Annotated in this window: 216 protein-coding genes, 10 tRNA genes, 2 rRNA genes and 5 pseudogenes (2 of these 233 cut by a window edge); 151 read left to right on the forward strand and 82 right to left on the reverse strand. The window is 57.5% G+C overall.

Translation table 11 applies throughout. The annotated features are described in order from the left end of the window. From ACTWLJ_RS16465 to mrdA, 3 genes are all read left to right on the forward strand, one after another. Window positions 1-1076 (forward strand): 23S ribosomal RNA (locus ACTWLJ_RS16465) (it extends 1818 nt beyond the left edge of the window). Window positions 1077-1226: 150 nt separating this feature from the next. Then, window positions 1227-1342: ribosomal RNA gene (rrf, locus tag ACTWLJ_RS16470) — 5S ribosomal RNA — on the forward strand. A 236-nt stretch (window positions 1343-1578) separates the two neighbouring features. Continuing rightward, a complete protein-coding gene (mrdA, locus tag ACTWLJ_RS16475; RefSeq protein ID WP_401218107.1) occupies window positions 1579-3471 on the forward strand; it encodes a penicillin-binding protein 2 in 1893 nt (630 codons plus the stop codon). 12 nt (window positions 3472-3483) lie between these two features. Here the strand turns inward: mrdA and ACTWLJ_RS16480 are convergent, their stop codons facing one another. Beyond that, on the reverse strand, window positions 3484-4443 hold the full coding sequence (locus ACTWLJ_RS16480; protein WP_401218109.1) for a LysR family transcriptional regulator: 960 nt from the start codon (window positions 4441-4443) through the stop codon (window positions 3484-3486). Between the two features lie 155 nt (window positions 4444-4598). Here ACTWLJ_RS16480 and ACTWLJ_RS16485 point away from each other — a divergent pair, with 155 nt between their 5' ends. The 3 genes from ACTWLJ_RS16485 to ACTWLJ_RS16495 are packed head-to-tail and all read left to right on the forward strand — an operon-like array spanning window position 4599 to window position 7578. Further along, window positions 4599-5900, forward strand: a complete 1302-nt coding sequence (locus tag ACTWLJ_RS16485) for an MFS transporter (RefSeq protein WP_445177590.1) — start codon at window positions 4599-4601, stop codon at window positions 5898-5900. After that, window positions 5897-6652: a class II aldolase/adducin family protein gene (locus tag ACTWLJ_RS16490; RefSeq protein WP_445177591.1), complete on the forward strand. Its 756-nt coding sequence runs from the start codon at window positions 5897-5899 to the stop codon at window positions 6650-6652. Before ACTWLJ_RS16485 ends, ACTWLJ_RS16490 begins: the two co-directional genes overlap by 4 nt. After that, the gene (locus ACTWLJ_RS16495; protein ID WP_445177592.1) at window positions 6649-7578 is read left to right on the forward strand and encodes a 2-hydroxyacid dehydrogenase; all 930 of its coding nucleotides are present in this window, start codon (window positions 6649-6651) and stop codon (window positions 7576-7578) included. The genes ACTWLJ_RS16490 and ACTWLJ_RS16495 overlap by 4 nt, the downstream gene beginning before the upstream one ends. On the opposite strand, the gene ACTWLJ_RS16500 is transcribed toward ACTWLJ_RS16495, so the two are convergent. Beyond that, entirely contained in the window at window positions 7572-8492 is a 921-nt protein-coding gene (locus ACTWLJ_RS16500; RefSeq protein ID WP_445177593.1) for a LysR family transcriptional regulator, read from the reverse strand. The two genes, ACTWLJ_RS16495 and ACTWLJ_RS16500, sit on opposite strands and share 7 nt — an antisense overlap. Before the next feature lie 73 nt (window positions 8493-8565). Continuing rightward, window positions 8566-9483 carry a LysR family transcriptional regulator gene (locus ACTWLJ_RS16505; RefSeq protein ID WP_445177594.1) on the reverse strand — a complete coding sequence of 306 codons (918 nt, stop codon included), beginning with the start codon at window positions 9481-9483 and terminating at the stop codon, window positions 8566-8568. Between the two features lie 125 nt (window positions 9484-9608). Here ACTWLJ_RS16505 and ACTWLJ_RS16510 point away from each other — a divergent pair, with 125 nt between their 5' ends. From ACTWLJ_RS16510 to ACTWLJ_RS16550, 9 genes are all read left to right on the forward strand, one after another. Next, window positions 9609-10367, forward strand: coding sequence for a 5-oxoprolinase subunit PxpA (locus tag ACTWLJ_RS16510; protein ID WP_445177595.1), 759 nt, complete (start codon window positions 9609-9611; stop codon window positions 10365-10367). A 98-nt stretch (window positions 10368-10465) separates the two neighbouring features. Continuing rightward, window positions 10466-10711 carry an acetyl-CoA carboxylase gene (locus ACTWLJ_RS16515; RefSeq protein WP_445177596.1) on the forward strand — a complete coding sequence of 82 codons (246 nt, stop codon included), beginning with the start codon at window positions 10466-10468 and terminating at the stop codon, window positions 10709-10711. Window positions 10712-10721: 10 nt separating this feature from the next. Then, window positions 10722-12095, forward strand: a complete 1374-nt coding sequence (locus ACTWLJ_RS16520) for an acetyl-CoA carboxylase biotin carboxylase subunit (protein WP_445177597.1) — start codon at window positions 10722-10724, stop codon at window positions 12093-12095. After that, window positions 12092-12964, forward strand: coding sequence for a 5-oxoprolinase subunit B family protein (locus ACTWLJ_RS16525; RefSeq protein ID WP_445177598.1), 873 nt, complete (start codon window positions 12092-12094; stop codon window positions 12962-12964). The genes ACTWLJ_RS16520 and ACTWLJ_RS16525 overlap by 4 nt, the downstream gene beginning before the upstream one ends. Further along, window positions 12961-13935, forward strand: a complete 975-nt coding sequence (locus tag ACTWLJ_RS16530) for a biotin-dependent carboxyltransferase family protein (protein ID WP_445177599.1) — start codon at window positions 12961-12963, stop codon at window positions 13933-13935. The genes ACTWLJ_RS16525 and ACTWLJ_RS16530 overlap by 4 nt, the downstream gene beginning before the upstream one ends. Window positions 13936-14046: 111 nt before the next feature. Beyond that, complete coding sequence (locus ACTWLJ_RS16535) at window positions 14047-15369, forward strand: purine-cytosine permease family protein (protein WP_445177600.1); 1323 nt, start codon at window positions 14047-14049, stop codon at window positions 15367-15369. Between the two features lie 215 nt (window positions 15370-15584). Next, a complete protein-coding gene (locus ACTWLJ_RS16540) occupies window positions 15585-16895 on the forward strand; it encodes an MFS transporter (protein ID WP_445177601.1) in 1311 nt (436 codons plus the stop codon). Window positions 16896-16918: 23 nt separating this feature from the next. Then, window positions 16919-18148: a Zn-dependent hydrolase gene (locus ACTWLJ_RS16545; protein ID WP_445177602.1), complete on the forward strand. Its 1230-nt coding sequence runs from the start codon at window positions 16919-16921 to the stop codon at window positions 18146-18148. Between the two features lie 139 nt (window positions 18149-18287). Then, window positions 18288-19313 carry a histone deacetylase family protein gene (locus ACTWLJ_RS16550; protein ID WP_445177603.1) on the forward strand — a complete coding sequence of 342 codons (1026 nt, stop codon included), beginning with the start codon at window positions 18288-18290 and terminating at the stop codon, window positions 19311-19313. 139 nt (window positions 19314-19452) lie between these two features. Here the strand turns inward: ACTWLJ_RS16550 and ACTWLJ_RS16555 are convergent, their stop codons facing one another. Next, complete coding sequence (locus ACTWLJ_RS16555) at window positions 19453-19857, reverse strand: lysozyme inhibitor LprI family protein (RefSeq protein ID WP_445177604.1); 405 nt, start codon at window positions 19855-19857, stop codon at window positions 19453-19455. 54 nt (window positions 19858-19911) lie between these two features. Further along, window positions 19912-20832: an ADP-ribosylglycohydrolase family protein gene (locus ACTWLJ_RS16560; protein ID WP_445177605.1), complete on the reverse strand. Its 921-nt coding sequence runs from the start codon at window positions 20830-20832 to the stop codon at window positions 19912-19914. 198 nt (window positions 20833-21030) lie between these two features. Here ACTWLJ_RS16560 and ACTWLJ_RS16565 point away from each other — a divergent pair, with 198 nt between their 5' ends. Further along, on the forward strand, window positions 21031-21519 hold the full coding sequence (locus ACTWLJ_RS16565; RefSeq protein WP_445177606.1) for an SRPBCC family protein: 489 nt from the start codon (window positions 21031-21033) through the stop codon (window positions 21517-21519). A 448-nt stretch (window positions 21520-21967) separates the two neighbouring features. On the opposite strand, the gene acnA is transcribed toward ACTWLJ_RS16565, so the two are convergent. Then, window positions 21968-24709, reverse strand: coding sequence for an aconitate hydratase AcnA (gene acnA, locus ACTWLJ_RS16570; RefSeq protein WP_445177607.1), 2742 nt, complete (start codon window positions 24707-24709; stop codon window positions 21968-21970). A gap of 223 nt (window positions 24710-24932) precedes the next feature. On the opposite strand from acnA, the gene rlmM reads away from it, so the two are divergent. Continuing rightward, a complete protein-coding gene (rlmM, locus tag ACTWLJ_RS16575) occupies window positions 24933-26006 on the forward strand; it encodes a 23S rRNA (cytidine(2498)-2'-O)-methyltransferase RlmM (protein WP_445177608.1) in 1074 nt (357 codons plus the stop codon). 178 nt (window positions 26007-26184) lie between these two features. Further along, window positions 26185-26436: a sulfurtransferase TusA gene (gene tusA / locus ACTWLJ_RS16580; protein ID WP_025111044.1), complete on the forward strand. Its 252-nt coding sequence runs from the start codon at window positions 26185-26187 to the stop codon at window positions 26434-26436. A 136-nt stretch (window positions 26437-26572) separates the two neighbouring features. Here the strand turns inward: tusA and ACTWLJ_RS16585 are convergent, their stop codons facing one another. Beyond that, window positions 26573-27979 carry an MATE family efflux transporter gene (locus ACTWLJ_RS16585; RefSeq protein ID WP_401218171.1) on the reverse strand — a complete coding sequence of 469 codons (1407 nt, stop codon included), beginning with the start codon at window positions 27977-27979 and terminating at the stop codon, window positions 26573-26575. 159 nt (window positions 27980-28138) lie between these two features. Between ACTWLJ_RS16585 and pdxB the strand changes: the two genes are divergently transcribed. Continuing rightward, window positions 28139-29281 (forward strand): 4-phosphoerythronate dehydrogenase PdxB, encoded by a 1143-nt coding sequence (gene pdxB / locus ACTWLJ_RS16590; RefSeq protein WP_445177609.1) that lies wholly within the window; start codon window positions 28139-28141, stop codon window positions 29279-29281. A 163-nt stretch (window positions 29282-29444) separates the two neighbouring features. Here pdxB and ACTWLJ_RS16595 read toward each other — a convergent pair whose 3' ends face one another. Further along, window positions 29445-29624 carry a PA1571 family protein gene (locus tag ACTWLJ_RS16595; protein ID WP_064588443.1) on the reverse strand — a complete coding sequence of 60 codons (180 nt, stop codon included), beginning with the start codon at window positions 29622-29624 and terminating at the stop codon, window positions 29445-29447. Between the two features lie 257 nt (window positions 29625-29881). Between ACTWLJ_RS16595 and ACTWLJ_RS16600 the strand changes: the two genes are divergently transcribed. Then, window positions 29882-31666 carry an ABC transporter transmembrane domain-containing protein gene (locus ACTWLJ_RS16600; protein WP_445177610.1) on the forward strand — a complete coding sequence of 595 codons (1785 nt, stop codon included), beginning with the start codon at window positions 29882-29884 and terminating at the stop codon, window positions 31664-31666. Between the two features lie 57 nt (window positions 31667-31723). Continuing rightward, window positions 31724-32761, forward strand: a complete 1038-nt coding sequence (locus ACTWLJ_RS16605; protein WP_445177611.1) for a Fic family protein — start codon at window positions 31724-31726, stop codon at window positions 32759-32761. 83 nt (window positions 32762-32844) lie between these two features. On the opposite strand, the gene ACTWLJ_RS16610 is transcribed toward ACTWLJ_RS16605, so the two are convergent. Then, complete coding sequence (locus tag ACTWLJ_RS16610) at window positions 32845-34773, reverse strand: transglycosylase SLT domain-containing protein (protein WP_445177612.1); 1929 nt, start codon at window positions 34771-34773, stop codon at window positions 32845-32847. 214 nt (window positions 34774-34987) lie between these two features. Here ACTWLJ_RS16610 and ACTWLJ_RS16615 point away from each other — a divergent pair, with 214 nt between their 5' ends. Continuing rightward, window positions 34988-36904, forward strand: coding sequence for an ATP-binding cassette domain-containing protein (locus ACTWLJ_RS16615; protein WP_401218183.1), 1917 nt, complete (start codon window positions 34988-34990; stop codon window positions 36902-36904). Window positions 36905-37075: 171 nt separating this feature from the next. Here ACTWLJ_RS16615 and ACTWLJ_RS16620 read toward each other — a convergent pair whose 3' ends face one another. Continuing rightward, window positions 37076-37513 carry a universal stress protein gene (locus tag ACTWLJ_RS16620; RefSeq protein WP_445177613.1) on the reverse strand — a complete coding sequence of 146 codons (438 nt, stop codon included), beginning with the start codon at window positions 37511-37513 and terminating at the stop codon, window positions 37076-37078. Window positions 37514-37616: 103 nt separating this feature from the next. On the opposite strand from ACTWLJ_RS16620, the gene ACTWLJ_RS16625 reads away from it, so the two are divergent. From ACTWLJ_RS16625 to ACTWLJ_RS16655, 7 genes are all read left to right on the forward strand, one after another. Further along, a complete protein-coding gene (locus ACTWLJ_RS16625; protein WP_445177614.1) occupies window positions 37617-38054 on the forward strand; it encodes a hypothetical protein in 438 nt (145 codons plus the stop codon). 527 nt (window positions 38055-38581) lie between these two features. Then, entirely contained in the window at window positions 38582-40729 is a 2148-nt protein-coding gene (gene fadB, locus ACTWLJ_RS16630; RefSeq protein ID WP_445177615.1) for a fatty acid oxidation complex subunit alpha FadB, read from the forward strand. A gap of 29 nt (window positions 40730-40758) precedes the next feature. Next, window positions 40759-41934 carry an acetyl-CoA C-acyltransferase FadA gene (fadA, locus tag ACTWLJ_RS16635; RefSeq protein ID WP_010456360.1) on the forward strand — a complete coding sequence of 392 codons (1176 nt, stop codon included), beginning with the start codon at window positions 40759-40761 and terminating at the stop codon, window positions 41932-41934. 97 nt (window positions 41935-42031) lie between these two features. After that, on the forward strand, window positions 42032-42268 hold the full coding sequence (locus tag ACTWLJ_RS16640) for a DUF1653 domain-containing protein (RefSeq protein WP_445177616.1): 237 nt from the start codon (window positions 42032-42034) through the stop codon (window positions 42266-42268). Between the two features lie 114 nt (window positions 42269-42382). After that, a complete protein-coding gene (gene topA / locus ACTWLJ_RS16645) occupies window positions 42383-45010 on the forward strand; it encodes a type I DNA topoisomerase (RefSeq protein ID WP_445177617.1) in 2628 nt (875 codons plus the stop codon). A 138-nt stretch (window positions 45011-45148) separates the two neighbouring features. Beyond that, the gene (locus tag ACTWLJ_RS16650; protein WP_401220103.1) at window positions 45149-45673 is read left to right on the forward strand and encodes a DUF6586 family protein; all 525 of its coding nucleotides are present in this window, start codon (window positions 45149-45151) and stop codon (window positions 45671-45673) included. Between the two features lie 106 nt (window positions 45674-45779). Beyond that, on the forward strand, window positions 45780-46013 hold the full coding sequence (locus ACTWLJ_RS16655; RefSeq protein ID WP_003226592.1) for a hypothetical protein: 234 nt from the start codon (window positions 45780-45782) through the stop codon (window positions 46011-46013). Between the two features lie 97 nt (window positions 46014-46110). On the opposite strand, the gene sulA is transcribed toward ACTWLJ_RS16655, so the two are convergent. Beyond that, window positions 46111-46584 (reverse strand): SOS-induced cell division inhibitor SulA, encoded by a 474-nt coding sequence (gene sulA / locus ACTWLJ_RS16660; RefSeq protein ID WP_401220100.1) that lies wholly within the window; start codon window positions 46582-46584, stop codon window positions 46111-46113. A gap of 10 nt (window positions 46585-46594) precedes the next feature. Continuing rightward, on the reverse strand, window positions 46595-47203 hold the full coding sequence (lexA, locus tag ACTWLJ_RS16665) for a transcriptional repressor LexA (RefSeq protein WP_445177618.1): 609 nt from the start codon (window positions 47201-47203) through the stop codon (window positions 46595-46597). A 229-nt stretch (window positions 47204-47432) separates the two neighbouring features. Between lexA and ACTWLJ_RS16670 the strand changes: the two genes are divergently transcribed. The 3 genes from ACTWLJ_RS16670 (at window position 47433) to ACTWLJ_RS16680 (ending at window position 50059) form a co-directional block, all read left to right on the forward strand. Further along, window positions 47433-48140 (forward strand): TetR/AcrR family transcriptional regulator, encoded by a 708-nt coding sequence (locus ACTWLJ_RS16670; protein ID WP_401220097.1) that lies wholly within the window; start codon window positions 47433-47435, stop codon window positions 48138-48140. 158 nt (window positions 48141-48298) lie between these two features. Continuing rightward, entirely contained in the window at window positions 48299-49309 is a 1011-nt protein-coding gene (nagZ, locus tag ACTWLJ_RS16675) for a beta-N-acetylhexosaminidase (RefSeq protein WP_445177619.1), read from the forward strand. 12 nt (window positions 49310-49321) lie between these two features. After that, entirely contained in the window at window positions 49322-50059 is a 738-nt protein-coding gene (locus ACTWLJ_RS16680) for an S-methyl-5'-thioinosine phosphorylase (RefSeq protein WP_401220093.1), read from the forward strand. A 141-nt stretch (window positions 50060-50200) separates the two neighbouring features. On the opposite strand, the gene ACTWLJ_RS16685 is transcribed toward ACTWLJ_RS16680, so the two are convergent. Genes ACTWLJ_RS16685 through mfd form a run of 3 tightly spaced genes read right to left on the reverse strand, consistent with a single transcriptional unit; the run spans window position 50201 to window position 56928 of the window. Then, the gene (locus tag ACTWLJ_RS16685; RefSeq protein ID WP_445177620.1) at window positions 50201-52891 is read right to left on the reverse strand and encodes a DEAD/DEAH box helicase; all 2691 of its coding nucleotides are present in this window, start codon (window positions 52889-52891) and stop codon (window positions 50201-50203) included. Window positions 52892-52902: 11 nt separating this feature from the next. Continuing rightward, on the reverse strand, window positions 52903-53469 hold the full coding sequence (locus ACTWLJ_RS16690) for a CsiV family protein (RefSeq protein WP_401220089.1): 567 nt from the start codon (window positions 53467-53469) through the stop codon (window positions 52903-52905). A gap of 9 nt (window positions 53470-53478) precedes the next feature. Continuing rightward, window positions 53479-56928, reverse strand: a complete 3450-nt coding sequence (mfd, locus tag ACTWLJ_RS16695; RefSeq protein ID WP_445177621.1) for a transcription-repair coupling factor — start codon at window positions 56926-56928, stop codon at window positions 53479-53481. A 354-nt stretch (window positions 56929-57282) separates the two neighbouring features. Between mfd and ACTWLJ_RS16700 the strand changes: the two genes are divergently transcribed. Next, complete coding sequence (locus ACTWLJ_RS16700) at window positions 57283-58746, forward strand: glyceraldehyde-3-phosphate dehydrogenase (RefSeq protein ID WP_445177622.1); 1464 nt, start codon at window positions 57283-57285, stop codon at window positions 58744-58746. A 214-nt stretch (window positions 58747-58960) separates the two neighbouring features. Here ACTWLJ_RS16700 and ACTWLJ_RS16705 read toward each other — a convergent pair whose 3' ends face one another. Continuing rightward, a complete protein-coding gene (locus ACTWLJ_RS16705; protein ID WP_445177623.1) occupies window positions 58961-60262 on the reverse strand; it encodes an MFS transporter in 1302 nt (433 codons plus the stop codon). A 374-nt stretch (window positions 60263-60636) separates the two neighbouring features. Here ACTWLJ_RS16705 and ACTWLJ_RS16710 point away from each other — a divergent pair, with 374 nt between their 5' ends. Continuing rightward, window positions 60637-61623: an FAD:protein FMN transferase gene (locus ACTWLJ_RS16710; RefSeq protein ID WP_445177624.1), complete on the forward strand. Its 987-nt coding sequence runs from the start codon at window positions 60637-60639 to the stop codon at window positions 61621-61623. 197 nt (window positions 61624-61820) lie between these two features. Further along, the gene (sthA, locus tag ACTWLJ_RS16715) at window positions 61821-63215 is read left to right on the forward strand and encodes a Si-specific NAD(P)(+) transhydrogenase (protein WP_007984277.1); all 1395 of its coding nucleotides are present in this window, start codon (window positions 61821-61823) and stop codon (window positions 63213-63215) included. A gap of 42 nt (window positions 63216-63257) precedes the next feature. On the opposite strand, the gene ACTWLJ_RS16720 is transcribed toward sthA, so the two are convergent. Together ACTWLJ_RS16720 and ACTWLJ_RS16725 are read right to left on the reverse strand one after the other, a co-directional pair. Then, the gene (locus tag ACTWLJ_RS16720; RefSeq protein ID WP_445177625.1) at window positions 63258-63980 is read right to left on the reverse strand and encodes a glycerophosphodiester phosphodiesterase; all 723 of its coding nucleotides are present in this window, start codon (window positions 63978-63980) and stop codon (window positions 63258-63260) included. Window positions 63981-63994: 14 nt separating this feature from the next. Continuing rightward, the gene (locus ACTWLJ_RS16725) at window positions 63995-64576 is read right to left on the reverse strand and encodes a PilZ domain-containing protein (RefSeq protein ID WP_445177626.1); all 582 of its coding nucleotides are present in this window, start codon (window positions 64574-64576) and stop codon (window positions 63995-63997) included. 94 nt (window positions 64577-64670) lie between these two features. Here ACTWLJ_RS16725 and ACTWLJ_RS16730 point away from each other — a divergent pair, with 94 nt between their 5' ends. The 3 genes from ACTWLJ_RS16730 (at window position 64671) to ACTWLJ_RS16740 (ending at window position 67920) form a co-directional block, all read left to right on the forward strand. Continuing rightward, a complete protein-coding gene (locus ACTWLJ_RS16730) occupies window positions 64671-65921 on the forward strand; it encodes a lipoprotein-releasing ABC transporter permease subunit (RefSeq protein ID WP_445177627.1) in 1251 nt (416 codons plus the stop codon). A gap of 7 nt (window positions 65922-65928) precedes the next feature. After that, complete coding sequence (gene lolD / locus ACTWLJ_RS16735; protein WP_401216378.1) at window positions 65929-66612, forward strand: lipoprotein-releasing ABC transporter ATP-binding protein LolD; 684 nt, start codon at window positions 65929-65931, stop codon at window positions 66610-66612. A 63-nt stretch (window positions 66613-66675) separates the two neighbouring features. Beyond that, the gene (locus tag ACTWLJ_RS16740) at window positions 66676-67920 is read left to right on the forward strand and encodes a lipoprotein-releasing ABC transporter permease subunit (RefSeq protein WP_445177628.1); all 1245 of its coding nucleotides are present in this window, start codon (window positions 66676-66678) and stop codon (window positions 67918-67920) included. Window positions 67921-68028: 108 nt separating this feature from the next. Here ACTWLJ_RS16740 and ACTWLJ_RS16745 read toward each other — a convergent pair whose 3' ends face one another. Together ACTWLJ_RS16745 and ACTWLJ_RS16750 are read right to left on the reverse strand one after the other, a co-directional pair. After that, window positions 68029-69378, reverse strand: coding sequence for a heavy metal sensor histidine kinase (locus tag ACTWLJ_RS16745; protein WP_445177629.1), 1350 nt, complete (start codon window positions 69376-69378; stop codon window positions 68029-68031). Then, a complete protein-coding gene (locus ACTWLJ_RS16750; RefSeq protein WP_445177630.1) occupies window positions 69378-70058 on the reverse strand; it encodes a heavy metal response regulator transcription factor in 681 nt (226 codons plus the stop codon). Before ACTWLJ_RS16750 ends, ACTWLJ_RS16745 begins: the two co-directional genes overlap by 1 nt. A 154-nt stretch (window positions 70059-70212) precedes the next feature. On the opposite strand from ACTWLJ_RS16750, the gene copI reads away from it, so the two are divergent. Then, entirely contained in the window at window positions 70213-70746 is a 534-nt protein-coding gene (copI, locus tag ACTWLJ_RS16755; RefSeq protein ID WP_445177631.1) for a copper-resistant cuproprotein CopI, read from the forward strand. Between the two features lie 61 nt (window positions 70747-70807). Next, window positions 70808-71638, forward strand: coding sequence for an NADPH-dependent 7-cyano-7-deazaguanine reductase QueF (queF, locus tag ACTWLJ_RS16760; protein ID WP_445177632.1), 831 nt, complete (start codon window positions 70808-70810; stop codon window positions 71636-71638). Between the two features lie 174 nt (window positions 71639-71812). Here the strand turns inward: queF and ACTWLJ_RS16765 are convergent, their stop codons facing one another. Next, window positions 71813-72076: a DUF4404 family protein gene (locus tag ACTWLJ_RS16765; protein WP_401216372.1), complete on the reverse strand. Its 264-nt coding sequence runs from the start codon at window positions 72074-72076 to the stop codon at window positions 71813-71815. Between the two features lie 109 nt (window positions 72077-72185). Beyond that, a complete protein-coding gene (locus tag ACTWLJ_RS16770) occupies window positions 72186-72806 on the reverse strand; it encodes an HAD family phosphatase (RefSeq protein WP_445177633.1) in 621 nt (206 codons plus the stop codon). Window positions 72807-73003: 197 nt separating this feature from the next. Between ACTWLJ_RS16770 and ACTWLJ_RS16775 the strand changes: the two genes are divergently transcribed. Next, the gene (locus ACTWLJ_RS16775) at window positions 73004-73693 is read left to right on the forward strand and encodes an MlaA family lipoprotein (RefSeq protein ID WP_445177634.1); all 690 of its coding nucleotides are present in this window, start codon (window positions 73004-73006) and stop codon (window positions 73691-73693) included. Window positions 73694-73747: 54 nt separating this feature from the next. Here ACTWLJ_RS16775 and ACTWLJ_RS16780 read toward each other — a convergent pair whose 3' ends face one another. Next, on the reverse strand, window positions 73748-74047 hold the full coding sequence (locus tag ACTWLJ_RS16780; RefSeq protein ID WP_445177635.1) for a PilZ domain-containing protein: 300 nt from the start codon (window positions 74045-74047) through the stop codon (window positions 73748-73750). A 274-nt stretch (window positions 74048-74321) separates the two neighbouring features. Here ACTWLJ_RS16780 and rssB point away from each other — a divergent pair, with 274 nt between their 5' ends. Together rssB and rssC are read left to right on the forward strand one after the other, a co-directional pair. Next, on the forward strand, window positions 74322-75503 hold the full coding sequence (gene rssB, locus ACTWLJ_RS16785) for a two-component system response regulator RssB (RefSeq protein WP_445177636.1): 1182 nt from the start codon (window positions 74322-74324) through the stop codon (window positions 75501-75503). Continuing rightward, complete coding sequence (gene rssC, locus ACTWLJ_RS16790; RefSeq protein WP_042560140.1) at window positions 75503-75985, forward strand: anti-sigma factor antagonist RssC; 483 nt, start codon at window positions 75503-75505, stop codon at window positions 75983-75985. Before rssB ends, rssC begins: the two co-directional genes overlap by 1 nt. A gap of 204 nt (window positions 75986-76189) precedes the next feature. On the opposite strand, the gene tal is transcribed toward rssC, so the two are convergent. Both tal and ACTWLJ_RS16800 read right to left on the reverse strand, forming a co-directional pair. Then, the gene (tal, locus tag ACTWLJ_RS16795) at window positions 76190-77116 is read right to left on the reverse strand and encodes a transaldolase (protein ID WP_401216368.1); all 927 of its coding nucleotides are present in this window, start codon (window positions 77114-77116) and stop codon (window positions 76190-76192) included. Between the two features lie 202 nt (window positions 77117-77318). Then, the gene (locus ACTWLJ_RS16800; RefSeq protein ID WP_445177637.1) at window positions 77319-78275 is read right to left on the reverse strand and encodes a glycosyl hydrolase family 5; all 957 of its coding nucleotides are present in this window, start codon (window positions 78273-78275) and stop codon (window positions 77319-77321) included. A gap of 290 nt (window positions 78276-78565) precedes the next feature. Between ACTWLJ_RS16800 and ACTWLJ_RS16805 the strand changes: the two genes are divergently transcribed. Genes ACTWLJ_RS16805 through ACTWLJ_RS16840 form a run of 8 tightly spaced genes read left to right on the forward strand, consistent with a single transcriptional unit; the run spans window position 78566 to window position 88057 of the window. Continuing rightward, entirely contained in the window at window positions 78566-79006 is a 441-nt protein-coding gene (locus ACTWLJ_RS16805; RefSeq protein ID WP_445177638.1) for a low molecular weight protein-tyrosine-phosphatase, read from the forward strand. Window positions 79007-79045: 39 nt separating this feature from the next. Beyond that, window positions 79046-81274: a polysaccharide biosynthesis tyrosine autokinase gene (locus tag ACTWLJ_RS16810; protein ID WP_445177639.1), complete on the forward strand. Its 2229-nt coding sequence runs from the start codon at window positions 79046-79048 to the stop codon at window positions 81272-81274. Window positions 81275-81314: 40 nt separating this feature from the next. Next, complete coding sequence (locus tag ACTWLJ_RS16815) at window positions 81315-82397, forward strand: glycosyltransferase (RefSeq protein WP_445177640.1); 1083 nt, start codon at window positions 81315-81317, stop codon at window positions 82395-82397. A 14-nt stretch (window positions 82398-82411) separates the two neighbouring features. Continuing rightward, a complete protein-coding gene (locus ACTWLJ_RS16820) occupies window positions 82412-83524 on the forward strand; it encodes a polysaccharide pyruvyl transferase family protein (RefSeq protein WP_445177641.1) in 1113 nt (370 codons plus the stop codon). Then, complete coding sequence (locus ACTWLJ_RS16825) at window positions 83521-84753, forward strand: phosphoribosylaminoimidazole carboxylase (RefSeq protein WP_445177642.1); 1233 nt, start codon at window positions 83521-83523, stop codon at window positions 84751-84753. Before ACTWLJ_RS16820 ends, ACTWLJ_RS16825 begins: the two co-directional genes overlap by 4 nt. Next, window positions 84744-85847, forward strand: coding sequence for a hypothetical protein (locus ACTWLJ_RS16830; RefSeq protein ID WP_445177643.1), 1104 nt, complete (start codon window positions 84744-84746; stop codon window positions 85845-85847). The genes ACTWLJ_RS16825 and ACTWLJ_RS16830 overlap by 10 nt, the downstream gene beginning before the upstream one ends. A 12-nt stretch (window positions 85848-85859) precedes the next feature. Beyond that, on the forward strand, window positions 85860-86912 hold the full coding sequence (locus ACTWLJ_RS16835) for an acyltransferase family protein (RefSeq protein ID WP_445177644.1): 1053 nt from the start codon (window positions 85860-85862) through the stop codon (window positions 86910-86912). Window positions 86913-86926: 14 nt separating this feature from the next. Next, window positions 86927-88057, forward strand: a complete 1131-nt coding sequence (locus ACTWLJ_RS16840) for an SGNH/GDSL hydrolase family protein (protein WP_445177645.1) — start codon at window positions 86927-86929, stop codon at window positions 88055-88057. A 16-nt stretch (window positions 88058-88073) separates the two neighbouring features. Here ACTWLJ_RS16840 and ACTWLJ_RS16845 read toward each other — a convergent pair whose 3' ends face one another. Both ACTWLJ_RS16845 and galU read right to left on the reverse strand, forming a co-directional pair. Beyond that, entirely contained in the window at window positions 88074-88484 is a 411-nt protein-coding gene (locus ACTWLJ_RS16845; protein ID WP_445177646.1) for a mannose-1-phosphate guanylyltransferase, read from the reverse strand. Between the two features lie 40 nt (window positions 88485-88524). Continuing rightward, on the reverse strand, window positions 88525-89358 hold the full coding sequence (gene galU, locus ACTWLJ_RS16850) for a UTP--glucose-1-phosphate uridylyltransferase GalU (protein ID WP_401216357.1): 834 nt from the start codon (window positions 89356-89358) through the stop codon (window positions 88525-88527). A gap of 388 nt (window positions 89359-89746) precedes the next feature. On the opposite strand from galU, the gene galE reads away from it, so the two are divergent. From galE to ACTWLJ_RS16880, 6 genes are all read left to right on the forward strand, one after another. Beyond that, the gene (gene galE / locus ACTWLJ_RS16855) at window positions 89747-90763 is read left to right on the forward strand and encodes a UDP-glucose 4-epimerase GalE (RefSeq protein ID WP_445177647.1); all 1017 of its coding nucleotides are present in this window, start codon (window positions 89747-89749) and stop codon (window positions 90761-90763) included. Between the two features lie 230 nt (window positions 90764-90993). Beyond that, a complete protein-coding gene (locus ACTWLJ_RS16860; protein ID WP_201204907.1) occupies window positions 90994-91230 on the forward strand; it encodes a hypothetical protein in 237 nt (78 codons plus the stop codon). A gap of 145 nt (window positions 91231-91375) precedes the next feature. Further along, the gene (locus ACTWLJ_RS16865; RefSeq protein ID WP_445177648.1) at window positions 91376-92440 is read left to right on the forward strand and encodes a polysaccharide biosynthesis/export family protein; all 1065 of its coding nucleotides are present in this window, start codon (window positions 91376-91378) and stop codon (window positions 92438-92440) included. A gap of 12 nt (window positions 92441-92452) precedes the next feature. Further along, window positions 92453-93118, forward strand: a complete 666-nt coding sequence (locus ACTWLJ_RS16870) for a YjbF family lipoprotein (RefSeq protein WP_445177649.1) — start codon at window positions 92453-92455, stop codon at window positions 93116-93118. Next, entirely contained in the window at window positions 93115-93876 is a 762-nt protein-coding gene (locus tag ACTWLJ_RS16875) for a capsule biosynthesis GfcC family protein (protein ID WP_445177650.1), read from the forward strand. Before ACTWLJ_RS16870 ends, ACTWLJ_RS16875 begins: the two co-directional genes overlap by 4 nt. Next, entirely contained in the window at window positions 93873-95951 is a 2079-nt protein-coding gene (locus ACTWLJ_RS16880) for a YjbH domain-containing protein (RefSeq protein ID WP_445177651.1), read from the forward strand. Before ACTWLJ_RS16875 ends, ACTWLJ_RS16880 begins: the two co-directional genes overlap by 4 nt. Window positions 95952-97436: 1485 nt before the next feature. Here ACTWLJ_RS16880 and ACTWLJ_RS16885 read toward each other — a convergent pair. From ACTWLJ_RS16885 to ACTWLJ_RS16895, 3 genes are all read right to left on the reverse strand, one after another. Then, window positions 97437-98831: an undecaprenyl-phosphate glucose phosphotransferase gene (locus ACTWLJ_RS16885; protein ID WP_401216351.1), complete on the reverse strand. Its 1395-nt coding sequence runs from the start codon at window positions 98829-98831 to the stop codon at window positions 97437-97439. Between the two features lie 401 nt (window positions 98832-99232). Further along, window positions 99233-99892 carry a winged helix-turn-helix domain-containing protein gene (locus ACTWLJ_RS16890; protein WP_445177652.1) on the reverse strand — a complete coding sequence of 220 codons (660 nt, stop codon included), beginning with the start codon at window positions 99890-99892 and terminating at the stop codon, window positions 99233-99235. A gap of 277 nt (window positions 99893-100169) precedes the next feature. Next, complete coding sequence (locus ACTWLJ_RS16895; protein WP_445177653.1) at window positions 100170-100910, reverse strand: winged helix-turn-helix domain-containing protein; 741 nt, start codon at window positions 100908-100910, stop codon at window positions 100170-100172. A 570-nt stretch (window positions 100911-101480) separates the two neighbouring features. On the opposite strand from ACTWLJ_RS16895, the gene ACTWLJ_RS16900 reads away from it, so the two are divergent. After that, complete coding sequence (locus ACTWLJ_RS16900; RefSeq protein WP_445177654.1) at window positions 101481-102314, forward strand: undecaprenyl-diphosphate phosphatase; 834 nt, start codon at window positions 101481-101483, stop codon at window positions 102312-102314. On the opposite strand, the gene ACTWLJ_RS16905 is transcribed toward ACTWLJ_RS16900, so the two are convergent. Further along, window positions 102315-102686 (reverse strand): DUF2388 domain-containing protein, encoded by a 372-nt coding sequence (locus tag ACTWLJ_RS16905; protein ID WP_445177655.1) that lies wholly within the window; start codon window positions 102684-102686, stop codon window positions 102315-102317. It abuts the gene before it with no gap. Between the two features lie 75 nt (window positions 102687-102761). Then, complete coding sequence (dusA, locus tag ACTWLJ_RS16910) at window positions 102762-103757, reverse strand: tRNA dihydrouridine(20/20a) synthase DusA (protein WP_445177656.1); 996 nt, start codon at window positions 103755-103757, stop codon at window positions 102762-102764. Window positions 103758-103881: 124 nt separating this feature from the next. Here dusA and ACTWLJ_RS16915 point away from each other — a divergent pair, with 124 nt between their 5' ends. After that, complete coding sequence (locus tag ACTWLJ_RS16915) at window positions 103882-104124, forward strand: hypothetical protein (RefSeq protein ID WP_445177657.1); 243 nt, start codon at window positions 103882-103884, stop codon at window positions 104122-104124. 28 nt (window positions 104125-104152) lie between these two features. Here ACTWLJ_RS16915 and ACTWLJ_RS16920 read toward each other — a convergent pair. Beyond that, window positions 104153-104700: pseudogene (locus tag ACTWLJ_RS16920) on the reverse strand (AAA family ATPase). A 111-nt stretch (window positions 104701-104811) separates the two neighbouring features. Between ACTWLJ_RS16920 and ACTWLJ_RS16925 the strand changes: the two are divergent. The 3 genes and pseudogenes from ACTWLJ_RS16925 to ACTWLJ_RS16935 all read left to right on the forward strand — a co-directional run. Next, a pseudogene (locus ACTWLJ_RS16925) lies at window positions 104812-104922 on the forward strand (DUF6124 family protein); the annotation flags it as partial. 117 nt (window positions 104923-105039) lie between these two features. Next, complete coding sequence (locus tag ACTWLJ_RS16930) at window positions 105040-105738, forward strand: hypothetical protein (protein ID WP_445177658.1); 699 nt, start codon at window positions 105040-105042, stop codon at window positions 105736-105738. A gap of 116 nt (window positions 105739-105854) precedes the next feature. Then, window positions 105855-106070, forward strand: coding sequence for a hypothetical protein (locus ACTWLJ_RS16935; RefSeq protein ID WP_445177659.1), 216 nt, complete (start codon window positions 105855-105857; stop codon window positions 106068-106070). A gap of 147 nt (window positions 106071-106217) precedes the next feature. Here ACTWLJ_RS16935 and ACTWLJ_RS16940 read toward each other — a convergent pair whose 3' ends face one another. The 6 genes from ACTWLJ_RS16940 to ACTWLJ_RS16965 all read right to left on the reverse strand — a co-directional run bounded on the left by ACTWLJ_RS16940 (window position 106218) and on the right by ACTWLJ_RS16965 (window position 111632). Further along, window positions 106218-107003, reverse strand: coding sequence for a transporter substrate-binding domain-containing protein (locus ACTWLJ_RS16940; protein WP_445177660.1), 786 nt, complete (start codon window positions 107001-107003; stop codon window positions 106218-106220). Window positions 107004-107062: 59 nt separating this feature from the next. Beyond that, a complete protein-coding gene (gene copD, locus ACTWLJ_RS16945; protein ID WP_445177661.1) occupies window positions 107063-107920 on the reverse strand; it encodes a copper homeostasis membrane protein CopD in 858 nt (285 codons plus the stop codon). A 3-nt stretch (window positions 107921-107923) separates the two neighbouring features. Next, window positions 107924-108298 carry a copper homeostasis periplasmic binding protein CopC gene (gene copC / locus ACTWLJ_RS16950; RefSeq protein WP_445177662.1) on the reverse strand — a complete coding sequence of 125 codons (375 nt, stop codon included), beginning with the start codon at window positions 108296-108298 and terminating at the stop codon, window positions 107924-107926. A gap of 32 nt (window positions 108299-108330) precedes the next feature. Then, the gene (locus ACTWLJ_RS16955; protein ID WP_445177663.1) at window positions 108331-109200 is read right to left on the reverse strand and encodes a copper resistance protein B; all 870 of its coding nucleotides are present in this window, start codon (window positions 109198-109200) and stop codon (window positions 108331-108333) included. A gap of 2 nt (window positions 109201-109202) precedes the next feature. Then, window positions 109203-110900 carry a copper resistance system multicopper oxidase gene (locus ACTWLJ_RS16960; protein WP_445177664.1) on the reverse strand — a complete coding sequence of 566 codons (1698 nt, stop codon included), beginning with the start codon at window positions 110898-110900 and terminating at the stop codon, window positions 109203-109205. A gap of 90 nt (window positions 110901-110990) precedes the next feature. Continuing rightward, window positions 110991-111632 carry an FMN-dependent NADH-azoreductase gene (locus ACTWLJ_RS16965; RefSeq protein WP_445177665.1) on the reverse strand — a complete coding sequence of 214 codons (642 nt, stop codon included), beginning with the start codon at window positions 111630-111632 and terminating at the stop codon, window positions 110991-110993. Window positions 111633-111734: 102 nt separating this feature from the next. Between ACTWLJ_RS16965 and ACTWLJ_RS16970 the strand changes: the two genes are divergently transcribed. Further along, a complete protein-coding gene (locus tag ACTWLJ_RS16970) occupies window positions 111735-112589 on the forward strand; it encodes a LysR family transcriptional regulator (RefSeq protein ID WP_445177666.1) in 855 nt (284 codons plus the stop codon). A 3-nt stretch (window positions 112590-112592) separates the two neighbouring features. On the opposite strand, the gene ACTWLJ_RS16975 is transcribed toward ACTWLJ_RS16970, so the two are convergent. Further along, window positions 112593-113078 carry a hypothetical protein gene (locus ACTWLJ_RS16975; protein WP_401213859.1) on the reverse strand — a complete coding sequence of 162 codons (486 nt, stop codon included), beginning with the start codon at window positions 113076-113078 and terminating at the stop codon, window positions 112593-112595. Window positions 113079-113242: 164 nt separating this feature from the next. Between ACTWLJ_RS16975 and ACTWLJ_RS16980 the strand changes: the two genes are divergently transcribed. After that, window positions 113243-113908, forward strand: coding sequence for a ribonuclease T2 (locus ACTWLJ_RS16980; RefSeq protein ID WP_445177667.1), 666 nt, complete (start codon window positions 113243-113245; stop codon window positions 113906-113908). Window positions 113909-114223: 315 nt separating this feature from the next. Continuing rightward, a complete protein-coding gene (locus tag ACTWLJ_RS16985) occupies window positions 114224-115792 on the forward strand; it encodes a sensor domain-containing diguanylate cyclase (protein ID WP_445177668.1) in 1569 nt (522 codons plus the stop codon). A gap of 216 nt (window positions 115793-116008) precedes the next feature. Here the strand turns inward: ACTWLJ_RS16985 and ACTWLJ_RS16990 are convergent, their stop codons facing one another. Continuing rightward, the gene (locus ACTWLJ_RS16990) at window positions 116009-116308 is read right to left on the reverse strand and encodes a hypothetical protein (RefSeq protein ID WP_445177669.1); all 300 of its coding nucleotides are present in this window, start codon (window positions 116306-116308) and stop codon (window positions 116009-116011) included. Between the two features lie 84 nt (window positions 116309-116392). After that, window positions 116393-116725 (reverse strand): annotated as a pseudogene (locus ACTWLJ_RS16995) (GNAT family N-acetyltransferase); the annotation flags it as partial. A 70-nt stretch (window positions 116726-116795) separates the two neighbouring features. Here ACTWLJ_RS16995 and xth point away from each other — a divergent pair. Then, window positions 116796-117590 carry an exodeoxyribonuclease III gene (xth, locus tag ACTWLJ_RS17000; RefSeq protein WP_445177670.1) on the forward strand — a complete coding sequence of 265 codons (795 nt, stop codon included), beginning with the start codon at window positions 116796-116798 and terminating at the stop codon, window positions 117588-117590. A gap of 100 nt (window positions 117591-117690) precedes the next feature. Continuing rightward, a complete protein-coding gene (locus ACTWLJ_RS17005) occupies window positions 117691-118518 on the forward strand; it encodes an arylamine N-acetyltransferase family protein (protein ID WP_445177671.1) in 828 nt (275 codons plus the stop codon). Between the two features lie 3 nt (window positions 118519-118521). Here ACTWLJ_RS17005 and ACTWLJ_RS17010 read toward each other — a convergent pair whose 3' ends face one another. Then, entirely contained in the window at window positions 118522-118848 is a 327-nt protein-coding gene (locus ACTWLJ_RS17010; protein WP_445177672.1) for a BrnA antitoxin family protein, read from the reverse strand. Between the two features lie 322 nt (window positions 118849-119170). Between ACTWLJ_RS17010 and ACTWLJ_RS17015 the strand changes: the two genes are divergently transcribed. Continuing rightward, window positions 119171-120691, forward strand: coding sequence for a nucleobase:cation symporter-2 family protein (locus ACTWLJ_RS17015; protein WP_445177673.1), 1521 nt, complete (start codon window positions 119171-119173; stop codon window positions 120689-120691). A 191-nt stretch (window positions 120692-120882) separates the two neighbouring features. On the opposite strand, the gene ACTWLJ_RS17020 is transcribed toward ACTWLJ_RS17015, so the two are convergent. Beyond that, window positions 120883-120958, reverse strand: a tRNA-Asn gene (locus ACTWLJ_RS17020). Between the two features lie 228 nt (window positions 120959-121186). On the opposite strand from ACTWLJ_RS17020, the gene ACTWLJ_RS17025 reads away from it, so the two are divergent. Next, complete coding sequence (locus ACTWLJ_RS17025) at window positions 121187-121417, forward strand: hypothetical protein (RefSeq protein WP_401213883.1); 231 nt, start codon at window positions 121187-121189, stop codon at window positions 121415-121417. Here ACTWLJ_RS17025 and ACTWLJ_RS17030 read toward each other — a convergent pair. Next, window positions 121414-121614: a hypothetical protein gene (locus ACTWLJ_RS17030; protein ID WP_401213886.1), complete on the reverse strand. Its 201-nt coding sequence runs from the start codon at window positions 121612-121614 to the stop codon at window positions 121414-121416. The two genes, ACTWLJ_RS17025 and ACTWLJ_RS17030, sit on opposite strands and share 4 nt — an antisense overlap. Before the next feature lie 224 nt (window positions 121615-121838). After that, the gene (locus tag ACTWLJ_RS17035) at window positions 121839-123035 is read right to left on the reverse strand and encodes an amino acid aminotransferase (protein ID WP_445177674.1); all 1197 of its coding nucleotides are present in this window, start codon (window positions 123033-123035) and stop codon (window positions 121839-121841) included. Between the two features lie 337 nt (window positions 123036-123372). On the opposite strand from ACTWLJ_RS17035, the gene uvrB reads away from it, so the two are divergent. Further along, a complete protein-coding gene (uvrB, locus tag ACTWLJ_RS17040) occupies window positions 123373-125388 on the forward strand; it encodes an excinuclease ABC subunit UvrB (protein ID WP_401213892.1) in 2016 nt (671 codons plus the stop codon). Between the two features lie 124 nt (window positions 125389-125512). Here uvrB and ACTWLJ_RS17045 read toward each other — a convergent pair whose 3' ends face one another. Both ACTWLJ_RS17045 and ACTWLJ_RS17050 read right to left on the reverse strand, forming a co-directional pair. After that, entirely contained in the window at window positions 125513-127003 is a 1491-nt protein-coding gene (locus ACTWLJ_RS17045; protein WP_445181363.1) for an MDR family MFS transporter, read from the reverse strand. Between the two features lie 49 nt (window positions 127004-127052). Beyond that, a complete protein-coding gene (locus tag ACTWLJ_RS17050; RefSeq protein WP_445177675.1) occupies window positions 127053-128102 on the reverse strand; it encodes an HlyD family secretion protein in 1050 nt (349 codons plus the stop codon). Window positions 128103-128331: 229 nt separating this feature from the next. Between ACTWLJ_RS17050 and gltX the strand changes: the two genes are divergently transcribed. From gltX to ACTWLJ_RS17100, 10 genes are all read left to right on the forward strand, one after another. Continuing rightward, window positions 128332-129813 (forward strand): glutamate--tRNA ligase, encoded by a 1482-nt coding sequence (gltX, locus tag ACTWLJ_RS17055; protein ID WP_445177676.1) that lies wholly within the window; start codon window positions 128332-128334, stop codon window positions 129811-129813. A 202-nt stretch (window positions 129814-130015) separates the two neighbouring features. Next, window positions 130016-130091: transfer RNA gene (locus ACTWLJ_RS17060), tRNA-Ala, on the forward strand. 79 nt (window positions 130092-130170) lie between these two features. Beyond that, window positions 130171-130246: transfer RNA gene (locus ACTWLJ_RS17065), tRNA-Glu, on the forward strand. Window positions 130247-130299: 53 nt separating this feature from the next. After that, window positions 130300-130375, forward strand: a tRNA-Ala gene (locus ACTWLJ_RS17070). Window positions 130376-130456: 81 nt separating this feature from the next. Continuing rightward, window positions 130457-130532, forward strand: a tRNA-Glu gene (locus ACTWLJ_RS17075). Between the two features lie 181 nt (window positions 130533-130713). Next, entirely contained in the window at window positions 130714-131253 is a 540-nt protein-coding gene (locus tag ACTWLJ_RS17080) for a TetR/AcrR family transcriptional regulator (RefSeq protein WP_401213901.1), read from the forward strand. 30 nt (window positions 131254-131283) lie between these two features. Continuing rightward, complete coding sequence (locus ACTWLJ_RS17085) at window positions 131284-132117, forward strand: alpha/beta fold hydrolase (protein WP_401213904.1); 834 nt, start codon at window positions 131284-131286, stop codon at window positions 132115-132117. A gap of 47 nt (window positions 132118-132164) precedes the next feature. Beyond that, window positions 132165-132596 carry an acyl-CoA thioesterase gene (locus ACTWLJ_RS17090; protein WP_401213907.1) on the forward strand — a complete coding sequence of 144 codons (432 nt, stop codon included), beginning with the start codon at window positions 132165-132167 and terminating at the stop codon, window positions 132594-132596. A gap of 155 nt (window positions 132597-132751) precedes the next feature. After that, window positions 132752-133711, forward strand: coding sequence for a tRNA dihydrouridine synthase (locus ACTWLJ_RS17095; RefSeq protein ID WP_445177677.1), 960 nt, complete (start codon window positions 132752-132754; stop codon window positions 133709-133711). Window positions 133712-133831: 120 nt separating this feature from the next. Then, on the forward strand, window positions 133832-134275 hold the full coding sequence (locus ACTWLJ_RS17100; protein WP_445177678.1) for an Hsp20 family protein: 444 nt from the start codon (window positions 133832-133834) through the stop codon (window positions 134273-134275). 49 nt (window positions 134276-134324) lie between these two features. On the opposite strand, the gene ACTWLJ_RS17105 is transcribed toward ACTWLJ_RS17100, so the two are convergent. After that, window positions 134325-137603, reverse strand: coding sequence for a PAS domain S-box protein (locus tag ACTWLJ_RS17105; RefSeq protein ID WP_445177679.1), 3279 nt, complete (start codon window positions 137601-137603; stop codon window positions 134325-134327). A gap of 64 nt (window positions 137604-137667) precedes the next feature. Further along, complete coding sequence (locus tag ACTWLJ_RS17110; RefSeq protein WP_445177680.1) at window positions 137668-138558, reverse strand: LysR family transcriptional regulator; 891 nt, start codon at window positions 138556-138558, stop codon at window positions 137668-137670. Window positions 138559-138705: 147 nt separating this feature from the next. Here ACTWLJ_RS17110 and leuC point away from each other — a divergent pair, with 147 nt between their 5' ends. The 23 genes from leuC (at window position 138706) to ACTWLJ_RS17225 (ending at window position 163822) form a co-directional block, all read left to right on the forward strand. Continuing rightward, window positions 138706-140124 (forward strand): 3-isopropylmalate dehydratase large subunit, encoded by a 1419-nt coding sequence (gene leuC / locus ACTWLJ_RS17115; protein WP_445177681.1) that lies wholly within the window; start codon window positions 138706-138708, stop codon window positions 140122-140124. 10 nt (window positions 140125-140134) lie between these two features. Then, the gene (gene leuD / locus ACTWLJ_RS17120) at window positions 140135-140779 is read left to right on the forward strand and encodes a 3-isopropylmalate dehydratase small subunit (RefSeq protein WP_221733773.1); all 645 of its coding nucleotides are present in this window, start codon (window positions 140135-140137) and stop codon (window positions 140777-140779) included. 155 nt (window positions 140780-140934) lie between these two features. Further along, window positions 140935-141702: a class I SAM-dependent methyltransferase gene (locus tag ACTWLJ_RS17125; protein ID WP_445177682.1), complete on the forward strand. Its 768-nt coding sequence runs from the start codon at window positions 140935-140937 to the stop codon at window positions 141700-141702. 55 nt (window positions 141703-141757) lie between these two features. Then, on the forward strand, window positions 141758-142840 hold the full coding sequence (gene leuB, locus ACTWLJ_RS17130) for a 3-isopropylmalate dehydrogenase (protein WP_445177683.1): 1083 nt from the start codon (window positions 141758-141760) through the stop codon (window positions 142838-142840). 66 nt (window positions 142841-142906) lie between these two features. After that, the gene (asd, locus tag ACTWLJ_RS17135) at window positions 142907-144019 is read left to right on the forward strand and encodes an aspartate-semialdehyde dehydrogenase (protein WP_445177684.1); all 1113 of its coding nucleotides are present in this window, start codon (window positions 142907-142909) and stop codon (window positions 144017-144019) included. A 272-nt stretch (window positions 144020-144291) separates the two neighbouring features. Beyond that, the gene (locus ACTWLJ_RS17140; protein WP_445177685.1) at window positions 144292-145302 is read left to right on the forward strand and encodes an aspartate-semialdehyde dehydrogenase; all 1011 of its coding nucleotides are present in this window, start codon (window positions 144292-144294) and stop codon (window positions 145300-145302) included. A 209-nt stretch (window positions 145303-145511) separates the two neighbouring features. Further along, a complete protein-coding gene (locus ACTWLJ_RS17145) occupies window positions 145512-148184 on the forward strand; it encodes a FimV/HubP family polar landmark protein (RefSeq protein ID WP_445177686.1) in 2673 nt (890 codons plus the stop codon). Window positions 148185-148462: 278 nt separating this feature from the next. Further along, window positions 148463-149287: a tRNA pseudouridine(38-40) synthase TruA gene (gene truA / locus ACTWLJ_RS17150; protein ID WP_445181364.1), complete on the forward strand. Its 825-nt coding sequence runs from the start codon at window positions 148463-148465 to the stop codon at window positions 149285-149287. A gap of 63 nt (window positions 149288-149350) precedes the next feature. Then, a complete protein-coding gene (locus tag ACTWLJ_RS17155; RefSeq protein ID WP_445177687.1) occupies window positions 149351-149971 on the forward strand; it encodes a phosphoribosylanthranilate isomerase in 621 nt (206 codons plus the stop codon). Between the two features lie 204 nt (window positions 149972-150175). Further along, window positions 150176-151096 carry an acetyl-CoA carboxylase, carboxyltransferase subunit beta gene (accD, locus tag ACTWLJ_RS17160; protein ID WP_401213940.1) on the forward strand — a complete coding sequence of 307 codons (921 nt, stop codon included), beginning with the start codon at window positions 150176-150178 and terminating at the stop codon, window positions 151094-151096. After that, window positions 151093-152400: a bifunctional tetrahydrofolate synthase/dihydrofolate synthase gene (folC, locus tag ACTWLJ_RS17165; RefSeq protein WP_445177688.1), complete on the forward strand. Its 1308-nt coding sequence runs from the start codon at window positions 151093-151095 to the stop codon at window positions 152398-152400. The genes accD and folC overlap by 4 nt, the downstream gene beginning before the upstream one ends. Further along, on the forward strand, window positions 152384-153022 hold the full coding sequence (locus tag ACTWLJ_RS17170; protein WP_445177689.1) for an SPOR domain-containing protein: 639 nt from the start codon (window positions 152384-152386) through the stop codon (window positions 153020-153022). The genes folC and ACTWLJ_RS17170 overlap by 17 nt, the downstream gene beginning before the upstream one ends. A 98-nt stretch (window positions 153023-153120) precedes the next feature. Next, entirely contained in the window at window positions 153121-153681 is a 561-nt protein-coding gene (locus ACTWLJ_RS17175; RefSeq protein WP_445177690.1) for a CvpA family protein, read from the forward strand. A 41-nt stretch (window positions 153682-153722) separates the two neighbouring features. Continuing rightward, window positions 153723-155228 carry an amidophosphoribosyltransferase gene (purF, locus tag ACTWLJ_RS17180; RefSeq protein ID WP_445177691.1) on the forward strand — a complete coding sequence of 502 codons (1506 nt, stop codon included), beginning with the start codon at window positions 153723-153725 and terminating at the stop codon, window positions 155226-155228. A 66-nt stretch (window positions 155229-155294) separates the two neighbouring features. After that, a complete protein-coding gene (locus tag ACTWLJ_RS17185; protein ID WP_401213952.1) occupies window positions 155295-156506 on the forward strand; it encodes an O-succinylhomoserine sulfhydrylase in 1212 nt (403 codons plus the stop codon). Continuing rightward, window positions 156503-157279, forward strand: a complete 777-nt coding sequence (locus ACTWLJ_RS17190; RefSeq protein ID WP_401213955.1) for an SDR family oxidoreductase — start codon at window positions 156503-156505, stop codon at window positions 157277-157279. Before ACTWLJ_RS17185 ends, ACTWLJ_RS17190 begins: the two co-directional genes overlap by 4 nt. A gap of 90 nt (window positions 157280-157369) precedes the next feature. Continuing rightward, window positions 157370-157445: transfer RNA gene (locus tag ACTWLJ_RS17195), tRNA-Val, on the forward strand. Between the two features lie 54 nt (window positions 157446-157499). Then, window positions 157500-157576, forward strand: a tRNA-Asp gene (locus ACTWLJ_RS17200). A gap of 93 nt (window positions 157577-157669) precedes the next feature. Further along, window positions 157670-157746: transfer RNA gene (locus ACTWLJ_RS17205), tRNA-Asp, on the forward strand. A gap of 501 nt (window positions 157747-158247) precedes the next feature. Beyond that, window positions 158248-161079: a xanthine dehydrogenase family protein molybdopterin-binding subunit gene (locus ACTWLJ_RS17210; RefSeq protein WP_445177692.1), complete on the forward strand. Its 2832-nt coding sequence runs from the start codon at window positions 158248-158250 to the stop codon at window positions 161077-161079. Next, window positions 161072-161611 (forward strand): (2Fe-2S)-binding protein, encoded by a 540-nt coding sequence (locus ACTWLJ_RS17215; RefSeq protein WP_102901229.1) that lies wholly within the window; start codon window positions 161072-161074, stop codon window positions 161609-161611. Before ACTWLJ_RS17210 ends, ACTWLJ_RS17215 begins: the two co-directional genes overlap by 8 nt. A 2-nt stretch (window positions 161612-161613) precedes the next feature. After that, window positions 161614-162849 (forward strand): c-type cytochrome, encoded by a 1236-nt coding sequence (locus ACTWLJ_RS17220; RefSeq protein ID WP_445177693.1) that lies wholly within the window; start codon window positions 161614-161616, stop codon window positions 162847-162849. Window position 162850: 1 nt separating this feature from the next. After that, on the forward strand, window positions 162851-163822 hold the full coding sequence (locus ACTWLJ_RS17225) for an XdhC family protein (protein WP_445177694.1): 972 nt from the start codon (window positions 162851-162853) through the stop codon (window positions 163820-163822). A 52-nt stretch (window positions 163823-163874) separates the two neighbouring features. Here ACTWLJ_RS17225 and ACTWLJ_RS17230 read toward each other — a convergent pair whose 3' ends face one another. Beyond that, on the reverse strand, window positions 163875-165158 hold the full coding sequence (locus tag ACTWLJ_RS17230) for an NAD(P)/FAD-dependent oxidoreductase (RefSeq protein WP_445177695.1): 1284 nt from the start codon (window positions 165156-165158) through the stop codon (window positions 163875-163877). A 184-nt stretch (window positions 165159-165342) separates the two neighbouring features. Here ACTWLJ_RS17230 and ACTWLJ_RS17235 point away from each other — a divergent pair. Beyond that, window positions 165343-165419: transfer RNA gene (locus ACTWLJ_RS17235), tRNA-Val, on the forward strand. A 198-nt stretch (window positions 165420-165617) separates the two neighbouring features. Here the strand turns inward: ACTWLJ_RS17235 and ACTWLJ_RS17240 are convergent. Further along, window positions 165618-165842 carry a hypothetical protein gene (locus ACTWLJ_RS17240; RefSeq protein ID WP_008028259.1) on the reverse strand — a complete coding sequence of 75 codons (225 nt, stop codon included), beginning with the start codon at window positions 165840-165842 and terminating at the stop codon, window positions 165618-165620. 561 nt (window positions 165843-166403) lie between these two features. On the opposite strand from ACTWLJ_RS17240, the gene ACTWLJ_RS17245 reads away from it, so the two are divergent. The 9 genes from ACTWLJ_RS17245 to ACTWLJ_RS17285 all read left to right on the forward strand — a co-directional run bounded on the left by ACTWLJ_RS17245 (window position 166404) and on the right by ACTWLJ_RS17285 (window position 171956). Next, window positions 166404-166658: a hypothetical protein gene (locus ACTWLJ_RS17245; protein ID WP_445177696.1), complete on the forward strand. Its 255-nt coding sequence runs from the start codon at window positions 166404-166406 to the stop codon at window positions 166656-166658. Between the two features lie 2 nt (window positions 166659-166660). Beyond that, window positions 166661-166954 (forward strand): hypothetical protein, encoded by a 294-nt coding sequence (locus ACTWLJ_RS17250; RefSeq protein WP_445177697.1) that lies wholly within the window; start codon window positions 166661-166663, stop codon window positions 166952-166954. A gap of 286 nt (window positions 166955-167240) precedes the next feature. Further along, complete coding sequence (locus ACTWLJ_RS17255; protein WP_445177698.1) at window positions 167241-168023, forward strand: hypothetical protein; 783 nt, start codon at window positions 167241-167243, stop codon at window positions 168021-168023. Beyond that, window positions 168023-168268, forward strand: coding sequence for a J domain-containing protein (locus ACTWLJ_RS17260; protein ID WP_445177699.1), 246 nt, complete (start codon window positions 168023-168025; stop codon window positions 168266-168268). Before ACTWLJ_RS17255 ends, ACTWLJ_RS17260 begins: the two co-directional genes overlap by 1 nt. Beyond that, window positions 168265-169386, forward strand: a complete 1122-nt coding sequence (locus ACTWLJ_RS17265; protein ID WP_445177700.1) for a HesA/MoeB/ThiF family protein — start codon at window positions 168265-168267, stop codon at window positions 169384-169386. Before ACTWLJ_RS17260 ends, ACTWLJ_RS17265 begins: the two co-directional genes overlap by 4 nt. Window positions 169387-169388: 2 nt before the next feature. Continuing rightward, a complete protein-coding gene (locus ACTWLJ_RS17270) occupies window positions 169389-169640 on the forward strand; it encodes a hypothetical protein (protein ID WP_445177701.1) in 252 nt (83 codons plus the stop codon). A 6-nt stretch (window positions 169641-169646) separates the two neighbouring features. Further along, window positions 169647-170285, forward strand: a complete 639-nt coding sequence (locus ACTWLJ_RS17275; RefSeq protein WP_445177702.1) for a ubiquitin-conjugating enzyme E2 — start codon at window positions 169647-169649, stop codon at window positions 170283-170285. A gap of 2 nt (window positions 170286-170287) precedes the next feature. Continuing rightward, a complete protein-coding gene (locus tag ACTWLJ_RS17280; RefSeq protein WP_445177703.1) occupies window positions 170288-170845 on the forward strand; it encodes a Mov34/MPN/PAD-1 family protein in 558 nt (185 codons plus the stop codon). A 124-nt stretch (window positions 170846-170969) separates the two neighbouring features. Next, window positions 170970-171956: a hypothetical protein gene (locus ACTWLJ_RS17285; RefSeq protein ID WP_445177704.1), complete on the forward strand. Its 987-nt coding sequence runs from the start codon at window positions 170970-170972 to the stop codon at window positions 171954-171956. 391 nt (window positions 171957-172347) lie between these two features. Here the strand turns inward: ACTWLJ_RS17285 and ACTWLJ_RS17290 are convergent, their stop codons facing one another. From ACTWLJ_RS17290 to ACTWLJ_RS17335, 10 genes and pseudogenes are all read right to left on the reverse strand, one after another. Next, entirely contained in the window at window positions 172348-172968 is a 621-nt protein-coding gene (locus ACTWLJ_RS17290) for a recombinase family protein (RefSeq protein ID WP_445177705.1), read from the reverse strand. Window positions 172969-173101: 133 nt separating this feature from the next. Beyond that, window positions 173102-173317, reverse strand: a complete 216-nt coding sequence (locus tag ACTWLJ_RS17295) for a hypothetical protein (RefSeq protein ID WP_445181365.1) — start codon at window positions 173315-173317, stop codon at window positions 173102-173104. Window positions 173318-174402: 1085 nt separating this feature from the next. Beyond that, complete coding sequence (locus tag ACTWLJ_RS17300; RefSeq protein WP_445177706.1) at window positions 174403-175194, reverse strand: hypothetical protein; 792 nt, start codon at window positions 175192-175194, stop codon at window positions 174403-174405. Between the two features lie 339 nt (window positions 175195-175533). Further along, complete coding sequence (locus ACTWLJ_RS17305) at window positions 175534-176034, reverse strand: hypothetical protein (RefSeq protein WP_445177707.1); 501 nt, start codon at window positions 176032-176034, stop codon at window positions 175534-175536. 22 nt (window positions 176035-176056) lie between these two features. Further along, entirely contained in the window at window positions 176057-176296 is a 240-nt protein-coding gene (locus ACTWLJ_RS17310) for a hypothetical protein (protein WP_445177708.1), read from the reverse strand. Between the two features lie 242 nt (window positions 176297-176538). Next, entirely contained in the window at window positions 176539-176778 is a 240-nt protein-coding gene (locus ACTWLJ_RS17315; protein ID WP_445177709.1) for a hypothetical protein, read from the reverse strand. Between the two features lie 229 nt (window positions 176779-177007). Then, window positions 177008-177253, reverse strand: a complete 246-nt coding sequence (locus ACTWLJ_RS17320; protein ID WP_445177710.1) for a hypothetical protein — start codon at window positions 177251-177253, stop codon at window positions 177008-177010. A 280-nt stretch (window positions 177254-177533) separates the two neighbouring features. Next, window positions 177534-177680: pseudogene (locus tag ACTWLJ_RS17325) on the reverse strand (site-specific integrase); the annotation flags it as partial. A 77-nt stretch (window positions 177681-177757) separates the two neighbouring features. Further along, entirely contained in the window at window positions 177758-178714 is a 957-nt protein-coding gene (locus ACTWLJ_RS17330; protein WP_145306061.1) for a tyrosine-type recombinase/integrase, read from the reverse strand. Window positions 178715-179091: 377 nt separating this feature from the next. Continuing rightward, window positions 179092-179517: a hypothetical protein gene (locus ACTWLJ_RS17335; RefSeq protein WP_445177711.1), complete on the reverse strand. Its 426-nt coding sequence runs from the start codon at window positions 179515-179517 to the stop codon at window positions 179092-179094. A gap of 703 nt (window positions 179518-180220) precedes the next feature. Here ACTWLJ_RS17335 and ACTWLJ_RS17340 point away from each other — a divergent pair. Next, window positions 180221-180676 (forward strand): DUF2214 family protein, encoded by a 456-nt coding sequence (locus ACTWLJ_RS17340; protein WP_445177712.1) that lies wholly within the window; start codon window positions 180221-180223, stop codon window positions 180674-180676. A gap of 228 nt (window positions 180677-180904) precedes the next feature. Here ACTWLJ_RS17340 and csrA read toward each other — a convergent pair whose 3' ends face one another. Further along, a complete protein-coding gene (csrA, locus tag ACTWLJ_RS17345) occupies window positions 180905-181099 on the reverse strand; it encodes a carbon storage regulator CsrA (RefSeq protein WP_003179932.1) in 195 nt (64 codons plus the stop codon). Window positions 181100-181349: 250 nt separating this feature from the next. Here csrA and ACTWLJ_RS17350 point away from each other — a divergent pair, with 250 nt between their 5' ends. Together ACTWLJ_RS17350 and ACTWLJ_RS17355 are read left to right on the forward strand one after the other, a co-directional pair. After that, the gene (locus ACTWLJ_RS17350; protein WP_401213975.1) at window positions 181350-181718 is read left to right on the forward strand and encodes an SPOR domain-containing protein; all 369 of its coding nucleotides are present in this window, start codon (window positions 181350-181352) and stop codon (window positions 181716-181718) included. Between the two features lie 86 nt (window positions 181719-181804). Continuing rightward, window positions 181805-182716: a siderophore-interacting protein gene (locus ACTWLJ_RS17355; protein ID WP_445177713.1), complete on the forward strand. Its 912-nt coding sequence runs from the start codon at window positions 181805-181807 to the stop codon at window positions 182714-182716. Between the two features lie 54 nt (window positions 182717-182770). Here the strand turns inward: ACTWLJ_RS17355 and ACTWLJ_RS17360 are convergent, their stop codons facing one another. From ACTWLJ_RS17360 to ACTWLJ_RS17370, 3 genes are all read right to left on the reverse strand, one after another. After that, window positions 182771-183460 carry an endonuclease gene (locus ACTWLJ_RS17360; RefSeq protein ID WP_401213979.1) on the reverse strand — a complete coding sequence of 230 codons (690 nt, stop codon included), beginning with the start codon at window positions 183458-183460 and terminating at the stop codon, window positions 182771-182773. A 4-nt stretch (window positions 183461-183464) separates the two neighbouring features. Continuing rightward, entirely contained in the window at window positions 183465-183734 is a 270-nt protein-coding gene (locus tag ACTWLJ_RS17365) for a DUF1654 domain-containing protein (protein WP_401214041.1), read from the reverse strand. A gap of 198 nt (window positions 183735-183932) precedes the next feature. Then, complete coding sequence (locus tag ACTWLJ_RS17370) at window positions 183933-185021, reverse strand: asparaginase (protein ID WP_401213982.1); 1089 nt, start codon at window positions 185019-185021, stop codon at window positions 183933-183935. A 349-nt stretch (window positions 185022-185370) separates the two neighbouring features. Here ACTWLJ_RS17370 and ACTWLJ_RS17375 point away from each other — a divergent pair, with 349 nt between their 5' ends. The 8 genes from ACTWLJ_RS17375 to ACTWLJ_RS17410 all read left to right on the forward strand — a co-directional run bounded on the left by ACTWLJ_RS17375 (window position 185371) and on the right by ACTWLJ_RS17410 (window position 192992). Then, window positions 185371-185814, forward strand: a complete 444-nt coding sequence (locus ACTWLJ_RS17375; protein WP_445177714.1) for a hypothetical protein — start codon at window positions 185371-185373, stop codon at window positions 185812-185814. Between the two features lie 197 nt (window positions 185815-186011). Next, window positions 186012-186968 (forward strand): sugar ABC transporter substrate-binding protein, encoded by a 957-nt coding sequence (locus ACTWLJ_RS17380; RefSeq protein ID WP_445177715.1) that lies wholly within the window; start codon window positions 186012-186014, stop codon window positions 186966-186968. A gap of 56 nt (window positions 186969-187024) precedes the next feature. Next, window positions 187025-188578 carry a sugar ABC transporter ATP-binding protein gene (locus tag ACTWLJ_RS17385; RefSeq protein ID WP_445177716.1) on the forward strand — a complete coding sequence of 518 codons (1554 nt, stop codon included), beginning with the start codon at window positions 187025-187027 and terminating at the stop codon, window positions 188576-188578. Then, a complete protein-coding gene (locus tag ACTWLJ_RS17390) occupies window positions 188575-189552 on the forward strand; it encodes an ABC transporter permease (RefSeq protein ID WP_445177717.1) in 978 nt (325 codons plus the stop codon). The genes ACTWLJ_RS17385 and ACTWLJ_RS17390 overlap by 4 nt, the downstream gene beginning before the upstream one ends. A 3-nt stretch (window positions 189553-189555) precedes the next feature. Further along, window positions 189556-190575, forward strand: a complete 1020-nt coding sequence (locus ACTWLJ_RS17395) for a LacI family DNA-binding transcriptional regulator (protein ID WP_445177718.1) — start codon at window positions 189556-189558, stop codon at window positions 190573-190575. A gap of 24 nt (window positions 190576-190599) precedes the next feature. Continuing rightward, window positions 190600-191517, forward strand: a complete 918-nt coding sequence (gene rbsK / locus ACTWLJ_RS17400) for a ribokinase (protein ID WP_445177719.1) — start codon at window positions 190600-190602, stop codon at window positions 191515-191517. After that, window positions 191514-191918, forward strand: a complete 405-nt coding sequence (rbsD, locus tag ACTWLJ_RS17405) for a D-ribose pyranase (protein ID WP_445177720.1) — start codon at window positions 191514-191516, stop codon at window positions 191916-191918. The genes rbsK and rbsD overlap by 4 nt, the downstream gene beginning before the upstream one ends. A gap of 45 nt (window positions 191919-191963) precedes the next feature. Then, window positions 191964-192992 (forward strand): nucleoside hydrolase, encoded by a 1029-nt coding sequence (locus ACTWLJ_RS17410; protein WP_445177721.1) that lies wholly within the window; start codon window positions 191964-191966, stop codon window positions 192990-192992. 34 nt (window positions 192993-193026) lie between these two features. On the opposite strand, the gene ACTWLJ_RS17415 is transcribed toward ACTWLJ_RS17410, so the two are convergent. Next, complete coding sequence (locus tag ACTWLJ_RS17415) at window positions 193027-193239, reverse strand: hypothetical protein (protein WP_445177722.1); 213 nt, start codon at window positions 193237-193239, stop codon at window positions 193027-193029. 132 nt (window positions 193240-193371) lie between these two features. Between ACTWLJ_RS17415 and ACTWLJ_RS17420 the strand changes: the two genes are divergently transcribed. Beyond that, complete coding sequence (locus ACTWLJ_RS17420; protein WP_445177723.1) at window positions 193372-193677, forward strand: hypothetical protein; 306 nt, start codon at window positions 193372-193374, stop codon at window positions 193675-193677. 166 nt (window positions 193678-193843) lie between these two features. Then, window positions 193844-194161 carry an I78 family peptidase inhibitor gene (locus tag ACTWLJ_RS17425; RefSeq protein ID WP_445177724.1) on the forward strand — a complete coding sequence of 106 codons (318 nt, stop codon included), beginning with the start codon at window positions 193844-193846 and terminating at the stop codon, window positions 194159-194161. A 73-nt stretch (window positions 194162-194234) separates the two neighbouring features. Here the strand turns inward: ACTWLJ_RS17425 and ACTWLJ_RS17430 are convergent, their stop codons facing one another. Beyond that, on the reverse strand, window positions 194235-194447 hold the full coding sequence (locus ACTWLJ_RS17430; protein WP_003179963.1) for a cold-shock protein: 213 nt from the start codon (window positions 194445-194447) through the stop codon (window positions 194235-194237). A 292-nt stretch (window positions 194448-194739) separates the two neighbouring features. Next, window positions 194740-195039, reverse strand: coding sequence for a hypothetical protein (locus ACTWLJ_RS17435; protein ID WP_445177725.1), 300 nt, complete (start codon window positions 195037-195039; stop codon window positions 194740-194742). A 370-nt stretch (window positions 195040-195409) separates the two neighbouring features. Here ACTWLJ_RS17435 and thrS point away from each other — a divergent pair, with 370 nt between their 5' ends. The 9 genes from thrS to ACTWLJ_RS17480 all read left to right on the forward strand — a co-directional run bounded on the left by thrS (window position 195410) and on the right by ACTWLJ_RS17480 (window position 202862). Then, complete coding sequence (gene thrS / locus ACTWLJ_RS17440; RefSeq protein ID WP_445177726.1) at window positions 195410-197332, forward strand: threonine--tRNA ligase; 1923 nt, start codon at window positions 195410-195412, stop codon at window positions 197330-197332. Continuing rightward, window positions 197332-197883 (forward strand): translation initiation factor IF-3, encoded by a 552-nt coding sequence (gene infC / locus ACTWLJ_RS17445; RefSeq protein ID WP_172668659.1) that lies wholly within the window; start codon window positions 197332-197334, stop codon window positions 197881-197883. Before thrS ends, infC begins: the two co-directional genes overlap by 1 nt. Before the next feature lie 60 nt (window positions 197884-197943). Next, a complete protein-coding gene (rpmI, locus tag ACTWLJ_RS17450) occupies window positions 197944-198138 on the forward strand; it encodes a 50S ribosomal protein L35 (protein ID WP_008145659.1) in 195 nt (64 codons plus the stop codon). A 27-nt stretch (window positions 198139-198165) separates the two neighbouring features. After that, window positions 198166-198522 (forward strand): 50S ribosomal protein L20, encoded by a 357-nt coding sequence (rplT, locus tag ACTWLJ_RS17455; RefSeq protein ID WP_002553161.1) that lies wholly within the window; start codon window positions 198166-198168, stop codon window positions 198520-198522. 109 nt (window positions 198523-198631) lie between these two features. Continuing rightward, a complete protein-coding gene (gene pheS / locus ACTWLJ_RS17460; protein ID WP_445177727.1) occupies window positions 198632-199648 on the forward strand; it encodes a phenylalanine--tRNA ligase subunit alpha in 1017 nt (338 codons plus the stop codon). 26 nt (window positions 199649-199674) lie between these two features. After that, window positions 199675-202053, forward strand: a complete 2379-nt coding sequence (gene pheT, locus ACTWLJ_RS17465; protein WP_445177728.1) for a phenylalanine--tRNA ligase subunit beta — start codon at window positions 199675-199677, stop codon at window positions 202051-202053. Between the two features lie 3 nt (window positions 202054-202056). Then, window positions 202057-202359, forward strand: a complete 303-nt coding sequence (ihfA, locus tag ACTWLJ_RS17470; protein WP_002553164.1) for an integration host factor subunit alpha — start codon at window positions 202057-202059, stop codon at window positions 202357-202359. Next, window positions 202340-202696, forward strand: a complete 357-nt coding sequence (locus ACTWLJ_RS17475; RefSeq protein ID WP_003179985.1) for a MerR family transcriptional regulator — start codon at window positions 202340-202342, stop codon at window positions 202694-202696. The genes ihfA and ACTWLJ_RS17475 overlap by 20 nt, the downstream gene beginning before the upstream one ends. 89 nt (window positions 202697-202785) lie before the next feature. Continuing rightward, window positions 202786-202862, forward strand: a tRNA-Pro gene (locus tag ACTWLJ_RS17480). 89 nt (window positions 202863-202951) lie between these two features. Here ACTWLJ_RS17480 and ACTWLJ_RS17485 read toward each other — a convergent pair. Then, complete coding sequence (locus ACTWLJ_RS17485) at window positions 202952-204070, reverse strand: tyrosine-type recombinase/integrase (RefSeq protein WP_445181366.1); 1119 nt, start codon at window positions 204068-204070, stop codon at window positions 202952-202954. Then, a complete protein-coding gene (locus tag ACTWLJ_RS17490) occupies window positions 204063-204275 on the reverse strand; it encodes a hypothetical protein (protein ID WP_445177729.1) in 213 nt (70 codons plus the stop codon). Before ACTWLJ_RS17490 ends, ACTWLJ_RS17485 begins: the two co-directional genes overlap by 8 nt. A 111-nt stretch (window positions 204276-204386) precedes the next feature. Here ACTWLJ_RS17490 and ACTWLJ_RS17495 point away from each other — a divergent pair, with 111 nt between their 5' ends. Both ACTWLJ_RS17495 and ACTWLJ_RS17500 read left to right on the forward strand, forming a co-directional pair. Next, entirely contained in the window at window positions 204387-205076 is a 690-nt protein-coding gene (locus tag ACTWLJ_RS17495; RefSeq protein WP_445181367.1) for a phage minor tail protein L, read from the forward strand. 1 nt (window position 205077) lies between these two features. Then, a complete protein-coding gene (locus tag ACTWLJ_RS17500) occupies window positions 205078-205842 on the forward strand; it encodes a C40 family peptidase (protein ID WP_445177730.1) in 765 nt (254 codons plus the stop codon). A 152-nt stretch (window positions 205843-205994) separates the two neighbouring features. On the opposite strand, the gene ACTWLJ_RS17505 is transcribed toward ACTWLJ_RS17500, so the two are convergent. Both ACTWLJ_RS17505 and ACTWLJ_RS17510 read right to left on the reverse strand, forming a co-directional pair. Beyond that, window positions 205995-206579, reverse strand: coding sequence for a hypothetical protein (locus ACTWLJ_RS17505; RefSeq protein WP_445177731.1), 585 nt, complete (start codon window positions 206577-206579; stop codon window positions 205995-205997). A gap of 96 nt (window positions 206580-206675) precedes the next feature. Next, window positions 206676-207119: a hypothetical protein gene (locus tag ACTWLJ_RS17510; protein ID WP_445177732.1), complete on the reverse strand. Its 444-nt coding sequence runs from the start codon at window positions 207117-207119 to the stop codon at window positions 206676-206678. A gap of 194 nt (window positions 207120-207313) precedes the next feature. Here ACTWLJ_RS17510 and ACTWLJ_RS17515 point away from each other — a divergent pair, with 194 nt between their 5' ends. From ACTWLJ_RS17515 to ACTWLJ_RS17535, 5 genes and pseudogenes are all read left to right on the forward strand, one after another. Further along, on the forward strand, window positions 207314-207736 hold the full coding sequence (locus ACTWLJ_RS17515; protein WP_401211692.1) for an RDD family protein: 423 nt from the start codon (window positions 207314-207316) through the stop codon (window positions 207734-207736). A gap of 43 nt (window positions 207737-207779) precedes the next feature. Next, window positions 207780-207833, forward strand: coding sequence for a lipoprotein (locus tag ACTWLJ_RS17520; RefSeq protein WP_445181368.1), 54 nt, complete (start codon window positions 207780-207782; stop codon window positions 207831-207833). A gap of 59 nt (window positions 207834-207892) precedes the next feature. Continuing rightward, window positions 207893-209073 (forward strand): IS3 family transposase gene (locus ACTWLJ_RS17525; protein WP_445177733.1). Its coding sequence is split into 2 segments (ribosomal slippage): window positions 207893-208160 and window positions 208160-209073, totalling 1182 coding nucleotides; the frame shifts between segments, so codons are not numbered across the junction. 62 nt (window positions 209074-209135) lie between these two features. Then, a complete protein-coding gene (locus tag ACTWLJ_RS17530; protein WP_401211689.1) occupies window positions 209136-209375 on the forward strand; it encodes a YceK/YidQ family lipoprotein in 240 nt (79 codons plus the stop codon). A 162-nt stretch (window positions 209376-209537) separates the two neighbouring features. Further along, window positions 209538-209747, forward strand: a pseudogene (locus ACTWLJ_RS17535) (MFS transporter); the annotation flags it as partial. Window positions 209748-209865: 118 nt separating this feature from the next. Here ACTWLJ_RS17535 and ACTWLJ_RS17540 read toward each other — a convergent pair. Genes ACTWLJ_RS17540 through ACTWLJ_RS17550 form a run of 3 tightly spaced genes read right to left on the reverse strand, consistent with a single transcriptional unit; the run spans window position 209866 to window position 211219 of the window. Next, entirely contained in the window at window positions 209866-210411 is a 546-nt protein-coding gene (locus ACTWLJ_RS17540) for an NADAR family protein (RefSeq protein ID WP_445177734.1), read from the reverse strand. Next, window positions 210398-210928 carry a hypothetical protein gene (locus tag ACTWLJ_RS17545; RefSeq protein WP_445177735.1) on the reverse strand — a complete coding sequence of 177 codons (531 nt, stop codon included), beginning with the start codon at window positions 210926-210928 and terminating at the stop codon, window positions 210398-210400. Before ACTWLJ_RS17545 ends, ACTWLJ_RS17540 begins: the two co-directional genes overlap by 14 nt. A gap of 15 nt (window positions 210929-210943) precedes the next feature. Beyond that, on the reverse strand, window positions 210944-211219 hold the full coding sequence (locus ACTWLJ_RS17550; RefSeq protein WP_445177736.1) for a hypothetical protein: 276 nt from the start codon (window positions 211217-211219) through the stop codon (window positions 210944-210946). 163 nt (window positions 211220-211382) lie between these two features. Here ACTWLJ_RS17550 and ACTWLJ_RS17555 point away from each other — a divergent pair, with 163 nt between their 5' ends. Next, window positions 211383-211712: a hypothetical protein gene (locus tag ACTWLJ_RS17555; protein WP_445177737.1), complete on the forward strand. Its 330-nt coding sequence runs from the start codon at window positions 211383-211385 to the stop codon at window positions 211710-211712. A gap of 57 nt (window positions 211713-211769) precedes the next feature. Here ACTWLJ_RS17555 and ACTWLJ_RS17560 read toward each other — a convergent pair whose 3' ends face one another. Then, entirely contained in the window at window positions 211770-212183 is a 414-nt protein-coding gene (locus ACTWLJ_RS17560; RefSeq protein ID WP_445177738.1) for a VOC family protein, read from the reverse strand. A gap of 202 nt (window positions 212184-212385) precedes the next feature. Between ACTWLJ_RS17560 and ACTWLJ_RS17565 the strand changes: the two genes are divergently transcribed. Further along, on the forward strand, window positions 212386-214197 hold the full coding sequence (locus tag ACTWLJ_RS17565) for an ABC transporter ATP-binding protein (protein WP_445177739.1): 1812 nt from the start codon (window positions 212386-212388) through the stop codon (window positions 214195-214197). Here the strand turns inward: ACTWLJ_RS17565 and ACTWLJ_RS17570 are convergent. Continuing rightward, window positions 214194-215138: an alpha/beta hydrolase gene (locus ACTWLJ_RS17570; protein ID WP_445177740.1), complete on the reverse strand. Its 945-nt coding sequence runs from the start codon at window positions 215136-215138 to the stop codon at window positions 214194-214196. The genes ACTWLJ_RS17565 and ACTWLJ_RS17570 overlap by 4 nt on opposite strands. A 111-nt stretch (window positions 215139-215249) precedes the next feature. Then, window positions 215250-216248, reverse strand: a complete 999-nt coding sequence (locus ACTWLJ_RS17575; protein ID WP_445177741.1) for an NAD(P)H-quinone oxidoreductase — start codon at window positions 216246-216248, stop codon at window positions 215250-215252. Window positions 216249-216432: 184 nt separating this feature from the next. On the opposite strand from ACTWLJ_RS17575, the gene ACTWLJ_RS17580 reads away from it, so the two are divergent. After that, window positions 216433-217317 carry a LysR family transcriptional regulator gene (locus ACTWLJ_RS17580; RefSeq protein ID WP_445177742.1) on the forward strand — a complete coding sequence of 295 codons (885 nt, stop codon included), beginning with the start codon at window positions 216433-216435 and terminating at the stop codon, window positions 217315-217317. Window positions 217318-217482: 165 nt separating this feature from the next. Next, the gene (locus ACTWLJ_RS17585; RefSeq protein WP_445177743.1) at window positions 217483-217980 is read left to right on the forward strand and encodes a hypothetical protein; all 498 of its coding nucleotides are present in this window, start codon (window positions 217483-217485) and stop codon (window positions 217978-217980) included. A gap of 49 nt (window positions 217981-218029) precedes the next feature. Here ACTWLJ_RS17585 and ACTWLJ_RS17590 read toward each other — a convergent pair whose 3' ends face one another. Continuing rightward, complete coding sequence (locus ACTWLJ_RS17590; protein ID WP_401211659.1) at window positions 218030-218752, reverse strand: pirin family protein; 723 nt, start codon at window positions 218750-218752, stop codon at window positions 218030-218032. Between the two features lie 200 nt (window positions 218753-218952). Between ACTWLJ_RS17590 and ACTWLJ_RS17595 the strand changes: the two genes are divergently transcribed. Together ACTWLJ_RS17595 and ACTWLJ_RS17600 are read left to right on the forward strand one after the other, a co-directional pair. Next, window positions 218953-219903, forward strand: a complete 951-nt coding sequence (locus ACTWLJ_RS17595; RefSeq protein ID WP_445177744.1) for a GlxA family transcriptional regulator — start codon at window positions 218953-218955, stop codon at window positions 219901-219903. Window positions 219904-220062: 159 nt separating this feature from the next. Next, window positions 220063-221535, forward strand: a complete 1473-nt coding sequence (locus ACTWLJ_RS17600; RefSeq protein WP_445177745.1) for an ATP-binding protein — start codon at window positions 220063-220065, stop codon at window positions 221533-221535. Here the strand turns inward: ACTWLJ_RS17600 and ACTWLJ_RS17605 are convergent. After that, the gene (locus ACTWLJ_RS17605) at window positions 221497-224349 is read right to left on the reverse strand and encodes an ATP-binding protein (protein ID WP_445177746.1); all 2853 of its coding nucleotides are present in this window, start codon (window positions 224347-224349) and stop codon (window positions 221497-221499) included. The genes ACTWLJ_RS17600 and ACTWLJ_RS17605 overlap by 39 nt on opposite strands. 134 nt (window positions 224350-224483) lie before the next feature. Then, window positions 224484-224915, reverse strand: a complete 432-nt coding sequence (locus ACTWLJ_RS17610; protein ID WP_445177747.1) for a helix-turn-helix domain-containing protein — start codon at window positions 224913-224915, stop codon at window positions 224484-224486. A 213-nt stretch (window positions 224916-225128) separates the two neighbouring features. Here ACTWLJ_RS17610 and ACTWLJ_RS17615 point away from each other — a divergent pair, with 213 nt between their 5' ends. The 3 genes from ACTWLJ_RS17615 to ACTWLJ_RS17625 all read left to right on the forward strand — a co-directional run. Beyond that, on the forward strand, window positions 225129-226052 hold the full coding sequence (locus tag ACTWLJ_RS17615) for a LysR substrate-binding domain-containing protein (protein WP_445177748.1): 924 nt from the start codon (window positions 225129-225131) through the stop codon (window positions 226050-226052). Window positions 226053-226199: 147 nt separating this feature from the next. Further along, window positions 226200-227963, forward strand: coding sequence for a hypothetical protein (locus ACTWLJ_RS17620; RefSeq protein ID WP_445177749.1), 1764 nt, complete (start codon window positions 226200-226202; stop codon window positions 227961-227963). 143 nt (window positions 227964-228106) lie between these two features. Next, window positions 228107-228248, forward strand: partial view of a DoxX family protein gene (locus ACTWLJ_RS17625; protein ID WP_445177750.1) — the start only. 275 nt of this gene lie beyond the right edge of the window; 142 of the gene's 417 nt are visible here — the first part of the coding sequence; its start codon is at window positions 228107-228109; its stop codon lies beyond the right edge, outside the window.

Here is a 228248-nt window from a genome sequence, read left to right on the forward strand (position 1 = left end):
ACGCCTGCCCGGTGCCGGAAGGTTAATTGATGGGGTTAGCTAACGCGAAGCTCTTGATCGAAGCCCCGGTAAACGGCGGCCGTAACTATAACGGTCCTAAGGTAGCGAAATTCCTTGTCGGGTAAGTTCCGACCTGCACGAATGGCGTAACGATGGCGGCGCTGTCTCCACCCGAGACTCAGTGAAATTGAAATCGCTGTGAAGATGCAGTGTATCCGCGGCTAGACGGAAAGACCCCGTGAACCTTTACTATAGCTTTGCACTGGACTTTGAATTTGCTTGTGTAGGATAGGTGGGAGGCTTTGAAGCGTGGACGCCAGTCTGCGTGGAGCCAACCTTGAAATACCACCCTGGCAACTTTGAGGTTCTAACTCAGGTCCGTTATCCGGATCGAGGACAGTGTATGGTGGGTAGTTTGACTGGGGCGGTCTCCTCCTAAAGAGTAACGGAGGAGTACGAAGGTGCGCTCAGACCGGTCGGAAATCGGTCGTAGAGTATAAAGGCAAAAGCGCGCTTGACTGCGAGACAGACACGTCGAGCAGGTACGAAAGTAGGTCTTAGTGATCCGGTGGTTCTGTATGGAAGGGCCATCGCTCAACGGATAAAAGGTACTCCGGGGATAACAGGCTGATACCGCCCAAGAGTTCATATCGACGGCGGTGTTTGGCACCTCGATGTCGGCTCATCACATCCTGGGGCTGAAGCCGGTCCCAAGGGTATGGCTGTTCGCCATTTAAAGTGGTACGCGAGCTGGGTTTAGAACGTCGTGAGACAGTTCGGTCCCTATCTGCCGTGGACGTTTGAGATTTGAGAGGGGCTGCTCCTAGTACGAGAGGACCGGAGTGGACGAACCTCTGGTGTTCCGGTTGTCACGCCAGTGGCATTGCCGGGTAGCTATGTTCGGGAAAGATAACCGCTGAAAGCATCTAAGCGGGAAACTTGCCTCAAGATGAGATCTCACTGGAACCTTGAGTTCCCTGAAGGGCCGTCGAAGACTACGACGTTGATAGGTTGGGTGTGTAAGCGCTGTGAGGCGTTGAGCTAACCAATACTAATTGCCCGTGAGGCTTGACCATATAACACCCAAGCAATTTGCGTCGAAAGGCCAGATTGCGGTGTGTGAAGACGAAATGAACCGAAAGTTCGACTCTTGCAAACACCGAAAGCTATCACATACCCAATTTGCTGAAGCGAGGCCATCTGGTCCCGAGTCAGTACCCGAATTTCTTGACGACCATAGAGCGTTGGAACCACCTGATCCCATCCCGAACTCAGTAGTGAAACGATGCATCGCCGATGGTAGTGTGGGGTTTCCCCATGTGAGAGTAGGTCATCGTCAAGATTAAATTCCGAAACCCCAATTGCGAAAGCAGTTGGGGTTTTGTTTTGCCTCCGAGAAAGTCCCTGACAAGCCGATTTCGATCTAAACGTCGACCCCAGCCGTCGCCAGGACTGCCATTCGGGAAAATCGCGCTGAAGTGACCGCTCGGTTTTTGGTATGGTGCAGCTCGTTTTTTAACGGATTGATGACATGCCCACGGATCGGCACACATTCTTTGTTAAAGAGTTGTTGTAGAAATGCCAGAACCAATCCCGATCAAGGATCACGAAAAAGAGACGCGGCTGGTCAACAAGCGGTTGATCGCCTGCGCCTTGTTCGTTTTCGCCGTCAGCTGTGCGCTTGTGGTGCGCATGTACATCCTGCAAGTGGTGGAATTCGACTACCACTCGACCATCTCCGAGAACAACCGCGTTCACGTCTTACCGATCCCGCCGACGCGCGGGCTGATCTATGACCGCAACGGCATATTGCTCGCCGATAACCGCCCCAGCTACAACCTGATCATCACCCGCGAGCGCGCCACCGACGTCAATCAGGAGCTGGACGAGGTCGTCAACCTTCTGCACCTGCCTGCCGAAGACCGTACGGTGTTCGACAAGGCCATGAAGCAGTCGCGTCATCCCTTTGTGCCGGTGACGCTGTTCTATGAGCTGACTGAAGAACAGATCGCCGTACTGGCAGTCAACGAGTTCCGTTTGCCGGGCCTCGATGTTGAGCCCCAATTCGTTCGTCACTACCCACTCGGCCCGCACTTTGCCCATTCGATTGGCTATGTCGGCCGTATCAACGAAAAAGAATCCAAGACCCTCGACTCCGTGGAGTACCGCGGCACCCAATCCGTGGGTAAAACCGGTATCGAGCGTTTCTACGAGCCTCAGCTGCATGGCCACGTTGGTTATGAGGAAGTCGAAACCAACGCTCAGGGCAGGGTTCTGCGGGTTCTCAAACACACCGATCCGGTCCCAGGGAAAAACATTGTCCTGAGCCTCGACGTCAAACTGCAGGAAGCCGCTGAAGCTGCCCTAGGTGATCGCCGTGGTTCGGTAGTGGCCCTCGACCCTTCCACTGGTGAAGTGCTCGCCATGGTCAGTAACCCGAGTTTCGACCCGAATCTGTTCGTGACCGGTATCAGCTCCAAGGAATACTCGGCACTGCGCGACTCTATCGACCGGCCACTGTTCAACCGTGTCCTGCGCGGTCTGTACGCACCGGGTTCGACGATCAAACCGGAAGTGGCAATTGCCGGTCTCGACAGCGGCGTCGTCACGCCACAAACCCGGGTCTTCGATCCGGGTTACTACCAACTGCCGGACTTCGATCACAAATACCGCAACTGGAACCACAGCGGCGATGGCTGGGTAGATATGGACGCAGCGATCATGCGTTCCAATGACACCTACTTCTACGATCTGGCCCACAAACTCGGTATCGACCGCCTGCACGACTACATGGCGATGTTCGGCCTCGGCGAAAAGGTTTCGCTGGATATGTTCGAAGAATCCTCCGGCCTGATGCCGTCTCAAGCCTGGAAGCGCGCGACGCGCCGTCAGGCGTGGTTTCCGGGCGAAACGGTAATCCTCGGCATCGGTCAGGGCTACATGCAAGTGACGCCGCTGCAACTGGCTCAAGCGACGGCATTGATCGCCAACAAGGGCGTGTGGAATCGTCCGCACCTGGCGAAGACTGTCGACGGTGTGGCGCCGGTAGACGAGCATCCGATACCGAACATTCTGCTGAAGAATCCGCATGACTGGGAACAGGTCAACCACGGCATGCAGATGGTGATGCACGATGCCCGTGGTATTGCTCGGGCGGCAGCGGTGGGTGCTCAATACCGCATCGCTGGCAAGAGCGGTACCGCACAAGTGGTAGCGATCAAGCAGGGCGAACGCTACAACCGCGCGAAAACCCTTGAACGCCACCGCGACAACGCCTTGTTCGTCGGCTTCGCGCCGGCGGAGCATCCGAAGATCGTGATTTCGGTGATGATCGAGAACGGCGAGGCCGGTGGTCGTGTGGCAGGCCCGGTAGTGCGGCAGATCATGGATGCCTGGCTCCTCGACCAGGATGGCCATCTCAAGCCGGAATACGCGACGCCGACCAAGGCGCCGGGTGATCCGCACGTCTGACCGGCGTCAGCTTCACAGCACAGGCTCACGCAAGCTGAGCATGTGCTGGAAGCTGTCGAGGAACACCGTTTCCGCCTGAGTCATCTTCTGCTCGCGATTCCACAGCAGTTGAATATCGAAATCCACCACGCCGTCCTCCGGCGGCAATCGCCACAACAACCCCTGTTCGACATCGCGCCGCACCAGGTGCGTCGGCAAACAGCCGATACCGAATCCTGCACAGATCAACCGGTAAATTTCTTCGAAACTGGTGGAAGACGCGACGATCTTGCCGGTGAATCCCTGCTGGTCGCGAAACAGCGTCAACGGCGACAGGTTGCCACCCAATTGATCGCTGGTGAAACTGACGAAGTTTTCCGCCGCCAACTCCTGAAGCGTCAGATTCTGTTGTCCGAAAAGTCGATGACGCTGCCCGCAAAAGTACGCATAAGTCTCGCGAAACAGGACCCGCTGCTCCAATCGCGGTTGTGGCAAACGACACAACCCAACCCCCACCGTGGCAGTTTTTTGCAGTAATGAACTGATGATGTTCGAGCTGCCCATCACCTCGACTTCCAGCTCGATTTTCGGATGAGTTTCATGGAAGTCAGCGAGGAACTCGTCGTAATGCCGCGCCTGCACGCCGCTGACGGTAAGGATACGGATCTTGCCGACCACATCGTCATGGCGGTTCTCGACCACCGTGCCCAACCGTGAGATATCGCCGTAGATGTCCACGGCAATACGCAGCACCTCTTCGCCGGTTTCGGTCAGCTCAAAACGCCGCCCGCTGCGCGCGATCAACACACAATCCAATTGTTCTTCGAGGCGTTTCAACGCCTGGCTGACTGCCGACTGCGTGATGTGCAGGCGTGCGGCGGCGCGGCTCATGCTGCCTTCCTGACCGATCACCAGATAGGTGCGCAGCAGGTTCCAGTCCAGCCGGTCATTGAGAAAACGCCGGCCGACCCACGGGTTGGAAGTGGAAGTCACGAAAACTCCAGGTAGTAGCAACGCTAATAGTTAGCTTAAGTTTTTGAAAATTGACTAATCCTGTCACGGAAGCGATAAAGCCCACAAGCGCCACAGAGCGTGACCGTCAGCCGCCTCGACACCTGCCCAAAACTATAAATACACAGGGTTCTTGCATGCACACCACCGCTCAGCCGCGTCGCGCCGCGGCCGCTGCCTTCATTGGCACGACCATCGAGTTTTACGACTTCTACATCTACGCCACAGCCGCCGCGCTGGTGCTCGGCCAAGTGTTCTTTCCCAGCAGCGATCCGGTGACCAGCACCATGGCCGCATTCGGTAGTTTCGCCGTTGGCTTCATTGCACGGCCAATGGCGGGCATGGTCTTCGGTCATCTGGGGGATCGCCTCGGACGCAAGAAAATGCTTCTGGTGACCATGGCGTTGATGGGACTCGCCACCGCCGGCATCGGTCTGCTGCCGAGTTACGCCAGCGTCGGAATCTGGGCGCCAATTGGTTTGATCGTGCTGCGCCTGATCCAGGGTATTTCCGTCGGTGGCGAATGGGGTGGGGCAGTGCTGATGGCCAGCGAACACGCGCCGGCCAAGCGCAAAACGTTTTACGCATCCTTCGCGCAACTCGGCAGTCCGGCAGGTTTGTTATTGGCGTTGATCGCGTTCCGTCTGGTGACTTCACTGGAGCCGGAAGAGTTTCTCGCCTGGGGGTGGCGTCTGCCGTTTCTCGCCAGCGGTGTGCTGATGATGGTCGGCCTGATGATCCGTTCCGGCGTGCATGAATCGCCGGAGTTCGCCAAAGCCAGGGACAACAACGAAACCGCGCAATACCCGGTGAAAGACGTGATTCGTCAATGCTGGCGGCAGATCCTGTTCGCCGCTGCCGCAGTCACTATTGGCTCGGCGGGGTTCTTCTTCACCAACACCTTCATGATCACTTACGTCACCCAATATCAGGGCATACCCCGGGCGACAATTCTCGATTGCCTGTTTCTGGTAACGATCATCCAACTACTGTCGCAACCGCTGTCGGCGTTGCTCGCCGAGCGTATCGGTGAAGGCCGGTTTCTGATGTTCGTCGCGTTGTTGTGCATCGTCACGCCGTACCCGATGTTCCTGCTGGTCGGCACGCAGAACATCGTGCTGATGACCCTCGGCATCGCCCTCGCCGTGGTCATTCTCTCGGCACTTTATGCCGTGATTGCCGGTTACATGACTCAAGCGTTCCCGGTGCACCTGCGCTACTCGGGAATCTCTATCGCTTATCAGTTGAGCTGCGCGCTGGCCGGTGGCACCACGCCGCTGATCGGCACGCTGCTCGCCAGTAAATTTTCCGGGCAATGGCTGCCGCTGGCGGTGTTCTTCAGCCTGCTGTCTGCCGTGTCGTTGATCGGGGTGTGCGGGCTGGCTCGCCTGCGCGCCAACCCGGTCGTCCTTCATTCCAGCAAAGAGGTGTATTCGTGAGTAAACCCGCCCACATCGATCCGATCGAATGGCAAGCCCGTTGTGAACTCGCTGCGTTGTATCGCTTGATCGCGCACTTTCGCATGACCGACCTGATCGATACCCACATCACTCTGCGCATTCCAGGCCCGGAGCATCATTTTCTGATCAACCGTTACGGGGTGATTTTCGACCGTATGCGCGCCTCGGATCTGGTGCGCATCGATCAGGACGGCAACATCGTCGATCCCGAATACGCCGGGCATCGAGTCAACGCCGCAGGTTTCGTGATTCACTCGGCGATCCACATGGCGCGGGAAGATTTGAACTGCGTGATCCACACCCATACCGCCGCTGGCATGGCGGTCGCAGCGCAGAAACACGGGCTATTGCCGATCAGTCAGCACGCCCTGAAGTTCTACGGAAAACTCGCTTATCACACCTACGAAGGCATCGCCTTGTCGCTGGATGAGCGCGACCGTTTGATTGCCGATCTCGGCCCGCATCGGGCGATGATTTTGCGCAATCACGGCTTGTTGGTCGGTGGTTCTGGCGTCGCTCAGGCGTTTCAGGAAATCCACTTTCTCGAGCGTGCCTGCCAGGCTCAGGTCGCCGCATTGGCCGGTGGTTCGGAGCTGCATTTCCCGTCACCGGAAATCTGCGCGCACACCGCCGAACAGTTCGACCGCGATGAGCAGGACAACATCATCGACCTGGCCTGGGAGGCCGCTTTGACCCTGATCGAATCCCAGCGCGAGTCCTACCTTTCATGAACACCGTTGCTCTGTTGTCCCGCGACACACTGTTGCTCAAGCAATTGCAGGAAGCGTTCGCTCGCAGCGCGCCGCAACTCACAGCGGTACTGGCCGAAGACCCGCAAGCGAAAAATGCGCAGGTCGCCGCCTGCTGGTTTCCATTGCCGGGCAGTCTTGCCAAGTTGCCCAATCTGCAAGTGATCCATTCGGTGGCGGCGGGGATAGATCATTTGGAACACGATCCATCGTGCCCGGATCTGCCAGTGTGCCGGGTGGTCGATCCCGGCCACCGGCAGGGCATGACCGAGTACGTGCGCTGGGCGGTGATTCACTATCATCGCGGCTTCGATCAAGTGCTGGTGCAGCAACGACAGCAGCACTGGGAGCGACCGCTGCAACGTCCGGCCAGCCAATTCAGAATCGGTGTGATGGGCCTCGGTTCGCTGGGGAGTGCGATTGCGCTGGATCTGGCCGCCGCCGGTTACGCGGTACGTGGCTGGGCGCGCAGCAGCAAGGATTTGCCCGGCGTACAAACCTTCGCGGGTGCCGACAGCTTCAATGGTTTTCTGAACGGTGTGGAGTTGCTGATCAACCTGTTGCCGCTGACCGATGAAACCCGTGGCATCCTCAATCAGCAGACCTTCGAGCGGTTGGCCAACGGTGCCGCGCTGGTCAATGTCGGACGCGGCGCCCACCTCAATATCGAAGATCTGCAACAGGCCCTGAAACAAGGAAAACTGCGCGGTGCGATGCTCGATGTGTTCGAACAGGAGCCGCTACCGGCCGAGCATCCATTATGGAAAACTCCCGGCGTCACCATCACTCCGCACATGGCTTCGGCAGCGTCCCACGATTGCATCGCCGAACAGATTACCGAAAACTTTCGGCGACTGAATAGCGGCGAATCATTGCTCAACAGTGCAGATCGGCAACTCGGTTACTGATCCGCCAGACACGCCTGCAAGCGTTCGATGAACAGCGTTTCGGCGCGGCTCATGCGCTGATCGCGGTTCCACAGCAAGTGGATATCGACATCGGCAATCCCTTCGTGCGGCGGCAGGCGCCAGAGCAATCCGGCTTCGACGTCTGCCGCGACCACGTGCTCCGGCAGACAGCCAATACCGAACCCGGCAATCACTAATCGGCGCACTTCCTCGAGGCTCGGCGATGACGCAACAATGCGTCCGCTGAAGCCCTGTTGATCACGAAAAATCGTCAACGGCGAAAGCATGCCGCCGATCTGGTCGCTGGTGAAACTGACGAAATTCTCGCGCTGCAAATCGCTTTCGCTGACGTCTTCGCGACCAAACAACGCATGGTGCTTGCCACAGAAAAACGCATAGCGCTGACGCAGAAACAGGCGCTGTTCCAGACGCGGTTGTGGTCGGCGATTGAGGCTCAAGCCAAGGGTTGCGGTCTTCTCCTGCAACGCGCTGACGATGTCCGAACTGCGCATCACATCGACCTCCAGATCCACCCGTGGATACTGGCGGTGGAAGTCAGCGAGGAAGTCGTCGAAACGCTCGGAAAAAATCCGGCTGATGATCAGCAGGCGCACCTTGCCGATCACCTCGTCTGCCGGTTGCTCCAGCAGGCTGCTGACCTGCGACATCTGCCCGTAGATTTCACCGGCCAGTTCGAAGATCTGTTCGCCGACTTCGGTCAGGGCAAAGCGCGGCCCCCGGCGAGCGATCAATTGCCGACCCAACTGTTCCTCCAGACGCTTGAGCGCCTGGCTCACCGCCGGTTGCGTCAGGTGCAGACGCGCAGCGGCGCGGCTGATGCTCAGTTCCTGGCCGATCACTCGGAAGGTGCGTAACAGGTTCCAGTCCAGACGATCATTGAGCAGGCGTTGCATAGGCACTCGGCGAGAATTGATGAAGTCGGCAGATGGCAGATCCTAGCATCGTTGCCAGTGCCGCAGCAGGCTTTCAACGTCGTGCCGACAGCTGTTGCGGGGCGAGGAACGCGTCATGGAAGTAGTTACGCAAGGCGTGCATCGCCGGGCTGAATTCCCGCGTGCGATGCCACGCCAGGCCCACGCTCATCGGCGTTACCTTGTCGCTGATGGTCAGGGTTTCTATGCGTTTGCCTTCCAGCGACCAGGGGCGATGCACCAGGTCGGAAAGAATCGCCACGCCGCTGCCATTAGCGACCATGCTGCGTACCGCTTCCACAGAACTGGTGCGCACCCTGACGCTCGGTTGCTGGTGCGCGTTTTCCCAGTAGCGCATGGCGCTCTGTTCGGCTTCATCGACGGTCAGCAGGATGTACGGCTCGCGCGCGACGTCGGCGAGGCTGACCGACGAGCGCTCACACAACGGGTGATGGCTGGGCAGCCATAACCGGCGTTCGGAATTGAACAGGATCTCCGAAACGATATCCGGGTGCGTGAGGTTTGCCGTGAGCACCACCGCCATGTCGAAGCGACCTTCGAGCAATCCTTGCTCGATGGCCGTGCGCTCCTGTTCGTGGACTTCGATGGTGACGTCCGGATGCCAATGTTCAAGTCGTTGTAAATGGTGCGGCAGGAAGTAGCCGATCACCGTGTAACTCGCCGCCAGATGCAACTGCCCGCTGGCGTGAATGTCCGGCATCGGGCTGTTCAGCGCGTCGTCGACACTGCGCAGAATCACGTAGGCACGGTTGAGAAAGTGCCGCCCGGCCTCGGTCAAAGCCATGCCTTGTGCCGAGCGCTGAAACAACAGCGTGCCGAGAATGCCTTCCAGTTCCTTGATCGCCGTGGTCACCGCCGACTGCGAAATATTCAAATGAATCGCCGCTTGAGAAATCTGCCCGATTTCGGCGGTGGCGACGAAATAGCGGACCTGGCGCAGGGTCAGTGACATGGGCGCTCCTGTTGATGAGGTATCTGATTTTCAGAAGATACCCCCTCTGTTTATAAAACTTCCCAATGGGGTGTGCGGAATTTAACTTGGCCCTCACGAAGTCACAAGCGTCAGGGATCAGTGTTATGCAGACAGTAGATTTCAACTCGGACATGGGCGAAAGCTTCGGTCCGTGGACCATCGGCGACGGCGTCGATAACGAGCTGATGGGCTTTATCAGCTCGGCCAATATCGCCACCGGTTTCCACGCTGGCGACCCCGGCACCATGCGCCGCACCGTTGAACAGGCCAAGCGCTTGAACGTCGCTATCGGTGCACATCCAGGCTTTCGTGATCTGGTGGGATTTGGGCGCCGGCACATCAATGCCCCGGCGCAGGAACTGGTCGACGACATCCTTTATCAGTTGGGCGCATTGCGTGAACTGGCCCGGGTTCAAGGCGTGGCGCTGCAACACATCAAACCCCACGGCGCGCTCTACATGCATTTGGCGCGGGACGAGGAGGCCGCCCGTTTGCTGGTGGAAAACCTCCAACGGCTTGAGCCGGAATTGCTGTTGTATTGCATGCCCGATTCGGTGATCTGGCGGGTCGCCAACGAACTCGGCCAACCGGTGATTCGCGAGTTCTATGCCGACCGCGAGTACGACCTCAGCGGCTCGATCGTCTTCACCCGCAACGTGCGTGCGTACGATCCGGAGCAAGTCGCCACGCGAGTTCTGCGTGCCTGTCAGCAGGGCGTAGTGCGCACGGTCGAGGGAGAGGATCTGGAAATCGAATTCGATTCCATCTGCTTGCACAGCGATACCCCGGGCGCATTGGCGCTGGTCCGGGCGACGCGCCGCGCACTCGATGGCGCCGGGATCAAGGTTCGCGCACCACGCTGAAAATCACCCGGCACACAGATGCCAGGGACTGCACCTGTACGCGCACCACCAATCAATTTTTTGCCTGCCTTTCTACAACTATTCCAAGAGGAACAGACATGGCCGAACACACTGTAATCACCCCGTTGCCCGGGACTTTCTATCGCAAGGCTACGCCTGACTCGGCGAACTACGTCGAGGTCGGTGCGCAGGTCAGCGCCGACACTGTGATCGGCCTGATCGAAGTCATGAAGCAGTTTTCCGAACTGACCGCCGGAGTGGCCGGTCGCCTTGGCGCGTTTCTGGTAGAAGACGGCGATCCGGTGGAACCGGGTCAGGTCATCGCAACACTCGACGACGAGTGAGGGCGCGATCATGACTCAAGCCATTCGCAAATTACTCATCGCCAACCGTGGCGAGATTGCCGTGCGGATCATCCGCGCTGCCAAAGAACTGGGCATTTCGACCGTTGCCGCGTGCAGCGAGGCGGACGTCGATTCCATGGCCGCGCGCATGGCCGACGAGCTACACATTCTCGGCCCGGCGCGTGCCGATAAAAGCTACCTCAACGTCGAGGCGCTGCTTGCTGCGCTGAGTGCAACCGGGGCCAACGCAGTGCATCCCGGATATGGCTTTCTTTCGGAGAACGCCGACTTCGCTGAAGCGGTACTCGCTGCCGGGGCGATTTTTGTCGGCCCGAGCCCGGAAACTATCCGGCGCATGGGTGACAAAGCCGAAGCACGACGCACCGCGCAAGAGGCCGGTGTGCCGGTGGTGCCGGGCTCACCGGGTGAACTGTTCGATGTCGACGCGGCGCTCAAGGCGGCCGAGCTGGTCGGTTTTCCATTGCTGATCAAGGCCTCGGCCGGCGGCGGTGGGCGAGGCATTCGACTGGCGGAAAACGCCGCGCAACTGATCGAAGAATTCCCCCGCTCGCAACGAGAAGCCCAGGCTGCGTTCGGCAATGGTGCGGTGTATCTGGAACGCTTCATCAGCAAGGCCCGGCACATTGAAGTGCAGGTGCTGGGTGACGGTCAGCACGCCGTGCACCTGTTCGAGCGCGAGTGTTCGTTGCAGCGTCGGCGGCAGAAGATTTTCGAGGAAGCGCCTTCACCGGTACTCAATTCGCAGCAACGCGAAACACTCTGCGCCAGTGCCGTGCGCCTTGCCGAGTCCCTGGGCTACAAAGGCGCCGGGACTCTGGAGTATCTGTACGACGACGCGACGGGCGAGTTCTTCTTCATCGAAATGAACACGCGGATTCAGGTTGAGCATCCGGTCAGCGAGTTGATCACCGGGATCGATCTGGTCCAGGCGATGCTGCGTATTGCCGGTGGCGAGCCGCTGGGCTTCAAACAAAGCGACATCCAGCTGAAGGGTGCCGCGCTGCAAATGCGCCTGAACGCCGAAGACCCGGCGCGAGACTTTTTTCCAAGTCCCGGTCTTGTCGAAGCACTGAGCTGGCCGCAAGGCGAGGGTATTCGGGTCGATAGCCATCTCTATCAAGGCTACCGCGTGCCGCCGTACTATGACTCGCTGCTGGCCAAGTTGATTGTCCATGGTTCGAACCGTGCCCAGGCCTTGGCTCTTGCTAAAACAGCGGTGGCGCAAACCACACTCACCGGCATGGCCAGCACCTTGTCCCTGCATGGCGAATTGCTGGAGCAACCCTGGCTGCACAGCGCCGACTTCCACACCGGCACCCTGGAAACCTGGCTGGCCGAGCGCCGTAGCGGAGGTAAGTCATGAGTAAGCCAATCCGCTATAGCTTTGGCGCCGACGAACATCTGTTCGCCGAAGTCAGCGACAGCATGTCCCTTGAGGCGTTCTTCAAGGGCATGGCGGTCACCCGTGCAGTCGAGCGTCTGGCGCTCGATGGCGTGCTGGATGTCTGCCTGGCCAACGCCTCGTTCCAGATTCGATTCGACCCGGATCGTATCGAGCCGCAGACCCTGCTTGAGGCTGTCAAAGGCGCAGAGGCCGAAGCAGTCGCCGAGCGCACGTTGCACACGCGGATCATCGAGATTCCGGTGCTCTATAACGATCCGTGGACCCACGAAACCCTGATGCGTTTTCGCGACCGTCATCAAGACCCGAGTTCTACCGATCTGGAGTACGCCGCACGGATCAACGGCCTGGCGGATGTCGATGCGTTTATCGCAGCGCACAGCGGCGCGCCGTGGTTTGTCTCGATGGTCGGCTTCGTTGCAGGGCTGCCGTTCATGTTTCAGATGGTCGAGCGTGAACGCCAGTTGCAGGTGCCCAAGTACCTGCGGCCACGCACCGACACGCCCAAATTGACCCTGGGTCACGGCGGCTGTTTCGGCTGCATCTACTCAGTGCGCGGCGCCGGCGGCTATCAGATGTTTGGCGTGACGCCGGCACCGATCTACGACCCGCAGCAGAACCTCGCGTACTTGAAAGAGCACATGGTGTTTTTCCGTCCGGGTGACATCGTGCAGTTCAAACCGATGGATCGCGAAGCCTACGACCACGCGGTGGCTGAGGTCGAGGCCGGGCGCTTCGATCTGCGGATTCGTCCGGTGGAGTTTTCGCTGGATGCGTTCCTTGCCGACCCGGTCGGCTATCCCAAGTCGTTGCAGGAGGTGCTGGCATGATCAAGGTCATCAAACCCGGTCTCGCCACCTCGGTACAGGACCTCGGACGTGAAGGCTATTACCACTTGGGCATTCCGCCCTCCGGCGCGCTTGATCAATATGCTTTGAGTGCGGCGAATCAACTGGTCGGTAACCCGGCGGGGCTGGCGGCGCTGGAGTGCACGTTGCTCGGGCCGGAGCTGGAGTTTCAGCAGGATGCGCTGGTGGCGGTGTGCGGCGCGCACATGACGCCTCGGGTCGATGGCGTGGAAATGCATCACGACACCGCGTTCGCGGTGAAGGCCGGCCAAGTGCTGCGATTCGATTTCCCCAAGGTCGGGGCCCGCACTTATCTGGCGGTGGCCGGTGGCATCGATGTGCCGCTGGTGCTCGGCAGTCGCTCAACCTATGCCTTGGGCGCGCTCGGCGGTTTTCAGGGGCGGCGCTTGATCGCCGGTGATGAATTGCCGATTGGCGTGGCTAGCGGCAAGGGAAGAGTCGGGGCGAGTTTGCCGATGGCGCTGCGGCAATCGCTGGGTGGCGAAATCACTCTGCGCGTGGTTCCGGGTTTGTACTACGACCGCCTGACCGATGCGGCGGCAGACAGCTTTTTCGCTGACGCCTGGACGGTGGGCTCGGAAGCCGACCGCATCGGCTACCGCTTCAAGGGTGGCAACGCCCTGAGCTTTCAACCCCGCGAGCAACCGTTCGGCGCGGGCTCCGATCCTTCGAACATCGTCGACAGTTGCTACCCGATCGGCTCGATCCAGGTCCCCGCCGGGCTCGAACCGATTGTGTTGCATCGCGACGCGGTGTCCGGTGGCGGCTACGCGATGATCGGCACGGTGATCAGCGCCGATCTCGACCTGATCGGCCAGATGCAACCCAACCAGAAAGCGCGTTTCGTCGCGGTGACTCTGGAAGATGCACTGCAAGCACGACGTTCCTATAAGAAAAAACTCAGCTGCCTGAGCAAGCTGTTCCCTTCCTGATACTGCCCGCCGCATCGCGCGGGTAAAGCCAAACGGTACGTCGCCGCCACACGCTGGTGTGGTGGCGCCTGCCCGCGCTTCAACCTTTGACTGGTTTTGGAGTTCACGCATATGGCTGCTTTATCGCAATCGAGTCAAACCGGGCAGGACCCGGCCAATCATCCCGTTCCAGCCGCAGCGCGCATGGGCCGACTGTCGTTGACCATGGCCTGGTGGGCAGTGTGCAGTGCGATGTTCTACATCGTCGTCGGCGCCTCGCTGGCCTTGTCGTACGGCGCACGCAATGCGCTGATCGGCATGCTGCTGTCGGTGATCAGTTATGGCTTGGTCAACAGTGTGCTCAGTCGCTTCGCGATTCGCAGCGGCTTGTCGGTGGCGTTGTTTTCCAGGTTGTTGTTCGGCAGTACCGGGGCGTGTCTGGCGACGTTGATCTTCTTTTCCACGGCGATCTATTACGCGGTGTTCGAAGGCTCGGTGATCGCCGTTGCGCTCCATCACCTGTACCCGGAACTGGTTTATCCGCTGGCCGCATTGTTGGTGGTGCTGTACAGCGTGCCGATGATTCTCGGCAGCGTGCAGCACTGGCTGGACAAGCTCAACGGCCTGTTGCTGCCGGTGTATCTCGGCGGACTGCTGGTGGCGGTAGGGTTGTCGATCAGCCGTTACGGCTACCAGCCGCAGTGGCTGGATTTCGGCCCGCAAATCCCCAGCGCATTTGGCTGGTGGCATTGCTTTGTCGCCTACATGGGCGTGTGGATTTTGATGCTGTTCACCTTCGATTACGCACGTTTCGGCAAGCCTGAAGATGCTGAATACCACGGTCGCTGGAATTTCGGCATGCCGTTCTACGCCGTGACGTTTCTGCTCAATGGCGCGGCGGGGATCTATCTGGTCAGCAGCATTCCGCACGAAGGTGCACTGAGTGAAGTGTCGGTGGTGATGGCGATTTTGCAGTTGATGGGGCTGTGGGGCCTGCTGTTTGTCTGGGCCACGCAAACCCGGATCAACACTGCCAATTACTACTTGGCGACGCTGAACATGCAGGCGTTTTTTGCGCGTTTTCGCATCAACGGTTCGTACCTGGTGTGGGCGCTGGTCGTCGGGGTGATCGTCTACGGTTTGATGCTTGCGGATGTCTTTGCCTACCTGCTCAAAGCGCTGGCTTATCAGGGGATTTTCGTCGTGGCCTGGGTTGGTGTGGCATTGGCGCAAATCCTCTGCGGGCGCAGTGATGAAGGCGCGCTGGAGAGTGTGCCTGCGTTCAATCCGGTTGGTTTGAGCGCATGGTTCGGCGCGACTGCGTTGGGGCTAGGGTTGATGCTGGCGGGCGGTGGTTTGAGCAGTTTTTCTGCGCCGGCCACGGTGATCGTCGCGTTTGGCTTGCAGGCAGGTTTGTCCCGTCGCAGCCGTTTGCGCCTGCCGTTGACCGAGTAGAAGCGCAACGCTGTCATTCAAACAAGCCCGTTCCCTAAGGGGGAGCGGGCTTTTTTTGTGTTCGATTATAAGCTTGAGTAATAGTCGGAATAATAAATAGAAAATTGACTAATCATAGCCCCGAGACGATAAATCACCCCCAGACAGGCACCTTCAGAGTGCCGCGGATTTAGCGTTTTCCTCCTGCCAAAAACAAATCAAAAGGAGCCCGACCCATGAAGCCCCACGCTTCGAATCAGCCGCGCCGTGCGGCCGCCGCTGCCTTCATCGGCACCATGATCGAGTGGTACGATTTTTACATCTACGCCACCGCCGCCGCGCTGGTGTTCGGCGCGCTGTTCTTTCCTTCCGACGATCCGCTGTTCAGCACCATGGCTGCGTTCGGTACGTTTGCCGTGGGCTTCTTTGCGCGGCCGTTGGGCGGGATCATATTCGGCCACATCGGTGACCGGATCGGCCGCAAGAAATCGCTGATCATCACGCTGTTGATGATGGGTGTGGTCACGGTGTGCATTGGTCTGTTGCCGACTTACGCACAGATCGGCGCGGCCGCTCCGGTGCTGTTGATTGTGTTGCGCGTGGTCCAGGGCATCGCCGTCGGCGGCGAGTGGGGCGGGGCAGTGTTGATGGCAGGCGAGCATGCGCCGAAGGGTCGGCGCAATTTCTTTGCGTCGTTCGCTCAACTCGGTAGCCCGGCAGGTTTGATCCTTTCGCTGCTGGCGTTCAGTGCCGTAACACGTCTGCCAGAAGAAGACTTGATGAGCTGGGGCTGGCGTCTGCCGTTCCTCGCCAGTGCGCTGTTGCTGGTGGTTGGTCTGGCGATTCGTCTGGGTGTGAATGAGTCGCCGGAATTTCTCGCCAGCCGTGAGCAGGCCAGTAAAGAGACGCGCAAAGAACAGGCACCGGTGATGGAGGTCCTGCGTACCGCGTGGCGTCCGCTGTTGCTGTGCATCGGCGCCAACACGCTGGGGATCGCCGGGGTGTATTTCACCAACACCTTCATGATCGCCTACACCACGCAACAACTGGCGCTGCCACGCTCGCTGATTCTGGAATGCCTGTTCTTCGTCGCGATCATCCAGTTCTGCGTTCAGCCGCTGGCGGCGTGGACGGCGGAGAAGATCGGCGCTACGCGGTTTCTGTGTCTGATGTCGCTGCTGGCGATGGCTTCGCCGTACCCGATGTTTGTGCTGGTGAGTTCGGCGCAGGCACCGCTGATCATCCTCGGTATCGCCTTGGCGGTGGTGTGCATGGCGTCGTTCTATGCGGTGATTGCCGGTTACGTCAGCGGCATGTTCGAGACCCGCGTGCGTTACACGGCGATCTCGCTGGCCTACCAGATTTGCGGCGCGGTGGCCGGTGGCTTGACGCCGCTGGTGGGCACCCTGCTCGCGCATAAATTCAGCGGCCAATGGTGGCCGTTGGCGGTGTTCTACAGCCTGATCGCCGCTGTTTCGCTGATCTGCGTGCTGTCCCTCGCGCGCCGCCATGCCAGCGCCCATCGCGCAGAAATGGCTCAGGCCTGATCCCGAATTCCAGGAGAAATCTCATGTTGAAAATCAATGGCGAACGCCTGTGGGCAAGCCTGATGGCGATGGCCGAAATCGGCGCGACGGCTCGCGGCGGCAGTTGCCGTCTGGCGTTGAGCGATGAAGACAAGGCAGGCCGCGAACTGTTTGCCCACTGGTGCCGTGAGGCGGGCATGAGCCTGAGCGTCGATGCCATTGGCAACCTGTTCGCCCGCCGCCCCGGCACTGACCCGGACGCCGCGCCAGTGATGATGGGCAGTCACCTCGACACCCAGCCTGAAGGCGGGCGTTTCGACGGTGTCTACGGCGTACTCGCCGGGCTCGAAGCGGTGCGCTGCCTTAACGATCAGAAGATCAAAACCCGCAAACCGCTGGAAATCGCGGTGTGGACCAACGAGGAGGGCGCACGCTTCACCCCGGCGATGTTCGGCTCGGCGGTGTTTACCGGAATCATGGATCTGGATGCTGCGCTGGCCGTGCGTGACGCCAATGGCGTCAGCGTTGCCGAAGAATTGCAGCGCCTCGGTTATGCCGGTGATCGGCCATTGGGCGGCGCGGTGGATGCGTATTTCGAAGCGCACATCGAGCAAGGCCCGATCCTCGAAGACAATGCGAAAAGCATTGGTGTGGTGACGGGCGGTCAAGCGATTCGCTGGCTCGATGTGCGCGTCGAAGGCATGGCCGCGCATGCCGGCACCACGCCGATGCCGCTGCGCAAAGACGCGTTGTATGGCGTGGCACGGATGATTCAGGCGATTGAAACGCTGGCCACCGATTTTGCGCCGCAAGGTCTGACCACCGTCGGTGAATTGAGCATCAATAAATCGTCGCGCAACACCATTCCCGGGTTGGTGAATTTCACTGTCGATCTACGGCATCACCGCGACGAGGCCATCGCTGAGATGGAACAACAAGTGCGCACGCGCTTGCAGGCGATTGCCGATGAGCGCGGTTTGAGCTTGACGATTACCCCGCACTGGATCAGCCCGGCGACACCGTTCGACGCCGAGTGCGTGGCGGCGGTGCAAGAGGCGGTGGACGCGCTGGGCTACGCTGAGCAATCGATTGTCAGTGGCGCCGGGCATGACGCGATTCTGCTCGCACGTTATTGCCCGACGGCGATGGTGTTCATCCCGTGTGTCGGTGGCCTGAGCCATAACGAAGCCGAAGACGTGTTGCCCGAGGATGTGCGACAAGGCACCGACGTGCTGCTCAACGCCGTCCTAGCCCGCGCCGAAATATCCGAATAAAGCCCCAACCCCCTGTGGGAGCTAGCCTGCTAGCGATAGCGGTATGTCATCCAATATTTTCGGTGACTGACAGGACGCAATCGCTAGCAGGCTAGCTCCTACAGTTGAACGCATTTGCTGACTGACAGGAATTCACCCCATGCGCAGTTTTTTCCATCCCGAACAATTGCTCCACCATCCACGCAGTTACTACTCCCGTGGCCAGATGCGCACACCGCAGGAAGTCCCGGAACGTGCGCAGCGTCTGGTCCAGGCCGCGCACGGTTTGGGTTTCAGCGTCGAGCAACCAACCGACGCCGGTCTCGCCCCATTGCTGGCGGTACACGGTGCGCCATACCTGACTTTCCTTCACGAGGCTCACGCACGCTGGAAGGAAATCCCCGAAGACTGGGGCGATGAAGTGATGTCGAACATCTTCGTTCGCGAACCGAATGCCCTGCGCGGCATCCTCGCTCAGGCTGCACGCTATCTGGCGGATGGCAGTTGCCCGGTGGGTGAGCAGACCTGGCGTTCGGCCTATTGGTCGGCGCAAAGCGCAGTGGCTGGCGCCCGGGCGTTGATTGATGGTGAGCCGGCGGCGTATGCCCTGTGCCGTCCGCCGGGTCACCATGCCCGCGCCGAAGCGGCCGGTGGTTTCTGCTACGTGAACAACGCGGCAGTGGCAGCGCAGGTGCTGCGCGACAAGTTCGCCAAAGTCGCGGTGCTCGACACCGACATGCACCACGGTCAGGGCATTCAGGAGATTTTCTACGACCGCGATGACGTGCTGTATGTCTCGGTGCATGGCGATCCAACCAACTTCTACCCGGGCGTGGCCGGGTTTGCCGAAGAGCGTGGCGCGGGTGCGGGGGAGGGCTGCAATCTCAATCTGCCAATGGCCCACGGTGCGAGTGAGGCGGATTTTCTTGGTCAACTGGAAGTGGCACTGACAGCAGTGCGCGAGTTCGGCGCCGAGGTGTTGGTGCTGTCGTTGGGCTTCGATATTTATGAGCTGGACCCGCAGAGCAAAGTCGCGGTCACCCGTGAAGGTTTTGCTGCGCTGGGCGAGCGGATTCGCAGCCTTGGCTTGCCCTGCCTGATCGTGCAGGAGGGTGGTTATCATCTGGAAAGTCTTGAAGACAATGCGCGGGCATTTTTTGTGAATGGCGAAGTTTGGCAGCTCTGATATTGATGTGATCTGACAGGACGCTATCGCTGGCAAACCAGCTCCCACAGGTATTTCAGTGAGTTCACTTAATCCCTAAACACCATAAATCCTGTGGGAGCTGGCTTGCCAGCGATGAGGCCATCAATATTTCGAAAAATCAGGCCCCAGGCACCGGACAGCTCATGTCACCTTCTTCACACTTCAAATACTCCTTCAGAGTATCGACCCGCACTTTGGTCACGCCCGCCAGGCAATTGCTGTAAATCATCGGATAAACACTCCCGGCCGATACGGCGGACGCAGAAAACTTGCACTCCGCATCACGAAACCCCACCCACGCTCGCTGCGCGCTTACCAGCAGCTTTTTGGTATCCGCGTTGTCCTTCAATCGATCGCTGATCTGCTGATACACCTTGTTCAGCTCATTATCGGCTGCCTTGAAATCCTGCCCGGCGCACTGATTCATCGTCGCCTGATCGTTGGCATTGGCGCAGTCTACGGCGGCGTGGGCGAGGGAAGTGAACAGCAGTGGTGTCAGGGCCAGAAGCATACGTAGGGACATGAGGTTCTCGCTGTGTTAATGGGAGTGCAGAACAGTGTAGCGGTCCCCGGAGCCTTATTCGGACACTTGTCGCCTGGATGCTTCCAGCAAGCGATCTGCGGTTGCCGCAATTTCCTCGCCTTCATGCAACATTTCCAGCCAGTGGGCAGGAATGGCCCGAACCCCATAGTAGGCCCCTGCCAACTGGCCAACGATAGCTGCAGTAGTGTCGGCGTCGTCGCCCAGGTTGGCGGCTTGCAGAATCGCCGATGTGAAATTGTCTGTGTGATGAAAGCACCAAAGCGCGGCTTCCAGCGACTCGACGCAATATCCGCTGCCGCGGATTTCGCCTACAGATTTATCGAGGTAATGCCCCCGCGCAATCGCTGCGACTTTAGTCTGGCTGAAGGTAGAAAGGGGCAAGCTGCGCAGCTCTGTTTTGGAGGCACCCAGCAAGGCGTTAACGATCAGGCTGGCAAACAATTGGCAGCATTCGATGGCTTCAGGAGCTGCGTGGGTTGTCCGCGAGCTGTCGGCAGTAAATTTCTGGATTTGTCGGGTGTCAGGAAAGTAGAACAACGCCACCGGTGCCAGTCGCATCAGTGAACCATTGCCGGCCGTGAGCGGGTCGGTCGATCCGGCAAAAGGCTCACCGGTCTGCTGGTACTGCGCCAAGGCCTGACTGACCGTCATGCCAATATCGAAACACTCACCGGTCGAACTGAGGTATCCCCATTTCCACCAGTTGAGGTAGCGACCCATCTGATCAGCGGCATCGAAGCCGTTTTTGTTCAGCAGACTTTCCGCCAGACACAACGCCATTGAAGTGTCGTCGGTCCACTGCCCGGGCTTGAGATGAAAAGGACCTCCACCGACCATATCGGTCAAGGGCTGGAATGAACCCCGTGGCTTGAACTCAAGCGTTGTGCCGACTGCGTCGCCGCAAGCCAGTCCGAGCAAGGCTCCGCGATAACGTTCGGATAAGGATGGCTGCATGATTCGTCCCTGTTTCGTCCAGATTCGCGGAAAAAGGTAACAGTTTCATCGTGTGCGTGGTGTTTGAAATCGCAGGATTTCCGGTCAGTAAATGCCGCCGGATGTTTCCTGTCAGATAAGAAGCTATTACTGCTTTGATACAACTTCAGGTTGGACATGTGGTCATACAAGCCTACTGTTCAGAACAGGAGGTGACGTATGAAACCAGTACCTAACAGTTTCGAACGCAAAATCATGCTCAAGGCGACACGCTCCCATGTCTGGCGTGCATTGGTCGATGCCGAGGCGTTCGGCCAGTGGTTTGGCGTTGCGCTGGAGGATCGGCGGTTTATCGCTGGCGAGTGGACGCAGGGGCAGGTCACGTATCCCGGTTATGAACATGTGTTGTGGAATGTGCTGGTCGAACGGGTCGAGCCGCAGCAGCTGTTTTCGTTTCGTTGGCACCCGTATGCGGTCAATCCGAAAATCGACTATTCCCAGGAGCCCACCACGCTGGTCAAGTTCGAGCTGGAGGACTTCAACGGCGAAACCTTGCTCAAGGTCTCCGAATCCGGTTTTGCGCATATTCCCGATGTGCGTCAGAAGGAGGCCTATTACATGGACAGCCGTGGCTGGGAGGAGCAATTGAGCAGACTGGAAAATTATCTTGTTGAAAGCGCCAAGGCGCGTGAGCGGGACAAGGATTGATTGGATTGATGTTTGAACCCTGGTTGCTGCGCGGCTGGCTGGCCGTCGACCCGAAACGGGTGCACGGTGAGCGATAACCAGCAGCCACAGGCGCTCAGACAGCTGAAAGTCGCGGATCTCGCAGCCTCGGCGCTCGACTCCCTACAGGACTAAGGGTTTTCGGAAGGCGCGCTATGGCGAATGTCTTACACGCCATGGTAGCTATGTCGACTATTGCCGATGCGGTTCCATCGGTAATCTAGCCACATCAACTGAAGCACAGGGAGTGTTTCAGGATCACGGATGATCGACCATTTGCAAGGATCGCTGCCGACAGGGAGTCGATATTGGTCTTGGGAAAAACCCGCTTCGGCGGGTTTTTTTTCGCCTATGGAAAAGTACGAGAGGCTTCGTCGCCGGTCTACTGTGGTGAGGGAGCAAGCTCCCTCACCACAGACTATTCAACAGATCACGAGGCGATCAACTGGCGCAGGACGTAATGCAGAATCCCGCCAGACTTGAAGTACTCGACCTCGTTCAGGGTATCGATGCGGCACAGCACCTCGACTTTCTCCTGACGCCCGTCTTCACGGGTGATCACCAGCGTCAGGTTCATCCGTGGCGTCAGTTCGGCGCCGGTCAGGCCCTGAATGTCGAGGGTTTCCTTGCCGGTCAGGTTGAGTGTCTTGCGGTTCTGATCCAGCTTGAACTGCAACGGCAATACGCCCATGCCCACCAGATTCGAACGGTGAATCCGCTCGAAACTCTCGGCAATCACTGCTTTGACGCCGAGCAGATTGGTGCCCTTGGCGGCCCAGTCGCGGCTGGAGCCGGTGCCATATTCCTGACCGGCAATCACCACCAGCGGTGTACCCGACGCCTGATACTTCATCGCCGCATCGTAGATCGCCAGTTTTTCGCCGGTCGGAATGTAGATGGTGTTGCCACCTTCCTCACCGCCGAGCATTTCGTTACGAATACGGATGTTGGCGAAGGTGCCACGCATCATCACTTCGTGGTTGCCGCGACGTGAACCGTAGGAGTTGAAATCCCTTGGCTCCACGCCTTTTTCGCGCAAGTAATGTCCGGCCGGGCTATCGGCCTTGATGTTACCGGCGGGGGAGATGTGGTCGGTGGTCACCGAGTCGCCCAGCAGCGCCAAAACCCGCGCGCCCTCGACATCCTTAATCACTGGCAGCGGGCCGGAGATATCGTCGAAAAACGGTGGATGCTGGATATAGGTCGAATCGTCCTGCCAAACATAGGTCGCAGCCTGCGGCACTTCGATTGCTTGCCACTGCTCATCACCGGCAAACACTTCGGCGTATTCCTTGTGGAACATCGCGGTGTTGACCTGGGCTACCGCGTCGGCGATTTCCTTGCTGCTCGGCCAGATGTCGCGCAGATACACCGGATTGCCTTGTTGGTCGTTGCCCAGTGGTTCACTGCTGATGTCACTGCGCACGCTACCGGCCAATGCATACGCGACCACCAGTGGTGGCGAGGCCAGCCAGTTGGTTTTGACCAGCGGATGCACGCGTCCCTCGAAGTTGCGGTTGCCGGACAGCACCGACGCTACGGTCAGATCGGCTTTGGTGATGGCTTTTTCAATCGGCTCCGGCAATGGCCCGGAGTTGCCGATGCAAGTGGTGCAGCCGTAGCCGACCAGCGAGAAACCGAGTTGATCGAGGTATTGCGTCAGCCCCGCAGCCTTGTAGTAGTCGGTGACCACTTTCGAACCCGGTGCCAGCGAACTTTTCACCCACGGTTTGCGGGTCAGGCCTTTCTCGACAGCTTTTTTCGCCAGCAGTCCGGCAGCCATCATCACGCTCGGGTTGGACGTGTTGGTGCAAGAGGTGATCGCGGCAATCACCACGGCGCCGTTTTTCAGGCGATAGGTATGGCCTTCGGACTCGTAGTCAGCCTCACCGACCAGATCAGCATTGCCCACTGCGACACCGCCGCCGCCCTCGCTTTCGAGCCTGCCTTCTTCCTTGCTGGTGGGTTTGAATGACAAATCAAGGAAGTCACTGAAGGCTTGCGCGACATTCGGCAGCGAAACCCGGTCTTGCGGACGTTTAGGTCCTGCGAGACTCGCTTCGACGCTGCCCATGTCCAGCGCCAGACTGTCGGTGAACACCGGTTCCTGACCGGGCAGACGCCACAGGCCTTGAGCCTTGGTGTAGGCCTCGACCAGTTTCACCACTTCGGGTGGACGGCCAGACAGGCGCAGGTATTCCAATGTCACGTCGTCGACCGGGAAGAACCCGCAAGTGGCGCCGTATTCCGGAGCCATGTTGGCAATGGTTGCGCGGTCGGCCAGCGGCAGGTCGGCGAGACCGTCGCCGTAGAACTCGACGAATTTACCGACCACGCCTTTTTTACGCAGCATCTGCGTGACGGTCAGCACCAAGTCAGTGGCGGTGATGCCTTCCTTGAGTTTGCCGGTCAGTTTGAAACCGATCACTTCCGGGATCAACATCGACACCGGTTGCCCGAGCATTGCCGCTTCTGCCTCAATGCCGCCAACGCCCCAGCCAAGTACGCCGAGGCCGTTGATCATGGTGGTGTGGGAATCGGTGCCGACTAGAGTGTCGGGAAACGCATAGGTGCGGCCGTCTTCATCCTTGGTCCACACGGTGCGTCCAAGGTATTCGAGGTTGACCTGATGGCAGATGCCGGTGCCCGGCGGTACCACGCTGAAGTTGTCGAAGGCGCTCTGACCCCAACGCAGGAACGCGTAACGCTCGCCGTTGCGCTGCATTTCAATGTCGACGTTTTGTTCGAAGGCGCTGGCGGTGGCGAATTTGTCGACCATTACCGAGTGGTCGATTACCAGATCCACCGGCGACAGCGGATTGATTCGCTGCGGATCACCACCGGCCTTGGCCATCGCGGCGCGCATGGCGGCGAGGTCGACCACGGCGGGAACGCCGGTAAAGTCCTGCATCAGGACGCGGGCCGGACGGTACTGGATTTCCCGGTCGGAGCGGCGTTCCTTGAGCCACGCGGCGATCGCCTTGAGGTCGGCGCCGGTGACGGTTTTTTCATCTTCCCAGCGCAGCAGGTTTTCCAGCAGGACTTTCAGCGACATGGGCAGTTTGTCGAGGTCGCCGAGGCTCTTGGCGGCATCCGGCAGGCTGAAATAGTGGTAGGTCTTGTCGTCGATCTGTAAGGTTTTAAGGGTTTTCAGGCTATCAAGGGACGGCATTGAAATGACTCCTTTCGAGTCCGCACGGCTACGGACTGAGGGGACGGACAGAGCTTACAAACTAGCCCTGTTTTAGGTAGCTGGCTAATAACTGGACTCTATCGACAAGTCCAAGGTTCCGAACTCGGCTATCATGCGCCGGTTTTCGTGACAGGCATTGCTTCAACGCAACGCTTGGGCATCGTGCAGGGGCCGAATCACCGCCCTCTGCCCAGGAGTAAGAATGAACACCCTTTTTATGCATTGCCGGCCGGGCTTCGAAGGCGAAGTCTGTTCCGAGATTTCCGACCTCGCCGCACAACTGAACGTGGCGGGCTACGCCAAAGCCAAAACGGCCACCGCGTGTGCCGAATTTGTCTGCACCGAAGAAGATGGCGCCAAACGCCTGATGCGTGGCCAGCGCTTCGCCGAACTGATCTTCCCGCGCCAATGGGCACGCGGTGTATTTATCGATCTGCCGGAAACCGATCGCATCAGCGTGATCCTCGCCAACATGGCTGAGTTCCCGGTGTGCGGCAGCCTGTGGCTGGAAGTGGTCGACACCAACGACGGCAAGGAACTGTCGAACTTCTGCAAGAAGTTCGAAGGCCCGCTGCGCAAGGCGCTGACCGGCGCCGGCAAACTGGTGGATGACGCCAGCAAGCCGCGTCTGTTGCTGACTTTCAAGAGCGGCCGCGAAGTGTTCCTCGGCATGGCCGATGCCGGTAACTCGGCGATGTGGCCGATGGGAATTCCGCGCCTGAAATTTCCGCGTGAGGCACCAAGCCGTTCGACGCTGAAACTGGAAGAGGCGTGGCATCACTTCATCCCGCGTGATCAGTGGGAAGATCGTCTGCACAGCGACATGACCGGCGTCGACCTCGGCGCGGCACCGGGCGGCTGGACCTGGCAACTGGTCAATCGCGGCATGCTGGTGACGGCTATCGATAACGGCCCGATGGCTGAAAGCCTGATGGACACCGGTCTGGTGCAGCACTTGATGGCTGACGGCTTTACCTTCAAGCCCAAGCAGCCGGTGGACTGGATGGTCTGCGACATCGTCGAGAAACCAGCGCGTAACGCGGCGATGCTCGAAGAGTGGATCGGCGAGGGCCATTGCCGCGAAGCGGTGGTCAACCTCAAGTTGCCGATGAAGCAGCGTTATGCCGAAGTGAAGCGTTTGCTTGAACGCATCGCCGATGGTTTCAAGGCACGCGGGATCAAGGTCGATATCGGCTGCAAACAGCTGTATCACGACCGCGAAGAAGTGACCTGCCATTTGCGTCGCCACGACATCAAGAAACCCAAGTCCCGCTGAAACACTACAAAACCCTGTGGGAGCGGGCTTGCCCGCGATGAGGTCATGACATTCAGCATACGATTGGCTGAACGGACGCCATCGCTGGCAAGCCAGCTCCCACAGGTTCTGTGTGTACCACGGGATGACGATACACCCGGCAATGCGCGACAATGTCGGTCAGTTTCAGGAGTGAATCATGAGTGAAATGATCGATACCCCGGTCGACGGCACCCTCGACGCCACCGGCCTCAATTGCCCGGAACCGGTGATGATGTTGCACCAGCACATCCGTGATCTGGTGCCCGGCGGCCTGCTCAAGGTGATCGCCACCGACCCGTCGACCCGTCGCGATATCCCCAAGTTCTGTGTGTTTCTCGACCACGAACTGGTGGGGCAGCATGAAGAAGCCGGTACGTACCTGTACTGGATTCGCAAGAAACACGCCTGATATCAAGGCAAACGCAAAAACAATTGTGGGAGCCAGCCTGCTGGCGATTGCGGTGAATCAGTAACAGAAATGTTGACTGACACTGCGCAATCGCCAGCAGGCTGGCTCCCGCATTTTTTTGTCTTGCGTAAGGGGCTCAGCCCGCCGAACGGCTGATCCGAATCCGCTTGCGCGCGCTGCGGGTCAGGCGGATCGACAGCATCAGCGCCGCGCAGCTCAGGCCGACGATCAATCCTTGCCACAAACCGCTCGGGCCGCGTGGCTCGCCGAGCCAATCGGTCAGGCCGAGGGCGTAACCCACCGGCAGACCAATGCCCCAATACGCGAACAGGGTAAGGATCATCGTCACCCGGGTGTCCTGATAACCCCGCAGGGCACCGGCGGCAGTGACCTGGATCGCGTCGGAGAACTGGAACAGCGCCGAGTACACAATCAGCATCGCCGCAATGTGAATCACCGTCGGGTCGGCGGTGTAGATCGAGGCAATCGGCTCGCGTAGCAACAGCATCATGCTGGCGGAAATACAGGCGTAAGCCAGTGCCGTGCCCATGCCGACGCCCGCAGCGAAACGCGCTTCACGCGGTTCTTCGCGGCCCAGCGCCTGGCCGACGCGTACCGTCACGGCCATGCCCAGCGAGTAAGGAATCATGAACACCAGCGAGCTGACGTTCAGTGCGATCTGATGCCCGGCCACCACGGTGGCGCCGAGGCTGCCGATCAGCAGGGCGATTACCGCGAAGATGCTCGACTCGGCAAACACCGCGATGCCGATCGGCAAGCCGATCGCCAGCAGACGCTTGATCACCGCCCATTGTGGCCAGTCGAAACGGCTGAACAGTTCACTCGAACGGTAGGCCGGTGCCCAGCGCTCGTAACCCGCCAGACCGAGGGTCATCACCCACATCACAATCGCTGTCGCCCAACCGCAACCGACGCCACCCATGGCCGGCACACCGAAGTGGCCATAAATGAAGATGTAGTTCAGCGGAATGTTCAGTGCCAGACCACACAGGCCCAGCACCATTGCCGGACGGGTACGTCCCAGGCCGTCACTGAAGCAGCGCAGCACATGGTAGAACGCAACGGCCGGCAAGCCGCTGGCGATACCGTGCAGGTACTGCATGCACGGGCCGATCAGCTCGGGATCGACTTTCATCAGATGCAGGATCGGCTCGGCAGCGAGCAGCATCGCGGTGGCGATCAGTCCCACAACCAACGCCAGCCACAACGCCTGACGGACAATCGGGCCAATCTCGCTGTGCGTGCCGGCGCCGAAACGCTGGGCGACTTTCGGTGTGGTCGCCAGCAGGGTGCCGGTCATCAGCAGAAACACCGGCACCCAGATCGAGTTGCCCAGTGCCACGGCGGCCAGATCTCGCGGGCCCACACGGCCAGCCATCACGGCATCGACGAAACCCATGGCAGTGGTCGCCAGTTGCGCAATGATGATCGGCAACGCGAGGGCGAGCAGATTCTTCAGCTCCAGGCGAACCCGGGCAGGGCGGTTGAGGGAAACGGCGGGTTGATCGGTTACGGAATTCACAGGCAAAGCGTCCACAGGTGTTGATGCGCAAGGCGGGGCATTCTACGCCGCTGACGTAACGGTCAGGAAAAATCCTGTGTTGCGGATTTGTAATCACAAAGCTTGCTGGCTCATCCCCCTGTCTGCGCCTAAACTGCCGGTCCGCCAAAGGAGCCCGCCATGCTGATTGTTGCCGACGAAAATATTCCGTTGCTCGATGCCTTTTTTGCCGGTTTCGGCGAGATTCGCCGGGTGCCGGGCCGTTCCATCGACCGTGCCACGGTCGAGCAGGCCGATGTGCTCTTGGTGCGTTCGGTGACTAATGTCAGCCGCGCGTTGCTGGAAGGCAGCAAGGTACGTTTTGTCGGCACCTGCACGATTGGCACCGATCATCTGGACCTGGATTATTTTGCCGAGGCCGGCATTACCTGGTCCAGCGCGCCCGGTTGCAACGCTCGGGGCGTGGTCGATTACGTGCTCGGCAGCCTGATGACCCTGGCCGAAATCGAAGGCGCCGATCTGCCACAACGCACCTACGGTGTGGTGGGCGCCGGTGAAGTCGGCGGTCGACTGATCAAGGTCCTGAAGGGATTGGGATGGAACGTGAAAGTCTGCGATCCGCCGCGTCAGGCAGCGGAGGGCGGCGATTACGTCAGCCTGGAGCAGATCATCGAGCAATGCGACGTCATCAGTCTGCACACGCCACTGACCCGCAACGCTGACGGCGCGACCTGGCACCTGTTTGATCAGCAGCGCTTGCAGCAACTCAAGCCCGGAACCTGGCTGATCAACGCTGCTCGTGGCCCGGTAGTGGATAACGCCGCACTGCGGCGCGTGTTGCTGGAGCGGGAAGACCTGCAAGCGGTGCTCGACGTTTGGGAAGCAGAGCCCGAGGTGGATGTGGCGCTGGCCGAACTTTGCGTGTTGGCCACGCCGCACATTGCCGGCTATAGCCTCGACGGCAAGCAACGTGGCACGGCGCAGATTTATCAAGCCTACTGCGACTTTATCGGGCAACCCGCTAGCATCCCGCTCAGTGAGTTGCTGCCAGCACCGTGGTTGTCGCAAGTGACGCTGCATGCTGACACCGATCCAGACTGGGCCTTGGCGATGTTGTGCCGTGGCGTGTACGACCCACGCCGGGACGATGCGGATTTCCGCCGCAGTCTTGTAGGCAATGTCGCTGAACAGCGTGCGGCGTTTGATGTGTTGCGCAAGCAGTATCCGGTGCGGCGGGAGATTGAAGGATTGCAGGTGCGGATTGAAGGGGATTCCCCACAGTTGCAGCAAATCGTCGCGGCACTGGGTGCGGTTGCTGTTTAAGCACCGAGCTGGCTTCATCGCGAGCAGGCTCACTCCCACAATTTGAAATGCATTTTCCCTGTGGGAGCGAGTTTGCTCGCGAAGGCAGCGCCGCGGTTCAATCCGGTCGTTCAGACAGAAAAAACCCGGCCATCAGGGCCGGGTCTGGAAGACTGTGGCTATATCACTTTTGTTCGGCAGGCTTGACCAATCGCTTCTCCAGTTCGCGGCAAGCGTCCTGGATCATGTCTTCAGTGATCGGTACTTCACGCCCATCCTTATCGATAATCGAGCAACCCAGAGGTTGGCCGGGCTTGGTGCGGATCACTTCAATCTTGTCTTCGCTGCTGTGTTGCAAGGACATGGCCTGTCTCCTCATCAGGTTGTTTATCTAGAATAAAACCGCCAGGTGACCGGGCTGTTACAACGCCCTTGGTCCGTCCGGGTCGGCATCTCCACTCAAACAGAAATGACCGTTTGTCTCAACAGTGACATTAGACCAATAGCATCTAGGGTCTAGTCGTGGCGGTCATATTTAACCTGACTCATTGTGATTTACAGAGTTCCACCCCATTTGGTTCTGTAGGCTGGCCCTATTCCTCCACTCCGATGTGAGTCCGAATGATCCCGATGCTTTCTTCCCGACACCGTCGCGCCCTGCGCCTGACCAGTCATTTCCTTGCGCCGTATCGCTGGCCGGCTCTCGGAGCGTTGCTTGCGTTGATTGTCACGGCAGGCATCACCTTGTCGATGGGGCAGGGCATCAAGATGCTGGTCGATCAGGGTTTCATGACCCAGTCACCGCACCTGCTCAATCAGTCGATTGGCCTGTTCATGCTGCTGGTGCTTGGGCTGGCGATTGGTACATTCGCTCGGTTTTATCTGGTGTCGTGGATTGGCGAGCGGGTTGTCGCGGACATTCGGCGCCAGGTGTTCAACCATCTGGTGTATCTGCATCCGGGGTTCTACGAGGACAACCGCAGTTCGGAAATTCAGTCGCGGCTGACTGCCGACACCACGCTATTGCAATCGGTGATCGGCTCATCGCTGTCGCTGTTCCTGCGCAATTTGTTGATGGTCATTGGCGGCATCGTTCTGCTGTTCATCACCAACCCGAAACTCACCAGCATCGTGGTGATTGCCTTGCCATTGGTGGTCGCACCGATCCTGATTTTCGGGCGGCGAGTGCGCAATCTGTCGCGGCAAAGTCAGGACCGGATTGCCGACATTGGCAGTTATGTGTCCGAAACCCTCGGCCAGATCAAAACCGTGCAGGCCTACAACCATCAGGTGCAGGACGAGCAGCGTTTCGCCTCGACGGTCGAGCAGGCTTTCGAGACCGCGCGAAAACGCATCTATCAGCGCTCGTGGTTGATCACCCTGGTCATCGTGCTGGTGTTGGGCGCGGTGGCGGTGATGTTGTGGGTCGGCGGCATGGACGTGATTGCCGGACGAATTTCCGGCGGTGAACTGGCGGCGTTCGTGTTCTACAGCCTGATCGTCGGCAGTGCGTTCGGCACGTTGAGCGAGGTGATCGGCGAGTTGCAGCGCGCTGCCGGTGCCGCTGAACGGATCGCCGAACTGTTGCGCTCGGAAAACATCATCAAGCCGCCGACCAGCGGACTGGTGACCTTGCCGGAGCGCGTCAACGGCGAGTTGCAACTGCAAGGCGTGCGTTTTTCCTACCCTTCGCGTCCAGAAAGCTATGCGGTCAACGGCCTCGATCTGACAATCAACGCCGGTGAGACGTTGGCACTGGTCGGACCGTCTGGCGCCGGCAAGTCCACGGTGTACGACTTGCTATTGCGCTTCTACGATCCGCTTGAAGGGCAGATTCTTCTTGATGGCGTGCCGCTGACCCGTCTTGATCCGCTGGACTTGCGCCGTTGTTTTGCGCTGGTGTCACAGACGCCGGCGCTGTTCTTCGGCAGCGTCGAAGAGAACATTCGCTATGGCAACCCCAGCGCGACGCTGGAGCAGGTCAAGGACGCGGCGAAAATTGCCCACGCCCACGATTTCATCGAGCAGATGCCGGACGGCTACCAGACTCATCTGGGTGACGGCGGGCTCGGACTTTCCGGCGGCCAGCGCCAACGTCTGGCCATCGCCCGGGCGTTGCTGGTGGATGCACCGATCCTGCTGCTGGACGAAGCTACCAGCGCCCTCGACGCGCAGAGTGAACACCTGATTCAGGAAGCACTGCCGAAACTGATGCAAAACCGCACGACGCTGGTGATCGCCCATCGTCTGGCCACAGTGAAGAACGCTGACCGGATTGCGGTGATGGATCAGGGCAAACTGGTGGCGATTGGCACGCATCAGGAGTTGATTGCCAGTAATCCGCTGTATGCGCGGTTGGCGGCATTGCAGTTCAGTGATGGAAAGGAAGTTTTTAAACAGGACTGATGAATGCTGCCTGCATCGGGCATTATGACGAGCTGTATGGAATACCAGGATGAGGACATGAGTCGTTACCAACCACCGTTGACCCTGACCACTCGAATGCTTGCTCTGATCGCCGAAATCAGCGAGCAAATCGGTAAGCTTTCGGCCATGGACGACAGTCGGCAGACGCCTCAACTGCGTAGAGGTAATCGAATTCGTACGATTCAGGCTTCTCTGGCAATCGAGAACAACACGCTGAGTGTTGAGCAGGTGACCGCAGTACTGGCTGGTAAGCGGGTTCTGGGGTTGCCGAAGGAGATACAGGAAGTACGTAATGCGTTTACGGCTTATGAGTCAATGCCAGACTGGAAGCCGGGGAACAGGGCCCATCTTCTAAGTGCACACGAATTGCTGATGCATGGACTCATTGATGATTGCGGTCAGTTACGCCGGACAGGCGTCGGCATCTATCGTGGCGAGCAGTTGGTGCATATGGCGCCACCACCCAGCCGAATTGCGCACCTGATTGATGAGTTGCTGGCGTGGCTTGACGCGTCAGACTGGCATCCGTTGATCGTTAGCTGTGTGTTCCATTATGAGTTCGAGTTTATACATCCTTTTGCCGATGGTAACGGACGGATGGGACGCCTTTGGCAAACCTTGATTCTCAGTCAGTGGCGACCAGTGTTGGCCTATCTGCCGGTTGAAGCCGTAATTCGGGACCAACAGGACGCCTATTACGCCGCATTGTCAGCGGCTGATCGAATGGCGGAGTCAACGCCCTTTGTCGAGTTTATGCTTCAGGCATTGAGTCTTGCATTGCAGGAAGCAATCAGTGCCGAACCGGCGACCGACCAAGTAACCGACCAAGTAACCGACCAAGTAACCGACCAAGTAGCAAAGCTGCTGGGAGCACTCGACGGAGCCGCTCCACTCAGTATCAACGACCTTATGGGTAAGCTTGGTCTGGCCCATAAAGCAACCTTTCGTGCGAACTACCTCAAGCCGGCTCTGACAGCCATGTGGATTGAAATGACTGACCCAGATTCCCCGACGAGCCCAGCGCAAAGGTATCGGTTGACTGAGACGGGCAAGCGAATGGCGGTGGTGCAGTAACAGCGGCGCATTTTGACAGGCACAAAAAAATGCCCGTATCTCGCGATACGGGCATTTTTCGTTATTCGGCGTCATCTGCGTAATTACTGGTCGTCGAAGTAACGCTCATGCCAATCCACCAACGGCTGCGGCGAGTTGAGTTTCTGGCCGTAGATCACCGAGTAGGACAACACGTTCTGCACATACTGGCGGGTCTCGTCGAACGGAATGCTTTCCACCCACACATCGAAACTCAGGTGGTCAGCACCGCGCAGCCATTGGCGCACGCGGCCGGGGCCGGCGTTGTAGGCGGCGGAGGCGAGCACGCGGTTGCCGTTGAACTGGCTGTGAACCTGGCTCAGGTAAGCGGCGCCGAGCTGGATGTTCTTGTCCGGATCAAGCACTTGCTGCGGCGAAGCCAGCGGAATGCTGAACTTGCGTGCGGTTTCCTTGGCGGTGGCGGGCATCAACTGCATCAGGCCGCTGGCGCCGACACCGGAGCGGGCGTCGTCCATGAAGGCGCTTTCCTGACGGGTGATGGCGAACACCCAACTCGAATGCAAGCCACGAACCTTGGCTTCACGCACCAGGGTTTCGCGGTGCGCCATCGGGAAGCGGATATCCAGATCGTCCCAGTATTGTGCCTGGCTGATGGTGCGGATCGCCGGGAAGTACCATTTCAGGTCGTAGGCGAGTTTCGCCTGGGCGACCATTTCATCGCGGTTGAAGTGACGGCTGACGTGATACCACTCGCGGCGACCGTCGACAATCTGCCCGCGGGCATGGAATTCCAGAGCGCGACGCACGCCCGGCGTGTTGCGCACTTTGTTGATCAGCGCCTGGCTGAGCACCAGCGGTTTGTTGTTCAGGGAGTACGGGAGTTGCGAGCGGTCGGCGGCAAGGAAACCGTAGAAATCACGCTCCTTCGCCAGACCTTTGTACAGCGTTTGTGCTTCCGGGTTCTGCGGCTGCGCCAGTTCCAGACTGCGTGCCTGCCAGTAGCGCCAGCGGTTGGTGGTGGCCAGATCTTGCGGCAGGCGGCGGGTCAGTTGATAAGCATCGTCCCAGCGCGCCAGACGCAGCAGAAGGCGCAGACGCCATTCGGAAACGGTGTTGTCACGCAGTTCCGGGTCGTACTTGGTCATCACGTCGAGCGCGCGGCTGTCGAAACGCCGGGCCAGTGTCAGGCCGATTTCCCGGGCGATCGCGACTTTCTCATCGCGAGAGAAGTGCATGCTGCTGGCATAACCGTCGAGCAAAGCCATGGCCTTGTCCGGGTCCTGACGGGCGAGGCGGCGCAGACCGAGGCTGACTACGTCGGACATCGGTTCATCGGCCGGGACGAAGCGCGAAGGCTGATTCAACAGTTCGGGCTTCTGCGCGACATCAACCAGCAGCCGACCGCGTGGAGCAAGCGTGGTCAGGCCGTTGGTCAGGCTGTTCGCCAATGGATAGTTGCGTGCCTGGGCGGCGAGTTTGGTGCGCTCCCAACGTTTTTGTTCGGTGAGTTGGCCGTCGGCGGCCCAGATTCCGAACAACGCATCACATGCGGCGGGTTGCGATTTGCCGGTCAGCCACAGTTTGTCTGCGTTGGCATAGCCTTCGGCCTTGTGACCGCTGCTGATCTGGTACTGCGCATTCAGGCAGTCGAGTTCAGTGAAGTTGAGTTTCGGGTCGTAATACTTGACGAAGGTTGCCCAGTCGCCACGGTCGGCCAGCCAGCGCAACCAGCGCAACTTCATCCAGTTGGCTTGCGGCAGGTCGCCGTGCTCGGCGAGGAACTTCTCGATTTCCGCGTTGCTCGCGCTTTTCAGGCGGGCGGTCAGCTCGTCGTAAGCCAGATACGGTTCCAGCGGATAATCGGCCAGCGCCTGGCTGTATCGGAAATACGGGCCGGTATCGCCCTTGGCCAGGGCGCGTTTGGCTTCATCGTAATACTGGCGTTGGGTGGACAGGTCCACCGCCTGAGCGGATTGAGCAGCAGCGGCGGTAAGTAGCAAACAGGACAAAACACTGAAAAGGCGACTGCGCATGAGACATCCGGGCAGAGAAAATCAGGACAAGTGCGGGCGTGGCCGGCACTGAATTGTCTGTAGCTTAGCCTTTTGCCAGCAAGCGGCGAAAGCTTTGCGGGCCGCGCAGCACAAGTTCGCAACAATTGTTGTGCAGAGTGCGTCCACAGATAAATTGCCGGCCTGTTGATGCCTCAAGTCAGGTAGAATGCGCGCCCGGTTTTTGGAGAAGCTCATGACCCTGCTCAAATTCAGCGATGTGTCCCTTGCGTTCGGCTCTATGCCGTTGTTGGACAAGGTGTCCTGGCAGATCGCCCGTGGTGAGCGGGTGTGCATCATCGGCCGCAACGGCACTGGCAAGTCCAGCATGATGAAACTGGTCAAGGGCGACCAGAAGCCCGATGACGGCTCGGTGTGGCGTGCCCCCGGTCTGAAAATCGGCGAATTGCCGCAAGAATTGCCGGTGGCCGACGAGCGGACCGTGTTCGACGTGGTGGCTGAAGGCCTCGACGGCGTTGGCGCACTGCTTGCCGAATACCATCACCTGAGCCAGAACATCGTCACCGACGCTGATCTGGACAAGCTGATGCACGTCCAGCACGATCTCGAAGCCCGCGATGGCTGGCGCCTGCAAACGCTGGTCGACAGCACCTTGAGCCGCCTGCAACTGCCGGCCGACAAGACCCTCGCCGAATTGTCCGGCGGCTGGCGTCGTCGCGTGCTGCTGGCGCAGGCGCTGGTGTCCGAGCCGGACCTGCTGCTGCTCGACGAGCCAACCAACCACCTGGATATCGGTGCGATTGCCTGGCTCGAAGAAGCGCTGAAAGATTTCCAGGGCGCCGTGCTATTCATCACGCACGACCGTTCTTTCCTGCAAAACCTCGCAACACGCATCCTCGAACTGGATCGCGGCGGCCTGATCGACTGGAACGGCGACTACGCCAGTTTCCTCGTGCACAAAGAAGCTGAGCTGGCTGCCGAGGCGACTGCCAACGCGCTGTTCGACAAGCGTCTGGCCCAGGAAGAAGTGTGGATTCGTCAAGGCATCAAGGCGCGTCGCACCCGTAACGAAGGTCGCGTTCGCGCCTTGAAAGCCCTGCGTGTTGAGCGCAGCGAGCGTCGCGAGCGTACCGGCAAGGCCAACATCCTGCTGGATACCGCCGACAAGTCCGGCAAACAGGTTATGGTCCTCGAGAATGTGAGCTTCGCGCATCCGGGCGGACCGTTCCTGATCAAGGACTTCTCGATGGTGCTGCAGCGCGGCGACCGTATCGGCCTGCTCGGCGCCAACGGTACCGGCAAAACCACCCTGCTGAAGCTGATGCTTAATGGTCTGCAGCCGACCAGCGGCAAAGTGGAAGAGGGCACGCGGATCGACGTGGCTTACTTCGACCAGTTGCGCCATCAGCTGGATCTGGAAAAAACCGTGATCGACAACGTCGCCGAAGGTCGCGACTTCATCGATATCGACGGCCAGAGCCGCCATGTCCTGAGCTACCTCGGCGACTTCCTGTTCAGCCCGCAGCGTGCCCGCACGCCGGTCAAGGCGCTGTCGGGTGGTGAGCGTGCGCGTCTGTTGCTGGCCAAACTGTTCAGCAAACCGGCGAACCTGCTGGTACTCGACGAACCAACCAACGACCTCGACGTGGAAACTCTCGAACTGTTGGAAGAAGTGCTGCTGACCTTCAACGGCACCGTGCTGATGGTCAGCCACGACCGGGCATTCCTCGACAACGTGGTTACCAGCACCCTGGTCTTCGAAGGTGAAGGCAAGGTACGTGAATACGTCGGTGGTTATCAGGACTGGCTGCGTCAGGGTGGTTCGCCGCGCCTGCTGGGCGTGACCGAGAGCAAGTCCGGCAAAGCCGACTTGAATTCGGCAGTGGTCAAGGCTGAGCCGGCACCGGTCGCAGCAGCAGACGCACCAGTCGCCAAGAAAAAGCTCAGCTACAAGCTGCAGCGTGAACTGGAAGCCTTGCCGGGCGATATCGACGCCAAGGAACAACAGATCGCTGCGGTTGAAGCTGAAATGGCTGACGGCGGTTTCTACCAGCGCCCAGCGGCGGAAACGGCCAAGGTGATTGCTTCGCTGGAGCAGTTGCAGGCTGAGCTGGATGTGCTGGTTGAACGTTGGGCCGAGCTGGATGCCTGATTGATCCAGTCGTAAAAAAGCCCGGCGTTCAGCAATGAGCGCCGGGCTTTTCATATACGGTTGAGATCCAATGTGGGAGCGAGCCTGCTCGCGAAGCGCCGGGTCAGGCTATATCAATACTTGATATGCCGACGCCTTCGCGAGCAGGCTCGCTCCCACAGTGTGTCTGGATCAGCGTTTGACCAGGTGGACTGCCAGAACATCACAAGGTGCGCCATGCAACACGTCGTTGGCGGTTGAACCGAGCAGCAGTGCCAGACCATGTCGGCCGTGGCTGCCGACCACGATCAGGTCGCAGGCCTGTTCTTTGGCGAAATGATGGATTTCCTGGCGTGGCTGGCCGTAGGTCAGGTGGCAGTTGGCGCCTTCTAGTTCGGTGTACTTGAGCTTCAGGCGTTCAAGGCGTTCCTTGGCTTGATCGAACTGCTGCTGTTGCAGTTGTGACAGATCCATTGGCACGTCGCCGCCGAAGGCCATCGCCATCGGTTCGACAATATGCACCAGCGACAGCTTGGCGCTGTTGCTCACCGACAGCTCTCGGGCGCGGTGGATGACAGGGTCGCACTCTTCAGTCAGATCTACAGCGACCAGGATGTGGTGGTAGGGCATGAGGTGCTCCTCCTGAGGTATCGATATTGTTAAGTATGGCTGGTTTCAAGCGCATTGGTTCCAAAGTGGCGCAATGGGCTCATGACAAAACGGGAGTACAGATATGACGGTCTGGATAGTGGTGTCAATCCTGCTGGTGGTATTGAGTCCGCTGGCATGGTTGCGTCCCTCGCGTGCGCAGAGCGGTCGCATAGGTCTGCGGATGGAAGCGCGGCGTATCGGGCTGGCCATGCAACTGGCGCCTCAGGAGTGGCCGCATTGGCTGTCTCAGGAGCCGCCCAGCCCGTGTGCGCAATATCATCGGCCACGTCGCGGCAGTCAGCCAGCGTGCTGGACTTATTGGCAGAAATCGCCGGGTGTGTGGGTCAATCAGTGGCAGGAAGTTTGCGAAGATCGAGCGCTGCTCAATCATTTCGAAAAATTGCCGGATAACGTCTTCAAGGTCGAAGCGGACAAGCAGATGATCGCCTTGTATTGGGGTGAGAAGGGCGAGGCGGAAGTTTTGCAGCAAATAGATGCCACTCTGAAAGCGCTGGCATGAATCGCGGATATTTCGTACTGCAATGGTGCGAAACGTCCGGCAGACGAGCAATAAAAAGCCCGACATGATTCATCGGGCGGGGTTGGCCAGGCAGGCCGGAAACTCTTTTTGCGTTGATTGGGTCTCACGCAGTCTGTGAATCTCTCTGCAGTCCTGCCAGCGTAGCCTGTTAAACAAGGCTCGCCGCAAATTAGGGCGACTTTTCTAACTATTGATTCTATGAATGACTTCACATGCAGCCGCGTGTTGCTGGTCTGCGTGGTACGGAAATGACCGCAAAGTCGCATTTCAACCCGTATTTTGGGCGATTGACAATTGTCGGAAATTCCGTGAAGGTGACGTACCCAAATCAAACGGGCGTATGAATTGAGCGTTTGTCTTACAGACTGCTCCTACAGAATCCCGACTATCGCGTTGGCGGGTGTGCCGGGTGGATTGGCGTCAGCATCGACGAAAAAACGTCCTGCCGAGTCATTCGCCTGCGTCCGACGTGTACTGTTCAGCTTCCATATCGTGGAGATCAGTTGATGATTTACGAAGGTAAAGCCATCACGGTTAAAGCTCTTGAAAGTGGCATCGTCGAATTGAAATTCGACCTCAAGGGTGAGTCCGTCAACAAGTTCAACCGTCTTACCCTGAACGAACTGCGTCAGGCAGTAGACACCATCAAGGCAGATGCTTCGATCAAGGGCGTGATCGTCAGCAGTGGCAAGGACGTATTCATCGTCGGCGCCGACATCACCGAATTTGTCGACAACTTCAAGCTGCCGGATGCCGAGCTGGTTGCTGGCAATCTCGAAGCCAACAAGATCTTCAGCGATTTCGAAGACCTCAACGTTCCGACCGTAGCGGCCATCAATGGCATCGCTCTGGGCGGCGGTCTGGAAATGTGCCTGGCGGCGGACTACCGCGTCATGTCCACCAAGGCCAAGATCGGTCTGCCGGAAGTCAAACTGGGCATCTACCCGGGCTTCGGCGGTACCGTGCGTCTGCCGCGCCTGATCGGTGCCGACAACGCTATCGAGTGGATTGCCGCCGGCAAGGAAAACCGTCCTGAAGACGCGCTGAAAGTTGGCGCAGTCGATGCAGTGGTTGCTCCTGAAAAGCTGCAGGAAGCTGCCCTTGAACTGATCAAGCGCGCCATCTCCGGCGAGTTTGACTACAAGGCCAAGCGTCAGCCGAAGCTGGAAAAGCTCAAGCTGAATGCAATCGAACAAATGATGGCTTTCGAAACCGCCAAAGGTTTCGTCGCCGGTCAGGCTGGCCCGAACTATCCGGCGCCGGTTGAAGCGATCAAGACCATCCAGAAAGCCGCGAACTTCGGTCGTGAAAAGGCGCTGGAAATCGAAGCCACAGGTTTCGTCAAACTGGCCAAGACCTCTGCCGCGCAGAGCTTGATCGGTCTGTTCCTGAACGATCAGGAACTGAAGAAAAAGGCCAAGGCCTACGACGAAATCGCCAAAGACGTGAAGCAGGCTGCTGTACTGGGCGCCGGCATCATGGGCGGCGGTATCGCTTATCAGTCGGCCTCCAAAGGTACGCCGATCCTGATGAAGGACATCAACGAGCACGGTATCGAGCAGGGTCTGGCCGAAGCCGCCAAACTGCTGGTTGGCCGCGTTGATAAAGGTCGCATGACTCCAGCGAAAATGGCTGAAGTGCTCAACGGCATTCGTCCTACGCTGTCCTACGGTGATTTCGGCCACGTCGACCTAGTGGTCGAAGCGGTTGTAGAGAATCCTAAGGTCAAGCAAGCCGTACTGGCTGAAGTTGAAGACAAGGTCAAAGAGGACACCATCCTCGCGTCCAACACCTCGACCATTTCCATCAGCCTGCTGGCCAAGGCCCTCAAGCGTCCGGAAAACTTCGTCGGCATGCACTTCTTCAACCCGGTGCACATGATGCCGCTGGTTGAGGTTATTCGTGGCGAGAAGTCCAGCGAGCTGGCTGTTGCCACCACCGTTGCCTACGCCAAGAAAATGGGCAAGAACCCGATCGTCGTCAACGACTGCCCGGGCTTCCTGGTCAACCGCGTACTGTTCCCGTACTTCGGCGGTTTCGCCAAACTGGTCAGCGCCGGCGTGGACTTCGTCCGCATCGACAAGATCATGGAAAAATTCGGCTGGCCAATGGGCCCGGCATACCTGATGGACGTGGTCGGTATCGACACCGGTCACCACGGTCGTGACGTTATGGCTGAAGGCTTCCCGGATCGCATGAAGGACGATCGTCGTTCGGCTATCGACGTGCTTTACGAAGCCAAGCGTCTGGGCCAGAAGAACGGCAAGGGCTTCTACGCCTACGAGACCGACAAGAAGGGCAAGCAGAAGAAAGTTGCCGATCCGTCGGTGCTTGAAGTGCTCAAGCCAATCGTTTACGAGCAGCGCGAAGTCACTGACGAAGACATCATTAACTGGATGATGATCCCGCTGTGCCTGGAAACCGTGCGTTGCCTGGAAGACGGCATCGTTGAAACTGCCGCCGAAGCCGACATGGGTCTGGTTTACGGTATCGGTTTCCCTCCATTCCGTGGCGGTGCTCTGCGTTACATCGACTCGATCGGTGTTGCCGAGTTCGTTGCCCTGGCTGACCAGTACGCTGATTTGGGCGCGCTGTACCACCCGACCGCGAAGCTGCGCGAGATGGCCAAAACCGGCCAACGCTTCTTCGGTTAAGCGCCCCCAACTAGAGTGAGAGTGAACTTATGAGCTTGAATCCTAGAGACGTCGTGATTGTCGACTTCGGTCGTACTCCGATGGGCCGCTCCAAGGGCGGCATGCACCGCAACACCCGCGCCGAAGACATGTCGGCGCACCTGATCAGCAAATTGCTGGAACGCAACGTCAAGGTCGACCCGAACGAAGTCGAAGACGTGATCTGGGGCTGCGTGAACCAGACCCTGGAGCAGGGCTGGAACATTGCCCGCATGGCGTCCTTGATGACTCAGATCCCGCACACTGCTGCCGGTCAGACCGTCAGCCGTCTGTGTGGCTCGTCGATGAGCGCTCTGCACACTGCTGCGCAAGCGATCATGACCGGAAACGGTGACGTGTTCGTGGTTGGCGGCGTCGAGCATATGGGTCACGTGAGCATGATGCACGGTGTCGATCCGAACCCGCACATGTCGCTGTATGCGGCGAAAGCCTCGGGCATGATGGGCCTGACCGCTGAAATGCTGGGCAAAATGCACGGCATCACTCGCGAGCAGCAGGACGCTTTCGGCGTGCGCTCCCACCAACTCGCCCACAAGGCGACCTTGGAAGGCAAGTTCAAAGACGAAATCATCCCGATGCAGGGCTATGACGAGAACGGTTTCCTGAAACTGTTCGACTACGACGAAACCATTCGTCCGGAAACCACCCTGGAAAGTCTGGCGGCTCTGAAGCCGGCCTTCAATCCAAAGGGCGGCACCGTGACTGCCGGTACTTCGTCGCAGATCACCGATGGTGCTTCTTGCATGATCGTGATGTCGGCGCAGCGTGCCCAGGATCTGGGTATCCAGCCTCTGGCAGTGATTCGCTCGATGGCAGTGGCAGGTGTGGACCCGGCGATCATGGGCTATGGTCCAGTTCCGGCTACACAAAAAGCGCTGAAGCGCGCTGGCCTTGGCATCAACGATATCGACTTCTTCGAGCTCAACGAAGCTTTCGCCGCACAGGCTCTGCCAGTGCTGAAAGATTTGAAAGTGCTCGACAAGATGAACGAGAAGGTTAACCTGCACGGCGGCGCGATCGCCCTGGGTCACCCGTTCGGTTGCTCCGGTGCTCGGATTTCCGGCACTTTGCTGAACGTGATGAAGCAGAATGGCGGCACCTTCGGGGTAGCTACCATGTGCATTGGTCTCGGCCAAGGCATCTCCACCGTCTTCGAACGCGTTTAAGCGTCTCGTCGATGGAAGCCGGGGCCAAGTGCCCCGGTTTTTGTTTTTGTGGATTTATTTTATTTTTTTTTGAAAAAATTTGAGTGAGGGCCGAAGCATGCCGATACAACCTGGGCTCTACCAACATTACAAAGGTCCGCAGTACCGTGTATTCAGTATTGCGCGGCACTCCGAGACCGAAGAAGAAGTGGTCTTTTACCAAGCCCTGTATGGCGAATTCGGCTTTTGGGTACGCCCCTCGAGCATGTTCATGGAGTCCGTCGAGGTTGACGGCGAGCAGGTCCCGCGCTTTGCTTTGGTGCAAGCCGAACCGAGCCTTTTTTCCAAGCCATAAGTCGAGTGCGCGCAGAACCCTGCGCTTGACCTCACCTTGTAGCCACTATATATAGCGGTGCCGCGTCAGGCGCCAACCGCCTTTCACTTCTAGAATTCAGGAATTTTCTGATCCATGGGCAAATCGCTGGTCATTGTGGAATCCCCGGCTAAGGCCAAGACCATCAACAAGTATCTGGGTAACCAATACGTGGTGAAGTCGAGTATCGGCCATATCCGAGACCTGCCCACCAGCGGTTCGGCTAGCGCCAGCAAAGAGCCAGCCGCCAAGCGTGGCAAGGCCGCTGCGGGCGAAGGTCCGGTGCTCACGCCGAAAGAGAAAGCGCGCAAGCAGCTTGTCTCGCGCATGGGTGTCGATCCCGATCACGGCTGGAAAGCCAAATACGAGATCCTTCCTGGCAAGGAAAAGGTCATCGAAGAGCTGCGCCGGCTCGCCAAGGATGCTGACACCATCTATCTCGCAACCGACTTGGATCGCGAGGGGGAAGCCATTGCATGGCACCTGCGCGAAGCCATTGGTGGTGACGACAGCCGCTACAAGCGCGTGGTGTTCAACGAAATCACCAAGAAAGCAATTCAGGAAGCTTTCTCGGCACCGGGCGAGCTGGACATCGATCGTGTGAACGCCCAGCAAGCGCGTCGTTTCCTCGATCGCGTCGTTGGCTACATGGTCTCGCCACTGCTGTGGTCGAAGATCGCCCGTGGTCTGTCCGCCGGTCGCGTGCAATCGGTTGCCGTGAAGCTGGTGGTTGAGCGTGAGCGTGAGATTCGCGCTTTCAACCCGGAAGAGTACTGGGAAGTGCACGCCGACCTTGGCACCGCCAAAGGTTCGACCGTGCGTTTCGAAGTGGCTCGCGAGAAAGGCGAAGCCTTCAAGCCGCTGAACGAAGCCCAGGCCATGGCCGCGCTGGAGAAGCTCAAGTCTTCCAGCTACAGCATCGTCAAACGCGAAGACAAGCCGACCAGCAGCAAGCCATCGGCGCCGTTCATTACTTCCACGTTGCAGCAGGCCGCGAGTAACCGCCTGGGCTTCGGCGTGAAGAAAACCATGATGATGGCCCAGCGTCTGTATGAAGCCGGCTACATCACTTATATGCGTACCGACTCCACCAACCTATCGGTTGATGCCGTGACGATGGCGCGCACTTATATCGAAGACGAGTTCGGCAAGAAGTACCTGCCGGAAACGCCGAACGTCTACAGCAGCAAGGCAGGCGCACAAGAGGCTCACGAAGCGATTCGTCCATCTGACGCCAACACCACGCCAAGCAAGCTTGCGGGCATGGAGCGTGATGCTGAGCGTCTTTACGAGTTGATCTGGCGCCAATTCCTGGCTTGCCAGATGTTGCCGGCCCAATATCTGTCGACCACCGTCAGCGTCGCTGCTGGCGAATTCGAGCTGCGCGCCAAGGGCCGCATCCTGAAGTTCGACGGCTACACCCGCGTGATGCCGCAAATCGCCAAGCCTGGTGATGACGACGTGCTGCCGGATATGGCTCAGGGCGACGTGATGAAGCTGATCAAGCTTGATCCGACCCAGCACTTCACCAAGCCACCGGCTCGTTACTCGGAAGCCAGTCTGGTTAAAGAAATGGAAAAACGTGGTATCGGTCGTCCTTCGACTTATGCCGCGATCATTTCGACCATTCAGGATCGCGGTTATGTGACTTTGCATAATCGTCGTTTCTATTCGGAAAAAATGGGCGACATCGTCACTGAGCGTCTGTCGGAGAGCTTCTCGAACCTCATGGACTACGGCTTCACCGCCGGCATGGAAGAGAACCTCGATGACGTGGCCCAGGGCGAGCGTGACTGGAAAAACGTGCTGGACGAGTTCTACGGTGACTTCAAGAAAAAACTCGAAGTAGCCGAAAACCCGGAAACCGGCATGCGCGCCAACCAGCCGGTCATGACCGACATTCCGTGCACCACTTGCGGCCGACCGATGCAGATCCGTACTGCGTCGACCGGTGTGTTCCTCGGTTGCTCGGGCTACAGCCTGCCGCCGAAAGAACGCTGCAAGGCCACCGTCAACCTGGTGCCGGGCGACGAAATCGCTGCGGACGACGAAGGTGAGTCGGAATCGCTGGTACTGCGCGGCAAGCATCGCTGCCCGATTTGCAGCACAGCGATGGACGCTTACCTGCTCGACGAGAAGCGCAAGCTGCACATCTGCGGTAACAACCCGGATTGCGCCGGCTACGAGATCGAGGAAGGCAGCTATCGCATCAAGGGCTACGAAGGTCCTAGCCTGGAATGTGACAAGTGCGGCAGCGAGATGCAGTTGAAGACCGGCCGTTTCGGCAAGTTCTTCGGTTGCACCAACCCGACCTGCAAGAACACCCGCAAACTGCTGAAGAGCGGTGATGCGGCGCCACCGAAGATGGACCCGGTGAAGATGCCTGAGCTGAAATGCGAAAAGGTCAACGACACCTACATCCTGCGTGACGGTGCATCCGGTCTGTTCCTCGCCGCGAGTCAGTTCCCGAAAAACCGTGAGACGCGTGCTCCGCTGGTTATCGAGATTCTGCCGCACAAGGATGAGATCGATCCTAAGTACCACTTCCTGTGCGATGCGCCACAGAAAGATCCTGATGGTTTGCCGGCGGTGATCCGTTACAGCCGCAAGACCAAGGAGCAATACGTGCAGACCGAAGTCGACGGCAAGCCTACCGGTTGGAAGGCTTACTACGATGGTGGCAAGTGGACTGTTGAAGACAAGCGTACCGCGAAGTCCAAATAATCCACGGCACTGAAAAGGCCGCATGAAACCTTCGGGATTTCATGCGGCCTTTTTGTTTTCTGCTTGCGGTCGGATCTACTGATCCACGACACTGTCGGGCCTGTGTGACGCAATTATTTCGTTGTGGAGACTGCCTTCATGGCCCACGAACTCTATACCCGTACCAATCAGAAGATCTATTTCGCCGGTCTTTCGCTGGAAGCCTTGGCTCGCGCTGAAGAGGGGCGGGCGATGAACTCCCTGGCGCTGATTCAGGCCGGGCGCGAATCGGCGTTGTTTCACCTCTATGGCGCGTTGCTGGGGCTGTGCCATGAGATCGCCGGGTTCTATCGTCTGCCTCAGGCCAATGCGCCGCGGGCGGAGATGCTGTTGACCCGTGAAGTGCTGGAGTCGATCGCTATCCCGGAGTTGGCCGAAATGGTCGAATTGGCCGGTAATCCGGAAACCTGGTTGGCGCAATTGCTGGCTGCACATTCGGCAATGTTCCAGCCGCCACGGGTGCCTCACAAGCCGAAGGGCGATGTGACGCAGCCATTGATTCTGGCGGTCAATCTGGATGAAGAAGAGGCACCGCAAGAGTTGAGTCGTGAAGAGCTGGAGAGCTGGCGACAGAACCTGAAAGGCTTGGCGATTCGCTTTCGTGAAGGTTTGAACGAGTGCTGATGGCGATTGACACGGTGGCAATCTGAAACATGCTGCTGGTCAAGATCCCGAGCGAAGCCTGAACGATGTCTATATAATCCCTGCCTTTCGTGGAGAACAGACCCATATGCCAACGTCCTTTCTAGAAATTGTCGAGTTACCAGACGGTCGTATCGAACTGCGCAGGGCTGAGGACGAAGGTTCTTTGGTGACGCTGGATTTCTCCGAGGATGCCAAAGCGTTTCTGCAAGGTCAGCACGTTGAAATCGCCAAGGCGATGTTGAGCGTCGGCGTGCAGATGGCCGGTCGTATGGTTGAGGGTGAGTTTGATAAAGAAGAGGGGCCGCGGGTTCTTCACTGATCCCCGCCTGTCTGCGATTTTTGTCGTTATCGCTCCAGATCGGCTTCTCTATCCCTGGAGAAGCCCTGCGCTGCATACAGCGCACGTTACAAGTGAATCAGCCCAGTCGAATATTCAGACTTTGCGCGTTGCCGGTTCTGGCAGCGCTGATCAGTTGTTGCCGTGAGCTTGTGCTCAACGGATTGATCCAGCTAACCACCGTGTGGCTGCGGCCCAGGCGCAACGCTTCGCACGTCAATTGCTGAGCGCTTTGAATGCCGCGTGGCTGTAGCAGCAGAATACGCTCCCGGTTCAGGCCAGCGTCTCTTAGCCATGACTGCGTAACACTGGCGGGAGGGGCGATCAGCGTCAGCCAGCGTGCGTCCTGATCCTCGCTCAAATCGCGAAGGATCGGGGCGAGCAGGTTCAGGCAGTTCCCGGCCGCACCACGCAGAGACAGCTCACTGAATACTTCAGGTTCGGCATTCCAAGGGCGCTCGATCACTTCTTTGAGGATCGGTGCCATGGGTTGTGCCAGAAACGCTTCGAATAACGGCAGTTGTGTTTGCTGAGGTGTGTGTGGGAACTGCATAAAGCCTCCTTTAGCGGCGGATTACGCCGACACTCAAGCCTTCGATCACTAGTTCCTGATCTTTCAGGTCGACTTCGATAGGTGCGAACTCTGGGTTTTCCGCAATCAGCCAGACTTTGTTGCCATCGCGCTTGAAGCGTTTGACGGTGACTTCGTCGCCGATTCGGGCAACTACGATCTGGCCATTACGCGCTTCGCGAGTGGTGTGAACTGCCAGCAGGTCACCGTCGAAAATGCCGATGTCCTTCATGCTCATGCCGTGCACGCGCAACAGATAGTCGGCGCGAGGATGAAAGAAGGCCGGGTTGATGTTGCAGGATTCTTCGATGTGCTGCTGGGCGAGGATCGGAGCACCAGCGGCCACCCGGCCAATGATCGGCAGTGTGGAATCGTCGGCCTTGGCTTCGAAACCCGGGATGCGGATACCGCGAGAAGCGCCGGGAGTCATCTCGATGGCGCCCTTGCGGGCCAGTGCCTTGAGGTGTTCTTCGGCAGCGTTCGGCGATTTGAAGCCCAGTTCCTGAGCGATTTCCGCACGGGTCGGCGGGTAGCCGTTGTCTTCGAGGCAGCGTTTGATGAAGGCCAGAATCTCGGCTTGGCGTGGCGTCAGTTTTAGCATATTGATCGCTCTGTCTTTTTATACAGTGACTGGGATTATATACAGTGAAGCGGTCTTGGCAATGCCCGTTTTTTTGCAGGCCGCCAGACGGTCGGCAGCTGCACTTATTAATGCATCGGGCTTGTGTGGTTAAATAGCTGACCGACCATTCCCAAAACGAACTGGCAGGCTTGACAAGGCACAGGCTGAAACGTATGTTTCAAACAAGTGTTTGTCAGGCGGAGTAGCCATGGCCCAGTCGGAAACCGTTGAACGCATTCTTGATGCTGCCGAACAGTTGTTCGCAGAGAAGGGTTTCGCGGAAACCTCATTGCGTTTGATCACCAGCAAGGCCGGCGTCAACCTGGCTGCGGTGAACTATCATTTCGGTTCCAAGAAGGCGCTGATCCAGGCGGTGTTCTCGCGTTTTCTCGGGCCGTTCTGCATCAGTCTGGATAAAGAGCTCGAACGCCGTCAGGCCAAGCCTGAAAACAAGCCGACGCTCGAAGAGCTTCTCGAGATTCTTGTCGAGCAGGCGCTTGTCGTGCAGCCACGCAGCGGCAACGATCTGTCGATCTTCATGCGCTTGCTCGGCTTGGCTTTCAGTCAGAGTCAGGGCCATTTGCGACGTTATCTGGAAGATATGTACGGCAAGGTGTTCCGTCGCTATATGTTGCTGGTCAACGAAGCGGCTCCGCGCATTCCACCAATCGAACTGTTCTGGCGCGTGCACTTCATGCTCGGTGCTGCTGCATTCAGCATGTCCGGCATCAAGGCTTTGCGGGCGATTGCCGAGACTGATTTCGGCGTCAACACCTCCATCGAGCAAGTCATGCGCCTGATGGTGCCGTTCCTTGCGGCCGGCATGCGCGCCGAAACCGGTGTCACCGATACCGCGATGGCAACTGCGCAACTGCGTCCGCGTACTAAATCAACGCCGGTGGCCGCCAAGGTTTAACCGCGCACGGGTGGGCGCGGCAGCTTGTATCCGCTAAGCTAGCCGCCCATGCTGACTCTCGTTCTGAACCCGTTCTCCATAGATTTCGTCGACCTGTCGGGCACTGCCTTCGGTGGCGATTTCGTGCAGGTCGGGTTTTTCGTTTTCAAGGAATTTTTATGACTGCTGGCCTGCAAGGCTCGTTGATGGTGGACGTCGCCGGTACCTGGCTGACGGCCGAAGATCGCCAATTGTTGCGCCAGCCCGAAGTGGGCGGCCTGATCATCTTCGCGCGAAACATCGAGCATCCACGTCAGGTGCGTGAGCTGAGCGCGGCAATCCGTGCCGTTCGCCCGGACCTGCTTCTGGCGGTGGACCAGGAGGGCGGTCGTGTACAGCGTCTGCGTCAGGGCTTCGTGCGACTGCCGGCGATGCGCGCTATCGCTGACAACCCGAATGCCGAATACCTCGCCGAGCAATGCGGCTGGATCATGGCTACTGAGGTGTTGGCAGTCGGGCTCGACCTGAGCTTCGCGCCTGTGCTGGATCTCGACTATCAGCGCAGCGCCGTGGTTGGCACCCGTTCCTTCGAGGGTGATCCGGAGCGCGCAGCGCTGCTCGCCGGAGCATTCATTCGCGGCATGAACAGTGCGGGCATGGCCGCCACGGGCAAGCATTTCCCTGGTCACGGCTGGGCGGAAGCTGATTCCCATGTTGCTATCCCGAACGACGAGCGCAGTCTCGACGAGATCCGCGCCAACGACCTCGTGCCGTTCGCCAAACTCAGCAAGCAATTGGCCGCTGTAATGCCGGCCCATGTGATCTACCCGCAAGTCGATTCGCAACCAGCCGGATTCTCCCGACGCTGGCTGCAGGACATCCTGCGCGGCGAGTTGCAGTTCGACGGCGTGATATTCAGTGACGATTTGTCGATGGCCGGCGCCCACGTAGTCGGCGATGCTGCCGGCCGTATCGAAGCCGCGCTCAGCGCCGGTTGCGACATGGGTCTGGTGTGCAACGATCGCGCTGCCGCCGAACTGGCCCTGAGCGCCGCGCAACGCTTGAAGGTCAAGCCATCGGCACGCATTGCGCGGATGCGCGGCCAGGCGTTCGCCAGCACCGATTACCGTCAGGACCCGCGCTGGCTCACCGCCATCGGCGCGCTCAATGACGCTCAACTGATTGATTAAGGACTCTTCGTTATGACGGTTTACGCGATTATCGGTGGCACTGGCCTGACCCAGCTCGAAGGCTTGAGCATTCGTCAGTCGCTGGCAGTGGATACGCCTTATGGTGCGCCATCGGCCGAGGTGCAGATCGGTGAGTACGCCGGCAAGGAGGTGTTGTTCCTGGCCCGCCACGGCCATCCGCATCGCTTCCCGCCGCACAAGGTCAACTACCGCGCCAACCTCTGGGCGTTGAAGCAGGCCGGTGCCGAAGCGATCATTGCAGTCAATGCCGTTGGCGGGATTCATCCGGCAATGGGCACCGGGCATTTCTGTGTGCCGCACCAGATCGTCGACTACACCAGCGGTCGCGAGCACACCTTTTTCGCTGACGACCTGGAGCATGTCACCCATATCGACTTCAGCTTTCCTTACAGCGAGCCGCTGCGTCAGCAGTTGATTGCCGCACTGGCGGCGGAAGGATGCGAATACAGCGGTGAGGGTGTTTACGCCTGTACGCAGGGTCCGCGACTCGAAACCGTGGCCGAAATCGTGCGTCTGGAGCGTGATGGCTGCGACATCGTCGGCATGACCGGTATGCCCGAAGCGGCGCTGGCCCGTGAGCTGGATCTGGATTACGCCTGTTTGTCGCTGGTGGTGAACCCGGCAGCGGGCAAGACCACGGCGGTGATCACCATGGCTGAAATTGAGCAGGCTTTGCATGACGGGATGGGCAAGGTGAAATCGACGTTGGCGCGGGTGCTCAAGGGCTGAGTCTGGCCTGACACCGAGTCGACCCCATCGCTGGCAAGCCAGCTCCCACAGGTTTCGGGTTGAGCCGAAGTTTTATTTACGGCTCATAACCTTGTGGGAGCTGGCTTGCCAGCGATAGCGTCCTGATTGCCGCCAACATTCTCAACGTTTGTCGAGCTTGTCCGGCAACGGCGCAAACAGCGCTTCAATATCATCATTCTGCAACTTCCAGTCCCCGGCCTTGCGCCCGTCCAGCACGCCCGCCGCCAGGTCGGATTTTTCCTTCTGCAAGTGCTGAATCTTCTCTTCCACCGTGCCTCGGGCAATCATCTTGTAGACGAACACCGGTTTCTCCTGACCGATTCGATACGCCCGGTCAGTCGCTTGATTCTCGGTCGCCGGGTTCCACCACGGGTCGTAGTGAATCACCGTATCCGCTTCCGTCAGGTTGAGCCCGACGCCGCCAGCCTTCAGGCTGATAAGAAAGATCTGACGCGTACCACTCTGAAATTCCTTCACCGGCGTACGCCGATCACGGGTTTGCCCGGTCAGTAGCGCATACGAAATATTGCGTTTTTTCAGCTCTGCCTCGATCAGTGACAGCATTGAAGTGAACTGCGAAAACAGCAGAATCCGCCGACCTTCTTCAAACAGCTCTTCGAGCATTTCCATCAGGCTGTCGAGCTTGCCCGAGGTGCTGCCGCGAGCGGGCAGGGTGGCATCGTTCACCAGTCGCAGATCGCAACAGACCTGCCGCAACTTGAGCAGTGCCTCAAGAATGATGATCTGGCTGCGCGCCACGCCTTTACGGGTAATCTCGTCGCGAACCTTCTTGTCCATCGCCAGACGCATGGTTTCGTAAACGTCGCGCTGGGCTTCATTGAGATCGACCCAGTGGATGATCTCGGTTTTCGGCGGAAGCTCGGTGGCAACCTGTTCTTTGGTTCGACGCAGCAGAAACGGTTTGATCCGACCGTTGAGGTGCTGGAGTCTGACCTCGCTGCCACGTTTTTCGATGGGTGCACGGTAATCGGCATTGAAGCTTTTGACGTCGCCAAGCCATCCCGGCAGCAGGAAGTGAAACAGCGACCACAGCTCACCCAAGTGATTTTCCAGTGGCGTGCCGCTCAGGCACAGGCGCTGGCGAGCGTTGAGCTCACGTGCAGCCTGCGCAGCTTTACTGTTTGGATTCTTGATGTATTGCGCTTCATCCAGCACCAACACGTGCAGCGGTTGTTGCACCAGGCGTTCGATGTCCTTGGGCAACAGCGCGTAGGTAGTGAGGATAAGGTCGTATTCAGCGAGTTTCTCAAAGTGCTTTTTACGACTGGCACCGTACAGCGCCACCACCTTCAATTGCGGGGTGAAGTGCGCTGCTTCGTCGAGCCAGTTGGGGATCAGGCTGGTGGGCATCACCACCATGCACGGTCGATCCAGGCGTCCGGCATTTTTCTCGCTGAGAATGTGCGCCAGAGTCTGTAAGGTTTTTCCCAGCCCCATGTCGTCCGCGAGAATCCCGCCAACCTCAAGTTGCCGTAGCGATTGCATCCAGCTCAAACCTTCAAGCTGATACGGGCGCAACGTTGCGTTCAAGCCTTGCGGTGCTTGCGCGCTGTAATCACGAATATCGCGCAGACGCTGGGCGAAACCGCGAATGTGCTCGCCGCCCTCCCAAAGCAGTGGAATGCCTTCCAGCGAATTGAGTCGTGTAGCGTCGGCCTTGCTCAGGCGCAGCGTGGTTTCGCCCGGTTCCTGCAAATAGAATTCGCCGAGGGTCGCCAGTACCGGTTTCAACCGGCCGAGTGGTAGCGCCACTTGCAACGGGCCGTGCTCGCTGTTGCGCTGCGGAATATTCACCAGAATCAGCTCTTCATCCCGACGCCGCGCAAGGCGTTCCGGGTTGAGGATTTCCGCGTGCGAGCGCATCAGGTTGAGCAGAATTGGCAGCAGGCTCAGGCGTTCGCCGTTGACGATGATCCCCAGTTCCAGATCAAACCAGTCGCGCTCCGGCGCTTGTTCGACGGTGGCGTACCAGTCATCGACAGCGGTCAGGTCGAAGCCGAACTCTTCGTCGATCTGCAATTCCCAGTTCTGAGTGCGCAGCTTTGGCAGCTCATTGAGAGTGAAGGTCAGCCAGGCACTGTCATTGACCATCTCGTACAACTCGCCAGCGCTTTCCGGCAGCGCTTTGCTCTGGCGGGTGGCGATGCGAAATCCGAGGATTCGCAGTTGCTCTCGATAGGACTGTTCGACTTCCGGGTGACGTTTTATCCGTAGCGTCTGGGTTTCCTGGCGGATCAGGATGTCGCTGTTCTTTTGCCCGCTGACGTATTCGTCCAGATAGCTGAAAGACAGCGCCGCACGATGCTGGATGTAGCGCTGCATCTTGCCGTTACGCGGTTCGAAAGCACTGAACTCGACACTGGCCAGCCACAGGCGCGGCACCGGCTGCACATTGTCCACCAGCACTTGCGGCGGAGCCTTTGGGCCGCGGTTTTCCAGCACTGCCTGAAGCTTTTCCAATAATTCGGCATCTTTGGCAGCAGCAGGGTATTCGAGGGTTTCCTGCACTTGCAGCAATACCGCCGCGCAATGTTTGCAGTTGCTGCGAACCGGGCAGGTGCAGGTGGCATCGACCATCAGCAGCGTGCCTTTGGCTGACTCGCGCAGGTGAATGGTCTGACGGTAAACGTTACCGCCAGAGCCTTCACAACTGGCGGTGATGGTCGCGTCGCCGACCTGAGCGATTCGTACCCGGTTTTCCAGAGCGTAGCGGCGGCCACGCTCCAGGCTCTGTTCCTTGAATCGGCTGACCCAGGAGGGTGCCAACGGTTTACTCAGTGGCGGGGACATAAGGACTTCGATCAGTCCGGAATGGCTTCAGGGGCTTGCCGTGGGGCGGGCGCCGTCAGAGAGGTGATCTTGACCAGCAGCCCCAGATGGCCGTTGTCGAGAAAATTCAGTTGGCCATTTTTGGTATGACTGTCCTGTTTCAGGCGCTCGCTGGCGGTGACCATGCCGTTGGCGTCGATCTGATTGACCCAGAAATCGGCGTTCACATCGGTGAAGCGGCCGAGTTTCATTTCCAGTGTGCCCTCGATCGGGAATTGACCGAACTGTTCCGAGCCTTCGCTGACTGCCACCTTCGCCGGCGCTTCGCCGAGGGTTTGCTGCCAGGCCCTGTGCATCAACACGCTGTAATCGCCGCTGGCGGTGAGTTTTGCCGCTACATCGCCCAATGCCGGCGTGCGTTTGCTGTCGTCGCCCAGGCGTTGGGCACCAGCGGCCCAGTCTTCCGGTGCGGCGCGGCTGACAATCGCCGGTACCGCGTTCTGGCGTACCAGAATCATTTCGACCATATACGTGTCATCGGCAAATGCCGTGGGAGCGACCAGTGTCAGAAGCAAGGTCAGTGAGCGAAACAGGCGCATGCGGCGTCCTTAAACAGTTTTCGGGAGGAGGCGCTCGAACAGCGCCTCTACAGTATTAAAGCGCTCTTCCGGGCGTTCCATCGGCACCTGGAACTTGAACATTGTCGCGCCTTCGAATTTATAGCGTTTTGGCTGGCTCTGAATCAGTTTGATCAGGGTCATCGGATCGACCGGAGTCTGCGCCGCGAACTCGATACGTCCGCCCTGCGGGCCACCATCGACCTTCTTGATGCCCAACTGTTCGGCCTGCAATTTCAGCGCAGTGATCCGCACCAGATTCTTGGTTGGCTCAGGCAGCAAGCCGAAGCGGTCGATCATCTCCACTTGCAGGTCTTTCAAGCCTTCTTCGTCGGTGGCCGAAGCGATGCGTTTGTACAGAATCAACCGGGCGTGAACGTCCGGCAGATAGCTTTCGGGGATCAACGCTGGCACCCGCAGGTTGACCTCCGGGCCGCCACCAAGCGGCTGGTCGAGGTTTGGCTGCTCGCCCTTGCGGATCGATTTCACCGCGCGTTCGAGCATTTCCATGTACAGCGTGAAACCGACCGCCTGAATCTGCCCGCTCTGACCATCGCCGAGCAATTCGCCGGCACCACGGATTTCCAGGTCGTTGGTCGCCAGCACGAAACCGGCGCCGAGATCCTGAGTATTGGCAATCGCTTCCAGACGTTTTTCCGCGTCGCCAGTGATTTGCTGGCGCGGCGGTGTCAACAGGTAGGCGTAAGCCTGGTGGTGACTGCGGCCGACACGACCTCGCAACTGGTGCAGTTGTGCCAGGCCGAATTTGTCGGCGCGTTCGATGATGATGGTGTTGGCGCTTGGCACGTCGATGCCGGTCTCGATGATGGTCGAGGCGATCAGCACGTTGAAGCGCTTGTGATAAAAATCGCTCATCACTTGTTCGAGTTCGCGTTCGCGCATTTGCCCATGGCCGATACCGATCCGCGCTTCCGGCACCAGTTCGGCCAGATCCGCAGCGCATTTTTCGATGGTCTTCACATCGTTGTGCAGGTAGTAAACCTGGCCGCCACGCAGCAGTTCACGCAGCAACGCCTCTTTGACGGTGCTTTTGTTCTGCTCCATGACGAAGGTGCGCACCGACAGGCGTCGCGCCGGCGGCGTGGCGATGATCGACAGGTCGCGCATGCCCGACACTGCCATGTTCAGCGTGCGCGGAATCGGCGTGGCGGTCAGGGTCAGAATGTCGACTTCGCTGCGCAGTGCCTTGAGCTGTTCTTTCTGGCGCACACCGAAACGGTGCTCTTCGTCGATGATCACCAGCCCGAGGTTTTTGATCTTCACGTCGTCGGACAGCAACTTGTGCGTGCCGATGACGATGTCGATCTTGCCTTCGGCGAGGTCCGCAATCGCTGCGTTGACTTCCTTGGTCGACTTGAAGCGACTCATCACTTCCACGCTCACTGGCCAATCGGCGAAGCGGTCGCGAAAGCTGTTGTAATGCTGTTGGGCGAGCAGGGTGGTCGGCACCAGAATCGCCACTTGGCGACCGCCGTGCACGGCGATGAACGCTGCGCGCATGGCCACTTCGGTCTTGCCGAAGCCGACGTCGCCGCAGACCAGTCGATCCATCGGTCTCGGTGCGAGCATGTCTTCGCGCACGGCTTCGATGGTGGTTTGCTGGTCCGGGGTTTCTTCGAACGGGAAACCGGCGCTGAACGTCGCGTAATCGGCTTTCGGATCGGCGAAAGCATGGCCTTCGCGAGCGGCACGACGGGCATAGATGTCGAGCAACTCGGCGGCGACATCGCGCACCTGTTCGGCGGCTTTGCGCTTGGCTTTCTGCCAGGTCTCGGAGCCGAGTCGGTGCAATGGAGCCAGCGCATCGTCGCTGCCGGTGTAGCGGGCGATCAGGTGCAGGTTCGCCACGGGGACGTAGAGCTTGGCGCCCTCGGCGTATTCCAGGGTGAGGAACTCGGCAGCCTGATCTTCGATTTCCAGGGTTGCGAGGCCCAGATAACGACCGACACCGTGGTCGATGTGCACCACCGGCGCGCCTTCGCGCAGCTCGGTAAGGTTTTTGATCACTGCATCGTTATTGCCGTCAGCGCGTTTTTCGCGACGGCGACGCTGCATCACTCGTTGACCGAACAGCGGGCTTTCCGCGACCAGCGCCAATGCCGGATCATCCAGCATCAGGCCCTCATCAAGCGGCGCAATGGTGATCGCCAGGCGATCCTTGCCGCTGACGAAGTCCGGCCAGCTATCGACGGTTTTCGGGCGCAGCTTCAGGCGTTCGAGCAGCTCCAGCAATACTTCGCGTCGGCCCGCGGACTCGGCGGTGAACAGCACGCGGCCGGGGAATTCATCGAGGAATGCGGCAAGCGCAGCAAGTGGCTGAGCGGCCTTGGCTTCAATCGCCAGATTCGGCAGCGCTTGCGCCGGGAAGCGTTCGCGACCGGCACCGGCTTCGACGTCCTGCTGACTGGCAACCACGCGCGGCCAGTTCTTCAGGCGGGCGAAGCAGTCTTCCACCGGCAGGAACAGTTCGGCGGGAGGCAATAAAGGACGCGATGGATCGACGCGGCGTTCTTCATAGCGATTGCGCACGTCGTTCCAGAAGTTTTCCGCCGCCTGTTCGATGCCCGGCAACGAGAACACTTGCGTGTCCTGTGGCAGGTAGTCGAACAGGGTCGAGGTCTCGTCGAAGAACAGCGGCAGGTAATACTCGATACCGGCCGGGGTGATCCCGCTGCTCAGATCCTGAAAGATCGGGCAGCGGCGGAAGTCGACATCGAAGCGTTCCCGGAAACGAGCCTTGAAGCGGGTGACCGCGTCTTTTTGCAGCGGGAACTCGCGGGCCGGCAGCAGCTTGACCGAATCGACCTTGTCGATGGAGCGCTGGTTTTCCGGATCGAAGGTACGCAGGGTCTCGATTTCGTCGTCGAACAGATCGATGCGATAGGGCAGTTTGCTGCCCATCGGGAACAGATCGATCAGCGCGCCGCGCACCGTGAACTCGCCGTGCTCGTAGACCGTATCGACATAGCGATAGCCACTGGCTTCGAGTCGCGAACGCATCTGCTCGACGTCGAGTTTCTGGCCAACGTCCAGCACCAGACTGCTGCCGAGCAGGAATTTGGTCGGCGCCAGGCGATGCAGAGCGGTGGTGATCGGCACCACCAGCACGCCATGTTCCAGTTCCGGCAGCCTATATAGGCTGGCGATACGCTGGGAAATGATGTCCTGGTGCGGCGAGAACAGGTCGTAGGGCAGGGTTTCCCAGTCGGGAAAATGCAGAACGGGCAAATCCGGGGCGAAGAAGCCCAGCTCCTGTTCCAGCCGTTCGGCACTTTGGCTGTCGGCGGTCAATAGCAGCGTGAAGCGCTTGGCAGCGCTGGCAGCCTCGGCAATCGCCAGACTGAGGGCAGCACCGGGCAGATTGCCCCAATGCTGTTTACCTGCCGCAGCAGGGAGAAGCGGTAGACGCAGAACGGGCACGGAAGGTTGAGCTCCAGGCTTTGCGACAAAGTCGGTAATTGTAGCGGCGTCAGGTGTCGCCTGTCAGTTGCAGACTGTGTCTATCTTCGATGTTTGCGCGAAATGTAGTGGTAACCATAAAAACGAGCACTTTTTTTGCGGTTATGTAGTGCCGAAACGGGGTCGTGTTACGGAGGGTTACAGACATCGTCTAACAGTCGTCGAAAAATTGACTGCGCTGAAAGCCGCGGTTTTACTGGGCTGTAGAAGGGCGTAATTTTTTTGAAAGGAATTTTGTTACCGATTGCGCGACAAGCGCGCATTGCTACAAGAGGTTCTGGGCGGCATAATGTAGCCCCTTTTTTCTGCCCCTACATGTGGAAGGTTACCGTGACTCAGAAGCCCGACCAGTGTCTTGGTGAATGGATCGACCGTGAAGCACTCGCAGAAGCGATGATTCCGCTTATCGGTCAGCTCTACCGCAATAACAACGTGGTGAGCTCGATCTATGGCCGCAGCCTGATCAACCAGTCTGTCATCGCGATTCTCAAAGCTCACCGCTTTGCTCGCCATCGTTCTTCCGATGACAGCGAACTCTCCGTCCACGAAACATTCCCTCTGCTGAAAGCCATGAGCGAGCTCAAGCTCGGCGCGGCTTCGGTAGATCTGGGCAAGTTGGCGTTCAAATTCCGCAACGAAGGCAACGGTCGTACCGCCGAGCAATTCGTGCGTGAAGAGATGGCTGACGTGGTTGGCCAGCAAAACGCTTCGGCCCGTAAAGGCACCGACGTTGTGCTGTACGGCTTCGGTCGTATCGGCCGTCTGCTGGCACGCATCCTGATCGAGAAAACCGGTGGTGGCGACGGTCTGCGTCTGCGGGCCATCGTGGTGCGCAAAGGCGCCGACAACGACCTGACCAAACGCGCCAGCCTGCTGCGTCGCGATTCGGTACATGGTTCGTTCAACGGCACCATCACCATCGACGAAGAAAACAACACCATCACCGCCAACGGTAACCTGATCCAGGTGATCTACGCGAAGAACCCTACCGAGGTGGATTACACCCAGTACGGGATCAAAGACGCGCTGCTGGTGGACAACACTGGTGTATGGCGTGACGCCGATGGCCTGGGTCAGCACTTGCAGTGCCCGGGTATCGACCGCGTTGTTCTGACCGCGCCTGGTAAAGGCAAGCTGAAGAACATCGTGCACGGCATCAACCACGGTGAAATCACCGCTGACGACAAGATCGTGTCCGCTGCTTCCTGCACCACCAACGCCATCGTGCCGGTGCTGAAAGCTGTGAATGACAAGTTCGGCATCATTAACGGTCACGTTGAAACGGTTCACTCGTACACCAACGACCAGAACCTGATCGACAACTTCCACAAGGGCGATCGCCGTGGCCGTAGCGCCGCGCTGAACATGGTTATCACCGAGACCGGTGCTGCCACCGCTGCTGCCAAGGCTCTGCCTGAGCTGGCCGGCAAGCTGACCGGTAACGCTATCCGTGTTCCGACGCCAAACGTGTCGATGGCCATTCTCAACCTGAACCTTGAGAAAGCCGCCACCCGTGAAGAGATGAACGAGTACCTGCGCTACATGGCGCTGCACTCCGATCTGCACAAGCAAATCGACTTCGTCAATTCGCAGGAAGTGGTTTCCACCGACTTCGTTGGCTCGCGCCACGCTGGTGTTGTCGACGCTGAAGCGACCATCACTCAGGATAACCGCGTTGTTCTGTACGTCTGGTACGACAACGAGTTCGGTTACAGCTGCCAGGTGATCCGCGTGATGGAAGACATGGCCGGTGTAAACCCGCCAGCATTCCCGCGCTAAGCCTTAGCTGCAAATGAAAACGCCCCGACTTTGGTCGGGGCGTTTTTGTTTGTGTGGCTTGTAGAGAGGTGTTGTCAGGGCTGGCCTCATCGCCAGCAGGCTGGCTCCCACATTTGATCTTCGCCGTTCACAAATCCCCCTGTGGTAGCTAGCTGCTTTGATCTTCGTCGTTCACAAATCTCCCTGTGGGAGCTAGCCTGCTAGCGATAGCAATTTATCGGGCGCCGCCAGGCACGGCTGCTTGCGCCGTACGCAGTTCATGCTTGTTGCCACGGAACAGCACCAGCGTCGCCAGCAATCCCATCACCGCCGCACCGCTGAGCCAGATCCCCGGCGCAGCCTTGTTATCCAGTACATGGATCAGATAAGTACACGCCGCCGGTGTAAAGCCGCCGAAGGTTGCAGTCGCCAGGCTGTAGGCCAGCGAGAACCCGGTCGTACGCACTTCGACCGGCATGATCTCGGTCAGCGCCACAACCATCGCCCCGTTGTACGAGCCGTAGAGGAACGACAGCCACAACTCGACGATCAGCAAATGGCTGAAGCTCGGGTTTGCCACCAGCCATGACAGCGCTGGATAGGCAGTGAGAATCGCCAGAATCGTCGCCGCGAGCAGTAGGGGTTTACGTCCGATCTTGTCGGACAGCGCACCCATCACCGGCAGCCAGAAGAAGTTCGACAGACCGATACATACCGTCACCAGCAGCGCGTCGAAATCCGACAAGTGCAGTTCAGCCTTGCCGAAGGTCGGGGTGTAAGCGGTGATCAGGTAGAACGACACGGTGGTCATCACCACCAGCGCCATGCCGGCGATGACGATGCCAAAGTTCTGACCGATCGAACGGACGATTTCCTGCAGAGTAGGGCGATGTTTCCGCGCCTGGAATTCCGGGGTTTCTTCCAGCGAGCGACGAATCACGAAGATCACCGGAACGATCATGCAGCCGATCAGGAACGGCACGCGCCAGCCCCAGTCACCCATTTGTTCCGGGCTCAGCCAGTGGTTGAGGCCGACACCGAGCAATCCGGCGAAGACCACCGCCGCTTGCTGGCTGGCGGACTGCCAACTGACGAAGAAGCCCTTGCGGCCCGGCGTGGCGATTTCCGCCAGATAAACCGAAACGCCGCCCAGTTCGACGCCCGCCGAGAAGCCTTGCAGCAAACGCCCGAACAGCACGATCAGTGGCGCGGCCACACCCAGCGTTGCATAACCCGGGACGCAGGCAATCAGCACGGTGCCAGCAGCCATCAGCGCCAGCGTGATTATCAGACCTTTGCGGCGACCATGACGGTCGATGTAAGCACCGAGGAAAATCGCCCCCAACGGCCGCATCAGGAAGCCGGCCCCGAAGGTGGCCAGCGACAGCATCAGGGAAGCAAAGGCGCTATCGGCCGGGAAGAAGGTTTTGGCGATGGCTGTGGCGTAGAAGCCATAGACCATGAAGTCGAACATTTCGAGAAAATTGCCGCTGACAACGCGAAAAATCGCTTTGCCTTTGCCCGTTGTGGAGGACATGGGTGGGTACTCTCTATTAGCTGTCTTATTGGAAATCCCTGATCTAGACACGTCCTCGTCGTCACGCGGCAACTCAGGCAGTACCTGTGAACAGTTTTGTAACCATATGTGTATAGAGAATAGTAGGCAACTACTAGTTAGCGGGTTGCTTAAACGATATAGCCATTACGAGAGTGGAAGAGTGGCGGACTGGCGAATGAAAAAACCTGTAGGAGTGAGCCTGCTCGCGATGGCGGTATGCCGGTAAAAGATCGGCTGCCTGACACTACGCCATCGCGAGCAGGCTCACTCCTACAGGTTCTGGCGCATAATCTTCCGCTTTGCGCTGGGCCAGAGGGTTCGTTGTGATGCTAGGGAGATTGCTTGGTTTTGTAATGCTGGCAGGCATGTTGTCCGGCTGCGGCAACGGCGATTCCATGGAAAGCTTCGGCGGCCCGACCATGGGCAGCACTTATTCGATCAAGTATGTGCGTCACGCCGGCCTTGCGGATTCGACGCAAGTTCGTAGCGAAGTGGAAGGCATCCTCGGCGAAGTGGATCGGCAGATGTCGACCTACCGCAGTGATTCGGACATCGAACGCTTCAATGCACTGCCTGCCGATAGCTGTCAGACCATGCCGGCATCGATACTCGAATTGGTCAGGGTCGGCGAACAACTGTCGCAACAAAGCGAAGGCTCCTACGACCTGACGGTTGAACCTTTGATGAATCTCTGGGGGTTCGGCCCGCAAGGTCGCGAAGAAAAAGTCCCAAGCGCTGCCGCATTGGCCGAAGTCATGCAGCGCGTCGGTTTTCACCATCTACGTATCGACGGCGATCAACTGTGCAAGGACGCAGCCGTCGAGGTTGACTTCGACAGCATCGCCGCCGGTTACGCCGTCGATACGATTGCCGCAAGACTGGAAGCCTTGGGCATCCACGATTACCTCGCCGAAGCCACTGGCGAACTCAAGGCTTCGGGCAACAAGCTCGATGGTTCACCATGGCGCATCGCCCTGGAAGAGCCTCGCGACGATCAGCAAGTGGCCGAGCGCGTTATCAGCATCGACGGTTATGGCGTTTCCACCTCCGGCGATTACCGCAATTACTTCCTGCAGGATGGCCGGCGTTATTCCCACACCTTTGATGCTCGGTCTGGTGCGCCGGTCCTACACAACCTGGCGTCAGTCACGGTGATTCATCCTTCAACGCTGATGGCCGATGGACTATCGACGCTGTTGCTGATTCTCGGCCCTGAAAGGGCTTGGGACTATGCCGAAAAACATGACATTGGTGCATTCTTTGTCATTCGTGCCGATACAGGTTTTGTCATCCGCACCAGTAAGGCCTTTGAGCGACTCAGTGGCAAAAAAACTGACTGAGGACAATGCGAAAGCTGGCGTTGTAGTGCAGGCAAAAGTAGCCTACGACGCGACCAAGGGTTAATGTGCGCGGCGTTGACGCTTCTATAGACTGTGTCCGGGTTCTTTACTTGCCCCCAATTGTTCCTTCGCGCCGCCAATCGGCGTGATTTAGCCGCAGGTGCTGCTGGCACCGCGGCCTGTTCTGAGGAGTACGCATGGCTGTCTACAACTACGACGTGGTGGTGCTGGGTTCCGGCCCGGCGGGAGAAGGCGCGGCAATGAACGCCGCCAAAGCAGGACGCAAGGTGGCGATGGTTGATAGCCGTCGTCAGGTCGGCGGTAACTGCACCCACCTGGGTACCATCCCGTCCAAGGCCCTGCGTCACTCGGTGCGGCAGATCATGCAGTTCAACACCAACCCGATGTTCCGGGCGATTGGTGAGCCGCGCTGGTTCTCCTTCCCGGACGTGTTGAAAAGCGCCGAGAAAGTCATTTCCAAACAAGTCGCTTCGCGTACCGGCTACTACGCCCGTAACCGCGTCGACGTGTTCTTCGGCACCGGCAGCTTCGCCGACGAGCAAACCATTGAAGTGGTCTGCGCCAACGGCGTGGTCGAAAAACTGGTGGCCAAGCACATCATCATTGCCACCGGTTCGCGCCCGTATCGCCCGGCGGACATCGATTTCCACCACCCGCGTATCTACGATAGCGACACCATCCTCAGCCTCGGCCACACCCCGCGCAAACTGATTGTTTACGGCGCTGGCGTGATCGGCTGCGAATACGCCTCGATCTTCAGTGGTCTGGGTGTATTGGTTGAGCTGGTGGACAACCGTGGTCAGTTGCTGAGCTTCCTCGACTCGGAAATTTCCCAGGCGTTGAGCTACCACTTCAGCAACAACAACATCACCGTGCGCCACAACGAAGATTACGATCGCGTTGAAGGCGTGGACAACGGCGTGATTTTGCATCTGAAGTCGGGCAAGAAGATCAAGGCCGACGCCTTGCTCTGGTGCAACGGCCGTACAGGTAACACCGATCAATTGGGTCTGGAAAACATCGGCGTCAAGGTCAACAGCCGTGGCCAGATCGAAGTCGATGAGGCTTACCGCACCTGCGTGCCGAACATCTACGGTGCCGGTGACGTGATCGGCTGGCCGAGCCTGGCAAGTGCCGCGCACGACCAGGGTCGTTCGGCTGCTGGCAGCATCGTTGATAACGGTAGCTGGCGCTTTGTGAATGACGTGCCGACCGGCATCTACACGATTCCGGAGATCAGCTCGATCGGCAAGAACGAGCAGGAACTGACTCAGGCCAAAGTGCCGTACGAAGTCGGCAAGGCGTTCTTCAAGAGCATGGCGCGTGCGCAGATTGCCGGCGAGCCGCAAGGCATGCTGAAGATCCTGTTCCACCGTGAAACCCTGGAAGTGTTGGGCGTTCACTGCTTCGGTTATCAGGCGTCGGAGATCGTACACATCGGTCAGGCGATCATGAACCAGCCGGGCGAGTTGAACACGTTGAAGTACTTCGTCAACACCACGTTCAACTACCCGACCATGGCTGAAGCCTACCGCGTAGCGGCGTACGACGGCCTCAACCGGCTTTTTTGACGGGCTCCGGCCGGTGGCCTGAGCCGGCCGGGGAGACCGATTTCAGCAATTCTCGAGAGTGGCAGTGGCCAAACCGGGAAAGTCTGTAATCAGGCTGTCAACGCCGAAGTCGGCGAGTCTGCGCATCAGCGCAGGCTCGTTGACGGTCCACACCGACATATGCAGCCCCTGACGCTGCGCCTTCTGCAGGCGTTCCGGCGTACACAGCGTCCAGTTCAACGCGAGAATCTCACAGCCATAGCTTGCCGCGACCTTCAACGGGTCGAGCCAGGCGTATTCGGCTACCAGCCCGCGAGATACGTCCGGCACCAGATCCAGCGCAGCTTTCAGCACTTCCCGTGAACTCGAGGTGATCGTCACCTTGTCCAGCAGGCCGTGGCGCTGAGCCATTTCGCGGATCGCCAGCACGGTGGTCGCGGCGCGGGTGCGCGAAGCGCTTTTGACTTCAAGCTGCCAGTGCTCGAAATCGCATTTCTCGAACAACTCTTCCAGTGTCGGAATCGGGCACGGCTTGATCCAGCCCGGACCGCCCTTGCGTGCGTCGTAAGTCACCAGTTCGGCGGCGGTGTGCTCGACGACTTTGCCGCGCCGGTCAGTGGTGCGCTTGAGAGTCGGGTCGTGGATGACCATCAACTCGCCGTCCTTGGACAGGTGCAGATCCAGCTCGCAGCGGCGCACGCCGTGCTTGAGACATTCCTGAAAACTGGTCAGGGTATTTTCCGGTGCTTCGCCCTTGGCGCCGCGGTGGCCGTAGATAAGGGTCACGGTTCTTCCTTAAGTTAAATGCCTGATTCGTTCTGTTCGCGGGCCAGACGTCGTTCCTGGGCCTGCTTCTGCAAAATGTAGCGGGCGAGCAACTGGCGCTGGGCATCGGTCAGGTATTCGAACTCGGTGCCGACGTCGTAGCCGTCGCCCTTGCGGTCGCAATGGGTGACGCGGGCGCGCAACAGCAGGCCGAGCGCTTGTGGCATCAACACCAGTTTGACCGACAGGTGGGCGCCGACGGCAATCGCTGTCGGGTACTGAAAGTCGATGCCGCCCTCGGAGATGATCACCGGTTGCGGCTCGCCGATCTGCCCGAGCACGGTCAGGGCAACCACCTGGCTGAGCAGGTCGATGCGTTTGTTCTGCGATTTCAAGAATGCCGCAATAGCCCGGTCACGCTCACTGATCTGGCGCAACAGGTGCTGCGACTCGAATTCGCTCAGGTGCAGTTCGCTGAGCAGGTTGAACAGCGGGGAAGCATCCTGCAACACTTCCTGGCCTGCGGCTTCGGGAGCGGACAGGGGCCGAATTTCCAGTGCGATCGTGTCCTCGATACGGTAGTATTCTCGGCGATCTTCTTCATCTAATGTCGACATGGCGAACCCATGGTAGCGGCGGTGGTCTGAGTGTAAAGCTGGTTATCGACCCCCGCCACAAGGACGTTCCTTTTCCCTCCGAACAAGCCCCGACATGTTCAGACCTCTCTTCGTATTTATCGGCACGCGTTATACCCGTGCAAAGCGTCGCAATCATTTTGTGTCATTCATTTCCCTGACTTCGATGATCGGGCTCGCGCTAGGCGTGGTCGTGATGATCGTGGTGCTCTCGGTGATGAACGGCTTCGATCATGAGATGCGCACCCGCGTGCTGGGCATGGTGCCCCACGCGACCATCGAATCCGGTGAACCGATCAACGATTGGCAAAGCCTGGCGGCCAAGGTCAAGCAGAACCCACAGGTGACGGCCGTTGCGCCATTCACCCAGATGCAGGGCCTGTTGACCAATAACGGTCAGGTTTCCAAGGTGTTGCTCAATGCCATCGACCCTGCGCTTGAGCGCAACGTATCGATCATCGACAACTTCATGAAGCAGGGCAAACTCGATGATCTGACGCCGGGCAGCTTCGGCATCGTCATCGGCGACAAGGCTGCGGCCAAGCTCGGCGTAGGCCTCGGCGACAAGGTCACCTTTGTCGCGCCGGAGGTCAGCGTGACCCCGGCCGGGATGTTCCCGCGCATGAAGCGCTTCACCGTGGTCGGCATCTTCCATGTCGGCGCCGGCGAGCTCGACGGCTATCTGGGTGTCACCAACCTGCAGGATCTGGCGAAGATGCACCGCTGGAAACCCGATCAGGTGCAGGGCATTCGCCTGAAGTTCGACGACCTGTTCCAGGCACCGCGTGTTGCGTGGAACATCGCCCAGCAACTCGGCGAAGACCATTACTACGCCCGCGACTGGACCCGCACCCACGGCAACCTGTATCAGGCGATCCGTATGGAAAAAGCCATGATCGGCCTGCTGTTGCTGCTGATTGTCGCGGTTGCCGCGTTCAACATCATTTCCACGCTGGTGATGGTGGTGAATGACAAGAAGGGTGATATCGCGATTCTGCGTACCCTCGGCGCGACACCGGGCACGATCATGCGCACGTTCATGGTGCAAGGCACGGTGATCGGCGTAGTCGGCACGGCAATTGGCGCGGTGGTCGGTATCTTCGCGGCGCTCAACGTCAGCGCGGCGATTTCAGCCCTCGAAGGGCTGATCGGCCACAAATTCCTTAATGCTGACGTGTATTTCATTGATTATCTTCCGTCGCAGGTGCAGAGCCAGGATGTGGTCATGGTCTGCGCGGCTGCGTTGGTCCTGAGTTTCCTCGCCACCCTGTATCCAGCCTGGCGTGCCGCGCGCACCCAGCCGGCGGAGGCGTTACGTTATGAGTGAGTCGGGCATGAGTGAAAAAGCAATCTTGAGCTGCCGCAACCTGGGCAAATCCTACGAGGAAGGCCCGGAATCGGTAGAAGTGTTGGCCGGCCTGCAACTGGAGTTGCGTCCGGGCGAGCGCGTCGCAATCGTCGGCACCTCGGGCTCGGGCAAAAGTACTTTGCTCAACCTGCTTGGCGGTCTCGATACGCCAACCAAGGGCAGCGTCTGGCTCGATGGCGAAGAACTCTCGGCCCTCAGCGAGAAGAAACGCGGTCTGCTGCGTAACCGCTCGCTGGGCTTCGTTTACCAGTTCCACCATTTGCTGCCGGAGTTCACCGCACTGGAGAACGTCTGCATGCCGCTGCTGATCGGCAAGACGCCGATCCCGGAAGCGCGTCAGCGCGCTACGGCTTTGCTGGAGCGGGTAGGGCTGGGCCATCGTCTGGAGCACAAACCCTCGGAACTGTCCGGTGGTGAACGTCAGCGTGTGGCCATCGCCCGTGCGCTGGTGAACAAGCCGGGTCTGGTGATGCTCGACGAGCCGACCGGCAACCTCGACTCGCACACTGCCCAAGGTATTCAGGATTTGATGCTCGAACTCAGCACCTCGATGCGCACAGCGTTCCTGGTGGTGACTCACGACATGAACCTGGCCCGCCAGATGGATCGCGTCCTGCACTTGCAGGAAGGTTGCCTGACGCCTATCTGATTGGCTGAAACCCGATGCCTGTAAAGGCATCGGGTCTTTTATTTTTATACGGTGCCCCAGCGAATGTTCAGACCGTTATCGATCTTTATCGGCACGCGCTATACCCGCGCCAAGCGCCGCAATCGCTTTGTTTCGTTCATTTCGATGACCTCGATGATCGGTCTCGCCCTCGGCGTGCTGGCGATGATCGTGGTGTTGTCGGTAATGAACGGCTTCCAGCGCGAAATGAGCTCGCGCATCCTCGGCATGGTGCCCCACGCGACCATCGTTGGTGTAAAGCCGATTGATGACTGGCAGCCAGTGGCCGCCGCCGCGCTGAAAAACCCGGAAGTGACCGCCGCCGTGCCGTTCACTGAAATGGAAGGCATGCTCTCCTATAAAGGCCTGATGCAGCCGATCCAGATCAGCGGCGTCGATCCGGCGCAGGAAGGCAAGGTCTCGATCGTTGCCCAGCACATTGTGCAGGGTCGTCTCGATGACCTGAAACCCGGCGAATTCGGCGTGGTAATCGGCGAAATCACCGCCCGACGCTTCCGCCTCAACGTTGGCGACAAGATCACCCTGATTGTCCCGGAAGTCAGCACCGCACCGGGTGGCATCACCCCGCGCATGCAACGGCTGAACGTGGTTGGGGTGTTCAAGGTCGGCGCCGAGCTGGACGGCTCGATGGGCCTGATCCATGTGGCCGATGCCGCGACCATGCAGCATTGGGAACCGAATCAGGTGCAGAGCGTGCGTCTGGCGGTGAAAGATCTGTACGCCGCGCCGAAAGTATCTTCGGACATCGCAGCAGGCCTGGGCGCCGGGTTCAAGGCTGACGACTGGACCCACACCCAGGGCAGTCTGTTCAGCGCGATGAAAATGGAAAAAACCATGATCGGCCTGCTGTTGCTGATGATTGTCGCGGTAGCGGCGTTCAACATCATCGCGACGCTGATCATGGTGGTCAACGACAAGGGCGCGGACATCGCGATCCTGCGTACTATCGGCGCTACGCCACGGCAGATCATGGCGATCTTCATGGTGCAGGGCACGGTGATCGGCATTGTCGGCACCTTGATTGGCGGCGTGCTCGGCGTGATCGCGGCGCTGAACGTCAGCGAGATGGTTGGCTGGGTCGAGCGGGTTACCGGGCAGCACATCTTCAGTTCCGATGTGTATTTCGTCAGCAACCTGCCGTCCGAATTGCAGGGCGGGGATGTGCTGCTGATCTGCTCGGCGGGCTTTATTCTGAGCTTCCTGGCGACGCTTTATCCGGCATGGCGGGCGGCGAAGATCGAGCCGGCGCATGCGTTGCGTTACTCGTAAGATTTGAAATCGCTTTCGCTAGCAGGCTAGCTCCCACAGGGGTTCTGTGTTGTTCACAAACCCCTTGTGGGAGCTAGCCTGCTAGCGATGAGGGCGAACCTGCCAGCCTCAATTTCCCTTCGGCAACTCAATCACAAACCGCGTCCAGCCCGCATCCGATTCGCAACGAATCTGCCCACCATGGGCACGGACGATCGATTGAGTAATCGCTAACCCCAACCCCGCATGTTCACTGCTACCTTCCTGTCGCGACGGATCTGCCCGATAAAACCGATCAAATAATCGCGGCAGCAACTGCGCAGAAATCCCTTCCCCCGTGTTTTGCACAATCACCCTCAACGACTTCCCCTGCTCGTCGATGCTCAATCGCACCTCGCCCTCGGCCGGCGTAAAGCGCAAGGCGTTATCCAGTAGATTCGACAGCGCCCGGCGCAGCATGCTGCGGTCACCTTCGATTTGCGCAGTGCCGGTCCGGCTGAGTTTCACCCGCGCGTCTTCAGCCAGCGGCGCAAAAAATTCCAGCAACACATCGGATTCATGCGCCAGATCCAACGGTTCACGCTTGGGCATCAACAAACCGTGATCTGCCTTGGCCAGATACAGCATGTCATTGACCAGTTGCGCCATCCATTGCAGCTCTTCGAGGTTGCTGTGCAGCGCTTCGCGATAATCCTCGATGGGTCGCGGGCGGGTGAGGGTGACCTGGGTGTGGGTCAGAAGGTTCGACAGCGGCGTGCGCAGTTCATGGGCGATGTCTGCCGAGAATGCCGACAGCCGCTGAAAGGAGTCGTCGAGACGTCCGAGCATGGCGTTGAAGCTGTGGGCCATTTCCGCAAGTTCTGGCGGCATTTGCTCTTCGGGGAGTCGGGCGTTAAGTGATTGTGCGGAAATCCCACGAGCGACCGCGCTCATGCGGCGCAATGGCCGCAAACCGCTGCGTGCCGCCCAGGCTCCGAGCAATGCGGTGGCCAGCGCCGAAAGGCCGACGGTCAGCCAGATCAGATGCTGCATGCGTTGCAGGAAGTGCTGGTGATGAGTGATGTCCAGCAACAGGGTCAGTTGCGGCGAATCGGTTTTCTGCGGGTAGAGCGGGGCGTTGAGCACACGATAGTCTGTGCCGTTATCGCTGATGGTCGCTAGACCGGACTGCTGCGGCATGTCCTTGGGGATCTGCGTGGAGCTGTCGTACCAGCGCTGGCCATCGCTGCCGGTGATGCGCAGCGACAGATCGGCCTGACGACTCAGTTCATCGGTCAGTCGTGCAGCGCTTTCAATCGGTTGAACATCCTGCAAGGCGCGGCGCAGGCCAATTAACTTGCCATCGAGCAATTGCTGGTCGAGTTCAATGAAATGCGCCTCGCTGGCGCGATTGAACAGCAACCCGGCGCACAGTGAAACCACAGCGGCACAACCCGCAAACAACAGCGCCAAACGGCTACTCAACGATAATCGACGCATCAGGCAGTGCGCTCTTCAAGCACATAGCCCATGCCGCGCACGGTGTGGATCAGTTTGTCGGGAAAATCGTCGTCGATTTTCAGGCGCAAGCGGCGGATCGCCACTTCGATGACGTTGGTGTCGCTGTCGAAATTCATGTCCCAGACTTGCGAGGCGATCAGCGATTTGGGCAGCACCTCACCCTGACGGCGCAGGAGCATTTCCAGCAGGGCGAACTCCTTGGCGGTCAGATCGATGCGCTGGCCGTTGCGCTCGACGCGGCGGCGGATCAGATCCAGGCGCAGGTCGGCCAGTTGCAGAGAGGTTTCCTGCGGAATCGCACTGCCGCGCCGTAACAGACTGCGCACGCGGGCCAGCAGCTCTGAAAAGGCGAAAGGCTTGACCAGATAGTCGTCGGCACCGAGTTCGAGGCCGTGGACTCTGTCCTCCACCGCGTCTTTAGCGGTCAGAAAAAGTACCGGCGTATCGAGGCCGGCGCTGCGGACAGCTTGCAGAATCTGCCAACCACTGCGCCCGGGCAGCATCACATCGAGGATCAACAGGGCGTAATCACCGCTCAACGCCAGTTGCTGACCACTGTTGCCGTCCGCCACCAGTTCAGTATTGAACCCGGCCTCGGTCAGGCCCTGGCGCAGGTATTGGCCGGTTTTCGCTTGGTCTTCGACGATCAGCAGTTTCATTGGCAACTCGGTGTGTAGGAACAAAAGCTTTATACCGTGGGCAAACGCAGTAAACGCCAACCTGACAAAGTTGTAATCTGCCTGTCAGGTTGATGCCAGCGCAGGCCGGCTAGAGTTTCCCACAGGCTGAACCTTATCTTGTTGGAGTACGACTATGTTTTTGCGCAATCCCTTGGCCCTGGCCGCGTGTTTGCTGGCGTTGAGCTCGCCAGCATGGGCATCGCCGGCGCATACCTATGACTTCGGTCAACCGGCGCCGGCAGCGAAAGCCACGCGCGACATCGAAGTGGTGATGGGCGACATGTCGTTCGATCCCAAGACGATTCAGGTCAAGGCCGGTGAGACGGTTCGCTTTGTGCTGGTGAATAAAGGCCAGTTGCTGCACGAATTCAACCTCGGTGACGCAGCCATGCATGCCGCACACCAGCAGGAAATGTTGCAGATGCAGCAAAGCGGCATGCTGACGCCTACCGGCGTGAAGGAAATGTCCCACGATATGGCAGGTATGGATCATGGTTCGATGGGCCATGTCATGAAGCATGACGATCCGAACAGTGTGCTGGTCGAGCCGGGCAAAACCGCCGAGCTGACCTGGACGTTCAGCAAAGCCACCGGTCTGGAGTTTGCCTGCAACATTCCCGGGCATTATCAGGCGGGCATGGTCGGCAAACTGACGGTCAGTCAGTAAGCACTCAAAGGCGGGAGCAAAGGCTGGTAGAATCCGCTGATTCTTCAGTCAGGTTTCCGCCATGCATCCCGCAGCCGAACATTCGCCGCTGGGCAAATCCAGCGAATACATCGCCACTTACACGCCGTCCCTGCTGTTCCCGATCCCGCGCACCGCGAAATGGGCCGAGCTGGGTCTGACCGCAGAAACCCTGCCTTATAAAGGTGTGGATTTCTGGAACTGCTTCGAGCTGTCGTGGCTGCTGCCGTCCGGCAAGCCGGTGGTGGCGATTGGTGAGTTCAGCATTCCGGCGGATTCGCCGAACATCATCGAATCCAAGTCGTTCAAGCTTTACCTGAACTCGCTGAATCAGACGCCGTTCGCCGAGGTTGCCGATCTGGAGGCGACACTGGTCAAGGACCTGTCTGCCGCGGCCGGTAAACCAGTGGGCGTGCGGGTTCGTAGCCTGAAAGAGGTTGAGGCTGAAGGTGTCGTAGCGTTGCCGGGTGTTTGCGTCGACGATCTGGATATCAGCGTCAGTAACTACGAGCATCCGCGTCCGGAACTGCTGCGTTGCGATGAATCGCGCGTGGTGGAAGAGAGCCTGCACAGTCACTTGCTCAAATCCAACTGCCCGGTCACCAGTCAGCCAGACTGGGGCAGCGTAGTGGTCGAATACCGTGGCGCAGCGCTGGATCACGCGAGTTTTCTGGAATACATCGTCAGCTTCCGCCAGCATTCGGACTTCCATGAGCAGTGCGTGGAGCGGATCTTTCTTGATCTGCAACGCTTGCTGAAACCCGAGAAGTTGACGGTGTTTGCACGTTACGTGCGTCGCGGCGGGCTGGATATCAACCCGTACCGCAGCACCGAAAGCGCGCAACTGCCGAACCATCGTCTGGTCCGCCAGTAAAGAACCAGGATGCGGACGATCCAATGTGGGAGCGAGCCTGCTCGCGAAAGCGATGGGTCAGCCGACATCATCGTTGAATGACTCACCGTGTTCGCGAGCAGGCTCGCTCCCACACAAACAGCGGACATGAAAAAGCCCTGCCATCGCTGGCAGGGCTTTTTTGCGTCTGGAGGGTTAGATTCCCATGCTGCCCAGTGCATTGACGATGTTGCGCAGCGTGCCGGCGATGGCCGGGTGTTCAACTTCGAAGCGTTCGACGGCCAGGTTCACACCATCGGCGATGTTGGTGTCCGGAGTGGATTCTTCCAGTTTGATCTTGGATTCAATCTGCGCCATCAGCTCATGCAGATTTTCGCGCTCGGCTTCGGAAAGCGGCGGATTCTGCTCCAGTTGCTCGCGCAGGGTATTGAGCTGTTCTTGCAGTTCGCGGGCGGGCATCGTTGGTTTCCTTTTATCGATAGGCACAGGCATTGACCGCAGCCACGCGCCAAAGGTCTATGGCTGACCTTTAGATTAATCCACTCGCGCCAAACCTGCATGATCCTGATCAGGGCTTTTCGCCTTTGAGCCGGCGCAGGCTGATGTCGGCAAGGCAGGTGTCGAGTTCGCCCAGATGATCGATGACCGAATGCACGCCTAAACCGAACAGCTGCATGGTCGCCTTGCCGCGCCGTTGTTCGCGCTCCTTTTGCGTCAGCGCCAGCCATTCATCCGGGGCCAGACCACATAGCGAGCCGCAGGACGCCAGACCGATCGTCCACAGTCCGGCGTTCAGGCCGGATTGCAGCAGTCGCGGCTCGCCACTGACCAGCACGCATCCGTCGAGTCGATCGACGTTCATGCTCATCAATGCTTGCCAGCAGGCATTCGGCGCGGGCCATGGATTGATTGTTGCCGAATGTTGCGTGGATTTCACCCAACTCGGTAATGAAGCCGAAAGCGTAAGGGAAAGGGCAGGGGACAATTCATCCAGCCAGGCACAGGGAATTTGCTGGCGTTGCAAGCTGTGCAGGCTGTCGAGCGCGCCCGGCGTGGCGTCGGTGTGCTGTGCCGAGAGGCTGTCGTGAAGACCTGCGCGGGCACCGAAGTCCACCAGGCATCCGCTGAGTCCGAACAGCACGGCGGTCAGGCTGGGCGAGGCGATAGGCAAGGCTTCGGCGTGTGGCATGAATACGTCCCTGAAATAGCCACAAAGCTAGAGGGCGCCGATGACAGTTGGATGACAGGCCCGTGAAGCAGGCCGTGGGAAGTCTCCTACGAGAAGCTTCATCGTCAGACTGCCCAAAAGCACTTTTGCGCTTATACTAGCGCTCTTAACGCTTGGGCCCGGGTGCCCGCGCCAGTAAAAATCCAAGGAGTTTTTCTATGCGCTGGAGCAATCCTCTCGCTCAGCTATGTGTATGTGCCAGCCTGTCGCTGGTTCCGTTTGTCGCCAACGCTGCAACGGAAGAAGACCCTTGGGAAAGCGTCAACCGCCCGATCTTCCAGTTCAACGATTTCGTTGATACCTACGCGCTGAAGCCTCTGGCGCAGGGTTATGAGTACGTGACTCCGCAGTTCCTCGAGGACGGCATTCACAACATGTTCCGCAACGTCGGTGACGTCACCAACCTGGCGAACAACATTCTGCAGGCCAAACCTGCAGCTGCCGGTGTCGATACTGCACGCATCATCTTCAACACCACCTTCGGCCTGCTGGGCTTCTTCGATGTCGGCACCAAAATGGGCCTGCATCGCAGCGACGAAGACTTCGGTCAGACCCTCGGCTACTGGGGCGTCGGTAGCGGTCCATACGTGATGCTGCCATTGCTCGGCCCGAGCACCCTGCGTGACGCGCCGTCCAAATACGTCGACAGCTACACCGGCCCGTATCGCTACATCAATGACATCCCGGTGCGTAACTCGGTGTTTGGTCTGAACATCGTCGACACCCGCGCCAGCCTGCTGTCGAGCGAAAAGCTGATCAGCGGCGACAAGTACACCTTCATCCGCAACGCCTACTTGCAGAACCGCGAGTTCAAGGTCAAGGATGGTCACGTCGAAGACGATTTTTGATCTCGACCGATAGAATGAACAAGGCGGCCCTCGGGCCGCCTTTTTTGTATGTGCTTATTTCATCTTCAAAATGCTCAGACCGAGCTTTTGTGTCTTGCCATCCTCGGCTTTGACCCAAACCACTTCGGTATCGGCCTCAAGCCCGCTGAGCGCCGTATGATCGGAATCGATGCGCACGCTCAAACGGTCGCCGACCTTGAACTGCCTGGGTGCTTCGACCTGCATGCCGCTGCTGGAGAGGTCGATGCACACCGCCGACACCTCATCACCCTCATGAATCAACACAACATCGGCATCGACCCGCATGCGGATGAAATCGCGCTTTTCGCTGTAGTCCCGACCGGTTTGACTCATGCCTTCGTCCTTCCATTGGGTTACGGTTTGAGCTGTTCTTATAACTCTCGGTGATTTGACAAGTAAAGTCGTCAAGCGACCATCGGCGCATGCTTGAAACGCCCCGCGGATGGGAGTACCGTCTGCGCCTTAGAAGGGCACCTCTGGTGCAATCGTGTTTCGGGCCAATGCTCGAAACCGGTGCAGCAGAGAGGCTAGAAAGCGAATCCAGTAGTCTGAGCCGGGCCGTTGCCCCGCCTGCTACGCCAACCTAATTCTGGCGCCGTTTGCCCACATGCCAAAAACCAGTGCCACGCTGCTGATAATCGATGATGACGAAGTAGTGCGCGCGAGTCTCGCGGCCTACTTGGAAGACAGTGGTTTCAGCGTCCTGCAGGCCAGTAATGGTCAGCAAGGTCTTCAGGTATTCGAGCAAGACAAGCCCGACTTGGTCATCTGCGATCTGCGCATGCCGCAGATGGGCGGTCTCGAACTCATCCGTCAGGTCACCGAGCTGTCGCCGCAAATTCCGGTGATCGTGGTTTCGGGCGCCGGCGTGATGAACGACGCGGTCGAGGCCCTGCGCCTTGGCGCGGCGGATTACCTGATCAAGCCTCTCGAAGATCTGGCTGTGCTCGAGCACTCCGTGCGCCGGGCCCTGGATCGTGCGCGCCTGCTGCTGGAAAACCAGCGCTATCGCGAGAAGCTGGAAAAGGCCAACCGTGAACTCGAAGCCAGCCTGAACCTGCTCCAGGAAGACCAGAACGCCGGTCGCCAGGTGCAGATGAACATGCTGCCGGTCAGCCCGTGGAGCATCGACGAGTTCCAGTTTGCCCACCAGATCATCCCCTCGTTGTACCTGTCGGGTGATTTTGTCGACTATTTCCGTGTCGACGAGCGCCGGGTCGCGTTTTACCTGGCCGACGTTTCCGGTCATGGTGCCTCTTCAGCCTTCGTTACCGTGCTGTTGAAGTTCATGACCACGCGCTTGCTGTTCGAATCCAAGCGCAACGGCACATTGCCGGAATTCAAGCCTTCGGAAGTCCTTGGTCATATCAACCGGGGGCTGATCAGTTGTAAGCTGGGTAAACACGTCACAATGGTCGGTGGAGTCATCGACGAGGAGACCGGTTTGTTGACCTATAGCATCGGCGGCCATCTGCCGTTGCCTGTGTTGTACACGCCCGACAGTGTTCGTTATCTCGAAGGGCGCGGTCTGCCGGTGGGGCTTTTCAACGAAGCCACCTACGAAGACCACGTATTGGAGCTGCCGCCGACGTTCAGCCTGACGCTGATGTCCGATGGCATTCTGGATCTTTTGCCAGAACCAACGCTCAAAGAAAAAGAAGCTGCTTTGCCTCAACGGGTGAAGTCAGCGGGCGGCAGCCTGGATGGTCTGCGGCAGGTTTTTGGATTGGCCACGCTAGGGGAGATGCCGGATGATATCGCCCTGTTGGTGCTGAGCAGGAATCTTTAATGAGTACCGGTAGAATCCAGTTCGCCGAGCAGGACGGCACCTTCGTCCTGAAGTTCGTCGGTGAAGTACGCCTGACCCTGTGTTCGGCGTTGGATGCGACTATTGAGAAAATCTTCACCGCGTTGAATTTCAACGCGATCGTGATCGATTTGACCGAAACCCGCAGCATCGACAGCACGACCCTTGGCCTGCTGGCCAAATTGTCGATCCTGTCGCGGCAGAAGGTCGGCCTGCTGCCGACCGTCGTTACCACACACGATGACATCACTCGTCTGCTGCAATCGATGGGCTTCGAGCAGGTGTTCAACATCGTCAACCATCCCGTGCCTTGCCCAGAATGCCTGGACGACCTGCCGGATCAGGATCAGTCGGAGGAAGTGGTGCGGATCAAAGTGCTCGAAGCGCACAAGATCCTCATGGGGTTGAACGACTCCAACCGCGAAGCCTTCCACGATCTGGTGAATGCCCTCGAACGGCATTAAGCGGCTCGGGCCCTGGTGGGCCCATCGCTAGCAGGCTAGCTCCCACAGGGCTCTCGATTCGACTCACCATTGTGATCACCCCACAGATTCCCCTGTGGGAGCTAGCCTGCTAGCGATGGCGGTCGCAGTGGCACCAGATCTCTCGCATAACCAAAAAAGGGCGAACCCTCACAGGTTCGCCCTTTTGCATTCCAGCTACTCAGATCACAGCTTGGCTTGCAGCAACGCCTCAAGCTTTTCCTGATCGCGGGCAAACTGACGGATGCCCTCAGCCAGTTTCTCGGTCGCCATCGCGTCTTCGTTGGACAACCAGCGGAACTGCGCTTCGTTCAGGCTCAGACGCGCTTCACCCGCGTGGCCTGGCGCCAGTTTGCGTTCCAGTTTGCCGGTGTCTGCCGCGAGTTTGTCGATCAAATCCGGGCTGATGGTCAGACGGTCGCAACCGGCCAACTGCTCGATCTGGTTCAGATTGCGGAAGCTGGCACCCATGACCACGGTCTTGTAGTCATTGGCCTTGTAGTAGTTGTAGATGCGCGTCACCGACTGTACGCCCGGATCATCGGCACCGGTGTAATCGTTGCCGTTGGCCTTTTTGTACCAGTCGTAGATGCGGCCGACGAATGGCGAAATCAGGAACACTCCGGCGTCAGCGCAAGCGGCGGCCTGAGCGAAGGAGAACAGCAGCGTCAGGTTGGTCTGGATGCCTTCCTTTTCCAGAATCTCGGCAGCGCGGATGCCTTCCCACGTGGAGGCGATTTTGATCAGTACGCGATCACGGCCGATACCGGCCTTGTCGTACAGTTCGATCAGGCGATGCGCGCGCTTGAGCACGGCGTCCTGGTCGAACGACAGACGGGCGTCCACTTCGGTGGAGATACGACCCGGGATCACTTTGAGAATTTCCTGACCTACGGCGACGCCAAAGCGGTCGCTGGCGAGGCCGACATCGCCCTTGCAGTCGCTGACGCAAGCGTTCAGCAACTCGGCGTAAGCCGGGATCGCTGCCGCTTTGAGCAGCAGGGAAGGGTTGGTGGTGGCATCTACCGGCTTAACGCGGGAAATCGCCTCGAAGTCGCCGGTATCGGCAACCACGGTAGTCATTTGTTTGAGTTGTTCCAGCTTGGAAGTCATGAGCGTGCTCTGTCCTATGGGTCCGTTGACATTACCCGAGCGCTGACAGCCACTCAAGGGCGCGTACGTGTATCGATGGCCGCTGCGGCAACAACCTGAAAACGATTGTTTGAAAGGTGCGGCCGGATATCGATAAATACGATGCCAAAACAGCTCACAGGTTCAAATCAACTGACCTGCGTACAGGTCAGTTGCGCAGTACCTACTGTGCATTCAACTCGGTGCTGACCGCTGCTTCCGCCGGTTTCGGTTGTCCGTCGGAAGTCAGTAAACCGAAGTTCTTCTCTCGATCATTACTGCCCGTATCGCTGTTTTTCCATTCGTAGATCGACGTCAGCGGGATACTGAGCTTTTTCACGTCGGCAATAAACGCGGTGATCTTGCTGGCTTGCCCTTCTGGGCCGCCGTTGGAGGCGAGCGCCGAGATCCCCCATTCACTGATGACCCCCGGCAAATGGAAGTTCTGCTGAATGAACGCCTGCGCATTGCTGATCTGCGTGGCCGTCATGCCGTAAGGGTGATACGAGATGGCATTCAGGCATTTCGGGTATTCGCTGACGATGCGGTTCAACGCCACCGTCGATGCAGAGCCAGCGCTGGGTGGCCGGGCAAAGCCGTAGCCGATCACTGGTGTCGTTTGTGGTTTGCCCTGCAGGTTTTTGCACACGCCGCTCATGAACGGCACGAACGTTGTGTCGAAGTTGCCGGTCGGCCAGTAGGTGTCCAGATCCGGCTCGTTCCATAGCTCGATCGCGACCAGTTGCGCGGCGTACGACTGTTGCAGCCCCGTCACCGCGTTGGCGAAGTTTTCACCCGCTGCCGCCAGCTCGTCAGCTGACGTGGCGGGCAGGGGTTTGATGGCGCGTACCGTCAGCAGAACCGGCAGTCCAGCGGATCTGGCGGCGGCAAAGGCATCGTTTACCTGCTGTTGATACGCCTTGGCAGTCAGGCTGTCACTCCATACGCCGAAGCGCACAAAACTGAAGCCTGCCGATTTGATCTGCGCTGCATCGGCGGCGGAGAAGTTCTGGATCTTGACCTGAACCCCGATGGTTCGGGTAGGAAGGTTGGGGAATAGGTCACTGGCGTGCACTTGAGTCGTTGCACCCAGCACTGTCAGCGCGAGTGCGCCCAGTCGTTTGAGATGGGGTGATTTCATGTCTGCTCTCCCGAAGAGAAGTGACAACTACGAATAATTATCTCGTTACTCCTGTTTCGATAGAGATGATGGCACTAAGTGCACAAATGTTATTTTTTGTCGGAAAACCATCAGCCCAAAATCACAGTTATTTTTAGTCCGGTAATTCCGGTTGGGGCGCTTAAAAGGGCTGTGGTACTTAATGCACTGTACTAACAGGGCGAATCTATTTCTGAGTGCAGGAAAGTCTTGCGGGTTCATTAAACCTGCTCGATATGTTGGCCGATTGACATTACACGGGAAAGTAAACCTTGTTCAATAAGATCCTTGTCGTCTGCGTGGGCAATATTTGCCGAAGTCCGACAGCAGAACTTTTGCTGCGTAACGCGCTGGCCTCCTCAACGATCACGGTGAACTCCGCAGGCCTGTCCGCACGGGTTGGCGAGTCCATGGAAGCGACCGCGCGCCAGGTGCTTGAAGACCACGGGCGGAGTGCCGAAGGCTTCACGGCACAGCAGATTACCGCGGACATCGTTAATGAATCAGATCTGATTCTGGTCATGGAAAAACAACATGTAAATCAAGTATTGAAGATTGCCTCGCATGCGCGGGGCAAAGTGTTTCTGCTCGGCAAGTGGCAGAACGAGCGAGAAATCCACGACCCGTATCGTCAAGGCAAGGCCGCTTTTATTCATGCCCATGCATTGATTGAAGATGCTGTCAGCTCATGGGCACAACGCCTCGGGCGTTGATGAATATTCTTCAGATCAGTGAATGGTAAGAACAGACTTATGCAGTTACCGTCCGTAATCGGCACCCGTGACAACGATCAAGACAGTATTGATCTTCTCGGCATATTTGGCAGTCTGATTGACCAGAAGTGGTTGATCGGCGCACTGACCGGCGCCTTCATGGCCACCGGCGTTGCCTATGCGGTTTTGGCCACACCGGTGTATCTGGCGAACGCGCTGGTTCAGGTCGAACCGAAAAAGAACGACATGCTCGGCTTTTCCGATCTCAACAGCATGCTTGGCGGCCAATCGCCGTCGGTGACCGAGATCGGCATCATCAAGTCCCGCGCAGTGATCGGCAAAACCGTCGATGACCTGCGCCTGGATATCGATGTCACGCCCAACACGTTCCCGATCATCGGTGGTTTTCTCGCTCGTCGTTATCGCGGCGAAAGTGAGTTCAGCGTCGCGCCTCCACGCTTCGGTCTGAACAGTTATGCGTGGGGCGGTGAACGCCTGGAAATCGCCCGGCTTAATCTGCCGAAAGAACTGCTGGGCAAGAAGCTCACGTTGATTGCTGGCGAACAACAGCACTTCCAGTTGCTGGATGACAACGGCAACCTGCTGGTGGAAGGCGTTGCCGGCACTGCGTTCGAAGAAGACGGGGTGGAAGGCCTGATCGCCCAGTTGTCAGCCAATCCGGGTACGCGTTTCGAAGTGGTGCGCAATCCACGAATCGTCACCGTGCAAAGTTATCAGGACGCGCTGGATATTTCCGAGCAAGGTAAAGAGTCGGGGATTATCCGTCTGGCGCTGGCCAGCTCTGACGCCGCCGAGGCAGTGAAGATCCTCAACAAGATCGCGGCGCTTTATGTGCAGCAGAACGTGCAACGCACCTCGGCTGAAGCGGCGCAGAGCCTGGCGTTCCTGCAAAGTCAGTTGCCGCAGGTCAAACGTGATCTGGCCAAGGCCAGCGATGCGCTCAACGCCTATCAGACGCGCGGCAAGACCGTGAACATCTCGCTGGAAACCCAATCGGTGCTCGGCCAGTCCGTGGCGCTCGAAACGCGGATTTCCGAGCTGAGAATGCAGCAGGCAGAGATGGATCGTAAGTTCACCAAACAGCATCCGGCCTATCGTGCACTGATGAGCCAGATCGGTGAGTTGACTCAGCAGCAGAAGTCGCTGGCAGGCAAAGTCGGCGACTTGCCAGCGACCCAACAGGAATTGCTCAACCTGACCCGCGACGTCGAAGTGGCGTCGCAGATCTACACGCAACTGCTGAACAAATCCCAGGAGCTGGACATCGTCCGCGCCGGTGCGGTGGGCAACGTGCGCTTGATCGACACGGCGGATGTCGACCTGAGCAGCCCGGTCAAACCGAAAAAAGCCCTGATCGTGCTGATCGCGACGTTCCTCGGCGCCTTCGTCGGCGTGGCGCTGGTGTTGCTGCGCAAATCCCTTAGTCGAGGTCTGGAAGGGCCGGAAGCTATCGAGCAGCTCGGGCTGCCGGTCTATGCGTCGATCCCCTACAGCGCGCTGCAACAGGAAGAAGACACTAAAAAAGTCCGCACCAAAAACGCAGCTGATAATCCGGCGTATCTGCTGGCGCTGCGCAACCCGACGGATCTGTCGATCGAGTCGATCCGCAGCTTGCGCACCTGCCTGCACTTCGCCGGGCTGGACTCGACCAACAACCGCATCATGATTTCCGGCCCGAGCCCGCAGGTTGGCAAGACTTTCGTCTCGTCCAACCTCGCGGCAGTCATGGCGCAAAGCGGTCAGCGCGTGGTGCTGGTCGATGCCGACATGCGCAAAGGGCACCTGCACAAGACGCTCAACACCCCGATCACCAACGGTTTGTCGGATCTGTTGGTCAAACGCTGCAGCATCGAGCAGGCGATCAATAAAGTCGAAATCGACAACCTGCATTTCATCAGCCGTGGGCAGGTGCCACCGAATCCTTCCGAGCTGTTGATGCACGCCAACTTCCGCGAACTGCTGGCGCAACTCAGCGACATGTATGACGTGGTGATCATCGATACGCCGCCGCTGCTGGCAGTGACCGACGCGGCGATTGTCGGGCGGGAAGCGGCGATCAGCCTGATTGTCACGCGCTTCGGGGTGAACCCGGCGAAAGAGATCGAAATGACCATCCGCCGCTTTGCGCAGAACGGTATCGAGTTGAAAGGCGCGGTGTTCAACGGTGTCGAGAAACGCGCCGCCAGCTATTACGGCAACGGCGGTTACGGCTATTACAACTACGAATACGCGTCCGACAAGTCCTGAGTTTCAGCGGTTGTCCTTACATGTTTGAAGTGGGTGAGTTGTGAAGAAAATACTGCATGTGGCTGAAACGATAAAAGGTGGCGTCGCGACGGTGATCCGCACTATTTCGGCGTCGCCCGAAGGCGATGCGACGAACTACGAGCTGGTCTATCTGGTCCCGCAGGATCAGGAAAAAGAACTGCACGGCATCCCGCAGCAGCAGATCCGCACGTTCGCCAGAACCGGGCGCAACATCTCCTCGTTGCTGCGCTTCGCCTGGCGATTGTCTCAGGTGATGCTCAAGGAAAAACCTGATGTAGTGCATCTGCACAGCACCTTTTCCGGGGTGATTGGCCGTTGCGTGTGCGTGCTGTTACGGCCCTGGCGCAAACCGAAAATCGTCTATTGCCCGCACGCCTTTTCGTTCCTGATGGAAAGCTCGCCGGCCAAGCAGAAAGTCTATGCGTGGATCGAGCGGGTGTTGCAGAAGGTCACCGACGTGATCATCTGTGTCAGCCAGTACGAGCTCGACAAGGCTGCGAAATTTGGTATCGATCGCAAGCGCATGACGCTGATCTACAACGGCATCCATCAACGCGATCAAGCGCCTAAAGCCGAGCAGGCTGAGCCGATTCATCTGCTGTTCGTCGGTCGTCTCGACTATCAGAAAGGCTTCGATGTGTTGCTCAAGGCGTACGCCAAAGTAGAGCGCAGCGACTTGAAACTGACGGTGGTCGGCAGTGCGGTCAACGAGGACAAAGTCGAGTGCCCACCGATGGACTCGGTTGAATACCTGCCGTGGGTGACGCCCGCCGAAGTGCATGCGCTGTATCAAAAAGCCGATGCGTTGATCGTTCCGAGTCGCTGGGAAGGTTTTGCCATGGTGCCGCTGGAAGGCATGGCCATGGGCTTGCCGGTGATCGCCAGCAACTGCACGTCACTGCCGGAACTGGTGACCAACGAGGTCTCTGGTTATGTGTTCCCGACCGGTGATCACCAGGCACTGGCCGACGTGCTGGCGAAGATCCAGAAGCCGAGGTTGCTCGATCTCGGCAATCAAGGTCGCAACATCGTCCGCGAGCGTTTCAGTGCCGCGTTGATGATTCGCCAGACCTACGACCTGTATTGCGCACCCACTTATTAAGTAGAACTCAGCTTATGAACGTAACGATTTTGCATGGCTACAGCGCGTCCAACTCCGGTGACGGTCTGCTCGTCGATCTGGCGATTGCCTTAGTGCAGCGCAACTTTGGCGATGACACGGCAATCAGCGTCGTGGCCTCCGATCCCGATTCCTTCAGCTACCTGCCGCACCCGCGTTTCGACGCGCCAGTGATGGCCGCCAAAGGTCTGGGCCGGGTCAAGCAAGCGGTATTCCTCAACCAGTCTTACGCCGGTCTCGCCGATCTGCTGAAAAAAACCGATCTGATTGTCGGCGTCGGTGGCGGCTACATGCGTTCGAAAAGTGCCTTCGAACACGTCAAGTTGAAACTGGGCCACGCCAAGCAACTGGAAACGGCGATCCTCAGCAAAGTGCCGTCGGTGTACCTGCCGCAAAGCATCGGTCCGTTCCATGGCGAGAGCAGCAAGATCGTCGAGCATTACGCCAGCGCCGATGCGGTGTTCGTGCGCGACAATCGCTCGTCGGCGATTTTCGATGCCTGTGAAAATGTCTACCGCGCGCCGGATCTGGCGGTTCAGTCGTTGGCCAGCAAAATCCTCATGCAACCGAAGTTCACCCGCTGCGCGTCTTCGCCGGCAACGGTCTGCGTGGTGCTGCGCAAGCCGCCGGAGTGGAGCAAGGAGAAGAAGGTCGCTTACGTCGCCAACCTGAAGTTGCTGCTGCAGCGCTTGAAGAACAAAAGCAAAGTGGTCTGCGCGGTGCAAAGTGCCGTGCGTGGCAACGATGACGGTGCGTTCTATCGCGAGCTGGGCATCACCGAAGACTTGCTGCCATTGAAAGCCACGCTGGCCAAATATCAGCCGGATCTGGTGATTTCCGTGCGCCTGCACGGTGCCATCGAATCGTTGCTGTCCGGGGTTCCGGCGTACCACATCAGCTATGAGCGCAAAGGTTTTGGCGCCTATCAGGACATGGGTGTGGAGGACTGGGTGATCAATGGCGGCGACATCAATGTCGATACGATCATCGACACGGTTTACGCGCCGAACGCGCTGTCGAACTTCGGCAAACGCCTGACCGATACCTGCCGTGAGATCGAAGCGAAAACCGTGGCGATGGACGAGATCATCAAAGGTATCGTTCGATGATATTTCGCCTGCTGCTTCGCGGCGGTGCATTAGGCGCGAAGTTTTTGCTGGTGCTGGCGATCACCCATTTCCTCGGTTATGAGGCGCTGGGTTTTTACGGCGTGGTGGTGGCAGCATCGTTGATTGCGTCGAAGTTCTACAGCGTCGGTTTCAGTTCCGAGATCAATCGGTTGATCAGCGTCGGTGGTAGTTCGCGACGTGTCGTCGACAAGGTTCTGCTGTTGTATCTGGCGGTGGGGCTGTTGCTGTCGGTAGTGACTGTGCTGATTTATACGCTGTTCCAGCAGGTCGAAACGGCGACTGCGCTGATCGTCTGTGTGACCCTGGTGCTGTTGACCGAGCACCTGTCCTTCGAGATCAACTCCTTCGTGTTCTCGGCGCAGAAAGCCACGGCGGGCGCGCTGCTGTTTTTCATCAAGACCGGCCTGTGGGCGTTGTTGGCAGTAGGCGGAATGATGCTCGGTTGGGTCTCCGGGATCGCCAGCGTGCTGTGGTTGTGGGTGATCGCCAACGTGCTGGTGATCGTCGCCGGTTACTTGATTGTGGTGAACGTGCACAACGGCCGCGTGGCCGGAACTTTGGCCACGTCTACTGTGTGGAAAGCAGGCCTGCCGTTTTATCTTGGCACTGGTTTGATCGCGCTGAGTCAGTACGCCGAGCGCTTCCTGATCATTGACCTCGAACCTTATGCGAGCCTCGGTAAATACGTGTACGCGTGGTCGGCGGCCAACACCTTGCAAGCGCTGTCCTACGCGGTGGTGGCGGTGGTGGGGATTCCGGTGCTCGCCAAGCGTTTTCAGGCTGATCAGCAACCGTTTACGGTCAGGCAGTTGTTCATCAACAAGTGGGTTGCACGTTCGCTGGCGGTGTCTGCAGCGGTGGCGGTGGCGATTTATCTGTTCTTCAATTTCGTGCTGGATTACGTCGCAACCAGCGTTCCGCGTCCGGACAATGCGATCCTCGGCGTGCTGATTTTCTCCTTTGCCTTGCGCGCGATTGGCGACATCGTCTGGGGCGGTTTGATTGCTTCGAAAAACAGCCGGGTGTCACTCGCCAGCGCAGCGATCTGTCTGCTGGTTTCAGTGCCGGTCAGCTACATGCTGATCAAGCACTATTCGATCTATGGCGCCGCTTGGGGCAACGTCTTCGCAGTCAGCGTGCAGCTCGGCGTGATTGCCATTTTGACTCGCGTCACGCGGCCGAAAAAGGCTGCGCTGTCATGGGCCTGAAGCTGCCGCGTATCGAGTTTCGGGGCAGAACACTCGACTCCTCACTTTCGTTCCTGATTCTGTTCAGCGGGTTGTTTCTCTCGGTGGCGATGCCGCTACTGATTCCCCGCGATCCGGGCCCGGACGCCATGACTTTGTGGTCGTCCTATGCGCGGGCCGACAACTGCAATTTCTGGAACCCGTTCTCGCCGGATCGCTCTTCCTACGAGTGTTCGGCGTTCCTGCTGCGGCCCACCGGGATCAACCTGACCAACGCCTGGGCCTACGGGATGTTCTGCAATTTCTTCCTCACGGCGATTCCGGTGGTGGTGTTCCGGCGCATGCCGCTGGCGATTTTCGGCACCCTGTGTCTGTGGGGGATCGTGCGTTCGTTTTTCCTGGAAAACCTGACCAAGGAAATCATTGTCTCGGTGGCGGTATTGAGCATTTTGCTCAGCTCGCTGACACGCAAATATCGCGGCGGATTTTTCTTGTCGGCAGTGATTTACGGCGTGCTGATCCGGCCTTACTGGATTCTGTTTTCGCTGTCCTGGGTCGGCGTCTGCGTGATGAAAAAGTACGTGTCGCGGGTGACCTTTTTTCTGATGCTGTTCATGTTTTATCTGGCAGTGGCGATGGCGATCCAGCTTGCGCTGGGGTTCCCGGTGTCATCGATTCGCGCCAGTAACAACGAGCTGCGTACGGCGGGCGAAGAGGGCTCGAAGTCGTTGATCGTGTCCTGGCTCAGCGGCAGCGATTTCGTTTCGCAGGCGCTGGACTCGATGATCATCTTCTTTCGGCTGTCGTTTCCGGTGGAGTTGATCCTGCTGTCCGGGCCGGGTCAGGTGATCTTCGTGGCGTTGATGATGATGACCGCGCTGCTGCTGTTCAAAGTCATCACCTCGACCGATTACAAGGGCGCACCAATCCAGACCAAACCCAAGGAACTGATCGCGATCCCGATGGCGTTTCTGCTGGTGCAAGGCTTGTTCGAACCGGACTTCGGTTCCTTCGCCCGGCACTTCTCGATGGTGGTGCCGGTGCTGTTTGTCGGCCTGGGATTGATGCTGCGGGCGAACAAACCGGTGCAGGTTGAATCAAGAGTTCTGAATTGAGGCGGGAGCTTTATGTCGAGCAAGAAAAAGTCGCTGGAAATCGAAACCCTGCGCGGACTGGCGTGCCTACTGCTGGTGCTTTATCACGTCATCGGTCCGCTGGGCGGCGGCTTGAAAATAGACCTGGGCTCGCCGTTCCGGGTGATCGCCGACTCGATGGTGTACGTGCGCATGCCGCTGTTCACCTTCATTTCGGGCTATATCTACTCCATCTACAAAATTCGCGGCAATGACTTTTCGGCGTTCTTCAGCGGCAAGGTTCGGCGGCTGATCGTGCCGCTGTTTTGCGTGGGCGTGCCGTTCTCGGTGTTGCAAGCGGTTGGCCCGGGGGTGAACAAGGATGTCGGCGTGATCGACGCGTTGTTGTCGTTCTGGGTGCCGATCAACCACTTCTGGTTCTTGCAGGCGGTGTTCATCATTTTCATGTTCGTCGGTCTGCTGGAATGGCGCGGTTTGCTGCGCACAGCGACGCGTTTGTATCTGCTGTTTGCGTTTGCCGCTGCGGTGTTTTTGTTGCCGCCGTTCAAGGTCGATGCATTTGGCATCAATGGGGCGATCTATCTGCTGCCGTTTTTTGTGGCGGGGATGATCGGGCAGGAAAATGTCGATGTGCTGAAGCAACGGTTCAAGGTGCTTGGGCCGTTGGTGTTTGTACTGATATCGCTGACGTTGCTGTACGTGGCGGCGATTGATCGGGAGTTGATTGTTGACCGCCGTAGCTTGATCGGTCTGACCGTCGGTTGTGTGTCGTGCATCGCGTTGCTGTCGAGCGATATACGTTCGAAGTGGTTGACCTGGCTGGGTGGCTATTCGTATGCGATTTTCCTGTTTCATGTTTTGTTTGCGGCGACTTCGCGCTTCGTCCTCGGGCGTTTGGGTGTGAAGGATGAGAGCCTTTTGGTGTTGGGCGGTGTGGCGTTCGGTTTGCTGGGGCCGGTGGTGTTGTCGATGATTTTCAGTCGGTTCAACTTCACCTCCATGCTGTTTTTAGGCGAGCGGGCGGCTGCCAAAAAGCCTGCGAAAACTATCGCCCCAGCCACAAATCCCACAGTGGGGCATCACTGAAGAGGAATTGATGCATGGTTGCAGTTGATGACGTCCAGCCAGTTGCAGCGTCGGTAGTCGAGGTCGGCGATGCGCGCGAGCGGTTTACGCAGTGGCGCGAAGGCAAGGCCGGCAAGGTTCTGAATATTTCGGTGATCGGCGACAGCTACAGCGCCGGGCAGGATTTCTACCTGAACAAACTGGTGCAGCGAGTGGCCGGGGAGGTGGGTTTCGCCGGGCCCGGTTATGTCGGCTTCAACCACGGCGCGGCGCTGGGGGGCACGCATTTCAAATACACCCGCAGCAGCGAAAAGTATTTTGGCGGCGACTGGAAGGTCTCCGGCCTGGGCCAAGCCAGCCCCGACAGTCGGACTGTGACGGGGCATCCCGGCGCATGGCTGCAAATCGATGCCGCGCCGACAGCAGCGATCAACACCGCCGTCACTCAGGCGAAACTGCTCTATCTCGGCAACGGTGAATCCAGCGAGTTGCGCTATCGTTGGTCGCCCTCGGAAAACTGGCAGCCTTTGACCCTCTCCGGCACAGGCGTGCAAGAGGTGGCATTGCCGGGCACTTCGTCAGCGGCGGACTGGACCTTCAAACTCGAAGTAGTGAAGGGCGCACCAACCTTGTTTGGCCTGTGGATGAGCAACGATCAGGGCGGTGTGCGCGTCTCAAAACTGGCAGCGTCCGGCGCGGCATCCGCTGATTTCTACCACAGCGATGATCGCTGGCAGACGCAGTGGAAAGCGGTGGTGTCGAAGATTCCTGCGGACATTTACCTGATCATGCTCGGCGGTAACGATCAGGGGTTTGGGGTCAAACCCGAGCAATATCTGCAGAACATTCAGGGCCTGGTGGGGATGATTCGCGAAATCCAGCCGGCAGCCAGCATCAACCTGATCCTGCGTCAGGACACTTCACGATCCAGTGCTTACCCAATGTCGGCTTATGCGCAGGCCCTGCAACCCTGGGCGCGTGCGCAGCATCTGGGGTACGCCGATATGCAGTGCGCATTCGGTCCCGACGTCAAACGCTATGCCGCCGCGATGATCGGCCCGGACAAGATTCATCCGCTGCCGGCCACGGGCGGCAAGGTGATTGCCGATTACTTCTACCAACTGATTTCCTCTGACCCGACCACAAACACCCCCTGCAACCAATAACCCGCAGCTACAGGGGTTAGTGTTGTTCGACGGTTTGCAGGTGAGTCAGTAGTTCGGCAGTTTTCTGTGGCATCAATTGTGCGGCGCACCGGGTTTCGACGTTGATGATGATCGCCGGGTCGTTGCAGCAGATGCGCACGCGGAAGCGCCAGTCGCTGAAGATCACTTTCAAGCCATCACGGTCATCGATCTCCAGCGCCTGTTCGCCATAAAGCTTTTTCAGATGCGCGAGCAGGGGATAGGGGTCGGCCAGCGGCCAGCGAATGTCACCGGACGAAGGAAACATGCCGATGCGCTCTACCAGCAGTGTGCTGCCCAGCCAGGGTTCATTGGCGCTGGGCAGCGGCTGATGGCGTGACAGCCAGCTCATCACCCCGAGGTTGCCCACCTCGCGTTCAATCTCTACGGAATGTTGTGCAATGTTCATGGTGGCCTGCCTGATTTGAAGAGTGGGTGATGCAGCCGCCTCAGCGGCCTTTGAGGTAGACGTTTTCGTAGCAGAAATTGGTCGCTTGCAAGTAACCCTCGGCATCGCCGCAGTCGAAGCGCAAACCCTTGAACTTGTAAGCCAGCACGCAACCGTTCTGCGCCTGTTTCATCAGCGCGTCGGTGATCTGGATCTCGCCGCCCTTGCCGGGTTCGGTGTCGGCGATCAGGTCGAAGATATCCGGCGTGAGGATGTAGCGGCCAATGATCGCCAGGTTCGAAGGGGCGTCCTTCGGAGCCGGTTTTTCCACCATGTTGTTGACGCGGTAGATGCCGTCGGAAATCAGCTCACCGGAGATCACCCCGTACTTGTGAGTCTGATCCGCCGGGACCTCCTGGATGGCCACAATCGAGCAGCGGAATTTCTTGTAGAGCTGAATCATTTGCGCGAGTACGCCGTCACCTTCCAGGTTCAGGCACAAGTCATCGGCCAGCACCACGGCGAACGGTTCATCACCGATCAACGGACGGCCGCTGAGAATCGCGTGGCCCAGGCCCTTCATTTCGATCTGACGGGTGTAGGAGAAGGTGCAGGTGTCGATCAGCTCACGGGTGCCGGCAAGGAACTTCTCTTTTTCGGTGCCGCGAATCTGGTGTTCGAGTTCGTAGCTGATGTCGAAGTGATCTTCCAGCGCACGCTTGCCCCGGCCGGTGACGATGGCCATGTGTTGCAGACCGGCGTCCCGTGCTTCTTCAACGGCGTACTCGATCAGCGGTTTGTTGACGATTGGCAGCATTTCCTTGGGCATGGCTTTGGTTGCCGGCAAGAAACGCGTGCCATAACCGGCAGCGGGGAACAAGCATTTACGAATCATAAAAGTATCCTGGACATTTCATGGCGCACAGCAACGTGCGAGCAATTACGAAAGGTTGCAAGTTTCAAGAGATATTGAAGACTTACTTTAATACCTGAGTCAGGTTGTTAAAGGCAATTATCAATGTGCGTGAAGTGCGGCAATGTTATGAGATGTCGACTTGATTGTTATTAGTTATTTTTAGTCGGTATCTGTTGATAGTGATGAGTGCGGCCGGAGTGCTAATAAGTACCAGGCAATACAGTGTGGACTGCAAAAATATTTATTGCCAGTCATTGAACTGAAATTGTTTTTGGTTGTTGTCGCCTTATTTGTGTGGATTGCCACACAGAATCAATACATGGGGCTTGACACGCTTATTGGCATTTATCCAATTACGGACCGCGCTATGAAGATTCTGGTAACGGGTGGCACTGGTTATATCGGCTCGCACACCACACTTGCCCTGCTTGAAGCAGGCTATGAAGTTGTTGTTCTGGATAATCTTTGCAATAGCAGCGACGCGGCACTGCATGCGGTGGAAGCCATATGCGGAAAAAGTGCGCTGATGATTCGCGGCGATGTCTGCGACAGGGCGTTGCTTGACCGGATTTTCCAGCAGCATTCCATTGATGCGGTGCTGCATTTTGCCGGGCTCAAGGCTGTCGGCGAGAGTGTGCGCAAGCCGCTGGAATATTACGAAACCAACGTTGGCGGCAGCATTACGCTGTGCCAGGCAATGGCAGCAGCCGGGGTGTTCCGGCTGGTGTTCAGTTCTTCGGCCACGGTGTACGGGGAACCTGAGCAGATGCCGATCCGCGAGGATTTTCCGACCGGCATCCCGACTAATCCTTACGGCCAGTCGAAGCTGATCGTCGAGAACGTTTTGCGTGACCTGTGCAAAGCCGAGCCGCGCTGGAGCATCGCTTTGTTGCGCTACTTCAACCCGATTGGCGCGCATGCCAGCGGGCACATGGGCGAAGACCCCAACGGCATTCCGAACAATCTGGTGCCTTACATCAGTCAGGTTGCGGTTGGCAGCCTGCAAGAGCTGGCGATCTTCGGTAACGATTACCCTACACCGGATGGCACCGGCGTTCGCGACTACATCCACGTCGTGGATCTGGCGGACGGGCACTTGAAGGCCTTGCAGTCGATCAGCGACCGCACCGGCGCGCACACCTGGAACCTCGGCACAGGCGATGGATACAGCGTGATGCAAGTGTTGCGCGCCTTTGAACAGGCGTGTGGGCAGCCAGTACCTTTCCGGGTGATGCCGCGTCGCTCCGGGGATATCGCCGAGTGTTGGTCCGATCCGTCGAAGGCTGAAAAAGAGCTGGGCTGGAAAGCCACGCGCAACTTGCAGCAAATGGTCACCGATACCTGGCGCTGGCAATCGAATCATCCCAAGGGTTATCTGCAATAGTGGCGTTTTAGTGCAATGTTATTTTCGGTCAGACTGTTAGATAACGTCGGGAAATTAGACTGGAAATGCCATTTGCAAGTCCGTAGATATAAACCCGCCGTTCGACTTTTATCAGTTGGGTAAGACTGTGAAAGAACGACGGATCTTGTTCGCGCTTTTTGCGGACTTGAACGCTACCACCTCTAACACACGCCGGTTTTTAACAGGCTGAATGTTAGAAAGGAGTTGTTATGAAAAAAGTGATGGCGATTGCCCTGTTGTCGATGTTAAGCAACTGGGCTGCCGCAGCTGAAGCGCCGCTTACAGCGGTGACCAATGTAGGTGGCAATGTAGCGGCTTCCCAAGCGCCTGCAGCCAGTACTGCAATGGTTGCCAGCGCTGTAGCGGCGTCCAACAGCGGTGGCAGTGCCAACGGCGGTACCACCGGTACGACGGGTACCACCGGTACAACCGGCACGCATAACTAACAGAAACATCGTTAGTGCAGTACAAGGTCGCCCGACGAAAGTCGGGTGACTTTGTTTTTAGATTCGCCCTTGAATAGCGTAGTGCCATTATATGACTCGTAGTGTTTATCTCTTAATGTTGGCAAGTCTCGCTTTACAAGGTTGCATGTTTTCCCCGGGCCAATACCTGAGCACCAGTTCCATCACCCGCCAAGGGTCCAGTGAAAGCAGCCGGGTCGAGCTGATTCCGATCACCCCCAAGCTGATCTCGATGAACCGGGCCACGTACAAGCGCACGCCGTTGCCAGCGGAATTGCTGGCGACCCCGGCCGAATACCGCATCGGCAATAACGACGTGCTGTACATCACTGTCTGGGATCACCCGGAGCTGACGGCACCGTCCGGCGCGCAACAACAAATCGATGCCAACGGCCGTCTGGTGCGTTCGGATGGCACGCTCTATTACCCGTTCATCAAGGAAGTCCAGGCCACCGGCCGAACTATCCAGCAACTGCGCAGCGACATCGAACAGCGACTGTCGGCGTTCATTGCCGAGCCGCAGGTGGACGTTGCCGTGTTGCGCTTCGCCAGTCAGAAAGTCGTGGTGACCGGCGCGGTTGCCAAGGCCGGGCCGCAAGCGATTTCCACTAATCCGTTGAGCGTGGTCGAAGCCCTCGGGTCTGCCGGTATCGATACCAACAATGCCGACTTGTCGGGGCTGTTGCTGACGCGCAACGGGCGCCAGTATCCGCTCGATCTCGACACGCTGAACAAGCAGGACTCGCAGTTGCAGAACGTCTTCCTCAAGGGCGGCGATCAGTTGTACCTGCCGTACAACGACAACAAGCGCATCTACGTCATGGGCGAGGTCAACCAGCCGCGTGCACTGAGCTTCAAGACCGCAACGATGAACCTGTCCGATGTTCTCGGTTCGGTCGGCGGCTTGAGTCAGACCACTTCCAACGGCAACGCCGTGTACGTGATTCGCGGGGTGGAAAACCTCGATGTCGAGCCGGCGAAAATCTACCAACTGGAAGCCGAATCGCCGACCGCCATGGCGCTGGCTTCGCACTTCGAAGTGCGCCCGCAGGACGTGGTGTATGTCGGGCCGGCCAACGTGACTCGCTGGAACCGCTTCATCAGTCAGTTGGTGCCGTCGGCGTCGATTGTCGGTACCGGCGCTTCGGCAGCGAAGAACTGGAGCGAATTCAGTAACAACAACGCCAAATAAGGCCCGCCGACTGTGAAAACGTTGAAAGTTGGCATCTGCCTGATGGCGGCCCTGATGTTGTGTGGCTGCAACCCGCTGATGAACGCGTCCTTGCGCAACCTCAAGTCGGCGATGGTCGGCCCGGATGACCTGGACGTATCGGCAGAGCAGGTGGCCGAGGTCAATTATCCGCAACTCAAACTGACCACGCCCTCCGGCTCCGGAGTGCTGGCGCTGGTGCGTGAGCGCGATGATTTGCAGTTCTGGGTCGCTTCCGGCAAGCAGGTTTTGCTGCTGCGCGATGGTCTGGCGGTGCGCAGCATTGGCCTGGGTCTGGAAGGCGATCTCGACGGCACGCGTTTGTCCGACGCCGCGCCCTTCAAAAAAGGCCTGCATCAGGTCGCCGATGGCTACACCAGCCAGCGCTGGATCGATCTCTACAAAGGTCAGGAAGTCGGGGTGATGGTCAGCAGTCGTTTCTTGCGCAAATCCATGACCACCGTGGAAATCCTCAACAAGGAATACAGCGTGCTACGTGTCGATGAGCAGATTGACGCACCGGCCATCGGCCTGAGTGCGACCAATCGTTATTGGGTCGATCCGGTTGACGGTTTCATTTTGCAAAGCGAGCAGCAACTGACCGCGCAATTGCGCATCAGGATCGTGCAACTGACCCCTGATCGCAGGCATGTCCCTTGAAGCGGCTCAGGGTTTTATCGGCGTGCCTGCTGTTGATCGGCGGCGTCAGTCAGGCAGCGGTCACCGTCAGCGGCGACGTGGCCAACCCGGGCCCGGTGGAGCTGCCGAAGGGCGGGCGTTTGCTGGATGTCATCAGCGTGGCGCAACCGAATGCCGAAGGTTATTGGCTGGCGGGTGTGTTGCTGCGTCAGTCCTTGCTTGAACAACAGGCGCGGCTCAAGGCCGGCGTGTTGTTTGATCTGGACGTGTTGCGGCGCATGGCGTTGCTCTTTGATCGACCGAGTCGCGCCGCGCTGGCGCTGCGGCTGGCCGAGCAAGTCCAACAGATGCCGGTCACCGGACGTCAGGTCGCGGATCTGGACCCGGTGGCGCTGGAAGTCGGCTTCGCCCGCAATATTCGGCTGGACGATGGCGACCGCCTGATCTACCCGACGCGGGTCGATGAAGTTGAAGTGCTAGGCGCGGTCGCAGAGCCGTGTCACTTGCCGTATCAGCCGTTGCAGGAAGCTCGCGAATACCTGCAAGGCTGCTCGCTGCTGGTAGATGCCGAGGCCGATTATCTGTGGCTGATCCAGCCCAACGGTGTCTCGCGACGAGTCGGCATCGCGCACTGGAATCGCGAGAGCGGGCACATTCCCGTCGCCGGCAGCAAGATTCTGGTCCCGGTAAAAAATGATGATCTAGATCCGCCTCTCCCTGAACTGAATCAGCAGTTGGCCGAATTTATTGCCACGCAGCTGGCCGAGGTGGTTCGTTGAATTTACGTTTTGCAGCTGTGTTGTTATTGCCCTGTGGTCTGGCTCATGCGGAGCCGCGCATTACTCAAGGTGATTTCGGCGGTACCGGTTTGTTGCAGACGCCGACGGCGCGCATGGCGCCGGCCGGCGAGTTGAGCATCAACGCCAACCGCACCGAGCCTTACAGCCGCTACAGCGTATCGCTGCAGCCGCTGGACTGGCTCGAAGGTTCGTTTCGCTACACCGCCATCACTAACCGGCCCTATGGCCCGGAGTCGATGAGCGGCTCACAAAGCTATAAGGATAAGGCGGTCGACGCCAAAGTCCGCCTGTGGGAGGAAACCCATTGGGCGCCCGACGTGGCCTTGGGCTTTCGAGACATTGGTGGTACGGGTCTGTTCTCCAGCGAATTCTTCGTCGCCAACAAGCGTTATGACAACTTCGATTTCAGCGCCGGCCTTGCCTGGGGTTACATCGGCAATCGCGGTGACATCGACAATCCGCTGGGCTATCTCGATGATCGCTTCAAGACCCGCCCAGCAGTGAAGGGCACCGGTGACGTCAATGCCGGCTCGTACTTTCGCGGCAAGCCTTCGTTTTTCGGTGGTGTGAGCTATCAGACGCCATGGGATCGGCTCAGCCTGAAACTCGAATACGAAGGCAACGATTACAAGCACGAGCCCAAGGACAACGTGATCAAGCAGGACTCGCCGATCAACTTTGGCGCGATGTTCAAAGTGACTGATTCGCTCGACGTCAGCGCGGCCTGGGAGCGGGGCAACACGGCGATGTTCGGCCTGACATTCCACACCAATTTCGCCAGTCGCAAGGCTCCGGCCAAGACTTTCGATCCACCGGCCGAACCGTTGCCAGCAAAGGCGCCGAGCACCGCGCCGGATCAGGTCAACTGGGCCGAGGTGTCGCAACGCTTGCAGCAGAACGCCGGCTACAAGGTCGAGCGCATCAGCCAGCGGGACTCCGAGTTGATCGTGTATGGCGAGCAGGGGCGTTACTTCCATTCGGCGAAAGCCGTAGGTCGTGCGAGCCGGATTCTCGACAACAGCGTCAATGACGATATCGACTGGTTCACCGTGGTCAACAAGCGTTACGACCTGCCCCTCGAAGAGACCAGCGTGCCGCGCCAGACCTTCCGCGAAGTGATCAATAACGAGGAGCCGCTGGAGTTGCTGCACCGCACCACCGAAGTCAATCCGGCGATGCCGCACAACGAAAAAGTCCTCTATACCGAAGCGCCACAGCATTTCAGTTATGGCGTGGGCTTGGGCTTCAAGCAGAACGTTGGCGGCCCTGATGGTTTGCTCTATCAGTTCAGCGCTGATGTGGATGCCGAGTACCGCTTCAACCGCAGCACCTGGTGGAGCGGTTTGCTCAGCACCAACCTGGCGAACAACTTCGACAAATTCACCTACGACGCACCCAGCGGTTTGCCGCGTGTGCGCACGGATTTGCGTCAGTATCTGACGACGTCCGAAGTCACCATGCCGTTGTTCCAGCTCAGCCACACCGAGCAGTTGGACAAGGATCTGTTCGGGATGGTCTACGGCGGTTATCTGGAATCGATGTTCGCCGGGGTTGGGGGGGAGGTGCTGTTCCGTCCGACCGGCGAGCGTTGGTCGGTGGGCGCGGATCTCAACTATGTGCGGCAGCGTGAGTTCGATCAGGGCTTCGGGCTGCGGGATTATTCGGTGGTGACCGGGCATATCACCGGGTACACGGATTTGCCATACGACACGCTGGCCGCGGTCAGTGTCGGGCGCTATCTGGCCGGGGATTGGGGTGGCACGCTGGATATCTCGCGAGAGTTTTCCAACGGTGTGCGCTTTGGTGCCTGGGCAACGATCACCACGGCGGGCAGTGCCGAGTATGGTGAGGGTAGTTTCGACAAAGGCATCTACTTGTCGATTCCGTTCGACGAACTGATGAGCATGTCGACCATGCGCCGCGCCAACCTGGTGTGGGCACCGCTGACGCGTGATGGTGGTGCGAGGCTCAATCGTGGGTATCAACTGCATTCGATGACGGATAGCCGTGACAGCGACATGTTCTACCGCAACTTCGGGAAGATCACCGAGTAACGGTCGCAACCTGTGGGAGCGAGCCTGCTCGCGAAGGCGTCAGCCCAGTCAACATCTCTGGTGACTGACACACCGCTTTCGCGGGCAAGCCACGCTCCCACAGGTTTTGTGGCTGTGCCGAAAGCCTGTGTACACCTCAAATCCCTGTGGGAGCTGGCTTGCCAGCGAAGACGTCAGCCCAGCCAACATCCCTGGTGGCTGACCCACCGCCATCGCGGGCAAGCCACGCTCCCACAGGTTTTGTGGCTGTGCCGAAAGCCTGTGTACACCTCAAATCCCTGTGGGAGCTGGCTTGCCAGCGAAGACGTCAGCCCAGCCAACATCCCTGGTGGCTGACCCACCGCCATCGCGGGCAAGCCACGCTCCCACAGGTTTTGTGGCTGCGCCGAAATCTTGCACACACCTCAAATCCCTGTGGGAGCTGGCTTGCCAGCGAAGGCGTCGGCACATCCAGCATCCCTGGTGGCTGACCCACCGCCATCGCGGGCAAGCCACGCTCCCACAGGTTTTGTGGCTGTGCCGAAATCTTGCACACACCTCAAATCCCTGTGGGAGCTGGCTTGCCAGCGAAGGCGTCAGCCCAGCCAACATCCTTGGTGACTGACCCACCGCCATCGCGGGCAAGCCACGCTCCCACAGGTTTTGTGGCTGTGCCGAAATCCTGCACACACCTCAAATCCCTGTGGGAGCTGGCTTGCCAGCGAAGGCGTCGGCACATCCAGCATCCCTGGTGGCTGACCCACCGCCATCGCGGGCAAGCCACGCTCCCACAGGTTTTGTGGCTGCGCCGAAATCCTGCGCACACCTCAAATCCCTGTGGGAGCTGGCTTGCCAGCGAAGGCGTAAGCCCAGCCAACATCCTTGGTGACTGACCCACCGCCATCGCGGGCAAGCCACGCTCCCACAGGTTTTGTGGCTGCGCCGAAATCTTGCACACACCTCAAATCCCTGTGGGAGCTGGCTTGCCAGCGAAGGCGTCGGCACATCCAGCATCCCTGGTGGCTGACCCACCGCCATCGCGGGCAAGCCACGCTCCCACAGGTTTTGTGGCTGCGCCGAAATCTTGCACACTCCTCAAATCCCTGTGGGAGCTGGCTTGCCAGCGAAGGCGTCGGCACATCCAGCATCCCTGGTGGCTGACCCACCGCCATCGCGGGCAAGCCACGCTCCCACAGGTTTTGTGGCTGCGCCGAAATCTTGCACACACCTCAAATCCCTGTGGGAGCTGGCTTGCCAGCGAAGGCGTCGGCACATCCAGCATCCCTGGTGGCTGACCCACCGCCATCGCGGGCAAGCCACGCTCCCACAGGTTTTGTGGCTGTGCCGAAATCTTGCACACACCTCAAATCCCTGTGGGAGCTGGCTTGCCAGCGAAGGCGTCAACCCAGCCAACATCGCCTCAGCCTGACACCCCACCACCAAATCCCAGCCACAAAAAAGGGGACTTTCGTCCCCTTGCGGTGCTGCGCTGTGATCACCAGCCCATCAATAAATATCCTTCGACAGCAACGTAAACGGCGTCTTCACCAGGATCTTCAAATCCAGCCACAACGACCAGTTGTTGATGTACTGAAGGTCGATCTCGACACGCTTCTGCATCTTGTCGATGGTGTCTGTCTCACCCCGGCAGCCGCTGATTTGCGCCAGCCCGGTGATCCCCGGTTTAATCCGGTGGCGAGCCATGTAAGCGAGGATTTTGCCCGAGTAGAAATTGTTGTGTGCGACAGCATGCGGACGCGGGCCGACCAGTGCCATATGCCCTTGCAGCACGTTGAACAATTGCGGCAGTTCGTCCAGCGAAGTGCGACGGATGAAGCGACCGACTGCGGTGATACGCGAGTCGTTACGGCTGGCCTGTTTAACCTCATGGTCATCGTGTACGCGCATCGAGCGGAATTTCCAGACCTGAATCACCTTGCCATTCCAGCCATGGCGGTCCTGCTTGAACAACACCGGGCCCTGCGAGGTCAGTTTCACCGCCAGGGCAATGCCCAGCAACACCGGGCTCAGCAGAATCACCGCCAGCAACGCCACGCCTTTCTCGAACAGGCTTTTGCTCAGGGCAGCGGTAGGGCGGCTGGTCAGCGGGCTCTCGTTCAGATAGATCGCCGGCATACCGTCCACGACCTTCACCGAGTGATTGAGCAGCGTCAGACTGTTCAAGTCCGGCACCCAGACCACATCAACGTTGGCACCCAGTAAATCGACGTACATCGCTTCGATCTGCGCCGCTTCAGACAACGGCAGCGTGATGTACAAGCGACGAATGTCATGCGCCTTGATCAGCTCCAGCAAGTCTTCCTGGGCGCCGACAATGCGTGGAGCATTCGAATCCAGAGAGGGCAGGGTGCCGTTGCTGACCAGGCCCACCAGCGGCAGGTTTTCCATTTGATTGAGCTTGTTCGCCAAACCCAACGCCAGCTCACCAGTGCCGACGATCAGGGTTTTATGCTCGCGTTCACGCGACCGCTGATAGAACTTCGAGAACGCATGCAGCGGCGCATACAGCAATGCCTGACCGAGGAAGCCGTAGACCGCCCAGCTCAGCGTCACCTCCCGCGAAAACACCTCATCGGCCTTGCAGACAAACGCGATGCACGCCAGCGCAACCATGGTCATCGACCAGCCCATGAACAGCCGTCCGAGACCCGCCAGATAGTTGTCTCGCTTGCGATAAACGCCGCTGAAGGTATAAGCCGGAACCGAGGCCAGAACCGCCAGTGTCGCGCACATGCGGTAATAGAACTCGACCGTTCCCGTGTGCCGCTCGGCAAGGATGAACAGCAGTGCAACGACAAAGGCTTGCGCCAGTGCCCATTGGCCCCAAAAGGTAAGTCCCTTGAGGCCGGTGTTTCGATCGATACTAAGAGTAAGTTCCATACGATATCCCCAAAAGACGTCCATTCAGATTTCGACAGTTGAAGTCCGAGCTGTTAAGTAGACTTATTGTTTTTGTTATAGCGAATGTTCTGAGGTAACAGCGCTGATGTGCCGAACTGTCGTCAATCAATAGACTAAGTTATTGTCGGGGATGCTGTCTGACGAGTTCTAACAAGATGGCCATGTGCCAACTTTTTAATAATTAAATATAAGGACGTTAGAAATGGTCGAGCAGGGAAGGGTGAATAATCAATATTGATTTTGCTATTGTAGGAGGTAGCGGGGGGAAGCGAAATTTAACCAGGGAGGGATAAAGCCAAACAGAGTGCTCTTGTTGTTTTTGTTATCGCACTGTTTCTGTTTGTTTTGTACGCGCTATTTCAGCCGCGCAAAGCAGGTGTTTACGCGACGACTTCCTGGATCAGGCAATAACCGCGATTTCTGACGGCACGGAACAATCGTTCACCGTGACTGGCGCTTTTGAATTTGTCCTGCAGGCGACTCAGGCACATTTCCAGTCCGCGATATTGCTCTGGCTCTCTGCCGATGCTGAGGATCAACTCTTCTCGACTGACAACGCGCTCTTCATGGTGCAGCATCTTCTTGACCAGTGCAGTTTCCAGCCCGGTCAGACTGATCTCGATGCCTTCTTTGATCAAGGCGTTATGGTCATCGTCGAGATGCCAGGTTGCAGTACAAGGAGCGTCGCCCTCACCGGCACGGAACATATCGCTGGCTTGCTCTGCCAGTGTCGGAACACTGTTGAACTGCTTTGCCGATTGAGCAGCCAGCCATTCGGATTCGAGGGTGGCCAATATTCGCTGCGTATCATGTTCGATGCTGTGCGCGACGTGTTTTCGGGTACCGCGTGGGTAAGTGAACTCCATCAGTACGGGGGCGGAAGAGGGCGAAGCAGAACCTTCAATAAACATTTGTGCCTGAGACGTGCCAAACGAATTGAAACGCTCACTGGACAAGATTCTTTCAAGTTCACGTTGCGCCGTTGTGCTGTTCGTCACGACAACAAAATATTTTTTTGGGAGGGTTGTACTAGTTTCCATGTATCTCTCCTGAAGTACACACCAAATTTGGCTAAAAGATAATCGGCAGTCGAGTAATGACTTCCTTGGAAGTAATCGAAAAGCAGGGTCTGGGCCCAAAGTTGGTCCTCGATAGGTTCCACTCAATCTGCTGCTATGTTATTAAGTTTATTATTATGGTTCGGTGTTGCCGTGCTCATTCGCATTTCTAGTTATAAATGTACTTGCAGTGCAGATAGTGCTTGATAGTTGCATCAGACGTTCCTTCGTATGTGCAAAAATGATGGGCTGCCCGGAGTCAGGCAGTCGATATCAGACCCCGCATCAGGCGATAGCCATAGCCGCGGATGCTCTGAATCGCGTTGGTACCATACATGTCCTTGATTTTTCCACGCAAGCGGCTGATCGATTTTTCCAGCGCTCGAGGGTCGTAGAAATTGGTGTTGAGCCCCATGATATTGGCGATTTCATCATGGCTCAGAATGTGATTGCTGGTTTGCGCAAACGCTTCGAGGATCTTCATTTCGGCAAATGAGATATCGAGTTTCTTGCTGTTGCCCAGCAGGCTGATACGGGTGGGGTCGAGCACCAGGTTGATATCGCGCTGCCATTCTTCACTGTTGAAGAACTCTGCCAGCAACTCGGAGCCTTCGTCGGTGAGCGTATTGAGCTTGATACAAAAGTCGGCACCGGCAAGATAGTATTTGATCTTGTTGTAGGTGCCACGGCCAGTGATCACCGCGCAGATAATGGGTTTCAAGTTTTCGGTGCGCAGGCTTTCAACCAGCGCGAGACTGTCTTCGAGGGCCTGAGGGCTGTCGATAACGATGAAGATGGCGCGATACGTACCGGTTTGTTCATTGCTGTTATATGAACTAGTGTACGAATTGACTTCAAGCGCGATATCGGTCCGAACGTGCCTGGCGAGTAGCGCTCTAAAATGTTCAGCCACGCCACGGGTACGGCCCAGAGTGAGAACGCCGGGTTCGTCATTTGTCGGGCGCGGGCTTCTAGTCGCTAAGTTCGCTGTAAGCATCATGCATTGACTCAAATAGGTGCTGACATCGGGATGTTAAAGCACCGGTTCTCATCTGTGACTGACAATTGGTAACATTTACGCGATTTTTAGACGTGCCCCGCGAGTTTTCTAACAATAATTAAGCTTTTCAAGCTTTTAGTTGATTTTCTCGGAGCTGTGAACTAGTCGTTAGATGGTGGCAATGTGAAATTGTGCCATCATTTTGAAACGATGGCCATTGCTTTGTTCATGTCCTATTGCCACTGTTTAGCCATCGATGATTGTGTGATGGTTGTCACACTTTATTGGGTTGGTTAACTTTTTACTACCAAATCGCTAAATATTTATCGAGTCATACGTAAACGGACGTTTATTAACATGCCTTGAGTGTGTCTTTTGATAAGTCATATTCTTAAACAACAAATGATCGCAGCCTTCGGTAGCCCCTACATTTTAAATGTGTAAACACTGTAGGAGCTGCCGAAGGCTGCGATCTTTTGATCTTCATGCACGCCAATTGTTTTATTTCTGATACTCAACCCCTGAGTGTTATCAACCGGTCGCTCGCAAGAGCGCTCTGACGGAGGATTAATGGATTTCTGGACGTTTTGCCAGGTGTTGATTTTAGGTGCGGTAGAAGGTCTGACCGAGTTCTTGCCCATTTCCAGTACGGGCCACCAGATTATCGTTGCTGATTTGTTGGACTTCGACGGTGAACGCGCTATGGCGTTCAACATCATTATTCAACTGGGTGCCATTCTTGCCGTCGTCTGGGAGTTTCGACCGAAGATATTCGAGATCGTCAAAGGCCTGCCGACCGAGCGCAATGCTCAACGTTTCACACTCAACCTGTTGATCGCATTTCTTCCGGCTGTGGTTCTCGGTGTGTTGTTCGCTGACAAAATCCATCAATACCTGTTTAACCCGATCACCGTAGCCGTTGCTTTGGTTGTCGGCGGTATTGTCATGTTGTGGGCCGAACAACGCAGCCATGTGGTCAGCGTCGACCATGTTGACGACATGCGCTGGTCCGACGCGCTGAAGATTGGTTTCGTACAGTGCCTGGCGATGATTCCCGGTACATCCCGCTCCGGATCGACCATCATTGGCGGCTTGCTGTTCGGTTTGTCGCGAAAGGCAGCCACCGAGTTCTCGTTCTTCTTGGCGATGCCGACCATGGTCGGCGCCGCCGTGTATTCCGGCTACAAATACCGCGACCTGTTCCAGAGCAGCGACCTGCCGGTCTTTGCACTGGGTTTCGTGATCGCGTTCATTTTCGCGATGATCGCCGTGCGCGGTCTGTTGAAGTTCATTGCCAACCATAGCTACGCCGCGTTCGCCTGGTATCGGATCGCGTTCGGCTTGCTGATCCTGGCTACGTGGATGTTTGGTTGGGTGAACTGGACGGCTGCGGCGGCGAGCTGATTACTGACTGCTGATCAACGCGGCGACGGCGAGGTCGCTGAGTTCTGCGTCCGGCGAGTCCTGACGGTAGCGCTGCAAGGCTGAGGTGAAATACGCAGCTTGCAGCATGCCGTTGCTGGCGAGGTAGAGACGCGCATCCTCCAGCTCCGCGGCGGAATAAACGCGCTTGTGGCTATCGGTGGTTTCCTGGCTGGCAGAAAATGGCGCGAGCAATAAAGAGGCCAAGGTAAAGCCAGACAACTGAGTGGCCTCCCACGGCGTATCGGTACGCCCGATGCAGAGGCCGTCGCAGTGCGCGTAAGCATTGGCAGTGACGCAAAACAAGGAAAGCAAGGTGTAGCGTTTGAAACCAGTGAAATTAAACGCGGGCATAAACAAAAGACATCCTGTCAGTACAACAAAACTCCGGGCAACGCTCATTCGTTGCCCGCACATTCAAACCTTCAATCAACGACCTTCAAGCAACTCCGCTGCCTGATCCAGCAACGCCAGCGGATCTTTGGCCTTGTGAATATCCACCGATAACAACTGGCGGAATTTACGCGCCCCCGGGAACCCGGTGCCCAGGCCCAGCACATGGCGCGTGATGTGGTGCATCGAGCCACCGGCCAGCAAATGTTCAGCGATATAAGGACGCAATTGCGCCAGCGCCTCGGCACGGCTGATCACCGGCGCCGAACTGCCGAACAACTGCTGATCCACTTCCGCCAGCAAATACGGATTGTGATACGCCTCACGACCCAGCATCACACCGTCGAACGTCTGCAAATGTTCATGGCAGGCTTCCATCGTCTTGATCCCGCCGTTAAGCACGAACTCCAACTCCGGAAAATCCACCTTCAACCGCGCCGCCACGTCATAACGCAGTGGCGGAATGTCCCGGTTCTCCTTCGGCGACAAGCCCTCCAGAATCGCAATCCGCGCATGCACGGTAAAACTCGTGCACCCGGCATCACGCACCGTACCGACAAAATCACACAACTGCTCGTAACTGTCCCGCCCGTTAATCCCGATCCGATGCTTCACCGTCACCGGAATCGACACCGCATCGCGCATCGCCTTCACACAATCCGCCACCAACTGCGGATGCCCCATCAGGCACGCACCGATCATATTGTTCTGCACCCGATCACTCGGGCAGCCGACGTTGAGGTTCACCTCGTCGTAACCGTGCTCCTGAGCCATGCGCGCGCAGGCGGCCAGATCCAGCGGGACGCTACCGCCGAGCTGCAACGCCAGCGGGTGCTCGGCTTCGTTGTGGCGGAGGAAGCGTTCGTGATCGCCGTTGAGCAGCGCGCCGGTGGTGACCATTTCGGTGTAGAGCAGGGCGTTCTTCGACAGGAGGCGCAGGAAGTATCTGCAATGCCTATCAGTCCAATCCATCATCGGGGCGACGGAGAAGCGGCGGGAGGGGGGGGCTGGTGTGGCGGTGATAGGGGACATTGGCGGTTCTGAGTTGGGTGAGGCCGGAGAGGCGGGCAGTTTATCAGGATTGGCCAAAGGAGGGCTGCTTCAGTCTTGATGCTGGGCCGACGTTAAGTCTTTTCCGATCTGAATTTGCGGCACCGTGCTGGAGCAAGTCACCCTGTGGGATTGGAGGAAGACAACTCCTGTTGAAGGCGCTGCATCGATAAAGGGCGCATCCAGTGTTCCTGCTTTGATGAAGGCCGCGCCGGCAAACGTCCGGGGTGCAGATTTGATTGTCAGTGGCGAAGGTGAAGATTCAACCATCATGATCAAGTTCTCGTTTCCGAAACTTGATGAAAACAAGCTGATTGAACAAGCCAAGAAGCCAGTCGAATCGTTTTAGAATTCGACTTTGTGTGTATGGAGCCCCGTTATTGCGGGGCTTCTTCAACGCAGGTCTGCATCGCTACGGATAAACCATCGAGAAACGCACCAATCTGCTCACTCCCTCGCAACCGCACCACCGGAACCTGTGCCCCACAGCCAACCGCACCGCCTCAATCCCCGGCCGATAATCCCGATCAAACGTCCAGACAAACTTCAAAAACGTCAAAAACTCCCGATCCAGCTTCTCTGAGCACCCAGCGGCAAGATCAGGCCGAGGGCGGTTCATTACGCTGCGTTTGATCACGCGGGTAAGGCAGGTGAGGCGAGGGGTGTCGAGCCAGATGATGAGGTCGGCGCGGGGGAGGCGCAGGTCGAAGGTGCGTCGGGCGTAGTTGCCTTCGCAGATCCAGGTGTCCGGGCTGACGGCTTCGCGAACTCGGGCGCGGAATTGTTCGGCGTCGGGTTCGATCCAGCCGGGTTCCCAGAACAGCGTGTCGAGGTGCACGACGCGCAGGTTCAGGCGTTGGCCGAGTTGGCGGGCGAGGGTGGATTTGCCGCTGCCGGCGTTGCCCAGAATTACAATCCGTTGCATGAAGACGTCCTGTCGCAAAAAAGTCGGCGATTGTGCAGGTTTTGCAGGTTCGGATAAAGGCGGATTGTGAGTTTTAAACGGTGAAACTTGCTGTCGTTTAAATGAAACCGGGCATTGCTGGACGTCTCGCACCGCAAGACGCTGCAGGGCATCGCGCAAGTCGTGATGTTGGGAGAGTTGGCCGTGAATCAGGCACTGGATAACGTCGAACTTAAAACTTAAGCGCAAACCCTTGCTTGGCAGATGCTCCGGCCGCTGCCATGCAAGGGGAGTTTTTCTTCAGAATTTCCTCACAGTGACGACAACTTACGCATACCTTTTTTGTATCTTGAGTTACTCATGAAAAAACTAGTCGTCGTTATGTTCGCTGTTCTGTTCCTTGCAGGCTGCGCCAACCAGAAGTTCAAACCCGAATACCGTACGCAAATCCATACGGTGAAGGTCCTCCCGGTAACGTGGAGCACCAAGGAAATGACTTACATGGGGCGTGAACAAGCATGGGGCGCGGCGGTGGGCGCGGGTCTTGGTACTGGCGTCGGGCTGGCGGCTGGTGCGGGGAAGGTGGGCACAGCAGCGCTGGGTGGCGCCGGGTTTGCGGCCGGTTTGAAGGCCGGGGATCTGGCGTCGATGTCTACGGTTGAGGCGATTCTGTACAACATGGAAAGCGCTGATATCGACTTGGGCAAGTTGGTCAAAAAGAGTTTCGAGGATCAACTGGCTGCCAGCGGTCGTTTCAAGATCGTTGCTGAAAACGAGCCGGCCGATGCCGAGATCAAGTTGACCGTCATCAGTTGGGGTTTTTCTCTGACACAAGGTTTCAGCAGCGTGGTGTATCCGACGATTGCGGTAAACGCTGCCATGACGCGCGGCGACGAGTTGATCTGGCAGCGTAATGAGCCAATCACCCCGTTCAATGGTGCTAACACCTATGGTTACGAGCCGTTGCGTTATCGCACCGAGCCGGAGTTGCTGCGTACTGCGTTGACTGGTGTTTCGCAGATTGCCGGTAGCTATCTGATCAAGGATATGAATGAGTAACGACTGGCCGACCTGAACCCGCGCTGTCGAGCGCGAAAGTTTCATGTTGCGGTGTGCGGCGCAGGCCTAGGATGTTGACACAAGATCGTCGTGTTTCATCCAAGGGGAGCCGTGCCATGAGCGCCAATGTCGTAAAAGTGCTGTTGATTGCTGCAGCTGTATCGGTATTGAGCGCCTGTTCGGGCTCCGGTGGTTTGACCACCACCAGTTGTTTTTCCTCGGATTGCCAGTCGCCGGATGGGCGTAGCAATGCCAATACGCTGAAATTCGGTGGTAACAGTATTGGTAGCAGCCTTAATCAGTACAGTTCCGGGATGTTGCATGACGACTGATATTGCATGGCTGAAGGACAAATAACCTGTGGCGAGGGAGCTTGCTCCCGCTGGGTCGCGAGGCAGCCCCTGCTTTTAACTTCAACAGCTGGGGCCTGCTGCGCAGTCCAGCGGGAGCAAGCTCCCTCGCCACAGGGTTAATAATGGTTATTGGGGCACTGCCAGCCATTCGCCAAGCACTTTCTGATATTTTCCCGTCACCTTGCTCAAATGCAGCCACTGATCGACATACAGTTTCCAACTGATGTCATCACGCGGCAGTAGATAAGCTTTCTCGCCGTATTGCATGAACTGCTCTGGATTGACCGCGCACAAACCGGGTTTGAGTTTCTGTTGATAGCGCGCTTCCGAGGCGTCGGTGATCATCACGTCGGCCTTGCCGTCGAGCAGTTCCTGAAAGATCGTTACGTTGTCGTGCAGTGCCAGTTGCGCCTTGGGCAGGTAGGCGTGGACGAAGGCTTCGTTGGTGCCGCCCGCCGGTTCGACCAGTCGCACATTCGGCTGGTTGATCTGCTCGACAGTCTGGTACTTGCTCTGATCGGCGCAGCGCACCAGCGGGATCTTGCCGTCGACGTCGAGGGTGTTGCTGAAGTAGGCCTTTTTCTGCCGCTCCAGTGTCACCGAAATCCCACCCATGCCGATGTCACATTTGCCGGCCTGCATGTCCGGCATCAGGGTTTTCCAGGTGGTCTGCACCCATTCGACTTTGACCCCGAGGCTGTCGGCCAGCGAGCGCGCCATTTCGATGTCGATGCCTTCGAAGTCGCCGTCGGTGCGTTTGAAGGTGTAGGGCTTGTAGTCGCCAGTGGTGCAGACGCGGAGCTGGCCTTTTTGCTGGATGCTGTCGAGATGAGATGGGGTTTCCTGCGCCTGTGCAGCGCCGGCCAATGTCAGCAGGCCGCAGAAGATCAATGTGCTTTTTTGAATTGTCATTGAGATCGGGCTTATCGAAGGGGAAGGTGGCCCAGTGTAGTGAAAGCTTTTCCCGGCTGTCATCCCGCGTCCGGGCTCAACGTGCCCAGCCACGCCACCAAAGCGATGATCACCAGTGCAATCGCCAGCTCCACCAGAACGCTGCGGCGTAGAGCGTTCGCCGCGATGGCATGCTGTCCATCGCGCAACGATTGCTGCAACGACGGCCCAAGATGAAAGCGATTCAACGCGGCCAACACCAGCATCCCGGCAAACAGCAAAACCTTGATCGCGAGCAGCATTCCATAGGTACCAAGCAACACGTCATCCAGCCTTGGGCCGACGATAAACAGGTAATTCACCACGCCGCTTAACGTCAGGGTTACTACGACAAAAGCACCCACCCATTCGAAGCGTTTGACCGCATCAGCAAGCAGACGAATACGCGTTTCATCAACCAGCCCTCGCGCCATCAACACCAGTGCGAGCATGGCGCCCAGCCACGCCCCCGCCGCGAGCAGGTGCAAAATGTCGCTGAGAAAGTGCAAGACACCTTCGTCCATTGCGCCGTGACCGTTCCAGGCCAGCGAGGCGAGGGCGACTGCGCTGGCAGTTGACGCGATCCACAATCCCGGCCGGATCATCACAACGATCAACACCAAAATCCGCACTGCCCACGCCAGGCCGACATCCGTCTCAAACAGCATCATTTGCAGATGCGGCCACAGATCGGTGAACTCGGTTTCTCCGCTCATGGCGCTGGTCATCAACAGCAATCCAGCCACCGACAGCAGCGCACCAATTAACGCCATCCCGCGCAACATCGGCTTGAACCGACCTCGTTCAAAGCTGTAAACCCTGAACAACGCCACCCCGAACAACAGCAGCAAATCCACATACAACGCCAGACGCAGGATGATGTTGATCAGTTCGCCCATCGCTTATTTCACTTTGAACGTGACGTTGCCGGTGATCGGATGAGTGTCGGCAGACACCGCGCGCCATTCGACTTTGTAAGTGCCGGCCGGCAGTGGCGCGAGTGGGGTGATGAGCATGGATTTCGGATCGCTGCCGGCGCTGACTTTGGCTTTCATCGGCATCGGCGAGTGGGCCATGCCGGGCATCTCGGTCATCACCAGTTTGGCCCCGGAAAACTGGGTCGTCAGGTTCTCGGAAAAGTGCAGCTCGATTTTCTCTGGTGCGGCACCTTCCACGCCTTCGGCCGGGGTCGACGAGAGCAACTTTGGATGGGCTTGGGCGAGCGTGCTCAGGAGCAATCCGCTGGCGAGTACGAGGGTGATTTTCAACGTGCGCATGCAAGACCTCTGTGTTGTTTTTTGATGGGGATTCAGAACCACAACCGCACGCCGAGGACTAGGCGCGTTTCACTGCGATCCTCGCCTTCTTCACGGGCATAGTCGGCGGTGTTGCCGTAGCTGCGATTCCAGGTCACGCCGATGTAGGGCGCGAATTCGCGGCGGATTTCATAACGCAGGCGCAGGCCGGCCTCGGTGTTCGAGAGCCCCGAACCGATGCCGCGTTGCGGGTCGTTTTTGCCGTAGACGTTGAGTTCGGCGGTCGGCTGCAGGATCAGCCGATTGGTCAGCAGAATGTCGTAGTCGCCCTCCAGCCGCACGGCGCTCTGGCCGGCTTCACCGATAAACGCGGTGGCTTCGGCCTCGAAGTTGTACAGCGCCATGCCTTGCAAACCGAACGCGGCCCAGGTTTGTGGCGCGCCTTCTTTGAAGTCCTGACGTACGCCGCTGACCACATCCCACCACGGCGAAATCGCGTGGCCCCACAACGCCTGAACTTCTGCGTGTTCGGTCTTGCCGTTGCTGCGTTCACCTTCGGAGCGCAGCCACAGCCGATCGATGTCACCGCCGATCCAGCCGGATAAATCCCAGGTCAGAGCGCCGCCATCGTCGGCGTCCTGCCATTCGAGTTTGTCAGCGAGAAAGTAGGTGTTGATGGCACTGTCGTGCACCTGATGTCCGCCGGGGCTGGTGAACACGGCTGCGCGGTCGGCGTCGGTCAGCGGCGGGATCGGCGTGCGGCTCTCGGTCGGTGCGGCGGGCTGCATCATGCCGTCGTCCATGCTTTGCATTGCCGAGTGATCCATGCCGGGCATCTGGCTGTGATCCATGCCTTGCATGTCATTGGCGGCAAACGCAGAGCTGCCGATCAGCAGCAGGGAAAACGCTGTGAATCGAGTCATGATCATTCTTCCACCCGCACTTCGCGGAACATGCCCATTTCCATGTGGTAGAGGAGATGGCAGTGATAGGCCCAGCGCCCGAGCGCGTCGGCGGTTACCCGGTAACTGCGTCGGGTGCCCGGGGGCATGTCGATGGTGTGCTTGCGCACCTGAAAGTCACCGTTTTCATCTTCCAGATCGCTCCACATGCCGTGCAGGTGAATGGGGTGGGTCATCATCGTGTCGTTGACCAATACCAAGCGGATACGCTCGCCGTACTTCAGGCGAAGGGGCTCGGCGTCGGAGAATTTGATGCCGTTGAACGACCAGGCGAATTTCTCCATGTGGCCGGTCAGGTGCAGTTCGATGGTGCGGCTCGGGTCGCGGCCGTCCGGGTCTTCGAAGGTGCTGTGCAGGTCGGCGTAGGTCAGCACGCGGCGGCCGTTGTTGCGCAGGCCGAGGCCGGGGTCGTCGAGTTTCGGCGCGGTGCTCATGGCTTGCATGTCCACCAGCGGGTTGTCGGTTTCGCTGGCGGGATGCGATTGCATCGGGCCCATGCTGGAGTGGTCCATGGCGCTCATGTCCATCGAGCCGTGATCCATGCCGCCCATGCCCATGTCGTCCATGGTCACCAGCGGGCGCGGGTCCAGTGGCGGCACCGGCGCTGCCAGTCCGGCGCGTGTGGCGAGGGTGCCACGGGCGTAACCGGTGCGATCCATGGCCTGGGCGAGCAGGGTGTAAGCCTCGGCGTCGGGCTCGACGATCACGTCATAGGTTTCGGCCACGGCAATCCGCAATTCATCAACGGTCACCGGTTTGACGTGCAAGCCGTCAGACGCGACTACGGTCATTTTCAAACCCGGAATACGCACGTCGAAATAGGTCATGGCCGAGCCGTTGATCAGGCGCAGGCGCAGTTTTTCGCCGGGGCGGAACAGCCCGGTCCAGTTGCTATCGGGGGCGTGGCCGTTCATCAGGAAGGTGTAAGTCGCGCCACTGACGTCGGCGATGTCGGTGGGGTTCATCTTCATTTCGGCCCACATCGTGCGGTCGGCGACGGTGGCGCCCCAGCCTTTTTCGCCGACGTCATGGATGAAGTCGCCGACGGTGCGCTTGTGGTAGTTGTAGTAATCCGACTGTTTTTTCAGAGTCTTCATCAGACTGGTCGGGTCCTCATCGCTCCAGTCGCTGAGCATCACCACATAGTCGCGGTCGTAGTGGAACGGCTCCGGGTCTTTGGCATCAATCACTAGCGGGCCGTAGACGCCGGCCTGCTCCTGCAACCCGGAATGGCTGTGATACCAGTAGGTGCCGTTCTGCCGCACCTTGAATTGATAGACGTAGACGCCGCCCGGCTCGATGCCGTGAAAGCTCAAGCCGGGCACGCCGTCCATGTTCGCGGGGAGCAAAATGCCGTGCCAGTGAATCGACGTGCTGTCCTTGAGTCGATTGCGCACCCGCAGCGTCACGGTGTCGCCTTCGCGCCAGCGCAGCAAAGGGCCGGGGACGCCGCCGTTGATGGTCAGCGCGGTGCGGGGCTGGCCGGTGAAGTTGACCGGGGTTTCGCCGATGAACAACTCGAACTGTGTGCCGTTGAGTTCATTCAACTGGCCCGCCGCATCGAGCGCCCAGACCGGCGCCCGCCACAGCCCGAGGCCACCGAGCAAGCCGCCAGCGGCCAGCCCTTTGACGAAGGTGCGTCTTGAAGTGTTGGAGTGCATGCGCTGAAAGTCCCCGTTTGATCCATGACGGGGAGGCTAATGAGTGGCAGCTTTCAGTTGGCTGAGGGGCGGATTACAGTTTTGACAGGTTCAGCGCGTGAGGCTGTCCGCCAGATGCTGTGCCTGAAGCGATGCATCGCGCCGGGAATCGCGATCCACTTCATTGCCCAGAATGGTTTTCTCAACCAACAGCGCGTGCACATCATGGACGCCGATGAAGTTCAGCCAGGCTTCCACGAACGGTTTTTGAAAGTCGAAGCGTTCGGCCGGTGTGCTCGACTGCGCGGAATAATCCAGCCCGCGGGCGTAGGCGACCACGGCTGTTTTACCGACCAGCAAACCTTGCAGCCCGCTTTGCGGATCGAAGCTGAACAGGATGTCCTGATGCGACACCAGATCGATGAAGTGCTTGAGTTTGTACGGGATGCTGAAATTCCACAGCGGCACCGACAGCACCAGCACATCGGCGCGATACAGCGGGGCGGCGAGGGCTTTAAGTTGATCCCAGGCCGTTTGTTGCGTCGCGGTCAGGGGCGTGCCGGCGAGGACGGCGTATTTTGCGTTCATCGCTTCTTCGTCGAGATCGGCGAGCGACATGTTCCACAGGTCCAGCGTTTCGACCTGGGTTTGCGGATGGTTCTGTTGATAGCGCTCGATGAAGCTGCGCGCGACTTCCAGTGAGGCGGAGCGCTGTTTGCGCGGTGAGCATTCGATGTGCAGAAGGGTGGTCATGTCAGAGTTCTCGGCGTTCGGTTGGGAATGCCGGGCATTGCAACATAGCTCGCTTCTCACTATAAATCGTAAATAAACCGGCCATTGATCACGTAACTAACTATGTTTGATGCTCTGCTACTCAAGACCTTTGTCACCGTGGTCGACGAGGACGGCTTCAGTCGTGCCGCCGAAAAACTACACCTGACGCAATCAGCGGTCAGTGGCCATCTGCGGCGCCTCGAAGAACAGATCGGCAAACCACTGCTCAAGCGCACCACGCGTTCGCAGCAGCTCACGCCGGATGGCGAGCGACTGATCGCCTATGCGCGGACGATTCTGGCGTTGCACCGCGATGCCTGGGCGCAACTGACGAGGACGCCGTTTCAGGGGCGGGTGCGGATTGGTGTCTCTGAGGATTTTGTCGAGGCGCGGCTGCTACGCGCCTTGCAGGAGTGCGCCGCGTTGCATCCGGGGATGGAACTCGATGTACAGGTGAACATCCCCGGGACACTGCTGAACCAGATGAAGCAGGGCGATCTGGAACTGGTGATCGGCTCAATGTGCGGGGCCCGCGAGCCGGGGCTGTTGTTATGGCAGGAACCGCTAGTCTGGGCGTGGTCGGCGCAACCGCTGATGCAATTGCCAACACCGTTACCGCTGGCGCTGTTCCCCGAGCCTTGCCCGTATCGCGAGGCGGCATTGACACGTTTGGCCCAGGCCGGAATTACCCAGCGCACGGCCATGCTCTGCAGCAGTACCGCCGGGTTGCGTGCCGCCGCATTGGCCGGATTTGCCGTGGCGCCGATGGCCGCCAGTCAGCTCGGTCAGGGGCTGGCAGCACTGGGTTCGGAGCAGGGCTTGCCAGCCTTGCCGGATGTGCAGTTTCGTTTGTATACCGCCACCCATGCCGACCCGCAGATGATCGCCGCCGTGTCGCAGGTGATCATCGACTATTGCTCGGTGCGACGGCAGTAATCCTTATTGCAGACCGAGGCCTTCTTCTATCAACAGCAACAGATTGTTTTCCGTCAGCGCAATGGCATCCAGTTGGGGGCCGGGTTCGATCGACTGTAACCACCAATGGCTTTCGCCATGCTCATCGACCGTACGCAGCAGCGAAGTGTCCTTGCCCGGCAAGTTGATCTGCACGCGCCCGGCACCGTCTTCGGTGAATCGCGCAATGGGATCGAAAGTCAGGCTGTGCTGATTGGCTTCGATGACCAGTTGATCGATGGCGTAGTTATGGCTTTCGCCGTCTGGGGAGAATTCGCAAACATGCGTAGGATTTCGCCGAATCTTCAGTCCGACTTCGGTGACCGGTTGCAGCCAGGCTTCGATGCGGTGGTACAGGTCGTAGACTTGTGCGGGCCAGCAGTCGATCTCAAGCTCGGCGCAGGTGATTTCGTCCGCGTGGGTTTGCCGGGTTTGCTTGAGCTTCGCGGCGAGTTCGTCTGCTTTACTCATTTCGGATTCCTTTGTTGATGTCTGCCTATTAATCGTAGACCTTTCAACACGGTACGCTTTGCCTTACGTCATGCGCCTGCAACAAAAGCGTGTCCAAATCAGCGCTGGCCAAGTCTGGTCAGGAACCAAAACCACGGACGCAGGCGTCCCAAGGAGCGGGAAAGATGAAAAAACTTTTTACAATTATGGCGCTGATTGCGCTGACGGTCGGCAGCATCGGTATGAGTTCGGCGCGTCAGTCGAATGCCAGCAAGGTGCAGGCGGATGCCGTGCCGGGGGTGTTTGATTACTACCTGCTGACGCTGTCGTGGTCGCCGACCTTCTGTCTGACACACAAGGACGACACCCAGTGCTCCGGCAAGGGTTATGGCTTCGTGCTGCACGGCTTGTGGCCGCAATACGCCAACGGCGGCTGGCCGGAATCCTGCCCACCACTGACCACGCTGTCGGCTGCTGAAACCAGCAAAGGCCTGACGCTGTTTCCGACCAGGAAACTGCTCGATCACGAATGGTCCAAGCACGGCACGTGCAGCGGCCTCGGTGCGATGGGCTATCTGGACGCCGCCGACAAAGCTGTCGCAGCGGTAAACATCCCTGAGGAACTGCAACCGTTCAGCACCTCGTACTACTTTGAGGCACAGGAAATCGCCGACCTGTTTCGCAAAAGCAATCCGGGGATTCCGGCAGACGGCATCGCGGTGATCTGCAGCGGCCCCGAATTGTCGGAAGTGCGCGTGTGCATGGGCAAGGATTTGCAGTTTGGCGCGTGCGGCAAGGGCGTTAAAACCCAGTGCCGGGCAGGGGATATCCGGGTTCCGCCGTCACGTTGATGCCGTTACCTGTCACTTAAGCCTTCCGCATGACCCTGTGGCGAGGGAGCTTGCTCCCGCTGGACTGCGCAGCAGGCCTTTCTTTTAAAAGAAGGTCCGCTTCGCGCCCCAGCGGGAGCAAGCTCCCTCGCCACAGTTGCTTCGCGTGAAAATAAATCACTGCGCCACCGTTATCCAAATCCGGTGCGCGCCGATATCAACTGGGTTGGGATGTGCCATCGGCGCTGGTTTGCCGTGAACATCCCGGTGGGCTACGCTCACGAAAAGTAAGGACTTGGGGCTGCGACCCCGGACGCACCTGCCCAGGACATGTTTTTGCCTATCCCCACGCACGATCCGCATCAGGCCCCCGGCACGCTAAAACGCCTGCCACTGCGTAAAGCGGCAGCGCTGTTTATCGTTGCGGTATGTCTGTGCCTGTTCGGATTGTTGTATCTGCAACTGGAGCAGTCGCGACGCCAGGATCTGGCCACTGCGAAAATGGCTTCCGCCAACCTGACCCGGGCGATGGGGCAGCAGGCGGAAGACACGTTTCTCGCCGCCGATCTGGTGTTGACCAGCCTGGTTGACTGGATTCAGGACGATGGTTATGGCGCCGCACAGAAGCCTCGCTTACAGCAGACCTTCGCCCGTCGCGTGCAGCAACTGGAGCAGTTGCACGGGATGTTTCTGTTTGATCAGCAGGGGCAGTGGGTGATTACTTCGTTCACTGATCTGCCCCGTGGCAATGGCGTGGCCGATCGCGAGTATTTCAAATTTCATCAGCAAAACGTCTCGACCGTGGCGCACATCGGCCCGGCGATTCGCAGCCGCGAGAACGGCGAGTGGATCATTCCCATCTCGAAACGCATCAACGATCGCCTCGGCAATTTCCAGGGCGTGTTGATGGCGGGGATCAAGATGTCCTACTTCGATCAGTTCTTCAAAAGCTTCAGCCTCGATGACAACGGCATCATGTTTCTTGGCTTGACCGACGGCACGCTGCTGGCCCGTCGACCATTCGATGAAGCGTTGATCGGCTCGTCGCTGGCGCAAGGCAAAATTTATCGGGAGCTGCTGCCTCAAGCGACTTCCGGTACTGCGATGATCACCTCGGTGGTCGATGGCATCGTGCGGCTTTACGGTTATCGGCAGTTGGGCTCATACCCGTTGGTGGTCGCGGCGGCGTCATCGCGGGATACGATTCTCAAAGGGTGGTACGAGCGGGCGTTTCAGTCCAGCGTGATTATTGCCTTGGTGATTCTCGGTGTCGGTTTGTTCGGCTGGGTGTTCATTCATCAGGTGCGCGATGGTGAGCGGATCGAGAAAAACCTGCGCAAGGCCCAGCTGGCGCTGGAGCAGATCGCCACTCACGACAGCCTGACCGGGCTGGCCAATCGGCGGTTGTTCGAGCGTTCGCTGGAGATCGAATTTGCCCGTGGTGCACGGCAGTCGAGCCCGGTGAGCCTGATCATGCTCGATATCGATTTCTTCAAGCGCTACAACGATGCGTACGGACATGTGGCGGGCGATCATTGCCTGACCCAAGTGGCGCAAGTGGTGAAGGGCTGTTGCCAGCGCAAGGCTGATCTGGCGGTGCGCTACGGGGGTGAGGAGTTTGCGGTGTTGTTGCCGGACACCGATATCAACGGCGCGCTGGCGATTGCCGGACAGATCCGCCGCAGCGTCATGGACAAGCACATCACTCACAGCGGTTCACCGACCGGGTATTTGACGGTGAGCCTGGGTTGCTACTCGTTCATCCCGAGCGGCAATGACAGTCTGGAAGTGTTTATCCAGCGGGCTGATGCGGCGTTGTATCAGGCGAAAAATGCCGGTCGTAACCGGGCGGCGGTGCTGTCTATGGACGGTGGTTTTGCCGAGCTGATGCGTTCGGATCGTTGACCAGGCGACATAGTTGTTGAATGTGCTGACGCCTTCGCGGGCAAGCCCGCTCCCACAGGTTTTTAGGGTGTTGGCAAAATTTTCGCTCCCACCACGGACACTGTGGGAGCGGGCTTGCCCGCGAAAGCGTCAGATCAGTCGCCGTGGATGGCGGCTGATCCGCCGAATGAGGTGTGCCGCAGGCCATAGCTATCACCATGACCTGCTCTTGTTCGTTCAGCTGCCAGTGCCACCACCTGCGCCGCCAGTTCCGCCACCCGCCGAACCGGTGCCACCGCCGGCCCCCGAGCCAGAGCCCATGCTGCCGCCGTTAGTGCCGGTTCCCGAGCCTGCGCCATCGGAGCTGTCGCCACCCTTCGGCGCGCCAGGGGTGCTGTCTGGTGGCATGGTCGAGCCGCTGGTCGCGCCGGACTTGGTGCCCGTCGCATCAGTGCTGTCATTGGCAGCAAAAGCGCCGACCGAGGCTGTCGCCAGCAGGCCAGCGAGGAAAAGCGAAGTCAATTTACGAGATGTCATGGTAAGTCTCCAGAAAGAGCTGGTTACCTGACATTGGTCTGACCCCCACAAAGCTTGGTGCCGGTCGGCTGACAAACGGTCGGTCTAGCGTGCGTTGAACGCCGCCAGTTTCTGCTCCAGTCCCTCACAAACCTGCGGCCACTCATCATCAATGATGCTAAACCGCACCGAGTTGCGCTTGCGCCCATCCGGCATGATCCGCTCGTGACGGACAATGCCCTCCTGTTGCGCCCCTAGCCGCAGGATCGCATTGCGCGATTTCTGATTGTTTTCGTCAGTGGTGAACTGCACCCGCACGCAATCGAGCACTTGAAAAGCGTGGCGCAACATCAGGTATTTGGCGGCGGTGTTGACGAAGGTTTTCTGCCTGCGCGTCGAAATCCAGCTGCTGCCGATTTCCAGCTTGCGGTTGAGTGGAGCAGGGCATGCAACCACCGTAACGACTACAGGTCAGAATTTTTACACCCACCGGCAGGAGCGTCAGCCGATGAAAAACCTGCGAATCGCCACCTTCAACGTCAACGGTCTGCGCGCGCGTTTGCCGAACCTGCTGGAATGGCTCAAGCGCGAACAACCGGACATCGCTTGCCTGCAAGAGCTGAAGTCGGTGGACAGCGCCTTTCCCGCCGCCGAACTGGAAACCGCCGGTTACGGCGCGATCTGGCAGGGGCAGCCGTCTTGGAACGGGGTAGCGATCCTGGCGCGGGATGCGCAACCGCTGGAGAGTCGACGCGGTTTGCCGGGTGATCCCGACGACAGCCAAAGCCGTTATCTGGAAGCAGCGGTGCACGGCGTGCTGGTCGGTTGTCTGTACCTGCCCAATGGCAACCCGCAACCGGGGCCGAAATTCGATTACAAACTGGCGTGGTTCGAACGCTTGATTACCTATGCCAAGGATCTGCAAAGCAGCGATCACCCGGTGGTGCTGGCTGGCGATTACAACGTGGTGCCCACCGACATGGACATCTACAACACTCGCTCATGGCTCAAGGATGCATTGCTGCAACCGGAGAGCCGCGAGTGTTATCAGCGCTTGCTCGATCAAGGCTGGACCGACTCGTTACGGCATCTGTATCCCGAAGATCGGCTCTACACCTTCTGGGACTATTTCCGCCAACACTGGCAGAAAAATTCCGGACTGCGCATCGACCATTTACTGCTCAATCCAGCATTGAGCCCTTATTTGCACGAGGCCGGAGTAGACGCCTGGGTGCGTAACGAACCGCATGCAAGCGATCATGCCCCCACCTGGATTCGCATTGGTTCGCGCAAGCGGCGATAGGGCTGATTGGCGAAATCAATTGTCGGCAGCAATGCCTGATCCCGTATACATGTCGGCCATTGGCGGAGCGATCCGCAGCCACATGCGAAGGGACTGAGCAATGAGCGAACCACGCCTGACCAATTCAAGCCTGTATCTGCAACGTCTGGGATTCGAAACGCTGCCGGCGCCAACCCTTGAAACCTTGCGTCAATTGCAGTTGCGCCACACGAGCGTCTTTCCCTTCGAAAATCTTTCAACAATCACCGGTCAGCCGGTGCCGATCGATCTGCCTTCGGTGGAGCAGAAAGTCCTGTATGACGGTCGCGGCGGTTACTGCTACGAACTCAACAGCCTGTTTCTGGCGCTGTTGCAGGAACTCGGTTTCGATGCGCGTGGCATCAGCGGGCGAGTGGTCATGGCCCAGCCCGAAGGCACCTGGACCGCTCGCACTCATCGCTTGAGTCTGGTGGTGATCGACGGCGTGCGCTACATCACCGACGTCGGCTTCGGTGGCATGGTGCCTACCGCGCCGTTGCTTCTGGATACCGAGGCCGAGCAAGCGACACCACACGAACCTTATCGCATCGAGAAACAGGCTGACGGTTACATGCTGCGCGCCAATGTGGCCGGTGAATGGCGGCCGATGTACCTGTTCGATCTGCAACGTCAGGAAGACATCGATTACGCCATCGGCAACTGGTACGTCTCGACCCATCCTGACTCGCCGTTCGCCAAGCGCCTGATGGTCGCACGCACCGGCGACGGCTGGCGGCGGACGCTGAATAACGGCAGTTTCGCAATCCACCGGGTCGGTGCCGAAAGCGAGCGTCGCGAGCTGACGGATGTCGAGGCGCTGATTGAAGTGCTGGAGCGCGAGTTCGGGCTTCGCGTGCCGAACCTTCCAGCGGTGCGCCAGTCGCTCGAACGTTTTATCAGCGTCGCCTGACGCTTAAGGTTTGGCGTCTGGTTCCAGCACACGACGGATTTCGCCGACTGCTGCCGATAGTTTCTTTTCGAGGCTTTTGAGGTCGGCGGCAGTGATGCCTGGAATGAACTTGCCGCTTCGCTCCGGTTCAGCCGGCGCATTCGCGCTGTCGAGCAGGGTGCGGCGCAGGGTGTTATTGATTACCGTCTGATAGCCGAAACCTTCGCTCTCCGCCACCGTGCGCGCCGCTTCGATAACCGCATCGTCGAGCATGATGGTGATGCGGGTCTTGCCCTTGGCGGATGCCACGGTGCCACGCTTGGCATCGCTGAAGTCGTACTGGTCTTTCATCGTTCAAGCCTTTTAGATAGTTGGCAGCGTTCTTGCTTTTGTCGAACTGAATGTCGAATGACTTCATTATGCATACTTTATATGTATAAAAAAGAGCGCGACCGCACCGCTGGTCGCCATGAACACTTCAGCCTAGCGGGATAAAAAGCACTGCCCGGCACAGATGTATTGCCGGATTTGTGGGGGATGGAAGCGCCGGGATAGAAGGTTGGGTGGCTACCTATCCATAATGTGACCGATAAGTTGTATACAACTCTATGGACATTTGTTGTGACTCTTGCATACAGTGTGCGCATAACAAAAAACCAGGGAACCCCCCACCATGAAAACGCCCCATCTTTCACACCAACGGCCCGAGGATGAAAATCTCGGGGTCGGCGCGAATATGGCTTACGGCCTGCAACATGTTCTGACCATGTATGGCGGTATCGTCGCGGTGCCACTGATCATCGGTCAGGCAGCCGGGCTGTCGCCGGCGGACATTGGTTTGTTGATTGCCGCTTCATTGTTTGCAGGGGGGCTGGCGACGTTGCTGCAAACCCTGGGAGTGCCGTTTTTCGGATGTCAGTTGCCGCTGGTGCAGGGTGTTTCGTTCTCGGGTGTGGCGACGATGGTGGCCATCGTCAGCAGCGGCGGGGAGGGTGGCTTTCAGTCAGTCCTTGGCGCGGTGATAGCGGCCTCGCTGATCGGATTATTGATAACCCCGGTGTTCTCGCGAATCACCAAATTCTTCCCGCCATTGGTGACCGGCATTGTGATCACCACCATCGGCCTGACGCTGATGCCGGTGGCCGCACGCTGGGCGATGGGCGGCAACAGCCACGCCGATAACTTCGGCAGCATGGAAAACATCGGTCTGGCGGCTCTGACGCTGGTGCTGGTGTTGCTGCTGAGCAAAATCGGCAGCTCGACCATCTCGCGTCTGTCGATCCTGTTGGCCATGGTAATCGGCACGGTGGTGGCGGTGTTCCTTGGCATGGCGGATTTCTCCACCGTGACTCAGGGCCCGATGTTCGGTTTCCCAACCCCATTCCACTTCGGCATGCCGACGTTCCACTTCGCTGCGATCCTGTCGATGTGCATCGTGGTCATGGTGACGCTGGTCGAGACTTCGGCGGACATTCTGGCGGTCGGTGAAATCATCGACACCAAGGTTGACTCCAAGCGTCTGGGCAACGGTCTGCGAGCGGACATGCTGTCGAGCATGATCGCGCCGATCTTCGGTTCCTTCACCCAAAGCGCCTTCGCCCAGAACGTCGGGCTGGTGGCGGTGACCGGGATCAAGAGCCGTTTTGTGGTGGCGACTGGTGGTGTATTCCTGGTGATTCTCGGCCTGCTGCCGTTCATGGGGCGGGTGATTGCCGCGGTGCCAACTTCGGTGCTCGGTGGTGCTGGCGTCGTGCTGTTCGGTACGGTGGCGGCGAGCGGTATTCGTACGCTGTCCAAGGTTGATTACCGTAACAACGTCAACCTGATCATCGTTGCGACCTCCATCGGTTTCGGCATGATCCCGATTGCCGCGCCGAACTTCTACGATCACTTCCCGAGCTGGTTCGCGACCATTTTCCATTCGGGCATCAGCTCGTCGGCGATCATGGCTATCGTGCTCAACCTGACGTTCAACCACTTCACGCTTGGCAACTCGAATCAACAGTCGGTGTTTGCCGAGGCGGCGGAGCGGGTGTTGCGTTATCAGGATCTGGCGGCGCTGCGTGAAGGCGACTACTTCAGCGACGGCAAACTCCACGACTGCGATGGCAATGAAGTGCCGGTGGTCGAGGTGGATACTGATCACGGGCACGGTGCGCCGAAGGCTCATGCGAAGAGCAGTGAGCATGTCTGACGCTTGTACTGAGTGAAAGAAGGCCGATCTGCAGGAATGCAGATCGGCCTTTTTCATTGGTGAAGATCAAAAGATCGCAGCGTGCCGCAGCTCCTACCCTGGAATGCATCCCTAGACGCTGCGGCGTTCTTTTGATTTTTAAGGCGCGCACAAAAAAGCCCCTGAATCTTTCGATTCAGGGGCTTTGAATTTGGCTCCACAACCTGGACTCGAACCAGGGACCCAGTGATTAACAGTCACTTGCTCTACCAACTGAGCTATTGCGGAATTGGTGCGTATGTTACTGATTCAAAAAGAGAAGTCAAGCATCAGTTATAAAATTGATTGATTCGGCAGGACGAGCGGAGGTTTGTCAGTGATTGGCGGTTACCAGAAACGTCCCGGAGGTCTACCATGGCCGCCCGGAAGTGGTAACACGCGCTCCCGACCATTCGCCGAAAAGGTAAGCGCCATGAACCACTTGTCCCAGATCGTTCGCAACATCGAGGTGTTCGCATGAGCATCGCGCAAATCAGCCTGCCGAAAGGGGTAGGGCCGCACGCCGAAAAACTCTTCGATGCGATCACTCAGGCCAGCACCGCTGAGGAATTGAATCGTGCCGGTGGCAAGGCCGAAGGTTTTGTCCTTGGCCTCGAAAGCGCCAAGGCGATCAAAAGCCAGGTCGCCGAATCGCTTTACGTCGCCTATGACGACGCCGCCAGCCAGCGTGCGACGGAACTGGCTTAACCGCCGAACGTCACGGTACCCAGCATCAACTTGGCGTACAGCAGGGTCGCGCCCAGCTGTACCAGCCACAGCGCCAGTCCGCCAAGAAACACGCCGGCCGCCACTTGCAGCACCAGGCTATTGCCACGCTTGGCCGCTGTGCGGGGGATGAAATCATCCAGGTCATCACGGTTGGCGCGCAGGTCATCGTTTTTCATGTTGGATCTCATAAATTCTGAAATGTACTCATAACCTGTGGGAGCGAGCTTGCTCGCGAAGGCGTCGTGTCAGTCGACAATTGAATTGAAGGGCAGACCGCTTTCGCGAGCAGGCTCGCTCCCACAGGTAAATCTGTGTGCAGTCTAGAGGGAATGTGTGGCTTCCTTCAGACAAATAAAAACGGGAAGCCCTGCGGCTTCCCGTTTTTCGTTACAGCGCGAAATCAGATGACCTGAACAATCGCATCCGTCACGGCTTTGATGTTGCTCTGGTTCAGCGCGGCGACGCAGATGCGGCCGGTGTCCAGGGCGTAGATGCCGAATTCGTTGCGCAGGCGGTGAACCTGGTCAACGGTCAGGCCGGAGTAGGAGAACATGCCGCGCTGACGACCCACGAAGCTGAAGTCGCGCTGCGGTGCTTTTTGCGCCAGCAGCGCAACCATTTGCTCGCGCATGCCGCGAATCCGCAGGCGCATTTCGGCCAGTTCGGCTTCCCACTGTGCACGCAGCTCCGGGCTGTTCAGCACGGCAGCGACGATGCTTGCACCGTGAGTCGGCGGGTTGGAGTAGTTGGTGCGGATCACGCGCTTGACCTGCGACAGCACGCGCGCGCTTTCTTCTTTCGATTCGCTGACGATGGACAGTGCACCGACGCGCTCGCCGTACAGCGAGAACGACTTGGAGAACGAACTCGATACGAAGAAAGTCAGGCCGGATTCGGCGAACAGGCGCACGGCAGCGGCGTCTTCGTCGATGCCGTCGCCAAAGCCCTGGTAGGCCATGTCGAGGAACGGTACGTGACCTTTGGCGCGAACCACGTCCAGCACGTTGTTCCAGTCAGCCGGGCTCAGATCGACGCCGGTCGGGTTGTGGCAGCACGCGTGCAGCACAACGATCGAGCCGTTCGGCAGGGCGTTGAGGTCTTCGAGCAGGCCGGCACGGTTCACATCGTGGGTAGCGGCGTCGTAATAACGGTAGTTCTGCACCGGGAAACCAGCGGTTTCGAACAGCGCGCGGTGGTTTTCCCAGCTCGGGTCGCTGATCGCCACGACGGCGTTCGGCAGCAGTTGCTTAAGGAAGTCGGCACCGATTTTCAGTGCGCCAGTACCGCCGACGGCTTGAGTGGTGATCACTCGGCCGGCGCTGATCAGTGGCGAGTCATTGCCGAACAGCAGCTTCTGCACGGCCTGGTCGTAGGCGACGATGCCGTCAATCGGCAGGTAGCCACGGGAGGCGTGCTGGGCGACGCGAATCGTTTCGGCTTCGATAACGGCGCGCAGAAGTGGAATTCGCCCCTCTTCGTTGCAGTAAACACCTACACCCAGGTTGACCTTGTCGGTCCGGGTATCGGCGTTGAATGCTTCGTTGAGGCCCAGGATTGGATCGCGGGGTGCCATTTCGACAGCGGAGAACAGGCTCATTATTACGGCGGCTCTGAATGGGAATTGGAGGGACGTGTCGCGCTCCAGCCGAATGCACTAGAGCGGTGCACAAACGGGGAGCTAGTATAGAGGCCATCAGCGAGCGATAGCGACAGGCGAAACGCCTTTTAGCGTAAGTTTTTCCGATTATTTCTTGACCGTTAGTCGATTGACTCTGTCAGAGACTTTACCGGATGTAGGACGTTTGCCTTGAAAGCCTCGGCAATCGGCTCCACATTGAACACAATCTTCGTTTTTCCCTGGATGACCTTGGCCGTTTGCGGTCATCCCCGTGGTTCTTCTGTTTGCTCGCAGAGCCGCGATCCCTGAGGTGTTTATGTCCGAATTCCAGCTAGTCACCCGCTTCGAGCCCGCTGGCGATCAGCCGGAAGCCATTCGCCAGTTGGTCGAGGGTATCGATGCCGGGCTCGCGCACCAGACGTTGCTCGGTGTGACTGGCTCGGGCAAGACCTTCAGCATCGCCAACGTGATTTCCCAGGTACAGCGTCCGACCCTGGTGCTGGCGCCCAACAAAACCCTGGCCGCGCAGTTGTACGGCGAGTTCAAGGCGTTCTTCCCGAACAACGCGGTTGAATACTTCGTTTCCTACTACGACTACTACCAGCCCGAAGCTTATGTGCCGTCCTCCGACACCTTCATCGAGAAGGATGCGTCGATCAACGACCACATTGAGCAGATGCGTCTGTCCGCGACCAAAGCGTTGCTGGAGCGCAAGGACGCGATCATCGTCACCACGGTGTCGTGCATCTATGGTCTGGGCAGCCCGGAAACCTATCTGAAGATGGTGTTGCACGTCGATCGCGGCGACAAACTCGATCAGCGCGCGCTGCTGCGACGTTTGGCCGATCTGCAATACACCCGCAACGACATGGATTTCGCCCGGGCGACGTTCCGTGTGCGTGGCGATGTGATCGATATCTATCCGGCGGAGTCCGACCTTGAGGCGATTCGCATCGAGCTGTTCGACGATGAGGTCGAGAGCATCTCGGCATTCGATCCGCTGACCGGCGAAGTCATCCGCAAGATGCCGCGCTTCACCTTCTACCCGAAGAGTCACTACGTGACGCCACGGGAAACCCTGCTCGACGCTATCGAACACATCAAGGTCGAATTGCAGGAACGCCTCGAATACCTGCGCAGCAACAACAAACTGGTGGAAGCTCAGCGTCTGGAGCAGCGCACCCGTTTCGACCTGGAAATGATCCTCGAACTGGGTTACTGCAACGGCATCGAAAACTACTCGCGCTACCTGTCCGGGCGTCCGGCCGGTGCGGCGCCACCGACGCTTTACGATTACCTGCCGGCGGATGCCTTGCTGGTGATCGATGAATCCCACGTCAGCGTGCCGCAAGTCGGCGCGATGTATAAGGGCGACCGCTCGCGCAAGGAAACCCTCGTCGAGTACGGCTTCCGTCTGCCGTCGGCGCTGGACAACCGGCCGATGCGTTTCGACGAATGGGAAGGGGTCAGTCCGCAAACCATTTTCGTCTCGGCAACGCCGGGTAACTACGAGGCCGAGCACGCCGGGCGCGTGGTCGAGCAAGTGGTGCGGCCGACCGGTCTGGTTGACCCGCAGGTTGAGGTGCGTCCGGCGCTGACCCAGGTCGATGACTTGCTCTCGGAAATCGCCAAACGGGTGGCGGTCGAAGAACGAGTGCTGGTCACCACGCTGACCAAGCGCATGGCCGAAGACCTCACCGATTACCTCGCCGACCACGGTGTGCGCGTGCGCTATCTGCACTCGGACATCGACACGGTTGAGCGGGTCGAGATCATCCGCGACCTGCGCCTCGGTACCTTTGATGTGCTGGTGGGGATCAACCTGCTGCGTGAAGGTCTGGACATGCCGGAAGTGTCGCTGGTGGCGATTCTTGATGCCGACAAGGAAGGTTTCCTGCGTTCCGAGCGTTCGCTGATCCAGACCATCGGCCGGGCGGCGCGTAACCTCAATGGCCGGGCGATTCTGTATGCCGACCGCATGACCGGCTCGATGGAGCGGGCGATTGGCGAGACCGAACGCCGACGTGAAAAGCAGGTCGCGTTCAACCTGGCCAATGGCATCACGCCGAGAGGCGTGATCAAGGATGTCGCCGACATCATGGAAGGCGCCACGGTGCCAGGCTCGCGTAGCAAGAAGCGCAAGGGCATGGCCAAGGCTGCCGAAGAGAACGCCAAGTACGAAGCCGAACTGCGCTCACCGAGCGAGATCACCAAGCGTATTCGTGCGCTGGAAGAGAAGATGTATCAGTTGGCTCGGGATCTGGAGTTTGAAGCGGCGGCGCAGATGCGTGATGAAATTTCCAAATTGCGCGAGCGGCTTCTGGCTGTTTGATCTTTATTGCCGGGCAAGGCCTCTTCGCGAGCAAGCTCGCTCCCACATTGGATCTGTGTCGTTCACAAATCCCCTGTGGGAGCGAGCTTGCTCGCGAAGGGGCCAGTCCAGACACCGCAAAGAATCAGTGAGCTTCCCCTGCCTTAAGCCCCTGCGGCAATTTTTTGGTCAGCAAGATCGCCAACATACTCACCCCTAACGCAATCCCGACAAAGTGAAACGCATCGTTGTAGGCCATGATCAACGCCTGCTGATGCACGATTTCACTCATCTTGCCCAACGCCGCCGTGTCACTGCCGAACCTGTCGGTCATCGACGCCATCCGCTCAGCCACTTGCGGATTGGTTGGCACAATCGCTTCACGCAAGTAATCGAAGTAAGTCTTGGTGCGCGCATCCAGCAACGTCGCGAGCAGGGCGATGCCGATGGCGCCGCCAAGGTTGCGCAGGATGTTGAACAGACTCGACGCCGAGCCCGCATCCTGCGGCAGGATGTACGCGGTGGCGATCAGCGAGATGGTCACCATGATCAACGGCTGGCCCAGCGCCCGAATGATCTGGATCTGGTTGAACTGCGGCCCGGCGAAATCCGGGTTGAGCACCCCCGACGAAAAACTCGCCAGCCCGAACAGCCCGAACCCCAAAGTACACAGCCACTTCGGCGAGATGTACTTCATCAGCTTCGGCACCAGCGGAATCAGAAACAGCTGCGGCACGCCCATCCACATGATCACTTCGCCGATCTGCAAGGCGTTGTAGTTCTGGATCTGTGCCAGATACAGCGGCAACAGATAAATCGAGCCATACAACCCGACACCCATGCCCAGGCTGGAAATACTCGATAGCCCAAAGTTGCGATTGCGCAGGATGCCGAGGTTGATCAGCGGATTGGGTTTGGAAATCTGCACGATCACAAAGGTGATCAGGCTTACCAGCGCAATGCTGCCCAGGGTCACGATCAGACTCGATTCGAGCCAGTCCTTGCGGTGACCCTCTTCGAGAAATACCTGCAAGCAACCGAGTCCGATTCCCAGCGTGAGGATGCCGGTGTAGTCGGTGCTTTTGAGCAGTTCCCAGTGCGCTTCTTTCTTCTCCAGGCCGTACATCAAACCGGCGATCATGATCAGGCCGGGCGGGATGTTGATGTAGAAAATGTACTGCCAGCCCCAGTTTTCCGTGAGCCAGCCGCCGAGGGTCGGGCCGATGGAGGGCGCGAAAGTGGCGGTCATGGCAAACATCGCCATGCCCTTGGCGCGGTGATGTTCGGGGAGTTTGATCAGCGTCAGGGTGAACGCCAGCGGGATCAGCGCGCCGCCGGTGAAACCCTGCATGGCGCGAAAGATGATCATGCTTTCAAGGCTCCAGGCCATCGAGCACAGTAGCGATGAAACCAGAAACCCCAGCGAAACCCACACCGCCAGACGCCGCGCCGAGAGTAGCTGCACCAGCCACGCGGTCAGCGGGATCATGATGATTTCCGCCACCAGATACGAAGTGGAAATCCACGAGCCTTCTTCCAGCGTCGCCGACAGCGCGCCTTGAATATCCTTGAGCGAGGAGTTGGTGATCTGGATATCGAGCACCGCCATAAAGGCGCCGAGCATCACGCTCATCACCGCGATCCAGTCCCGCCGGGTCGGTTCGCCGACCGGGCGGATCAGCGAATCACCGGCCATTGTCTGGGGCGTCTTTGATATTCACGGTCGCGGTGACTGACATACCCGGACGGATCTTGCCGCGCAGCGGATTATCGGCTTTGAAGGTCAGCTTGACCGGAATCCGCTGCACGACTTTGGTGAAGTTGCCGGTGGCGTTGTCGGGCGGCAACAGGCTGAACTGCGCGCCGGATGCGGCGAACAAGCTGTCGACTCGCGCTTCGATGGGCGTGTCGGCATAAGCATCAAACACCAGTTCGGCTTTCTGTCCGGGCTGCATGTGGCCGATCTGGGTTTCCTTGAAGTTGGCCTGCACCCAAATGTCTTCGTCCGGAACTATCGACAGCAAGTACGCACCCGCCTGCACCACCTGACCGTTGCGTGCGGCACGCTGGCCGACCAGTCCGCTGATCGGTGCGTGGATTTCGCTGCGGGTCATGTTCAGTTCGGCTTGCGCGATGTCGGCGCGGGCGTTGGCGATTTGTGCGTCGAGGCGTTTGATCTCGGCGGACAGGGCGTTGACCTGTTGGCGCTGACTCTGCGCATCAGCCTGAGCCTTGGCGACTTGCGAGCGGGCAATGTGGGTGTCGGCGGAGAGCGTGGTGACCCGTTCTTCGGAAACGTAACCGGGTTTGCGCAGGGTTTCGGCGCGGGACAGGTCGATTTGCGAGCGGCCGAGGGTTGCCTGGGTGGTCGCCACTTGTGCGTCGCTGGAGGCGATCAGGCTCGATTGTTGAGTCAGTTTGCTCTGGGCTTGCAGACGCTCGGCTTCGCGTGTGGCGAGGGCGGCGTTGGCGCGATCTACCGCCAGACGGAAATCATCACCTTCGAGGCGTACCAGTAACTGGCCTTTCTCTACATGCTGGTTGTCCTGCACCAACACCTCATCGATGCGCGCGCCCAACTGGCTCGACACTCGGGTGATCTCGCCCTGGACATAGGCATTGTCGGTGCTTTCATAAAAGCGCCCCTTGAAGAACCAATGGGCGAAGAAGCCCCCGGCAATCAGCAGGACGAGCAGCAGGAAGATGAACAGGCGGCGCTTGAGTTGGGCTGGCATGAGGCAAACTGTAGTCGAGAAATTGTAAGGAAAGTTATCAGCAGGCGAATCTGGCATACAGCCGATAAACGGTAAATGCCAAAGGCTGATATTCGGTCATTCACCACGGCCAACGGGCGTTACAGGCGCAATCTTGGCTTAAATGCCCTGTCTGCTGGAGCGGGGCGGGGCTCGCCTGTTACCATTCGCGGCTTGATCGTTTTGCTTTTCATCTTTTTCGAGACATGCCATGACCACCGTCCGCACTCGCATCGCGCCATCGCCTACCGGGGACCCCCACGTAGGTACCGCTTACATCGCATTGTTCAACTACTGCTTTGCCAAGCAGCATGGCGGTGAGTTCATCCTGCGCATCGAAGACACCGATCAGTTGCGCTCGACCCGCGAGTCGGAACAACAGATCTTCGACGCCCTGCGCTGGTTGGGCATCGACTGGAGCGAAGGCCCGGATGTCGGCGGCCCGCACGGTCCTTATCGCCAGAGCGAGCGCGGCGATATCTATCAGAAGTATTGCCAGCAACTGGTTGAAATGGGTCACGCGTTCCCGTGCTTCTGCACTGCCGAAGAACTGGACCAGATGCGCGCCGAGCAGATGGCTCGCGGCGAAACCCCGCGTTACGACGGCCGTGCGCTGTTGCTGTCGAAAGAAGAAGTCGTTGCCCGTCTGGCCGCTGGCGAACCGCACGTGATCCGCATGAAAGTGCCGACCGAAGGCGTTTGCGTGGTCCCGGACATGCTGCGTGGCGATGTCGAGATCCCGTGGGATCGCATGGACATGCAAGTGTTGATGAAGACCGACGGCCTGCCGACGTACTTCCTCGCCAACGTGGTCGACGACCACCTGATGGGCATCACCCACGTACTGCGTGGCGAAGAATGGCTGCCATCGGCGCCAAAACTGATTCTGCTGTACGAATACTTCGGCTGGGAACAACCGGAGCTGTGCTACATGCCGCTGCTGCGTAACCCGGACAAGAGCAAACTGTCCAAGCGCAAGAACCCGACCTCGGTGACGTTCTACGAGCGCATGGGTTTCATGCCGGAAGCGATGCTCAACTATTTGGGCCGCATGGGCTGGTCGATGCCGGACGAACGCGAGAAGTTCTCGCTGCAGGAAATGGTCGACAACTTCGATCTCAAGCGCGTGTCCCTCGGCGGGCCGATCTTCGACGTCGAGAAGCTGTCGTGGCTCAACGGCCAGTGGCTGCGTGATCTGCCAGTGGAAGAGTTCGCCAGCCGCTTGCAGACCTGGGCGCTGAATCCCGAGTACATGATGAAGATCGCGCCGCACGTTCAGGGTCGCGTTGAAACCTTCAGTCAGGTTGCACCGCTGGCCGGGTTCTTCTTTGCCGGTGGCGTCAATCCGGATGCCAAGCTGTTCGAATCGAAAAAGCTCTCGGGTGATCAGGTTCGTCAGTTGATGCAGTTGATCCTGTGGAAGCTGGAAAGCCTGCGTCAGTGGGAGAAGGACAGCATCACCTCGACGATTCAAGCCGTGGTCGAATCGCTGGAGTTGAAACTGCGTGACGCGATGCCGCTGATGTTTGCTGCAATCACTGGTCAGGCAAGTTCGGTGTCGGTGCTGGATGCGATGGAAATTCTCGGCCCGGATCTGACGCGCTTCCGTCTGCGTCAGGCGATTGATCTGCTGGGCGGCGTGTCGAAGAAAGAAAACAAAGAGTGGGAAAAACTGTTGGGCGCTATCGCCTGACCACGTTTGTCTTTGTTGGATCTGCCGGAGGCTGCGATCTTTTGATCCTGCCCTTCGGCGTTTCTCCCCGATTTACGGGGGGAAGGGTGGTAAGTGATTGTAATGACGGCAAAAAACTTTGAATTATTTCAAAAATAAGTTTGACAGCCTTTTGATGCGCCATTAAGATTCGCCCCGTCCTCAGCGATGACATCAACGATGAGGGGCTATAGCTCAGCTGGGAGAGCGCCTGCATGGCATGCAGGAGGTCAACGGTTCGATCCCGTTTAGCTCCACCAATTTACACTTCGAAGCCTGGCCACACCGGCTTCGAAGCGATCAACACTCAGTGTTGATCAGTTGTATAGAAGGGTTTGCGTCCCCTTCGTCTAGTGGCCTAGGACACCGCCCTTTCACGGCGGTAACAGGGGTTCGAGTCCCCTAGGGGACGCCAGTTTTACAGAAGTGATGTTGCAAGATGTCACTCCGCCGCGAGGCGAAAAATCCGGGGCTTTAGCTCAGCTGGGAGAGCGCCTGCATGGCATGCAGGAGGTCAGCGGTTCGATCCCGCTAAGCTCCACCAATTTTACAAGTTCAAGGTCTGGCCACACCGGCCTTGAATCGATCAGCTCTCAGCACTGATCAGTTGTATAGAAGGGTTTGTGTCCCCTTCGTCTAGTGGCCTAGGACACCGCCCTTTCACGGCGGTAACAGGGGTTCGAGTCCCCTAGGGGACGCCACGATTACCCGCTCTGCGGGATTTATAAGGGTCATTCAATTATTGAATGGCCCTTTTGTTTGTCTGGCGTTTGGCCAAATCTCCTTTTTCCTTACACTGTGCTTCAGACCAGCGGTCATATCCTTGACTTGCGGAATATTATTATGCGAATAATATTCTAGTCGTAATATTCGGAGGCAACGATGAACGATAAAAAAGCTCAAACCCGCGAACGCATTCTCAAGGCAGCCAGTGCCGCGCTTATCCAGCGTGGCCCGGCCGACCCGAGCGTGGGCGAAGTGATGGGCGCAGCCGGCCTGACTGTCGGTGGCTTCTATGCGCACTTCGAAAGCAAGGACGCAATGATGCTGGAGGCATTCAAGCAATTGCTCGGCCGCCGACGCGACCTGATTGCCGACATGGACTCCGAGCTGACCGGCGAAGAACGTCGCGCACTGGTGGCTGCGTTCTACCTGTCGCGCAAACACCGCGATTCCAGCGAGTCGGCTTGCCCGATTCCGGCTTCGATTGGTGAGTTGGGCCGCTTGCCGGAGTCATTCCGTATCGCGTTGAACGAACACCTGGAACTGATGGTTGCGCAGTTGGCGGCCAGTCCTGAAGACACCGACAAAGCGCTGGCCGATGTCGCCTTGATGGTCGGCGGTCTGGCGTTGGCCAGGGCGCTGGGTCCGGGTGATTTATCCGATCGATTGCTGCGCGCCGCCAAGTCGGCAGTGCGTTGACCTGAAGGCGGCACGCCTGAGGAATTAGCGATGAGCACGTTGAAGTGGGTTCGCGGCGTTAATGGCACCTTGGGCTGGTTTGCACCAAAACTGGTGGCAAGCAAAATGCGGTTGGCATTCATGACGCCGCGTTCGCTGCCCCTGCGGGACTGGGAATTGCCGCTGCTGGCCAGTTCCGAGCGCATCACTTTGCGATTTGGCTTGTCGGCATTGCGCTGGGGGCAGGGCCCGGCCGTGTTGCTGATGCACGGTTGGGAAGGGCGGCCCACGCAGTTCGCCGCACTGATCAACGCGTTGGTCGAGGCCGGTTACACGGTCGTTGCGCTTGATGGCCCGGCCCACGGTCGTTCGCCGGGGCGTGAGGCCAATGTGGTGCTGTTCGCCCGCGCCATGCTTGAAGCCGCCGCCGAGTTGCCGCCGCTGCAAGCAGTCATCGGTCACTCGATGGGCGGCGCCAGCGCGATGCTCGCCGTACAGTTGGGCCTGCGCACCGAAACGCTGGTGAGCATTGCTGCCCCGGCACGCATTCTCGGGGTGCTGCGTGGTTTTGCCCGTTACATGGGGATGCCGCCGCCAGCACGTTCCGCGTTCATCCGTCAGGTCGAGAAAGATGTCGGCATGCGCGCTGCCACGCTGGATGTCGCGCACTATCAACTGGATATGCCCGGTCTGATCGTGCATGCCGAGGACGACAACTTCGTTTCGGTCAAAGAATCGCAACTGATCCACGAATCCTGGTTCGACAGCCGTCTGCTGCGTCTGGAAAGCGGCGGTCATCAACGTGTGCTGGCTGACTCTCGGTTGATTGATGGGGTGTTATCACTGCTGGCCGGTCGCAGCCTGCAGACGCGCCAATCGGCGTAGGCATCCGTTACACTGCCCCGGTTGATTAATTTGACCGGGAGTGGGGCATGGGCTGGGATCGGGCAACGCCGTTTACCATTGATCTTGAAGTAGGCGCCGAAGACATCGACGGGCTCGGGCACGCGAACAACGCGGTGTACGTGACCTGGCTTGAACGCTGCGCCTGGCGCCACTCGCAGCGGCTGGGTCTGGATCTGGTCGAGTACCGGCGTCTGGATCGGGCGATGGCCGTGGTGCGTCACGAAATCGATTATCTGGCGGCCGCCTACGAAGGCGATGAGCTGCAATTGGCGACCTGGATCGTCGATTGGGATCAGCGCCTGAAAATGACCCGGCACTTCCAGTTGATCCGCCCAAGCGACAACACCACCCTGTTGCGCGCGCAGACCACGTTCGTCTGCATTGAACTGTCCACCGGCAAGCCCAAGCGCATGCCTGCCGAATTCATCGAAGGCTACGGCCCGGCGATCCTCGCCTGACACAACCCCACTGTAGGAGCTGCCGAAGGCTGCGATCTTTTGATCTTGTCTTTTAAAAACAAAGTCAAAAGATCGCAGCCTTCGGCAGCTCCTACACGGGCTACAGTAAACCCGGTAAACTGCCGCACGTTTTTTCCTCAAGTAGTGTTTTCCCCATGCAAATTGCTCTGGCGCCCATGGAGGGGTTGGTCGACGACATCCTGCGCGACGTGCTGACCCGTGTCGGCGGTATCGATTGGTGCGTGACCGAATTCATCCGCGTCAACGATCAGTTGCTCACGCCGGCCTATTTCCACAAGTTCGGTCCCGAACTGCTGAACGGCGCCCGCACCGCTTCCGGTGTGCCGCTGCGTGTGCAATTGCTGGGGTCTGACCCGGTGTGTCTGGCGGAAAACGCCGCGCTGGCCTGCGAACTCGGCTCCCAAGTGATCGACCTGAACTTCGGCTGCCCGGCCAAGACCGTCAACAAGTCCCGTGGCGGCGCGGTTCTGCTCAAGGAGCCGGAACTGCTCAACCAGATCGTCGAACACGTCCGGCGTGCCGTACCGGCGCACATTCCGGTGACCGCGAAGATGCGTCTTGGCTTCGACAGCCCGGATGGCTCGCTGGTGTGCGCCACGGCGTTGGCTGAGGGCGGTGCCGAGCACATCGTCGTACACGCACGGACCAAAGTTGACGGCTACAAACCACCAGCGCATTGGGAATGGATTCCACGCGTGCAGGACGTGGTCAAGGTGCCGGTGTTTGCCAATGGCGATATCTGGAGCGTCGAAGACTGGCGTCGTTGCCGCGAAATCAGCGGGGTTGAAGACATCATGCTTGGCCGTGGCCTGGTTTCGCGCCCGGATCTGGCCCGGCAAATCGCTGCCGCACGGGCCGGCGAGGAAGTGGTTGAGATGACCTGGGCCGAACTGCTGCCGCTGATCCAGGACTTCTGGCTGCAAGCCAAGGCGCAAATGACTGCGCGTCAGTCGCCAGGTCGTTTGAAGCAATGGCTGGCCATGTTGACGCGCAATTATCCTGAGGCGACAGAGCTGTTCACCGTCCTGCGCCGTGAGACCGAGCCGGATCACGTCTCGCGTTTATTGGGTCTGCCGGTCGCTGAGGCGGCCTGAAAAAAATCTCGAAATAATCTCTTGAAATGCAATCAGCGGTCCCTATCTAAGGGTTACGCGATGCCGAATTCGGGTCGCGGAGATAAAAAACTTGCTGATTGTTTTCAGGAGATTTGAACCATGAGTACTGCATTTTCCCTCGCGCCACTGTTCCGTTCCTCGGTTGGTTTCGACCGCTTCAATGACCTGTTCGAAACCGCCCTGCGCAACGAACCAGGCAGCACCTACCCACCTTACAACGTTGAAAAACACGGTGACGATCAATACCGCATCGTCGTGGCGGCGGCCGGTTTCCAGGAAGAAGACCTGGAACTGCAAGTCGAGAAAGGTGTGCTGACCATCAGTGGCGGCAAACGTGATGCCAGCGAAGGCGTGACGTTCTTGCATCAGGGCATTGCCCAGCGTGCATTCAAGCTGTCCTTCCGTCTGGCCGATCACATCGAGATCAAGGCTGCGGATCTGAGCAATGGTCTGCTGAGCATCGACCTGTTGCGGGTGATCCCGGAAGAGGCGAAAGCCAAACGCATCCCGATCAACGGGACGCAGAAGCCGGTTCTGCAATAAGGCCGAGCAATGAAAAGGGGCGCCATCTGGCGCCCCTTTTTTGTGCCCGTCATCCGAGCATGTCTTTCAGATTATCCAGCGCCACCGGCCGGCTATGCAGATAACCCTGATACAAATGGCAGCCCAAGCCTTGCAGAAACGCCAACTGTTCTGGCGTTTCTACACCCTCGGCAATCACTTCCAGTTCCAGGCTGCGGGCCATGGCGACGATTGCGCGGATGATTTCTGCGTCGTTGGGATCGGTAGTCGCATCGCGGATAAATGACTGGTCGATTTTCAGCGTGTCCACCGGCAGGCGCTTGAGGTAGGTCAGTGACGAGTAACCGGTGCCGAAGTCATCCATGGCGAAGCTGACGCCAAGTTTTTTCAGGCGGCGCATTTTGCTGATGGTGTCTTCCAGATTCTGGATGACGATGCCTTCGGTGATTTCCAGTTTCAGTAGCGAGCAGGGCAGGCCGTGGCTGGTCATGCTGCGTTCGATGCGCTCGACGAAGTCGTTCTGGCGGAACTGTCTAGGGCTGATATTGACGCACAGGCTGAAGTTGTAAGGGTCGATCAAGTCAGCGGCGATCAGTTGTTTGAACGCCTCGCAGGCCTCGTCGAGAATCCACGTGCCGACTTCCAGAATCAGGCCGCTGTCCTCCAGCACCTTGATGAACTCCGTGGGCGATTGCGCGCCGAGTTCCGGGTGATTCCAGCGCACCAGTGCTTCGGCGCCGATGATGCGATTGTCCCGGGCGTCGATTTGCGGCTGGTAATGCACTTTGAATTCGCCGCGGGACAGCGCCAGACGCAAGTCGGTCTCCATGCGCAGCCGCTCGCTCGCCGCTTTCTGCATGGTGTTGTGGTACATCTGCGTGGTGTTGCGCCCGGAATCCTTGGCCCGGTACAGCGCAATGTCGGCGCGCTTGAGCAGGTCGGTCGGGGTCGAGCCGTGATCCGGAATCAACGCCACACCGATACTCGGCGTCACTTGCAGGCGCTGGCCGTCGAGGAACATCGGTTCCGACAGCAGCTCCCGAATGGTGTCGGCCAATTCTCGCACTTGCACGCTGACCTCGTTGCGCGTGCCTTCCAGCCCGCTGAGCAAGACCACGAACTCATCGCCACCGAGACGGGCGACGGTGTCCTCCATGCGTACGCTGGCTTCAAGTCGCGCGGTGATGATTTTCAGCACGGTGTCGCCGACCGGATGGCCCAGCGAGTCGTTGATGTGTTTGAAGTGATCCAGATCGAGAAACAACAGCGCACCGCGCAGGTTATGGCGCTTGAGCAAAGCGATTTGCTGGCTCAGGCGATCCATCAGCAGGGCGCGGTTGGGCAGGTTGGTCAGCGGGTCGTGATAAGCCAGATGGCGGATCTGCGCTTCGGCGTTTTTCAGCAGGCTGACATCCCGTGCGGTCAGCAGCAGGCACGCGGTTTCATTGAGGGTGATTGGTTCGACCGAGACCTCGACCGTCAGCAACTCCCCGCGCTTGTTACGTCCGAGCATTTCCTGATGGTGTACACGGCCCTTGATCTGCAATTCGGCGAGCAGTGCCGAGCGCTGTTTTTCTTCGGCCCAGATACCGACCTGATACACGGTTTTGCCGACCACTTCTTCAGCGCGATAACCGGTGAGGCGACAGAAGCCGTCGTTGACCTCCAGATAGCGCCCGGTGTCGCGTTCGGTGATGGTGATCGCGTCGGGGCTTGAGTGAAACGCTTTGGCGAATTTCTCTTCGCTGGCCTTGAGTGCCGCTTCCGAACGTTGCTGCTGGGTGATATCGCGCAGGGTGGTGACGATGCACGGTTGATTGCCGACGCTGATCTGCCGGCTGGAAATCACGCACGTCAGCGACTGGCCGTCCTTGTGCTGGACGATGATCGCCACGTTGCTCAAGCCTTGTTCGCGGATTACCCGTTCAATGCGCTGCAGACTTTTCGCCGAAGCGTCCCACAGGCCGATTTCTTCGGCGGTGTGACCGATCACGTCGGCGGCGCTCCAGCCGAAGGTCTGGGTGAAACTGGAGTTGATCTCGATGAATTCGCCGCTGTCCTGACGCGTGACGCAGATCGGGTCGGGGCTGACCTGGAACAGCGTGGCGAATTTCTCTTCCGAAGCCACCAGCCGTTGTTCGCGTTCGACCTGCTCAGTGATGTCGAGCAAGGTGCCGGCCATGCGCAGCGGCACGCCGTTATCGTCGCGATAGAGACGAGCGCGGCTTTCCAGATAACGGGAGCTGCCGTCCGCCAGTTGAACCCGGTACGTCAGCTGATAATTGCCTGCTGGCCCTTCGCGTAGGCTGCGGTAGGCATCGCGCATGCTTTCGCGCTCTTCGCCGGGCACGCCTTCAAAAAACGCCTCGAACGACTCGTGGAACGGAATCGGCTCGAGCCCGTGCAATTGTGCGGCTCGCGCCGAGCCATAAAGCATGCCACTGGGAATGTGCCAGTCCCAGGTGCCGAGTTGCGCCGAATCCAGCGCCAGATCGAGGCGCTCCTGACTGTCTTTCAGGGCGTGTTCGGCGGCTTTGCGTTCGGTGGTGTCGAGAAACGTGCTCAGCAGATACGGCTGGCCTTCGAGTTCGACCTTCTGTGCGCTGAGGATACCGTCATGGACCTGCCCGTTACTGGCACGAAACTGCACTTCCATGCTGATCAGTTCGCCCTTGGCCTTGGTTTTCCTGACCAGTTCGGCTCGTTGTTCAGGGTGAACCCACAGGCCCAGTTCCAGCGTGGTGCGACCGATTGCGCTCTGCACCGGCCAGCCGAACAGGCTTTCGAAATACTGGTTGGCCTCGGAAATCAGGCCGTCTTCCTGGCGGGTCAGCAGGACCATGTTCGGGCACAGGTGAAACAGTGTGGCGAAACGTTTCTCCGAGCTGCTCAGCGCCTGTTCGCGTTGGCGCTGGTGGGTGATTTCGCGAATCACCCCGATCATTCGGGGGCGCCCGTGTTTGTCTGGTAGCAGGCTGCCGCTGATCTCCAGCCAATGCAGACTGCCGTCGGGCCAGCGGATGCGGTGATGCATCGCCTGTTCCAGTGGTGCACCGGCAATCACTGCGTGGAAGGCGCGAACGGTTTTCGCGCGGTCCTCAGGAGGCAACAGGTCGAGGTATTCCAGATCTTCGGGCAACGGTTGTCGCGGATCAAAGCCAAACAGCGCCTGCGTGCCCCGCGACCAGCTGATCTGACCGAGTTCGATGTCCCAGTACCAGGCGCCGAGCCGTGCGCCGTTGAGCGCGGCGAGCAATTGCGGCGCGCTCTCCCAGCTCTGCTCGGAACGTCGCGGGTCTATGGCCTGGATACGCGGCATCGGCGGAATGCGGTCAACAGATTTCGGCATTGTTCACGGCCTTGAGCTGATTTTGGCGTTGGCGCAGGGAACGGCTCTATAGGCTTAGCACAACTTAGCCGAGAGTCCCTGGCAGATCGATCTGTGCGTCCAGCAAGGCCATAAACGCCCGTGCTGCATTCGATAGCGTCCGTTCGGTGTGCAAGATATAGCCTAGCTGGCGTCGCAGATGTATGCCCGGTAAAGGTATGCGCGCTACTTGTTCGTCGAGCATCGTGCGTGGCAAAACGCTCCAGGCCAGGCCAATCGAGACCATCATCTTGATGGTTTCCAGATAGTTTGTGCTCATCGCGATGTTCGGCGTCAGGCCTTGGGCCTCGAACAGACGTTGGACAATATGGTGGGTAAAGGTGTTGCCACCGGGGAAAACCGCCGGATGATCGGCAATGTCCGCCAGACTGACGGCGCCGTTACTGATCAGCGAATGCTCGGGGGCGACCACGAAATCCAGCGGGTCGTCCCATACCGGTGTGGCTTTGACCAGTGAATGCGGCTCCGGGGCCAGGGTGATGACGGCCAGTTCTGCGCGGCCGTGGAGTATTTCTTCGTAGGCCACTTCCGAATCGAGGAACTGAATATCCAGCGCAACCTGTGGGTAGCGGCGGGTGAACTCCCTTAATAAGGGTGGCAAGCGGTGCAGGCCTATGTGGTGACTGGTCGCCAGAGTCAGACGGCCGCTGACTTCGCCGTTGAGGTTAGTCAGGGCGCGGCGGGTGTCATCCAGCACATTGAGAATCTGATAGGCCCGTGGTAGCAAGGCGCGGCCGGCCTCGGTCAGGCCGACTTCGCGGCCCAGTCGGTCGAACAGCCGTACCTTTAATTGCTGCTCCAGTCCGGCGATGCGTTTGCTGATCGCCGGTTGCGTCAGGTGCAGGCGTTCACCGGCGCCGGAGAAGCTCCCGGTCTCGGCAATCGCGATAAAAGCATTGAGGTTGGCCAGATCCATGGTGGTATTCCAGTTGGTTATCCAAAGCATAAAAAATATGAATTTGAGTTATTTAATGTAACCCCATAGGATCAGCCTCACAAGCCAAAGGGTTATTGAACTGTTCGAAGCCCGGGGCATAGAAACAAGCTGATGAGGAACCGTCTGATGGCCGGCAAAACGCTCTACGACAAGCTCTGGGATTCGCATTTGGTCAAGCAGCGCGACGATGGCTCTGCGCTGATCTACATCGACCGTCACATCATTCACGAAGTGACCTCGCCGCAAGCCTTTGAAGGCCTGCGTCTTGCCGGGCGCAAGCCTTGGCGCATCGATGCCAACATCGCGACCCCGGACCACAACGTACCGACCACCCCGGAACGCAAGGGCGGCATCGCAGCCATTGCCGACCAGGTATCGCGTTTGCAGGTTCAGACCCTCGATGACAACTGCGATGAGTACGGCATTGTCGAGTTCAAGATGAACGACATCCGCCAAGGCATCGTCCACGTCATCAGTCCGGAGCAGGGCGCGACCTTGCCGGGCATGACCGTGGTCTGCGGTGACTCGCACACCTCGACCCACGGTGCTTTCGGCGCACTGGCTCACGGTATCGGCACTTCCGAGGTCGAGCACGTGCTCGCCACGCAGTGCCTGGTCGCCAAGAAAATGAAGAACATGCTGGTCCGCGTCGAAGGCCAATTGCCGTTCGGCGTGACCGCCAAGGACATCGTTCTCGCGGTGATCGGCAAGATCGGCACCGCCGGCGGTAACGGCCATGCTATCGAGTTCGCTGGCAGCGCGATCCGCGAGTTGTCCGTTGAAGGCCGCATGACCATCTGCAACATGTCCATCGAAGCCGGTGCCCGTGTGGGCCTGGTAGCCGCCGACCAAAAGACCGTTGATTACGTCAAGGGTCGCCCGTTCGCACCGAAAGGCGCGGAATGGGACATGGCTGTCGAAGCCTGGAAAGATCTGGTAACCGACGCTGACGCTAAATTCGACACCGTGGTTGAGCTCGACGCCGCGCAGATCAAACCGCAAGTCAGCTGGGGTACTTCCCCGGAAATGGTTTTGGCGGTTGATCAGAACGTGCCGGACCCGGCCAAGGAAATGGATCTGGTCAAACGCGACTCGATCGTCCGTGCCTTGAAATACATGGGTTTGACCGCCAATCAGGCGATCACCGATATTCAGCTCGACCGCGTGTTCATTGGTTCCTGCACCAACTCGCGGATCGAAGATTTGCGCGCTGCGGCAGTCATTGCCAAGGGCCGCAAAGTCGCTTCGACGATCAAGCAGGCCATCGTCGTACCGGGTTCAGGTCTGGTGAAGGCGCAGGCCGAATCCGAAGGTCTGGACAAGATCTTCCTCGAAGCCGGTTTCGAATGGCGTGAGCCGGGTTGCTCGATGTGCCTGGCGATGAACCCGGACCGTTTGGAGTCCGGCGAGCATTGCGCCTCGACCTCCAACCGTAACTTCGAAGGCCGTCAGGGTGCCGGTGGCCGTACCCATCTCGTCAGCCCGGCCATGGCCGCAGCGGCGGCGGTGAACGGTCGTTTCATCGACGTTCGTGAATTGATTTAAGGAGCGCAGCATGAAAGCTTTCACCCAGCACACTGGTCTTGTCGCGCCTTTGGATCGTGCCAACGTCGATACCGATCAGATCATTCCAAAGCAGTTCTTGAAGTCGATCAAACGCACCGGTTTCGGCCCGAACCTGTTCGACGAGTGGCGTTACCTGGATGTCGGGCAACCGTATCAGGACAACTCCAAGCGTCCGTTGAACAAGGATTTCGTGCTCAACGCCGAGCGTTACCAAGGCGCCAGCGTGTTGCTGGCCCGCGAGAACTTCGGTTGCGGCTCCAGCCGTGAACACGCGCCGTGGGCGCTGGAAGAGTACGGTTTCCGCAGCATCATCGCGCCGAGCTACGCCGACATCTTCTTCAACAACAGCTTCAAGAACGGCTTGTTGCCGATCATCTTGAGCGACGCTGAAGTCGATGAATTGTTCAAGCAGGTTGAGGCCGAGCCGGGCTATCAATTGCAGGTCGATTTGCACGCGCAAACCGTGACCCGTCCGGATGGCAAGGTCTACAGCTTCGAGATCGACGCGTTCCGCAAGCACTGCCTGCTCAATGGCCTGGACGATATCGGCCTGACCTTGCAGGACGGCGATGCGATTGCCACGTTTGAGGCCAAGCACCGCGTGAGCCAGCCGTGGTTGTTCCGCGACGCGTGATTGATTCGATATTGCTGTAGTCCTCTCTGGCCTCATCGCTAGCAGGCTAGCTCCCACAGGGATTTGTGTACGCCATGGATCCAATGTGGGAGCTAGCCCGCTAGCGATGTCAGCAGTCGAAACACCCCAAGACTCACCTTAGAAAGGAAGTCCCCATGACCAGCACCGCCCAGCACAGTCAGGTTGTCCAAAAGCAATTCGGTGAACAGGCCGCCGCCTACCTGAGCAGCGCCGTTCACGCTCAAGGCACCGAGTTCGCGTTGCTACAGGCTGAACTGGCAGGGCAGGGCGACGCCCGGGTGCTGGACTTGGGTTGCGGTGCCGGTCATGTGAGTTTTCATGTAGCGTCGCTGGTGAAAGAAGTGGTGGCTTACGACCTGTCGCAGCAAATGCTCGACGTGGTCGCTGTCGCCGCCCTTGATCGCGGGATCAGCAACATTTCCACGGTCAACGGTGCCGCCGAGCGTCTGCCGTTTGCCGATGGCGAGTTCGATTTCGTGTTCAGCCGTTATTCTGCGCATCACTGGAGCGACCTCGGTGTGGCGCTGCGTGAAGTGCGCCGGGTGCTGAAGCCGGGTGGCGTGGCGGCGTTCGTCGATGTGTTGTCACCGGGCAGTCCGTTGTTCGACACTTACCTGCAAAGCGTCGAAGTGCTGCGCGACACCAGCCATGTGCGCGATTATTCCGCTGGCGAGTGGTTGCGTCAGGTCAGTGAAGCGGGTTTGCATGTCCGCAGCACCACGCGTCAGCGCCTGCGTCTGGAGTACACCAGTTGGGTCGAGCGCATGCGCACACCCGAAGTGATGCGTGCGGCAATCCGCGAATTGCAGCGCTCGATGGGCAATGAAGTACGCGAATATTTTGAGATTGATGCCGACGGTTCGTTCAGTACAGATGTGATCGTACTGATGGCTGAGCGATAAGAATTTTTCCGGGAGTGCCAGTAAGCGGCGCACCGACTGAAGACACGAGGAAAGCATGAGCAAGCAGATTCTGATTCTCCCAGGTGACGGTATTGGTCCGGAAATCATGGCCGAAGCGGTCAAGGTGCTGGAACTGGCCAACGACAAGTACAGCCTGGACTTCGAGCTGAGCCATGACGTGATCGGTGGCGCGGCCATCGACAAGCACGGCGTGCCGCTGGCCGACGAAACCCTCGACCGCGCCCGCGCTGCCGATGCTGTGCTGCTGGGCGCCGTTGGCGGCCCGAAATGGGACACCATCGAGCGTGACATCCGCCCTGAGCGCGGCCTGCTGAAGATTCGTGCGCAACTTGGCCTGTTCGGCAACCTGCGTCCGGCAATCCTCTATCCGCAACTGGCCGATGCTTCCAGCCTGAAGCCGGAAATCGTTGCCGGTCTGGACATCCTGATCGTGCGTGAGCTGACCGGTGGCATCTACTTCGGCGCGCCACGCGGTACGCGTACTCTGGAAAACGGCGAGCGTCAGTCCTACGACACGCTGCCGTACAGCGAAAGCGAAATCCGCCGCATCGCCCGTGTCGGTTTCGACATGGCCATGGTGCGTGGCAAGAAGCTCTGCTCGGTGGACAAGGCCAACGTGCTGGCGTCCAGCCAGTTGTGGCGTGAAATCGTCGAAGAAGTGGCCAAGGATTACCCGCAGGTCGAACTGAGCCACATGTACGTCGACAACGCTGCCATGCAACTGGTGCGTGCGCCGAAGCAGTTCGACGTAATCGTCACCGACAACCTGTTCGGCGACATCCTGTCCGACCAGGCGTCGATGCTCACCGGTTCCATCGGCATGCTGCCGTCGGCCTCGCTGGACACTAACAACAAGGGCATGTACGAGCCTTGCCACGGTTCGGCGCCAGACATTGCAGGCCTTGGCATTGCCAACCCGCTGGCGACCATTTTGTCGGTGTCGATGATGCTGCGTTACAGCTTCAATCAGCAGGCTGCCGCCGATGCCATCGAAAAAGCCGTCAGCCTGGTGCTGGATCAGGGCTTGCGCACCGGCGACATTCTGTCGGCCGGTTGCACTAAAGTCGGTACGCAGGAAATGGGCGACGCAGTAGTCGCCGCGCTGCGGAATCTGTAATCTCTCGGGCCCGCTGCGAAATTCAATACAAAGCAGCGGCCCACTTTTCAAGAAGGTGTAGTTGCGATGAAACGTGTAGGTCTGATCGGTTGGCGCGGTATGGTCGGTTCCGTGCTCATGCAGCGGATGCTGGAAGAGCAGGATTTCGATCTTATCGAGCCGGTGTTTTTCACCACTTCCAATGTCGGTGGCCAAGGCCCGTCCGTGGGTAAGGACATTGCTCCGCTCAAGGACGCGTACAACATTGAAGAGCTGAAGACGCTCGACGTGATTCTGACCTGCCAGGGTGGCGACTACACCAGCGAAGTGTTCCCCAAGCTGCGCGAAGCCGGCTGGCAGGGTTACTGGATCGACGCGGCTTCCAGCCTGCGCATGAACGATGACGCGGTCATCATTCTTGATCCGGTCAACCGCAAGGTCATCGACCAGCAGCTCGATGCGGGCACCAAGAATTACATCGGCGGCAACTGCACCGTCAGCCTGATGCTGATGGGCCTGGGCGGTCTGTTCGAAGCAGGTCTGGTCGAGTGGATGAGCGCCATGACTTATCAGGCGGCATCCGGTGCCGGCGCGCAGAACATGCGTGAACTGATCAAGCAGATGGGCGCGACCCACGCCGCTGTTGCTGATCAACTGGCCGACCCGGCCAGCGCGATCCTCGACATCGACCGTCGTGTGGCTGAAGCCATGCGCAGTGAAGCGTACCCGACCGAAAACTTCGGTGTACCGCTGGCCGGCAGCCTGATCCCGTGGATCGACAAAGAACTGCCGAACGGCCAGAGCCGCGAAGAGTGGAAGGCCCAGGCCGAGACCAACAAGATCCTCGGTCGCTTCAAGAGCCCGATCCCGGTCGATGGTATCTGCGTGCGCATCGGCGCCATGCGTTGCCACAGCCAGGCGCTGACCATCAAGCTGAACAAAGACGTGCCGATTGCCGACATCGAAGGGCTGATCAGCCAGCACAACCCTTGGGTCAAACTGGTGCCAAACCAGCGCGAAATCAGCATGCAGGAGCTGAGCCCGACCAAGGTTACCGGCACCCTGAATGTTCCGGTTGGCCGTCTGCGCAAGCTGAACATGGGTACTCAGTACCTCGGCGCCTTCACCGTCGGCGACCAACTGCTGTGGGGCGCGGCCGAACCGCTGCGTCGCATGCTGCGGATTCTGCTTGAGCGTTGATCGATTGAAACTGTGAAAGAACCCGTGCCTTGCAACAGGTGCGGGTTTTTTTATGCCTGAGGTTTCTCGGTTGTCAGGTCTGGCCTCATCGCGAGCAGGCTCACTCCTACAATGGTCGGTGTGAAGCAAGTTTTGGTGTGCAACCCCACCCCTATAGGAGTGAGCCTGCTCGCGATAGGCCGGTACAGGCGCCGCAAATCCCGGACAGAAATTGCCTGTGCGCCACTCACCCGGTAAAGTGCCGCTCCCCCCGTTTCGCCAGAGGCCGCACCATGACCCAGACCCTAGATATTGCCGTAATCGGCGCCACCGGTACTGTCGGCGAAACCCTCGTACAGATTCTCGAAGAGCGCAACTTCCCGGTCGGCAATCTGCACCTGCTTGCCAGTAGCGAATCCGCCGGCAGTTCGGTGCTGTTTCGCAACAAGAACGTGCGCGTGCGTGAGGTCGACGAGTTCGATTTCAGCAAGGTCAAACTGGTGTTCTTCGCCGCTGGCCCGGCCATCACTTTGAGCTATGCGGCACGCGCCCACGCTGCCGGTTGCTCGCTGATCGACTTGTCCGGCGCCTTGCCGGCCGATCAGGCGCCGCAAGTGGTGCCGGAGGCCAACGTTGATGTGCTGGCCAATCTGAAAGCGCCGTTCCAGGTCAGCAGCCCAAGCCCGTCGGCCACCACACTAGCCGTCGTGCTGGCGCCGTTGCTCGATCTGATCGATCTGCAATACGTCAATGTCAGCGCCAATCTGGCCGTTTCCGCTCAGGGCCGTGAAGCCGTTGCCGAGCTGGCGCGCCAGACCGCCGAGCTGCTGAACATGCGTCCGCTGGAGCCGAAATTCTTTGACCGGCAGATGGCATTCAACCTGCTGGCTCAGGTCGGTACGCCTGACGCTCACGGCCATACGCTGCTGGAAAAACGTCTGGTACGCGAGTTGCGCCAGGTGCTGGCACAGCCTTTATTAAAGATTTCCGCAACTTGCATTCAAGCGCCGGTGTTTTTTGGCGATAGCTTTAGCGTGACCTTGCAGTCAGCGAGCGCGGTCGACCTGCAAATGGTCAACGCTGCACTCGAAGATGCACCGGGGATCGAACTGGTTGAAGCCGGCGATTATCCGACTGCGGTCGGTGACGCGGTAGGGCAGGACGTGGTCTATGTCGGTCGAGTGCGCAGCGGTGTCGATGACCCGGCGGAACTTAATCTGTGGCTGACGTCAGATAATGTGCGCAAGGGTGCCGCGCTTAACGCTGTGCAGGTGGCTGAATTGTTGATAAAAGACCTGCTGTAAAAGATACTTGGCAACAATTTGTCGACTGATTCTAGGCTGGCGCTATGCTTGGCCGAAGTGCTTGACGACGTGTCACCCTCCGGGACTTTCCGGGGCATCAAAGAAATAATCGCGCGCGACACCCTGTCGTCGTCGCGCGCAATGCCTTACGGCAGCGGTTTTCACAATATTCTCGCTGGCCGAGGAACGTTCAAACAAAGGATGAGGCTATGGTTCAAGTTCGCAAACTGGTGTTAGCAATAGCGGCCGCCTCGGCGCTGTCCTCCGGTATGGCGCATGCCCTCGGGCTCGGGGAGCTGACCCTGAAGTCGACCCTGAACCAGCCGCTGGTGGCTGAAATCGAGCTGCTCGACGTCAAGGATCTCACTGCTGCCGAAGTAGTGCCGAGCCTGGCCTCGCCGGAAGATTTCGCCAAGGCCGGCGTTGATCGCCAGGCCTTCCTCAATGATCTGACGTTCACCCCTGTGCTCAATGCCAGCGGCAAAAGTGTTCTGCGCGTGACGTCGAGCAAGCCGCTGTCCGAGCCGATGGTCAAATTCCTCGTGCAGGTGATGTGGCCGAACGGCCGTCTGCTGCGCGATTACAGCGTACTGTTGGACCCGTCGAAGTTCTCGCCGCAGACCGCTGATGCCGCTGCTCAGCCTGCGCCGACCTCGACCATCACTGCGCCGACCACTGGCGCCACCCACCCGTCCCAATACACCACGACGCCACGCGATACCCTGTGGGAAATTGCGGCGAAGGCGCGTACTGGGGGATCGGTGCAGCAAACCATGCTGGCCATTCAGGCATTGAACCCGGACGCGTTCATCGACGGCAACATCAACCGGCTGAAAACCGGTCAGGTGCTGCGTCTGCCGGATGCCGTGCAAAGCGCTGCGTTGCCACAGTCGAAGGCGATTGCCGAGGTTGCGGCGCAGAACGAAGCCTGGCGTCAGGGTCGTCGTTATGCGGCCAAGCCGGGCACCGGTCAGCAGCAACTGGATGCGACCAAACGTGGCCGCAGCAATGCTGGCGCGGGGCAAAACCCGAAAGACAATCTGAGCCTGGTGTCTGCCGAAAGCGCCAAGGGCCGTGGCAAAGGCCCGGCGGGCGATGCCAAAGCCTTGAGCAACAAGTTGGCGGTGACTCAGGAAAGCCTCGACACGACTCGTCGTGACAACGAGGAACTGAAAAGCCGCATGACCGATCTGCAAAGTCAGCTGGACAAGCTGCAACGCCTGATCGAGCTGAAGAACAATCAACTGGCGAAAATGCAGGCCAATGGCCCGGGTGCCGCGCCAGGCGCCAATGCAGCCGTGTCTGCGGTGCCAGCGATTACCGCAGAGCTGGCGACTACACCGCCAGCCACTCCGGCAGAAGCCGCCGCAGCGCCGACCCCGGAATCGGCCATTGCGCCACCGGCAGAGACAACACCTGCGCCAGTGGTCGAGCCTAAGCCAGTTGTCGCTGATGACGAGAAAACCTTCAACGAGCTGCTGACCAATCCGATTCTGCTGGGTCTGGTCGGTGGCGGTGCGGTGATCCTGCTACTTCTGCTGTTGCTGCTGGCCCGTCGCCGCAAAGCTCAGCAGGAAGCCGAGAAACATCTGCGCATGGCCCGTGCCCTGTCTGAAGAACAAGAGTTCTCCGCCGAGCAGGATCTGCCGGAAAGCAGCTTCGAAGGTCTGGAAGTACCGGCAGCAAGCGTCAAGCTGTCGCCTGCGGCCGTTGCACCTGCACCTGCACCGACACCTGCTCCAGCGCCAGTAGTTGCGCCAGTTGTCATGGCTGCACCGATTGCTGCGCCATTGGTTGCGCCGTCGGCCGAACGCTCGGATGACGTGCTCGATAAAGCCCAGTCGCACATTGCTGCCGGTCGCCTGAATCAGGCAGCGGCATTGCTGGAAGAGGGCGTCAGCCTGGAGCCGCAACGCAGTGATCTGCGCCTGAAGCTGATGGAAGTCTACGGTCAGCAGGGCGACCGCGACGGTTTCGTCGGTCAGGAGCGTCAACTGGCGGCCAATGGCGACAACTTCGCCAAGGTCGAAGAGCTGAAAAGCCGCTTCCCGGCCATGGCACTGGTGGTCGCTGGTGGTCTGGCGGCGGCTGCTGTCGCTGCCGAACTCGATGCGCAGTACGTCAAGGATCTGCTGCTGGATGAGCCGGAAGCGCCAGCGCCAGTGCCTGCTCCGGTTGAAGATGATCTGGACAGCGCGTTCGACCTGAGCCTGGACGATCTCGACAACATCACTCCAGTGACGCCTGCGCCAGTAGTCGAGCCGGAAGCGCCGGTCGAACTGGACGAGTTCCCTGCTGATGACGACCTGAGCTTCGGTTCGGTGCTGCAACAGCAGACCGAGATCAAAGAGAACCTTGACGATCTGTCGGACTTCGATCTGGATCTCGATCTGGGTGCCGAGCCGGCACCTACGGTTAATCTGGACGACGATGACTTCCTGCTGGATCTCGACGAGGGCGTGAAGGATCTGTCGCCAGTCGAACCGCCGGTTGTAGCTGACGTGCCGCAGGATGATCTGGAATTGCCGGCAGATTTCGACCTGTCGCTGTCTGACGAAATGGACGCCAACCCGGCCGAGCCTGATGCGTTCGCTGCCGAGCTGGATGACGTCAACGCCGAACTGGATCGCCTGTCGCAGAGCATTGCCGAGCCAACGCCAACCTTCACTGAAGCCGATGCAGCAATGGGTGGTGATCTGGGCGAAGACGACTTCGACTTCCTCGCCGGTACCGACGAAGCGGCCACCAAGCTCGATCTGGCTCAGGCCTACATCGACATGGGTGACAGCGACGGCGCCCGTGACATCCTCAACGAAGTGTTGACCGAGGGTGACGAGAAACAGCGTGGTGAGGCCAAGGAAATGCTGTCTAACCTGGCTTGAGTCAGCGATAAGCGGTAAACAGAACGGCAGCCCATTGAGGCTGCCGTTTTTGTTTGCGCTGGATGCTGTGGTGATTGAGACATTGCCATCGCTGGCAAGCCAGCTCCCACAGGTATGGTGTTCACCGCAAAACCTGTGGGAGCTGGCTTGCCAGCGATGGCGTCGGATCAGTCAATAGAGAACCCACTGGCATCCCCGGGCAGCGGCCTTATAATGCCCGCCTTTGTAAATCAGCAGGCTGTCCCACCTTGGCAAACATAGAAAACCCAGTCGCCGAAATGGCGCCCGACGGCTTTTACCGCATCGCGCTGGGCGTCGAGTACAAAGGCTCGCGCTACAGCGGCTGGCAGCGTCAGTCCACTGGCGTAGCCACGGTGCAGGAAGCGCTGGAAAAAGCCTTGTCGAAAGTCGCCAACTCACCGATCTCGTTGCAGTGCGCCGGGCGTACCGACGCTGGCGTGCACGCTTGCGGGCAAGTGGTACATTTCGACACTAAGGTCGATCGTTCGTTGAAAGCCTGGGTAATGGGTGCCAACATCAATTTGCCCCACGACATCAGTGTCAGTTGGGCGCGGGTGATGCCGGCGCATTTTCATGCGCGGTTCAAGGCTATTGCCCGACGTTATCGCTACGTGATCTACAACGATCAGATCCGTCCGGCGCACCTCAATGAAGAAATCACCTGGAACCACCGTCCGCTGGACGCCGAGCGCATGGCCGAGGCCGCTCAGCATCTGATCGGCACCCATGATTTCAGTGCCTTCCGCGCCGGCCAGTGCCAGGCCAAGTCGCCGATCAAGCAGATGCATCACCTGCGCGTGACCCGTCACGGCAAAATGATCGTGCTCGACATCCGCGCCAACGCTTTCCTGCATCACATGGTGCGTAACATCGCCGGGGTATTGATGACCATCGGTGCGGGCGAGCGGCCCGTGGAGTGGATGAAGGAAGTGCTGGAAAGCCGCGAACGGCGTTCGGGCGGCGTCACAGCGCATCCGTACGGCCTGTATCTGGTGCAGGTCGAATACCGCGACGAATTCCCGTTGCCCGAGCGTTTTATCGGGCCACATTTCCTTACGGGTTTCTCGGAACTTGACGGCTGACGCCCTCGAACGCTTTTGCTACCATCCGGGACTTTCTCGGATTTGCCTTGGGGTTCTATCGACATGTCAGCCGTTCGCAGCAAGATTTGCGGGATTACCCGCATAGAAGATGCGTTGGCAGCCGTCGAAGCCGGAGCCGACGCCATCGGTTTCGTGTTTTACGCCAAGAGCCCGCGAGCGGTAACCGTGCAGCAGGCGCGGGCGATCATCAAGGCGTTGCCGCCGTTTGTGACCACCGTCGGCCTGTTCGTCAACGCCAGTCGCTGCGAGTTGGGGGAAATCCTCGATGCAGTGCCGCTGGACCTGTTGCAGTTTCATGGCGACGAAACCGCCGAAGAGTGCGAAGGTTGGCATCGTCCGTACATCAAGGCATTGCGGGTCAAGGCTGGCGATGACATCGCCGCCGCCTGCGATGCCTACCCAAGCGCCAGTGGCGTGCTACTCGATACTTATGTTGAAGGCGTTCCCGGCGGAACCGGCGAAGCGTTTGACTGGTCACTGATTCCGCAAGGGTTGAGCAAGCCGTTGATTCTTGCTGGCGGTCTGACCCCGGATAACGTTGCCGACGCGGTCGCGCGGGTGCGCCCGTACGCAGTGGACGTCAGCGGCGGGGTAGAGGCGAGCAAGGGCATCAAGGATCACGCGAAGATTCAAGCGTTCATCAATGCGGTGCGTAAAGGTTAGGTCGTTGCCGGATGTGACGGCTGGCAGACTGCCGCCGTCCACAGCTTGGTAGAAAAGAGGCAGCGGATTTTTGGGTTGTATGAAGGTCAGTTTCGCTGACCCGCCCATCCATCAATCATCGCCGCACACATGAATTTTAGCTGAAGGGCATACGCGGGGCCGCGAACCAGAGCGTTCGGGCCGCCGGTACTGGAGAAAGTAAGCATGAGCAACTGGTTAGTAGACAAACTGATCCCTTCGATCATGCGATCGGAAGTGAAGAAGAGCTCGGTGCCTGAAGGTCTGTGGCACAAATGCCCGTCCTGCGAGGCTGTGCTGTATCGTCCGGAGCTGGAAAAGACCCTGGATGTTTGCCCTAAATGCAACCATCACATGCGCATCGGCGCACGTGCACGCATCGACATCTTCCTTGATGCCGAAGGCCGCAACGAACTGGGCGCCGATCTGGAGCCGGTTGACCGTCTGAAATTCCGCGACGGCAAGAAGTACAAGGATCGCCTGACCGCTGCACAGAAGCAGACTGGCGAAAAAGACGCGCTGGTTTCCGTTAGCGGTACGTTGCTGGGTATGCCGGTTGTGGTTTCGGCATTCGAATTCGCCTTCATGGGCGGTTCCATGGGCGCCATCGTCGGCGAGCGCTTCGTGCGCGCCGCCAACTACGCTCTGGAAAACCGTTGCCCAATGATCTGCTTCGCTGCCTCCGGTGGTGCGCGGATGCAGGAAGCGCTGATCTCGCTGATGCAGATGGCCAAGACCTCGGCCGTACTGGCGCGTCTGCGTGAAGAAGGCATTCCGTTCATCTCGGTACTGACCGACCCGGTTTATGGTGGTGTTTCCGCCAGTCTGGCAATGCTCGGCGACGTGATCGTCGGTGAGCCGAAAGCCCTGATCGGTTTCGCCGGTCCGCGTGTTATCGAACAGACCGTGCGTGAAAAACTGCCGGAAGGCTTCCAGCGCAGCGAGTTCCTGCTGGAGCACGGCGCCATCGACATGATCGTTCATCGTCAGGAGCTGCGCCCGCGTCTGGGTAACCTGCTGGCACAAATGACCGGCAAGCCGACGCCTGTGTTCGTTGCCGCTCCTGTCGAGCCAATCGTGGTTCCACCGGTGCCTGCCAACGTATGACCGAGCGTACCCTTGGCGAGTGGCTCGCCTACCTTGAGCAGTTGCATCCGTCAGCCATCGATATGGGGCTGGAGCGTTCGCAACAGGTAGCGTCCCGCATGGGACTGGGCCAGCCGGCGCCTCGGGTGATTACGGTCACCGGCACCAATGGCAAAGGTTCGACCTGCGCGTTCGTGGCTTCGTTGCTGCGCGCGCAGGGCCTGAGCGTTGGTGTCTACAATTCTCCGCACCTGCTGCGTTATAACGAGCGGGTGCAGCTCAATGGCGTCGAAGCCACTGACGCCCAGCTGTGCCAGGCCTTCGCGGCAGTCGAGGCCGGTCGCGGCGACACTTCCCTGACTTATTTCGAAATGGGCACCCTCGCGGCGTTCTGGCTGTTTCAGCAGGCCGGCCTTGATGCGGTGGTGCTTGAAGTCGGTCTGGGCGGGCGGCTGGACACGGTCAATGTGGTGGATGCCGATATCGCGCTGGTCACCAGCATTGGCGTCGATCATGTCGATTATCTGGGCGACACCCGTGAATCCGTGGCTTACGAGAAAGCCGGGATTTTCCGTCAGGGCAAGCCTGCGCTGTGTGGCGATCTGAATCCTCCGCAACCCTTGCTCGACAAGGCGCGTGAACTGGCATGTCCGTTCTTCCTGCGCGGGCGTGATTTCGATCTCGGCATCACCGATCAGCACTGGCAATGGCGCGGCACCGATGCGCAAGGTCAGGTCGTTGAGTTGCGCGATCTGCCGTTGCTCGATCTGCCGATGGAAAACGCTGCGCTGGCGTTGCAGGCGTATCTGTTGCTCGGTTTGCCTTGGGATGCGATGCAGATTGTTGCTGCATTGCAAGCGACTCGCGTGGTCGGGCGTCTGGATCGTCGTTCGTTCGAGTGGAACGGCAAGCGTCTGAATCTGCTGCTGGATGTCGGGCATAACCCGCACGCGGCGGAGTATCTGGCGCGACGTCTGGCCATGCGGCCTCCGGTCGGCAAGCGTCTGGCAGTGTTCGGGTTGCTGGCGGACAAGGATCTGGATGGTGTTGTCAGCGAATTGAATGCTAGTGTCGAACACTGGGCTGTGGCGCCGCTGGATTCGCCGCGTGCGCGCCCGGTTGCCGAGTTGCAGGTGGCATTGCAGAACCTTGGTGCGTCGGTCACGTCATATGACAGTGTCGCGGCGGCTCTGGAAGGGCAGTGCGCCGTGGCGAGCAGCGACGACGAGATTCTGTTGTTCGGATCATTTTATTGTGTCGCCGAGGCCCTTGAATGGTTGGCCCGGCGCTCCACGGAGGAAGCGGCAAATGGCTTTGCTGGATAAAGCGTACAAGCAGCGCATGGTCGGTGCCCTGGTGCTGGTGGCACTGGCGGTGATTTTTCTGCCGATGCTGTTTTCCCGTCAGGACGAACAGCGTCAAGTGACGGTTGATGCGCCGGCCGCGCCTCAAGCTCCTGCCATGGCGCAGTTGCAAGTCGAGCCGGTTGCCGTGCCCGAGCCGCAAGCCTTGCCGCAAGAGCCGGTGCCGAGCGATGAAGAAGTTGCCGAGCAAACCGCGCCGTCGGCACTGATTGCTCCAGCTCCCGCGCCAGTCCCGGTAGCCAAGCCTGCGCCAGCAGCCAAGCCTCTTGCGGCACCGTCTCAGCCGATTGCAGCAGCAACTGCCAAACCTGACACTACACAAAGCCGCGTCGATGCGAACGGTCTGTCGGTGAGCTGGTCGGTGCAGTTGGCGAGTCTGTCGAGTCGTGCCAGCGCTGAAAGCCTGCAAAAAAGCCTGCGTAGCCAGGGCTACAACGCCTACATCCGCTCGGCGGATGGCAAGAATCGGGTATTTGTCGGGCCGCTGATCGAGCGCGCCGAAGCCGATCGTCTGCGCGATTTGCTGGGTCGCCAGCAGAACCTCAAGGGCTTTGTGGTGCGCTTTCAGCCTGAGCGTGGCTGATATCTATCAAATCGATTGAAATGCACTGACAATCGCAGCTTACCGACAGCCATGCGCTCTGCTAAAATGCGCCGCCTTATCCGTCTGTAGGCTGCACTGTGCCATTTATCTGGGTTGACTGGGCGATCGTTGCAATCATCGCCATCTCCGCATTGATCAGTTTGAGCCGCGGCTTCGTCAAGGAAGCATTATCGCTGGTGACCTGGATCATCGCAGGAGCTGTTGCCTGGATGTTCGGTGGCTCATTGTCCGAGTACCTCGCCGGATACATCGAAACCCCATCGGCTCGCGTGATCGCGGGCTGTGCCATCATGTTTGTCGCCACACTGATCGTGGGCGCAATGATCAATTATCTTATCGGCGAATTGGTTCGCGTCACCGGGCTCTCCGGGACCGACCGATTCCTTGGCATGGCCTTCGGCGCAGCGCGTGGCGTGTTGCTGGTGGTTGTGGCGGTCGGGCTGTTGAGCCTGGGGCCGGTACAGCAGGACGGCTGGTGGAAAGAATCACAGCTCGTGCCAAAATTTTTATTGGTTGCAGACTGGTCCAAAAACCTGATTCTCGGGTGGAGCAGTCAGTGGCTTGCCAGCGGTATCAGCGTACCCGCTGATCTACCGTTCAAGGAGCAACTCTTGCCGTCGGCGAAAACGCCTCAGTGAGTGTTGTTCAGTTCAGATCCATTAAGTAGGGGTTGCGTCGCATGTGTGGCATCGTCGGTATCGTCGGTAAGTCGAACGTCAATCAGGCGCTGTATGACGCGCTAACCGTGCTCCAGCACCGCGGCCAGGACGCTGCCGGTATCGTGACCAGCCATGATGGCCGGTTGTTCCTGCGCAAGGACAATGGCCTGGTGCGTGACGTGTTCCAGCAACGTCACATGCAGCGCCTGGTCGGCCATATGGGTATCGGCCACGTCCGTTACCCGACTGCCGGCAGCTCGACTTCGGCCGAGGCTCAGCCGTTTTACGTCAACTCGCCGTACGGCATCACGTTGGCGCACAACGGCAACCTGACCAACGTTGAACAGTTGGCCAAGGAGATTTACGAATCCGACCTGCGTCACGTCAACACCAACTCCGATTCGGAAGTGTTGCTCAACGTGTTCGCTCACGAGCTGGCCCAGCGCGGCAAGCTCCAGCCAACCGAAGAAGACGTGTTTGCCGCCGTCACCGACGTGCACAACCGTTGCGTTGGTGGTTATGCAGTGGTTGCGATGGTCACCGGTTACGGCATCGTCGGTTTCCGTGACCCGCACGGCATCCGTCCAATCGTGTTCGGTCAGCGTCACACCGACGAAGGCGTCGAATACATGATCGCCTCCGAAAGCGTTTCGCTGGACGTGCTCGGTTTCACCCTGATCCGCGATCTGGCACCGGGCGAAGCGGTCTACATCACTGAAGACGGCAAGCTGCACACCCGTCAGTGCGCGAACAACCCGTCGCTGACCCCGTGCATCTTCGAGCACGTTTACCTGGCGCGTCCGGATTCGATCATCGACGGCGTTTCGGTTTACAAGGCGCGTCTGCGCATGGGCGAGAAACTGGCGGAGAAAATCCTCCGTGAGCGTCCTGAGCACGATATCGACGTGGTCATCCCGATTCCGGACACCAGCCGCACCGCTGCGCTGGAACTGGCCAACCATCTGGGCGTGAAATTCCGCGAAGGTTTCGTCAAGAACCGCTACATCGGCCGTACCTTCATCATGCCGGGTCAGGCTGCACGCAAGAAGTCGGTGCGTCAGAAGCTCAACGCCATCGAGCTGGAATTCCGCGGCAAAAACGTGATGCTGGTGGACGACTCGATCGTGCGCGGCACCACGTGCAAGCAGATCATCCAGATGGCCCGTGAAGCCGGCGCGAAAAACGTCTACTTCTGCTCGGCGGCTCCGGCTGTTCGCTTCCCGAACGTTTACGGCATCGACATGCCAAGCGCTCACGAACTGATCGCACACAATCGTTCGACTCAGGACGTGGCTGATCTGATCGGCGCTGACTGGCTGATCTATCAGGATCTGCCTGACTTGATCGAAGCGGTCGGCGGCGGCAAGATCAAGATCGAGAACTTCGATTGCGCGGTGTTCGACGGCAAGTACGTGACGGGCGACGTCGACGAGGCTTACCTGAACAAGATCGAGCAGGCACGCAACGATGCCTCGAAGGTCAAGACCCAGGCGGTCAGTGCGATCATCGATCTGTACAACAACTGAGTTTCTACCGGCCCTGAGGGGCCGGTTTTGTATCTATCTTTCAAGAACAGGGCAAGGAGTGACAGCATGAGTCAGGAATGGGATGCCGGTCGACTGGACAGCGACCTTGAAGGCGTAGCGTTCGATACCCTGGCCGTACGTGCCGGTCAGCACCGTACGCCGGAAGGCGAACACGGTGATCCGATGTTCTTCACTTCCAGCTACGTGTTCCGCACCGCAGCCGATGCGGCTGCGCGGTTTGCCGGGGAAGTGCCGGGCAACGTTTACTCGCGTTACACCAACCCGACCGTGCGTGCGTTCGAAGAGCGTATTGCCGCGCTGGAAAGCGCCGAGCAAGCCGTTGCCACCGCCACCGGCATGGCCGCGATCATGGCTGTGGTGATGAGCCTGTGCAGCGCTGGTGATCACGTTTTGGTATCGCGTAGCGTGTTCGGTTCGACCATCAGCCTGTTCGAGAAGTACTTCAAGCGTTTTGGCATCGAAGTCGATTACGTTCCGCTGGCCGAACTGCCGGCCTGGGACGCAGCGATCAAGTCGAACACCAAACTGCTTTTCGTCGAGTCGCCATCCAATCCGCTGGCCGAGTTGGTCGATATCGCCGCACTGGCCGAGATCGCTCACGCCAAAGGCGCAATGCTGGTCGTCGATAACTGCTTCTGCACGCCTGCCTTGCAGCAGCCGTTGAAGCTCGGCGCGGACATCGTCGTGCACTCGGCCACCAAGTTCATCGACGGCCAGGGCCGTTGCATGGGCGGTGTGGTTGCCGGTCGCAGCGAGCAGATGAAAGAAGTTGTCGGTTTCCTGCGTACCGCCGGCCCGACGCTGAGCCCGTTCAATGCGTGGATCTTCCTCAAAGGTCTGGAAACCCTGAGCCTGCGGATGAAGGCGCATTGCGCCAACGCCCAGCAACTGGCCGAATGGCTGGAGCAGCAGGACGGGATCGAGAAAGTGCATTACGCCGGTCTCAAGAGCCATCCGCAGCACGAACTGGCCCAGCGTCAGCAGAAGGGTTTCGGTGCGGTCGTGAGCTTCGAGGTCAAGGGCGGCAAAGAAGGCGCGTGGCGCTTTATCGATGCAACCCGGCTGATTTCGATCACCGCCAACCTCGGTGACAGCAAAACCACCATCACGCATCCGAGCACCACTTCCCACGGCCGTCTGGCGCCGCAAGAGCGTGAAGCAGCGGGCATTCGTGACAGCCTGATTCGCGTTGCGGTCGGTCTGGAAGATGTCGCTGACCTGCAAGCGGATCTGGCGCGCGGTCTGGCGGCGTTGTGATCGAGTTGTCCACTCCAGGCACCGGCACCCATGGCCGCGTTGCGCTGGTCACGGGTGCCGCGCGCGGCATCGGTCTGGGAATCGCGGCGTGGCTGATCAGCGAAGGCTGGCAGGTGGTGCTGACGGATCTGGATCGAGTGCGCGGCTCGAAAGTGGCGAAGGTGCTGGGCGAAAACGCCTGGTTCATCGCCATGGACGTGGCGGATGAGGGGCAGGTCGCGCTAGGCGTCGCTGAAGTGCTGGGGCAGTTTGGTCGTCTCGATGCACTGGTGTGCAATGCGGCGATAGCTGCACCGCACAACACGACGCTGGAAAGCCTTGATCTGGCTTACTGGAATCGGGTGCTGGCAGTGAATCTCGGCGGGCCGATGCTGTTGGCCAAGCATTGCGCGCCGTACCTGCGTGCGCACAACGGGGCAATCGTCAATCTGGCCTCGACCCGTGCTGCGCAGTCGGAACCGGACACAGAGGCTTATGCAGCGAGCAAGGGTGGGTTATTGGCGCTGACTCACGCGCTGGCGATCAGCCTGGGGCCGGAAATCCGTGTCAACGCTGTCAGTCCCGGCTGGATCGATGCGCGTGATCCCTCTGTGCGTCGAGCCGAGCCATTGGCCGATGCCGATCATGCGCAGCATCCAGCGGGCAGGGTAGGGACGGTAGAGGACGTCGCAGCGATGGTGGCGTGGCTGTTGTCGCGCAATGCCGGGTTTGTCACCGGGCAGGAATTCGTTGTTGACGGTGGCATGACCAAGAAGATGATCTACTCGGATTGACACGATTTCGTCTTTTTTAGAAAAACTTCAATCCTGCTATTGACTTAGGTTCGCTACCTGCGTAAATTTCGCGGCCTCGGAGATGCAAACGGGTGATTAGCTCAGCTGGGAGAGCGTCTGCCTTACAAGCAGAATGTCGGCGGTTCGATCCCGTCATCACCCACCACTTCCGAGAAACTTGCGTAAGCAAGAGGGTAGGCTGAAATGCCTCCACCGACGCGCAGCGGTAGTTCAGTCGGTTAGAATACCGGCCTGTCACGCCGGGGGTCGCGGGTTCGAGTCCCGTCCGCTGCGCCATATTTAACGAGTCAGACATTGTCTGGTTCGAGATTGAAAAGCACCGAAGCTTTCAATCAAACGAGTTACTTGAGCGCAAGCTCAAAGCGATACGCAGCGGTAGTTCAGTCGGTTAGAATACCGGCCTGTCACGCCGGGGGTCGCGGGTTCGAGTCCCGTCCGCTGCGCCATATCTGTTTCAAGGACCACTGAACGCCTTGAAACACCGAAAGAAGCCGTTGGCTTGTTCGGATCCGATAGCAAAGACCCTGGTCGAAAGACCGGGGTTTTTTGTGTCTGAAATTTGACCTTTCCCCTATTTCCCTACTGATCGCCGACCTGAATTCCACACAGATCCCTGTAGGAGTGAGCCTGCTCGCGATAGCAATGTGTCAGCCAAATTTTCAAAAGCTGACACACCGCCATCGCGAGCAGGCTCACTCCTACAGAAGGCTCTAAATCAGGCTTTTTCAGCGATTTCCTGCGGTGCAATGTCGCAGACGTTTTATTCTTTAGTCGGATATTTGTAACTGGTTGTTTTCGGCGGGCGCAGAAATCTATAAAGTTAACCTTTCGGTCAGCTTTGCACTGTCATTACGGCTCTTGGCTTCGTCAACAAGGGCTTCTGCAAGACTCGAGATTTCCAGCAAATAACCAGAAGGGCGGACGTATAACCGCCCAGAGGATGATCCATGTCCAACCGTGAAATATCCCGGCGTTCGTTCCTTCAGAGCGGGCTGGTCGCTGGTGTGAGCGTTACGCTCACACCGCTCAGCACTCAGGCGCTGGCTGCCTTGATGGAAAACAGCGTGACCGTGCCGTCCGAGAAGTGGCTCGGCCACAACGGCAAGGCACGTCAGCGTAACGATGCCTTGTCGAAAGTCTGCGGCAGCAAGGTTTTTGCCCGCGACATCCGTTCCAAGGACATGCCGGGCTGGCCTGAGCAACAGGGCCACGCCATGTTGCTGAAAACCATCAAGGCTGACCGCATCTATGACGGCTACGACCTGTCGTGGCTAGGCGCCGACTTGCAGCCTGATCGCATCGTCACTGCTGCTGACCTGGACAAGGACGGCATCGTCTTCCCTGAGGAACACGCTCCGGACCCGTTGCTGCCGGAAGGCAAGGTGCCGATGTTCATCGGTCACCCGGTGGCGATCCTGATCTGGAACGATTTCGAGCGTTTCCGTCAGGCCAAGAACAAACTCAAATTCAATGACAAAGCGATTCGTTACGGCGCCCAGGTGCCGTTCTACGAAAGCGATCCGTACGGCAGCTTCCGCTACGTACGCGTCGGTGGCGCGACCTCGGCGGACGAAGACGAATTCGCCAGCCTCAAGGATTCGATCCTGTTCCCGATGCTGAAAAACCGTCGCCCGGTGTGGAATTCCCAGCCAAACCTGCACGGTAACCTGACCGAGCGCGGGCTGTTCTACGCCGACCGCATGAAGAAAGAAATCGATACGCCGCCAGACAACTGGCTGGTATTCGACGAGCGCTACAAAACCCCGTCGATTGAACCGGCCGCGATGGAACCGGACAACGGCAACGGTTGGTACGACCCGGCCACCAAGACCCTGCATTTCGTGGTTGCCACGCAGTGCCCGCTGGAGGCTGCGACCGAGACCGCGAAGATGATCGCGCCGTCGCGTTTTGGCCTGGCCAATCTGAACATGCATCCGGGTTACACCGTCGGTTACGGTTCCAAAGACCACAACATTTTCGTTTACTACGCGGCCCTGGCTGCGCTGTACGGCGCGGGTGTGCCAATACGTTTGGCCAACGACCGCTACGAGCAGTTCCAGAGTGGCATCAAGCGTCACCCGTTCGACATTCGCTATCAGTTGGCGGTGGACAAGAACGATTACAGCTTCAAGATTTTCCGCGCCGAAATGAGCGTCGATGGTGGCGGGCGGATCAACTACAGTCCGTCGGTAGCGGCCGTTGGCGCCACTGCGGCGCAGTCGATCTACTACATGCCGCAGAACGACTTGCAAGTCACCGCGTATCACTCGCGCGGTGTTGAAGCGGGTTCGATGCGCGGTTACGGCACGCTGCAAAGCATGGCCTCCACTGAAATGATGGTCGATGAAATCGCCAATCGTCTCGGCGTCGATGCCATCGACCTGCGTCGCAAAAACGCGCTGCGTTCGGGGATGAAAAATACCCAGGGCGCGATCCCGGCCGGTGCTCTGCGCCTGCACGAGATTCTCGACAAGGCTGCGGTCCACGAAGTCTGGAAAAACCGCGACGCGATCAAGAAGCAGCGCGAAGCCGCAGACCCGGATAACTGGTACGGCGTCGGTTTTGCCATCTGCCAGAAAGACTTCGGCACCGGTTCCGAAGCGCCGATGGCCAGTATCGAATTCACTGCCGAAGGTCGCATCACATTGCGCCACATCGGCATCGAAATCGGCACCGGCATGTCCACCTCGCAAGCTTTGGTTGTTGCTGACTTCCTCGGCAGCCCGGCGCACGAAGTGAAGACTGGCGAGACCGAATGGAAGGAAATGCAGCTGATCACCGGCGGCAATCCTTACATCATGAGCCAGGCCGAACAGGACAACTTCCTGCGTAACCCGCGCTGGGTCGGCAAACTGGCCTCGGCTTCGTCGGCGACCAACTCGGCTTACTACTTCAGCCACGCGACTCGCGAAGCGGCGCGCGTGCTGTTCAATAACGGCTTGTGGCCAGCGGCGATGGAGATCTGGCGTCAGGGCCCGTTCGGCGGTCAGGCCAACCCTTACGTGGTACGTCGCGAAGATGCGCATTGGGTGGACGGCAAACTTACCGCCAACGGCATGCAGCCGCTGACGTTCGAAGAGTTGGCCAAGCACGCTCACGAGCGTGGTCTGGTAACCGCTGCCACCGTGCACGGCTTCAACCGCTGGAGCTGGGCCGAGGCCGAGTACAGCATCGACGGCGTACGTGAGCGTCTGCCGCTCGACGGCCTGGCGGTGAAGTACGGTGACGGCGCGCCGAAGGCGAAAAAGGCGCTGATGACCACGGCTGGTTTCCACTTGCTGGATCGCCAGAACATCGCCTATCCGCCAACTCAGTTGAACAACGCGGCGGTGACTTACTACAGCCCGGTGGCGACGCTGGTCGAGCTGAAGGTCAACAAAGGTTCGGCAGAAGTCCAGGTGCTCAACCACCACTCGTGGGTCGAGTGCGGTCGGGTGCTGGTTGAAGAACTGGTCAAGGGCCAGCTCGAAGGCGGGATCGCCATGGGTATCGGCCATGCGTTGATGGAAGAGATGCCGCTGTACGAAGGCGGGCCGGGGGAGGGTGACTGGAACTTCAACCGTTATCGCCTGCCGATGGCGCGTCACGTTGCGGTGTGGAAGCAGACGTCGGAGATTCTGCCGGCATTGTCGCCAAGCGATCCGTCCAAAGGCATCGCCGAAGTGGTGATGATCCCGATTGTCGGTGCTATCGGTAACGCCGTGGCGCACGCCATCGGTAAACGTGTTCGCGATCTGCCTATCACTTCTGCACGCATCAAGGAGGCCCTCAATGGCTAACCGTCCGCTTCAACTGACCCTCAACGGTCAATCCGTCGGCCCGGTGGACATCCCTGATGACCTGCCGATGATCGACTATCTGCACGAATACAAGAACCTCACCGGTTCGCGTCTGGGCTGCGGCCAAGGCATTTGCCACGCGTGCGTGGTGATCGTCGACAACCCGGACGGCACCAGCGAAGAAGTGCGCACCTGCATCACCGGCGCGCATTACTTCGAAGGTAAAAAAGTCCGCACCATCGAAAGCCACGCCAAGCGCGACGAGAGCGGCCAGGTGACTGAGCTGAACCCGATCCAGCAGCGTTTCGTCGACGAGTTCGCCTTCCAGTGCAGCTACTGCGCGCCGGGTTTCGTCAACGCTGCGACGGTATTGGTAGAGAAGCTGCAGCGCCAGCCCATCGTCCAGAGCAAGCTGGAACAAGTCATCGAGGACAGCCTCGGTCATCACGTCTGCCGTTGCACCGGGTACGTGCGTTATTACAACGCTACCCGCAACGTGCTGACCGATCTCGGCCTGGTCAAGGAGGGTTAAGCATGAAGCTTTTATTGACCCGCCTGACCCTCGCCGTCGGGCTGGCTGCACCGGTGCTGTTCGCGCACGCTGATGATCAGGTCAAGCGCGGCGAATACCTTGCCCGTGCCGCCGACTGCATGGCTTGCCACACCGCACCGGGTGGCGCGCCGTATGCCGGCGGCCTGCCGATTGTGTCGCCGTTCGGCACGATCTACGGCACCAACATCACCCCGAGCAAAGAGCACGGCATCGGTCTGTACAACGATGACGAGTTCTTCGCAGCGCTCACCGAAGGCAAGCGTCGCGATGGTGCGAATCTGTATCCGGCGATGCCGTACACCTCGTATCACCTGATGCCGCGCGCGGATTCGGATGCGATTCACGCGTACCTGAAAACCGTCGAGCCCATCGAGCGTGCTGCGCCGGTTACCAGTCTGAGCTTTCCGTTCAACGTGCGTCTGGGCCTGATGGGCTGGAACATGATGTATGGCAAGGACGTAAAACTGGAGCCAGCCGAAGGCAAAAGTGAAGCCTGGAAACGCGGCCAGTACATGGTCGACGTTCTCGGTCACTGCGGCGAATGTCACACCCCGCGCGGCCTGCCGGGCGCGATGGAGCAGGACAAGCGCCTGACCGGCGGCATCCTCAACGGCTATCTGGCGCCAAGTCTGCTGGCCACCGATCTGGCGGCTCGCGGCTGGAATCATCAGGATCTGAGCACCTTCCTCAAGCACGGCATGAGTGCGCAAGGGACGATGTTCAACGAGATGTTCCCGGTGTTCCACAACAGCACTCAGGGCTTGAATGATCCGGATCTGGCAGCGATGGCGACTTTCCTGCTCGGCGACAAACCGCCAGCAGCAAAAGAGCTGACCGAGGTGCCGCTGGACAAGCTCAGTGCCAGTGCCCAGCGTGGCCGTCAGGAATATTTGAACGTCTGCGCCGGTTGTCACGCAGTCGGTGGCGAAGGTAAGCCGCACATCGCGGTGGCCATGCGCGGCAACACCACTTTGCGCCTGGAAGATCCGCGCAATCTGGTGCGAGTGATCGAGGACGGTATCGGCGAGCAGAAATTCGCCGGGTTCGAACACATGCAACCGATGCCGGGTTTTGCCGACAAGCTTAATCCTGAACAACTGACCGATCTGCTGAACTATCTGCGTCAGGGTTGGGGTGGTCAATCGGCTGAACTGGCGGTTGGAGACGTGCAGAAGCTGCAGGCTGACGCACCTTCCGTCGAGCACAAGGCGCACTGACATGCAGCATCTCGATCTGCAAGTGGTACGACGGGCGCTTGAGTGGTCAGCGGTGGGGCAGCGCATCTGGCTCTGCACCGTGCTGACGACGTACGGCTCGGCGCCGCGCGCGCCGGGTTCGCTGCTGGCAGTGAACGACGGCGGTCAGTGGATCGGGTCGCTGTCCGGCGGTTGCGTCGAGGAGGACTTTCTCGAGCGTGTCGCCGAGGGCGCGTTTCTCGATGCGGTCAACGTGGTGCGTTACGGCGAAGGTGACGATCCACGTTCGCGGGTCAGCCTGCCGTGTGGCGGCATCCTCGACGTACTGGTTGAGAAACTTGACGCCGATTGCGATGTGCAAGCGCATCTGCGCGAGCTGGAATCGGCGTTGCTCGGCCAGCGCCGCTTGATTCGTGAGGTCGATCTGGCCAGCGGTGCGCGCAGTCTGTTTGCTGATCGCGAACAGGGTGCGCGGATCGAGCGTGAAATTGATCGGGTGCGGATTCGCGTCGGTGCGGCACAGCGTTTGTTGCTGGCGGGCTACTCAAGCGTGGCTCAGGCTTGCGCCGAGTTTGCGGTCGGTCTGGGCTTCGAAGTGATTCTTTGCGATCCCCGTGATGAAGTGCTGGAAGGCGTGGTGCTGGATGGCGTGGAGATTCGTCGGCAATTGCCGTCGGTGTTCATCGCTGACGGCGGTTGCCATCGCGATACCGCAGTGGTGGCGCTGACGCACGATCCGCGTATCGACGATCTGGCGATGATGGAAGCCGTGCGGACCGAGGCGTTTTACATCGGTGTCATGGGCTCGCAGCAGACTTCGCATAAGCGCTTTGAGCGTTTACGCAGGATTGGTGGTTTGGGGGAGGGTGATCTGGCGCGGATTCATGCGCCAATCGGTCTGAACCTTGGCAGCAAGACTCCGGCGGAAATTGCTTTGGCGGTATTGGCCGATATCCTGCGGATTCGTAGCGGTATTCCTCGCGATCAGCTCTGATTTACATCAATTCTTGTGGTGGGGGGATAAATCCCCTCATCACAGGTATTGTTCAAACCCCAAACTTGTCCCGCAACCCGTAATACCAAGCCCCCAGCGCCGCAAACGGCGTGCGCAACAATTGCCCGCCCGGGAACGGATAGTGCGGCAAGTCAGCAAACGCATCAAAACGCTCAGCCTGCCCACGCAACGCCTCGGCCAATACCTTGCCGGCCAGATGCGTGTACGTCACGCCATGGCCGCTGCAACCCTGAGAGTAATAGATGTTGTCGCCCAGTCGTCCAACCTGCGGCAAACGCGACAGCGTCAGCAGGAAATTTCCGGTCCAGGCGTAATCAATCTTCACATCCTTGAGTTGCGGGAATGCCTTGAGCATTTTCGGGCGAATGATCGCTTCGATGTTTGCCGGATCGCGTGCGCCATACACCACGCCACCGCCGAAGATCAGGCGCTTGTCGCCCGTCAGGCGGTAGTAATCGAGCAGATAGTTGCAGTCCTCGACGCAGTAGTCTTGTGGCAATAGAGTCTTCGCCAGTTCATCGCCCAAAGGTGCTGTGGTAATCACCTGCGTGCCGCATGGCATCGATTTGGCTGCTAGTTCCGGCACCAGATTGCCGAGGTAGGCGTTGCCGGCAACGATAATGAATTTTGCCCTGACCTTGCCCTGCGGCGTATGCACCACCGGGTTGGCGCCGCGCTCGATGCGCACCGCTGGCGATTGCTCATAAATGGTGCCACCGAGAGATTCCACCGCAGCGGCTTCACCAAGGGCGAGGTTCAGCGGATGGATATGCCCGCCGCTCATGTCGAGCATGCCGCCGACATACTGATCGCAAGCGACGACTTCGCGGATGCGGCTTTGATCCATCAGCTCCAGTTGGGTGTGGCCGAAGCGCTCCCACAAACGCTTTTGCGATTCCAGATGGCCCATCTGTTTAGCCGAAACCGCAGCGAACACGCCGCCGTCCTTCAGGTCGCACTGGATGTTGTACCTGGCAACCCGCTCACGAATGATCCGGCCACCTTCGAACGCCATCTGCCCGAGCAACTGCGCCTGCTTCGGCCCGACGCTGCGCTCGATGACATCGATGTCGCGGCTATAGCTGTTAACAATCTGGCCACCGTTGCGCCCGGAAGCGCCGAAACCGACCTTGGCCGCTTCCAGCACGGTGACACGAAAACCGTTCTCCAGCAGAAACAGTGCAGACGACAACCCGGTATACCCGGCACCGATCACGCAGACGTCCGTCTCCACATCATCCTGCAAGGCCGGACGTGGCGGTACGGCATTGGCCGACGCAGCGTAATAAGACTCTGGGTAAGGGGTGTTCGCCATCCTGCAGCCTCTGTTTAATATATTTTACGAGTGCGCCGATCCTACCCCAGTTGAAAAACCTCCGCCAGCCACCGGAAAAATCTTCTCCGCCGACCCGAAATTAAATATTTTGCATATTCATAGGGTTAGGTGAAAAAAAGGTGTTGACACCCCTCCGGAATTCCGTAGAATGCCGCCTCACAGCAGGCACGTAGCTCAGTTGGTTAGAGCACCACCTTGACATGGTGGGGGTCGTTGGTTCGAGTCCAATCGCGCCTACCAAACAAAATCCGCTCTGCTGGGCGGTCTAGAAGGGCTCACCGAAAGGTGGGCCCTTTTTTGTTGTCTGCGATTTCTTCAGAACGTTCACAAAATATCGGGTTCGTTCACACTGGGCAATGTGAACGCCGATATCAGTTCATTTTCGGATGGGATTCTGAGTTGGGTTGGCGGTGGTGGGGTGGGTGTTGAAAGTTGTGATCAGCCTTGCGACTGCTTGATAGCAATATCTCGAATGGTCTGGATATTCTGGTGGATTGCTGAGAGAACGAACCACACTCCAGAACCTAGGCAGCCTACGGCGAAGCCAATCAGGGCGCCGATGTACTCGTAGTTGCCCTTCATCGCGAAATACCCCACAACCGTTGCAACGATGATTCCTGCCCAAGCGAAGAAATTCACTACGGTAATCACGATGTCTTTCATTGTCTTTGCTTCCTGCGTGGTTAGAGTTGGGTCACTTTGCCATCATCAGGTTGAGCGGTAAACGGTGGTTCTGAAAGGTCTTGGCTCGCAGCTATATACAGCGGAATTTTGAGATAGGGTTCGCGCCCTTAAAAATCCGAATGACTGTTTTCAATCCGCTGAAAATCAGTGAAAAACGGTCCGTTCCAGCTAGGTCGCGGCCTACACGCTCGTTCCATCTTTCACACACAATTTACGCACAGGTTTATCCACAGGTAGTACGTTGCAACACCCTGTGAAACGCATTATCTTGTATGTCGGCGGCGAAAAAACCCTACATGTAGGGGTTTGCCGTTAGCTGCTGACCTCGAACGAGGTACTTAGAAAAGTCTGCGAATGGTCGTGCTTCGGTCTCCACAACTTAGAACACAACCATCCGCACCAACTAAAGCTAAACAGTAGCGATTACGTTAGCCCTAGGGGGAATGCATTGAGCCAAACATTGACGGGATCGTCAACGGTTCTCTGCTGGGTGGTACTCCTCTAGAGCTGATACATAAACCTCGTGTTGGAGTATTACCAATGTCAAAGAACACCAAGCAGACCTCAACGAAGGTCGCAAAGCTGGCCTCTGAAACCCTCAGCAATTCAAACTCGTCGGCGATTGCTAGGCGCCTCGCGGCCTCCGCGTTGGCACAAACCCACTCCACAAAGCAGACGAGTGCCGAAATGGAAGCGGTCGCTGGGAAGGTTCTCCAGAGCGACAAATACAGTGCAGAAACGAAAGCCCTAGCAGCGTCGGTTGTCTCCCAATCCAACCAAGCGCGGGGGGTATAAGCATGCCTTTCTTCGTAGTAGCAACCGTTGATTTGGATGGAGGAGTCACCTCGTCTGCCCGCACCAATTTCAACGAAGAGCTGAAAAAGGAGAAGTTCTTCAAGCACAAGCTGACGACCTTGTGGACTGCGCAATACGTGAATGGCTGGACTAAAGCGTCCGCCCTCAAAGATGCACGTGACAGCATCGACAAAGCAGCAAGAATTGCGGGCATTGCAAGGTATGAAGCTTTGGTTTCACTTGCAGATGAAGCGCCTACTGAGTGGAGGAAACCAACCACCCTTCTGGGTGGTTGATCTAATATTGCCAAGCAACAGGAAGCCCTGCGGAAGCAGGGTTTTTTATGCTAGGTAGATCGATATTTTAGAGCTAGGCGGACATCGGATGCAGTACTACATTTGATTGGGTTTGGATTGCTGGACAGGCTATTCGCCTTTAGGTTAGATTTAAAAAGTCAGAAAATAGCAGAAAGCACGGACTTGCCAATCTAAAGACGGCAAACAAGTTTAAGTAGTTGAAGCAAATTATTTGATTGTGTTTTTTTTGTTGTGGTTTTGGATTTGTTTCAAGAAAAGGATTGCAATGGGTATTTTAATGGTGATTGTAGGTATTTGGTTGATAGCAACCTTATACAATAAGTGGCAATCTGCAAGTCGCAAGAAGATTCAGCAGCGGCAGAGCAGCGTCAGGCCAGCCACACCTGCTCGTCCTGTAGCACCTGCGGCTAAGCATTCAAATCCAGAAGTATTTAGACCTTCCGCGCGCGCTACAACTAAGTCTACGATAAAGTTTAATGAGTCATCTTCAGTATCAACCAGTGGCAGCAGCTCTCTAAGTTTTATTGCGAATTTAACCGGCTTGCACGATGCTTTTACTGGCGCGCCTTTAAATAGTGCGCTTGGTCTGCATCAGTGCCAATCATGCAAGGTTTATTATCATTCCGAAAGCCTTCAAGTTCTTGTCGAAGTAAATGATTCTAAATGCGTATCCTGTCAATCTATAAAAATTATTTCGGTCGGTGCTGGTGCTGGTGCAGCTAGCGGAAAAGATTACGCTCCTAGTGTTGTAACGTTAAGTAACTACCAGAACCATGTAGGATCAGTTGTCACCTTCGAAGGTCGAGTATATGAGGTAAAGGAAAGTAGTCGCGGAAATGACTTTGCAGTCATGTTTGAGAAAAAATCATGGGTTAGTGGATTTAAGTTGGTATTTTTCCGTGGCGCTGTAAGGAAGGTTGGTGGCAATAGTTATGTCAATAGCTTACAAGGGAAGATGATTCGAGTTCGAGGGCTAATTATCAAGCACCCGAAATTCGGCTATGAAATTATAGTGTCTGAAAAATCAATGATACTGAGTGTTGAATAATGAAGTGGACCAACCTCGATACCGGGTACAAGGATCAGCTTGATATAATTAAGAGGCAAACTCCTCACGAACGTCTTGGGATTGAGGTTGGGGCGACTATGGATGAGGTTAAAAAAGCTTATCGAAAAAAGGTCAAATTGTACCATCCAGACAGGGCCGATAACTTTATGGAGAACCATGCCACTGAAGTAATTAAGCTTCTCAATCAGGCGTTAGAAAAAATCAAACAGGAACATGCGTCATGAATAGTGATCGCTATCAGCGCCATTCTTTGATTGACTGGTTTTCTCAGGAGTCTGTAAAAGCATCAAAATTTGCTATTGTTGGTTGTGGTGCGGTTGGAAATGAGGTGGCAAAAAATCTGGCGTTACTAGGGGTTGGACATATTGATTTATACGATTTTGACTCTATAGAGATTCATAATCTAACGCGAAGTGTGTTGTTTAGAGAGAAGGACGTCGGGGGATTTAAAGCGGAAGTAGCAGCTGAAAGAATAAAAGAGCTCGATCCCAATGTTATTGTGAACGCTTTTGTTGGTGACTTCTGGGAAGAGATGTCGCTAGATAGAACCGCATCTTATAGCTGTATTATTTGTTGTGTTGATAATTTCGAAGCTCGTATTAGGCTGAATCAGCTTTGCTTGATCACAAAAACTAACCTTATAAATACTGGCATTGATAGCAGGTTCTGTCAGGTTGAGGTGTTTCCGTTCAAATCATCTGATTACATCGCCTGTTATGAATGTAATCTTCCCAACAGTGCCTACGAGCGTATGCAGCAGCGGTACTCATGCGGCTGGTTAAAAAAAATATCATTTATCGAAAAAAAAATCCCAACTACAATTATTACATCAAGCCTTACTGGGGCACTTGCCGCTTCGAATGCGCTTGAGATGCTGAAGGAAGTACCAGTAGCGGCATCAAAAAGAATATTAATTGACTCGTTTTCTGGAAAATCTACGATTAGTACCATCGAGACAAGTTGCACCTGCCCGGGATGCTCGTCTCTGAGTGGGAATGTCTCGATACTGAAAGGAGGGGCATTAATTCAAGGTGTTTTTAACTTACCTTCCGGATGCTCCGATGATTATGTCATTACCAGTGATCCGATTTTATTATCCACTCGGTGCACTAGTTGCAATCCTTCATTGGAGTCTGCGACTATTATTTTTGATAGGGCGTCTAAGTACAATACTTCCATTAATACTTGCGAACAATGTGGACAGGAATCTGTAGAGGTTGTGATTAGAGACTCGGTCTCGCTATCAGACCTTGAGAAGGTTTTTCAAGGTAGAGAGTTTCCGTGTAAATATATTACCATTAGTGCCAGCAATCAAATATTTATTATAGAGATGGAGAGATAAAAATGTCGGATATAAATGTGATTATCAGAACTGCGGATCAAACGAGAAAAGCCGAGGTTACGTTGGATAGTAGCAATACAGGTGCAGATATAATTCAAGCCTCTGTTGATAATTGGACGCTTCCTACAGACACAGACTACAGCTTGGTTAATACAACGTCTGGTAAAACTCTAACACCAAACTCTCGCCTTGAGGATAGCGGCATAAAAAGCGGCGATATTCTTGAGGTTCAACCAGTTTTGGTCGCGGGGTAATTTATCATGAGCGCGTTCGCCGAACGAGTGTTACAAGACCTTCGTAAAATTGAAGAATTATCCAAGGCGGTTGCTGGTCGAGTTTCCATTAAAGATACAACCGGAAACCCAATTAATGTAATAAATCTTGAGCTGGACTTTCCGACTGCCCCATCATCAAAGTATCCAAGTCAAGTGCAGAACAAGACTTTGGTGAAGATAGAACTTCTTAGCCGCTATCCTTTTCAGGAGCCGTTGGCAACTATCACGACACCTATATATCACCCTAATGTATACAGTTCAGGCAGAGTTTGTTTGGGGGCTAAATGGCTTCCAACTCAAGGGCTTGATTTACTGGTAAAGCGAATCATTCAAATAATAACTTTTGAAAGTAATATTTTGAATGAAGCATCGCCAGCGAATCGGGATGCACTGCTCTGGTACAGATCAGCTATTAAAGCTAGTCCTGATGCTTTTCCGACAGATAAATTAATTATTAAAGAGCAAGCAAGTAGCAAGATTGGTTGGAGTAACGTAAGTGTTGGTTCTGAAGAAAAGGCTCTAGTCTCATGCCCTTCATGTCACGGTTCTCTTCGTGTGCCAAAAGGGAAAAAAGGCAATCTTACGTGCCCTAAATGCAATTCTAAATTTTATATAGAAACCTAATCATGAAATGGAGCAATGTAAAGTCAGATATATCTGCCGTTCAACTCAAACAGGTTGCGCTTGGGTGGACCTGTTTTGACCTGATTAGGCTGATTAGTGCATCCAAACACTTTCCGATAGTTACGATCTCTGATGATACTCGCAGTAAGATACTAAAGCATTTGAACTCTGCTAGCGTCGAGCTGGGTGGGCTGTTGCTCGGGAGTGTTGTTAGCTCAAATGATTTTGAGTCTGGAGTTGCTATTGTCAATATTGAGGATTCAATAGAAAGCTTGGAGTTTGATTCTACATCTGTTTCGCTAAACATGGGTTCCACTGTTTGGCAGCGCGCGAATGCTGCCAAAAGTTCAAGTAGCTTCGTGGTCGGCTGGTATCATAGTCATCCAAATTTAGGGGCGTTTTTCAGTGGCACTGACAGAAAAACCCAACGCGATTTTTTTAATCAAAAATATAGTGTTGGGTTGGTGATTGATCCAATAAGACATGAGGAACTTTGGTTTTCTGGAGCGGATTCGATCGAAATTTCGCCATGTAACATACTTTCGCGAATAGATAAATAACCATTTTTCATAAATTTCGTAGTCGAAGCTTGATTTCGAGAGTTTCATTGAGAATGATGGTTTAGAGCCAGAGTTATCTTGCTGGCACAGTTGATTGAGAAGAATTTGGTCTTTGGTGATTTTGATGGATCGTGCATATTGTGTAAGCTTGAAAAGGGATGTGGGTGTTGGTGAAGCTATCGAGCTTTTTCGGCACGGAAGTATTTCTAGTAAACATGATTTTGCGTGTCTTGATCCAAAGTGTAGGGCTAGTTATGTTTGTATTAACCTTGGAAAAGTTAAGTATAGTGTGAGTCCATATTTTAGGACTGCTGATAGCTCTGGGGGTAAACACGCTTCGGAATGTGTCTATGAGGTCGAGGATAAAAATCCCAAGCCCATAATGACGAATAAACTAAAAGAAGAAAGGCATCCTATAGAAGAAATGCCTGAAATTATGTTTATGTTAACTCGCCGGAGTGGTTTTTTTAAAGTCCCTGCTCCTTGGTTAGTAGATGAGCTGAATATCACTAAGAAATTTAAATATATACCTGCTGGCCAATCTTTGTCTCGTTTGGGGGCTGCTAATCCTAAGTGCTACTCCATAGATAGCTTGCTTGGGATGTCACGAGATGGGCGTAGACGGGTTTCAATTGATGGGCACAGCGACGTAGTTCGAAGTCTAATTGTACCAGTTGATAAAAACAATCCTGATATGTATCGTAGGTATATATATTGCGGCCTAGCGATTCAGATAGAATCAGAAGACGAGTTTATTACATTCAAATTTGGAAGGCCGTTCTCTATCAATGAACGAATGTATGATGTGCAGGTAAAGCTTGCGGAGAGTACTATTACGGCTATAGGTGCAAGTACGTCAAATTACTATCGAGATTTAATTGGGAGGTTATTAGCTCCCTCTAGGTTGCTAGAGATAAACCCGGAAGCGCCACTGTTTATTTATGCGTTAGGAACTCCGAGGTTTGATTCTGCTCTTGATTCTTTCGTTGTTAAAGTTGACTCTCTGGATCACTTTTATGCTGAAAGTACCTGCAGCAGTAAAGGTTTTATAAGTTCAGAGTATTACGAGCGAGATAGGAATCGGCACTATTTTGTAAGTCGAACTTTATGAATGTGGCGACTGCACAGTCAGCTAGCTTAGCGGCTCGTTTCCGCAGGCTAGGTTGGATGCTTCTGCATCAGTGATCTTACTCCACCCACTTGGCTGCTCTGGCTTGTACGCGTTGGACACGTGAACTACACCACCACTCAACCCCCTGAAAATCAGAGTCGGCGATCTGAACTTCGATTGTTCACGAGTGGTGCTGATTCCGATGGATACTGGGGAACAGTACTCGACCACACCTGCCATATACGGTGGTGAGCACCTAAGATTTATCAAATCCGAGAGTGGGTGTGGCGTGAAGTGAATAGCTGTGAGCGTGCGCAGGGTCGTGTATGCTGGGTTTACCTGAAAGTCCGTGTCATGCGCGTGCTCAGCTATTGTCGTTGCTCTATGAGGATCAGGAGAGTTCGCGTTTGATTCTGTAAACAGTTGCAACACCGCACTCAGCCATCTTGGCGACTTCCTCTGCTGATGCTTTGGGATGCTTTGTCATTAGCGCCTGTACCTGTTCCCGCAACGCGACATTCTTCCCTTTACCTGCTGGCTTCCACTCAGGATTAGCGGCACGCTTGTTTGCTAAACCTTGATTGATTCGTTCCACTCTCTTTTCCTGATCCAGACGAGCCATGGTTGCCATCAGTTCGATGAGCATGTTGTTGATCACATCCATGATCTGACCGGTGATACCTTTGTCTTCGATCATCTTGTGACTGGTTGGTAAGTCAGCGATCACCAGACGCAACCCTTTAATCTTGATCGTTGTCTTGAGCGTATCCCAGTCAACCTGTGACAAACGACTCAGACGGTCAACAGACTCAACCAGTAGCACGTCACCACTCTTGGCAGTATTCAACAGTCGCATCAACTCAGGTCGGTTGAGTTTCGTACCACTGATGTTCTCAGCGTACACGTCAACGATGCTCAATCCCTTGTCACCAGCGAATGATTCCAATGCAACTTTCGCACGACTGGCGTCTTGATCCTTGGTTGATGCTCTCAAGTAAAGGTGTGCGTTCATCGCTAATTATCCTTTGGCTACCGATCTGATAGACCTATGATAATTCTATCAGATAGCTATCTGCAATAGTTATTTGATAGTGATTTGTCACCAGCTATCGAACTATCGAACAAGTAGAGTTCTTTGATAGCGATTACTGGCGTATTCGAAGGATGCCTGCGGTGATGGCTGACGCGTTCGCATCAAGAGTTTCGAGCGCGGTTAAGACGTTACCATGTGCATCAGGCGAACCTGTCGACCTTGCCCACAAGGCGATTTCTTCGATTGCTGCGGCCAAGGCGTGCTGGTCATGCAGCAACAGCGTCAGAACATCAGCGGTGGCTATTTGGGCGTGGTTATTGTCAGGCATGGTTTTCGTCCCTTTTGACGGAATTTCCGGAGTGCTGGTTTCATCAATCCACGCATTCAAATGTGTAGTTCCGGTCCCAGTAGTCACCTTTGATTGTCATCTTGGCATATAGGTTGTGCTTCTGGCATTCAGCGTCCGCAAGCCGCTGCGCCTCAGCTGCGTTCAATGATTGCGACTCGACAACGACGTTCCTAGGGTTTGAACTGATAACAGAGGTAGAGCATCCACCCAAAGCACTGGTGACAACGCCGATTAAAATTAACCTGCTAAATGTTGAACTGTTCACGTACATACGATTTTTCCTCAATAGACGTGTAGCACGATCCGGGAGAGCGTATGAGGTATAGCTTAGGCAAGATTAGGCAAAGGCTAGGAAGGGGTTGCAACGTGGGTGAATGACGGTGTGGCGGCGATCACAGAAGGTTTGTGATGGTTTGTTGATGGGGGTTCTCCAGCGGTTGGTGGTTGGGTTGTTTTCTTCTAATTTCCACCATATTGCGTTCAGCCGAAAAGATATTGGAGAGGAAGTTAAACGTATTCTTAACCGAGAATGGTTGAAGACTCAGGTATAATCAGGGTTGTGGAGCAATACCGCAAAAACATCAGACTGTTGTGACTGCTTGTCACTCCTGATTTTGGTTCTGATAACTATCCTGTTTCCCTAATGATTGTTCAAACTTATTTCTGTGTGAGAACACACAGGAGATTGCTGACATGTTCTGATTGTCAGTCAGAAGTAAACTCTAGAGATGCGTGAATCTCCAATACAATCAGTGTGCGCAAGTGAGCCGATAGGCGAATGCTTTTATAGAGGTGGATAACGAAGTCCACCCGCTGTTGATCTTCTCTTGAGTTTACTCAGAATATATTCTCTGTCGTTACGACAGGATAGTTCTCCTTAGAGATCATGCTTTTTGTTTTGAGGGGTTTTATCCCCTCTCTTCTTTCTTGTCTCACTAACACTTTGCCTCCGGTAACTACCGGATAATATTCTATTCAAAGCTTACGCTTTAACCTCCCACTATCTCGTCCTTCGCTGGCTCTATAGTATGGTGGGCGCGGACCAGCGATTTTCGTTGAGGGAGTTACACAAACCTGTCCTCAACCTCTTTCAACCAGCCTTGAGATTCAACGTGGTCAAGGAACGGGTCATTTCTAGATGGCTCAGGGTAATAGTCGGGTGTCTCACCATACCAGTCACCTTTACCACTGGTCATGGGGGCGTCTGGTGCACCTTCAAGCAAGTCAGTCAGGACAAGCGAGCGTTCCAGCAATACGGCCAGCGGTTCCATTCCGTAACCTTTGACGGCCAGCTTCAACAGGTGGCGTCTCGCGGCGTAATGCTGCTTGCGTTGGGCAAGATCAGCTTCTTCACTGTCTTCTGTCCAGCGTGTGGCGTGGCGTTCCATGTACTGGTTCGCATAACTATCAGTCCGGCTCATCAGGTCTTTGGCAGCAGCCTCAAGAAACTCACGTCCAGCAGTCGGTGCCCCCTCATCAATCCAATCAGGTGTGAACAGGACATTACAATCCTCTTGTGCTGCCCGGATGCGTACCTTCTCCCGCACACGCTTAATTGTATCTTTGTCGTAGTTGCTAACGTACCGGCCTGTGCTGGTATCCCACTTGCTGTCATATTCTTCGTGCAGGATGTCGCGTAGCTCGTAGTCACGAACGCCGTGCTGTCTTACAGCCAGGCTGAACACGCGTTCTACAGATTTGTCGAATGGGGTGTTGATCGGTTTAACCTTCGCAATTCCTTTGGTCAGCATCTTGACTTTATAGTCTGTCAGTCCAGTTGCCTGCACGATAAAGTCAATGGACATACCTTCTTTGCGAAGGGTGACGGCTTGTTGTTCTTTGTGCGCATTGTTCATTGTGGTTCTCCTTTTTCAGTTCATTTCATAGGCAATTCCTCTCGGTAGCTGCCAGTTGGTTTGGTAAATTTAAGACGTTAAAACCGCTTGCAGTTCTCTTCTCCATCTAATGGAAACATTCTATAAAAATGGCGTCAAGCATCTTTGACTTGTCTAAATAAAAAATAGTTTTCTAAAGAAATAGGTTCTGTAAATGAAGTGGGCTGCACCCGCATCAGGAATTGACGGCGAGCAAAAGCTCCGTACAACGCTCGTTACGTTGTCGGAGCCATGGCATGGATTCTCATTGGGAAACGGCCTGTAATCGCGTTATACGACTTTCTGGTAGGTGTCGCTGTGTTAGTCAGGCACTACGAGTTGCTCACCGAAAACATCACTGACTTCCCGTTCCACATCCGCCAGCAGTTTTGCTCGTTTGTCTGAAATCTTCTTCTGCTCCGCCAGTTCTGCTTTCTCCAACAATTGTTGGGTGAGGAGTTTTCGGTATTCTACAAGTTCTGCTTCCAGCTCAACAATGTAGTCTTGCTTCACTTTCTCATCAATGATCGCCAAGTCAGCGGTTTGCAAGTGCTGCGGCTTGGTCATGTGACAGTGATAGTTCATGTTGCTCATGGTCAAAGGATAACGGTCGGTCAAGATATAACCCTCACCGACCTTCTCAATCACCTTGGTAAGAAAGAGATATGGAAGCTCTCCCCTTACCATCTCACAATTTTGGTCAGTTGAACGATACATAGCGTGAAACCCCTGCTGACGTTGTAGCAGTTCGTTAGCATCATATTTGCGCGGTACACCCTTGATCGAAATACGGGTCTGTGGATTGGTAGCTGCATTGGTCATTGCATTATTCCTTATGGTTGGTTTATTGGCTGTTATCATTTGCTTTCATTTGTGCAAGTCGTACTCTCATCTTGCTCAGCAGAGATTCTTTGTATACTTCATCATCAGGTTTTTTGGCTGGCTGCTTGGTAGCTGTAGCACTTACAATACTGGTATCAAGCTGCTGTGTAGGTTGTGTGCATTCCTTTGCTTGTTGTTGCATTGCACGTCGTCGCTCAAATGCTTTTGTGAGTCCCTGAGTGAAGTGATCTAGATTACTCACGATAGTCACCATGCGCTTCATGAAGTGCTGACATACCATGCTCAGTTGTCAAACGATCCAAATCGAAACTTGTTTCGATAGTCAATTTTTATTCCTTTGATTTTTTGTGAAAGACACCTGAGATAAGGTGTTTTGGGCGTTTTAGATGCCCTGTTTACAAGGGGTGTAGACATGATAAACACCGTACCCTGTAGGGTAGCCAGGAGTACGCATATTTATTCAGTTTCTGTCAATGAAATGGCTTAACGCTTACGCTTTAAGGCCGTCAGTGATTCCAAGAATGATGGTGATACTGCTGCTAGATCACCAGTTGATACAAGTACACCTCGGCGGTTAGCTTTGGATTTTAGTTTGTAGTATTTGGTTAGTGCTATTTCAGGAGCAGCAAGAAATGTATGTTCACTATCAGGTGTAGGTGGTAGTGAGCTGGTTACAATGGTCTTGATAAGTTGAGATGGTTTGTGGATCAAGATGTAGTTCAAGGTTTGGTTCCTTATATGTAGTTTGTCCTCTAACTTTGTTGAAAGTATTTTTTGGATTGATGGGGTTTAGATGCTTGCTGTTGCCGCTTTCCTTGCATCATTATGACGAACATTATTGCTTGCAGTGGTAATTAAAACTTGAAGACAGTGCTGGTGGCTTTTGTGGCCAGCACGACGCATTAAATCCTCAAGTTGAAACACAGCTCGGTCATTCAGTTGCACTCGCATCTTATGCACACTCCACGGTTCGGATCAGACGATCCTGAATATAGTTGTTGATTGACATGCCGTGAGATTCAGCAGCATTCTTGATTGCAGCGAAATTGGTGGAACTAAATGCAATCTTCACAGGAACCATTGGTGTTTTGTTTGCTCGCCACTGAATGCCCCGGCACGTACTGCCGCAAGTAACGGCGTGACTGCGCTTACCGAATAATGACTTGTTACAGCTTGCGCATTGTTTTTCTACAGACATGATGATTTGCTCCATTTTTTAGAGTGGTTATGAAGAGTTGTTGAATGTGTTGTGCATCAGGCAATAAAAAAGCCGTAATCTGTAAGGGTTACGACTCAGAGTTCTGCGGAGAAGAAATAACAAGTTACTGACAATACAGAAGGGAAGGGCTGAGTATCAGTAATAGGCAGGGAGGGAGCTGCGGAAGGCATTGTTACTTCTTCTCCTATATGTGCCATTATACACTTTAAAGAGGGAATAAGTCAATGCCGTTGAGCATTTGTCAACAACTTTTTATTAGCTAATTTTCAAATTCAAAGTTTAGGTGTCGGATTGTTTCGGCCATTGTTTTAATAGGGATGCGGCTTCCGTATACGCCGAAGGTGACGGCAGAGTCTTCGTGACCAGCGATACGCTTGATTAGGGAGTCTTTTACTCCTGCATTTTGTCTTGTCCCTGCTGAATCCTTTGGATGGGGCGAGGCAGCCAACTCCTAATTCATCATGGCTGCCTATCCGTTTTTGATCAGTCGATTAAGTGCAGCACGTCCCTTACATTGAGGTGGGAGTATCGCGCCACGGATCGTGTATCTCTATGCCCTGACACAATCATGATCTGAGCATTGTTGAAGCCTTTCTTCGCGACGTTGGTGATTCTGGTGTGCCTGAGTTGATGTAGCCTGACACTGCTGTCTAAGCCAGCCTTCACACGTGCCAAGCGCACGGCTTGAGTTACGGCGTGCGGTGTAACCGTGAATACTTGACCGTTTGGGTGGCGTGCCACAATGGCCCAAAGTTGGGCGAGTTCAAGAATCTCAACCGCACGGTGGGTGAGGGGAACTGACCGTGTACCATTCTTCCCGTCGATAACATCAGCGATACGGTCCTTGAGGTGGAGGCAGTCTTTTGTCAGCTTCAGAATTTCGGATCGTCTCATGGCAGTCTCATAAGCCAGTTCAACGATGAGCTTCATGGTGGGTGAGAGCTTCCCCAATAGTCGCTCAAGCTCGCTCGCACGGATCACCTTGTCAGAAGATCGGTCTGGCTTCGGTAGGGCGATATCACTCACAGGGTTGTGAATGTCGATCAGTAATCCGCGTTTGGCGAACCTATAGAAGCGGGACATAAATGCGAGCTGCGTTCTGCACGTGGACGGCTTCACTTTCTTCAGTCGCATGATCTTGAAGTCGTTAATCATCTGAGGCGTGATTTCGTGAATGGGCTGGGTGAAGTGTCTGCCCAGATGCTCCACGATTTGCAGTGCATGGTCGTAGCTGCCTTTGCCCTTGAGCATGGTTTCGCAGTACGTCATACCTAACGTATAGATAGTGTGATGTTTGCGATCCATCGTCACGGCTTCAAGCTGGTTTGCCCATGACTCTGCTTCAGCTTTGGTGTTGAAGGTTTTTGAGTGGGGAGGTTTACCTTTTACGCGTACCTGAGCGTTCCAGTTTCCGGATGGAAGTAAGCGAATATTGGCCATTTTTGACGCCTCATGATGTGAATGGGCGTTCTGTGAAATCCAAGAGCAGCAGGGCTTGGAGCTTGCTCCTAGCAGACCTTGACATGGTGGGGGTCGTTGGTTCGAGTCCAATCGCGCCTACCAAACAAAATCCGCTCTGCTGGGCGGTCTAGAAGGGCTCACCGAAAGGTGGGCCCTTTTTTGTTGTCTGCGATTTGCAAAACTCTTGGGGCTGCCGCTTGAGATGTACTGGATAAGCTTTGAACCCGCCATTGAGCGGGTTTTGTTATTTCTGGTTAGAGGAAATATCCAAGGCCGGCATGCAAGTATTCAGCGGTGCGACCATTGGAAATGGATTTTGCATAGGGTGCAGCGATTTGTGCCTCCATGTGATGTGCTTAAAATAGCCCCGTAAAAAACATTGCCAGATTCACTCCAATACCAAGCACGACCCAGGCAAAGGCAATCATCACTTCAAATGGTTTTCGTGTCGGGGTAACAGCGGCGAGTAACGCACCGATGAGCACGCCAGGGAAGCTGAAGAGATAAAACAGCCAGGCCATGGACTCCGTCGCCCAAATGTCGAACAGGTACAAATACAACGCCATCGCTATGCCTATTCCGCCTAACGCTTTTCGCGATGCTCTGAATAGCATCGCTGCGCCAAGCACGGCGGCTTGGGGTAGCCAATAAGCCGCGAAGTTTTCCAGGAAGTATTCGTCTTTTCGGGTTATCCAGATTGCGACAGCCAAGCCTGGCACGATGCCCAAGACTGCTATGGAGATGCGGGCGGGTTGTGAGGTGCTGTGTTCTGTAGATCTCATTCCATGTGACCTTTAATAGGGGGGAGTGCTTGCGGCGATTACCCGGGATTGGAAAACATGCGTCGAGGCGCAGCGTTCATCGCCCGCTATAGATGTGGTTAAGCAGTACCAACTCAAATACAGCGACCATCACACAGAGCATGATGAATCCCCGTGTGAAGACTCTGCGAGGTTTGCTGTAAGGTTCATAGTTGGCGAGGGCATCAATAAGCTTGGAAAACAGTTCAAGTAGCTCCATGAAAATCTGCGTTTGCTCCGTCGATCCACTCGGCCTTCAATTTGGCCGCGGGCTAGCTTGAACCTCTCGATACGGCGTCACAACCCCGCGATTGTCACTTTCGCTACCTGCGCGATTTCACACCGTTTCGTACCGTTATTTCACCACTCGTCGCCTTCTTCCTTAAAAATAGTGTGGATATTGAACAGCTTACGTCTATTTTTAACCAAGCAGTTATCAAAAATACATTGTTACAAGTCGTTTGATTCAGTAATATTCGCCTCGCGTTCACCACCACGGTTTATGCATTTTTAAATCCCAAGCTTCCATCAGCTGCTTGGGATTTTTTTTGCCCGCGATTTAGCTCTGGGCTCTCCAAAATTTACCCTCATCAATTTTCCCCGTTCATTCGAGCAGGGCGAATCCGTTGCTTTTCGACTACTACTGTCTGGCCGGTACTTAACTGTGTCTGATGGAGGTGCGTCGATGCTTGCACACTGGTTTCTTGCGGCGGTTCATCTATTGGCTTTTGCCCTGGGCTTCTGGGCCGTCTTGACGCGTGGTACGGCGTTCAGCCAGCTCGCAGCCGGGACGGGCGAAGTGAGGCGGGTATTGCTTGCCGATAATTTCTGGGGGATTTGTGCACTGATCCTGCTGATCACAGGTGGGATGCGTGCCTTTGGCGGGTACGAAAAGGGCACTGACTACTATCTGCATCAGCCGCTGTTCCATCTGAAGATGACGCTATTCGTGTTAATCCTATTGATGGAGCTTGCCCCGATGATCACCCTGATCAAGTGGCGCATCGCAAAGGCGCGTGGTGCGGGCCTCGATATCGGGCGCGCGAAGATGTTTGCCCGGATCAGTCATCTCGAGGCGCTGCTGCTGGTGCTCATGGTGATCGCAGCCACAGGCATGGCTCGCGGAGTGACATTTGGTTAGGTGGCACAATTCCCTGCGCACTATCGGAAATGTCCGACAGTCAGCCCGGTAAATGGCAGGTAGTATCGGCTGCAACAAGGGGGATGAAGTGGGTTGGGCGGAGTGGATCGAGGGGAGTGCATGGCAGGCGCCGTGACCCGCAGCGAAACGCGGATGGCAATACGGCGCTTGAATCTTTAGCCAGTCATTGCGTGGGGCAACCGAACTGGCTACTGACTGCAACAGGATTCAGGGAGTTTGTGGCTTGTCTGGGGCGGTCAGGCCAGCCTGAATGCGCTGATAGATTTCTTCACGGTGCACTGCAACGTTTTTCGGAGCATTGATGCCGATGCGAACTTGCTGGCCGCTAACGCCCAGAATGGTGATGGTGATGTCATCACCGATGTTTATGCTTTCACCGACTTTGCGGGTGAGTATCAGCATGGTCTTCTCCTTGATTGCTTTGTAGGGCACCTGATTCAGACAGTGCAGAGGTCGGTGGTACGTATAGATTAGTGCGAAGTCTCACGGTTTGGGTGCCTCTTTCTGACGCGCAGATGCGGCATTAATTCCCAGGGCGTAACTATACAGAGGCTGCAATCATCAATCTCGTTGTTTTGTGCCCATTTTGCGGGCCTCGCGAAGTATTTATGAATGTTAAGATCGCCGCTTTGAAAATTCAGAGGGACGCGTTGTGCGCAAATTGGTCTGGTTGGTCGCGGCACTGGCATTGGCAGGTTGTGGTGAAGGCAAGAGTGTAGACGCGCCGAAGCCGAAAACGGTAGTCGCGACTGCTCCTGCGGCGGCTTCTGCTCCGCAGTGGGATCTTGAGGTGCGCGGTGAAACGCCTCAGGCTGTCAGTGACTTGAGCGGCTGGTTGATTGAGCATGCTTTCGTTCCGACCGTCATCAAGGACAGCAGCGGTAAAACACGTATTTTGATCGGCCCGTTCAACACCAAGGCCGAGGCCGAAGCTCGGCAGGTGCAGGTGGACGCAGCGTTGGTGAAGGCCAAGAAGCAAAATATCGAGTCGGTGGTGCTCGAGCACCCAATCGCGCCGTAAGCACACCTCTCGGCGGAGCAACCTAAAGGTCATCGGATGCGATTCGTCTTATACGAGTCAATCACGATTTCTTGAAGGAGCTCCGCATGGCGTCCGCCACTCCCTACAAGCTCTTCAGTGCAGTTCTGCACCGTAAAACTCTTCTGAGCCCGCATCTCATGCGGATCACGCTCGCCGATCCGGCGATTGGCGGCATGGCGACCTGGGCGCCGGATCAGCGAGTGAAGCTGTTTTTTCCTGCCGCTGACGGCTCGCCTGCCAGGCTTTCACAAGGAGAGGGTTGGTATGCGCGTTTTCGCGCGATGCTCGGTGATCGGCGCCCGGCGATGCGCACTTACACAATCCGTCATCTGCGTGCCGAGCAAGGCGAAGTGGATATTGATTTTGTTCTGCACGGCGAAACCGGTCCTGCCTCGCGTTGGGCTTTGCGGGCAGAGGTAGGAGAGTCGATGCAAATCCTCGCTCCTGACAGCGCATTCACTGCGCAGGAGGCGGGCGGATTTGAATGGAAACCACCACAAAATCTCAGTCAGGTTTTGTTGGTTGCCGATGCGACGGCGTTGCCAGCGGTCATGGGCATTCTGGATGAGTTAGCCGCACTCGCCGAGCCCCCACAAACCCAGGCATTTTTCGAAGTGGACAGCGCGCAAGACATGCTGGCTGTGCCCGATTGGCCCGGACTTTCGGTGCAGTGGTTGATTCGCGATCAGACGAGTGCAGCGGTTGCCGGTTCATTGATGGTGGAGTCGGTGCGTCAGGCAGTGTTGCCCGCGAGTGCTTCGTCAGTCGGGCAAGCGGTCGAGCTGGCAGATGTCGATATCGACAAGGATATTCTCTGGGACATCGCCGGTGCCGCCACCGAAGGATTTTACGGTTGGATCGCCGGGGAAAGTGCGGCAGTCATGAGTCTGCGCAAATACCTGATCAAGGAATGCGGTATCCCTCGCGAGTCACTCAATCTGATGGGCTACTGGCGTTACAACAAGGCCGGAAGCTAGTCACAAAAAAGGCCTCGAACATCACGTTCGAGGCCTTTTCTTTTGCGCGATCGATCAGCCGCAGGCTTTCAGATTCACTGGTCCAACGAATTCGTTGCCGCGTCCCATCACACAAGCCACGCTCTGATTGCGCTGACGTTCCCAGTCTTGCACCGGGTAAGTCTTGTTCCACGCTTCGTACAGCTGTTGATCCTGCTTCGACAAGCGCAAACCGTACTGCTTGCTCATGTAGAAGTAGGTGCGGGCGATCATGCCGCGAATCGAAGGCCGGGGCATGACCTTCTTGGCCTTGAAGTCGACCTGAGTCAGACACGATCCGTACTGGCCGGATTGCACCGGTAGCCATCCGTAACTGAAGTTGCTGCGGTCGCCGTTCACCTCGCCAATACTTGGCACCAGGTTGTGCAGATCGGCTTCGGCCTTCTGGTAACTCGGGTCATAGCGCGTGCAATTCTTGCGTCCGCCGTTCTGCCAGCATTGGCGTTGATGGCCGAACTGCCAGGCAGGAACAATGTGCTCCCACTCGATGCGCGAAGCGCGTTTGGCGTTTTTGCGCGGCACATAACCACATGCCGCCAGATCGACTTTGTTGCCGGTGTATTTGCACCCGCAATAAAACTCGGTGGACTGCGGCGCGTAAAGTTTCCAGGCGACCTTCTTGGCTTCGGTGAACGTACGGGGTGCGCCCGCTTGTGCACCCATCGCGATAAACAGCAATAGCAAAGCAAAACAGCGAACAATCATTGAATCAATCTTCCTTCGGCACAACCCAAAAAATCTGCACGCCGCCATCGTCGCGATAGGCGAGGGTGACGTTGTCGTTCTCGTCGATTTCCTCAAGCAGTTGCTCCCACTCGTCCATCGGCTCGTCAGGCAGCCGAAAGATCAGTGCTGCCTTGGCTTTTTGTGCGGTGGGGGAATTGATGATTTTTTGAACGCGAATACCCATGCGTTCATAAGCGTCAGGAGCATCAGGGGAGGTGGCCACGAGGTTATCCTTATTAAGCTGTACGTGCATACAGTATTTAACTGTAGGCATTTTCGCAACTGCTTAAAATTCAAGAAGATCCTCTGACAGTGATTTTTCGGTTTTGGTGTAGGGCTGATCGATTTATTTGTGAGAAAAATATGCGGGAGGTGCAAGCGTCCCGCGATTCGCCACAAAGACGAATCGAGGGAAGAGTGCCCGGCCGGGAAATGGCCGGGCGAAGGTCAATCAGTATTCCCAGAACATCCGTTGCAGCTCTTTGCTGTCGTTGGTTTTGGTCAGGGCGACCATTGCCAGGATGCGGGCTTTTTGCGGGTTCAGGTCGTGTGCCACAACCCAGTCGTACTTGTCGTCCGGCTGTTCGGCGTTACGCAGAACGAAGCCACCGGCATTGACGTGGGAAGAACGAATGATCTGCACGCCGTCCTTGCGCAGGGCTTGCAGGGTCGGAACCACGCGGGAAGACACCGAGCCATTGCCGGTACCGGCATGGATGATGGCTTTGGCGCCGGACTGGGCCAGGGCTTTGTAGGCAGTGTCGCTGACGTTACCGTAGGAATAGGCGATTTCTACGTCAGGAAGGCTCTTGATGTTCTTGATGTCGAATTCCGAATCCATGGTGTGACGCTTGGCTGGCAAGCGGAACCAGTAGGATTTGCCTTCAACAACCATCCCCAGCGGGCCCCAGGCACTTTTAAACGCCTCGGTCTTGATGTTGATCATTTTGCTGACGTCGCGACCGGACTGGATTTCATCGTTCATGGTCACCAGGACGCCTTTGCCGCGAGCATCTTTGCTGCTGGCGACGGCGACGGCGTTGTACAGGTTGAGCATGCCGTCTGCCGACATTGCGGTGCCCGGACGCATGGAGCCGACAACGATGATCGGCTTGTCGGTTTTCTCAACCAGGTTCAGGAAGTAGGCGGTTTCTTCCAGAGTGTCGGTGCCGTGGGTGATCACGATGCCGTCGACGTCTTTGCTGTCGGCCAGTTCGGCCACACGACGACCCAGTTGCAGCAGGTTGTCGTTGGTGATGCTTTCCGAGGCGATCTGCATGACTTGTTCGCCACGCACGTTTGCCAGTTTGCTCAGCTCGGGAATGCCGGCGATCAATTGATCGATACCGACTTTGGCTGCCTGATAAGTAGCGCTGTTGGCCGCGCTGGCGCCAGCGCCGGCAATCGTGCCGCCAGTGGCAAGTACCACGACGTTAGCCAGCTTGTTCTGGGTTTCGACTTCTTTTGCCTGAAGGGCGGTGGGCAGGAGCATGAGAAGGGCCAAAGCGCCCGGAACCAAAGTGTTGAAAGCAGATTTCATTATTTTTCTCTCTAGTAGTGAGACGGTGCTGATGCAGGTTCATCTAGATGCGTCCCGGGCTGATCTGAATGCCCGGGTGCAAGGAGAAGAGCAGGATCTGTACCATCCGTACTGTGCTTGAGAAAAATGTTTAACTTTATGATTTATATCAGTATTTAAACGATTCGTTGATCACGCTGTGTAACCCCGTGTCCGGTTTACCGAATAGTTTTGGCTTCTGTGTTCGGCTCACCGAAAGGCATCACGTTCTTTATCTGCGCAACCGTGCGAGCGCAGACCTTGCACTGCTAAAGAAACGGATCAGCCGGCCGATGCGGTTCCAAGGAATCTATTTTTTCAGGAGTTACACATGTCGATGACAATCGGTTTTGAGAATCCCGGCCGCATCACCATCGCCGGCAAGACGCCGGCGACTATTCATGCCTTGAACGATGCCGCAGAAGAGGCTTCGACCGACGCATTGGGCGTGGATGACGGCAAGGTTCGCACCGGTGGCGGTCCTGTACAGAACGACAATAAAGCTGAAGAAAGTGGCGGCAATCAAAGCGTCACCGTGAAGATGCTGCTAAAACGTATGGCAGAACTGCAAAAGCAGCTTCAAGAACAGCAACAACAACTGGCGGCCGCGCAAGCCGCGAGCTACCCGACGCCTGAGGCCAAGGAAACTGCTGTCATGTCTGTTCAGGGTCAGATCGCCGAAACCAGCGGTGCGTTGGCAGAGGTTGCGGGTGCCTTGGTCAAAGAGATGAGTAAAGGTACCGGCAGTGGCGCGTTGGTCAATACCACGGCCTGATATTGCGCAAGCGCGGTTAAGCGTCCTACAGCAAATACAGATTTCCAGACGTTGACAAATCTCTGCAGGGTTCGCATAGTTCGGTCTACGCAAACGTTTGCGCGGCGACTTCGGTGATGTATTCCATCAGCCCAGGGTCACCAAGCTTACGTCAGCGCAAGCGTTGCTCACAATAATCATAAGATCGGAGTGAACCCATGAAGCTGCCATTTGCTGGACGTCTTCTTGCTGTCGCTATGCTGGCTGCTACCGCCGCCGCACTACCTGTCTCTTCGGCATTCGCCGAGTCCCCGGAAAAACCCAAAGTCGCGCTGGTCATGAAATCCCTGGCCAACGAATTCTTCCTGACCATGGAAGACGGCGCCAAGGCCTACCAGAAAGAACACTCTGCCGATTTCGACCTGATTTCCAACGGTATCAAAGACGAGACCGATACTGCCGGTCAGACGCGTATCGTCGAGCAAATGATCCTGGCGAAGGTCAATGCGCTGGTTATCGCGCCATCTGATTCCAAGGCTATGGTGCCGGTGATCAAGAAAGCCGTCGATGCCGGTATCACCGTGATCAACATCGACAACCAGCTCGATCCGGAAATCATCAAAAGCAAAAACATCTCTGTGCCATTCGTAGGTCCGGACAACCGTAAAGGTGCGCGTCTGGTCGGTGAGTATCTGGCCAAGCAGCTGAAGTCCGGTGACGAAGTCGGCATCATTGAAGGCGTGTCCACCACCACCAACGCTCAGGCACGCACCGCAGGCTTCAAGGATGCAATGGAAGCGGCCAATATCAAGGTTGTTTCGTTGCAATCCGGTCAGTGGGAAATGGACGGTGGCAACAAGGTTGCAGCGGCAATTCTCAGCGAGTACCCGGATGTCAAAGCGCTGCTGGCCGGTAACGACAACATGGCCCTGGGCGCTGTTTCAGCAGTACGCGCTGCCGGCAAGGCAGGCCAGGTGAAAGTCGTCGGTTACGACAACATCAATGCCATCAAGCCAATGCTCAAGGACGGTCGCGTGTTGGCGACTGCTGACCAGTTTGCTGCCAAGCAAGCGGTGTTCGGTATCGAGACGGCGCTGAAAATCATCAAGGGCGAGAAAGTCGATAGCGGTGCCAACGGTGTGATCGAAACGCCTGTCGAGCTGGTCACCAAGTAAGTCTTCTGGCGACACAATGGCGCTCGTCCGTCCGGGCGAGCGCATGGAGAGTTTTTATGTCAGTTTCCGCCCCGAACGCTGTCCTCTCGGTCAGCGGTATCGGTAAGACCTATGCGCAACCGGTGCTCACGGGCATCGATTTGACGCTGATGCGCGGTGAAGTGCTGGCTTTGACCGGTGAGAATGGCGCCGGCAAAAGCACCCTGTCGAAGATCATCGGTGGTCTGGTAACCCCGACCACTGGCCAGATGCAGTTCCAGGGCAAGGAATATCGCCCCGGCAGCCGCACCCAGGCTGAAGATCTGGGCGTGCGCATGGTCATGCAAGAACTCAATCTGCTGCCGACGCTGTCGGTCGCGGAAAACCTGTTTCTCGACAACCTGCCAAGCAATGGCGGCTGGATCAGTCGCAAGCAACTGCGCAAGGCCGCTATCGAGGCCATGGCTCAGGTCGGCCTGGATGCCATCGACCCCGACACACTGGTCGGCGAGTTGGGCATCGGCCATCAGCAGATGGTCGAGATCGCGCGCAATCTGATCGGCGATTGCCATGTACTGATCCTCGACGAACCCACCGCGATGCTCACCGCTCGTGAAGTCGAAATGCTCTTTGAGCAGATCACCCGGCTACAAGCGCGTGGCGTTTCGATCATCTACATTTCCCATCGCCTCGAAGAACTGGCGCGAGTCGCACAGCGTATTGCCGTGCTGCGTGACGGCAATCTGGTGTGTGTCGAGCCGATGGCCAACTACAACAGTGAGCAACTGGTCACGTTGATGGTCGGTCGCGAACTCGGCGAGCACATCGATATGGGGGTACGCAAGATTGGCGCCCCGGCGCTGACGGTCAAGGGGCTGGGCCGTTCCGACAAGGTGCGGGATGTTTCCTTCGAAGTCCGTGCTGGCGAGATTTTCGGTATCTCTGGACTGATCGGGGCAGGGCGCACTGAGCTTTTGCGATTGATTTTCGGCGCTGATCTGGCCGACACCGGCACCGTGGCACTCGGCTCACCGGCCCAAGTGGTGAGCATTCGTTCGCCGGTCGATGCCGTGCGCAATGGTATTGCGTTGATTACCGAAGACCGCAAGGGCGAAGGCCTGCTGCTCAGTCAGTCGATCAGCGCCAATATTGCGCTGGGCAACATGCCGGAAATTTCTAACGGAGGGATCGTCAACAACGGCGACGAAATTTCGTTGGCGCAGCGGCAGATCGATGCCATGCGCATTCGCAGTTCGAGCCCGACACAGCTTGTGTCCGAGCTCTCCGGCGGAAATCAGCAGAAAGTGGTGATCGGCCGTTGGCTGGAGCGCGACTGTTCAGTGTTGCTGTTCGACGAGCCGACGCGCGGCATCGACGTCGGTGCCAAATTCGACATTTATAATTTGCTCGGTGAATTGACTCGCCAGGGCAAAGCGCTGGTGGTGGTCTCCAGTGACCTGCGTGAGCTGATGCTGATCTGTGACCGGATCGGCGTGCTGTCTGCGGGGCGCCTGATTGATACCTTCGAGCGCGATAGCTGGACCCAGGATGAATTGCTTGCCGCCGCATTCGCCGGCTATCAAAAACGTGATGCGTTGCTCAATGAAGCGACGCCTAGGGATCTCCCATGAAAACTGCATCTCCCGCCGGCAAACGTAGTGGCAACTTTTATGGCCTGGGCACTTACCTTGGGCTGGCCGGTGCGTTGCTGGCGATGATTGCGCTGTTCTCGGTCATGAGCAGCCACTTTCTGTCCTATAACACCTTCAGCACCCTGGCCAACCAGATCCCTGATCTGATGGTGCTGGCGGTCGGCATGACCTTCGTGTTGATCATCGGCGGGATCGATCTGTCGGTAGGTTCGGTGCTGGCGCTCGCTGCCTCGACGGTGAGCGTGGCAATTCTCGGTTGGGGCTGGGGTGTTTTGCCATCGGCATTACTGGGCATGGCCGTAGCTGCATTGGCCGGCACTGTCACTGGTTCAATCACTGTAGCGTGGCGGATTCCGTCGTTTATCGTGTCGCTGGGCGTGCTGGAAATGGCTCGCGGTCTGGCGTACCAGATGACCGGTTCGCGCACTGCCTATATAGGTGATTCGTTTGCCTGGCTGTCGAACCCGATCGCCTTCGGTATCTCGCCTTCGTTCATCATTGCCTTGCTGGTGATTTTCATCGCTCAGGCCGTGCTGACCCGTACCGTTTTCGGGCGCTACCTGATCGGCATCGGCACCAACGAAGAAGCAGTGCGACTGGCGGGGATCAACCCAAAGCCATACAAGATTCTGGTGTTCAGCCTGATGGGCTTGCTGGCCGGTGTCGCTGCACTGTTCCAGATTTCGCGTCTGGAGGCGGCTGATCCGAACGCTGGTTCCGGTCTTGAGCTGCAAGTGATTGCGGCCGTGGTGATCGGTGGTACCAGCCTGATGGGCGGTCGCGGTTCGGTGATCAGTACCTTCTTCGGCGTCCTGATCATTTCGGTGCTGGCGGCTGGTCTGGCGCAGATCGGCGCAAGCGAACCGACCAAGCGCATCATCACCGGCGCGGTGATCGTCATTGCCGTCGTACTCGACACTTACCGTAGTCAACGCGCAAGTCGACGGGGCTGAACCATGGCAACGATCAAGGATGTGGCGGCGCTCGCGGGGATTTCCTACACGACGGTGTCGCATGTTGTGAACAAGACGCGCCCGGTCAGCCTGCAAGTGCGACTGAAAGTCGAGGCGGCGATCAAAAGCCTCGATTACGTGCCGAGTGCCGTGGCTCGTTCGCTGAAGGCCAAGACCACTGCGACTATCGGTCTGCTGGTGCCGAACAGCCTCAACCCGTACTTCGCCGAACTGGCGCGGGGGATCGAGGATTACTGCGAGCGTAATGGCTACTGCGTGATTCTCTGCAACTCCGACGACAATCCGGAAAAACAGCGAAGCTATCTGCGGGTGCTGCTGGAAAAGCGTATCGACGGCTTGATCGTCGCGTCTGCCGGTGGTGACAGCAGTCTGGCGCAAGGGCTGGCCGGGGTTAAGACGCCGATGGTGATCGTCGACCGGGGTCTGGAAGGCGTCAATGCAGATCTGGTGCGCATCGATCACGAGTACGGCGCTTATCTGGCGACCCGGCATCTTTTGGAACTTGGTCACCGAGACATCGCCACTATTGGCGGCCCTGCGAGTACCAGTGTGGCGCAAATGCGTCTGGCCGGTTTTTGCCGGGCGCTGAGCGAGGCGGGCATTGAAGTGCCGCTTGAACGCATGCTGGAAAGTGACTTCACCAGTACCGGTGGCTACAACGCGGCGGCGATTCTGCTGGAAAAAAATCCGCCGAGTGCAATCTTCGCCGGCAACGACATGATCGGCATTGGTGTGCTGCGCGCCGCCGCTGAGCGCAACATGCGCGTGCCGGCGGAGCTGTCGGTCATCGGCTTCGATGATATCCAGATGAGTCGTTATGTTTACCCTGCGCTGACCACGGTCGGCCAGTCGATCCTGCAACTGGGCGAGATGGCTGCCGAAGTGCTGCTACGAAGGATTGCCACCCCGAGTCTGGCCACCGATCAACGGATCGTGACCCCCAGTATTGTCCTGCGAGAGTCGACTGCGCCGCTGTCCGGCGTGTTCACTGAATACCGCTGAAACCGAATTGACGAGTAGTGATGTATGCCAGCAAATGTAGTGGTAATAGGCAGCCTGAACATGGATCTGGTGACACGTGCGCCACGCCTTCCCAAGGGTGGTGAAACGCTGATCGGTCATTCGTTCACCACCGTTTCGGGCGGCAAAGGCGCCAATCAGGCTGTGGCCGCTGCACGTCTGGGCGCGCAAGTGGCGATGATTGGCTGTGTGGGCAACGATGACTACGGTGTGCAATTGCGTGATGCGTTGCTCGCCGAGCAAATCGATTGTCAGGCGGTGAGCACTGTCGAGGATTCCAGCGGCGTGGCGTTGATTGTGGTCGATGACAACAGTCAGAACGCCATCGTGATTGTTGCCGGCGCTAATGGTGCGTTGACGGAGGCAGTCGTCGACCGGTTCGATGCTGTGCTACAGGCCGCAGACGTCATTATCTGTCAGCTTGAGATTCCGGATGCTTCAGTTGGTCACGCGCTCAAGCGTGGGCGCGAGCTGGGCAAAATCGTGATCCTCAACCCGGCCCCCGCCAGTCGGCCGCTGCCAGCGGATTGGTATGCATCGATTGACTACCTGATCCCCAACGAAAGCGAAGCCACGGCGTTAAGCGGCTTGCCGGTGGACTCGCTGGCATCCGCCGAAGTAGCTGCCAGCCGACTGATTGCCATGGGCGCAGGCAAAGTGATCATCACCCTTGGTGCTCAGGGTTCGCTGTTCGCCGACGGCCAGCGTTTCGAGCATTTCCCGGCACCCAAGGTGAAGGCTGTCGATACCACGGCGGCAGGGGATACCTTTGTCGGTGGTTTCGCAGCGGCGCTGGCTGACGGCCAGACCGAAGCAGAAGCCATTCGCTATGGGCAGATCGCTGCCGCGCTGTCTGTGACTCGTGCCGGTGCGCAACCTTCCATTCCAACGCAATCCGACGTACAGGCCTTCAAACCCGCATGAAAAAGACTCCTTTGCTCAACGTCGCGTTGTCGCGACTGATTGCATCCCTTGGCCATGGCGACATGGTAGTGATCGGTGATGCCGGTCTGCCGGTGCCGCCGGGTGTCGAGTTGATCGATCTGGCATTGACCCACGGTGTTCCGGATTTCATCAGCACACTGAAAGTCGTGCTGAGTGAAATGCAGGTTGAAAGTCATGTACTGGCCAGCGAAATCTTCGACAAACAGCCGAGCGCGCTGATCGCGCTGGACGAGTTGAATGACTCAAGCGCCCTCGGTCGGCGCGATCTGCTCAATCACGAGCAATTCAAGGTTCTTAGCCGACAGGCACGGGCGATTGTTCGTACAGGCGAATGTCAGCCGTACTGCAACATCGTGCTGGTGGCTGGGGTTACGTTCTAAACAGGGTTCAAGCCCTTTTGATTTCTTAAGCACAAGGAATGCGCCATGCACCGCTATGCTCAAAAACTGCACCAATTGCTTCGGAGTTTTCTGCTCTTGTCTCTGATTACCGTTACAGGCGCTCAAGCCGCGGAAAAAATCGATCTGATCATCGACACCGACCCGGGCGCCGATGACGTGGTCGCACTGCTGTTCGCTCTGGCTTCGCCAGACGAATTGAACATTCGTGCGCTGACCACCGTGGCCGGCAACGTGCGCCTCGACAAGACCTCACGCAATGCGCGTCTGGCGCGTGAATGGGCAGGGCGCGAGGAAGTGCCGGTGTATGCCGGCGCGCCTAGACCGCTGATGCGCACACCGATCTACGCCGAAAACATCCATGGCAAGGAAGGCCTGTCGGGTGTCACCGTGCATGAGCCGAAACAAGGTCTGGCAGAAGGCAATGCGGTCAACTATCTGATCGATACCCTGAAAAAAGCCAAGCCGCACAGCATCACCATCGCCATGCTCGGTCCACAGACCAACCTGGCGCTGGCGCTGATTCAGGAGCCGGAGATCGTTCAAGGCATCAAGGAAGTGGTGATCATGGGTGGCGCGCATTTCAACGGCGGCAACATCACCCCTGTGGCCGAGTTCAACCTGTTTGCCGACCCGCAAGCGGCTGAAGTGGTCCTGAAAAGCGGCGTCAAACTGACCTATCTGCCGCTGGACGTGACGCACAAGATTCTCACCAGTGATGCGCGCCTGAAGCAGATCGCAGCGCTGAACAACAATGCGAGCAAGATTGTCGGCGACATCCTCAACGAGTACATCAAAGGGGATATGGAGCACTACGGCATCCCGGGTGGCCCGGTGCATGACGCCACCGTTATCGCTTATCTGCTCAAGCCGGAACTGTTTACCGGTCGCTCGGTGAACGTGGTTGTCGATAGCCGCGAAGGCCCGACGTTCGGCCAGACCGTTGTCGATTGGTACGACGGCCTGAAGGCACCGAAGAACGCCTTCTGGGTGGAAAACGGCGATGCGCAAGGCTTCTTCGATCTGTTGACCGAACGCCTGAAGCGTCTGAAGTAAGCAATACGCCCGCAGGTGCCAGCCTGCGGGTTTTTTACGCGTCGGTGGTTTGTGTATCGACGACCTGCTCGTGCGGATATCGCTCGAATATCTGCGAGATGAATTGCTGAGCCGCTACGGTTCCCAATTCCTTGACCAAAAGGTCTATCCCGATAATTGCCAGTTCCTCCGTGGTCCCCGGACTATAGGAACTGTGTCCGTCTGCCCATTTGGCCTTGATGTCGGCGTCGATGCTTACGCTGCTCATGAGTGTGCTCGAAAGGTCGGGAAGTCTGAGTGTCGAGTTAACCACTTTGTCGGGCGTTTGGCACTGCGACTTAGGCATGAGCCCGGTGCTGTGCGACACTTGGTCTTTTCCGGCTGACCCAAGGATCGCGTTGTGCAGATTGATTTGAACACCCCTGACGGCCTGACACTTGAGGCTGTACGCCGATTGCTGGCCTCGGCCAGTGACGACGAACACACTCAGTTGCGTGTCACCAAGGGCGGCATCGCTTACCTTTCTTCTGGCGTTACCGGCGGTAAGGATATCGACGGACTGCTGTTTCGGCTGGAGACCTGGGCCAAGGGTTCGGGCTACGTCGGCAACGTCGCGGCCAGCGATGAAGTCTGGGTGATGCAGATCTTCAATGCGCTCAAGGAAAACTGGCCGAACCCACCGTATGACTACATCGACGTCTACTGAGCTCGTTAATATTCAGTGACGATTACGCGTACAAACGTCGGACGCTATTGAGGCACACTCGGCGTTTTACCGGGTCGTGGGGCAGGGTGATAGCACTGGGTGCGAAACCAAATGCCAAAATGGCGGTCGCACGATCTCAGCTTAACTATTGAAAGAAGGAGGCTTCATGCCTTTGAAGTTCGCGTCATTGGGTGCACTTATGGCCGTTGCCATGCTGGCCGGTTGCAGCACTACCTCCAGCGATTCGACGAAGGACACTGTGGCGACCGACACCGGTCACAGCCGCTGTGAAGCAACGGCGGCGGAGTTTGCCATTGGCAAGAAGGCTTCGCCGGAACTGCTGGAACAGGCTCGTGCCAAGGCCGGAGCGCAGAACGCTCGTTTCCTCAAGCCAAACGACATGATCACCCTTGAGTACCGCTCCGATCGCCTGAATCTGAACACCGATAACAATCTGGTGGTCACTCGCGTCAACTGCGGCTGATTGCCGCCAGCTTTTGCTACAGGCAATAAAAAACCCCGTCACATGGACGGGGTTTTTTTAGTGCGCCGAGAAATTACTCTGGGCGAACCTGTGCAGCTTGCATACCCTTTTGGCCTTTCTCAGCCACGAAGGAGACAGTCTGGCCTTCTTTCAGGCTTTTGAAACCGTCGGATTCGATAGCTTTGAAGTGTACGAACAGGTCGTCACCGCCACCTTGAGGAGTGATGAAGCCGAAGCCTTTTTCATCGTTGAACCATTTAACGGTGCCGGTTTGGCGATTAGACATGGTGTATCTCCAAGAAACATATATTTTCAGTAGTACTGTGCTGCTCAGGCCAACTGGGCACACCCGGGTATCATAGTCGAAATGTTCACTTTGTAAGCCCCCCGGACGTGCTGTTTGCTTTCATATTGCACTTTGTTCGCTTGCTGAAATCGCTGAAAGCCCCGGTTTACGGGGCTTCTGGTCGGGAAGCAAGGGTGTAAAAAAAGCTATAAAAGCTGCGTAAATTATCGAATTCAGGGCTTTTTCAGGGCTTTTTTAGCCCTCCGCAGCTCGAAAGCACTCTCGATAGGGCTTATTTCTGTACCCGGCAAACCGAGATTTCTTTCAGTGCGCGCTGACCCAGTTCGCCACTTGGCGGGGTGTTCTTGTCCATCAGTTGGGCGATTTCCTGTGTAGTGAATTTCTTCTCCAGGACGTCGGCGCCACAGGTGCAATGTTGCTTGGCCACAGTAGGGTTGACGCTTTTGCTGGCAGCAGCTGTGCAGTCACTCATGTACTGGGCTTTTACGCCGGCAGGCCAGGCCGCTTGAGCGCTCAGCGGCAGAAGCATGGCCAGTGGGGCCGCGAAAGCAAAAAGACGGATAAGGCGCATGTCTGTAACTCCTTGGATTGATATCGGCGACGATTCTCAGTCTATTCGAGGCAAAGCGTATATCCCAAGTTCACTTTTCGCTCCAGAAATGGACATTTTGATTCGTTCACATCGGCGACCGTTCATCTGTGCTAGCATGCCCGGCTCGGGCGTTTGCAAGCTTCGGTGATCTTCAGTCCCGGTGGCGGTTAACGCACGAATAACTCTGATTTGAATCCCAGTCACTCTGGTTCGGTTTTCCGGTTGGCCGCAAGGCTCCTGCCGCTGTAAGGCAGGCGTTCGTCATTGAATGGCCTGGATCGGATCTTGTACTGGCTCATCCCAACCCACGTGACCTTTGGTAGGGGTCACCACTAGGAGAGGAGGCGCCATGCCAACTATTACTCTTCCCGACGGCAGTCAACGTTCATTCGATCACCCGGTTTCCGTAGCCGAGGTCGCCGCATCCATTGGTGCAGGTCTGGCCAAAGCCACCGTGGCCGGCAAGGTCAATGGCAAGCTGGTTGACGCCAGCGACATCATCGACAGCGACGCTTCGCTGCAAATCATTACGCCAAAGGATGAAGAGGGGCTGGAGATCATTCGCCACTCTTGCGCTCACCTGGTTGGCCACGCGGTCAAGCAGCTGTACCCGACGGCCAAAATGGTCATCGGTCCGGTCATCGACGACGGCTTCTATTACGACATCGCCTTCGAACGTCCTTTTACTCCGGACGACATGGCCGCCATCGAACAGCGCATGCAACAGCTGATCGAAAAAGATTATGACGTGATCAAGAAAGTCACTCCGCGCGCCGAAGTGATCGAAGTGTTCAAGGCCCGTGGCGAAGACTACAAGCTGCGTCTGGTCGAGGACATGCCGAACGAGCAGGCCATGGGTCTGTACTATCACGAAGAATACGTCGACATGTGCCGTGGCCCGCACGTGCCGAACACGCGTTTCCTCAAGTCATTCAAACTGACCAAGTTGTCCGGCGCCTACTGGCGTGGCGACGCCAAGAACGAGCAATTGCAGCGCGTTTACGGTACCGCTTGGGCTGACAAGAAGCAGCTGGCTGCCTACATTCAGCGCATCGAAGAAGCTGAAAAACGCGATCACCGCAAAATCGGCAAGCGTCTTGGCCTGTTCCACACTCAGGAAGAATCCCCGGGCATGGTGTTCTGGCACCCGAACGGCTGGACTCTGTACCAGGTGCTTGAGCAGTACATGCGCAAAGTGCAGCGTGACAACGGTTATCTTGAGATCAAGACGCCGCAAGTGGTTGACCGCAGCCTGTGGGAGAAATCCGGGCACTGGGCCAACTACGCCGACAACATGTTCACCACTCAGTCGGAAAACCGCGACTACGCCATCAAGCCGATGAACTGCCCGTGCCACGTGCAGGTGTTCAATCAAGGCCTGAAGAGCTACCGCGAGCTGCCGATGCGTCTGGCCGAGTTCGGTGCCTGCCACCGTAACGAGCCGTCGGGTGCTCTGCACGGCATCATGCGTGTACGTGCGTTCACTCAGGACGACGCCCACATCTTCTGTACTGAAGAGCAGATGCAGGCAGAATCCGCCGCGTTCATCAAGCTGACCATGGACGTTTATCGCGATTTCGGCTTCACCGATGTCGAGATGAAGCTGTCCACTCGTCCGGAAAAACGCGTTGGCTCCGACGAATTGTGGGATCGCGCCGAAGCTGCATTGGCCGCAGCGCTGGACAGCGCGGGCCTTGCGTACGATCTGCAGCCGGGCGAGGGTGCTTTCTACGGTCCGAAAATCGAATTCTCGCTGAAAGATTGCCTTGGCCGTGTTTGGCAATGTGGTACCTTGCAGCTCGATTTTAACCTGCCGATCCGTTTGGGAGCCGAATACGTCTCCGAAGACAACAGTCGCAAGCACCCGGTAATGTTGCACCGGGCGATCCTTGGATCCTTCGAACGTTTCGTCGGGATTCTGATCGAGCACTACGAGGGCGCGTTCCCTGCGTGGCTGGCTCCGACTCAGGCAGTGATCATGAATATCACTGATAAACAGGCGGATTTTGTCGCCGAAGTCGAAAAAACTCTCAACGAAAGCGGATTTCGTGCCAAGTCCGACTTGAGAAATGAAAAGATCGGCTTTAAAATCCGCGAGCATACTTTGCTCAAGGTTCCCTATCTCTTGGTGATCGGAGATAAGGAAGTCGAGATGCAGACTGTCGCTGTGCGTACTCGTGAAGGTGCTGACCTGGGCTCGATGCCCGTCGCCCAGTTCGCTGAGTTTCTCGCGCAAGCGGTTTCCCGGCGTGGTCGCCCAGATTCGGAGTAATTATTATTAAGCGTGAAATGAGACAAGATAAACGAGCTGCACCGAAAGCCCCGATCAACGAGAATATCTCGGCACGCGAGGTTCGGTTAATTGGTGCTGAAGGTGAACAGCTTGGGATTGTGTCAATTGAAGACGCGCTTCTTAAGGCTGAAGAGGCCAAACTGGATCTGGTGGAAATTTCCGCCGATGCAGTACCACCTGTTTGCAAGCTGATGGACTACGGCAAATCGATCTTCGAAAAGAAGAAACAGGTTGCCGCTGCAAAGAAAAACCAGAAGCAGATTCAGGTTAAAGAAATCAAGTTTCGTCCAGGGACGGAGGAAGGGGATTACCAGGTAAAACTGCGCAACCTGGTACGTTTCCTGAGTGATGGGGACAGGGCCAAGGTATCCTTGCGATTCCGCGGCCGTGAGATGGCCCACCAGGAGCTGGGGATGGAACTCCTCAAGCGGGTTGAAGGTGACCTGCTCGAGTACGGTTCGGTCGAACAGCATCCTAAGATGGAAGGACGCCAGCTGATTATGGTCATCGCCCCGAAAAAGAAGAAGTAATCAACAGGGCACGGCAGGCCTTCTGATTATGTTTATCAACTGAATGCGGAGTATCCGAACATGCCAAAAATGAAAACTAAAAGTGGTGCTGCTAAGCGGTTTCTGAAAACTGCTAACGGTATCAAGCACAAGCACGCTTTCAAGAGCCACATCCTGACTAAAATGTCGACCAAGCGTAAGCGTCAACTGCGCGGTAGCAGCTTGCTGGCACCGTGTGACGTGGCAAAAGTCGAGCGCATGCTGCGCCTTCGTTAATTTAGTCAAGAATAGAGGAAGTAACTCATGGCTCGTGTAAAGCGTGGCGTCATTGCCCGTAAGCGTCACAAAAAAATTCTGAAACTTGCTAAAGGCTACTACGGTGCACGTTCGCGCGTATTCCGTGTTGCCAAGCAAGCGGTAATCAAGGCAGGCCAATACGCCTACCGTGACCGTCGTCAGAAAAAACGTCAGTTCCGCGCTCTGTGGATCGCTCGTATCAACGCTGGTGCTCGTGTTAACGGTCTGTCCTACAGCCGTTTCATCGCTGGCCTGAAAAAAGCTTCCATCGAGATCGACCGTAAGGTTCTGGCTGATCTGGCAGTGAACGAAAAAGCGGCGTTTGCTGCGATTGTCGAGAAAGCTAAAGCCACCTTGGCTTAAGTACCCCCGACAGTCACCCGGCCTCACCTCTGTGGGGCCAGGTGTTAAACGTCTTAAATAGGGGAAGAGCCTTCAAGCTCTTCCCCTATTTTGTATCTGGAGTCTGTACATGGAAAACCTGGATGCGCTGGTCTCTCAAGCACTAGAGGCTGTGCAAAGCGCTGAAGACATCAATGCCCTGGAGCAAATCCGGGTTCACTACCTTGGTAAAAAAGGTGAATTGACTCAGGTGATGAAGACCCTGGGGAATTTGCCGGCAGAAGAGCGTCCGCAAGTCGGCGCCCTGATCAACGTTGCCAAGGAGCGTGTCACAGAAGTTCTCAATGCGCGCAAGGCACTGTTTGAAGAGGCCGAACTGGCCGCCAAACTGTCTGCCGAGTCAATTGACGTGACGCTGCCGGGCCGCGGTCAGACCTCCGGTGGTCTGCATCCGGTTACCCGGACTCTGGAACGTATCGAACAGTTCTTCACTCATATCGGCTACGGCATTGCCGAAGGCCCTGAGGTCGAAGACGACTATCACAACTTCGAGGCACTCAACATCCCAGGCCATCACCCGGCCCGGTCGATGCACGACACCTTCTATTTCAATGCGAACATGTTGTTGCGCACCCATACCTCGCCGGTACAGGTCCGCACCATGGAATCGAAACAGCCGCCGATCCGCATCGTCTGCCCAGGCCGTGTGTACCGTAGCGACTCAGATATCACCCACTCGCCGATGTTCCACCAGGTCGAAGGCCTGCTGGTTGATCGCGACATCAATTTCGCCGACCTCAAAGGGACCATCGAAGAGTTCCTGCGGGTGTTCTTCGAAAAAGAACTGGCCGTGCGTTTCCGTCCGTCCTACTTCCCGTTCACCGAGCCATCCGCTGAAGTCGACATGGAATGCGTGATGTGCAGCGGTAAAGGCTGCCGCGTCTGCAAGCAGACTGGCTGGCTGGAAGTGATGGGCTGCGGCATGGTGCACCCGAACGTGCTGCGCATGTCCGGCATCGATCCGGAAGAGTTCTCGGGCTTTGCCTTCGGCATGGGCGTTGAGCGTCTGGCCATGCTCCGTTACGGCGTGAACGACTTGCGTCTGTTCTTCGACAACGACTTGCGGTTCCTCGCGCAATTTCGCTAGTCGTAACGAATTCTTAGGAGAGCAGGATGAAATTCAGTGAACAATGGCTGCGCGGCTGGGTTAGCCCGCAGGTAAATCGCGATGAGCTGGTTGCTCGTCTGTCGATGGCGGGTCTGGAGGTCGATAGCGTGACCCCGGCCGCCGGTGTATTCAGTGGCGTTGTGGTGGGCGAGGTGCTGAGCACCGAGCAGCATCCGGATGCCGACAAGCTGCGTGTTTGCCAGGTCAGCAATGGCGCGGAAACTTTCCAGGTCGTGTGCGGTGCGCCTAACGTGCGTCCGGGCCTGAAGATTCCATTCGCGATGATCGGTGCCGAACTGCCGGGCGACTTCAAGATCAAGAAGGCCAAGCTGCGCGGCGTTGAGTCCAACGGCATGCTGTGCTCGCAGTCCGAGTTGCAGGTCGGTGAAGGCAATGACGGCCTGATGGAGCTGCCGGCCGATGCGCCGGTGGGCGAAGATTTCCGCGTTTATCTGGATCTGGAAGACGCCAGCATCGAGGTCGACCTGACCCCGAACCGTGGCGACTGCCTGTCCCTGGCCGGTCTGGCCCGTGAAGTCGGCGCGCTGTACGCCGCTCCGGTCACCCGTCCGGTGGTGATGACCATTCCTGCCGTACACGACGAAGTGCGTTCGGTAGAAGTGTTGGCACCATCTGCGTGCCCACGTTACCTGGGTCGTGTAATCCGCAATGTCGATCTGTCCAAACCGACGCCGCTGTGGATGGTCGAGCGCCTGCGTCGCGCCGACGTACGCAGCATCGACGCTGCCGTCGACATCACCAACTATGTGATGCTTGAACTGGGTCAGCCACTGCACGCATTCGATCTCGCCGAAATCAATGGCGGCATCCGTGTGCGCATGGCGGAAGAAGGCGAGAAGCTGGTATTGCTCGACGGTCAGGAAGTCAGCCTGCGTAGCGATACGCTGGTGATTGCCGACCATACCCGCGCGCTGGCAATTGCCGGTGTGATGGGTGGCGAGCATAGCGGTGTTTCTGCGACGACTCGCGATGTATTCCTGGAAAGTGCGTTCTTCGATCAGATCGCTGTTGCTGGCAAGGCTCGCTCCTATGGCCTGCACACCGATGCGTCGCACCGCTACGAGCGTGGCGTGGACTGGCAGTTGGCCCGTGAAGCCATGGAGCGCGCCACTGGCCTGCTGCTGGAAATCACTGGCGGTGAAGCCGGCCCGATTATCGAAACCGTCAACGAGCAATATCTGCCGTCGATTGCCCCGATCATCTTGCGTGCCGCACGTATCACTCAGATGCTCGGCATGGAAATGGATTCGGCACAGGTCGAGCGTCTGCTCAGCGCCTTGGGTCTGAACATTTCTGCTGACGGTGCAGGGCAGTGGCGCGTAGAAGTGCCGAGCCATCGCTTCGATATCAGCCTGGAAGTCGATCTGATCGAAGAACTGGCCCGTCTGTATGGTTACAACCGTCTACCGGTCCGTTATCCGCAAGCTCGCCTGGCGCCACAAGCCAAGGCTGAAGCACGTAGCGATCTGCCTGAATTGCGTCGCCTGCTGGTGGCCCGTGGTTATCAGGAAGCGATCACTTATAGCTTCATCGATCCCAAGCAGTTCGAACTGTTCAACCCGGGCGTCGAGCCGCTGTTGCTGGCCAACCCGATTTCCAACGACATGGCAGCCATGCGTTCGTCGTTGTGGCCGGGTCTGATCAAGTCGTTGCAGCACAACCTGAATCGCCAGCAGGATCGCGTCCGTCTGTTCGAAAGCGGTCTGCGCTTCATCGGTCAGCTGGAAGGCCTGAAGCAAGAGCCAATGCTCGCCGGTGTGGTTTGCGGCAGCCGTCTGCCGGAAGGCTGGGCGCAGGGTCGCGATACCGTCGACTTCTTCGACGTCAAGGCTGACGTGGAAGCGTTGCTGGGCTTCGCTGGCGCGCTGGATTCGTTCACTTTCACTCCGGGCAAGCACCCGGCGCTGCACCCGGGTCAAACCGCGCGCATCGAGCGGGAAGGGCGCGAAGTCGGTTTCATCGGCGCAATTCACCCTGAATTGTCGAAAACGTTGGGTCTGGACCGTCCAGTCTTCGTCTTTGAGCTGGTTCTGGCCGAAGTTGCGCTGGGGAAAATGCCTAAATTCCACGAGTTGTCGCGCTTTCCTGAAGTGCGTCGTGACCTTGCACTGATCGCGCATACCGACGTTGCGGCCTCGGCTGTATTGGACGTAATCCGTGAAAATGCAGGCGAATGGCTCACTGATCTAAGGCTGTTTGACGTTTATCAGGGTAAAGGCATTGATCCTGATAGAAAAAGCCTTGCAGTTGGCTTGACCTGGCAGCATCCATCGCGCACTCTTAATGACGATGAGGTGAATTCGACGGCGCAAAATATCCTCACCTCGCTCGAACAAAGGTTGAACGCCACGTTAAGGAAGTGACGTATGGGGGCTTTGACGAAAGCTGAGATGGCGGAACGTCTGTATGAAGAGCTGGGCCTGAACAAGCGGGAAGCCAAGGAATTGGTTGAACTGTTTTTCGAAGAAATCAGGCACGCTCTTGAAGACAACGAGCAGGTCAAATTGTCCGGTTTCGGCAATTTCGACCTTCGGGACAAACGCCAGCGGCCTGGCCGCAACCCGAAAACGGGGGAAGAAATCCCGATCACGGCTCGCCGTGTGGTCACCTTTCGTCCAGGGCAGAAGTTGAAGGCCCGAGTTGAGGCTTATGCTGGAACCAAGTCATAACGACGAACTACCCGTCATCCCGGGCAAACGCTACTTCACCATTGGTGAAGTCAGCGAGCTGTGTGCCGTAAAGCCACACGTGCTGCGCTACTGGGAGCAGGAGTTTCCTCAGCTCAACCCCGTCAAACGCCGCGGGAACCGCCGGTATTATCAGCGCCAGGACGTGCTGATGATCCGGCAGATCCGCGCGCTCCTTTACGATCAAGGATTCACCATCGGCGGCGCACGCCTGCGCCTGTCCGGCGATGAAGCCAAAGACGACACCACCCAATACAAGCAAATGATCCGCCAGATGATCGCCGAGCTCGAAGATGTGCTGGTGGTTCTCAAGAAATAAAAAGCTGCTTTTGAATACTTCCAGTTTTCAAAAGCTTGCGATATATTCTTGAGCGTTCCTCGAGATGAGGAACGGGTTGCAAGACCAGTCGGGGCGTAGCGCAGTCCGGTAGCGCACTAGCATGGGGTGCTAGGGGTCGAGTGTTCGAATCACTCCGTCCCGACCATAATTCCTGAGTAAAATCAGACACTTGAGCCGATCAGATAGATCGGCTTTTTTGTGCCTGCGCAAAACCCGCGCAAAACTTGCGCAAAACTACCCGGTGATTTCGCTGATATTGAGGTCTGGAATTGCCTCCGACCAGACGATTTCGGCGTGGTCCTTCTGGTAGTTTTTGGTCATGCTCTCGCTGGCATGGCCGGCGATTTTCTGCCCATCTTTACCTGCCTTCTGATACAGGTGCAGCGACAGCGCTCGCACCTCATGGAAGCCTGGCATCTCTTCCTCCTTCCATCCCTTGTAGCAACCCGCCACCTCCCGGGCTTCTTTGAAGGCTCGCGTCAAATATCGTTCTTCGACCTGCGTCCAGTGGTCCTTCGTCTGCGCCTGCTTCTGCTTTTTTCGGTCTGGCCGACGGTGGATCAGGTATGGCGAGACGATGTCATCCCGGCACCGGCTGATCACTGCCTGGAGTTCCTCGGTCACTTTGAACCGAATCCATGCTGCGTCGCTGGCCTTGGCCGTTTTCTGCTGCACCACATACAAAAATCCTTCCCGAACACCATCGAACCGCATGTTCAAAATGTCCGTGCGGCGCTGCGCGGTGATCAGCGCGAGATCTATGGCGTTCTGCAGCCAGAACGGCGCTTTCACCCGAATGGCTTTCAGGCCTTCGACGGTGTGCCGCTTGCGCTGCTTCTTCTCAATTCGGTTGATGGTGCTGGCTGCCGGGTTGTCCGGGCACAGTCCTTTGGCCGCTGCGTGGTTGAAGATGTCGACCAGCAGAGCGCGACATTGGTTGGCCGTCCGAGGGGTGAGTGCATCCAGCATCTCCGCGATCATGCGGATCGTGATCTGGTCGACGGCTTTCCCTTCGAAGTTTTTGCGAAAGCGCCGGAAGTGCACTGCGTACAGGCCGAGCGTTCCCTTCGCCAGCTCTCGCGGCGGTAGCACGTCGCCCTCGTAAGTGTCGAGGAAACCGGCAAACGACTCGGATGTGTTGCCCATCACGGCGCCGATCAGATCAGCGCCACGCATGAACTCGAGGTTCAATTGCTTGGCAGCCTCGATTGCCTTGATCCGGTCGCTACCAAACTGGAACCACTTACCGTCGGTAGGCCGCCGGTAGCGATAGGTCGAGCGCCGCGAATCGAAGTACAGGTTCTGCGGGAGGCTCTTGTTCGCCTTGTTGCGCGCCGTGGGACCATCATGCAGCTCCTTTCAATACCATCGCGACCAGGTCATTACCGTCCGACCGATTGAACGCCGTCCAATCAACGTACCAGAGTTTGCCGATCTGCTCGCCGGGCACCTGGCCGTTACGAATGTAGTTGCGAATAGCTTGGGGGCACGGAGGCGTGCCGTTCTCGCCCCAGCGCCGGCGCTGAAACTCACTGATCTTGATCAGCTCTCTTCTCATTGTGATGCTCCATGCCGCGCGTGGCGGCAGAAGGTGGTTATTCGGTGCGGAAGACTTCGGCTCGAACCGCGCGCCATTCCTGTTTTGTGGTGACCGGTTCGCGGCCAAACCATTGCTCGGCTTCTTTCGCCAGATCCTCGCGGGCTTGGCTCCATCCGCCACCGAGGCGAAGCGCCAGAACTGCTCGCTTATGAAGGCTCAGTTGAAGAGCTGCCAGCAAAGTCGATCTTCTGGCAAGGCAATGAGTACGCGGCGTGGCCGGTTCAGATTGAGGGTATCGGCGCGGACAGTAATGGCAGCGCCACCCGGCCGACTTTCATGGCTGGCAACGTCAACGGGCGAATCACCGCGCTTTGCTTGGCCTTCGATGACTTGCTGAAGTTTCAACTGACTGTGCGCGAGACGCTGGCCCAGTACCTGGATGCTGCGAACTTTCCCGAGGGCAACCCGACCGCCGACCCCACGCAAGAGGCGCTGGAGATCTGGTTCATCGATCAGAAAACCGGTGAGGACGGCGAGGTTGTGCAGTGGGAGCTTTCGTCCCCGGGCGAGATCGACAACCACGGGTTGCCCGGGCGGCAGATGACGACCTTTTGTCACTGGGCTATGACGGGCGAATATCGCGGGCCGAACTGCGGGTACACCGGCGGGGCGATGTTTGATGACGACGACAATCCCGTCGACGACCCCAGCAAAGACGAGTGCAAGGGTGGCCTGAAGTCCTGCAAGTTGCGTTTCGGCCAGAACAACCAATTACCACACGGCGGATTTCCCGCTGTTTCCTTGATCGCACGGAGCTGACATGCGAAAGCACATCTTGAGCGCGATTCAGGCGCACGCGGCGGCCGAGTACCCGAAAGAGTGTTGCGGTCTGCTGCTGGCTATCGGGCGCAAGCAGCAATACTTTCCCTGCAACAATGTCTCGACCGAGCCGAGCGAAGAGTTCCGGATTGACCCCGAGCAGTACGCAGCGGCTGAAGACTTCAGCGAGGTAATCGGCGTGGTCCATTCGCATCCGGACGCCACCAGCCGGCCGTCACCGCGCGACCTGGCCATTTGCGAAGCGACTGCGTTGCCGTGGCACATCCTGAGCTGGCCCGAAGGCGATTTGCGCACTGTCATGCCGTCCGGCGAGGTGCCGCTGCTCAAGCGTCCATTCGTGCACGGCGCCTGGGACTGCTGGCAGGTCTGCGCCGATTGGTACAAGCGTGAGTGGGGGCTTGAGTTCGAAGCCTTCAATCGCGCCGATGGCTGGTGGGAGAGCAAGGACAACGCCAGCCTGTACGAAGCGAACTACGAGGCTGCCGGTTTTTATCGCGTCGACCAGCCGCAGCGTGGCGACATGATCGTCATGGAAGTGGGTCGCACGGTTTTCCCGAACCACGCCGGGATCTTCCTCGGTGCTGATCCAGCGCTGCCTGGTGAGGATGCTGCGACGTTCGGCCCGGGGCCGTTCCTGCTGCACCACCTTTATGGAAGGCCGTCCGAGGTTATCGTTTTCGGAGGCCCGTGGCTTGATCGCACGCGCCTGATTCTCAGGCACAAAGACGTCCAGCCAGTCACATGATGCGGTAGGGGGATCGGGGGTTTTTATGGATGTTCACTTGTTGAGCGCTGCTCAGAAAGCAATTTGCGCTGAAGACATTCCAGTCTCTAAAGCGATGGTTGAAGCAGGTCTCGCTGTTTTGGAAGAGACTGGAGAATGGCCACTATCAAGATCTACGGTCGAAAGAGCTTTTCAGGAGATGTATCTTTGCGGATTTCGAGAATCTGTTCCCGCGTCATATGACCTTTGATAATTGCACCATTTAAGGCAATCGCCTGGAAGATTCTCATCAGCCTGTGGCACTGATCCCTCAGGTCTTTGAGCTTGAGCGATGTGTTGGATGATTTGGGACTTCTCGGTTTTATGAGATCCGTCAACGATGCAGTTTCGCCTTCGTTCAAGCCCCATTGCCAATGCACTATCTTATGTCTCAGTTTTGCCACGGCATCGAAAGACTTTAGTGTCGTGAGCAAATCCTCGGATGCGTTCTTTTCGACCGCTGCGGCATCTGCTATCTGACCTTGGACGTACCTGATCATGCCCGCCATGGACATGTTGGTTTCCACGACAAGCCTTTGAGCGTCGGTAACTGACATTTTCATAAAAAATGCAAAAAGTTCGGAAAGCTGCCACTCCACTGCGGAGTAGTTTGCGATGAACTGTCCCATTGCATGCAGGTGCTCATCGGACGGGCCGACGTTGTACTGGCGAGGCCAATCTATAGAAAAGGGCTCTCTCGGCTGAAACTCGTCACTCACATTGACCTCCAGGTCATTAACACGCCGAAATTGGCGCAATCCCACTCCTTGGGCTTGCAGGCGAAGGACTGAGGAATCCGTTGCTCTTTGCAGATTTCAACCCGATTTGGAATCCCAGCCTGTCACTTGGTCATTCTCGACAGTGATGCGGAGGGCATACCTGTTCGCACTCTGATGGTGATACTTCCAAATATCTCGGGTTTTTGTTTTTAAAAACTTGTGGTCTGTGGCTGCCGGCTGGCCGAGAGAGTCGATCAGTTGTTCAGATGTTTGTCCGGTCCAAATTCTTTTTTCGAGTATGTTTTGAACAATATGCTCTTCCTGATATTTGTCCCTTAAGTATTTCAGTCGCGCACGTTTTTTGGCCCAAGCAATGATTATCAGGAGTAAGAAGATCCCAGCGATCACCGCAGCTGGAATCTGCCACCCGACGGACTTGTTCATTTTGTCGAAGAGGTAGATTGGCCCCCCCACAATGAGCGCGAGTATGAGCAGCCACCCAGTCAACTCCTTCTCGGCTTTTGAAACGCGCTTCGCCATGTCCTTTCCCTGATAGCGGCAAAATTGATAGCCGAAAGCTACTACTTTGAGTGTGCGGGGCGTTACTGGGGATTCGTACAGGCTGATTTGATGCTTTGACCCAAGCGTGTTCAGAGCTTCGGCTTGGGGTGAGCTAAATATTTTTTGGGCGGTGCCGATATTCTCTGATTCATATACCAACGGAGTGGCAACGCATGGAAGTAAGCAATACCCAAGGCGAGTATCAGAAGCCCAAAAACCTAGCCGGGCTGGGGCGGCGGTGGGGAGGACAAATGATTGACTCAATAATCACCTTCGTTCTGTTCTACATCGTAGGTTTAACAGCCGAGTTTGTTGGTTTGCCACCAAGCGTGGTTGGCATCTTGGCTTTAGGCTCAGGTGCGGCGTATTACCTGTTTTCCGATGCAATGCCCAACGGTCAAAGCTTGGGTAAAAAGCTGCTGGGGATGTCAGTGATTGATGAGCGCAGCTACCTTAGCTGCAATCTATATCAATCTTTTATGCGCAACATCACGACGCCGTTTCTGAGCATTCTTGACTGGATATTTATTTTCTTTGGCTCACGGAAACGGCTTGGTGACATGCTCGCATCTACGATAGTGATCCGATCCAAGTAAAAGCAAATGCTACAGTCACCCCCTTTCAGGATGAGGAAGAATCATGCGGATTTTGATAGGGGCTTTGGCGGTGGCGATGTTGGCGGGGTGTGTGTAGTGGTCTAATTTCCCCGGACACCTCGATAAGTGGAAAATGCATCTATCGAGGAGTTTTTCATGACCAACAAACGCAGGACATTCGACGACAGCTTCAAGCTGCAAGTCGTGAAGATGATCAAGGACCAGGGGCTGACCGTTCCGCAGGTCTGCGGCGATCTGAATATTCGTGAGACAGCCGTCCGGCGCTGGGTTCAACAGTACGAGGCTGAGCAATTGGGACAGGCCGGGATCGGTAAACCGCTCACATCCGAGCAGCAGCGGATTCGGCAGTTGGAGCAGGAAAACCGCCAGCTCAAGATGGATAACGATGTATTAAAAAAAGCCACCGCCTTCTTTGCCCGCGAGCTGAAGTAACGTATCGATTGGTTCGGCAGCTGCAACAGAAGGCTTATTCGGTGGCGTATGTCTGTCGGCTGCTGGGCATCAGCCGATCCGGTTTCTACGAGGCCAACAAGCGTGCTGAAGCGCCAGCATCGATTTGTCCCGTTACCGTGCAACTCAAGGCGTCGTTTGCTGCGAGTGGCGGCTGCTATGGCGGTCGCCCGTTGCGTAAAGCGTTGCGCGCCAAGGGCATGGAAATAGGCGTTTATAAAATTCGTCGCTTGATGCGCGCCAACGGCCTGCGTTCGGCCTGGAAGCGTAAGTTTGTGCACACGACCGATAGCAAGCACGACCTGCCGGTTGCCGAAAATGTGCTGAATCGCCAATTCGAACCCGAAGCGGTGAACAAGGCCTGGGTGGCGGACATTACCTACATCCGGACCCGCAGCGGCTGGCTGTACCTGGCCGTGGTACTGGACTTGTTCTCACGCAAGATCGTGGGCTGGTCCATGGCCCCGAACATGCCCGCCGAGCTGGTGTGTAGTGCAATGCAGCTGGCAGTTGCTCAGCGTCAACCGCCACCGGGTCTGATCGCCCACTCGGATCGCGGTAGCCAGTACGCCAGCGCGAGCTACAGAGCGTTGCTGGCGCGAAATGACATGCAACAAAGCATGAGCCGTAAAGGTAACTGCTGGGATAACTCAGTGATGGAGCGCTTCTTTCTGAGCTTGAAAATGGAGCGGGTATGGCGCCGCGATTACGCCAACCACGCCGAACCGATACGTGACGTCACGGAATACATCGTTGGGTTTTACAACAACAAGCGGCTGCACTCGAAACTGGGATATCTGCCACCGACCGTTTACGAACGGACGATGGTATCGGAACCACCTATCGAGGTGTCTGGAATTAGTTGACCACTACACTTTCCGCGCCAGCGTCTATCCAGATCAGCGCAAAGCAGTAATAAGGATGTTACGTGTTTCGAAAGGCGATTTTTCTGGTGTTAATTGCCAGTGTGAGTGGGTGTGCGGCAACCGCTATGCGGATGGATTACGACAAGCACCGGTGCCCCTATATCGGTGTGCGGTTCGACTGGTGGGCGGTGGGCGCCAGCAATGGAAAACTGATTCCCTTTTTACTAATCGACGCGCCATTTTCGTTGGTGGTCGACACCGTCTTTTTCCCTTTTGAATATCAATACAGCTGCAACCTTTAAGCTGTTAAGAGGCGTCCGCATCGAGCTGTGATCTGGCCGGGGCTCAACCGGCATTCGGCGAAAGGGGTAGCCCTATAGGCGACCGGTTGGCACATCCGCTGCCCGAGACTTAGCCTCAGATCACACCCCGATGTGCTCTCATAAGGACGCCGCGCTTTTGGCTGGCACAAAGACGACCTGACCGATTGGCGAGCGTGGCTAGTCTTTCTCACTACAGGCTTGGCCTGTTCCGTTTACCTGACTGGCATGGTGAGCCTCTACCTTGGTGTGACTGAGCCGAACATCGTCATTGGCGTTGGCTTCCTGCTCGGCACGTTCGGCGGATCACTGCTCGCGGCCATAAACCGAGCCATCAAAGCCGCTGACCTCTAGGCGCTAATTCGCCAACGGTTCGGGGGAGGCAACCGATGACGACATCAGCCTGCACAACACTCAGATTCGCGATGCCAGGCTGGTCCTCATGTAAGCGTGCTCCAACCCGAAGTAAACATCAGCGCTCGTCGCGCACCTCCATAAGTGCAAACCCCAATAGATTCAGCCCCTGCCATGCATTCGGATTACTAGCGTTCACATCATCCTGAGCGAGTCCAATTCCCCAGATGCTATCCACCGGACTCGCCTCAACGATAATGCGAGAAGCAGTCTCTTTCAGGTAATTGTTCAGCTCCGGATTTTGGGAGAACTTGGCCCGATTTGCGCGGACGACAATTTCATATCTGTGTTGCAGCCAATCCTGATCATTGAATCCCGCTACGTTGCGGCCAAGTGCTTTGGCTGCATTAGGGGTTGGGGCCTGGAGCACTTGAGCGCGAATGTCCTGGTCGCCGAACAGGGCTGCCTTCTCTGCCATCATGTAATGTTCGGCGGTTGGGTAGCATTGCCCTTCGATAGTGAATTCGGCGATGTACCACTGGCTGAAGCAAGCGGCAGTCATGCCTTTTTTACTTCGCTGGTGTCCCCAGAAAAAAGCAAACTCCAGATTCTCTCCCGCGTTGAAGCGGGCGCGCAGATCTTCGAGATATTTAGAATCGTTCAACGGGGCTTCCTTGGTGATCGACTTTCAATGCTGGGAGTGAGGCAAACGCTGTTGCTCTCGAAACCTGTCTCTTCAAGGCTATCGCGAGCATCACCGCAGCCGTGAGGCCTGGCATCAGAAAAATGTAGGTGGTATCTGGAAAAGACTGAGTAAAGACTGCCCAGATCACGCCCCAAATGGCTGTAACAATCACACCGACTATGAGCGTATTTTTGTTTGAAACGCTCGGTGTGCTGGACATCGCAAGTCTATAAATTTTCCAGATCGACCAGAGACAGAAAGTCGAAATTGCAATTATTGTCAGCTCAACTGGAAGCTCGCGCCAGCTCCTGGTACCGACTGTTCCCACAACAAGAAAGAATGTGCCTGTGAGAAAAAGCAGGGTCACTGGTAGTAGTCCGGCAATAGCACCGATTGTGAGCACTATGCGCAATATTGTGAGGTAGTCCATTAGCCCCGCCGATTCGGTACCGCGATTAAAGACGGACTTAATACCGGCAGGCTGCAGATATTTCAAGCTTGGGCAAAGTCTTTATTGCCTTTGCTCGCCCTTGCTATCACTTGAATCACTGGAGCCCGCAGCATCTTTCTCAGTCGCTTCCGAATCCGCCCCTGAATTCGATCCCGACGCCTCTTCACCTTTCTTGTCAGCCTTATCCTCCTTGGACTCAGAGTTGTTCGACTTGTTGAGCCCGGGAATCGCACTAGGTGGCGCCGATCCTTCCGCAGTCTTTTCCACTGCCAAGGCAAAAGGCGTCGCAATCAAAAACACACTGGCAAGTGAAAATGCAGCAATCTTGTTATTCATGATCCGGGCCTTCCGCACAGAGGTTGTAGTCATTGGAAGGATCATGAGTCGCAACGTGCCAGGCGTCTGACGAGTGGCAAAACCCGAAGGCGGCAAACTGCTGGCCCCCAGGCTTTCGCTTCCCCGGCAAAATCGCCTTTTTTCAGAAGGTTAGGTTGGCCATATGCGGACGATTGTCATCACCGTTGCAGCGCTTTCCCTGGCTGTTTTTGCCTCGGGAACTCAGGCAAAAGAACTGAGCAAGAGTCACCGTTTTGCCTGCACCTGGGGCTCCGACATTGCTGCCGGGGCGCAGCAGTCGAAGTTGACGGGAATCTCGTTGTACGGCGCACGCAAGCAATTGCAGGTACGCAAGTTCCAGCAGCCGTGGATGCGCATGACCGCCATGGGCATTACCGAGCAGACCTACAACAGTAGCTCGCGGCTCAAACCGGCAGCGGTGAAGCAGACCTATTACGAGCAGTGCGTCAGGCACGAACTGGCGCAGCGATGAAATGAACAGCCCGACCTGAAGAGGCCGGGCTTTTTCATGCCTGTTGAACACGCGGTGTTATTTTTCGCTTTCGCAATTGACCATCCACGACACGCCAAAACGATCCACCAGCATGCCGAAGCGTACCGCCCAGAAGGTCGCTTCCAGCGGCATGTCGAAGCGGCCGTCCTTGGCCAGCGCATTAAAGACGCGCTCGGCTTCGGCGATGCTGTCGACGTTCAGGGAAATGGAGCAGCCGCTCATGCCTTGAGTCGGACGATCGGGTGTGGTGTCAGAAGCCATGATCATTTGGTCACCGACCTTGAGGCAGGTATGGATGATCAGGTGGTGTTGCTCCTTGGGCACCTGCCCGGCGGCGGGTGTTTCGCCGAACGTCATCATGGTTTCGAGTTTCCCTTGCAGGGCTTGTTCGTAAAAGGTGAAAGCGTCGCGACAGTTACCGTTGAAGATCAGATAGGGATTGATTTTCATGTCTCTGCTCCCGGCAGTCAGGCGCGGAGAGAGGCGGTTAGTCGCCAGGTTCCGCGTTGGGCGGTTAAAACATAGCAGAGCTTTTGACCTGCGCCTGGGTAGAGTTATTCAGGATATTTTTGTCTGATTCTCTACTGTGAAAGTCGAGGGCCGGGCTGGAGTACCATAGCCCGCTACGATCACCCGCCGAGCCCAATGCCCTATGCCTGTTCTATCGCGTTTTACCTCGCTGCTCGATCAGGCACGACGTGCCTTGCAGTTGGTCTGGGGGACATCGCGCGGATTATTTTTGGGACTGGTACTGGCGACATTGATCGCCGGTATATTGCCGGCGCTGGCGGCTTGGCTTGGACAACGCATTGTTGATGCCGTAGTCGCGGCGATGCAGTTGCACGCGCAGCAGGGCGATGCGCCGTTGTGGCCGGTTTTGCGTTACGTGCTGATGGAGGCGGGGGTGTTGGCGCTGTTGTCCGGTACGCAACGTGCGTTGTCGGTTCAGCAGTCGCTGTTGCGGGTGCAGTTGGGGCAGAAGGTCAACACCCTGATTCTGGAGAAGGCGCAAACCCTGTCGCTGGTGCAGTTCGAGAACTCCGAGTTCTACGACAAACTGGTGCGCGTGCGCCGCGAGGCTTCTACCCGGCCGCTGGCGTTGGTGATGAAGTCACTGGGGCTGATCCAGAACCTGATCATGCTGATCAGCTTCGGTGTGCTGTTGCTGCACTTTTCGCCCTGGGCACTGGTGTTGCTGGTCATCGGCGCGCTTCCGGTGTTCTTTGCCGAGGCGCATTTCTCCGGCGATGCCTTCCGATTGTTCACTCGACGCGCCCCCGAGAGCCGTCAGCAGAGTTACATTGAAACCCTGTTGTCCCACGAGGCCTACATCAAAGAGGTCAAGCTGTTTGGTATTGCACCGCTGCTGTTGCAGCGCTACCGCGACACCTTTGCCCGACTGTACGCCGAAGACCGGAACCTGACATTGCGCCGTGATGGCTGGGGTTTTGCCCTCGGTCTGCTCGGCACCGCAGCGTTTTATCTGGCCTATGCCTGGGTGGTGCTCGACGCGGTGCACGGTCAGATCAGCCTGGGACAGATGACCATGTATCTGGTGCTGTTCAAGCAGGGGCAAAGCGCGGTGAGCAGCAGTCTTGGCGCGATCAGCGGTCTGTACGAAGACGGTTTGTATCTGTCGAGCCTTTACGAATATCTCGCCGAACCCGTGCTGGCGGACACAGGTCATCTCACCGTTGGCGCATCGCCGGGCGATGGCTTGCGTTTCGAGAATGTCGGCTTCCGATACCCCGGCGCCAGTCGTGCCGCGCTGGAGGGCATCGATCTGCATCTGATACCGGGACGCAGTCTGGCGTTGGTCGGTGAGAACGGTTCGGGCAAGACCACGCTGATCAAGCTGCTGACCCGACTCTATCGTCCCGATCAGGGACGGATTCTGCTCGATGGCAGCGATCTACAGGATTGGGAGCAGTCCACATTACGCCGGCGTATTGGCGTGATCTTTCAGGATTACATTCGCTACCAGTTCACCGTCGGTGAAAACATCGGCGTCGGCGATACCCTTGCCTTCAACGACCAGCAGCGCTGGAAAGATGCGGCCGCCGAGGGTATGGCCGCGCCGTTCATCGAAGGGCTGGACCGAGGTTACGCGACGCAACTCGGTCGCTGGTTTGCCGGCGGGCAGGAATTGTCCGGCGGCCAATGGCAGAAAATTGCTTTGTCCCGCGCTTACATGCGCCGTGACGCCGATATCCTGATTCTCGACGAGCCGACCTCAGCGCTCGATCCGGCAGCCGAGGCGGCGGTGTTCAAGCATTTCAGCCAGCACACCGAGGCTCGCATGACCTTGTTGATCTCCCACCGTTTTTCCAGCGTACGCAATGCCGATCACATCATCGTCCTGGAAAACGGGCGGATTCTGGAGCAGGGCGATCATGGCAGCCTGATCGCCGCTGCCGGGCACTACGCCAAACTGTTCGATTTGCAGGCCCGTGGTTATCGCTAGGAATCCTGCGCACTGCGCACGATTGCAGGTCCAGCCACATGCGGCGCGGGTTTGGACTGCATCAAGGCGTCAATCGCCTTGCGATAGTTCTGCCCGCCAAGCGCCATGCTGTTGTTGTGGGTCGCGCCGGGCACCAGCAGCAACCGCTTGGGTTGCTGGGCGGCGTTGAACAATTGCTCGCTGAAGCGTGACGGAACGAAGTCGTCGGCCAGTCCGTGTACCACCAGTAATGGCATATGAATCTCGGCGATCTTGTCGATGGAGTCGAATTTCTGCGACAGCAACCAGCGCACCGGCAGCGAGGTTTTGGCGACGGCAGCGGCAACATCGGCCAGCGAGGTGAACGTCGACTCGATGACCAGTCCACGTACCGGCAGTGGTGTGTGATCCCGGACAGCGTTTTGCCCGAGTTCCGCCGCCAGATCGATTGCCACTGCACCGCCAAGCGAATGTCCGTAGATCAGGCGTTTGTTTGGATCAGGTTGCAGCAACTTGAAGCGTTCCCAGGCGATCCGTGCATCTTCATAAACACTGCTTTCCGATGGCAGATCACCGTGGCTTTGGCCGAAACCACGGTAGTCGATGGCCAGCACCGAATAGCCCGCTGCACGCAATTGCTCGATACGAAACAACTGACCGGTCAGGTTCCAGCGCACGCCATGCAGATAAAGGATGGCCGGGGCATTCGGCCGTTCCGCCGGCCACCACCACGCGTGAATGTTCTGCCCGGCCTTCAGCGACTTGGGCTGCAGATCAAGTTCCTGCACGCTGCCCGGCAAGCCGTGATACCAGCCTGCCGTGCCGGGCTCGATACGGAACAGCAATTTGCGTTCGGTATGTTCCAGCACGGCACAACTCGCCGGCACGCCGATGATCAGGGCGGCCATGCACGCGAACGCCAGGCGGCGACGACGGAGTCGGGTCATGAAGGCGAGGAACATTAAACGTTTCACCACTGCGTAGAGAGAGAACGTTTTTACCAGATGCCCGACGCGGCGCGTGACATTTTCGACCACCGTGCACGTGTAACGATTACAAGATGCTGCGGCAGGTCAGTCGATCCGCAGCACGATTTTGCCAATATGATCGCCAGCCTCCATGTGTGCGTGGGCTTTGGCTGCTTCGGCGAGCGGATAGACCTTGTCGATAATCGGCAGGCATTTGCCTTGCGCCAGCACTGGCCATACGTGTTCGCGCAGTTGATCGGCAATCGCGGCTTTTTCCGGGCCGGTGCGGGCGCGCAGCAACGAGCCGGTGACCACGGCGCGTTTGCCGAGGATCGCCAGCAGATCAATGTCATTGGCACGGGCGCCGCCGAGGAAGCCGAGCATCACCAGCCTTCCGTCCATCGCCAGTGCGCTGATATTTCCGTTGAGGTACGAGCCGCCCATGATATCGAGGATCACATTGACCCCTTTACCTGCGGTTTTTTCAGCAATGACAGCGGCGAAGTCTTCTTCGCGATAATTGATTGGCTGACCGCCCAGTTCGCGGATCGCCGCACATTTATCCGCGCTGCCAGCGGTGGCGAAGGCTTCGATACCAAACTCGCGGCAGAGCATCAGTGCGGTCGTGCCGATTCCGCTGGTGCCGCCATGAATCAAGGCGCGCTGACCACGGCTGGCACCGCCGAGGCCGAACAGGTTGGCCCACACGGTAAAGAATGTTTCCGGGAGGGCGGCGGCTTGCACCCAGTCCAGACCCTCGGGGATCGGCAGCGTCTGGCTGGCCGGTACCGCGCAGTATTCGGCATAACCGCTGCCGTTGGTCAGTGCACAGACCTTGTCCCCCACGGCGAATTGGCTGACACCTGTGCCGACTGCCACCACTTCACCGGACACTTCCAGACCTGGATGCGGGTCCATGCCCGGTTTCATCGGGTACTTGCCGGCACGTTGCAACGCGTCCGGGCGATTGATGCCGGCAGCGTGCACGCGAATCAGAACCTGGCCTTCGGCCGCGACCGGCAGCGGCACGCGCTTGGGTTGCAGAACCTCAGGGCCACCGGGCTCAGTGATTTCGATGCGGGTCATTTCGTTGGGCAAGTTCATGGTGTTTCCTTCATATAAGAGATCAGTAATTGGGAGCGCGGGGAGGACGTAATGATTCCCTTCGATTCACATGGCAACGCTAAGGACGGAAGGTTTATGGCGACCAGCATATCGGCTATCTTTGCTGCATAAGTGCAGCGATTTGGCGGCAGGCTGATGCAAATACGCATCATCAGGGGGCAAGATGAATTGGGATGATGCGCGGGTGTTTCTCGCGGTGTGTCGCGAGTCGACATTGCGTGGCGCGGCGCGGGTGTTGGGGGTCGATCAGGCCACTGTCGGACGGCGTATCACTGCGCTGGAAAAGTCGCTGGATGCCACGTTATTCCTGCGCGCCTCAGACGGTTATGCGCTGACTACGCTTGGCGAAGCGGCGCTGGCATCGGTGGAAAAGATGGAGCGTTCGGCGCTGGAGCTGGAGCGGCAGATCCAGGGGCTGGATGATCGCCTGACGGGCAACGTGAGGATCACCAGCACCGATTCGCTGGCCATCGACTTCCTGATCCCGGCCATCGCCCGTCTGCATCAACAGCACCCGGATGTGCGCGTGCAACTGGACGCGTCTACGCAGTTTCTCAGTCTGGCCAAGCGCGAAGCCGACATCGCCGTGCGCAACACCCGACCGGACAATCCCGACCTGATCGCCAGACGCATTGCGCGTTGGCCGGTGGGGTTGTACGCCTCGCGCGAATACGTAGAAGCCAATGGCACACCGCAACCGGGCAGCGCTTTCGAGGGCCACGATCTGGTGGTCTATCAGCCATATTTGCAAAGCCATAAAGACATGACGCTGGTTTGCGAGCCGATCAGTCGCGGGCGGATCGTCGCCAGTCTCGGCTCAAGCCTGTTGATACGCCGGTCGATTGCGGCCGGAATCGGTGTAGGAGAAATCCCGGTGTACATGGGCGAGCGCGATGGTCTGGTCAGGCTCTGGCCGGAGCGCACCCGTCCGTTGCCTTATGACGTGTGGCTGGTGACCCATGCGGATCTGCGCCATACCGCGCGGGTGAGGGCGGTGATCGAGCAGATTGTCGAGGCGTTTGCTTTGGAGAATGAACAGGCGATCTGACGAACTTACCTTGCCTGACGAAACGGCCTACATCAGTAGCGGAATCCGCCGGCTTGTGGGCTTTGGAGCAGGGATCTATTGTTTGTACAGCTCGGGGCGAGACGCGAAGCTCGCTCGGGAGTGACCTGCCAAGGAAGGTATCGGTAACCCCATGAAGGTGTCGAATTGAAAGCCAGGGAATTCAGTCAATATCAAAACAATGACGTATCGGGCAAAGGTCAGAGTACTCAAACCATGAACACTATCAGTCGTGAAGAATTCAATGCCAGGATCGAGACTATAGAGACCCGAATGGATGTTCGGGTAGAGGTTATGTCGGCAGATATTCATGGGTATCTTGCGGTTCAAGCACAACGTGACAAGGCTCGAGAGCTGATTCAAGCAGAGCGAGACAAACGCTACGACTTGATTACCCTGGAAATTAGAAAAGCCGCCAATGGCGCTGAAGAGGCCGCCAAACAGGCCTCGACAATGAAGGCCAGCTTCTGGGCAGCCACTGCCGTCAACTTGATCGGAATAGTCTCTATCGTTATCGGTGCCTGCTACGCCAACCAGGCCAATATGTACGTCGCTATCCAGACAACCCTGGCAGCCATTCAGGCAGGCAAGGAAGTAAAGATACCGAAGCCCGGCACGCTGGAGCTTTTTGTACCGCAACAATAAAAAACGGCCTTCATTTGAAGGCCGTTTTTGTGGACGTTGAAACACTGCCTCAAGGCATTTGCGGCAGTTCCTGTGGCCGCAGATCAAACACCAGTACCTCGGCATCCACGCCGTTGCTCAAGGTCAGTGCCTGTTCTTCGCGAACCCGCACGCCGTCGCCTTCCTGCAACTGCACGCCGTTGAGTTCGACACTGCCGCGAGCCACATGCACGTAGGCATAACGGTTGGCCGGCAATTCAAGCGTGGCGCTTTCCTTGCCATCGAACAGACCGGCGAAGACTCGCGCATCCTGGCGCACTTTCAGCGAACCGCTGGCGCCGTCCGGCGAGATGATCAGTTGCAGGCGACCGCGTTTTTTCGCAGGGCTGAAATGCTCCTGCTGGTAGCGCGGTTTGGCGCCACTGACTTCCGGCACGATCCAGATTTGCAGGAAGTGCACCGGTTTGGTCGCCGAGTGGTTGAACTCGCTGTGGGCCACGCCGTTGCCGGCGCTCATCAGTTGCACGTCACCAGGGCGGATCACTGAACCTGTGCCCAGTGTGTCTTTGTGTTCCAGCGCACCTTCCAGCACATAGGAGAAGATTTCCATGTCGCGGTGCGGGTGCTGACCGAAGCCTTTGCCGGCAGCAACACGGTCATCGTTGATCACCAGCAGGTCGGAAAAACCCTGCTCACGCGGGTCACGGTAGCTGGCGAAAGAAAAGGTGTGAAAAGACTTCAGCCAGCCATGATTGGCGAGGCCACGGTCGGAGGCTTTGCGAAGGGTCAGCATGATGAAATCTCCTTTCTGGACGTTGATTCGTCCGAGTGAGAAGAAGGTTACTGTTAATCAGGCGAAGCAATAAGTAGTTGGAAATTGAAACACTGTCCGCTTCAGGTTGACAGTTTTGCGAGATTGATCACGGATTCTTTTCCGACGTTCGCCGCGCACTTGGCCATAATGCGAAATCTTCAACTCAGTGATGTACATCCATGAAAACCGTGGCAATGGTGCTGTTCCCCGACTTTCTCCTGCTCGACATGGCTGGGCCGATGGAGGTCTTTTCCGTCGCCAATCGTTACCTGAAACCGGAAGATCATTACCACCTGACCACACTGGGCACGGAGCACGGCGCATTGCGCGCTTCCAATGGCGTGTGGGTGCAGACCGACCGCCACATTGACGACCCTTTTCAACATTATGATTTGCTGCTGGTGCCGGGTGGGCCGGGCGCCTACAACGAAAAACATCCGGCATTGCTGACCTGGCTGCAAGGCGCTGTCGCTCATGCCGACCGCTACGGTTCGATCTGCACCGGTGCTTTTGTGCTCGGTCATGCCGGGTTGCTTGACGGCTATCGCGTGACCACCCACTGGAATTATCTCGAACGTCTGATCAAGGCGTTTCCCCAGGCGAGTGTCGAGATCGATCAGATTTACACCGAAGACCGTAATCTGATTACTTCCGGCGGGGTGACGGCAGGCATTGATATGGCACTGGCTGTGGTGGCGCAGGATCACGGGAAAAAAGTCGCGCAAGACGTGGCAAAAGTGTTGCTGGTAGTGATGAAACGCCAGGGCGGGCAAGCGCAGTTCAGCCCATTGATGTCAGCCGTGTCGCCGCAGGAAACCCCGATCACCCGGGTCCAGCATCATGTGCTGGAACACCTCGACGAAGCTTTTACCGTCGAGCGCATGGCCGGGCTGGCGAACATGAGTGCCCGGCACTTTGCGCGAGTGTTTGCCCGCGAGGTGAATATGACGCCGATGGAGTTTCTGCAAAGTGCCCGCATCGACTGCGCGCGCAATCTACTGGAAACCACTGAGCTGCCGTTGAAGACCGTCGCCTATAAAAGTGGTTTCGGCAGCGTGCGGCATATGCGTTTTCTGTTCGGCGAAAAGCTCGGCCTGACCCCCGCGCAGTACCGCGAACAGTTCAGCTAGAGCGGTTGTGGCCGTCTGGCGCACGCGGTTGTCCGTATTGCGCACTGCGCGCCGGTTGTGTCGTCACGGGTGCCTGCCAAGATAGAAGCATCGCTTGGAAGGGAGAGGCGCATGACGCCGTGGGCATGATGCTCGCGACGCGCTTGCGTGTGAAAAGGCATGAACAGCCACAACGATCTGGATGGCGCATCGGTGCTGCACTTTGGGCCGTTCGCGTTTCATTTACGCCAACGGTTGATCCTCGAAGGGGATCGGCAGCTGCGCATGGGCGGAAGGGCACTCGACATTCTGCAGGTACTGGTCGAGCGCGCCGGCCGAGTGGTCAGGAAGGAGCAATTGATCGCATGGGTGTGGCCGACGTCGGTGGTCGAAGAGATCAACCTGCGGGTGCACATCGCCGCGTTGCGCCGCGCATTGGGCGATGGTGAAAACGGTCAGCAATACATCGTCAACGTGCCGCAATGCGGTTACTGCTTTATTGCCCCGGTGCATGGCGACAGCGTCGCCCGAGTGGTGTTCGAAACACTGCAAGCGCCGCAACACAACCTGCCTGCGCGATTGACTCCGGTGACGGGGCGCGATTCGCTGGTGGGTAGTCTGGTGCGGCAGTTGCCGCTGTGCCGGCTGATGACGGTGACCGGCCCGGCGGGTGTCGGCAAATCCACGGTCGCGCTGCGTGTCGCTGAGCTGCTGTTGCAGCATTATCGCGACGGCGTGTGGCGGGTGGATTTTTCGATCATCGACCACACGACCTCGGTGCTTGAACAGCTGTTGCACATGCTCGATACGACGTTCGAAACGTTGATCACACGTCATGCCTTGCTGGTGCTGGATAACTGCGATCACCTGCGAGAATCCTGCCGTGAACTCGCCGAACAACTGCTGCAGTCAGCGCCGCGCCTGTCGCTGCTGGTGACCAGCCGTGAACCGCTGCAAGCCAGCCTGGAAACCCTGCATCAACTCACCGCACTAACCATCCCCAAAAGCTCTGCGCTGCACAGCGTCGACGAATTCATGGGCTATTCGGCAGTGCGCTTGCTGGTCAGCCGCGCCCGTGCCCGTCAGCATGATTTCACGCTGCGCGATCAAGACCTCAGTGCCGTGCGGGAGATCTGTCGACGGCTCGACGGCTTGCCGTTGGCGATCGAACTGGCGGCGGCGCAGATCGATGCGTTGGCGCTGGTCGGGTTGCAGGCGCAACTGAATAAAGGTCTGCAATTGCTCAGTCAGGGCCGACGTACGGCGGTGCCGCGTCATCAGTCGATGAGCGCGGCGCTGGACTGGAGCTATCAGCTTTTGAGTGACAGCGAGCAACGGGTGCTGCAACAGCTGTCGGTTTTCAGGATGTCCTTCACCGTTGAAGTGGCACAGAGCGTTATTCACTGCGCGCAACAGACATCAATCTCGCTGGCGGCGATCATTGAGCAACTGGCGTTCAAGTCATTGCTGGCGGTGGAGCGGGGCGCTGGACAGCCGCGCTATCGGATGCTCAACACCACCCGACATTTCGCCCGAGAAAAGCTGGAACACAGTGCCGAGCTGAACGACATTTTGTGCCGGCATGCGCTTCATCTCGCCTGGAAGCGCTCGACGTCAGTTGTGCAGTTGACCGCGCAACTGGTCGAGCAATAAGCGCACCTTGCGCAGATCCGGAGTCGCATAACCTTCGGTGAAGCGCTGGTAGATCGGCGCAAGCAATTGCTGCGCCTCGCGATAGCGCGCCTGCCGTTGCCAGAGCTGCGCCAGGGATGTGGCGCTGCGCAGTTCCCAGGCGAGGGCGCCTTGGGTTTTGGCCACGGCCAGTGCTTGCAGCAATAGTGTTTCGGCTTGTGCAGGCTCGCTCCCACAGGAAGCACGCAAATCCATGTGGGAGCGAGCTTGCTCGCGAAAGGGGCCTTCAGAATTTTCAACCAACAACCGCTCAGCCCGCGCCCGCAAAATCTCCGCGGTACTCCAGCCCGCCGCACCACTGCGCGCTCGCTCAAGCAGCGCATCGTCGACAAACCTGCTGTCGAGCGTCACCATCAACTCCTTGATCAGCCCGCTACCATCCGAGGTGACGGGCTGAACCTGATCCGCATCGATGACCTGCGCGTAGTGCTGCCCCCAACGATGAAACAGCAACACCGAATGCTTCTGCGATTGCTCCAACAGAAGTTGCAACAACGCCTGAGCGTTCTTCCTGTCACCGTTGTAATGGGCGATGAGACAACTGGCGAGCGCCAGGGTGTAGCAGATCGAAGTGCCGTGGTTGATCTGCACCGCGATGTCCAGCGCTTGCCGGGCGGTGTGCCAGGCCTGATCGGGAAAACCTTGAAGCCAGAGCACTCGCGCGAGGATGGTCAGCGAAGCAACACTCTGATCGTATTGCACACCGAAACCATGGGTGAACCGATTGCGATGGCCGCTGTGTGCCATGCGCTGGATCACTTGCTCGGCGCTGATCCGCGCTTGCGGCTGATCGCCGGAAAAATGCAGGGCCAGCACGCGTAGCCGATGCGTGCTCAATGACAGCAACGGGTCGCCGTGTCCGCCGAGGCGATCAAACTGCTCGCTTTGCGCCAGCGCCGCTTGATAGTTGCCGCAACTGAGATTGACCGCCAGATGCCCGGATACCGCGCGCAGTTGTCCGGCGATATCGTGATTCTGTTGAGCAAGCACTTGGGCGCGAGTGAAGGCTTCGATGGTCTCCGGTGTGCCGCCCCAAGTGTGGTAACAAGCGCTGCCGAGCGCCAGATTCAGAGCGATTTCCAGGCGCGGACAGGGTTTTTCCGCGCTTTCGAGCAGGCCTAGTGCCTGGCGCACATGACCGCCATATTCCTTGAGCAGCGACAGCTCTTGCCACAAGGGGGCCGAGTTCGCTGTCAGGCGAATTCCCAGAGCCCGAGGGCCGGCGCCATTCAGGCCCCAGTCGAGAGCGGCGCGCAGGTCTTCCAGGCAGCGTGTATGACGTTCGATCCACTGCGCGGTCGGCGTGCTTTCCCATTCACTTTGCGCCTGGTCCATCAGCGCCAGACAACGTTCGGCATGGCGCTCGCGAGTGATCTGCAGTTCTCCTGCCAGCTCAAGCTGTTCCAGCGCGTAATGGCGGGTGGTGTCGAGCAGGCGATAAAACACCTCTTCATCGCCGACCTCGACATTGAGCAGCGACTTGGCCACCAGTTGCGTGACCGCGACCAGCACTTCGCCGGGCATCACATACTGGCCGCCGATCACGGCAGCGGCAGACTCCAGGGTGAAGCTGCCGCGAAACACGCCGAGACGACGCAAGCAAGTCTGCTCGCACGGGGTCAGCAGATTGAAACTCCAATCCAGCGTAGCGCGCAGCGTCTGATGCCGCGCATGGCTGTCGCGGGCACCGGGTGCCAATGGCTGCAGCGTGTCTTGCCATTGGCTGAGCAAACCGCTCAAACCGTGGCTGGCAACCTGCGCTGCCGCCAGTTCCAGTGCCAGGGGAATGCCGTCGAGGCGTTGGCAGATTTCAATGGCCAGCGGCAACTCGGCATCGCTCAATTCGAAGTGCTCATGGGCAGCTGTGGCGCGCTCGACGAACAGCTGCAAAGCCGCAAAACCCAATGCCTGCTCCCGATCAGCCACGGCAATCGCCGGCGGGCAGTCAAGCGATTCCAGACGTTGCACAAACTCGCCCTCGGCACGCAGGCTCTCGCGGCTGGTGGCCAGAATATGGACGTGCGGTGCGCCACGCAGAATGTTTTCGCTGAGCAGCGCCACGGCATCGATCAGGTGTTCGCAGTTGTCGATCACCAACAGCATCTGTCGTTCGCGCAAGGCGTTGATTACCGCTGTCAGCGGCTCGTCATCGTGCACTGCCACATCCAGCAGAGTGGCCAGTTGTGAGCAGATCAACGCGGGGTCGTTGAGCGGCGCCAGATCCAGCCAGCGAATGTCGTCGCGATAGCGCCCGATCAATTGTTCGGCGACCCGTAGGGCGACAGTGGTCTTGCCGATGCCGCCGGGGCCGATCAGAGTGATGCAGCGTTGGCGCGGCAGTTGATTCATCAAGCTGTCGACCAACGGCTGGCGTCCGATCATCCGTGTACGACGCAACGGCAGGTTGTGGCGGGCAACGGTTTTGGCGGCGGGTTGTTGCTCGCCGGTCTGCACGACCAGCGGCGCGACAAAACTGTAGCCGCGCTGCGCCACTGTGATGATGTAGCGCTGGCCGGCCTGACCATCGCCGAGAGCCTTGCGCAGCGCCGCCATGTGCACACGCAGATTGATGTCTTCGACCACGCTGTCGGGCCAGACGCCAGCGATCAGTTGTTGCTTGCTCACCACCTCGCCGGCGTGGGCCAGCAGAATCAGCAGAATGTCCATGGCGCGCCGCCCCAGCCGCAACGGTTGCTCGCCTTCGAGCACCAATCGTTGTCCGGTGAAGATCCGATAGGGGCCGAAGCCGATGACCTGATTCGGGGAAAAACTCAACAACTCACTCCTGCGGTGATGCACCGGGTCTGGCGAATAAACGCTGCGTGAATGCGCAGAGCGTCTATTGCTGGCTATCGGGGCATATTCCTCAGGTTTTGGCTGCCGTGCAACGGGTGGTTTTGGCGGGCGGATCAAAACGTTGCGGGCCGTGTCCGGGGCTCGTTGCTTTCACGCATTGCCTGACAGCGCCAGGCGAACGGATTGATTCCTTCGCTGCGGGTAAAGATGTGGCAGAAATGCGCCTGATCACAGAAGCCGCACTCAAGGCTGATTTGCGTCAGGCTCAGGCCGGTGTGACGAATCAACAGTTTGGCGCGGGCGATGCGTTGTTCACGAATCCAGTCCTGCGGCGACAGGCCGGTGCTGGCCTTGAACGCTCGCGAAAAATGGCTGCGCGACAACGAGCAGGCACGGGCCAGTTCGGTCACTTCGAGACTTTCGCCAAGGCGTTCGAGAATCAGTTGTTTAACTTGTCGCTGCCGTTGTGGGCTGAGGCCGCCAGTGTGCGGCTTGCGGATTTCGCTGGCAGGGGCGAGGGCGGTGGTTTGCTGAGAGAGAGCCATGGCCAAGGTCCGTGTCATGGGGGAACGCCCGGTTGGCGCGTTCCCGCGGGTCAAAAAACAACGCTGCGCAGAGGCCATCATTGTTAGAACGGGGCGTGGAGGCTGACGAGTTAAACGTTGTTAATTCGCATCCACGGGCGGGACGCAAACGGCCATTGATCGCGTAAAGTGCAAGCACTTGCGTCTGGCCGGCCACAGAAGGAATTCGAGCCCATGAACCGTAATGATCTGCGCCGCGTTGACATGAACCTGCTGGTGATTTTCGAAGCGCTGATGTTCGAGAAGAACCTGACCCGCGTCGCCGAAAAACTGTTCATGGGCCAACCGGCGGTGAGCGCGGCGCTTGGGCGTTTGCGTGATCTGTTCGATGATCCATTGTTGTTGCGCAACGGCCGCAGCATGGAGCCGACCGCCCGCGCCTTGGCGATCCTCGAGGAGCTGCAACCGGCGATGGACGTGATTTCCGGCGCCGTCAGCCGCGCCAAGGAGTTCGACCCGGCCACCAGTTGTGATGTGTTCCGTATCGGTCTGTCGGATGACGCCGAATTCGGTCTGTTCCCGCCGCTGCTGCGTCAGCTTCAGGAAGAGGCCCCGGGGATTGTCGTGGTGGTGCGCCGGGCCAATTATCTGTTGATGCCAGCGCTGTTGGCGTCCGGGGAAATCTCCGTTGGCGTCAGCTACACCACGGACTTGCCGGCCAATGCCAAGCGCAAAAAGCTGCGTGATATTCCGTGCAAGGTCTTGCGCGGCGACGACCGTCCCGGCCCGCTGACCCTCGACGAATACTGCGCGCGTCCGCATGCCATGGTCTCGTTCTCCGGGGACTTGAGCGGCAACATCGATGTGGATCTGGCCAAGGTCGGTCGTTCGCGCCGCGTGGTGCTCGGCGTGCCGCAATTCAGCGGCTTGCGCGCCTTGCTCGCCGGCACCGAAATGATCGCCACCGTGCCGGACTACGCCGCGTGTGCGCTGGTAGAAGGTTGCGCGTTGCGCGCCGAAGACCCGCCATTCCCCATCGATGCGGCGCAATTATCGATGGCCTGGAGCGGGGTGCACGACAATGATCCGGCAGAGCGCTGGCTCAGATCACGGATCAGCCAGTTCATGTCGGTGGCACTGGAGATCCCGGCGGGATAATCCCCGCACCCACGGATGCTGCAGGCTACCGCCCGTCCGTTAAGGCCGCAGACCTGTTATTTCTGACAGTGGCGCAACCTCGTGAACCCGTGTGTGATGTGCTGATGCCCCAGCGGGCAGGGGACCCATCTCGCGCAGGGAAATATCATGACCAGTCGATCTGTCACCATCGTTACCGATGATCTTGCTCCTCCTTCCATCGCGGAAAGTCCCGGCTCCACGGTGCTGAATCCACTCAGCGTCAGGAACAATCTGACGATGTTGCTGAGCTATCAGGGTATGCAGGACGATGATGAGGTCCGGGTTAAATGGATTGGCGCTCCGGGAAGTGGTGATGAAGGGTCGTATACATCTAATTTCTTCATGCTGGGACATGTCCGACCTGTGGAACTTCGGATTGACAAAGAGCTAGTGACCTTCAATCTCGGCCAGACGGTGACCGTGACTTACGACCTGAAACGGGGCACGGAGCCTGCTGTGACTTCGCAGCCACTGTTGTTGTACATATTGCCCATTGCCCAAGGCGATTTGCCCAGACCATTCATCGCCGAGGCCGCAGATGCCGGTGAAGGGCAGATGCTGAGTCTGACCGGTCTGGACGATTTCACCCTGCGCATCAACGCCTGGCTACTTGGCTTGCGCGGTCAGTATTTGTGGTTGCGGCTCAGAGGTACCAATGCCGACGACAGCGCATTCAACGTCAGTTACTGGAGTGCGCTGGATAACGTGATAGCGGATGAATTCAATCGCTTCGGGTTCTACGAGCGAACCTACCCGAGCTCCCCGTTGCAGGGCCTCAAGGATCGCAGCGTGCTCAATCTGCAGTTGATGGCGGGATTGCAAAAAAATCCGGACGAGGCATTGGCGCAAAAGTTTGCTCATCGAAACTATATCGTCAGCACAAACGCGTCGACGGCGCCGTTGATTGTGTCCGCGGCGGGTCCGGACGGTCAGGACATTCCCGAGGGGGCAGACACTCGCTTCACCGACATCAGTTTGTGCGGGACTGCGCGGGCCGGTGAGGACGTCGAGGTCTATGACGGGCCAACTTTTATACAGACGATCCGGGCGGTGTCCGGTCAATGGAAGTTGCCAGTGGCTGATCTGGTGGGCGGTATCCATGTGTTTACTGCCAGGAACGGCGGTGACGGTAGCGTTTCCAAACCATGGATGATCAACGTTGTGTTGCTGAATCTGCCGTTATCCATCAAGGAATCACTGGATAACGGCCATCTGGACCCGATGGCGGCGAGATTGAGTCTGACAGCTGTCTTGCGATACGACATGCAGCCTCAGGACAGAATCAGAGTCACTTGGGCAGGCGCCCCAGGCACCCCGGCGGGTGGCTCGCACACGACCAACGCTCTGGTGGCTGGAGCGGTCATACCACGGGAAGTACCGTTACCGGTTTCATTAGTGGCATTCAACCTGGGCCAAATGGTGAGTATCACCTTCACATATGAACGGGGACTGGCGCCACCGGTGACCTCCATGCCGTTTTTCCTGCGTCTGGGCACCCTGCCGGCGTCAGTATTTGTTGCCCCGGTATTCACTCAGGCGAATGGCACGACAGTGCTGGATCTGAGCAGTGTGACGGGGGGCGCAACATTGCAGTTTGGCAGTTGGCCGCATATTGCCTCGGGACAAAGGACGTGGCTGGATCTGGAAGGCATCAATGCTTCCGGAGAGCCGCACAATTTGTCGATATGGAAGGGGGAGCGAAACTCGGTCACTCGACAGTGGGCCTTGACCGGCCTCTTTAATCAGTTGGTCTCGTATGACTATCTGAAGCTGCTGGGGGATGGCAGTACATTGACCGTACGCTTCAGGGTAAATCTGGACGGGGTGGCCAATGCATCGACGACAACGCCATTTGGACCACGTGAATACACGATTTTGGCGGGGCGTTGAGGGGCCTGGATTTGCAATTGCGGGGGGCTGTGCCGCAGCTCCTACGGGGGCGTGTTTATCTAGGGAAGTGAGCACGTACGTTCAATTTTTCTTCACCCGCCATCGGCATGATTCAGGTCGATAAGAATTCAAGGGTGGGGTTCATGGACGCTTTGCAACGGGATGAACGGGCGCGAGACGTCGGTTTGTTGTTTCTGCGGGTCAGCGCTGGCCTGTTTCTGCTGTTGGTTCACGGCTTGCCCAAGCTGATGGACTTCGATGCACAACTGCAACAGATCGAAGACC

The organism is Pseudomonas sp. McL0111, assembly GCF_052567255.1.

Coding starts and splice junctions, on each gene's coding strand:
- ACTWLJ_RS16500 (WP_445177593.1), bottom strand. CDS start 8,492: ATGCAACGCCTGCTCAATGATCGTCTGGACTGGAACCTGTTACGCACC.
- thrS (WP_445177726.1), top strand. CDS start 195,410: ATGCCAACTATTACTCTTCCCGACGGCAGTCAACGTTCATTCGATCAC.
- ACTWLJ_RS16650 (WP_401220103.1), top strand. CDS start 45,149: ATGGCCCACGAACTCTATACCCGTACCAATCAGAAGATCTATTTCGCC.
- ACTWLJ_RS16545 (WP_445177602.1), top strand. CDS start 16,919: ATGTTGAAAATCAATGGCGAACGCCTGTGGGCAAGCCTGATGGCGATG.
- ACTWLJ_RS16510 (WP_445177595.1), top strand. CDS start 9,609: ATGCAGACAGTAGATTTCAACTCGGACATGGGCGAAAGCTTCGGTCCG.
- purF (WP_445177691.1), top strand. CDS start 153,723: ATGTGTGGCATCGTCGGTATCGTCGGTAAGTCGAACGTCAATCAGGCG.
- ACTWLJ_RS17275 (WP_445177702.1), top strand. CDS start 169,647: ATGAGCGCGTTCGCCGAACGAGTGTTACAAGACCTTCGTAAAATTGAA.
- topA (WP_445177617.1), top strand. CDS start 42,383: ATGGGCAAATCGCTGGTCATTGTGGAATCCCCGGCTAAGGCCAAGACC.
- ACTWLJ_RS16730 (WP_445177627.1), top strand. CDS start 64,671: ATGTTCAGACCTCTCTTCGTATTTATCGGCACGCGTTATACCCGTGCA.
- ACTWLJ_RS17285 (WP_445177704.1), top strand. CDS start 170,970: ATGGATCGTGCATATTGTGTAAGCTTGAAAAGGGATGTGGGTGTTGGT.
- ACTWLJ_RS17355 (WP_445177713.1), top strand. CDS start 181,805: ATGGCGTCCGCCACTCCCTACAAGCTCTTCAGTGCAGTTCTGCACCGT.
- ACTWLJ_RS16990 (WP_445177669.1), bottom strand. CDS start 116,308: ATGACATCTCGTAAATTGACTTCGCTTTTCCTCGCTGGCCTGCTGGCG.
- xth (WP_445177670.1), top strand. CDS start 116,796: ATGAAAAACCTGCGAATCGCCACCTTCAACGTCAACGGTCTGCGCGCG.
- ACTWLJ_RS17550 (WP_445177736.1), bottom strand. CDS start 211,219: ATGAATAACAAGATTGCTGCATTTTCACTTGCCAGTGTGTTTTTGATT.
- rssC (WP_042560140.1), top strand. CDS start 75,503: ATGAGTACCGGTAGAATCCAGTTCGCCGAGCAGGACGGCACCTTCGTC.
- ACTWLJ_RS17095 (WP_445177677.1), top strand. CDS start 132,752: ATGCAAATTGCTCTGGCGCCCATGGAGGGGTTGGTCGACGACATCCTG.
- accD (WP_401213940.1), top strand. CDS start 150,176: ATGAGCAACTGGTTAGTAGACAAACTGATCCCTTCGATCATGCGATCG.
- tal (WP_401216368.1), bottom strand. CDS start 77,116: ATGACTTCCAAGCTGGAACAACTCAAACAAATGACTACCGTGGTTGCC.
- ACTWLJ_RS17415 (WP_445177722.1), bottom strand. CDS start 193,239: ATGAGCAGCGTAAGCATCGACGCCGACATCAAGGCCAAATGGGCAGAC.
- ACTWLJ_RS17370 (WP_401213982.1), bottom strand. CDS start 185,021: ATGAAATCTGCTTTCAACACTTTGGTTCCGGGCGCTTTGGCCCTTCTC.
- ACTWLJ_RS17210 (WP_445177692.1), top strand. CDS start 158,248: ATGTCCAACCGTGAAATATCCCGGCGTTCGTTCCTTCAGAGCGGGCTG.
- ACTWLJ_RS17105 (WP_445177679.1), bottom strand. CDS start 137,603: ATGCCGAAATCTGTTGACCGCATTCCGCCGATGCCGCGTATCCAGGCC.
- ACTWLJ_RS17330 (WP_145306061.1), bottom strand. CDS start 178,714: ATGGCCAATATTCGCTTACTTCCATCCGGAAACTGGAACGCTCAGGTA.
- ACTWLJ_RS16810 (WP_445177639.1), top strand. CDS start 79,046: ATGCAGTTACCGTCCGTAATCGGCACCCGTGACAACGATCAAGACAGT.
- ACTWLJ_RS16905 (WP_445177655.1), bottom strand. CDS start 102,686: ATGCCCGCGTTTAATTTCACTGGTTTCAAACGCTACACCTTGCTTTCC.
- ACTWLJ_RS17335 (WP_445177711.1), bottom strand. CDS start 179,517: ATGAGATCTACAGAACACAGCACCTCACAACCCGCCCGCATCTCCATA.
- ACTWLJ_RS17570 (WP_445177740.1), bottom strand. CDS start 215,138: ATGTTCCTCGCCTTCATGACCCGACTCCGTCGTCGCCGCCTGGCGTTC.
- ACTWLJ_RS16890 (WP_445177652.1), bottom strand. CDS start 99,892: ATGGAAACTAGTACAACCCTCCCAAAAAAATATTTTGTTGTCGTGACG.
- ACTWLJ_RS16745 (WP_445177629.1), bottom strand. CDS start 69,378: ATGCGTCGATTATCGTTGAGTAGCCGTTTGGCGCTGTTGTTTGCGGGT.
- pheS (WP_445177727.1), top strand. CDS start 198,632: ATGGAAAACCTGGATGCGCTGGTCTCTCAAGCACTAGAGGCTGTGCAA.
- ACTWLJ_RS17340 (WP_445177712.1), top strand. CDS start 180,221: ATGCTTGCACACTGGTTTCTTGCGGCGGTTCATCTATTGGCTTTTGCC.
- ACTWLJ_RS16895 (WP_445177653.1), bottom strand. CDS start 100,910: ATGATGCTTACAGCGAACTTAGCGACTAGAAGCCCGCGCCCGACAAAT.
- ACTWLJ_RS17050 (WP_445177675.1), bottom strand. CDS start 128,102: ATGCCAGCCCAACTCAAGCGCCGCCTGTTCATCTTCCTGCTGCTCGTC.
- galE (WP_445177647.1), top strand. CDS start 89,747: ATGAAGATTCTGGTAACGGGTGGCACTGGTTATATCGGCTCGCACACC.
- ACTWLJ_RS16530 (WP_445177599.1), top strand. CDS start 12,961: ATGATCAAGGTCATCAAACCCGGTCTCGCCACCTCGGTACAGGACCTC.
- uvrB (WP_401213892.1), top strand. CDS start 123,373: ATGTCCGAATTCCAGCTAGTCACCCGCTTCGAGCCCGCTGGCGATCAG.
- ACTWLJ_RS17270 (WP_445177701.1), top strand. CDS start 169,389: ATGTCGGATATAAATGTGATTATCAGAACTGCGGATCAAACGAGAAAA.
- ACTWLJ_RS16670 (WP_401220097.1), top strand. CDS start 47,433: ATGGCCCAGTCGGAAACCGTTGAACGCATTCTTGATGCTGCCGAACAG.
- ACTWLJ_RS17030 (WP_401213886.1), bottom strand. CDS start 121,614: ATGAAAAACGATGACCTGCGCGCCAACCGTGATGACCTGGATGATTTC.
- ACTWLJ_RS16555 (WP_445177604.1), bottom strand. CDS start 19,857: ATGTCCCTACGTATGCTTCTGGCCCTGACACCACTGCTGTTCACTTCC.
- ACTWLJ_RS16705 (WP_445177623.1), bottom strand. CDS start 60,262: ATGTCCTCCACAACGGGCAAAGGCAAAGCGATTTTTCGCGTTGTCAGC.
- ACTWLJ_RS17215 (WP_102901229.1), top strand. CDS start 161,072: ATGGCTAACCGTCCGCTTCAACTGACCCTCAACGGTCAATCCGTCGGC.
- ACTWLJ_RS16750 (WP_445177630.1), bottom strand. CDS start 70,058: ATGAAACTGCTGATCGTCGAAGACCAAGCGAAAACCGGCCAATACCTG.
- ACTWLJ_RS17090 (WP_401213907.1), top strand. CDS start 132,165: ATGGGCTGGGATCGGGCAACGCCGTTTACCATTGATCTTGAAGTAGGC.
- ACTWLJ_RS17425 (WP_445177724.1), top strand. CDS start 193,844: ATGCCTTTGAAGTTCGCGTCATTGGGTGCACTTATGGCCGTTGCCATG.
- ACTWLJ_RS16885 (WP_401216351.1), bottom strand. CDS start 98,831: ATGGAACTTACTCTTAGTATCGATCGAAACACCGGCCTCAAGGGACTT.
- pheT (WP_445177728.1), top strand. CDS start 199,675: ATGAAATTCAGTGAACAATGGCTGCGCGGCTGGGTTAGCCCGCAGGTA.
- ACTWLJ_RS16835 (WP_445177644.1), top strand. CDS start 85,860: ATGTCGAGCAAGAAAAAGTCGCTGGAAATCGAAACCCTGCGCGGACTG.
- leuC (WP_445177681.1), top strand. CDS start 138,706: ATGGCCGGCAAAACGCTCTACGACAAGCTCTGGGATTCGCATTTGGTC.
- ACTWLJ_RS16770 (WP_445177633.1), bottom strand. CDS start 72,806: ATGCCACACGCCGAAGCCTTGCCTATCGCCTCGCCCAGCCTGACCGCC.
- ACTWLJ_RS17610 (WP_445177747.1), bottom strand. CDS start 224,915: ATGGCTCTCTCTCAGCAAACCACCGCCCTCGCCCCTGCCAGCGAAATC.
- mrdA (WP_401218107.1), top strand. CDS start 1,579: ATGCCAGAACCAATCCCGATCAAGGATCACGAAAAAGAGACGCGGCTG.
- ACTWLJ_RS17600 (WP_445177745.1), top strand. CDS start 220,063: ATGAACAGCCACAACGATCTGGATGGCGCATCGGTGCTGCACTTTGGG.
- ACTWLJ_RS17100 (WP_445177678.1), top strand. CDS start 133,832: ATGAGTACTGCATTTTCCCTCGCGCCACTGTTCCGTTCCTCGGTTGGT.
- ACTWLJ_RS17220 (WP_445177693.1), top strand. CDS start 161,614: ATGAAGCTTTTATTGACCCGCCTGACCCTCGCCGTCGGGCTGGCTGCA.
- ACTWLJ_RS17010 (WP_445177672.1), bottom strand. CDS start 118,848: ATGAAAGACCAGTACGACTTCAGCGATGCCAAGCGTGGCACCGTGGCA.
- ACTWLJ_RS16485 (WP_445177590.1), top strand. CDS start 4,599: ATGCACACCACCGCTCAGCCGCGTCGCGCCGCGGCCGCTGCCTTCATT.
- ACTWLJ_RS16965 (WP_445177665.1), bottom strand. CDS start 111,632: ATGACCACCCTTCTGCACATCGAATGCTCACCGCGCAAACAGCGCTCC.
- ACTWLJ_RS17620 (WP_445177749.1), top strand. CDS start 226,200: ATGACCAGTCGATCTGTCACCATCGTTACCGATGATCTTGCTCCTCCT.
- ACTWLJ_RS16980 (WP_445177667.1), top strand. CDS start 113,243: ATGAAAAAACTTTTTACAATTATGGCGCTGATTGCGCTGACGGTCGGC.
- ACTWLJ_RS16690 (WP_401220089.1), bottom strand. CDS start 53,469: ATGCGCCTGTTTCGCTCACTGACCTTGCTTCTGACACTGGTCGCTCCC.
- ACTWLJ_RS17515 (WP_401211692.1), top strand. CDS start 207,314: ATGGAAGTAAGCAATACCCAAGGCGAGTATCAGAAGCCCAAAAACCTA.
- ACTWLJ_RS16800 (WP_445177637.1), bottom strand. CDS start 78,275: ATGAAATCACCCCATCTCAAACGACTGGGCGCACTCGCGCTGACAGTG.
- tusA (WP_025111044.1), top strand. CDS start 26,185: ATGAGTGAAATGATCGATACCCCGGTCGACGGCACCCTCGACGCCACC.
- ACTWLJ_RS16560 (WP_445177605.1), bottom strand. CDS start 20,832: ATGCAGCCATCCTTATCCGAACGTTATCGCGGAGCCTTGCTCGGACTG.
- ACTWLJ_RS17005 (WP_445177671.1), top strand. CDS start 117,691: ATGAGCGAACCACGCCTGACCAATTCAAGCCTGTATCTGCAACGTCTG.
- ACTWLJ_RS17245 (WP_445177696.1), top strand. CDS start 166,404: ATGTCAAAGAACACCAAGCAGACCTCAACGAAGGTCGCAAAGCTGGCC.
- copI (WP_445177631.1), top strand. CDS start 70,213: ATGTTTTTGCGCAATCCCTTGGCCCTGGCCGCGTGTTTGCTGGCGTTG.
- ACTWLJ_RS16600 (WP_445177610.1), top strand. CDS start 29,882: ATGATCCCGATGCTTTCTTCCCGACACCGTCGCGCCCTGCGCCTGACC.
- ACTWLJ_RS16640 (WP_445177616.1), top strand. CDS start 42,032: ATGCCGATACAACCTGGGCTCTACCAACATTACAAAGGTCCGCAGTAC.
- rpmI (WP_008145659.1), top strand. CDS start 197,944: ATGCCAAAAATGAAAACTAAAAGTGGTGCTGCTAAGCGGTTTCTGAAA.
- nagZ (WP_445177619.1), top strand. CDS start 48,299: ATGACTGCTGGCCTGCAAGGCTCGTTGATGGTGGACGTCGCCGGTACC.
- ACTWLJ_RS16680 (WP_401220093.1), top strand. CDS start 49,322: ATGACGGTTTACGCGATTATCGGTGGCACTGGCCTGACCCAGCTCGAA.
- ACTWLJ_RS17170 (WP_445177689.1), top strand. CDS start 152,384: ATGGCTTTGCTGGATAAAGCGTACAAGCAGCGCATGGTCGGTGCCCTG.
- ACTWLJ_RS17110 (WP_445177680.1), bottom strand. CDS start 138,558: ATGGATCTGGCCAACCTCAATGCTTTTATCGCGATTGCCGAGACCGGG.
- ACTWLJ_RS17155 (WP_445177687.1), top strand. CDS start 149,351: ATGTCAGCCGTTCGCAGCAAGATTTGCGGGATTACCCGCATAGAAGAT.
- ACTWLJ_RS17360 (WP_401213979.1), bottom strand. CDS start 183,460: ATGATTGTTCGCTGTTTTGCTTTGCTATTGCTGTTTATCGCGATGGGT.
- ACTWLJ_RS17240 (WP_008028259.1), bottom strand. CDS start 165,842: ATGAAAGACATCGTGATTACCGTAGTGAATTTCTTCGCTTGGGCAGGA.
- ACTWLJ_RS17260 (WP_445177699.1), top strand. CDS start 168,023: ATGAAGTGGACCAACCTCGATACCGGGTACAAGGATCAGCTTGATATA.
- ACTWLJ_RS17185 (WP_401213952.1), top strand. CDS start 155,295: ATGAGTCAGGAATGGGATGCCGGTCGACTGGACAGCGACCTTGAAGGC.
- ACTWLJ_RS16625 (WP_445177614.1), top strand. CDS start 37,617: ATGACGGTCTGGATAGTGGTGTCAATCCTGCTGGTGGTATTGAGTCCG.
- ACTWLJ_RS16655 (WP_003226592.1), top strand. CDS start 45,780: ATGCCAACGTCCTTTCTAGAAATTGTCGAGTTACCAGACGGTCGTATC.
- sulA (WP_401220100.1), bottom strand. CDS start 46,584: ATGCAGTTCCCACACACACCTCAGCAAACACAACTGCCGTTATTCGAA.
- ACTWLJ_RS17565 (WP_445177739.1), top strand. CDS start 212,386: ATGCCTGTTCTATCGCGTTTTACCTCGCTGCTCGATCAGGCACGACGT.
- ACTWLJ_RS17380 (WP_445177715.1), top strand. CDS start 186,012: ATGAAGCTGCCATTTGCTGGACGTCTTCTTGCTGTCGCTATGCTGGCT.
- fadB (WP_445177615.1), top strand. CDS start 38,582: ATGATTTACGAAGGTAAAGCCATCACGGTTAAAGCTCTTGAAAGTGGC.
- ACTWLJ_RS16505 (WP_445177594.1), bottom strand. CDS start 9,483: ATGTCACTGACCCTGCGCCAGGTCCGCTATTTCGTCGCCACCGCCGAA.
- ACTWLJ_RS17365 (WP_401214041.1), bottom strand. CDS start 183,734: ATGCACGTACAGCTTAATAAGGATAACCTCGTGGCCACCTCCCCTGAT.
- ACTWLJ_RS16550 (WP_445177603.1), top strand. CDS start 18,288: ATGCGCAGTTTTTTCCATCCCGAACAATTGCTCCACCATCCACGCAGT.
- copD (WP_445177661.1), bottom strand. CDS start 107,920: ATGGGCGAACTGATCAACATCATCCTGCGTCTGGCGTTGTATGTGGAT.
- ACTWLJ_RS16765 (WP_401216372.1), bottom strand. CDS start 72,076: ATGCCCGCCCGCGAACTGCAAGAACAGCTCAATACCCTGCGCGAGCAA.
- ACTWLJ_RS16830 (WP_445177643.1), top strand. CDS start 84,744: ATGGGCCTGAAGCTGCCGCGTATCGAGTTTCGGGGCAGAACACTCGAC.
- ACTWLJ_RS17225 (WP_445177694.1), top strand. CDS start 162,851: ATGCAGCATCTCGATCTGCAAGTGGTACGACGGGCGCTTGAGTGGTCA.
- ACTWLJ_RS16900 (WP_445177654.1), top strand. CDS start 101,481: ATGGATTTCTGGACGTTTTGCCAGGTGTTGATTTTAGGTGCGGTAGAA.
- ACTWLJ_RS17085 (WP_401213904.1), top strand. CDS start 131,284: ATGAGCACGTTGAAGTGGGTTCGCGGCGTTAATGGCACCTTGGGCTGG.
- ACTWLJ_RS16540 (WP_445177601.1), top strand. CDS start 15,585: ATGAAGCCCCACGCTTCGAATCAGCCGCGCCGTGCGGCCGCCGCTGCC.
- ACTWLJ_RS16820 (WP_445177641.1), top strand. CDS start 82,412: ATGAACGTAACGATTTTGCATGGCTACAGCGCGTCCAACTCCGGTGAC.
- ACTWLJ_RS17305 (WP_445177707.1), bottom strand. CDS start 176,034: ATGACCAATGCAGCTACCAATCCACAGACCCGTATTTCGATCAAGGGT.
- ACTWLJ_RS17145 (WP_445177686.1), top strand. CDS start 145,512: ATGGTTCAAGTTCGCAAACTGGTGTTAGCAATAGCGGCCGCCTCGGCG.
- ACTWLJ_RS17560 (WP_445177738.1), bottom strand. CDS start 212,183: ATGAAAATCAATCCCTATCTGATCTTCAACGGTAACTGTCGCGACGCT.
- ACTWLJ_RS16725 (WP_445177626.1), bottom strand. CDS start 64,576: ATGTCGACATTAGATGAAGAAGATCGCCGAGAATACTACCGTATCGAG.
- ACTWLJ_RS16700 (WP_445177622.1), top strand. CDS start 57,283: ATGTGGAAGGTTACCGTGACTCAGAAGCCCGACCAGTGTCTTGGTGAA.
- ACTWLJ_RS16515 (WP_445177596.1), top strand. CDS start 10,466: ATGGCCGAACACACTGTAATCACCCCGTTGCCCGGGACTTTCTATCGC.
- ACTWLJ_RS16615 (WP_401218183.1), top strand. CDS start 34,988: ATGACCCTGCTCAAATTCAGCGATGTGTCCCTTGCGTTCGGCTCTATG.
- pdxB (WP_445177609.1), top strand. CDS start 28,139: ATGCTGATTGTTGCCGACGAAAATATTCCGTTGCTCGATGCCTTTTTT.
- ACTWLJ_RS17300 (WP_445177706.1), bottom strand. CDS start 175,194: ATGAACAATGCGCACAAAGAACAACAAGCCGTCACCCTTCGCAAAGAA.
- ACTWLJ_RS16940 (WP_445177660.1), bottom strand. CDS start 107,003: ATGACAATTCAAAAAAGCACATTGATCTTCTGCGGCCTGCTGACATTG.
- leuB (WP_445177683.1), top strand. CDS start 141,758: ATGAGCAAGCAGATTCTGATTCTCCCAGGTGACGGTATTGGTCCGGAA.
- rlmM (WP_445177608.1), top strand. CDS start 24,933: ATGAACACCCTTTTTATGCATTGCCGGCCGGGCTTCGAAGGCGAAGTC.
- ACTWLJ_RS17575 (WP_445177741.1), bottom strand. CDS start 216,248: ATGAACTTGCCCAACGAAATGACCCGCATCGAAATCACTGAGCCCGGT.
- lexA (WP_445177618.1), bottom strand. CDS start 47,203: ATGCTAAAACTGACGCCACGCCAAGCCGAGATTCTGGCCTTCATCAAA.
- ACTWLJ_RS17015 (WP_445177673.1), top strand. CDS start 119,171: ATGAAAACGCCCCATCTTTCACACCAACGGCCCGAGGATGAAAATCTC.
- ACTWLJ_RS17125 (WP_445177682.1), top strand. CDS start 140,935: ATGACCAGCACCGCCCAGCACAGTCAGGTTGTCCAAAAGCAATTCGGT.
- ACTWLJ_RS16845 (WP_445177646.1), bottom strand. CDS start 88,484: ATGAACATTGCACAACATTCCGTAGAGATTGAACGCGAGGTGGGCAAC.
- ihfA (WP_002553164.1), top strand. CDS start 202,057: ATGGGGGCTTTGACGAAAGCTGAGATGGCGGAACGTCTGTATGAAGAG.
- ACTWLJ_RS16935 (WP_445177659.1), top strand. CDS start 105,855: ATGAGCGCCAATGTCGTAAAAGTGCTGTTGATTGCTGCAGCTGTATCG.
- truA (WP_445181364.1), top strand. CDS start 148,463: ATGGCGCCCGACGGCTTTTACCGCATCGCGCTGGGCGTCGAGTACAAA.
- ACTWLJ_RS17385 (WP_445177716.1), top strand. CDS start 187,025: ATGTCAGTTTCCGCCCCGAACGCTGTCCTCTCGGTCAGCGGTATCGGT.
- ACTWLJ_RS16780 (WP_445177635.1), bottom strand. CDS start 74,047: ATGAGTCAAACCGGTCGGGACTACAGCGAAAAGCGCGATTTCATCCGC.
- ACTWLJ_RS17295 (WP_445181365.1), bottom strand. CDS start 173,317: ATGCCTGACAATAACCACGCCCAAATAGCCACCGCTGATGTTCTGACG.
- ACTWLJ_RS16930 (WP_445177658.1), top strand. CDS start 105,040: ATGAAAAAACTAGTCGTCGTTATGTTCGCTGTTCTGTTCCTTGCAGGC.
- ACTWLJ_RS16565 (WP_445177606.1), top strand. CDS start 21,031: ATGAAACCAGTACCTAACAGTTTCGAACGCAAAATCATGCTCAAGGCG.
- ACTWLJ_RS16960 (WP_445177664.1), bottom strand. CDS start 110,900: ATGCACTCCAACACTTCAAGACGCACCTTCGTCAAAGGGCTGGCCGCT.
- ACTWLJ_RS16495 (WP_445177592.1), top strand. CDS start 6,649: ATGAACACCGTTGCTCTGTTGTCCCGCGACACACTGTTGCTCAAGCAA.
- ACTWLJ_RS17280 (WP_445177703.1), top strand. CDS start 170,288: ATGAAATGGAGCAATGTAAAGTCAGATATATCTGCCGTTCAACTCAAA.
- ACTWLJ_RS16970 (WP_445177666.1), top strand. CDS start 111,735: ATGTTTGATGCTCTGCTACTCAAGACCTTTGTCACCGTGGTCGACGAG.
- queF (WP_445177632.1), top strand. CDS start 70,808: ATGCATCCCGCAGCCGAACATTCGCCGCTGGGCAAATCCAGCGAATAC.
- ACTWLJ_RS16610 (WP_445177612.1), bottom strand. CDS start 34,773: ATGCGCAGTCGCCTTTTCAGTGTTTTGTCCTGTTTGCTACTTACCGCC.
- ACTWLJ_RS17490 (WP_445177729.1), bottom strand. CDS start 204,275: ATGAGAAGAGAGCTGATCAAGATCAGTGAGTTTCAGCGCCGGCGCTGG.
- ACTWLJ_RS16605 (WP_445177611.1), top strand. CDS start 31,724: ATGAGTCGTTACCAACCACCGTTGACCCTGACCACTCGAATGCTTGCT.
- rbsK (WP_445177719.1), top strand. CDS start 190,600: ATGCCAGCAAATGTAGTGGTAATAGGCAGCCTGAACATGGATCTGGTG.
- ACTWLJ_RS16840 (WP_445177645.1), top strand. CDS start 86,927: ATGGTTGCAGTTGATGACGTCCAGCCAGTTGCAGCGTCGGTAGTCGAG.
- ACTWLJ_RS17035 (WP_445177674.1), bottom strand. CDS start 123,035: ATGAGCCTGTTCTCCGCTGTCGAAATGGCACCCCGCGATCCAATCCTG.
- ACTWLJ_RS17230 (WP_445177695.1), bottom strand. CDS start 165,158: ATGGCGAACACCCCTTACCCAGAGTCTTATTACGCTGCGTCGGCCAAT.
- asd (WP_445177684.1), top strand. CDS start 142,907: ATGAAACGTGTAGGTCTGATCGGTTGGCGCGGTATGGTCGGTTCCGTG.
- ACTWLJ_RS17140 (WP_445177685.1), top strand. CDS start 144,292: ATGACCCAGACCCTAGATATTGCCGTAATCGGCGCCACCGGTACTGTC.
- ACTWLJ_RS17555 (WP_445177737.1), top strand. CDS start 211,383: ATGCGGACGATTGTCATCACCGTTGCAGCGCTTTCCCTGGCTGTTTTT.
- ACTWLJ_RS17410 (WP_445177721.1), top strand. CDS start 191,964: ATGCACCGCTATGCTCAAAAACTGCACCAATTGCTTCGGAGTTTTCTG.
- ACTWLJ_RS16595 (WP_064588443.1), bottom strand. CDS start 29,624: ATGTCCTTGCAACACAGCAGCGAAGACAAGATTGAAGTGATCCGCACC.
- ACTWLJ_RS16710 (WP_445177624.1), top strand. CDS start 60,637: ATGCTGGCAGGCATGTTGTCCGGCTGCGGCAACGGCGATTCCATGGAA.
- folC (WP_445177688.1), top strand. CDS start 151,093: ATGACCGAGCGTACCCTTGGCGAGTGGCTCGCCTACCTTGAGCAGTTG.
- ACTWLJ_RS17375 (WP_445177714.1), top strand. CDS start 185,371: ATGTCGATGACAATCGGTTTTGAGAATCCCGGCCGCATCACCATCGCC.
- ACTWLJ_RS17580 (WP_445177742.1), top strand. CDS start 216,433: ATGAATTGGGATGATGCGCGGGTGTTTCTCGCGGTGTGTCGCGAGTCG.
- ACTWLJ_RS16955 (WP_445177663.1), bottom strand. CDS start 109,200: ATGACTCGATTCACAGCGTTTTCCCTGCTGCTGATCGGCAGCTCTGCG.
- dusA (WP_445177656.1), bottom strand. CDS start 103,757: ATGTCCCCTATCACCGCCACACCAGCCCCCCCCTCCCGCCGCTTCTCC.
- ACTWLJ_RS17395 (WP_445177718.1), top strand. CDS start 189,556: ATGGCAACGATCAAGGATGTGGCGGCGCTCGCGGGGATTTCCTACACG.
- ACTWLJ_RS17590 (WP_401211659.1), bottom strand. CDS start 218,752: ATGCTGACCCTTCGCAAAGCCTCCGACCGTGGCCTCGCCAATCATGGC.
- ACTWLJ_RS16865 (WP_445177648.1), top strand. CDS start 91,376: ATGTTTTCCCCGGGCCAATACCTGAGCACCAGTTCCATCACCCGCCAA.
- leuD (WP_221733773.1), top strand. CDS start 140,135: ATGAAAGCTTTCACCCAGCACACTGGTCTTGTCGCGCCTTTGGATCGT.
- ACTWLJ_RS16775 (WP_445177634.1), top strand. CDS start 73,004: ATGCGCTGGAGCAATCCTCTCGCTCAGCTATGTGTATGTGCCAGCCTG.
- ACTWLJ_RS17320 (WP_445177710.1), bottom strand. CDS start 177,253: ATGTCTGTAGAAAAACAATGCGCAAGCTGTAACAAGTCATTATTCGGT.
- ACTWLJ_RS17080 (WP_401213901.1), top strand. CDS start 130,714: ATGAACGATAAAAAAGCTCAAACCCGCGAACGCATTCTCAAGGCAGCC.
- copC (WP_445177662.1), bottom strand. CDS start 108,298: ATGCGCACGTTGAAAATCACCCTCGTACTCGCCAGCGGATTGCTCCTG.
- ACTWLJ_RS17435 (WP_445177725.1), bottom strand. CDS start 195,039: ATGCGCCTTATCCGTCTTTTTGCTTTCGCGGCCCCACTGGCCATGCTT.
- ACTWLJ_RS17265 (WP_445177700.1), top strand. CDS start 168,265: ATGAATAGTGATCGCTATCAGCGCCATTCTTTGATTGACTGGTTTTCT.
- ACTWLJ_RS16860 (WP_201204907.1), top strand. CDS start 90,994: ATGAAAAAAGTGATGGCGATTGCCCTGTTGTCGATGTTAAGCAACTGG.
- ACTWLJ_RS17475 (WP_003179985.1), top strand. CDS start 202,340: ATGCTGGAACCAAGTCATAACGACGAACTACCCGTCATCCCGGGCAAA.
- csrA (WP_003179932.1), bottom strand. CDS start 181,099: ATGCTGATACTCACCCGCAAAGTCGGTGAAAGCATAAACATCGGTGAT.
- rbsD (WP_445177720.1), top strand. CDS start 191,514: ATGAAAAAGACTCCTTTGCTCAACGTCGCGTTGTCGCGACTGATTGCA.
- ACTWLJ_RS17290 (WP_445177705.1), bottom strand. CDS start 172,968: ATGAACGCACACCTTTACTTGAGAGCATCAACCAAGGATCAAGACGCC.
- ACTWLJ_RS17500 (WP_445177730.1), top strand. CDS start 205,078: ATGCGAAAGCACATCTTGAGCGCGATTCAGGCGCACGCGGCGGCCGAG.
- galU (WP_401216357.1), bottom strand. CDS start 89,358: ATGATTCGTAAATGCTTGTTCCCCGCTGCCGGTTATGGCACGCGTTTC.
- ACTWLJ_RS16525 (WP_445177598.1), top strand. CDS start 12,092: ATGAGTAAGCCAATCCGCTATAGCTTTGGCGCCGACGAACATCTGTTC.
- lolD (WP_401216378.1), top strand. CDS start 65,929: ATGAGTGAAAAAGCAATCTTGAGCTGCCGCAACCTGGGCAAATCCTAC.
- ACTWLJ_RS16685 (WP_445177620.1), bottom strand. CDS start 52,891: ATGTCCCCGCCACTGAGTAAACCGTTGGCACCCTCCTGGGTCAGCCGA.
- ACTWLJ_RS16620 (WP_445177613.1), bottom strand. CDS start 37,513: ATGCCCTACCACCACATCCTGGTCGCTGTAGATCTGACTGAAGAGTGC.
- ACTWLJ_RS17390 (WP_445177717.1), top strand. CDS start 188,575: ATGAAAACTGCATCTCCCGCCGGCAAACGTAGTGGCAACTTTTATGGC.
- ACTWLJ_RS16825 (WP_445177642.1), top strand. CDS start 83,521: ATGATATTTCGCCTGCTGCTTCGCGGCGGTGCATTAGGCGCGAAGTTT.
- rplT (WP_002553161.1), top strand. CDS start 198,166: ATGGCTCGTGTAAAGCGTGGCGTCATTGCCCGTAAGCGTCACAAAAAA.
- ACTWLJ_RS16520 (WP_445177597.1), top strand. CDS start 10,722: ATGACTCAAGCCATTCGCAAATTACTCATCGCCAACCGTGGCGAGATT.
- fadA (WP_010456360.1), top strand. CDS start 40,759: ATGAGCTTGAATCCTAGAGACGTCGTGATTGTCGACTTCGGTCGTACT.
- ACTWLJ_RS16975 (WP_401213859.1), bottom strand. CDS start 113,078: ATGAGTAAAGCAGACGAACTCGCCGCGAAGCTCAAGCAAACCCGGCAA.
- ACTWLJ_RS17255 (WP_445177698.1), top strand. CDS start 167,241: ATGGGTATTTTAATGGTGATTGTAGGTATTTGGTTGATAGCAACCTTA.
- ACTWLJ_RS16740 (WP_445177628.1), top strand. CDS start 66,676: ATGTTCAGACCGTTATCGATCTTTATCGGCACGCGCTATACCCGCGCC.
- ACTWLJ_RS17250 (WP_445177697.1), top strand. CDS start 166,661: ATGCCTTTCTTCGTAGTAGCAACCGTTGATTTGGATGGAGGAGTCACC.
- ACTWLJ_RS17025 (WP_401213883.1), top strand. CDS start 121,187: ATGAGCATCGCGCAAATCAGCCTGCCGAAAGGGGTAGGGCCGCACGCC.
- acnA (WP_445177607.1), bottom strand. CDS start 24,709: ATGCCGTCCCTTGATAGCCTGAAAACCCTTAAAACCTTACAGATCGAC.
- ACTWLJ_RS17595 (WP_445177744.1), top strand. CDS start 218,953: ATGAAAACCGTGGCAATGGTGCTGTTCCCCGACTTTCTCCTGCTCGAC.
- ACTWLJ_RS17510 (WP_445177732.1), bottom strand. CDS start 207,119: ATGGCGAAGCGCGTTTCAAAAGCCGAGAAGGAGTTGACTGGGTGGCTG.
- ACTWLJ_RS17430 (WP_003179963.1), bottom strand. CDS start 194,447: ATGTCTAATCGCCAAACCGGCACCGTTAAATGGTTCAACGATGAAAAA.
- ACTWLJ_RS17615 (WP_445177748.1), top strand. CDS start 225,129: ATGAACCGTAATGATCTGCGCCGCGTTGACATGAACCTGCTGGTGATT.
- gltX (WP_445177676.1), top strand. CDS start 128,332: ATGACCACCGTCCGCACTCGCATCGCGCCATCGCCTACCGGGGACCCC.
- ACTWLJ_RS16535 (WP_445177600.1), top strand. CDS start 14,047: ATGGCTGCTTTATCGCAATCGAGTCAAACCGGGCAGGACCCGGCCAAT.
- sthA (WP_007984277.1), top strand. CDS start 61,821: ATGGCTGTCTACAACTACGACGTGGTGGTGCTGGGTTCCGGCCCGGCG.
- rssB (WP_445177636.1), top strand. CDS start 74,322: ATGCCAAAAACCAGTGCCACGCTGCTGATAATCGATGATGACGAAGTA.